Consider the following 223786-nt stretch of genomic DNA (forward strand, 5'->3'; position numbering starts at 1 on the left):
CTCGCGGCGATCACCGCGATCCTGCGCCTGGGCCAGCATGGGGGCGGCCGTGGTCGCCATGGCGAGGGCGACGACGGCGGCCTTGGTCAGGCGGTTCATCTTGCAAACTCCATCCAAGAGACGAAATCCCTGTCTGAGATCCACCCTCGTCCCCGCTGAATGAACCGTCGCTGAACCGATCTGTCAGCTTGCGCGCGCGGCGGGGCGTGCTCAGATAAGCCGTTGTCGCCGCGACTGGAGGACGTCATGACCGCTCCGATCGAGCTCTGGTACTGGCCCACGCCGAACGGCTGGAAAATCTCGATCGCGCTGGAGGAGATGGGCCTGCCCTATGTGCTGCGGCCCGTGAACATCGGGGCGGGCGAGCAGTTCGTCCCGGCCTTCCAGGCGATCAGCCCCAACGGCCGCATGCCCGCCATCGTCGACCCGGACGGCCCCGGCCGGGCGCCGCTGTCCATCTTCGAATCCGGCGCCATCCTGCAATATCTGGGACGCAAGTCCGGGCGCTTCTATCCCGCCGACGAACGCGGCCGGGTCGAGGTCGACCAGTGGCTGTTCTGGCAGGTCGGCGGCCTGGGGCCGATGGCGGGCCAGACCCATCACTTCCGCCAATACGCCCCCGCCATGACCAAGGATCAGCGTCACCTCGCCTATGGGGTGCAGCGCTACACCCGGGAGACCAACCGCCTCTACGGCGTCCTGGACCGGCGGCTGGCCGACCGGCCCTATGTGGCGGGCGACTATTCCATCGCCGACATGGCCATCTGGCCCTGGATCCTGCCCCAGGCCCAAGGGCAGGATCTGTCGCACTTCCCGCATGTGGCCGATTGGGTGAAACGGGTCGGCGAACGCCCGGCGGTGCAGAAGGGCCGCGCCCTGGGCGCCGAACTGCGCGCCGACCTGAGCGCTTCGGGCGCGGCGGCCGAGGCGGCGCGCAAGGTGCTGTTCGGCCAGACGGCGCGTTAACGCTAACTTCAACCCAGCGATATTTGAATAGGCGTCCGATAGCGGGGTCAGAACGACCGCGCGAGGGAGGATTGCTGATGACCCCGCTGGATCACGCGCTGGAAGCGCACGACACGCCGGCCCTGCCGCTGCCCACGCCGGGCATGGACGGCGACGCCCTGTTCCGCCTGGGACTGGCCTATTCGAGCGGGCTGGACGGATGCCCCATCGATCGGGTGTCGGCCCATATGATCTTCAACCTGGCGGCCATGAGGGGCTCGGTCGAGGCGCGGGCCTATCGCCGCGACCTCAGCCTGGAGATGGAGCACGACGAGATCGCCGAGGCCCAGCGCGCGGCGCGGCGCTGGATCGACGCCGGTTCCTCGAACCTGGCGGCCTGAGGGGACGTCGAACGCCCCTCGGCGTCTGGACCGGACGGCGGCGGCGGGGTATGCACCCCGCGAGTTCCCCGTCCGAAGGATTCCGTCCATGCTCGCTCGCATCTATCGCCCGGCCAAGACCGCGATGCAGTCCGGCAAGGCCAAGGCGCGCGACTGGCGCCTGGAGTTCGAGCCCGCCTCGGCCCGCACCATCGATCCGCTGATGGGCTGGACCAGCTCGAGCGACATGAACGGCCAGGTTCGCCTGACCTTCGAAAGCAAGGAAGAAGCGGTCGACTACGCCGAACGCCACGGCATCCCCTTCCGCCTGCACGAGCCGAACGAGGCGCCGGTCATCATCAAGGCCTACGCTGACAACTTCGCCACCAACCGCAAGCAGTCCTGGACCCACTGAGGTTCGACTGCCTTCCAAGGCGCCCTTAGCTCAACCGGATAGAGCACCCGCCTTCTAAGCGGACGGTTGCAGGTTCGAGTCCTGCAGGGCGCGCCAGGTCTGCAGGGGATCCGGCCCCAAAAGTATTCACAGCGCCCCGCCTTTGCCGTCGTTGTGGCCGTCTGGACGCCGGACGCGGCCTTGACGAAGCCTTGGCCGCTGGTCGTCACAGAGGGCGAAGATGTCGCCCGCGTCCCTAGCGGTCCGTTGATGCGTCTGCCCAGCGGCCGATAGGCGCCCGCGATGGCGCCCTAGCGCGCGGCAACGCTGCCGGTTCTACGGCCTTTCCACGATTGCGGCGCATCCCCTTATGGGAACCTTGCTGCGGGGGATGGAATTTGACGGTCGGCGCGGGACGATTTTGGAAGGCCCCCGATGAACGAAGTCCTGGTCGTTTTCCTGCATGGCGTCGGCGCCACCGGCGCGTCTCTTGCGCCCCTGGCGCGAGGCTGGGCGGATGTCCTTCCGGAAGCCGCCTTTGCGGCGCCGGATGGACCCTATCCCTTCGATCAGGGCGGCGCCGGTCGGCAGTGGTTCAGCGTCGCCGGAGTGACGTCCGGCAATCGGGCGGATCGGATCGTTGCGGCGCGGCCCGCTTTCGATTCCGTCCTTGAACGCCTGATCGCCGACCATGGCCTGTCCGATCATCTCGATCGAGTGGCGTTTGTCGGGTTTTCCCAGGGGACGATCATGGCTCTGGACGCCCTGGTGTCCGGCAGATGGCGCCCGGGCGCCGTCGTGGGCTTTTCGGGGCGATTGGCCAGTCCGAAGCCGTGGCGTCCCACCACAACGCCCGTCATGCTGATTCATGGGTCGGCGGACAGGATCATGCCGATCGCCGAAAGTCAGGCCGCCGCCACGGCCCTGGCTGAACTCGGGGCGCCGGTCGAGACCTTCTGGGACGCCGGCCGGGGTCATGAATTGTCGGCGAACGGGGCGGCGGCCGCCGGCAGGTTTCTGGCGAACACGCTTGGAAAGGCGGCGCGCGCATCGAGCACCTGAACGCTGCGTTGTCTGGCGACAAAGGCCATGCTCCTGGTCAGGAGGGAATCCCGGCACAAGCCGGTCGTCTGAGCCCTATTCCATGTCTGATTTCCTGACAGTTCCGGAGGCTGCGTGTCTTCATTCTTCGTGTCGTCTCATGGCCGCGATGTGATCCCGGCGGCCGTCGCCGCCCTTCTTTCGACGGCCGCGGCGCCGGCTTTGGCGCAGGAGGCTCATCATGAGGAGGCGGCCGAGGTCGAGGATGTCATCGTCCAGGCCACTCGCTCGGGTCGCCGCATCCAGGACGAGCCGATCCGCGTCGAGGTCATTGGCCGGGAGGAGATCGAGGAAAAGCTGCTGATGACCCCCGGCAGCATCGCCATGCTGGTCAACGAGACCGGCGGGGTTCGGGTGCAGACGACCTCGCCGGCCCTGGGCGCCGCCAGCATCCGCATGCAGGGGATGAGCGGCCGCTACACCCAGCTGCTGGCCGACGGCCTGCCCCTGTACGGCGGTCAGGCCTCGTCGCTCGGCGTGCTGCAGATTCCGCCGACCGACCTGCGCCAGGTCGAGGTGATCAAGGGCGCCGCCTCGGCCCTCTATGGCCCCTCGGCGCTGGGCGGGGTCATCAATCTGGTGTCGCGCCGCCCGGGTGACGAAGCCGAGGTCGAGGTTCTGGCCAATCTCACCAGCCGCGACGGACAGGATCTGACCGCCTACGCCTCGACGCCCTTCAAGGGCGCCTGGGGCCAGTCGCTGGTCGGCGGCTATCACCGTCAGAGCCGTCAGGACCTGGACCGCGACGGCTGGAGCGACATCGCCGCCTATGAGCGCTGGTCCGTGCGTCCGCGCCTGTTCTGGCAGGGTGAGAACGGCGGCGAGGCCTTCGTCACCTTCGGCGCCATGACCGAGACCCGCAGCGGCGGAACCGAGCCGGGCCGCGTTGCGCCCGACGGCCGCCCCTTCGTCCAGGCCCAGGACACCGACCGCTTCGACGCCGGCCTGGTCGCCAGCCTGCCAGTCGGGACCGGCACGCTTCACTTGCGCGCCTCGGCCATGACGCAAGGCCACGATCATCGCTTCGGCGACGTGTTCGAGAAGGACCGGCACGACACGGGTTTTCTGGAAGCCGCCTACGGCTCGGAAATTGGCGCCACGACCTGGCTGGCCGGGGCGGCGGTTCAGGTCGACGGCTATGACAGCCGGACCTTCTCCGGCTTCGACTACACCTACACCGTCCCCGGCGTCTTCGCCCAGGTCGAGCACGAATTCAGCCCCGAACTGACCCTGGCCGGCAGCGCCCGTTTCGACCACCACAGCGAATACGGAGGCCAGGTCAGCCCGCGCCTGTCGCTGCTGTACCGTCCCGGCCGCTGGACGGTGCGCGCCTCGGCGGGGCAGGGCTTCTTCGCCCCCACGCCCTTCGTCGACGTGACCGAGGCGACCGGCTTGTCGCGCCTGCGCCAGCTGGAAGGTCTGAAGGAGGAGGTCGCCCGCACCGCCTCGCTGGACGTCGGCTATCGCCAGGGGCCGATCGAGGCCAGCGTGACCCTGTTCGGCTCGGACCTGGACGACGCCGTGCGCGCGGTGGACGACGGACCGGATCGCATCCGCCTGATCAATGTCGACGGCGTGACCCGCACGCGCGGGTTGGAGGCCCTGCTGCGCTATCGCCGCGCGCCCTTCACCGTGACCGGCAGCTATGTCTTCGTCGACGCGACCGAGCCGCAGGACGACGGCCTGTCGCGCCGCGCTGCGCCCGTCACCCCGCGCCACACCGCCGGCTTCGTCGCCATGTGGGAGGAGCACGACCGGGGCCGTCTGGGGCTGGAGGTCTATTACACCGGCAAGCAGGCGCTGGAGGACAACCCTTACCGCCGCGAAAGCCCCTCCTATCTGGAGGTGGGCCTGTTGGGCGAGATCATCCTGGGCCGCTACAGCCTGTTCGTGAACGCCGAGAACCTGTTGAACGAGCGGGTGACCAGGCATCACCCCCTGTTGTTGCCGCAGCGCGCGAACGACGGCCGCTGGACGACCGAGGCCTGGGGCCCGACCGACGGCTTTACCGTCAACGGCGGGGTGCGCATCCGCTTCGGCGGCGGTCACTGAGGCAAAGGCCGTGGCGGAATCAGTTGGGCGCCTTGCGCCGAGGTTGCCGGAACCTTCCGCCCAGTCGCGCATCCAATGTCTCTGGACGGCAGGAGCGCGGACATGGATGCGTCACGGACGGAGGCTTCAGGGCCGGATTTCAGCCGGGGCGTCCCGATTGCGGACGCGCCGGGGCAGGGGGTTCTAGCGGGTCACGTCGGAGGCGAGCCCGTTCTCCTGGCGCGGCGGGCCGACGGCTTCTGGGCGGTCAGCGCGACCTGCACCCACTACGGCGGTCCCCTGACCGAGGGGCTGGCGGTCGGCGACACCGTGCGCTGCCCTTGGCATCATGCCTGCTTTGACCTGCGCAGCGGCGAAGCCCTGACCGCGCCCGCCATCAGTCCGCTGGACCGCTGGCGCGTCGAGATCGAAGGCGACCTGGTGTTCGTGCGGACGCGAGAGGCCGCCCCCCTTCCTGCAGCGCCCGCGCAAGGGGACCATCCGGGCCGCATCGTCATCGTGGGCGGCGGCGCAGCCGGTTTCGCCGCTGCGGAAATGTTGCGCCGACGGGGCTATCACGGCGTGCTGACTCTGCTGAGCGCGGATTCGGAACCGCCCTGCGACCGGCCCAATCTGTCGAAGGACTATCTGGCCGGGACCGCGCCCGAAGACTGGATTCCGCTCAAGCCGACGGCGTTCTACGCCGATCATGACATTGATCTGCGCCTGGGGTTCGAGGTCGCGCGGCTGGACCTTGAGGCGAAGCAGGCGATCGGGGTGAGCGGCGAACGCATTGGCTACGACGCTCTGCTTCTGGCGACCGGCGCCGAGCCCATCAGGCTGAAGACGCCCGGCTTCGATCGCGAGAACGTCCATGTGCTGCGTTCCCTGGCCGACGCCCGGACCATCATCGCCGCGGCGGATCGGGCGCGACGCGTGGTGATCGTGGGCGCCAGCTTCATTGGCCTGGAGGCTGCCGCGTCACTGCGGACGCGCGGGCTGGAAGTCCACGTCGTCGCCCCGGAAGCCATGCCGCTGGAGCGCATCATGGGGCCGGACCTCGGCGCTTTCGTGAGGAGTTTGCATGAGAGCAGGGGCGTGCGCTTCCACCTCGGCACGACGGCGGTCTCCTTCGACGGCGAGGCCGTGACCCTGGCCGACGGCGCTCGTCTGGACGCGGATTTCGTGGTCCTGGGCGTCGGAGTCCGGCCACGGCTCCAACTGGCCGTCGACGCTGGACTGGCGGTCGACGGCGGGGTGATCGTGGATCGCGGCATGCGCGCCAGTCATCCGGGAATCTACGCCGCCGGGGACATCGCCTGCTATCCGGGACCGACGGCCGACGAGGGCCTGCGCATCGAACACTGGGTCGTGGCCGAACGCCAGGGTCAGGTCGCCGCCCTCAACATGCTGGGCGAAACCCGCGAACTGACTGACGCCCCTTTCTTCTGGAGCCAGCACTACGACCAGGCGATCCGCTACGTCGGCCATGCGCGGGCTTGGGACGCCGTCCGCATCGATGGATCGATCCCGCAGGCCGACGCCACCGTGCGCTTCGAAGCCGCCGACCGCCTCCTCGCCGCGGCCACCCTCGGCCGAGACCTGGAGAGTTTGCGGATCGGAGAGGAACTGAGAGGCTGACAACCGGCCTGCGCGGCGGGGGCCGCCAGCCGGTGAATATCGGCGTGGCGGACAGGGTGGGATTCGAACCCACGGTAGGCTTCCACCTACGGCGGTTTTCAAGACCGCTGCCTTAAACCACTCGGCCACCTGTCCCGCGCGAGTCGGGTCGCGGTCGCTCGTGCATAGCGGCAAGGCGGGCGCGACCCAAGCGGAAAGCGTCAGGCGCGGCGGGCGCTCGTGCGGGTGACCAGCCAGATGCCGCCGCAGACCAGGACGAGGGCGATCAGATAGCTCCAGCGAAGCACGGACTCGCCCAGGAAGACGGCGGACAGGGAGACGCCGAAGACCGGGATCAGGAAGTTGAAGGCCGCGATCAGACCCACGGGGTTGTGCTTCAGCAGCAGACTCCACACCGCGAAGGCGGTGGAGGAAAGCAGGGCGAGATAGAGGAGCAGGGCGCCCGAACCCAGATCCAGGGCCTGCAGATGCGCGCCGCCGGCCATCCCCCCGCCGGTCAGGATCAGGCCGCCGATCAGCAGTTGCCACCCGGTCATGACCATGGGGTCGACGCTGCACGACAGGCGCTTGCCGAAGATGGTGGCCGCCGCCAGCACGAAGGCGGCGATGACCAGGAAGCCTTCGCCCAGGAAGGTGAAGTCAAATCCGAATCCCGTGCCGCCGCCGAGGTTGACCACGACCACGCCCAGGAAACCGATCAAACAGCCCATCGCCTTGCGTCCGTTCAGCCGATCGTCCGCATAGATGAAGTGAGCCAGGACGACGCTGAAGAAGACGACCGTGGCATTCATGATCGACGCCTTGACGCCCGAGGCATGCGCCAGGCCGACGTAGAAGAAGACATACTGGATCGTGGTCTGGGTCAGGCCCAGCAGGGCGACCTCGCCGGCCTGACGGCGGTTCATCGCCAGCACCGGCTTCTTCAACGCCATGGCGACGGTCAGCAGGATCAGCCCCGCCAGGGCGAAGCGCCAACCCGCGAACAGCACTTGGTCTGCGAGATCGGCGGGGCCGATCTGCAGCAGGGCGTAACCACTCTTGATGGCTGGAAAGGCGCTGCCCCACAGCACGCAGCACAGGGTGGCGAGCAGGAAAACCCCGACGCGCGTCTTGTAAGGGGAGGTAGGCAAGGCACTCGATTTCTGACGTCGGGCCGGAGGACCGCCCTAACCGGACGCCATACGCGCAAACGGGACGTTAACCAAACCGGAAACCTCCGCCGCTTAGACTGTCCCGGCGTACAGTCGGCTGGAGTAAGAGAACATGTGGGCGAGGCTGCTGAAGGGCGCGATGATCGCCGCCGCCTTCTCGACCCTGGCGGCCTGCGCCAGCCTGGGCGGCAAGGGCGGGGCAGGGCGCGATACGCCCCTGGCCGCCCCGGTCGTGACTGATCCCGCGCCGATCGTTTCGGGCACTATGCGCCCCTATCAGATCCGCGGGCGCTGGTATCATCCGCAGGAACAGCCGAACTACGACGAGGTGGGGCAGGCGTCCTGGTACGGCGGCTATCATCACGGGCGGCCGACATCGACCGGCGAGCGGTTCGACATGAACGCCCTGACCGCCGCTCACAAGACGCTGCCCCTGCCCAGCCTGGTCGAGGTGACGAACCGCGCCAACGGGCGCCGCGTCATCCTGCGCGTCAATGATCGCGGTCCGTTCGTCGATGGGCGGATCATCGACCTGTCGCGCGGAGCCGCTGAGGAACTCGGCCTTCTGAACCAGGGCGTGGGCGAGGTGCGGGTCCGCTATGTCGGCCGCGCGCCGCGCCAGGGTGGGGGCACGGCCCTGCGCCAGGCCGAAGCCGCGACTCCGGTTCAGCCGCAGCCTCCGATGCGTCAGGCCGAGGCGGGACCTCGCCCCTATTATGAGGCGACGACGGCGGCTGCGGCGACGAACAGCTATTGGGTCCAGGCCGGCGCCTTCTCTGACCGTCGCGGCGCCGACCGGGTCGCGCGCCGACTCGGCGACCGAGCCGTGGTTCAGAACATCGATCGCGACGGGCGTCCCCTGTTCCGCGTCGTGGTCGGTCCGTGGCCCGACGCCGGCGCGGCGGAAAGAGCCCGTCAGGCCGTGGTGGCGCGCGGCTTTGACGACGCCCTGTTGATAGGCGGCTGAACGGGCTTGCTTCCGGCGCGCCGCTCGCCATTGTGCGCAGGTGCAGCGAGGCAGATTCATCACTTTCGAAGGCGGCGAGGGGGCCGGCAAGACGACCCAGGCGCGCCTGCTGGTCGAACGCCTGCGCGCGCGCGGTCTCGACGTCGTTCAGACCCGCGAACCGGGCGGATCGCCCGGCGCCGAGGAGATTCGGGGCATCGCCGTCTCGGGCGAGGCGGACCGCTGGTCCCCGCGCACCGAGACCCTGCTGATGTACGCCGCGCGCTCGGACCATCTGGAGCGGACGATTCGGCCTGCCCTTGATGATGGCCGCTGGGTCGTCTGCGACCGCTTCGCCGATTCCAGCCGCGTGTATCAGGGCGCGGGCGGCGGCGCGCCGGAAAGCCTGATCGAGGCGCTGGACGAGGCCGTGGTCAATGGCGACCAGCCGGACCTGACCCTGGTGTTCGACATCCCGGTCGAGGTCGGCCTGGACCGGGCCTTCGGACGCGGTCTGTTCGAAACCCGTTTCGAATCCAAGGGTCTGGCCTTCCATCAGAAGCTGCGCGACGGCTTCCTTGATGTTGCGCGGCGCCACCCCGAGCGCTGCGTGGTCATCGACGCGACCGGCGAGGTCGAGGAGGTCTCGGCGCGGCTGTGGGCCGTGGTGGAGGAGCGGCTGCTTTGAGCGAGCATCCGCGCGACCGTTTCGACCTGATCGCTGACATCCAGGCCGAGGAAGCCTTTCTGGACGCCCTGAACCGCGGGCGGCTGCACCATGCCTGGCTGCTGTGCGGGGTCGAGGGTTCGGGCAAGGCCAGCTTCGCCTATCGCGCTGCGCGTCGCCTGCTGGGCGCCGCGCCGGACCCGTCGCGTGGCCCGCTGGGCGCCGCGCCGCACGACCCGGTCAGCCGATTGGTCTCGGCCCAGGCCCACCCGGACCTGCTGGTGCTTGAGCGCGCGGTCGAAGGCGGCAAGCTGAAGCGGGCCATTTCGGTCGACCAGGCGCGCGGCCTTCCGGAGTTCTTCGCCAAGAGCCCCTCGCAAGCCCCGCACCGCGTCGCCATCATTGATGCGGCGGATGACCTGAATATCAATGCCGCCAACGCCTTGCTGAAGATTCTTGAGGAGCCGCCTGAAAGCGGCGTCCTCTTCCTGGTCACCCATGCGCCGGGCCGTCTGTTGGCCACGATCCGCTCGCGATGCCGCCGCCTGACCTTCCCGGTGTGGTCGGAAGACCGGCTGGCCGAGTTGGTCCGCCAACGCGCCGGCGCATCCGACCATGAAGCCGCCGAGGCCGCGCGCATGGCCGGCGGTTCGCCCGGCGCGGCGCTGGAACTGGCCTCCGGCGCCATGTCCGAGGTCGATCGCATGGCCCGCGCCTGGGTCGATGGCCCCGACGTCGACCGCGCCGAACAACTGGCCGTCGCCGACGGCTTTCGCGGGGCCGAAGGCCAGGCGCGCTTCGAGGCCCTGATGGATCGGCTGATCGCGGCGGTGAAGCGTCGCGCCGTCGAATCCGGCGGCCGCGAGGGCGCGCGCTGGGCCGAGTTGTGGGGACGGCTGTCCGAGCTGCCGGATCGTGCGGTCGGGCTGAATCTTGATAAGGGGGACGTCCTGGCCGGAGCCCTGGCCGACATCGCCCGCACGAAAGCCGCCGCCTGAAATGCTCATCGACAGCCACGTCAACCTTCACGCTCCCCAGTTCGACGAGGATCGCGAAGCGGTGATCGACCGCGCGCGCCAGGCGGGCGTGCGGCTGATGGTCGAGATTTCCGACAAGCTGTCGACCTTCGAGGCGACCCACGCCCTGGCCATGGCCAACGCCGACATCTGGTGCACGGTCGGGGTCCATCCGCACGAGGCCAAGGATTACGCCGACCTGACCGCCGACCGCCTGGTCGAACTGGCGGACCGGCCGCGCGTCATCGGCATTGGCGAATGCGGCCTGGACTTCCACTACGACCTGAGCCCGCGCGACGTGCAGGCGACGGTCTTTCGCCAGCACATCGAGGCGGCGCGCCGCACCGGCCTGCCTCTGGTGATCCACACGCGCGAGGCCGACGCCGTCATGGCCGACATCCTGAGTGAAGAGCACGGACGCGCGCCGTTCAAGCTCCTGATGCACTGCTACACCAGCGGCCTGGAATTGGCTGAAACCGTTATGGAACTGGGCGCCTGGTTCTCGGTTTCCGGCATCGCCACCTTCAAGGCGGCGGAGGAGGTGAGGGAGGTCATCCGTCGCATGCCCGAAGACCGCATCATCGTCGAGACCGATTGCCCCTATCTGGCGCCTGTGCCGCATCGCGGCCGCCGCAACGAGCCCGCCTATGTCGGCCTGGTGCTGGAGAAGCTGGCCGAAATCCGGGGCTGGACGCCGGAACAGGCCGACCGGCTGACGACCGACGCCTTCTTCGACCTGTTCGACCGCATTCCCAGGCCCGCCGAATGAGCGAGCCGGGCGCGCTGGAGGTCGTCATCCTGGGCTGCGGCTCGTCGGGCGGTGTGCCGCGCGGCGACGGCGACTGGGGCGACTGCGACCCGGCCGAGCCCCGCAACCGACGGACCCGATGCTCCATGCTGGCGCGTCGCCACGGTCCGGACGGCCAGACCAATGTGGTGATCGACACCTCGCCCGACTTCCGCCAGCAGATGCTGGCCGCCCGGGTCAGCCACGTCGACGCCGTCCTCTATACCCACGACCACGCCGACCAGACCCACGGGATCGACGACCTGCGCGTCTTCGCCGTCCACGCGCGCCGGCGCATCCCCGCCTGGATGGACGCCGCGACCCAGCACGTCCTGACGCGCCGGTTCGACTACATCTTCGAGAGCCATCACGGCTATCCGGCCATCGTCGAGGCGCACCGCATCCCGCCGCACGGCCAGCCCTGGACGGTGGAAGGGCCCGGCGGCGCCGTTCCGGTCACGACCTTCGACCAGGCCCATGGCCCTATCCGTTCGGTCGGCTATCGCCTGGGGCCGGTCGCCTATTCCAGCGACGTGTCCGACCTGGACGACGCCGCGCTGGAGGCGGTACGCGGCGCTGACCTCTGGATCATCGACGCACTGCGCTACACGCCGCACCCGACCCACGCCCACGTGGACCAGGCCCTGGACTGGATCGCCCGCGCCGAGGTCTCGAAAGCCGTGCTGACCAATTTGCATATTGATCTGGATTACAATGCATTGGCGCGGCGTCTTCCGCCACATGTCGAAGTGGCGTTCGATGGGTGGAGCGGTCGGTTTTCTCTCTAGCGGCAGCCCGATGTCCAAGAGGTCCTTGCTTGTCGCGAAGAGGCTCCGCCGGTGAGACGCCGACGGAGCCTGAATAGATCAATCGTTGCGCTTCACATGGGCGCCGGTCGTCAAACCTACGGAGGCGGAGCCGATCGTTCGGTTCGCCGAGGCCGAGCCGTTGGCTCCGGCGTTGGCCTCTGCACCCCGGCGAGGCTGGGCGGAGGGTTGTTCCGCTTGATCCGCTTGCCCTGAGGCCGCGCCGTCAGCCGAACCATTCAAGGCGTTGTCATCAGCCGAAGCCGCGCCATTGAAGGCGCCTGACGCGTGACCCTGGACCGATCCCGCCGCGGCCCCGGCTGCGCCGCTGGCTGAGCCATAGGCGCCGGCGGCGGCGGAGTTCACGCCCCCGAGGACGCTGGAGGCGGCGCCGCGCGTGCGACCGGCCGCTGCGGCGGCAGTGTGTTCAGCACGCTCGGTCGCCGCTGCGCCTCGCGCGCGGGCCTGTTCAGCGCGGCGCTCGGCTCGCGACAGGGCGCCGCCGGCGCGCTCGCGGATCATCGACCCGTCGACCGAACCGGTCAGGCCGCCCGTCAGGGAGCCCGCGCCGCCCAGATGGCCGCCCAGGCCGCCGACCTGGCCGCCAAGCCCGCCCGTCAGGCCGCCCGATCCGCCCAGAACCTGGGCTTGCGAGGCGCCGGCCAGGGCCAGGCTGAAGGCGACGGCGGCCGTCATCAGGGTCTTCTTCATGGTCGTGTCTCCTGCGTGTCATGGGCTATGCCGCCCTCGCAGGATCCAACGATCCGTGGCCTGGATTTCATCCCGGGCGGAAGATGATTTTCAGCGGTTCAGTCTTCCTTGGGCGCCGAGCGTCGATGGCGCGACCCGTAGATCGGCGCCGACCAGACCGGCGCCATAGACGGGATCACGCCCGCGATCGCCCAGATCCAGAGCCGAGCGGGACAGGGTCTGGACGGCGGTCGCGTCGCCCCCCAGTCCCGTCAACAATCCCGCCACGATAGGCGAGGCGAAGGACGCGCCCCGGACGCTGGTCCAGGTTCCAGCTGGTCCGGCCGCCGCCATGTCGGCGCCGGGGGCGGCGAAGTCGACCTGGGGGCCTCGTCCGGCTTCGGGCAGGACGCGGTTGCGCGCATTGACCGCCGTGACGCCGACGACGCCCTCATAGGACGCCGGATAGAGGGGAGGGGCGGCAGGACCGTCGTTGCCGACCGCGGCCACGACCGTGATCCCCCGCGCCTGGGCGCGTTCGACCGCGCGTTCGACCAGGGCGTTTCGCGGGCCGACCAGGCTGACGTTCACGACCTGCACCCGCTGCTCGACAATCCAGGCAAGGGCCTGGGCGAGCCCAGTCGAAGACCCGCCGGTCGCCTGACCGCCGTAGATGTCGGCGGCCAGCAAGTCTCCGCCCGGATGGGCGCCTGAGAAGGCGTGGCTGCGCCCGACCATGAGGGAAGCGACGGCGGTGCCATGCGCGCCAATCCGGGCCGGACCGGCGAAGCCGCGCTGGGTGATCCGTGAGCCGGTCAGGGCGGGATGGCCCGCGTCGACCCCGGTGTCGATCAGGCCCAGTCGAGCGCTGGAGGCTTGAGGGCCGGGCGAGGCGCGGCCGCCGGCAGGGCGTTCGGCGTCGCGCGCGCCGGCCGGGGAGTAGATGTGATTGAAGGTGACCTCGGCTTGCGAATCCAGATCGCGCAGCTGGGCGACGGCTCCTGCCAGTGATCGGCGGCGCGGCGGCGCGAACACGACGATGGAGAGGTCCAGCGCCTCCAGTCGCTCCTCGCGGATCAGGGTGAAGCCCGCGGCGATCGCCCGTGTTCTGGCGGCGTCCGACAGATCGACCGCAACGATCTCGCCCGTCACCACCGGCCAGCCATTGGGATCGGCCTCCAGCGCTCCGCGGGACCGCCGGATCAACCCTATGGCGCGCGCCGGGGCCCGCAGGGCTTGATCGACGGTCCTCCGCCCCAGGCTATCGACATCATCGACCAGCGGCAGCCGATCCGCGAGGCCTGACGGCAGGTCGGGGACGCGGGGGACCTGCAGTGGCCCGATCTGGGGCCAGGAGGGCGTGGCCGCCGCGAACAGTAGCGCCGCCAGCCCGCCCGCGACCTGGACCTTCAGTCTCGTCACTGCTCTTCAGCTCGCTCTTGCATCGGGTCTCATTCCGCCTGTGTATGCCATGGATGAAACGCCTGGGCTCGGACGTTTCATCCCGCACGGACGAGGAGCGCACGTGGACGATTTTCAGACGGGGCTTGTGGAGCTTCTTCCGCGCCTTCGCCGGTTGGCGCGGGTTCTGCGATCCGGCGATGCGGATGCCCAGGATCTCGTCCAGAAGACGGTCGAGCGGGCGCTGGCGGGGCGTTCGAAATTCAGGGCGGGGACGCGGCTCGACAGTTGGGCCTTCACCATCATGAGGCGGATCGCCATAGACGAGGGGCGCTCGGCCCAGCGCTGGGACCGGGTGGTCTCGCCCGAAAACGAGGCGACGGCGCGTGTGGCCGACGCCGGCCAGGCCGACGAAGACCTGCGCGCGGACGCCTTGGCGGTGCGGCGCGCGATCCAGGCCTTACCGGACGACCAGAAGCACGCCGTCGCACTGGTTCTGGTAGAGGGCCTGTCCTACGCCGAGGCCGCCCACGTCCTGGGCGTGCCGGCCGGAACCCTGACGAGTCGACTGGTGCGCGGGCGCCAGTCGCTGATCCAGACCCTGTCCGCCCAAGGAGTGACGGGATGACCTATGACGATGAAATCCTGATGCGCCGGATCGACGGCGAACTACCGCCCGAGGAGGGCGAGCGCATCGATGCGGCGGCCCGGGCCGATCCCGAGCTGGCCGCGCGACTGGCGGCCATGCGGGGCCTGCGCACGGCGGCGCGCGCGGCCTTCCCCGTCGAGGGCGATCCTCGCGACCAGGCCTTGGCCCGGTTGATCGGCGCGGCGGAGCCGGCGCGGTCGTCTCCACTGGACGGCGTGCGACGCGCGCTCGCCGACGCCTTCGCGCCGCGTCGCGCGGCGCTCTGGGGCGGGCTGGCGACGGCGGCCTTCGTCGGCGGCCTGCTGCTGGCGCCGCTGCTGAGCGGGGAGGGTGAGGAGATGCGAATTCAGTCGGGCGGCGTGCTCGCGGACGCGGGCCTGGTGCGGGTGCTGGACAGTCGGTTGGCGGCGGACGGGGCCGATGCCCAGGGCCGAGCTATCGGTCTGACCTTCCGGGACGGCGAAGGCCGCTGGTGCCGCACCTTCCGGGCGGGCGAAGTCGGCTTGGCCGGACTGGCCTGCCGCCAGGACGACAGCTGGACGATGCAGGCGCTGGCGCCGATGACGCCGGCGACCGGCGAGGTTCGCACGGCCGGCGCCGAGACCCCCGAGGTCATCCTGGCGGCCATCGACGCGACCCTGGCGGGCGAGACCGTCGATGGGGCTGCGGAGGCGCGGGCCAGGGACGCAGGCTGGCGCTAGCCCTGCCCGGACAATCTGAACGAGGCCCTTGCGATCAGACGGGGCTTGTCGTCTGATCTGTCGGCCCGTTGCGCACCGGTCGAACGCGCCAAGGCGCCGCGCGGCAGGAGGGACCGTCCGTGTCCGAGCATGCCGCCGATAATGAACCCGGACCTGCGCCTCACGACCAAGCGCCGGAGCTGACGGCGCCGAAGCCTCCTCCGCCGTTGGAGCGCAGTCGGTTCGGCGGCACGGGACGGCGTCACGAAACCCACATCGACGACGACGCGCCGGTCTCGCGCAGCGACCTCAGCAAGGGACCGGCCGAGTTGGTCGAGGACCGCCAGGCCCATGTGAACTGGGGCGTGGTGGCGATTTCGTCGGTCGTTATCCTCGTTTTTTCGATCTGGACGATCGTCATGCCCGACAGCGCGCGCCTGACGATGAAGACCGTCGTGGATTGGATCGCGACGAACCTGGGCTGGTACTATGTGCTGACCGTCACCATCGTGATCGGCTTCGTGCTCTGGGTCGCCCTTTCCAAGGAGGGCAGCGTGCGCCTGGGCCCGGACCATTCGCGGCCGCAGTACAAACTGGTGACCTGGGTGGCGATGTTGTTCGCGGCCGGCGTGGGCATCGACATGTTGTTCTACTCGGTCACCGGCCCCGTGGTGCAGTACCTCAATCCACCTTCCGGCGAGGGAGGAACCGCCTTCGCGCGGCAGGACGCGGTCATCTGGACGATGTTCCACTATGGCGTCGCCGGCTGGTCCATGTATGCGCTTCTGGGCATGGCGATGGGATATTTCGCCTATCGGTGGGGGATGCCGCTGTCGATCCGGGCAGCCCTCTATCCGCTGTTCGGCAAGCGCGTGCGCGGCGCCTTGGGCGACGGCGTCAGCATCATCGCTCTGGTCGGCACGGTGTTCGGGGTGGCGACCTCGATGGGCATCGGCGTGGTTCTGCTGAGCGTGGGGTTCTCGCTGATCTTCGGGCTCCAGCACGGCCTGGCGCTGCAGATCGCGCTGGTCGCGGTCGCGGTGGCCCTGACCATCGCAGCCACGACGTCGGGCGTGGATCGGGGCATCCGCTGGATCTCCGAGCTGAACCTGTGGAGCGCCGCGGCGATGATGCTCTACATCCTTTTCACCGGGCAGACGGCCTTCCTGCTGAACGCCTTGGTCGAGAATATCGGCCGGTTCTTCTTCACCCTTCCCGAACGCACGCTGCAGACCTTCGCCTATGAACCAGGCGGGGCCGAATGGATGGGCGGCTGGACGCTGTTCTTCTGGGCCTTCTGGATGGCGTGGGGTCCCTTCGTCGGGGTTTTCCTCGCCCGGATTTCTCGCGGACGGACCCTGCGCGAGTTCGTGATCGCGGCGATCACGGCGCCCGTGCTGTGCGACTTCTTCATCGTCTCCCTGTTCGGCAATTCAGCCCTTTACGAGGTGCTTCAGGGCAATGTCGCATTCGCCAGACTGGCGGCGGAAAGCCCTGAGGAAGGCTGGTACGCCCTCCTGGCCATGTTTCCCTGGCCTATGGTTCTGATCGGTCTGGCGACGCTCTCGGGGCTGCTGTTCTACCTGACCAGCGCCAACTCTGGCGCCATGGTGACGTCGAACTTCTCCGCCTCCATCCCCGACCCGTCCCACGATGGGCCGAAATGGCTTCGCATTTTCTGGGCCCTGCTGACCGCCTTGCTGGCCGTGGCGATGTTGCTGGCGGGCGGCGTGAGAACGATGGAGTATGCGACCCTCATCTTCGCCCTGCCGGTGACGATCATCGCCTATTTGGTGATGGCCTCCTTCTACAAGGTGTTGCGGATGGAGCGGGCCGATAGGGAAGGGCAGGTGCTGCGGCGACGCACCATCGCGCCCTCGGGCGGCCACCTGCCCGAACGCTCGTGGAAGCAGCGGCTCGAGCGGCTGCGCGCCTTCCCGTCGCTGCGCCAGGTCGGGCAGTTTCTGGACCGCACGGTGCGACCGGCCCTGGATGACGTCGCCGCCGAATTCCGCGATCAGGGATATGATGTCGAACTGACCGCCGTGCCGGGACCCAGCGGCATTGATGAACCCCTGCTGCGGGTATCCTTGGATCGGTTCCGAGCCTTCCATTATCAGGTTGCCGTCGTCGAGGCGCCGGTGCCGATGTTCAGCGGCCGTATGACCCGGGAAACCGACGTCTATTACCGCCTCGAGGTGTTCACCCAGACGGGGTCGGGCGGCTACGACTTGATGGGGCTCACCAAACAGCAGGTCATCGACGACGTGCTGGAGCGATATGAGGCTCACCTGGCCTTCCTGACCCTGTCGGCCGAGACCGACACCGCTTCCGTGCTCACGCCGCCCATGCCTCCCGCCGGGTAGGCATGGGCGGCGTGTCTTGGCGGCGGCCGGTCTGACGGACCTATCTATACGTTTGGAACCAGCGCGATCACGAGATCTTCGCTATCGAAAAGGCGCTTGATCGGATGTCCATGGTCCGAGCTGTCGACGGCGGCAGCCGCATGGGCGCCAGGCTCAGAGAACCTCTACCCATCCGATATTTTCTTCGCATAATATATCTTAGGCGAAAATCACGTTCCGCCGTTCAAAGGTCGTCCACGCTCGCCTCGGCTGCGGATTGGACCTCCTGCTTCAGCCAGGCCGCGAACGCTCTCGCTGGAGCCGAGGCGCCGGTGCGTTTGGTCAGGACGTGATACGCAAGCTCCGTCGTCAGCGTCCCGTCGGCGAACGGCGCGACGAGGCGGCCGGACGCCAGGTCCTCGGCGACGAAGGCGTATGGCGCCAGAGCCACGCCCTGGCCGTGCGCGGCAGCTTCGATGGCCAGCGCGGTCTGATCGAAGCGCGGCCCTGCTTGGGCGTCGATGATCGTCAGGTCGCGCGCCTTCAGCCAGGCGGCCCAGTCCGGACGCGGTTCTTCCAGTTCGCTGGGGCGCAGATGGATCAGGACGTGGCGCGCCAGGTCGGCGGGTCTGCGCAAGGGATTCTCGCCCGTGATCAGCGATGGAGCGCACACCGGCGTTACGTCGGCCGCCAACAGCCGCTCGGACCGCACGCCCGGATAGTCGCCCCGGCCGTAGCGGACGGCCACATCGACCCGCCCACCGCCGACGTCGGCCAGCCGCATATCGGCCGACATCCAGACCTCGATCTCGGGATGGGCGGCGGAAAAGCGCGCGATGCGCGGGGCCAGCCATTTGGCGGCGAAGGACGGCGGCACGCTGACGGCCAGGGCGTGGCGGCGGTCGGGCCGATAGAGCAGGTCCCCTGCCCGTTTCAGATAGTCGAAGCCGTCGCGCAGCAAGGGATAGAGTTCGGCGCCCAGTTCGGTCAGGGCGAAAATCACGTTCCGCCGTTCAAAGGTCGTCCACGCTCGCCTCGGCTGCGGATTGGACCTCCTGCTTCAGCCAGGCCGCGAACGCTCTCGCTGGAGCCGAGGCGCCGGTGCGTTTGGTCAGGACGTGATACGCAAGCTCCGTCGTCAGCGTCCCGTCGGCGAACGGCGCGACGAGGCGGCCGGACGCCAGGTCCTCGGCGACGAAGGCGTATGGCGCCAGAGCCACGCCCTGGCCGTGCGCGGCAGCTTCGATGGCCAGCGCGGTCTGATCGAAGCGCGGCCCTGCTTGGGCGTCGATGATCGTCAGGTCGCGCGCCTTCAGCCAGGCGGCCCAGTCCGGACGCGGTTCTTCCAGTTCGCTGGGGCGCAGATGGATCAGGACGTGGCGCGCCAGGTCGGCGGGTCTGCGCAAGGGATTCTCGCCCGTGATCAGCGATGGAGCGCACACCGGCGTTACGTCGGCCGCCAACAGCCGCTCGGACCGCACGCCCGGATAGTCGCCCCGGCCGTAGCGGACGGCCACATCGACCCGCCCACCGCCGACGTCGGCCAGCCGCATATCGGCCGACATCCAGACCTCGATCTCGGGATGGGCGGCGGAAAAGCGCGCGATGCGCGGGGCCAGCCATTTGGCGGCGAAGGACGGCGGCACGCTGACGGCCAGGGCGTGGCGGCGGTCGGGCCGATAGAGCAGGTCCCCTGCCCGTTTCAGATAGTCGAAGCCGTCGCGCAGCAAGGGATAGAGTTCGGCGCCCAGTTCGGTCAGGGCGATCTGGCGGCCTTCGCGATGGAACAGGGGCGCGCCCGCGTGTTCTTCCAGGATGCGGATCTGCTGGCTGACGGCGCCGGGCGTGACCGAAAGCTCTTCCGCTGCGCGAGTGATGTTCAGGCGACGCGCGGCGGCCTCGAAGGCCTTGAGGGCGTTGAGCGGCGGAATCCGGGTGTCGGCGGCGAGGTCCTTGCGACGGCTCATCGGCTCATCCAGTCCGGGCTCGGCAGGCCGCGGGCGGCCAGGAAGCCGGGGTCATAGATCTTGCTGGCGTAGCGCTGGCCCGGATCGCACAGCACGGTCACGATGGTGTGGCCAGGTCCCAGGTCGCGCGCCATGCGGATCGCGCCGGCGACGTTGACGCCGCTGGAAGGACCGAGCGACAGCCCCTCCTCCTTCACCAGGTCGAACAGGATGGGCAGGAATTCGGCGTCCTCGATGCGATAGGCGTGATCGACCGACAGGCCTTCCAGGTTGCCGGTGATGCGGTTGACGCCGATGCCCTCGGCGATCGAACTGCCCTCGCCTTTCAGCACGCCCTCGGTGAACCAACTGTAGAGCGAGGCGCCCGGCACGTCGGCCAGGCCGATGCGCACGGCCGGCTGGCGTTCGCGCAGGTAGGCGGCCGTCCCCGCCAGGGTCCCGCCCGAACCGACGGCGCAGATGAAGCCGTCCACGCGGCCGTCGGTCTGTTTCCAGATTTCCGGCCCGGTGCCTTCATAGTGGGTCAGGCGGTTGGCCAGGTTGTCGAACTGATCGGCGTAGAAGGCGCCGTTCGGCTCGCTGGCGTTCAGTTCCTCCGCCAGGCGACGGGAGAAATGGACGAAGTGGTTGGGGCTGCTGAAGGGCGCGGGATCGACCTCGATCAGACGGGCGCCGTGAAGGCGCACCGCGCGCTTCTTCTCTTCCGTCTGGGTGCGCGGCATGACGATGACGACGGGATGGCCCAGCGCCGCCCCGACCAGGGCCAGGCCCACGCCCGTATTGCCCGCCGTGCCCTCGACGATGGTTCCGCCGGGTTTCAGCGCGCCCGAGGCCCGCGCCGCGCGGATGATGCTCAGCGCCGCCCGGTCCTTGATCGACCCGCCGACGTTGAGGAACTCGGCCTTGCCCAGGATCTCGCAGCCCGTCGCCTCCGAGGCGCGCTTGAGGCGCACGAGGGGCGTGTTGCCGATCAGGCCGAGGACGTCAGGGGCGACGATCATGGGACGATGAACCGTGGCGAGGAGGAGGTCTTCCTCTTAGCCACAGTTCAGATTTTCTAACAACCGGCGCCGGCCCGGCGCGGGCTCCGGTCAGATGTGGATGACGCGGCCGTAGGCGTCGAGCGCCGCTTCGTGCATGGCCTCGGACATGGTCGGGTGCGGATAGACGATGCCGTGGATGTCTTCCTCGGTCGCTTCCATGGTGATGGCGGTGACGTAGCCCTGGATCATCTCGGTGACGTCGGCGCCGATCATGTGGGCGCCGATCAGGGCGCCGGTCTTGGCGTCGAAGATGACCTTGACGAAGCCCTCGGTCTCGCCCGCGGCGATGGCCTTGCCGTTCACGCGGAAGGGGAAGCGGCCGATCTTGACCTCGCGGTTCTCGGCGCGGGCCCCCTGCTCCGTCACCCCGACCGAGGCGACCTGCGGCTGGGCGTAGGTGCAGCCGGCGATGGGCGAGTTCACGTTCGGCGTCTTGAAGCCGGCGATGTGCTCGGCGGCGTGGATGCCTTCGTGCGAGGCCTTGTGGGCCAGCCAGGGCGCGGCGGCGCAGTCGCCGATGGCGTAGAGGCCCTTGACGTTGGTCTGGCAGTGGCCGTCGGTCTTGATGTGGCCGCGGTCCAGTTCGACGCCCAGCGCCTCCAGGCCGATGCCGTCGGTGTTGGCGGTGATGCCCACGGCCGAGATGCAGACCTCGGCCTCCAGGCTCTCGGCCTTGCCGCCGATCTCGACGTCGACCTTCACGCCCTGGGCGGTCTTGGAGACCTTCGTCACCTTGGCGCCGACCTTGAACTTGATGCCGCGCTTTTCGAAGCCCTTCTGGGCGGTCTTTGAGATCTCCTCGTCCTCGATCGGCATGATGCGGTCGACGGCTTCGACGACCGTCACCTCGGCGCCCAGGGCGCGATAGAAGCTGGCGAACTCGATGCCGATGGCGCCCGAGCCGATGACGACGAAGGACTTGGGCAGCTTCTTCGGCGCCAGGGCGTCGCGATAGGCCCAGATCTTGTCGCCGTCGGCTTCCAGGCCGATCTGCGGCAGGGCGCGGGCGCGGGCGCCGACGGCCAGCATGACCGTCTTGGCCTCGATGGCGCGCGAGCCGCCGGCCTTCAGGGCCACGACGACCTTGGGCGCAGCGGCGCCTTTCTCGAGCTTGGCCGAGCCCTCGATGACCTCGATCTTGTTCTTCTTCATCAGGAAGCCGACGCCCTGATTCAGTTGCTTGGCCACGCCGCGCGAACGCTGGATGATGGCGTCGAAGTCGAACGACGCGCCCGGGGCCGACAGGCCGTAGTCCTTCAGGTGCGACAGGCTCTCGTACTTCTCGCCCGACTTGAGCAGGGCCTTGGTCGGGATGCAGCCCCAGTTCAGGCAGATGCCGCCCAGGTTCTCGCGCTCGACGATGGCCACCTTCAGGCCCAGCTGGCTGGCGCGGATCGCCGCGACATAGCCGCCGGGGCCCGAACCGATGACGACGAGATCGAATTCAGCAGCCATGGTCAGATCAACTTCTCGATGTCGGCCTTGATGGCCGCGGGTTCAGTCTGGGGCGAATAGCGCGCGACGACGCGGCCTTCGCGGTCGGTCAGGAACTTGGTGAAGTTCCACTTGATGGCGCGGGAGCCGAGGAAGCCCTTCTTCTGCTCCGTCAGCCAGGCGTAGAGCGGATGGCGGGTCGGACCGTTGACCTCGATCTTGTCGAACAAGGGGAAGGTCACATCGAAGTTGGTCGAGCAGAAGGCGGCGATTTCCGCCGCCCTCCCCGGTTCCTGGGCGCCGAACTGGTTGCAGGGAAAGCCCAGCACCTCGAACGGCTTGTCCGCGAACGCCTGATGCAGGGCCTCGAGCGCCTTGTATTGAGGCGTGAAGCCGCATTTCGACGCCGTATTGACGATCAGGAGGGCCTGGCCCCGCCAGTTGTCCAGCGGGACCTCCGCGCCGTTGATGGCGCGGGCGGAGAAGTCATAGACCGAGGTCATGACTTCACCCTCCCCTTACGCCAGCATCGCCACGGGGTCTTCGATCAGCGGCTTGAACGCCTGCAGGAAGCGGGCGCCCGTCGCGCCGTCGACCACGCGGTGATCGCAGGTCAGGGTCACGGTCATGACGGTGGCCGGCACGATCTGGCCGTCCTTGACGACCGGACGTTGCTCGCCGGCGCCCACGCTCATGATGCAGCCCTGGGGCTCATTGATGATCGAGGTGAACTGCTTGATGCCGAACATGCCCAGGTTGGACACCGAGAAGGTGCCGCCCTGGAACTCTTCCGGCTTCAGCTTGCGCTCACGCGCGCGCTTGGCCAGGTCCTTGGACTCGGTCGCGATCTGGGCCAGGCCCTTGGTCTCGGCCTTGCGGATGATCGGGGTGATCAGCCCGCCGTCGATCGCCACCGCCATGGAGACGTCGGCGTTGTGGTGCATGGCAATGCCTTCGGGGGTGTAGGAGGCGTTCGCCTCCGGCACCATCTTCAGGGCCAGGGCCGCGGCCTTGATGACGAAGTCGTTCACCGAGACCTTGATGCCCTGCGGCTCCAGCATCTTGTTCACCTTGGCGCGGACGGCCATCAGCTGGTCGATCTCGCAGTCGATGAACAGCGGGAAGTGCGGCACGTTCTGGATGCTGTCGACCATGCGACGCGCCACGGCCTTCTTCATCCCGTCCAGCGGGATCAGGTCGTAGGTGCCGTCGGCGATGCCCATCTGGGCCAGCGACAGGGCCGGACGCGGCGCGGCGGCGGCGGGCGCTGCGGCAGCCGAGGCGGCCGGCTGGGCGCCGCCCTTGCCTGCGGCTTCCACGTCGCGCTTGACAATGCGGCCGTGCGGGCCGGTGCCCGTGATCGTCTTCAGGTCCAGGCCGGCCTGGGCCGCCAGACGGCGCGCCAGGGGCGAGGAGAAGACGCGGGCGCCGTCAGCGGCCTTCGGCGCGGCCGGAGCCGGTTGGGCTGCGGCCTTGGGAGCCTCCGCCTTCGGCGCTTCGGCCGGGGCGTCCGCCTTCTTGGGCGCGGGCGCGACCGCGTCGCCGGACAGGCGGGCGATCGGGGTGTTGACCTTCACGCTCTCCGTGCCTTCAGGCACCAGGATTTCCAGCACTTCGCCTTCGTCCACGGCTTCGACTTCCATCGTCGCCTTGTCGGTCTCGATCTCGGCGATCACGTCGCCGGCCGACACGGTGTCGCCGACCTTGACGTGCCACTTGGCCAGAACGCCCTCTTCCATCGTCGGCGACAGGGCCGGCATCAGGATGTCGGTCATTGGGCGGTCTCCGTCTGTGCGCTTTCGGCCGCCTTCGCGTGGGCTTTGTCCCAACTGTCGCAGATGGCCTTGAACGCCTGGGCCTGATCCAGGCCGTGATGTTCGGCGTAGGCATGGGAATAGACCCAGGCCATCTCAGCCAGGACAACTCCCATGTTGCCCGGCTCCTGAAGAGCCGGACGAAGGTTCATGAGCGGACCCGACCCGTTCCACCAGACGCGGGCGAGTTCCAGCACCTGGTCTTCCGGCGCGTCGAGGCCTTCCGGAATGGGCAGGGCGCGAGCTTCGAGGGCAGCAACGTCCATCAGGCGTTCCCCACCGGTTGGGTCGCAGGCTCGGCGACAGTGCGGACGTTGTCCGCCTTGATCACGTCGCTGAGCCCTTGGAGGATGCGGTCGTACGCGGCTTTTTCATTGTGGCCGTGACGCACGGCGTAGCCGTGCGCCATGTGGCGGGCGGCGTAGGCCAGCATTTCCCCAAACTTGATGGGGTCGGCGAAGGCGGGTTTGACCGCCATCACCGGCTCGTCCTTGGACCACCACATGCGGAGAAGTTCGACCGCGCCCTCGTCGGCGGCGACGCTCTCCGGCACGGTCAGTTGGAACTCGGCGACCTCGCTCACGCCATCACCTTCTTCACGGCGGCGACGATCTTGTCGACGCCCGGCAGCGACAGGGCTTCCAGATTGGCGGCGTAGGGCAGCGGCACGTCTTCCTGGTGCACGCGCAGCGGCGGGGCGTCCAGGTAGTCGAAGGCGTGCTCGATCACGCGGGCGACCACTTCGGCGCCGACGCCCATCGGACCCCAGCCCTCTTCGGCCGAGACCAGACGGTTGGTCTTCTTGACGCTCTCGACGATGGTCTCGTGATCCAGCGGACGCAGGGTGCGCAGGTCGACGACCTCGACCGAAATGCCTTCCTCGGCCAGCTTTTCAGCGGCCTGCAGGGCGAAGCCGACCATGCGGCTGTGCGCCGTGATGGTCACGTCCGTGCCTTCGCGGCGGACCTTGGCCTTGCCGATCGGCACGATGTAGTCCTCGACGTCCGGCACGTCGAACTCGTGGCCGTACATCATCTCGTGTTCGAGGAAGACGATCGGGTTCGGGTCGCGGATCGCGGCCTTCAGCAGGCCCTTGGCGTCGGCGGCGTCGTAGGGCGCCACGACCTTCAGGCCCGGGATCTGGGCGTACCAGGCGGAATAGTCCTGGCTGTGCTGGGCTGCCACGCGCGAAGCGGCGCCGTTCGGGCCGCGGAACACGATGGGGCAGCCCATCTGGCCGCCCGACATGTAGAGCGTCTTGGCCGCCGAGTTGATGATGTGGTCGATCGCCTGCATGGCGAAGTTCCAGGTCATGAACTCGACGATCGGCTTCAGGCCCGCGAAGGCGGCGCCGACGCCCAGGCCGGCGAAGCCGTGCTCGGTGATCGGGGTGTCGACCACGCGGCGGTCGCCGAATTCCTGCAGCAGGTCGCGGCTGACCTTATAGGCCCCCTGATACTGGGCGACTTCCTCGCCCATCAGGAAGACGTTCTCGTCGCGGCGCATTTCCTCGGCCATGGCGTCGCGCAAGGCGTCGCGGATGGTCGTCTTGACCAGCTTGGCGCCGGCCGGGATTTCCGGATCGCGCAGCTCGACCTTGGGCTTGGCCGGGGCATCGGCAGGCGCGCCCTCAGGCTTGGCCTCAGGGGCGACGGCCGCAGGAGCTTCTGCCTTGGGCGCGGGCGCGGCGGCGCCGTCTTCGCCCGCCAGGCGGGCGATCGGGGTGTTGACCTTCACGCCCTCGGAGCCTTCCGGCACCAGGATCTCCAGCACTTCGCCCTCGTCGACGGCTTCGACTTCCATCGTCGCCTTGTCGGTCTCGATCTCGGCGATCACCTGGCCGGCCGACACGGTGTCGCCCGCCTTGATGTGCCATTTGGTCAGGGTGCCCTCTTCCATCGTGGGAGACAGCGCCGGCATCAGAATGTCCGTCACGTATCAGGCCTCCACGTAGACGTCGGTGTAGAGCTCGGACGGGTCCGGCTCAGGGCTCTCTTGAGCGAATTGCACGGCTTCGGCGACGATGGCCTTCACCTCGTTGTCGATCGCCTTCAGCTCGTCCTCGGTCGCCTTGGCGGCGGCGAGCAGCATCTTGACGTGATCGATGGGGTCGCGGGTCTTCTTGACCTCGTCCACCTCTTCCTTGGTCCGGTACTTGGCCGGGTCGGACATGGAGTGGCCGCGATAGCGGTAGGTCTTGACCTCGAGGATGTAGGGGCCGCCGCCTTCGCGAGCGCGCTTCACGGCGCGGGCCGCGGCGTCGCGCACGGCCAGCACGTCCATGCCGTCGACCTGCTCGCCCGGAATGCCGAAGCTGGCGCCGCGCATGTAGAGCTCGGTCGTGGACGACGAGCGTTCGATGCTCGTGCCCATGGCGTACTGGTTATTCTCGATGATGTAGATGGCCGGCAGCTTCCACAGCTGGGCCATGTTGAAGCTCTCGTACACCTGACCCTGGTTCGAGGCGCCGTCGCCGAAATAGACGAAGCTGACCGAGTCGTCGCCGCGGTACTTGCCCGAGAAGGCCAGGCCCGTGCCCAGCGCCACCTGGGCGCCGACGATGCCGTGGCCGCCGTAGAAGCCGGTCGGCACGTCGAACATGTGCATCGAACCGCCCTTGCCGCGCGCAGAGCCCCCGACGCGGCCGGTCAGTTCGGCCATGACCTCGTTCGGGTCCATGCCCGCGGCCAGCATGTGGCCGTGGTCGCGATAGCCGGTGATGATCTTGTCGTGGCCCTGCTTGACGCTTTCCTGGACCCCGACCGCCACGGCTTCCTGGCCGATGTACAGGTGGCAGAAGCCCCCGATCAGCCCCATGCCGTACAGCTGGCCGGCGCGCTCTTCAAAGCGGCGGATCAGCAGCATCTCGCGATAGAAACGCAGCAGGTCTTCCTTGGAAGCCTGAGGCGTGTTCGGAATTTTATCGCCCGCGCTGGGCGAGGATTTCTGAGCGGCGGCTTTCGCCATCCGGCATCTCCCGGCTTACACCCCGATTTTCAGGGACTCTTATTGTTACGGAAAGGGGCTTTAGCAGCCTTCGTTCCCGAAACGCAAAGCGGCCAGCCAGGCTGTAACAATAGTTCAGGAGGTTCGCGTCGCGTCCAGGTTGTGTGCGACCGGCGTGTTCAGACGCACGACATAGTCGCGCGGGTCGGCAAAACCGATGACCGCCCTCGCCCGCTCCTCCAGCAGGTCCCTGGACAGGCTCTCGGTACGCAGATAGCGGACCCGCACCTCCAGGTCGTGGCGTTGTTCAGACAGGCGGGCCAACTGGGTCTGGCGCTCCGCCAGCAAGGCGTCCCGTTCCGCGCCGCTCAGCAGCCCGCGCTCCCCCGTCAGAGCCTGAACGCCGAGGTAGGCGATCAGGAACAGCAGAAAGAGAGACGGCAGGTAGGGCTTCATCTGCTCGGGCACGGCGGACGCTCCTTCTGAGCGCACATGAACACGGTGACCTATCAGTGAGCGAAAATGCCTAACGAACCGTAGCTTGACCGCAATTGGGAACGCCGCCCCCGAGGATCGGAGGCGGCGTCCAGCACATCTTCGTGAGTTGTGCTTATTTCAGCAGCATGCCGTCGCCGAAGTAGGCGGCCTGGTCGCCCAGCATCTCCTCGATGCGCAGCAGTTGGTTGTACTTCGCCGTCCGATCCGAGCGGGCCAGCGAGCCGGTCTTGATCTGACCGCAGTTGGTGGCCACCGCCAGGTCGGCGATGGTCGAGTCCTCGGTCTCGCCCGAACGGTGCGACATGACGGCGGTGTAGCCGGCGCGGTGCGCCATATCGACGGCGTCCAGCGTCTCGGACAGGGTGCCGATCTGGTTGACCTTGATCAGGATGGAGTTGGCCAGGCCCTCGCCGATGCCCGCGGCCAGGCGACGCGGGTTGGTCACGAACAGATCGTCGCCGACCAGTTGGACGCGGTCGCCCAGGCGGTCCGTCAGCAGCTTCCAGCCGTCGAAATCATCCTCGGCGCAGCCGTCCTCGATCGAGACGATCGGGAAACGTTCGACCAGATCGGCTAGGTAGTTGACCATGCCCTCGGCGTCGAAGGACTTGCCTTCACCGGTCAGCTCATACTTGCCGTTCTTGAAGAACTCGGTCGAGGCGACGTCCAGCGCCAGGTGGAAGTCCTCGCCCGCCAGATAGCCGGCCGCCTGACCCGCCTTGGTGATGAAGGTCAGGGCTTCATCGGCCGACGCCAGGTTCGGGGCGAAGCCGCCCTCGTCGCCGACGTTGGTGTTGTGGCCGGCGTCCTTCAGAGCCTTCTTCAGGGCGTGGAAGATTTCGGCGCCCATGCGCAGGCCTTCCGAGAAGCTCTCGGCGCCCGTCGGCATGATCATGAATTCCTGGATGTCGATCGGGTTGTCGGCGTGGGCGCCGCCGTTGATGATGTTCATCATCGGCGTCGGCAGGATGCGGGCCGAGACGCCGCCGATGTAGCGGTGCAGCGGCAGGCCGGCCGAGATGGCGCTGGCCTTAGCCACGGCCAGGGACACGCCCAGCATGGCGTTGGCGCCCAGACGCGACTTGTTCTCGGTGCCGTCCAGCTCGAGCAGGGCCTCGTCGATGCGGCGCTGGTCCTCGGCGTCCATGCCGGAGAGGGCGTCGAAGATCTCGCCGTTGACGGCGTCGACCGCCTTCTCGACGCCCTTGCCGCCCCACAGGTCCTTGTCGCCGTCGCGCAGTTCGACGGCTTCGTGCGCGCCGGTCGAGGCGCCCGAGGGCACGGCGGCGCGGCCGAAGCTGCCGTCCTCCAGGATCACGTCCACCTCGACCGTCGGATTGCCCCGGCTGTCGAGAATCTGGCGGGCGACGATGTCGGCGATGTCGGTCATGGAAGACGCTCTGTCTTGAAGAAAGGGATGTCGGAGGCGTTTAGCCCGCCCCCGCCAAATCTCCAACCAGCCAGGCGGGGGCCGCCGATGCATGGCCGGATCAGGCGCATCCCTCGACATATTGGATCGATGGGCCGCCGCCCGCGATCCGCACGACGCGGCCGTCGCGGCCGATTTCATATTTCAGGCCCCGTGCGGCCGGACCCGCATGGTCAGGGGTCGTCCAGACGAAGAGATATTCCGCCGGGGCGGCCTCATACTTATGGGGCATGGCCTGGACCTGGTCGCCATAGACGCGACGCACCTCCGCTGCGGCATCGCCGATATTCAGGGCGCGGTTCGTCTCGGCGGCGGCGGGCGGGTCCAGCCAGACGCTGGTCAGAACCCCGCCCTCGACCATGGCCATCACTCCCGCCGGGGCGTCGCGCGGATGGAACAAGGTGCAGGCGGCCGGATCGGGACCGCCGACAGCGTCCGGGCGCGAATCGGGCCCCATGGCCGCCTCGACCTCGGCGCGGCTCATCCCGATCTTCAACGGGCCGAAGCCCTGGGCCGTCAGCTTGTCCGCTGCTGAGACAGGCACGCCGGGCGCGCTTTCAATGGGCGGCGCCGAAACTTGCTGCGGGGGAGAGTCACAGGCCGACAGGGCCAGGACGGCGGCCGGGAACAGGACGGCGAAACGGGTCATGCGGCGTTTCCGAAACAATGAGCGTCGGAGGGGCAACGCAAAAACGGCGCGCGAGAACCTCGCGCGCCGTCAAAATCTCACATCGGACGATGTGAACGCCTTAGTCTTCCTTGGGCGTCAGAACCTGGCGGCCGCGGTACATGCCGGTCTTCAGGTCGACGTGGTGCGGACGACGCAGTTCGCCAGTGTCCTTGTCTTCGACATAGGTGTTGGCGCCCAGGGCGTCGTGAGCACGACGCATGTTGCGACGCGAGGGGGAAGTTTTGCGCTTCGGAACGGCCATGTCCGTCTCAATCTCTAAGTCGGTGCGCCGGTGAGGACGCGAAAACAACAGCGGCGGCCCCCCGATTAAGAGCCGCCACGCGAGGGCGGGCTTATGCATGAAGACGCAACCGATTTCAAGGGTGTCCGTCGGATGACAGACGCTTGATGATCTTCGCCGGATTTCCGGCGATCACGACATCGGATGGGACATCCCTGGTCACGACGGCCCCCGCGCCGATCACGACTCGATCGCCGACCGTCACTCCGGCCAGAACGATGGCGCCGCCGCCGATCCAGACGTCGTCGCCCAGGCGAATCGGACGGGCGCTTTCCACGCCGAATCGCCGCTGCGCCGCGTCTAGCGGGTGTTCCGGCGTCAGCAACTGCACGCCAGGCCCGCACTGGAAGTCGTCGCCGATGCGAATCTCGGCGCAATCCAGGAAGACGCTGTTGGCGTTGACGAAGGCGCGCGCGCCCAGGTGGATATTGTCGCCATAGTCGCAGAAGAAGCCGGGCATGATCGCCGCCGCGCCGTCAGTCGCGTGAACCAGGTCGTTGACCAGGAGGCGCCGCTTTTCGCGATCCGGTTCCTGATTGATTCGCATGGTCAAGCCGACCGCTCGAGCCCGACCCGCCACCAGATCCGCGTCGCCGGGATCATAGGCCAGGCCGGCCAGCATCTTCTCGCGTTCGGTCATGCCGCCTCCAGCAGCGCGTCGGCCACGGCCTCGCCGATGGCCAGGGAACTGGTCAGGCCGGGGCTTTCGATGCCGAACAGGGCCATCAGGCCCTCCAGCCCGTGATTCGCGACGCCGTGCAGCTGGAAGTCCGGCTGGGGCTCGCCCGGTCCGTGCAGCTTGGGGCGGATGCCGGCGTAGTCGGGCGTCAGCCGCTCGACCGTGACGCCAGGCCAGAAGCGGCGGATGTAGCGGGCGAACTCCTCAGCCTTGGCCGGATCGACGGAATAGTCCTCGACCTCGACATAGGCCAGGTCGGGGCCGAACACGCCCTGCCCGCCCAGGTCCTTGCGATAGTGGGTGCCCAGCGCGCCGGGGATCGGCGGCGGATAGATCAAGCGGTTGAACGGCGCGGGGCCTGTCAGGCGGAAATAAACGCCCTTGCCCAGGTGGCGGGCCGGAATGTCGGTAACTGGATAGCCCTCGATCGCCGCCGCGACGCTTTGGGCTGACAGGCCCGGCGCCGTGATCAGAAGGCGGCTGGTCAGGGCGGTCGCCCCCTCCCCGCCGACGCGGATCGTGAAGCCGCCCCCCGGCAGGGCCTCCGCGCCCTCGAACGGCGCCGAGGTCACGACCGAACCGCCGGCGTCCTCGATCTCGCCCTGCAAGGCCAGCATGTAGCCGTGGCTGTCGAACACTCCGCTCTCGGGCGACAGGATGGCGGCGTGGGCGTTCAACTCGGGCTCCAGCGTCCGCGCCTGGACGCCGGACAGATGCTCCAGACCCTCGACGCCGTTGGTCGTCGCCTGCTGGAAGATGGCCTCGATGCGCGGAACCTCGGCTTCTTCGGTCGCCACGACCAGTTTGCCGCACTTCCAGAAGTCGATCTTGTGGCTCTCCAGGAAGGCATAGAGGGCGCGCCGGCCCTGCACGCAGAACTGCGCCTTCAGCGAGCCCGTCGGATAGTAGAGCCCGCCGTGGATGACCTCGGAATTGCGCGAGGACACGCCCTGGCCGATGTGGGGCTCCTTCTCCAGCACCAGCACGGTCATGCCCCGCTTCGCCAGCGCCCGGCCGCAGGCCAGCCCCACAGCCCCCGCGCCCACGACCGTCGCATCGAAGTCGAAAGGCGCACCCATGGTCCTACCTCTTGCCGTAGAGGGCCTTGGCCCGGCCCTCGAAACACTGGATCAGCTTGTCGACCGCCCGGTCGAAATTCGCCTGCAGCATCATGTCCAGCATGCGCGACTTGAAGGCGAAGTCGATCATGAATTCCAGCCGCGTCCCTTCAGGGTGCGGGTGAAACTCCCAGCGGTTCTTCAGGTGCTTGAACGGACCGCGGATCAGGCCGACCTCGACCTTGGGCGCGTGGACGTCGTGACGCACCCAGGTCGCGAACTTCTCGGTCAGGAAGGCGAAACCGACCCCGGCCTCGGCGTCCAGCAGGCGCACGCCCGGCGCCTCCTCCCGCAGGTTCCAGACGCGCATGGCGGTGATCCACGGCACGAACTCGGGATAGGCGCGCACGTCCGCCACCAGGGCGGCGAGCTGTTCCGGCGCATAGGGCAGAATGCGCGTTACGCGATGGAGGGCCAAAGGATCAGCGGCCGTTCCGGGACGACAGCTGAGCCTCGCGCGCCGCCTTCAACCGGGCGAAGTCGTCGCCCGCGTGGTGCGACGAACGCGTCAGCGGCGAGGACGACACCATCAGGAAGCCCTTGGCCCGCGCGATCGCCTCATAAGCCTTGAACTCTTCAGGCGTGACGAAGCGGTCGATCGGGGCGTGCTTGCGCGTCGGCTGGAGGTATTGGCCGATGGTGATGAAGTCGACGCCCGCGGAGCGCATGTCGTCCATCACCTGCATGACCTCTTCCTTGGTCTCGCCCAGGCCGACCATGATGCCCGACTTGGTGAACTGGTTCGGGTCGCGCTCCTTGACCATCTGCAGCAGGCGCAGCGAGTGGAAGTAGCGGGCGCCCGGCCGGATCTTCAGATAGAGGCGCGGAACGGTCTCGAGGTTGTGATTGAAGACGTCGGGCCTGGCGTCGATCATCACCTCGGCCGCGCCGTCCTTGCGCAGGAAGTCGGGCGTCAGGATCTCGATGGTGGTGTTCGGCGCCTGCACGCGGATCTGGCGCACCACTTCAGCGAAGTGGGCGGCGCCGCCGTCCGACACGTCATCGCGGTCCACCGAGGTGATGACGACGTGGTTCAGGCCCATCTGGGCCACGGCCAGACCGACCTTGCCAGGTTCTTCCGGGTCCAGCGGCTGCGGCAAGCCGGTCTTCACGTTGCAGAAGGCGCAGGCCCGCGTGCAGGTGTCGCCCATGATCATCAGGGTGGCGTGCTTCTGGCTCCAGCACTCGCCGATGTTCGGGCACGCCGCCTCTTCGCAAACCGTGACCAAGCCCTTGGAGCGCACGATTTCCTTGGTGGCGTTATACTGGCCCGAGCCGGGCGCCTTGACGCGCAGCCAGTCAGGTTTCTTCAGAACAACCGAATCCGGCCGGTTCTGCTTTTCCGGGTGACGAAGCTCGGACGGCTTCTTCTGCAGGGTGTCGATCAGCGTGACCATCGCCGGCGGTCTGGCTCCTGTTTCTGACGGCGGTATGTCGGACTTCCGGCCTTCAAACGCAAGGCACAGTCGGTTTCAGTCCGACAGCGGAACGGTCTCACGCGACGTTACGCATCTTTTCAAGGCGACCTTACGTCACTAGGTTCCGGCCTCCGGTAACCGAGAGAGCCGCTTCAGAGCTCTCCGAAGGAGGACGTGCTTGCTGCGGGCAGCCCTGGACCCCAAGGTCTATGATGAGACTTTGTTCGACGCGCTGATCGATGCGCGCGCCCGCTACGGCGACAAGGAGATTCTGGAGGACCAGGATCGCCACCCCCTGACCTATACCGGCCTGATCCGGGCCGCCTTCGTCCTGGGCCGCAAGATCGCGCGCCTGACCCAGCCGGGCGAGCGCGTCGGCGTGCTGCTGCCGTCCAGCGCGGGCGTGGTGGTGACCTTCTTCGCCCTGCACGCCTTCGGCCGCGTGCCGGTCATGCTGAACTTCACCTCGGGCGAGGCCAATCTGAAGGCGGCGCTGAAGACCGCCGGCGTGAAGAAGATCCTGTCGGCCAAGCGCTTCACTGCCCAGGCCAAGCTGGACGACCTGATGGAGGCCCTGGGCGACGTCGCCGAGGTCATCTGGCTGGACGACATCCGCAAGACCATCGGCCTGGCCGACAAGCTGTACGGCCTCAGCGCCGGGATGGCGCCCAAGCGGTTCCGCGTGAAGACCGCCCCGGATGCGGCGGGCGTGGTCCTGTTCACCTCGGGCAGCTTCGGCGCGCCCAAGGGCGTGGTGCTCAGCCAGAAGAACCTGGTCGCCAACGCGCGCCAGGTCGCGGCCCACATCGACCTGGACCCCGACTGGGTCATGTTCAACCCGCTGCCGACCTTCCACTGCTTCGGCCTGACAGGCGGGGTCATCCTGCCGCTGCTGCAGGGGCTGAAGGCATTTGAATACCCCTCGCCGCTGCACGCCAAGCAGATCACCGACCTGCTGCCCCAGGTGAATGCATCCATCCTGTTCGCCACGGACACCTTCCTGAATCAGTACGCCCGTGTGGCCGAGCCGGGCGACTTCGCCACCTTGAAGTTCGCTGTGGCGGGGGCCGAGAAGGTGCGCGAAGAGACCCGCGCCGCCTTCGACGCCAAGTTCGGCGGCCTGGCCCTGCTGGAAGGCTATGGCGCGACCGAGGCGGCGCCCGTGGTGGCGGTGAACCATCCCGACCGCAACCGGCCCGGCACGGTGGGCCAGATCCTGCCGGGCATGGAATACCGGATCGAGCCGGTCGAGGGCATCGAGGTCGGCGGCCGTCTGTTCCTGCGCGGACCGAACGTGATGGAAGGCTACATCGCGCCGAACGATCCCGACAATCTGGAGCCCCTGGCCGACGGCTGGCACGACACGGGCGACATCGTCGACATCGATTCCGAGGGCTACATCACCATCCTGGGCCGGGCGAAACGCTTCGCCAAGATCGGCGGCGAGATGGTGTCCCTGACGGCGGTCGAGGGCATGGCCGGCGCGGTCTGGCCGACCGGACATCACGCCGTTGTCGCCGTGCCGGACAGCAAGAAGGGCGAGCGCCTGGTCCTGGTCACCGACGCTGTCGACGCCGAGGCCGCCCGGCTGTCCGAATGGGCCCGCGACAATGGCGCGCCCGAGCTGGCCGTGCCGCGCCGGATCGTCAAAATTCCGGCCATCCCCGTGCTGGGCACAGGCAAGACCGACTATGTCGCCATTCAGAAGATGGTCGAGGACGAATTGAGGGCGGCCTGATCGCGATAATGGTGCAAGGAGCGGCTTGCCGTTCGTCGAGCTTGGCATAACCTCCGCAAGATCGCCCTCGTCCGGGGGCGTTGGAACGAGGAGACGACATGGCCCGATCGACATCCCTTTCCGCCTGGGAACCGCACCTTCTCAGCATCCTGCGCATTGTCGCAGGGCTCCTGATCCTGCAGCACGGCGCGCAAAAGATTCTGGGCTTTCCGCCGGGCGGGTCCGGCGGCGGGGTGGACCTTTCGACGCTCGCGGGGTGGTCAGGCCCGATTGAACTGATCGGCGGCGTCTTGATCGTGATCGGCCTGTTCACCCGTCAGGCGGCCTTCGTCCTGTCGGGCTTCACCGCCGTGGCCTACTGGACGGTCCACGCGCCGCAAAGCCCCTACCCCATCAACAACGGCGGGGAGCTGGCGGTCCTCTACTGCTTCGTCTTCCTGTATCTGGTCTTCGCCGGACCGGGGCCGTGGTCTCTCGACAGCGCCTTGCGCGGCGGTCGGCGCCGCTGATGCGCGCGACGCGGCGTTCGGATCAGCCGATCCGGACGCCCGTCATCGAGATCGAGCCGCCCTCGATCACATCGTTGAAGAAGCGCAAGGCCTCGCCCGGCGCCTGCTGGGCGGCGACATAGAGCAGCGGCAGATAGTGCTCGTCCGTGGGTACGCTGAGCTGCGCCTGTTCGGCCAGGTGAACCCAGTCGATCAGGGCCTCGTGGTCGCCCGCCGTGAAGGCGCGCTTGACCGCCTCGTTGAAATCGATGGCCCAGTCGTAAGGCTCGCCGCCCGCCCGCTTCCACGTGCGCAGATTGTGCACGAAGTCGCCCGACCCGGCGACGACCACGCCCTCGTCCCGCAGCGGGCGCAGCCGCTGGGCCAGTTCGTAGTGTCCGCGCGCGTCGATGGTGCGGTCCAGCGACAGCTGCACCACGGGCACGTCGGCGTCCGGCCAGACATGGGCCAGGACGGACCATGTCCCATGGTCCAGTCCCCATTGGGTCGTCTGAACCGCGCCGGTCAGCTCCGCGACCCGGGCCGCCAGCGAAGGCGATCCGGGCGCGGGATACTGCATGGCGTGAAGTTCCGGCGGGAAGCCTCCGAAATCATGGATGGTTTCCGGCCGGTCTTGCGCCGTCACGCCCAGCCCGCGCGTCTCCCAGTGGGCCGAGACCATGACAACGCCCTTGGGCTTGCCGATCTCCTCCCCCAGCGCGCGCCAGGCGTCCGCGAAAGGACCGCCCAGGGCGTTCATGGGAGAGCCGTGGCCAAAGAAAATAGCGGGCTGGCGCATGAGTTTAACCGTGCAGCTTCTTCGCGATTTCCGCGATATGTTTGCCCTGGAAACGGGCGCCGTCCAGCTCGTTCTCGCTGGGCATGCGCGAGCCGTCGCCCTTGGTCAGGGTCGTGGCGCCGTACGGCGTGCCGCCGGTGATCTCGTCCATGGTCATCTGACCCGCGAAGGAATACGGTAGGCCGACCACCACCATGCCCTGGTGCATGAAGTAGTTGTGCAGGCCGCCGAAGGTCGTCTCCTGGCCGCCGTGCTGCGTGGCCGAGGCGCTGAAGGCGCCGCCGACCTTGCCGATCAGCTTGCCCTGAGCCCACAGGCCGCCCGTCTGGTCGAGGAAGGCGCGCATCTGCGAAGCCGCCGTGCCGAAGCGGGTGCCGGCGCCGATGATGATGGCGTCATAGTCGGCCAGTTCGGCCACGGTCGCGATCGGCGCGGCCTGATCCATCTTGTAGCCCGAGTTGCGCGCCAGCTCTTCCGGCACGGTCTCCGGAACACGCTTGATGTCCACCACGGCTCCTTCGACCTGGCGCGCGCCCTCGGCGACGGCTTCGGCCATCGTTTCGATGTGGCCATAGGTCGAGTGATACAGGACGAGAATCTTGGGCATGGACGCTCCGGCAAATCTGAATCGATGCATACAGCAACTGCATCAGTGTCAGATTTAGCGTCATGTTGCAGCGCCGCAAGCCCTCTATGTCAATTTTCTGAACTATTCGCCAGCGGGCAGACCCGCTCATAGAAAGCGTGGTCCGCTGGCGCGGCGGCCCCGCGCATCAACAGAAACCGATGCTCGACCACCATGGCCTGCTGCTCGATGTTCAGCTCAAGCCACTCGCAGCGCTCGTCGATCGAATAGACATAGGCGCCTGGGCCGTCCCCCGCCTTCAGCTTGCCGGTCAACAGATTGACCCCGTTCTGCGCCTGCCAGACATGAACCAGTTCATGAATGAATACCGCCTGAACCCTTAGCGGCGCCTGCGCCAGATCCGGCGGCAATGTCGCTCTGGGCCAGATGATCCAGTCGCGTCCGAACCAGCGCCCCGGCACGAAGGCCCGGTTGAACGGCCACGGCGCGCCGAGGAAGCGGATGTCGTCCAGCCGCAGGTCGCACCCGAACACCTCGCGCGCCAGCGTCGCCTCGGCCTGGGTCAGCGCCCGGATCACCGCCCGACCCATTCCCAATGCCAGGGCTCATACACATAGGGCACGAAGCCGAACCGCCCCGCGTTTCTGACCAGCCAGCGGTAGGCCGGCGTCTGGCTCATGTAGCGGCGGCTGTGCGGATCGGTGGAATCGACGCCCAGCCCGTGCAGGTGGCCGACATAGAGGTCGACCGCCGTGCCCGTCCGATGCGGCGAACAGGCCGCGCGCCGCAAGCCGTCGCAATTGCCCTCGCGCGCGCAGCGAGCCGCATCGGCCTCGGGGTCGCGGAAGGAGGAGAAGATGCGCAGCAGTTCGGGATCGGCGGCGATGTCGGGAACCTCCGCGCGGGCGGCGGCGGCCATCTCGCGATAGGCCTCCAGCACGTCGCGGCGCAGCAGGCGAGTCAGCCGCTCGGCGTGTTCCTCGCCCGTGGTCAGATAGGCCAGGTCCGCGATCGGCGGCGGCTCGGGACATTCGCCCCCCACCCGCGCCATGACGAAGGGGCGCCGCTCCTGCCACAGGCCGCGCAGCACCTGGAAGGTCGCCTGATCGAAGCGTCCGCTGGCCGTCAATCCGAAGCGGGCCTGGAACGCCGCCAACGCCTCGGCGAACCCCGGCGAGGCCGGGTCGCAGGGCGAGCCTACCTCCTGCTGGATCAGGGGCGCATAGGCTTCCCACCCCATTTCCGCAGGACCGAAGGGCGTCCATTCCAGCGCGTAGAGGGAGATGGCGTTGGCCTCGGCCGTTTCGTCCCACGCGCCCGACGCGCGGTCGCAAACCTGGACGGCAGGAATCGGGGCGTCGTCGTTCGCCCAGGCGGTCCCGGCGGCGGACAGGGCCAGGATCGCCGCGACGAATGAAACAGACGCTCTCCACATCCCGCCAGCAGGCCTCAGGACGGAGACCGCCGCAAGCCCCTGTTTGCGTCCTGTCCCCGCCTTCGCGCGCCCGACGAAAACCGGCATGGTGAAGCTGCGGCCGACTCGCGCCGCCTCGGGGTCCTGACCGTATGCGCGCACCCGTCGCCGATCCGCCGCGCCGTTCCAACGTCGTCCTGGCCGCCTTCTCCGGCCCCTGCCTGCCGCTGGCGGCGTTCGGCGTCGCCCTGCCGGTCACCCTGCCCGAGTTCTACGCCACCTTCGTCGGGCTGGAGCTGGGCGTGGTCGCGGGCGTCTTCATGGCGGTGCGGCTGATAGACATCCTGTTCGATCCCCTGATCGGCTGGGGCATGGACAAGACCCGGACGCGGCTGGGCCGCTATCGGCCCTGGATGGCGCTGTCGATCCCGATCCTGATGCTGGCCGCCCTGACGATGTTCGTCACCGTGCAGCCGGGCGCGGGGCCGATCTATCTCTTCGGATGGCTGCTGGTGCTCTACCTCGGCTTCTCGATGGGCACGCTGGGGCAGTTGGGCTGGGCGGCGGTGCTGGCGCCCCAGTACGACCAGCGCAGCCGCGTCTATGGCTGGTGGCAGGTGTTCAACATCATCGGCGTCATCCTGATCCTGGTCCTGCCGACCATTGTGGTGAAGACGGGTATCGGCACTTACGTTGACGGGGTTCGGATCATGGGCTGGGCCATCATCATCGCCCTGCCCCTCACCTTCGGCCTGGCCATGCTGGCCGTGCCCGAGCCGGTCAACGCCGGCGCCCCGCCGCACGGCGGCCCGCGCGCCTATCTGGGCCTGTTCCGGATGAAGACCGTGCGCAAGCTGCTGATCGCCGACCTGCTGCTGGGCATAGCGCCGGGCATCACGGGGTCGCTGCTGTTCTTCTTCTTCGGCCAGATCAAGGGCTACGACCACACCCAGGCGTCGCTGTTCATGCTGATCTACTTCATGGCCGGCCTGGTCGGGGCGCCGTTCTGGGCCTGGTTGGCGACCAGGATCGGCAAGGACCGGACCCTGGCCTTGGCCAGCCTGATCTTCGCCGCCTTCTATGTCGGCGCCACCCTGGTTCCCGGCGGGAACTTCGCCCTGACGGCGGTCGCCATGTTCATCGCCGGCCTGCCCTATGCCGCGGGCCTGTTCCTGCTGCGCGCCATGATGGCGGACGCGGGCGACGAGGTGCGGCTGGAGACGGGCGTGGACCGGACGGGCCTGATGTTCTCCATCCTGTCGGCGATGACCAAGCTGGGCCACGTCTTCGCCCTCATTCCCTATTGGATTCTGGGCCAGATCGGCTTCAAGGCCATGCCGGGGATCGAGGGGAACAGCGACTTCGCCCTGCTGATGCTGCAAATCCTGTTCATCGCCGTGCCGGGCCTGCTACTGGCGGGCGCCGCCTGGGTGTTGCGGGGCTATCCCCTGACGCCCGCGCGACACGATGAAATCCGCGCCGCCCTGGCGCAAAGAGACGCCGGACACGCCTGAATGACCCACCCCGTCGACCGCCTGAAGGACATCATGGTTCGCCTGCGCGACCCGAACGGCGGCTGTCCCTGGGACGTCGAGCAGACCTTCGCCACCATCGCCCCTTACACGATCGAGGAGGCCTATGAAGTCGCCGACGCCATCGAGCGCGGCGACATGGACGAACTCAGGGTCGAGCTGGGCGACCTGCTGTTCCAGGTCGTCTTCCACTCGCGCATGGCCGAGGAAGCCGGGCATTTCCGGCTGGAAGACGTGGCCGAGGCCATGGCCGACAAGCTGATCCGCCGCCATCCGCACGTCTTCGGCGACGAGGCGGCCAAGCCCAGCGGTCCGGCCCAGAAGGCGCGCTGGGAGGACATCAAGGCCGCCGAGCGCCAGGCCAAGGAACAGCACGGCGTGCTGGACGACGTGCCGGTCGGCCTGCCCGCCCTGACCCGCGCCGCCAAGCTGACCAAGCGTGCGGGGCGCGTCGGCTTCGACTGGCCCTCGACCGACGAGGTCTTCGACAAGCTGGCCGAAGAGGTTCAGGAACTGCGCGTCGAGATCGCCGCCGGCGACAAGGAAAAGGCGCGCGAGGAGCTGGGCGACCTGCTGTTCGTCGTCGCCAACCTGGCCCGCAAGCTGGAGCTGGAGCCCGAAGACGCCCTGCGCGCCGCCAACGCCAAATTCGTGCGCCGCTTCGAATTCATCGAGGCCGAACTGAAGAAGGACGGCCGCACGCCCGAACAATCCGACCTGGCCGAAATGGACGCCCTGTGGGACGCGGCCAAGGCGGCGGAGAAGGCATGAAGGGCGGCCCGTTCGACCTCATCATCTTCGACTACGACGGCGTCATCGCCGACAGCGAAGTGCTGAACAATGCGGTGATGGCCGAACTGCTCAGCGAGATCGGCCTGCCGACCACGGTGGACGACGCCCTGGCGACCTATCTGGGCAAGCGTTGGCTGGACTGCGAAGCCATCATTTCGGAACGGCTGGGCGCGCCCTGCCCGCCCGGCGTCCGGGACGAATGGACCCGCCGCTGTCACGACCGCGCCCGACGCGACCTGACCTCAGTGGCGGGTTTCGACGGTTTTCTGGCCGGGCGCGGCGAGCGACGCTGCATCGCCTCGTCCAGCCCGCCTGATTGGATCGAACTGGGCCTGCGCCGTTTCGGCGCCCATGACGCCTTCGCCGGACCGATCTTCAGCGCCGCTGTCCACGTCAGCCGGGGCAAGCCGCATCCCGACCTGTTCCTCTACGCTGCCGACGCGATGAAGGCCTCCCCGGAACGCACCCTGGTGATCGAGGACAGTCCGACCGGCGTCCTGGCGGGCGCGGCGGCGGGCATGACGGTGGTCGGCCTGTGCGCGGGCGGCCATATCCGCGGCGATCACCCGCAAAGCCTGGTCCGGGCTGGGGCGCAGCAGGTGTTCGACAGCTATGCCGACCTGGCCGACTGGATCGCGGATAGCCCTCAAGCGTAGCGCAGTTCCTGCAGGTCGATCTCGCGGATCAGCTTGCGGCCGGTTTCCTCGTCGATCAGGCGCTCGCGGCTCAAACGGACGAGTTCCTGGCGTTCGGCGGCCAGTCCCGCGAGACGCAGGCGGCGTTCGATCTCGTCGGCCCGGCGCGCCTGTTCGGCGGCGTCGGCCTCGGCGCCCGAGCGACTGTCGATGCGGTAGCGATAGACTTCCATGACCCGCGTGGCCGTCTCGGCGTAGAGGTCGGGGTCGGCCTTGCCCTCGGCCATGGCGTGCTGCGCGTCCTCGATGGCGCGGATGGCGGCCCAGGCGGCGGCGACGCGGGATCGGCTTTCGTCTGCCCTGTGGTCGTCCTCGGACGGCAGTTGGACGCCCTTCAGCAGATGCGGCAGGGCCACCGTCGCCAGCACCAGGGAAACGATGATCACCCCCGCCGCCAGGAAGATGGCCAGGTTCCGCGCGGGCAGCAACGACCCGTCGGCCATGAAGAACGGAAGGGTCAGTATCCCCGCCAGGGTGATCGCCCCGCGCACCCCCGCCAGCGACATGACCGCGACCAGACGCACCCCCACCTTGGGCGTCGCGCCGCGCCTCCGTCGGCGGAACAGGGTCAGCTTCAGCGAGGTCCACACCCAGATGAAGCGCAAGGCCGCCAGGGCCGCGACGATGGCCAGGACATAGACCGCCAGCCACCAGACCTCGCGATGCTGGGTGGTGCGGATCACCTCTGCCGCACGGGCCATGATGGAGGGCATCTGCTCGCCCAGGATGACGAAGATCACGCCGTTGGCGACGAATTGCACCGTATCCCAGACCACGGCGCGACGGATGCGCGTCGCCGCCATGGCCGAGCCCTGGCGTTCGGTGAAGCTCATGGTCACGCCCGCCGCCACCGCCGCCAGAATGCCCGAGGCGTGGATGGCTTCGGCGGCCAGATAGGCGGCGAAGGGCATCAGCAGGCTGATCAGGATCTGGCCGCCGACATCCTCGCCCCAGCGGCGGCTGATGAAGGCCTTCACCAGGCCGATGGCCAGGGTGACGCCGACGCCGACCGCCACCCCCGCCAGGGCCAGCCAGGCGAAGGTCCCGAAGGCGCTGGACAGGGAAAAGGCGCCTGTCGTCGCCGCGATCACCGCGACGCGCATGCAGGTCAGGCCGGTCGCGTCGTTCAGCAGCGACTCGCCCTCCAGGATGTGCATCAGCCGCTTGGGGATCGGCGCCCGCCCGGCAATGGCCTGGACCGCGATCGGGTCGGTGGGCGACAGGATGGCCGCCAGGGCGAAGGCCACGGCCAGCGGCATGGCCGGAATCATCCAGTGGATCAGGAAGCCCAGGCCCACGACCGTGAAGACCACCAGCCCCAGCGCCAGCTCGAGAATGACCACTCGGTCCCGGAACAGCGCCTCCTTGGGAATCCGCCACCCGTCGACGAACAGCAGGGGCGGCAGCAACAGCAAGAAGAAGATGTCCGGCTTCAGATCGACGGACTCGCCCGTGATCAGAACCACCCCCGCCCCAAGGGCGATTTGCACCAGCGGCAGGGCGATCCGGGTGATGCGAGCCACCCACCCCGACAGCACCACGGCCAGCAGCAGGAAGAGGATGGTCTCGATCAGGTGCATGACGGGATCAGTCGATCACGTCCGGATACAGCCTTTCAAGCCGTCCCAGGGCGGCGGGGTGCAGGCGCACCGTCAGATGAACCCGACCGTCCTCGTCCGTCTCGCGCCCCGTCACGCGGCCGTTGGCGTAGAGCCAGGCCAGCAGGTCGCCCCGGTGCGGCTCGACCGTCACGCGCGTCTCGGCGTCAGCGTCGATCAGGCCGGCGATGGTTTCGCGCAGGGCCTCGATCCCTTCGCCCGTCCAGGCGGAAACGGCCACGGCCTTGCCGTCTCGGGCGAGGCGCTCGGCCTGGCCGACCACGCTCTCATGGGCGTCAGGCTCCAGCAGGTCGATCTTGTTCCAGACCTCGAGGATGCGGCGCGTCTTGCCCTCGGGCGTCGGGATCTGCTCGAGAACCGCCTCGACGTCCTTGGCCTGGGCGGCGCTGTCGGGCGAGGCGATGTCGCGCACGTGCAGGATCAGATCGGCCTCGCCGACCTCTTCCAGGGTGGCGCGGAAGCTCTCGACCAGTTCGTGCGGCAGGTCGGAGACGAAGCCCACTGTGTCGGCGATGATGGCCGGGCGCCCCTGCGGCAGGCGGATGGTGCGCTGGGTCGTGTCCAGGGTGGCGAACAGCAGGTCCTTGGCCATCACCTCGGCCCCCGTCAGCCGGTTGAACAGCGTCGACTTGCCCGCATTGGTGTAGCCGACCAGGGCGACAGAGGGGAACGGAACCTGTTTGCGCGCCTTGCGATGCAGGCCGCGCGTGCGCCGCACCTCTTCCAGTTCGGCCTTCAGACGGACGATGCGGTCGGCGATCATCCGCCGGTCCAGCTCGATCTGGGTTTCACCCGGGCCGCCGACGCCGCCCGTGCCGCCGCGCTGGCGCTCCAGGTGGGTCCAGGTGCGGACCAGGCGCGAGCGTTCGTATTCCAGCCGCGCCAGCTCGACCTGCAGCCGTCCCTCGCGCGTGCGGGCGCGGCGGCCGAAGATCTCCAGGATCAGGCCGGTTCGGTCGATGACCTTGATGTCCCAGAAGCGTTCCAGGTTGCGCTGCTGCACCGGGGTCAGCTGATCGTCGATGACGACCGCCTCGGCGTCGGCCGCCAGGATCAGGGCCGAGATCTCTTCCAGCTTGCCCCGGCCGATCAGGGTGGCGGGCGTGACGGAGCGCAGGCGCACGATCTCCTGCGCCCGCACGTCGAGGTCCAGCGCCTGGGCCAGGCCCACGGCTTCTTCCAGGCGTTCGGACGCGTGGCGCGCATTGTCGCCGCGACGGTCGGGATGGATGACGACGGCCCGGATCAGCGGGACGGCGTGGTCAATGAGTTTGGAGGTCAATCAGTCTTCTTCGGCGTCGGGCTCGTACAGCTGCACGGGCGCCGACGGCATGATGGTCGAGATGGCGTGCTTATACACCAGCTGCGACTGGCCGTCGCGACGCAGCAGCACACAGAAGTTGTCGAACCAGGTCACGATACCCTGAAGCTTGACCCCGTTCACCAGGAAAATGGTCAGCGGCGTCTTGGTCTTGCGGACGCTGTTCAGGAAGGTGTCCTGAAGGTTCTGTCTCTTGTCTTGCGACATGGCAGGTTGATCCTGTTCTTGGTCTTTTTCATCAGCCGCAGAGGCCGAGGCGGGCGCGCCGCCCGCGTCAGCGACCTTAGCCACGCCCCCGCCGGTGCGGCAACGCCTTAAATGGCCTCGCGGCGCGCCTGTTCCAGATAAAGCTCGCGCAAACGGGTGGCGATGGGCCCCGGCTTGCCCTCGCCGATCCGGGTTCCGTCCAGCGATGTGATCGGCATGACGAAGGAGCTGGCCGCCGTGACGAAGATTTCGCGCGCGCGCTTGGCCTCTTCGACGCTGAAGGCGCGCTCTTCCAGCTCGATCCCCTCAGCCTCGACCAGCTTGAGGATCGCCGCGCGGGTGATGCCGCGCAGGATGTTGGCCTGGGTGTCACGGGTCCGCAGCTTGCCGTTCTCATCCACGATCCAGGCATTGGTCGAGGAGCCCTCGGTCACCATGCCCATGTCGTCGTACAGGATGGCCTCATAGGCGCCGCGCTCGCGCGCCGCCTGCTTGGCCAGGGCGTTGGGCAGCAGGCCGACCGTCTTGATGTCGCAACGGCCCCACCGCATGTCCGGCTGGGTCACGCCGGCCGCGCCCTTGGCGGCCAGGGCCTCCCCCTTGCGCAGGTCGAGCGACTTGGCGGTGACGATGACGCTGGGCGCCACATCCTTGGGGAAGGCGTGGTCGCGGGGGGCGGTGCCGCGCGTGATCTGGATATAGACGAGGCCGTTGCGCACCCGATTGCGGCGGATGGTCTCGCGCAGCACGATGCCCAGGGACTCGGCCGACATCGGAATGTCGATGCGCAGCTCGGTCAGGCTGCGGGCCAGACGGGCTAGGTGGCCCTGATAGTCCGCCAGCCGGCCGTCGAAGACGGACCAGACCTCATAGACGCCGTCGGCGAATTGGAACCCGCGGTCCTCGATGTGGACCACGGCCTGGCCGTGCGGCTGATAAACGCCGTTTACATAGGCGACCCTGGACATCAGGCGCCCTCTCCTTCCTCGTCTCCGCCGCGTGCGGGCGAGACACCCAGCGACTTAAGCTTGCGATGAAGCGCGGACCTCTCCATGCCGATGAAGGCGGCCGTGCGCGAGATGTTTCCGCCGAACCGCATGATCTGGGCCGACAGGTATTCGCGTTCGAACACCTCTCGCGCCTCGCGCAGCGGCAGGGCGATGATGCGGTCGGCCCCCAGCGAGGCCGGGCTGGCCGACGAGGCCACCTCCTGCGGCAGCATGTCGGCGGTTATCGGCTCGTCCGGCCCGCCCGTCGCCAGGATCAGCAGGCGTTCGATGTTGTTGCGCAGCTGGCGCACATTGCCCGGCCAGGGGTGGACCTGGAGCACGGCCAGGGCGTCGTCGGCGATGCGACGGTGCGGCAGGCCCTGGGACGCCGACAGGTTATCGACGAAATATTCGACCAGTTCGGCGATGTCCTCGCGCCGCTCCGACAGGGGCGGCACGCGGATCGGCACCACGTTCAGGCGATGGAACAGATCCTCGCGGAAACGGCCCTCAACGATCTCGGTGCGCAGGTCGCGCGCAGTCGAGGTGACGACCCGCACGTCCACCTGGACGTCCTGTTCGCCGCCGACGCGGCGGAAGCTCTGCTCGACCAGGACGCGCAGGATGCGGCTCTGGCTCTCGCGCGGCATGTCGGCCACGTCGTCCAGATAGAGGGTTCCGTTATGGGCCCGCTCGAAGACGCCGATCTTGCGCGGACGGCCGTCGCCGCCCTCCTCGCCGAAGAGTTCGACGTCCAGGCGCTCGGGGGTCATGCCGGCGGCCGAGATGGCGACGAACTCGCCCTTGGCGCGGGGGCTGGCGTCGTGAATCTGGCGCGCGACCAGCTCCTTGCCCGAACCTGGCGGGCCGGAGATCAGGACGCGGCTGTTGGCGGGCGCCACCTTGGCGATGGTGGTGCGCAGCGCCTGGGCCGCCACCGACTTGCCGATCAGGCCGGTCGGCGTCAGCGTCTGCGCCCGCAGGCGACGGTTCTCGCGCTTCAGCGAAGCCGCCTCCAGCGCGCGTTCGATCACCACCACCAGCCGGTCGGACTTGAACGGCTTCTCGATGAAGTCATAGGCGCCGCGTTTCAGGGCGCTGACCGCCGTCTCGATATTGCCGTGGCCCGAGATCATGACGACCGGCAGGTCCTCATCCAGCTCGCGCACGACATCCAGCAGCTCCAGCCCGTCCAGCCCGCCGCCCTGCATCCAGATATCGAGCACCGCCAGCGACGGCTTGCGCGCCCGGATGGCGGCCAGGGCCTCGTCCGAGTTGGCGGCCGTGCGGACCGAATGGCCCTCGTCCTCGAGCAGGCCGGAGACCAGCTCGCGGATGTCCGCCTCGTCGTCGACGACCAGAATATCGGCACCGGTATTTCGCATGACGCCTCTCTTACTCCGCCGTTCTCGCCGCGCCGGAAGCACGGTGAGCGGCCTTATGGTCCTGGGTCAGGGGGAAGATCAGGCACACGCGCGCGCCCGACAACGTCTCGGCGTCGGCCAGCCTCAGCTCGCCGCCGTGGTCCTCACAGATGCGCTTGACGATGGCCAGGCCGAGGCCCGTGCCCTTCTCACGCGTGGTCACATAGGGCTCGGTCAGCCGGTCGCGATCCTTGGCCGGCAGGCCGACGCCGTCGTCCTCGATGGTGAAGACGGCGCGCCCGTCCTCAACCTCGAGCCGGGCGATGATGCCCAGCGCCTCTTCGACGGTCGGTTGACGCGCGCGCTGCGCGCTGACGGCTTCGCCGGCGTTCTTCAAGATATTCGCCAGGGCCTGGCCGACCATGCGACCGTCGCATTGCAGGATGGCCTCCGGCAAGGGCTCGACCAGGTCCACGCCAATGTCGGGCACAGCCACACGCTGGGCGAACACCGCCTCGCGCAGCATCTCGGCTGGATTCCCGAGCGAGAAGCGCGGCGCGGGCATGCGGGCGAAGGAGGAGAACTCATCCACCATCCGGCCGATGTCGCCGACCTGGCGGATGATGGTTTCGGTGCAGCGGTCGAACACCTCGACGTCGTCGCCCACCCGCTCGCGATAGCGCCGCCGCAGACGCTCGGCCGACAGCTGGATCGGGGTCAGCGGGTTCTTGATCTCATGGGCGATGCGTCGCGCCACGTCGCGCCAGGCGGCGTTGCGCTGGGCCGTGACCAGGCGGGTGATGTCGTCGAAGGTCAGCACCATCTCTCCGCCCTGCCCGCCCTCGATGCGGACCCGCAGGCGCAGGGCCTCGCCGTCGCGGCTGACGTCGATGTCCTCTTCGATATGGGCCTCGCCGCGCTCGGACAGTTCGCCCAGCTCGGGCGCCACCTCGGCGAGCCGCAGCCCCTGCACCTGTTCCGGGTCGAGGCCCAGAAGCTGGCTGGCGCTGTCGTTGATGGCCGAGATGCGCCGCATCCGGTCCAGCCCAATCACCCCCGCGCTGACGCCCGACAGGACGGTCTCGATGAACAGGCTGCGCCCCTGGGCTTCGTCCGAGGCGGTCTTCAACGCGGCCTGTTGAGTCTTGATGTCCTCGGTCATGCGGTTGAAGGCCTGGGACAGGACGATGATCTCGGACGGCGCGCCGGTGTTGTCGACCCGCGCGTCGAGGTCGCCGCCGGCCACCTGATCCGCCGCCTTCACCAGCCGCCCGATCGGCGCCGAGATCGAACTGGCCGCCGACATGGCCAGCCAGACGGCGCCGACGAGGACCAGCAGCGCCGTTTCCAGATAGCTCAGGGCGAAGGCCGCCTGGATGCGAGCCCGGCTCTCTTCCGCGGCCCGATAGGCGGTGATGGATTCCTCGCCGTTCCGCATCCGCTGGATCAGGCCCGGCGCCAGAGGCCGCACGACATAGAGGTAGGCGTCGCCATAGTCCGGCAGCGGATACAGCGCCCTCACCACGTCGGGGTTTTCCGTCACCGTCGTCGGAGCCACCTCGCCCCGCGCCACCGTCTCGAACGCCTCGCGCGGCGGGGCGACATAGGGCGGGGCGCCCGGCCGCTCGCCGCTGGCGAGCACGCGGCCATGGTCATCGAGGATATAGAGGGCCGGATAGCCGAAGAAGTCGCCGATCTGCGACAAGGCGCGGGAGAACTGGAGGCGATTGTCGAACAGGTCGCGCACCCCGCCCAGTTCGGTCGCCATGGTTTCGAGGTCCATCTCCAGCCCGGCGCCGACGTCCGCGACATAGGCGCGGCCGATCTCGGCGCCGTTCTCGACCGCCGAGCGGACGTTGGTGCTGAACCATTGATCCACCCCCCGGTTGACCAGCACGCCGAACACCAGGGCGATCAGGACCGCTGGCACGACCGAGACCAGGGAGAAGAGGGTGACGAACCGCAGGTGCAGCCGCGCGCCCGGATCGTTCCGATTGCGCGTCAGCCGCAGCACCCGGCCTCCGATCACCGCCGCCAGTCCCGCGATCAGCACCAGATTGGCCAGAAGGATAAAGAGAACAGCCTGGCTGGCCGCCGTGCGCGCGTCGCCGCCCGCCGTCGCCCCAGGTGCGATAGCCACCAGCCAGATGGCCGCCGCCGTGACCAGGAAGGCCACGGCGTAGGCGGTCCCGAACAGGGCCCTTGCCCGACCGTCGGCCAGACGCCCCCAGAGCGAGCGCTCTGAGACCTGCTGTTCAACCGGGGCGACAGGCGTGTCCGACATCACGCGACAGCTTTGAACACCTGTGGCCTGTTTTCAACATCGAAGTTGCCTAAATGCGTCACGCCGCACCACAAGTCCGTCAGGGCGGCCTCGACCTCCTCAGGCGTGTCCAGGCGGCACAGGCGGGCCTTGGCCGCGCGGCGCTCGGCCGGGTCGGCGGGCCAGGGCGCCTGCTCGATGTACCAGCCCAGGTGCTTGCGGAACATCTTCAGCCCCAGTGGCAGGCCGTAGAAGACCGCCGACGCGCGCAAATGCTCGATGACGATGGCCAGGCGTTCCTCGCGATCCGGTTCCTCCAGCCGCGTCCCGTCGATCAGGGCGCGTTCCAGGTGCGCCGCCAGCCAGGGCCGGCCATAGACGCCGCGCCCCAGCATCAGGGCGTCCGCCCCGGAACGGGCCAGGGCCTCGCGCGCCTGTTCGGCCGTGATGATGTCGCCGTTGACGATGACCGGAATGGCGACCGCCTGCTTGACCTCGGCCACGGCGTCCCAGTCGGCGACGCCCGTATAGAATTGCTTGCGCGTGCGGCCGTGCACGGTGACGGCGGCGACGCCCAGGTCTTCGGCGCGGCGGGCGAGGTCAGCAGCGTTGTGGCTCGTCTCGTCCCAGCCCAGGCGCATCTTGACGCTGACCGGACGACTGACCGCCTTCACCACGGCCTCCATGATGCTGCAGGCCACGTCCGGCGTGCGCATCAGGGCCGAGCCGCAGGCGGCGCCGGTGACTTCCTTGGCCGGGCAGCCGAAGTTCAGGTCGATGATGTCGGCGCCCGCCGCCTCGGCCATGCGCGCCCCGTCGGCCATGGCGACCGGATCGCCGCCGACCAGCTGGATCACGGTCAGCGGCAGGCCCCCGCCCACGGCGGCGCGCCGCACCACGTCGGGCCGCCCGCGCGCCAGCTCGGCCGAGGCCACCATTTCCGTCGCCACATAGGCGGCGCCGAGGCGCGAGGCCAGCACCCGGAACGGCAGGTCGGTGATCCCGGTCATGGGCGCCATCAGCACCCGCCCCGCGATCCGCACATCGCCAATCTGCAACCCAATCGTCATGGAGTTCCTTAGCGCCGATGGACGCCCCTCTCGTCAAGTGGAACTGGGGCGCTTAGAAGACGGGCATGGGATTCTCAGCGATCGTCGTCGCCGCCGGCTCGGGTTCACGGGCGGGCGGCGCCAAGCAGTGGCGCACGGTCGCCGGACGGCCTGTAGCGCGCTGGTCGGTCGAGGCCTTGCTCGCGGCCGGCGCCCGCGAGGTGGTCGTGGTCATTGCTGCGGACGCCGAAACTCAGGCGCGAGCGGCGCTGGAAGGCCTGACGGGGTGGCGCGCCGTATCGGGCGGCGCCACGCGGGCCGATTCCGTGCGGGCCGGTCTTGGCGCCCTCAACGGCGCTGATGACGAGCCGGTCCTGATCCACGACGCCGCCCGTCCCTTCCTGACCGGCGAGTTGATCGAACGCCTGCTGTCGGGCCTGGCCGACGCGGACGGCGTCCTGCCCGCCCTGCCAGTCGCAGACAGCCTGCGGCGCGGCGGCGAAGGTCGGGTCGTCGGCGCCGTCGACCGGGAGAACCTGTGGCGGGCACAGACGCCCCAGGCTTTCCGCCTCAAGACCATCCGCGACGCCTATGCCGCCTGGCCCAATGACGAAGCCGCCACCGACGAGGCCGCCGTGGTCGAGCGCGCGGGCGGCCGCGTCCGACTGATCCCAGGCGATCCGCGCCTGATGAAACTGACCTATCCCGAGGATTTCGCCATGGCCGAGGCCCTGTCCGTCGCACGCACCACCATCCGCATCGGCCAGGGCTTCGACGTCCACCGCTGGGGCCCGGGCTCGTCGGTCTGGCTGTGCGGGGTCGAGATTCCGCACGACCAGACCCTGATCGGCCACTCCGACGCCGACGCCGGCCTGCACGCCCTGACCGACGCCATCCTGGGGGCCATCGCCGACGGCGACATCGGCGACCACTTCCCGCCCAGCGATCCGCAATGGAAGGGCGCCTCGTCCGACCGATTCCTGGTGTACGCCGCCCAGCGCGTGGCGACGCGCGGCGGGCGCATCATCAATGTCGACGTGACCCTGATCTGCGAACAACCCAAGGTGAAGCCCCATCGCCAGGCCATGCGCGAACGCCTGGCGGCGCTGTTGAACCTGCCGCTCGACGCCGTCAGCGTGAAGGCCACGACCAGCGAGGGCCTGGGTTTCACCGGCCGGGGCGAAGGCCTGGCCGCCCAGGCGGCCGTCTCGATCGAGCTGCCCGCCTAGCTGCTGCCCTAGCTTCTGGGCAGGTCGGCCGAGGCGCGTTCCAGCAAGGACGCAGGGGTTTCTTCGCCCCTCAGTTCCGCAACCCCGACATCCAATTCGACCACGAAGGGCGAACGGTCGCGTCCGGCGTCGAAGGCGGTGCAGGCGATCACCGCCGCGATGCGCTCGGCCGTGGTCCGCGCCGCCGCGTGATCCGTCGCCGGGAGGGCCAGGGCGAAGGTCTCGGGCGACAGGCGGGCGGCCGTGTCCTCGACCCGCACCAGGCGCGACACCATGGCGCCGATCTGGGGCATGGCGCGCTCCAGCCAACCGCCCTGGCGCGCGGCGGCGATCGCTTCATTGGCGGGCACGCGCAAGACGCAGACGGACAGCGGGCGGTTGCGGGCCCGCGCGCCCTTGGCGATGCGAGCCAGGTGAGCGGCGAACAAATCACGGCTGAACAGTCCGGTCTCGGCATCCATCAAGTCGCAACTGCGCACCGCGTCCAGAGCGCGCCTCAGGGCCTGTCGACGGCGATGATTGCGCGCCAGGGCCAGCACCCGTTCCGCCGTCTCCTCTTCCGGCGTGGCGGCGGCGGCGACGTCGGCGAAGCCGCGCCCGAACAGGTCGGCCAGGTCCGGCTGGGTCTCCTCGCGCAGATAAAGCGTCAGGGGAATGTGATAGAGACGGGTGTTCCGCCGCATCCCCGCCGCGATCGACAAGGCCGGCGCGTGGGATCGGTCGCCCCACAGCACGGCGGCGTCGAAGGCTCGCTCATGCAGATAGTCAAAGGCCGTATAGGGCGTCGGCGCCGCCACCGCTTCGGCGCCTGCCGCCGTCAGGGCGTTGGACAGGGCCAGGAAACGGCGGTCCGCGGCTCCCGCCGTCAGAATCTGCAGCGGCGTCTCGCCCGTGTCCGGTTCCGGCAATTCGACGCCATGGGCGGCGAACGTCGCCTGCCGCAGCATGAACTCCTCTTCGGCGACGGCGGCCCGCGTCAATTGCTCCAGCCGCGGAGCCATCTGCAGCGGATGGGGATAGGCCGAAAACACCAGATCGCAGTCGGCCGCGCCGGCCTGGGAGGCCGCGCCGATGCCGAGAATCGACAGATAGCGCGGCGCGGCGCTGTCGCGCAGCCGGCCGAGGGCCCCCTCCCCGATGACGTTCAGATCGACGACGGCCGCATCCACGGGCAGGTCCGATGACGCCAGAAGCGCGGCGTCGAGAGACCGCGCGGTGACGGTTCGCCAGCCCAGTCGGTCCAGTCCTTCACAAAGGGAGCCCAGCTGGTCATCGGCGTCGGCGACGACCAGAACGCGCGGATCGGATTCCAAACACTGTCTCCCTGGCCTGGCCGGCTCGCCCCCGCGACCGCCCCAGACGACGCCATGATACCGGCGCCGACGAGGCCCGCAATGGGCAAGGCCGATCATCAGATGACGACATTGGGACTTCTCTCGTGTCCGCGAATGGGGTTAATCCGCGCCCTTGTTTGACGATCGAGACCCTGGATTGACCTCTACCAACCCGCTCACGGCCCAACCCCGGCTCCTGCTGCGCCTGATGACCCGGGCCTTCAGCCGCAGCTGGGGCCGCGACGTCATGCTGTACACGGGCGGCGTCTCCTTCTTCGCCCTGCTGGCCCTGTTCCCGGCCATCGCCATCCTGATCGGCTTCTACAAGGCGGTGCTGTCGATCGGTCAGGTCAGCGAGCAGGCCGCCGCCCTGGCGGATGTCATCCCCTCGGCGGCGCGAACCCTCTTTCTGAACGAGATCGAGCGGCTGGCCAACGCCTCGGCCCGCACCGTCTCGGCCCAGAGCGCGATCGCCCTGGTCATCGGCGCCTATGCGGCCCACCGAGGGTTCAAGGCCCTGCTGGCCGGGCTCAACCTGATCCATGACGAGACGAACCCCCTGGGGTTCTTCAAGTTCAACCTGCTGGCCTTCCTGGTGGCCCTGGCCGCCTTCGTCCTGTTCACCGTCGTTTCGGGCGCCGTGGTGACCTCGCGCCTGCTGGAGCACGCCCATGCCCCAGGCGGCGCGGGCTGGCTGGTCCTGCCGCTGGACGGCCTGTGGCCCGCCCTGGGCCTGTGGCTCGGGCTGGCCATGCTCTATCGCTACGCCATGGCCCACGCGGATCGCGTCAGCTGGAAGGCGTCGATCACCGGCGGCCTGGTCGCCACCGTCATGTCCAGCTTCTTTTCCTGGCTGTGCGCCATCTACGTCGAGCAGATCGCCCAGTTGGGCGCGACCTACGGCTCGGTCGGCGCCGTGGTGGTGCTGCTGATCTGGCTGTCGTGGAACGTCAACGCCATCTTCTACGGCGGCGCCTTCGCCACCGAGCTGGAGATCGAGTGGAAGTCCCGCGCCGAGCCGGCGCCCGAGGCCCCTTCTGGCTCGGTCGTCAACCTGTCGGAGCGTCGCCAGTCTCGACAGTGATCGCCAGGGCGCCGTCCGTCTCTTCGATCTGAACCACGCGGCCGCCGACCTCCTGCATCAGGAAGGGCACGTCGATCCGCGCCATGGCGTCGGTCGCCAGCAGGATCAGTCGCGCGCCCGCGGGGCGGCCCTCCATGGCCTTGCGCAGACGCAGGCTGGGCACCGGGCATTTGTGGCCCCGCGCGTCCACGACCGTGGGATCGCTCATCGCGACACGGCCTCCAGCAGAAGGCCCAGCGCCGTGCGCACGCTTTCCAGACGGATCGCCTCGCGGCCGATGTCGCCGAAGCGTTTCTCAAGATGAACGACCCGGCCGTCCGCGCCCACGGCGGCGAAATGCACCAGGCCGACAGGCTTGTCCGCCGAGCCGCCGCCCGGTCCCGCGATGCCCGTCACGGACACCGCGACTGAGGCGCGCGAGCGCACCACGGCGCCCTCGGCCATGGCCCGGGCCGTCGGCTCGGACACGGCGCCGAAGCGCGCGAGCACGTCTTCCGAAACGCCCAGCATCTCGACCTTGGCCTCATTGCTGTAGGTGACGAAACCGCGATCCAGAACAGCGGACGAGCCCGCGATCGCCGTCAGCGCCCCGGACACCAGACCGCCGGTGCAGCTCTCGGCGGCGGCGACCATCAGCCCCGCCGCCTTGGCGCGGCCGATCACGGCCTCGGCGGTCGCCTCGATGTCCTGCGGCAACATAGGAATTCGCTCCGTCCTCGAGTCGTCATAGCCTCGCCGAACGGAATCACCCGTCCGACGTCGAAAGCAGCGCATGACCGAACACGTTCTGGCTCCGGCTCATCGCACGGTCGATGCGATAACACCTGCCGCCTTCGCCGTCGCCGTCTTCACCTCGGCCAGCCTGGTTTTCATCGTCCAGCCGATGGCGACCAAGCTGGTGCTGCCGCTGCTGGGCGGGTCGCCGTCGGTGTGGAACACCGCCATGGTCTTCTTCCAGGCGGCCCTGCTGGCGGGCTACCTCTACGCCCACCTGCTGCAGCGCGTGCCGTCGATCCGGGCGCAGGCCCTGATCCATCTGGCGCTGCTGGGCGCGGCCGCGATCTTCCTGCCGCTCGGCGTCACCCAGGCCCTGGGCGAGCCTGATCCCGCAGCGCCGGTCGGTTGGCTGCTCGCGGCCCTGACGCTGTCGGTCGGCGCGCCCTTCGCCATCCTGTCGGCGACCGCGCCCCTGCTACAGGCCTGGTATGCGCGGGTCCGCGCCGGTCGGCCCGACGGCGCCAACCCCTATGTCCTCTACGCCGCCTCCAACCTCGGCAGCTTCCTGGCCCTGCTGGCCTATCCGGCCCTGGTCGAACCCCTCGCCTCTCTGTCGGGCCAGAGAATGGGCTGGACGGCGGGCTATGCCGTCTTCGCCGCCATGGTGGTGGTCCTGGCGATCCTGATGCCGCGCGGCGTTGCCGCCGTGCGCGCCCCTGCCCCGGCCGAGCGCAGCCCAGCCATTCCCTGGCGGCGCAAGATCGTCCTGGTCCTGCTGGCGGCCGCGCCGTCCAGCCTGATGCTGGGCGTCACCGCCCACCTGTCGACCGACGTGGCCTCGGCCCCCTTCCTGTGGGTCGCGCCCCTGGCCCTCTATCTGCTGACCTTCGTCATCGCCTTCCAGGCGAAGCCGTGGATCTCCCTCCCCGTCACCCTGCTGCTACAGGCGACCCTTACCATCATGGTCGCCGGCCTGGTCGGCATGACGACCGGCCACTGGCTGATTCTGCTGGGCCTGCATCTACTCGGCTTCTTCTTCACCGCCCTGATGTGCCACCAGCAGATGGCGGCTCGACGCCCGGCGCCGGATCGGCTGACCGAGTTCTACCTGCTGCTATCGCTGGGCGGCGTGCTGGGCGGGGCGTTCACCGCCCTGATCGCACCGGTCCTGTTCGAGACGGTGCTGGAGTATCCGCTGGTCATGGTCCTGGTCTGCCTGGCCCGTCCCTGGCTGGATGACCGACCGGCCAAGCGCGAAGTCTGGCTGATGACGGCGGGCCTGGCGATCGCCGTCTTCGTCCCCCTGCTGTTCGAGATGCTGCGCTACAACCCGTCGCTGCGCGCGGCCTTCAGCGACCTCGGCCTGACGGCGACGGCCCAGATCATCCTGGGCGCGGCGGCCATCTGCGCCTTCCTGATCCGCGACCGGGTCTTGATGTTCACCGCCGTGGTCGCCGCCATGACGATCTCGGCGCACTACATCGGCCGCGGCTATGACTGGAGCCTGTCCGAGCGCAGCTTCTTCGGCGTCATGCGGGTGGCGATCACGCCGGACCCCAAGATGGGTGGCGACGTCCATGTGCTGATGCACGGCACCACCCTCCACGGCGCCCAGGCGCGCCATCCCGACTTCGCTTGCGCCCCGACCATGTACTACGCCGAGACCACGCCCCTGGGGCAGGCCGCCGAACTGATCCAGGCGCGCGGCTCCGGCGCCGTCATCGGCGTGGTGGGCCAGGGCTCGGGCGCCATGGCGGCCTACAAGCGCGCGTCCGACCGGATGACCTTCTTCGAGATCGACCCCATGGTCGACCGCCTGTCGCGCGATCCGAAGTGGTTCACCTTCATCTCGAACTGCGCCCAAGGGCCGATCCGCACCGTCCTGGGCGACGCGCGGCTGACGCTGAACAAGGAGGCGCCGGGCTCCTACGACCTGCTGGTCATCGACGCCTTCTCGTCAGACGCCGTGCCGACCCATCTGCTGACGCGCGAGGCGATCCAGGGCTATCTGAAGTTGCTGAAGCCGACAGGCGTCGTGGTCCTGCACCTGTCGAACCGCAACCTGGAGATCACCCTGCCCGCCGTCGCCGCCGCGCGTGAACTGGGCGCTGCCGAACTGCATCAGGTCTATATCGAGCATCCCGACACCGCCGTGATGGCCGAGGCCTCGACCGAGGCTCTGGTCATCTCGCCGACGCCCGAAGGCCTGGCCGACTTCAAGGCCGACGGCCGCTGGCGCAAACTGGCTCCGACCGAAGTGCGGCCGTGGACCGACGACTACGTCAACCTGTTCGGCGCCCTGATGCGCAGCATGAGAGGGCGTGCCTGATCGGCGTCATCCCGGAAGCGGCTCAGCCACTACCCGGGACCGCTCAAGACAGTGACCTCGGCCCCTCGGCGGTCCCGGCTCTGCGCGGCTACGCCGCTTGGCCGGGATGACGGCGTTTCGTCACGCTGCGCCCGCCACTCGCGCCAGATCTGCGGTGATGCGTTCGGCGACCTTCAGGCGGTCGTCGGGCGTGGGCCATTCGCCCTTCACCACGATCTTCTGATCCGGCCGGATCTTCCAGAAGGCGTGGTTCTTCTGGATCAGCCCCACCAGCCCCATCGGATTGGGGAAGCTGTTGTTGCGCAGGGTCAGGACCGCGCCCTTGGGCCCGATGTCGATCTTCTCGATGCAGGCCGTGCGGCAGTTGGCCTTGACGCCGACGATCCGAAGCAACTGCTGCGCCTCGTCCGGCAGCGGGCCGAAGCGGTCGATCAGTTCGGCCGCCATGGCCTCGCGATCCTCCATCTTCTCGGCGTCCGACAGGCGACGATAGAGGCTGAGACGAAGATTTAGGTCCGGGACGTAATCCTCTGGAATCAAGACAGCCGCGCCGACGTTGATCGAGGGCGACCAGCCGCGATCCGGCGCCGCCTCGCCCTGCTCGCGCAGTTCGGCGACGGCGTCTTCCAGCATCTGCTGATAGAGTTCGACCCCGACCTCGCGGATGTGGCCCGACTGTTCGTCGCCCAACAGATTGCCGCCGCCGCGCTGGTCCAAGTCGTGGCTGGCCAACTGGAAGCCCGCGCCCAGGTTGTCCAGCGACTGCAGCACCTGCAGCCGCCGTTCGGCCGACAGGCTCAAGGGCTTGGTCGGGTCGGTCGTCAGATAGGCGAAGGCCCGCGCTTTGGACCGGCCGATGCGGCCGCGGATCTGGTGCAACTGCGCGAGGCCGAACATGTCGGCGCGGTGCACGATCAGGGTGTTGGCCGTCGGAATGTCGATGCCGCTCTCGACGATGGTGGTCGAGACCAGCACGTCATACTCCCCGTCGTAGAAGGCGCTCATCACCTCCTCCAACTGGGTCGGGCTCATCTGGCCGTGGCCGACGACGAACTTCACCTCGGGCACCTGCTCGCGCAGGAACCGCTCGATATCCGGCAGGTCCTTCAGGCGCGGCGCGACGTAATAGCCCTGGCCGCCGCGATATTTCTCGCGCAGCAGGGCCTCGCGCACCAGCACCGGGTCCCACGGCGTGACATAGGTCCGCACCGCCAGACGGTCGACCGGCGGGGTGGCGATGATCGACATCTCGCGGATGCCCGACAGCGCCATCTGCAGCGTGCGCGGGATCGGCGTGGCCGTCAGGGTCAGCAGGTGAACGTCGGCCCGCAAGGACTTCAGCTTCTCCTTGTGCTTGACGCCGAAGTGCTGCTCCTCGTCGACGATGACGAGGCCCAGATCCTTGAAGCCGACCTGATCGGCCAGCACGGCGTGGGTGCCGACGACGATCTCGAAGCTGCCGTCCTTCAGACCCGCGCGCGTCTCATTCGCGTCCTTGGCCGTGACCATGCGCGACAGGTGTCGCACCTTGATCGGCCAACCAGCGAAGCGTTCGCTGAAGGTCTTGAAGTGCTGGCGGGCCAGCAGGGTTGTCGGGCAGACGATAGCGACCTGTTGCCCCGTCATGGCCACGACGAAGGCGGCGCGAAGGGCGACCTCCGTCTTGCCGAAGCCGACGTCGCCGCAGATCAGACGATCCATCGGCGTGCCCTTGCCCAGGTCCTCCAGCACGTCGCCGATGGCGTTCAGCTGATCGTCCGTCTCCTCATAGGGAAAGCGGGCGCAGAACTCGTCGAACAGGCCCGCGGGCGGCACGATGGCGTCGGACACCCGCAGCGCCCGCTTGGCGGCCAGGGCGATCAGCCCTTCGGCCATCGCGCGAAGGCGCTCCTTGGCCTTGGCCTTGCGCGCCTGCCAGCCCGCGCTGCCCAGACGGTCCAGCTGAACCCCTTCGGCGTCCGTGCCGTAGCGGGTCAGAAGGTCAATGTTTTCAACCGGCAGATAGAGTTTGCTCTCACCGGCATAGAGGAGTTCGAGGCAGTCGTGCGGCGCCTCCTGAATCTCCAGCGTGCGCAGGCCTTCGTAGCGGCCGATGCCGTGATCCAGGTGCACCACCAGATCACCCGCCGTCAGGGCCGATGCCTCGGCCAGGAAGTTCGACGCCCGCCGCTTGCGCTTGGGCCGCGCCAGGCGGTCGCCCAGGATGTCGGTCTCGGAGATGACAGCCAGGTCGTCGGTTACGAAGCCGTGCTCGACCGGCAGCACCGCGCGCAGATAGAGGCCGTCGGGCGCGCCTTGCACGTCGTCCCAGTCGCGCACCGCCACGACATGCGTCAGGCCATGATCGCCCAACATGGCGGCCAGGCGCTCGGCTGAGCCGTCGGACCAGGAGGCGAACAGGACGCGCTTGCCCTGCCCCTTCAGCGCCTCGGCGTGCTGGGCCACGGCGGCGAACAGGTTGACGCTGTCCTGCGAGCGCTCAGCAGCGAAGCTGCGGCCCAGACGGCCGCCTGCGTCCTCGCCCGAACCGGCGGCCAGCGGCGACAGGCGGCGCACGGCGCGACCGGCCAGGGCGCTGTTCCAGTCGCCTTCGTCGAGATAGAGCCGTTCGGGCGGCAGGGCGCGATAGGCCGACCCGCCCTTGCCGCGCGCCGCCTCCTTGCGCGCCTCATAGGCGTCTACGGTCAGGTTCCAGCGCTCGCCGCGCGCCTGCTCCGCCTGGCTGTCCAGGAAGACCGGCGCCGCGTCCGGCAGATAGTCGAACAGCGTGTCCAGCCGCTCGTAGAACAACGGCAACCAGTGCTCGACGCCCTGACGGCGCGCGCCCTCGCTGACGGCGGCGTACATGGGCTCATCGCCCGGCGCGCCGAACAGGTTCAGATAGCCGCTGCGGAAACGCGAGATGGCGTCCGCGTCCAGCAGCACCTCGGACACCGGCGACAGGGAGACGGCCTTCAGCTGGCGCGTCGAGCGTTGCGTCTCGGGGTCGAAGGCGCGGATCGATTCCAGCTCCGAGCCGAACATGTCGAGGCGGACCGGCTCCTCGAAGCCCGGCGGGAAGACGTCGATCACCCCGCCGCGCACGGCGTACTCGCCGCGCTCCGACACGGTGGAGGCCCGCACATAGCCGTTGGCGGCGACGTAGCGCTCCAGCGCGTCGGTATCCAGATCGGCGCCGACCTTGGCCGCGAATCCGGCGCCGGTCACGGCGTTGCGAGGGGGCGTGCGCTGGGCGGCGGCCGCCACGGTTGCGACCACCAGCAGCGGCGTCCTGTCCGTCGGGTCGCGCGTGGCCAGCCGGGTCAGGGTCGCCATGCGCTGGGCCGCAACCGAGGCCGTCGGGCTCAGCCGGTCATAAGGCAGGCAATCCCACGACGGATATTCAAGAACTTCAACATCCTTGGCGAAAAAGCGGAACGCCTGGATGAAGTTGCCCGTGCGCTGATAGTCGCGCGCGACGAACAGGGCCGTCCCGCCCTGGGCCTTGATGCGTTCGGCGACGATGAGGGCGTCCAGCCCCTCCGGCGCGCCGCCCAGTTCGACGTCCGTCCGCACGGGCCCCGCGTCCATCAGCCGATGCCCTTGGCCACTTCGGCCGCGACGTGTTCACGCATGAAGACGCGGATGCGCGCCAGCATGGGGCCGTCGAACTCGGGCGGGGTCGGCTCGCGCTCGATGATCCAGGCGTAGAGGTATTGATCCTCTTCATCCAGCAGGGTCTCGAGTTCGGTCAGCTCGTCATCGCTCAGCGTCGGCGCCACCTGGTCGACGAAGGGCCCCAGCACCATGTCGGCCTCGCGAAAGCCCCGGCGCCAGGCGCGGAAGGCGAGACGCCCGAGGCGCGTCTTGCGGTCGTCGGTGTTCTGGGCGTCCTCGGGACGTGCGTCGATATCGGCCACGCGGTTTCCTTGCCTGTCCGTTCACTTCGGTAAGAGGCGGATCAGATAGCGTTCCAGACGCCGCTTCGCCAGCTATGCTGTCCAATGATGAGGCCCGAGATTCTCTTTCCCCTGTTCGCGGACGTCACCACGCTGAAAGGCGTGGGGCCGCGCAGCGCGCCCCTGGTGCAGAAGGTGGCGGGCCCGCTGGTGCGCGACGTGCTGTTCCTGTCGCCCAGCGGGGTGATCCAGCGCCGCCGCACCACGGCGATGGAGGCCGTCGACGGCGAGATCGGCGTCTTCGAGGTCGTGATCGACCGCCTGATTCCGCCGCACAAGCACGGCGCGCCGATAAAGGTGCGCGCCATCGACGAGACGGGCTTCGTCCACCTGATCTGGTTCGCCGGCTCGCCGCGCCATATCGAGAGCCTGGCCCCGCGCGGCGCGCGGCGGCTGGTGACGGGCAAGGTCGAGCGCTTCAACAACGAAGTCCAGATCGCCCACCCCGACTACATCCTGCCGATCGAGAAGGCGGACGAGATTCCGCTGTCCGAACCCGTCTATCCGGCGACGCAGGGGCTGACCTCGCGCCAGATCCGCAAACTGGCGCAGGGCGCGCTGGCCCTCGCGCCCGAGCTTCCCGAGTGGCAGGAACCGAACTGGCTGGCGGCGCGGCGCTGGGCCGGCTGGCGCGCGGCGCTGGAGACCCTGCACGCCCCGACCAACGAGGCCGACCTGACGCCGGACGCCGCCGTGCGCCAGCGCCTGGCCTATGACGAGCTGTTCGCGCACCAGTTGGCCCTGGCGCGCCGCCGTCGCGCCCGCCAGATCACGCCCGCCGCCCGCATCGCGCCGGGCGAGGCGTCCGCCCGCCTGCTGTCCGCCCTGCCCTTCGCCCTGACCGGGGCTCAGCAACAGGCCGTCGCCGAAATCCGCGCCGACCTGGCGTCCGGCGAGCAGATGGGGCGGCTGCTTCAGGGCGACGTCGGCTCGGGCAAGACGGCGGTCGCGGCCCTGGCCCTGGCCGATGCGGCCTCCAGCGGCCTTCAGTCCGCCCTGATGGCGCCGACCGAGATTCTGGCGCGCCAGCATCACGACAAGCTGTCGCCCCTGCTGGATCAGGCGGGCGTGCGCAGCCTGCTGCTGACCGGACGCGACACAGTTGCCGAGCGGCGCGGCAAGCTGGCGGCCCTGGCCTCGGGCGAGGTTCAGGTCGCCATCGGCACCCATGCCCTGTTCCAGGACGCCGTGTGCTTCGACCGCCTAGCCCTGGCCGTCATCGACGAGCAGCACCGCTTCGGCGTGCGCGAGCGCCAGCGGCTGCAGGCCAAGGGCGACCCGCGCCTGGGCGGCGTCCACCTGCTGACCATGTCGGCGACGCCCATCCCCCGCACGCTGGAGCTGACGCAGTACGGCGAACTGGAGGTCAGCCGCCTGATGGAGAAGCCGCCCGGCCGCACGCCTGTCACCACGGCCGTCCTGCCGCTGGCGCGCATCGGCGAGGTGGCGAAGCGGCTGAAGTCGGCGGTCGAGGCAGGTGCCCAGGCCTACTGGATCTGTCCTCTGGTGGCGGAATCCGAAGCCATCGACCTGGCCGCCGCCGAGGATCGGGCCGAGGACCTGCGCAAGCTGCTGGGAACGGAGGTCGGCCTGGCCCACGGCCAGATGCCCGGCGCCGAGCGCGAGGCGGTGATGGCCGAGTTCGCAAATGGTCGCCTGCCCGTCCTCGTCGCCACGACCGTGGTCGAGGTCGGCGTCGACGTGCCCAACGCCTCCATCATGGTAATCGAGCACGCTGACCGCTTCGGTCTGGCGCAGCTTCACCAGTTGCGCGGGCGCGTGGGGCGCGGCGCCAAGGCCAGCTCCTGCATCCTGCTGTATGGCGGCGAGGACGGCGGGCTGGGCGAAACGGCGAAGGAACGGCTGGAGACCCTGCGCCGCACCGAGGACGGCTTCGTCATCGCCGAAGAAGACTTCCGCCTGCGCGGCGGCGGCGACCCGCTGGGCCTGAAGCAGAGCGGCTTCCCGGCCTATCGCTTCGCCGATCCGATCCGGCATCGCTCCCTGTTGCTGGCGGCGGCGGACGACGCCCGCCTGCTACTGGGCCGCGATCCCGAGCTGGCCAGCGAGCGCGGTCAGGCCGTGCGCCTGCTGGAAGCCCTGTTCGACTGGAAAAACGAACGCCCCTCAGCGGACTGAGGGGCGTCGAAAAAACTCGGCGATGTTCGAGCGATCAGCCCGCGCTGCGGGCGATGCGCTCGACTTCCTTGCGCACCTGGGCCTCGACGATGGCCGGCAGGTTGGCGTCCAGCCAGTCCTTCAGCATCGGGCGCAACATCTCGCGGACCATGGCCTCGACGGTGTTGCCGCTCATGAAGGGCATGTCGCCCGTGGCGGCGACAGGCGCCGGTTCCGGCTTCTGGAAAGTGGCCGCCAATCCAGCGAAGGCCGAGGCGGCGCTGGCGGCGGCGGTCTCGCCGACCAGGGCGTCCGTCTCCGGCGCGGCGGCGAACGGTTCCGGCTGCGGTGCGGGTTCAGGCTCAGCAGGGAACGGGGCGGCGTCCGCCACGTCCAGGTCGCCGATGGCTTCGGCGGCCGGCGCCTTATACGGCTCCGTCAGCTCCAGCACCTCGTCCTCGGCAGCGACCGGCTCAGGTTCGGCGACGACGGGCTCGGGCTCAGGCGCCGCTTCGGCCGCCGGGGCCGTTTCGGCCGGGGCGTCGTCTTCAGAGATGATCCGGCGAATCGACGCCAGAATCTCTTCCATCGTCGGTTCCTGGGCGGCTTGTTCGGTCATGTCGGAACCTCAACCTCGGCGCTCGAACGGGGACGATCGCCAACCGATACGGACTGGGCAGGCGACGACGGGGGCCGGGAGCAACAGACTCGCCTCCCCCTTGAATCCTGTCGTCGCATCAACGCCCGCCGGAATCAACGGACGTTTTGGCGTCGAGCCCTCAGGCCTGGGGAGCGGTGCGGACGACCTCGCCCTTCAACTGGCGGTCGACCGGGGCGTCCTCGGCGTCCGCCGCCGGGGTCGTGGGCGGCGCGGCGATGCGGTCGATCGCCTCGATCACGCCATCCCAAGGCAGGGCGCCGCGGTTGCGAACGGCGCGATAGTTGTCCGCCGGGTCATAGGCTTCGATCGTCGGATCCAGGTTGGGACCGCCCAGACGGCCCATGGCCGCCAGCAGCTGGGCCTGGGCCACGTATTCATTGCGGCGGGCGCTCGCCAGGGCCACTTCGGCGTTGCGCAGCTCCAGCTCCTGGTTCAGCACGTCCAGAGTGGTGCGCAGACCCACCTGGGCCTCCTGGCGCACGCCTTCGGCGGCCACCGAGGCGGCGCGGACCGCCTGTTCTCCGGCCTGGACGCTTGAACGGGCCGAGGCGCTCTGGGCATAGGCCGAGCTGACCGATTGCAGCACGGTGCGGCGTTCGCCCTCGACGTTGATCTGGGCCGCGTTGGCGCGCTCCAGGGCCTGGGCCACACGCGACCGGTTCAGGCCGCCGGTGAACAGGGGCACGGAGACGGTGGCCCCGGCCGTGAAACTGGTGCGGTCGCCCAGATCGAAGCCCGACAGATCATTGGCCGTGCCGCCGTAGGAGGCGTTCAGGCGCGCCGACGGCAGGTATTCGGCGCGGGCCGCCGCCACATTGGCCTCGGCCGCCTTCTGGACGTAGAGGGCCGACAGGACGCCGGGGTTCTCGGCCAGGCCCACGTCCATGGCGCTGTCGAAGTTCGACGGCAGGCCGGGCAGGACCGGCAGGGTCTGCAGATTGGCCGGCGCCTGGCCCACCACGGCGGCGTAGGCCGCTCGCGACACCGAAAGCTGCGCCTGGGCGCTGGCCAGGTCAGCCTCGGACTGAGCCAGACGCGCCTCGGACTGGGCCACGTCGGTGCGGGTGATCTCGCCGACCTCGAAACGAGCGTTGGATTCGTCCAGCTGGCGACGCAGGACGGCCAGGTTCTCCTGGCGGATGCGCAGGATCTCCAGGTCGCGCACCACGTCGGCATAGGCCTGGATGACCGACACCATGACCTGCTGCTCGACCTCGCGCAGGTTCTCGCGTCCGGCCAGGACATTGGCCTCGGCCGCGGCGATACCATGCGACACGCGCCCCGCGGTCCACAGGTTCTGGCTCAGGTTGACGCTGGCGCTGGCGCCGTCGCGCTCCACCGTGCCGCCCGACGTGCTGCTGCTCGCCGGCAGGGTCCCGGTCGCATCGGCCACGCCGTCGCCGTTGGTGTCGATCGGGAAGGTCCGCGCCTGGGTGGTCGTCGTCACCTGGTCGGTGCGCGAGCGGCTGTAGTCGACGCCGGCCGAGGCGTTGATCGTCGGACGCAGTCCCGCGCGCGCCTGGACGATGCTCTCGTCCAGCGCCCGCTGATTCGCTCGCTGGGCCAGCAGGGACGGATTGGTCCGATAGGCCAGGCCGATGGCTTCCTGCAGCGTCTCCGCAAAGGAGGGCGTCGCCCCCATCGTCAATGCGACCAGTGCGACCGAAGCGAGCGCGCGCGAGCGTTTCAACATGAACCTGTCCCTGCCTGACGCCCCCATCCGGCGCGCCTGTAGTGCCTTATAGCGGCATAGTTGGAAGCTAGCTTCGCCAGACGCCAGTTAAGTTTTTTTCACGCAGCACGGCGCCGCTTCCGTCGCCGGGCAAAGGCTTAAAGCGCAAACGCCGGGGCCGGGACCATTTCCGTCAGCAGATCGGGGGCCGCGTCGAACAGTTCGCGACGCGACACGCCCTCGCGTCCCCGCACATAGAGGACCGCCGTGCCGCTGGCGCCCTTGCGCTCCACCACGGCCAGGCGGCCGCCAGGACGCAGGGCCGTCAGCCAGGCCTCGGGACGCTCGGTCACCGCGCCCTCGCTGACGATGAGGTCGTAACCTTCGCCCTGGGGCTGCGTCAGCGGCGCAACCACGGTTTCGACGCCGGCCTCGGCCAGGGCAGCGCCCGCCACCTCGAACACGGCCGCGTCCGATTCCTGCGCCGTCACCTTCAGACCCAGGCGCGCCAAGACGGCGGCGGCGTAGGGGCCGGCCACGGCCAGGGCGGTCTCGCCGGCGCGGGCGTCCACGCCCTGCAGCAGCTTGGCCACATCGCGCGGCAGCATCAGGCGACGCTCGCCCGCGATCTCGGGTTCGACGTCGGCATAGGCCGAGAAGGCGCGGTCGGCGGCGCAGAATCGTTCGCGCTCCACGGCTCCGATGGCGGCCTGCAGATCACGGTCGGTGACGTCATTCACGCGGACTTGGGTGTCCAGCATCACCTTGCGGGCGGCGGCGAAATCCATGATGCGAGGTCCTTCAGGTCGGCTTAAGCGAAGAAATGTGCCGCGCTTATAGGTCCGTGCGTTGCAGCGGACAATCCGATCTGATAGCTGACGGCCCTCGCGATGGCGGGGCCCCCGAATAAAGGGGCCGCGGCCTGATGGCGGAGTGGTGACGCAGAGGACTGCAAATCCTTGCACCCGGGTTCGATTCCCGGTCAGGCCTCCATCGCGCTAAACGCCGAGAAAGCCGCCCTTCGGGGCGGCTTTCTTGCTTTTCAGCCCTCGCTTGCCGTCGTCGTCAGGTGATGCAGGGCCACGGCGCTGGTCGCCGCCACGTTCAGCGAATCGAATCCGCCCGCCATGCGGATGCCCACTGGACGGCAGCGCGCGATGATCTCGCGCGGCAGCCCCGGCCCTTCGCTGCCGAGCAGGACAGCCGTGCGCCGCCCCGCCTGCAGTTCCGCCAGCGTCTGTTCGGCCGAAGGCGTCAGCGCCAGCACGTCGAATTCCCTGCCCTGCAACAGATCGACCATGGCCTCGGCGGTCAGGCCGGTCGCCATGGGGGTCCGCAGCACCGCGCCCACCGAGACGCGGATGGCCTTGCGATAGAAGGGATCGCAGCAGGTCCGATCCAGCAGCACGGCCCCTGCGCCGAAGGCGGCCGCGTTGCGGAACAGGCCGCCGATGTTGTCATGGTTGCCGATGCCGCAGGCCGCGACCACCACGGCCCGCTCCGGCAAGCCGTCCAGCAAGGCGCCCGCATCGACCGGCTCGGGCTTGCGCCCCAGCGCCAGAATGCCCCGATGCAGGTCAAAGCCCGCCACGGCGTTCAGCACGGCCTGGGGCGCGACATGAACCGGCACGTGCTGCGGCAGCCGCTCCAGGACCTGCCGAAGCCCCTCCAGCCGCTTCTCGGCGATCAGCACCGCCACGGGCGCTGACCGCGAGGCTTCGGAGGCCAGCACGCGCAGCACCACCTCTCCCTCGGCCACGAACAGGCCCTGCCGCCCGGTCAGGTCGCGTTCCTTCACATCGCGAAAGGCGGCGATGCGCGGGTCGTCGGGATCAAGAACAGGGATCGGAGTCATGCCGACCCTTGTAGCGCAGGGCTTCGCGAAAAAATTTGGCGATTTCTGTCTTTTACCGGTTGCATGAATCGAAAAGGCGCTGCTATACGCCGGCCTCCCCCGAGGGGATGTTCCGCGGTAGCTCAGTGGTAGAGCAGCCGACTGTTAATCGGCTGGTCGTAGGTTCGAATCCTACCCGCGGAGCCATTTTCCCTCTGACTTGATGGGGGGCCAGGCGGGGGCCTCAACGCCCCTGGCCCGCCTTCATCAGCCCCCGCTTCCCTACAGTTTTCATTCGGGTTCGATCGGTCGCGTTGCGCGGCGTGTCACGTTCCTGGGAATCGGTCTGTTGCGCAGTTCGGCGCGACAACCAGAGCGCTTGGGAACCCCCAGGCCATTGGGGCGATTATGGGGCGTCGCCCGTCGCAACGAACGCTGCTCACCGTGTCCAGCCCCTTGCCTGTCCCCGCCTGGTCGGCCGCCCGTCCCCCTCCCCGCTCATCCGGCGCGACCAGGGCGATTCTGGCGCTCGCTCCTGGCCAGGCGATCTATGCCCAGGGGGATCCGGCCCGAGCGCTCTACGCCGTCGTCTCCGGGGCCGTCCGCACCGTGCGCCATTCCAAGGATGGGCGTCGTCAGGTGGGCGCGTTCTATTTCCCGGGCGACCGTTTCGGGCTGGCGGTAGGCGAAGAACATGGCTTCACGGCCGAAGCCATGTGCACGACCCAGGTCACGACCATGGAGCGATCGACGACCGGCGACGACGAAGCGGCGGAGACAGCGCTATGCGAATTGGCGCGCGCCCACGACCACCTGGCCATGCTGGGACGCCGCTCGGCCGAAGAGAAGGTGGCCAGTTTTCTGATCGAGATGGCGCGTCGCGGCGCATCAGACCTGACCACCCTGCCCATGAGCCGCCAGGACATGGCCGACTACCTCGGCCTTGCGCTGGAGACGGTCTCGCGCGCGCTGAGCCGCTTCAAGGACCAGGGGCTCGTGGCCTTCGCCTCCAGTCGTGATTTCCATATCATCAGGGGGGTCGCGCTGGCCCGCCTGGCTGAGACCTGGCGACCGGCGATGTGGCGATATCCATCAAGCGGAAAATCGTCCGACGAGCCTCAGCCGCAAATTCCGCCGAGCGCTGGCCCCTCGCCGGATTCGTACAACGCCTTGACCGTGGTCAAACCGCCCCCGTCGACCTGATCCGATACGCGCGCGTCATCCTTGTCGCGGCGAAGGGGGCCAGCAGCGTTGTCTCTCAGGGCGCGCCCTCCGCCGGTTCCTTCTCAAGGGCGACGACCGCGTCATCGACGCTATAGCTGGCGCGCGCCTGAAGATCGGGAACGCCCGACGCCGCCATCACGTCGCGTGCGCGATCGTGCAGCCGGGCGAACCGCACCTTCACGCCCTTGGCGCGCATAGCCGCGTCGAACTCGATCAGCGCGTCCAGCGCTGTGCTGTCCAGATCGATGCTTTCCTCCAGGCTCAGGATGACCGCCCGGGCATCCGGTTCGCTGCGCACATAGGCGGCGACGACCGCCAGCACTCGTTCGGCATTGGCGAAGAACAGCGGCTGCGCCGGTCGACAGATGGCGATGCGATCCGGCGCGACGGCTTCGGGGTGTCGGGCCATGTCCACGTAGTCGTGGCTGTCGCCCAGTCGCCCGAGAAGCGCGACGCGGGGCGTGGCGAGGCGGCTGACCAGTGCCAGGAACGACAAGCCGATCGCCAGCAGCATCCCATCCAAGACGCCCAGCGCCAGCACGCCGCCAGCGGCGCCCATCGCCACATATTGATCCCGATCCAGGCGCCACAGACGCAGAAGGGGTGCGGGATTGAGCGAGGGCGCGAGCGCCGCGATGACGACGGCGGCCAACACCGTCTGCGGGAGATAGGCGATCAGAGGGGCGCCCCAGGCCACCAGGGCGGCCAGGCCCAGCGCCGCAACGACGGCGGTCGCACGGGTGGCGGCTCCCGCGGCTTCGCTGGCCGCACCGACTGAAAAACCCGCGCCGACGGGCATTCCCTGAACCAAGGCGCTGGCCAGATTGGCGACCCCCAGGCCGCCGAGTTCACGATTGGCGGCGACCTCGTCCCCGTGCCGCAGGGCCAGGGTGCGGATCGTGCCCCAGGATTCCGCGAACAGGATCATGACCAAAGGCAAGGCCCACGGGGCCAGGCGTGAGAAGTCGCCCCATCCCATGGCGGGCCAGTTCGGCCATGACGGCATGATCCTGATCGCCCCCACGACGGCGACGCCCCGTTCGGACAGGCCGAAAACGTGGGACGCGCCTACGCTCGCCACGAGAACCAGGAAGGCTCCCGGCAAGCCGGGACGCCGCCTCAACCCCAACAGGCAAGCCAGGGCGGCCAGCCCCAAGGCGAGGCTGATCAGGTTCCAGGCCGGCGCAGCCGCCGCCAGACCCGCCGCCAGACGGAAGATGTCCGGCGCCTGGACCGGCGCGCCAACCAGGATCGGAAGCTGGCGGATGATGATGGTGACGGCCAGGCCAAAGGCGAACCCCCGCAGCACGGGGCGCGAAATGAAACCCGCCAGCCCGCCCAGGCGCGCGATAAAGGCGACCAGAAACAGGCCCCCTATCAAGGCGACGATGATCGCCGCCAGCGCGGCCTTGTCGCCGGCGTCGCCCGGCACGACCGCCAGGGTGGCCGCCAGGATCGCCGCCGATGACGACGTGGGCGACACGATCGCGAAGCGGCTTCGACCTGCGGCCGCATAGCCGAGGCAGCCCGCCACGGCGGCGAAGACGGCGTGCTGGGGTTCAAGCCCCGCGATCCCCGCGTAGGCTACAGCCTCCGGCAGCATCAGGCCGGCGACGGACACCCCCGCGATCAGATCGTTCCTGCGCATCGCCTCGATCTAGCCTCGCCTATCCGCGATTTTGCAACAACGCCGAAGGCCCGGCCTCCGCGGCCCGTTGCCATCGGTTCGCCGGCGCCTTCCCGAACTGAAAGCGCTGCGATGCGACCCTTTGAGATGAACGACGTTATCTTCGCTCAGGCGCCGTTCGGTAACGGAGGCGCCGATCCAGGATCGACAGGCGGCGCAGGCGGAGGGCGAACGGAATGGCGAGGGCGACGCGCCGACGCTGGGGCCTGGATCTGATCTTGCGCCGCATGGCGCCGGCGCTGGCGGTTTGGCTCTCGGCCTGCGTGGCCGGACCGGACTCTCAAGAGCCTCGGATGCAGGTTCCCGAAGCCTTTTCCCAGGCCCCCTCCGCCGTCCAGTCCGACGCCGCGTGGTGGCGGGGTTTCGGCGACCCCCTGCTGGATCAACTGGTCGCCGAGGCGCGAGCCGCCAACCTGGACCTGCGCCAGGCCGCGCTGCGGGTCGAGGAGGCGCGCCATCAGGTGCGGATCGTCGGGGCTGCGGCCGCCCCCCAGGTTTCGGCGAATGCTCAGGCCAGCGACAACCGCCTCAGCGAAACCACTTCGATCGCCCCCCTGCTCGGTGGTGGGGGCGCGCCCGGCTCCGTCCCCACCGGCGCGCCGGGAACGACCTTCGCCACTTACCAAGTCGGCTTCGACGCCTCCTGGGAGCTGGACCTTGCCGGCGCGAACCGGCGCGCGGTCCAGGCGGCGCAGGCGCGGGTCGATGCCGCGGCCTGGACCGCGCGCGACGCTGAAATCATCCTGACCGCCGAGGTCGCTCGCAGCTATCTGGATTATCGGGCCCTCAACCGACGCATCGACGTCAACGCCCAGCTCAAGGCGGTGCGCGCCGAGGCCCTGACCTACAGCCAGGTTCGCCGCCGCCATGGCCTGACGACGATCCTGGATGAACGTCGCGCGGAACGCGACCTGGCCGCGGTCGACGCCGCGCGGCAGGATCTGATCGCCGAGCGCGCCGCCCGGGCGCACGCCCTGGCTGGCCTTCTGGGACGCCCGCCGCTGGCGCTGAGCGCGGAACTTGCCGCCGCGCCGGTCGCCACCGGAACCCCCGACGCCATCCCCGTCGGCTTGCCCTCGGACCTGCTGAGGCGACGGCCGGACCTGCGCGCCGCCGAGCGTGACCTGGCGGCCGCGACCGCCGATATCGGCGTCGCCGTGGCTGACCTCTATCCCTCCATCAGCCTGACAGGCGCCGTCAGCCTGGTCTCGGGATCACTCGCCAAACTGATTTCGGGGGACAGCCTTCAGACCTCGGCGGGCGCAGGCCTGACCCTGCCCCTGCTGGACGGCGGCCGACGCCGTGCGACCGTGGATCTGCGGCGGACCCAGGCCCAGGCCGCCTTGCTGGCCTATCAGGCGGCCGTGCTGACTGCCCTGAAAGACGTGGAGGACGCCCTCAGCCGCCTGGAGGCCGAGCGCGCGCGCAAGGCCCGCCTTCAGGCCGCAGAGGCCGCCGCCCGCGACCAGTTGGCGGCCATCCAGGCCCAGAACACGGCCGGACTGGCGACCGGACTCGACCTTCTGGCGGCGCGGGCCTCGCTGCTGGACGCTTCCGACGCTCTGGTCCAGGCCCAGGCGGCAACCGATCAGGCCGTGGTGGCGCTTTACAAGGCTCTGGGCGGCGGTTGGGACGAGCGCCGCGTCGCTGTTTCTGGAGGGACCTAGGTGCCCGATGCCGTGAACCGCTCCAGACGCCTCTCACGCCGCGCGCTTATCATCACCCTGATCGTCGGCATGGCGGCCTTCGCCCTCCTGGCCTGGGGAATCATCAGCCGCCGCCAGGAAGAGGCGCCTGTCTTCACGGGCTACGTCGTCGCTCAAAACCTCTATATGTCCGCGCCCGTCGCGGGCACGATCGACAATCTGGCCGTCGTGCGCGGCCAAAGGGTAGAAGCGGGCGCGCCCCTCTTCCGCATCGACCCGACCTCGCTGGGCGCCCGCGCCGATCAGGCCGCCGCCCAGGTCGACCAGGGCCGGGCCCAGCTCGCGTCCGACGCCGCCGCCCTGGACCGGGCCCGCGCCGCCCTGGCCGCCGCCGAGGTCGAAGTCGGGCGCACGGCCTCCGACCTGGCCCGCTTCCTCACCGCCGAGCACGAGAAGTCGGGCTCCGTCTCCGGCCAGCAGATCGATCAGGCGCGCGCCGCCGCCGCCAGCGCCCGAAGGCAACGCGACGCCGCCCGCACCGATGTGGCCGCCGCGACCGCCCGCATCGCCGCCAGCCAGGCCGGAATCCAGGGCAGTCGCGCCGCGGTCGTCGACGCCCGCCGCCAGCTCAGCCAGCTCTCGCCCGTCGCTCCGGTGGCCGCGCGGGTGGAGGACGTGATGTATCAGGCCGGCGAATGGGTCGCGGCCAATGCGCCGGTCGTCAGCCTAGTCCCCGACGCCCAGGTCAAGGTGCGCTTCTATGTGCCGCAGGCCCTGGTGAACGCCTATCGCCCCGGAACTCTGGTCGCCGTGGGCTGCGACGGCTGCGCCTCCGGCATGAAGGCGCGGGTGAACTACATCTCGAGCCGACCGGAATACACCCCGCCGATCATCTACAGCCTGGCCACTCGCGACAAGTTGGTCTTCCTCGTCGAGGCGACGCCGTCGGCGCCACGCAGCCTGACCCCCGGCCAGCCCATCGACGTCAGGCCCGAGAGCCTGCCCGAGCGCGGCGCCCGATGACCCGCGCCATCGACGTCAGGGGCCTGAACAAGTCGTTCGGCGACAAGCATGTGGTGCGCGACGTGACCATCGCCGTCGACGAAGGACGGATCACCGGCTTCCTGGGTCCCAACGGCTCGGGCAAGACGACGACCCTGCGTCTGCTATGCGGCCTGCTGACGCCGGACAGCGGCGAGGGCGAGGTGCTGGGGCTGAACTTCCGCACGGAAAGCGCCGGGATCAAGCGGCAGACCGGCTATATGACGCAGCGGTTCTCGCTTTATGACGACATGACGATCAGCGAAAACCTGACCTTCGTGGCCCGGGTCTATGGCCTGGACGACCGGGCCGGCCGGGTGGATCGCGCGCTTGCGCGGCTGGGTCTGGCGGATCGACGCCATCAGCTGGCGGGGGCCTTGTCGGGCGGCTGGAAGCAACGGCTGGCCCTGGCTGCGGCCACCCTGCACGAACCGCGCCTGCTGCTTCTGGACGAGCCGACCGCCGGGGTCGACCCCAAGGCGCGCCGCGAGTTCTGGGACGAGATCCACGAACTGGCCGCCGCCGGCCTCACCGTCCTGGTCTCGACCCACTACATGGACGAGGCCGAGCGATGCCATGACATCGGCTACATCCTGCACGGCGAGCTGATCGCGCGTGGAACCGGCCGGCAGATCGTCGACGCATCGCGCCTCATCACCTTCAACGGCGAAGGTCCCGACATCGATCGGCTGGCGCACAAGCTCTCGACCCAGGCGGGCGTGATCAGCGCCTCCGCCTTCGGCGCCGCCGTCCACGTCAGCGGCCTGGACCGCGCCGCGCTGGAGAAGGCCATCCAGCCCTACCGACAGCCACCCTACCGATGGACCGAGGTCGCGCCCTCGCTGGAGGACGTCTTCATCCAGTTGATGGGCGATCCCCGCAATGAGAGGCCTGAAGACCGGACTGAGGACCCGCGCTTGTCATGACCGGCGCCCTGCTCAGAATCTACGCTGTCCTGTCCAAGGAGTTCACCCAGCTCAGCCGGGACCGGATCACCTACGCCATGATCCTGATGATGCCGCTCGTGCAGTTGCTGCTGTTCGGCTACGCAATCAACACGGACCCGCGGCACCTGCCGGCGGCCGTCTTCTCCAGCGACCACAGCGCCATGGCCGGTTCCGTCATCGCGGCGATGGAAAGGACCAGCTACGTCGACGTGCGCTACCTTCCCCGCTCCGAAGGCGAGATGGACGACCTGCTGCGACGCGGCCAGGTGATGCTGGGACTGACCATCCCGCCGGATTTCACCGAACGGGTGCTGAGAGGCGACAAGGCGCAGGTTCTGGCCGAGGTGGACGCCTCGGATCCCGTGTCCGCCGCCGGCGCGCTGGGAGCCGTCGCCGCCCTGCCCGACAGCGCACTTGACCGGCAACTGGTCGGCGCAGCCGCGCGGCCGTCGCCCGCCCCGCCTTTCGAGGTCGTGGTCCACCGCCTCTACAATCCCGAGAACCTCACCGCCTACAACATCGTCCCGGGCCTTCTGGGAACCATCCTGTCGATGACCCTGGTGATGATGACCGCCATGGCCGTCACCCGCGAACGCGAGCGCGGCACGATGGAGGCCCTGCTCTCGACCCCGGCCACGCCGATCGAGATCATGATCGGCAAGCTCACGCCCTATGTCCTGGTCGGCGTCATCCAGACCACGGTCATCCTGTCGGTGGCGCGTTTCCTGTTTCACGTCCCCATGGCCCAGACCTTGGCCGGGTGGATCGCGCTGACCTGCGGCGTGGCCCTGTTCATCATCGGCAATCTGGCGCTCGGCTACCTGATCTCGACCCTGGCCAAGAGCCAGCTTCAGGCCATGCAGATGTCCTTCTTCTACATGATGCCGTCGATCTTCCTGTCCGGGTTCGCCTTTCCCTTCTACGGCCTGCCGCAGTGGGCCCAGCACATCGGCAACATCCTGCCCGTCACCCATTTCCTGAGGATCGTGCGCGGCGCCCTGCTCAAGCAGCAGATTCTGTCCGACATGGGGTCCAATCTTCTGGCCCTGGGGTTGTTCGTCCTGATTATTTCCGGCCTGGCCCTGGCCCGCTCCCGCACGACGCTGGACTGACGGTCGCCAGCCAGGCCCTTCCGGCCTCCCGCCGTTGCGCATTGACAAATGGCCGACGGGAGCGCTCGCTCGATAACGGAGTTCCGTGATTCACGCCGTAGGCGCCTAACCGGAGGACCTTCGCATTGTCCGCTCAAGCCGATTTCCACGAGACCCGGGCGCCTTCAGCTCCCTTTCTCGACCTGGGCGCGCTGGACGAGGCCCTGGCTTCGAACGAGCCCTACCAGCATCTTCTGATCCCCAGCTTCCTGACGCCGGGCGCTGCCGAACGGCTGGCGGCCGACTATCCCGACATCAATGTATCGGGGTTCGTGACCCTGGAGTCTGACACCCTTTCGCCGGCCTTCGCCGCCTTGATCGAGGAATTGAAGGGGCCGGAGCTGACCGAACGGCTGTCGAAGAAGTTCGGGCGGGACATGCATGCCTTTCCACGCCTGGTGACGGTGCGTCGCTGGTCACAGGCCAAGGAGGGCCATATTCACACCGACTCCGAGCGCAAGGTGATGACCATGCTGCTCTATCTCAACGAAGATTGGGGCGACACGTCCGGCGGGTGTCTGCGGGTCCTCTATGACGGCAAGAATTTCGAGCCCTACGCCCTCGAGGTGCCGCCGCTGAACGGGACGGCCTTCGCCTTTACGCGCTCCGAGAAGTCCTGGCACGGCCACCTGCCTTTCGCGGGCGAGCGCCGCGTGGTCCAGGTCACCTGGTTGCGGGACGCCGAGGCGATGAACCGCAAAATGTCGAACAATCACCTTCACCAGCGCCTGAAACGCCTGTTCGGACGCATCCGGTCGCCGCGGCGTTCGGCCGCCATGCCGGGCTGAACCGGACGCCGCCGCCCAGCGCAGCACCGACGCCACGTCGGAAATTTACAACTATCCCATCGCCCGCCCATGGGGTCCGATGTGGGGGCCGCGATGGCGCTACAATAACGGCCTCGGCGCCTGGCGCACCTGGGATCCGTGGTATTCAGACCCCTTCTTCGACGTCGCGCAGGCCACCCAATACGAGGCGTCCGCCGAAATCGTCATGGGACATGGCGCCAAGCCGGCGAACGATCCTCGTGCCTTCGATGCGCGCAGCCTGATGGCGGCCCTGTCCGGCCAGATCGTGCGCCCCCGCTGATCGCCGTCAATCGTCCTGGAGTCCTTCCCATGCGCACGACGGCGAAGTCCGTCACGGCCGCTGGGGCGGCAGGCGCATCCCGGCGGCGCTGGCCGTGATCCCTGCCGGGCCGTCATGAAGCCCTTCGGACCGACGACCAGCCGCATGCGCTCCGTCGTCGTGATTGCTCATCGGCTGATCGGCATCGGCCTGATCACCGGCGCCTTGATCGTGCTGTGGCTCCAGTATCGCGACCTGAATCTGGAGGCGCTCCTGGCGCAGGCCGAGCGCTGGGACGGCCTCAGGGTAGGCGCAGCCGTGGGCTTCTGCATCATCGGCTTCCTGCTGCTCGGCCTTCTCGAATGGCTGGGCCTGAACTGGAGCGGCGCCTCCATTGCGCACGGCGTTGGTCGGTTCCGTCGATCACCCACAGCCTCGGGGCCAACGTCGTGGTCGCCGCCTTCGCCCGCTCCTGGGCCTACAGGCGATCGGGCCCCTGCCGCTTCTGCCTTCCGCGACGACCACCCTCTTCGTCGCGGTTTCCTACGCCCTGGGCCTGGCTGTCATGGTCGGGTTCGGCCTAGCCGGCGCCGGCGAGGCGGACATCAAGGCGGCGGGGCTGGATCCGGGGCTGGCCGGCCCGTTTTTCCGCGGAGCCTCGCCGCTGGCCCAGAACGGCCGAACGATCGCTATACGTCTCAGGCCCCGAGCCTGGCTCGCCTTCGCCTGCGCGGTGCGCTTCTACCCCTCTCAGGCGAGGGTGTGGTCGGACCCGCCCCGCTATCGCCGGGAACGCTCATGGCAGAAGGCGGTTTCGGGCGGGGAGGATCGAAACAGGATACCGCCATGCAACGCCTGAAACACAAGGTCGCCGTCGTGACCGGAGCCGCCATGGGCCTGGGCCACGCGATCGCCGCGCGAATGGCCGAAGAGGGCGCATCGGTTGCGCTTCTCGACCTGCTCGAGGATGAGGCGCGCGCGGCCGCGGTCGAGTTGGCCAGCCGCGGCCTCGAGTGCGAAGGCTGGGCCTGCGACGTGTCCAGCGAGCGCTCGGTCGAGGCGGCCATGGCGGCTGCGGTCGCCCGCTTCGGGCGGCTCGACATTCTGGTGAACAATGCAGGCGTCTCGGGCGTCGACAAACCCACGCACGAGGTCACCGAAGCTGAGTGGGACTGGGTTCAGGCCGTCAACGTCAAGGGCGTCTTTTTCGGCGTCAAACACGCCGTGCCGCATCTGCGGCGGGCCGGCGGCGGGTCAATCATCAATCTGTCCTCGATATACGGGTTGATCGGAGGCGCGGACGTGCCGCCCTATCACGCGTCCAAGGGCGCCGTCCGGCTGATGACCAAGACCGACGCCCTGCTCTACGCGTCGGACCGCATCCGGGTGAACTCCATCCATCCCGGCTTCATCTGGACCCCCATGGTGGAGCGCCACCTGGCGCGCCAGGCCGATCCCGAAGCGGCGCGAGAAGCGGCGGCGGCGCTGCACCCGCTGGGCCATATGGGCGATCCAGACGACATCGCCTGGGGCGCGGTCTATCTCGCGTCCGACGAGGCGAAATTCGTCACGGGCTCCGAGCTCGTCATCGACGGCGGCTACACCGCCCGCTGAGGCCGCTGTCCAAGAAAAAATGCCCGGCGCAGTGGCGCCGGGCTGAAGTCATTCGGTGATGGTGGGTGTCCTCGAAGAAAGAAGACGCTCCGTTGATCAACTGGTTTGGTTAACGCGCCATTAACGCTAATCCGAGATCAGGCGTTTTCATCCGGGAACCAGCTGGTCTGGCGCGCCGCGCCGGACAAGACGCGCGTGACCCGCCAGCCCCCGCCCGCACGTTCGGCTCGGTCGGCGGGGGCGCCGGGTCCCGGATATCGGAAAGCACGCCCCCCGACGCCGATCTCGACCGAAATGTCGCCTACGCCCGGAACCACGGCAATCCAGCGCCCCCTCGCGTCCGTCACGGCGTGGACGACATCGCTTCCGGCGCGCACCGCGACACGCTCCCCAGGCGCGGCCCGTCCCGAGGCGGTCAGCCCCCGCCCGTCTCCGTCCACGGCGTCCAGCGCGGGCCCTGGCGTCAGTCGCAGGCTCGGCTCGCCGTCGATCAACAGCGCAGCCAGTTCCCCGCCTTCTCCGGCCAGCAGCAGCCGCTGCGGCCCCGGCGTGGTCGACTGGCCGATCTGGATTTCCGGCGTCAGCACCTGACCGAGCGCCGCGGCGCCGATGTGAAGTTCAAAGAGTCCGCGCGAATCGGCGCCCGCCGCCATGGCGGCGCCGTCCCCGCCGCTCAGGATAACCCGGGCGCCGGGGGCGGCCTCGCCGCGCACCAAGGCGCCGCCCGCCGCTTTAGGAACCACGCTGGCGATGCGCGGCGTGGCCATCCAGACGCCGTCCTCGGCCTGGGCCGGCTCCGGCCCTGCGTCAGGCCGACTGGGCGCTCGGCAAGCCGAGAGCGCCGGGCCCAGCACCAGGCACAAACTCATCAGCAGACCGATCCTTCGTTTCATCCTGTTCCGCATCGCTATATGGCTGTCTGTCCAGATAGACGGCCACGGTCCGTCTGTCTTCCTTCGCCGCCAGAGATCCCCAAGGTCCCATGTCCCTGCCCTCCGTCAACATCGCCCCTTTCGAAGGCCGATCCGTCTGCCTGTTCTGCGGTTCGTCCGACGGCACGGACCCCCGCTACATCCAGGCGGCGGCGGAGTTCGGCCAGGCCGTGGCCGAGGCGGGATGGCGATTCGTCTATGGCGGCGGCGGGGTCGGCCTGATGGGCGCCTCGGCCCGGGCGGCCCATGCGGCGGGCGGCCGTGTCGTCGGCATCATGCCCGCCTTCCTGCGCAGCCGTGAACGCCTGTTCGACGACGTGGAGACCATCGTCGTCACCTCCATGCACGAGCGCAAACAGCTCATGTACGACGAATCCGACGTCTTCGTCGTCGCGCCCGGCGGCGTCGGCACCCTGGAGGAAGTGGTGGAGCTGCTGTCCTGGAAACGCCTCGACCTGCACGCCAAACCGGTCATCTTCTTGAATCTGGACGGCTTCTGGGACGGCTTCTTCACCCTGATCGAACACACGGTCGACAAGGGGATGACGCCCGCCGATTTCCTGGACGCCTATGTCAGCGTCGATTCCGTCGAGGGGGCCATCGCGGCCATGAAATCGGCGCAGGAGACGCCTCACTTGAAACATGATCGCCGGTAAGTAAACGTAGGTCAGTAACGCCGATCCGTCACACGTTGGAAGCCGATTGACAGTTTCCTAAAAAAACGGACTATGGCGCTGCTGGGCGTGCGCCCTACCCTTATCGGAGACTGTCCATGCGTGCTCTTCTCGTCGCCGCCGTCCTGTTCGCGGCCGCTCCCGCCCTGGCCGAAGCCCCGGCCACCAGCGCCGTCCTGGCCGACGCCGCCAAGGCTCCGTCCGGCCGCGTCATCGTCGACGGCGCGACCTGGCGCTGCGAAGGCGACGCCTGCACCGCCACGGGCGGCTCCAGCCAGCCCGCGACCCGCGCCTGCCGCCGCGTCGTCGCCAAGCTGGGTCCGGTGACCAGCTTCTCCTACAAGGGCCAGGCCCTGAGCGCGGAAGAGATCGCCGCCTGCAACGCAGGCTGATCCAGATTTCGATCTGAAACGAAAAGGGCCGCTCTCGTCATGAGAGCGGCCCTTGTTCTTTGCGGCAACGACGAGCTTACGCCGCCTCGCCCTTCAGACGACGCACGATGCGGTCGCGGCCGATCAGCGGCGTCATGGCGGCCATGTCCGGGCCGTGCGCCTGGCCGGTCAGGATCAGGCGCAGCGGCATGAACAGCGCCTTGCCCTTGGCGCCGGTCTTGTCCTTCACGGCCGACGTCCACGCCGACCAGGCGCCGCCGTCGATGGTCTCGGGCAGCAGCTCCAGGGCTGCGGCGGCGAAGGCGGCGTCCTCGATCACCGGGGTTACAGGGCCGGTGACGATCTTCGCCATTTCAACGACATCGCCGAACTTGTTGAGATTGCCCTTCACCGTGTTCCAGAATTCCTCGCCCAGATCGGCCCCCAGGGCCTCCAGGCGCGGCTTGGCGGCGGCGTAGTCCATGGCGTGCACCGCCTGGGCGTTCAGGCGATCCAGGTCGGCCGTGTCATAGCGCGCGGGCGAACGGCCCATCTTGGAGAAGGCGAAGCCGGCGCCCAGTTCCTCCAGCGACGCCGCCACCTCCAGATTGTCCGAGGTGCCGATCTTGCCCAGGTGGCTGGTGATGGCGATCGGCTCATAGCCGTCGGCGCGCATGTCGATGATGGCCAGCGAACCCAGGCGCTTGGACAGGGCCGAACCGTCGGCGCCGACCAGCAGCGGCATGTGGGCGAAGCCCGGAACCTTGGCGTCCAGCGCCTCGAAGATCTCGATCTGGGCGCCGGTGTTGGTGACGTGATCCTCGCCCCGGATGATGTGGGTGATCTCCATGTCGATGTCATCGACGACCGACGGCAGGGTGTAGAGGAACAGCCCGTCCTCGCGGATCAGCACCGGGTCGGACATGGAGGCGGTGTCCACCTCGGCGTGGCCGCGCGCCAGGTCTTCCCAGGCGACGCGCTTGCCTTCCAGCTTGAAGCGCCAGTGCGGGCGGCGGCCCTCGGCCTCCAGGGCGGCCTTCTCGGCCTCGGTCAGCGACAGGGCGGCGCGGTCATAGACGGGCGGCAGGCCGCGCGACAGCTGCACCTTACGGCGGCGGTCGAGTTCGTCGGCGGTTTCGTAGCAGGGGTAGAGCCGGCCCGCGGCCTTCAGCTTGGCGGCGGCCTCTTCATAGCGGTCGAACCGCTTGGATTGGTTGTAGCGCTCGTCCCAGGTCAGGCCGAGCCACTTCAGGTCGATCTCGATGTTGTCTTCCGACTCCTTGGTCGAGCGGACCAGGTCGGTGTCGTCGATGCGCAGGACGAAGCTGCCGCCCTGCCCCTTGGCGAACAGCCAGTTCACCAGGGCGGTGCGGACATTGCCGACGTGCAGCTTACCCGTGGGCGACGGGGCGAAACGAACCTTGACGGACATGGGGGATCAACGACCTCGATAGGAAGGCGGCTTGGTCGCGCCGCCGTCCCTTCAAGTCAAGCCGATCCGCCCAATCAGATGCTGTCAGTCGTCGCGGTGGACCCGTTCGCGGCGTTCGTGACGCTCTTGCGCCTCGACCGACAGGGTCGCGGTCGGACGGGCTTCCAGACGGCCCAGGCCGATCGGTTCGCCCGTATCCTCGCAATAACCGTAGGAGCCGTCCTCGATCCGGCGCAGGGCCTCGTCGATCTTGGAGATCAGCTTGCGCTGGCGATCGCGGGTGCGAAGCTCCAGGGCCCGGTCGGATTCCGACGAGGCGCGGTCCACTAGATCCGGATGATTTTCCGTTTCGGCCTTGAGGTTGGTGACCGTCCCTTTGGATTCGCGGAGGATGTCGTCCTTCCACGCCAGGAGCTTGGCCTTGAAATAGGCGAGCTGCCGTTCGTTCATGAACGGTTCGTCGTCAGTCGGCCGGTACGGAACCGGCTCCCCCTGAACCACAGACGCTAATGCGTTCATCGCACTCACGCTCTTATCTATCGCGCCCCCCTGCGGCGCATTGGCCGTATAGGCAAGCGCAAGAGTCGCGGCAATGGTGTTCGCGAGTCCGTGATATGGCTACGCTCAATTAACCCGGGGACCTTGTGGCATTATGGTCGCACACAGGTCTCTGGAGCCTGTTTTGACCAGGTTTCCCAAGGCCTTCAGGCCCTCACCCTGCCCGCCTCGGCCTTGGCCAGCTCCACCGCCGCCCGCAGGTCGATCTGGTCCAGCACGCTTTTCAGGCCTGGTTCGGCATCCTCAGGCCGTTCCTCGCGCAGATTGCGCGCCAGACGCTCGAGCGCCGCGGCCCCGTCCTGACCGCCCAGCAGAGCCAGCTTCAGCTCGTCCAGCCGATCCAGCAGCCCCGAACCCCGACGAATCGCGCGACGACGGCGCTCTGTCGGATCCTCGACGCCCTGAAGCGCCATCAGGGCCGCCGCGCTGCTCACGCCCGAGGCGGAAGAGGTCGCGCCGGCGTGGCCCGCGCCGCTCGCGGCGCCGGCGCTCGGCAGGGCGAAGCCGCCCGCAGCGCGCGCCGCAGGCCGTGATGCCGGCGTGGAAGCGGCGCCCGCTGGTCCCGTGACCTTCATAAGACGTCTCCTTCTCGCCCCGACCATGAGCCGACGGGCTGAAAGCTTGGTTAACGGCCCGGCAAAACCTGCCGCCAGGCGCCGGCGCCCACGCCATCCATCACTGAATTCATTGACGTTTCAGCGCGGCACGATCTTCGCATGGTTAATCCTGAACGCTCACGCAGGGACTCCTGTCGCATGCAGAAGTTGCTTACCGCCCTCATCGCCCCCGCCGCCCTGGCCCTGACGCTCGTCGTCCAGCCGGGCGTCGCCGAGGCTCAGTCGCGCATCAAGGACATCGTCTCGATCGAGGGGGTCCGCTCCAACCAGTTGGTCGGCTACGGCCTGGTGGTCGGGCTGAACGGCACGGGCGACAGCGTCCGCAACTCGCCCTTCACCCGCCAGTCGCTGGAAGGGATGATGGAGCGCCAGGGCGTCAATATCCGCGGCGCCAACCTGAACACCAAGAACGTGGCCGCCGTCATGGTCACGGCGGAGCTGCCGCCCTTCGCCACGCCGGGCTCGCGCCTGGACGTCACTGTCTCGGCCATGGGCGACGCCAAGAGCCTGCTGGGCGGCACCCTCTTGGTCACGGCCCTGCAAGGCGCCGACGGCGAGGTCTACGCCGTGTCGCAAGGCTCGGTTCAGACGGGCGCCGTCTCGGCCTCGGGCGCGTCGGGCTCCTCGATCACGCGCGGCGTGCCGACGGCGGGCCGCATCGCCTCAGGCGGGGTGGTCGAGCGCGAGACCGGCTTTGACCTCGCCTCCATGCCCATCGTGCGCCTGACCCTGCGCAACCCCGACTTCACCACGGCCCAGCGCATCGCCGCCGCCATCAACCAGACCTACCCCCAGACCGCCTTCGCCGAAAACGGCACCGTGGTGGCCATCCGCGCGCCCCAGAATTTCGGCATGGCGGGCTTCCTCAGCCGGGTCGAGAACCTGCCGGTTCAGATCGATTCCCCGGCCAAGGTCATCATCGACGAGGTCAACGGCGTCATCGTCATGGGCGAGGCGGTCCGTATCTCCACCGTCGCCGTGGCACAGGGCAATCTGACCGTCTCGGTCCAGGAGACGCCCCTGGTCAGCCAGCCCGAGCCCTTCAGCCGCGGCGGCCAGACCGTCGTCGTGCCCCAGTCCGACGTCACCGTGTCCGAAGAGACGGGCCGCCAGATGCGCATCGTCGGCGGATCGACCTCCCTGTCCACCCTGGTCAACGGCCTGAACGCCCTGGGCGTCAGCCCGCGCGACATGATCAGCATCCTGCAGGCCATCAAGGCCGCCGGCGCCCTGCAAGCCGAAATCGAGGTGATCTGATGGACGCCGTGGCCGTTTCCCCCGACCTGCTGCGCGCCAATGCCCCGGCTCGCCCCGCCCCGCCTCAAAACCTGGAAGCCATGCGCCGCACGGCCGAGGCCTTCGAGGCCAGCTTCCTGTCGCAGATGATGAAGCCCATGTTCGAGAGCCTGAGCACCGAGGCCCCCTTCGGCGGCGGCGCGGGCGAGGCCGCCTGGCGCGGCTTCCTGGTCGACGCCATGGCCCAGCAGACGGTGAAGGCCGGCGGCGTCGGCCTGGCCGACAGCGTCCTGGCCCAGATGATCAAGATGCAGGAGCAAGGCGCATGACCGCCGATGTCGAAACCGCCGCCCTGCGCGTGCAGCACCTGACCCGCCTGACCCGCGACCTGACCGAGCGCCTGTCGCACGAGATGGAGGCCATGCGCGCCCATCGCGCCCAGGATCTGGCCCAGGGCGTGGCCGAGACGCAGGAGATAGCCAATCTCTATCGCCGCGAGTCCGCCCAGGTGAAGGCCAACCCCGGCCTGATCGCCCCCGCGCCCGAGGCCGATCGCCGCGCCCTGATCGACGCCACCGAGGCCTTCGAGGCGATCCTGGCCGAACACGCTGTAACCGTCGAAGCCGCGCGCCAGGTCTCTGAAGGCCTGGTCCGCACCATCGCCGCCGAAGTGGCGGGCGCGCGCGCCCAGGGCGTGGGCTACGGCGCCTCGGGCCAGGCGGCGCAAGGCGACGGTCGAGCGGTGGCGCTGAATCGCACGGCCTGACGCGGTGGTCGCCGTTCTTTAACACCCGACGTTCTATGAACGCGGCATGACCTTGACGCCGCGCCTTTTGGGACTGGCCTTCGCTGCGGCGGACGCCCTGGTTGAAGTTGACGAGGAAGGCGTCGTCCGCTTTGCGCTGGGTTCCGCCGCCGCGCCGGGCCAGCAGACTGCCCAATGGGTCGGAAAGCCGTTGGGCGACCGCCTGTCCGTCAGCAGCGCAGCGCCGGTGGCGCGTCTCCTGGCCGATCTGCGGCCGGGCGAGCGCAGCCCGGCGATGGCCGTCCTGCTTGATTGCGGCGACGGTCGGGTGCGGCGCGCGACCCTGCGCGCCTTCGCCCTCCCGGACATCGCCCCAGCCAGATCCTGCGCCCTGTCCTATGAGGGGCCGCCCCTTCTGGCCGAGGACGCCCCGCCGCTCGCCACTCGCCTGGCGCCTGACGCGGACGGCTTCCTCGCGCACGCCCGCTCCAGCCTGTCCGGCGCGACGACCGAGGCGCTGCAACGGCTAGCCCTCGCCTTCATCGACATCAGCGGACTGGAGGGCGTCGACGAGGCGACCCTGGCGCGGATTCACGAACGCATCGGCGCCATCGTCGGCGGCGCCTCCCATGACGGAACCAGCGCCGGACGACTGACCGCGAGCCGCTACGCCCTGATCCGAGACAGCGACGATTCCCGCGACCTCGCCGCAGAGATGCAGGGCGTCGGCATGGCCGAAGGCGTCAACCTGTCAGCCAACGCCGCTCAAGCCGCCCTGGGGGGCGACGCCGCCTCGGCTCTGCGCGCGATGCGCTTCGCCATCGAGAGCTGCCTCAAGGACGGCGGCCTGGAACAGCCCGAACTGTCCTTCGCTGAATCGCTAAGGCGTACCCTGAAGGACGCCGATCGGTTCCGGGCGATAGTGCGCGACCGCGAGTTCGACCTCTTCTACCAGCCGATCGTCGATCTGAAGACCCGAGCCGTCCACCACTTCGAGGCCCTGGCTCGCTTCAGCCAAGGCTCGGCCCCCGCCCCGGCCATCCGCATGGCCGAGGAACTGGCCTTGATCGAAGGCTTCGACCTGGCCGTGGCGGAACGAGCGATCAAAAGGCTGCGCGCGCCCGGCGGCGGCCTGTTGAAGATCGCGATCAACGTGTCGGGAGCCTCCCTGGCCAACGACGCCTATGTCGCCGCCCTGCTGCGCATGACCGCGCCCGACGACCGCCGTCGCCTGATGGTCGAGGTGACCGAGACCGCCGCCCTGGCCGATCTGGCCGCCGCCGATCGCCGTCTGGGCGCCTTGCGCGACGCGGGCGTGAAGATCTGCATCGACGACTTCGGCGCGGGCTCCGCCTCCTTCGACTACCTGCGCGGCCTCTCCGTCGACGCGGTCAAGATCGACGGCGGCTTCGTGCGCGACATCGACCGGGATCCTCGCGCGCGCACCCTGATCACCCATCTGGTCGAGTTGTGCGGGGCCCTGAAGTTGCAGACCATCGGGGAAATGATCGAGACCGACGCGGTGGCCGAGGGTCTGGGCGCGCTCGGCGTCACCCACGGCCAGGGCTGGCTGTTCGGCCGCGCCGAGGCCGAGCCGCGCACCATCCTAAGCTCCCCTTCGCAGCGCGCCCGCCGTCAGGGCGTGATCGAAGCCTGGACCTGACCGCCGGCCAGGACGAGGCGTCGCTCCACGCCGACCGCCGCCAGGAAGTCCGGGTCATGGCTGACCACGACCAAAGCCCCGTCATAGCTTGCCAGCGCCCCCTCCACCGCCTCGACGGAATCGATGTCCAGATGGTTGGTCGGCTCGTCCAGCACCAGCAATTGCGGCGGCGCCGTTCCGGTCATGACGCAGGCCAGGGCCGCGCGCAGCCGCTCCCCGCCTGATAGTTCACTCACGCGCCGGTCGGCCTGAACATTGCGGAACAGAAAGCGCGCCAGAGCCGCCCGGGCCGCGTTCGGCGTCCCCTGGGGGTTCAGCCGCAACCAGGCCTCGACCAGGGTCTCATCCGAATTCAGCACAGCGGTCTGCTGATCCAGCAGAGACGCCTGCACCGGCCGTTCCGCCGAACCCGACGACGGCTCCGTCAGGCCCGCGATCAGTTTCAGCAGGGTCGTCTTGCCCGACCCGTTGGGGCCGACCACGGCGATGCGCTCCGGCCCCGTCAGGTGCAGGGAGATCGGCCCCAGCAAGCGGCGCCCGTCGTCGGCCGTCACGACCGCCTCGCTCAGGTTCAGCGCCATGCGCCCCGCAGGCAGGCCGGTCGACGGCATGGCCAGCGCCATCTGGCGCACGCGCTCGACTCGCTCTCGCGCCTGGGCCAGATCACCCTCGGCCGCCTGGCGCTTGCGATCGGCCAGTCGCTGGCCGCGCGCGCCGCTCTCCTCGGCCCGCTGCGCCTGGGCGTCGAGCAGGATCTTCGGATCGGAGCTGCTGGCGCGCGCCGCCTTGCCCGCGCGGTCGCGCCGGGCCTGGCGTTCCTGCGCCGCCTGGTTCTCGCGCTGCACCCGGCCGACGGCGCGCTCGGCCTGGTCCAGATCGCGCTCGGCCGCCGCCCGCTCGGCGTCGCGGCGCTCGACGTAAAGATCCCAGCCGCCGCCATGCACCCGCGCGCCCAGACTGGACAGTTCGACGATGCGGTCCACCCGCCGCAGCAGGGCGCGGTCATGGCTGACCAGAACCACCCCGCCCGGCCATCCGGCCACGACTTCGGCGATCATCGCTCGCGCGTCAGCGTCCAGATGATTGGTCGGCTCGTCCAGCACCAGCAGGTCCGGCGCCGCCAGCTTCAGGCCCGCGAGCTGCAGCCGCGTCTGCTCGCCGCCGCTCAGTTCCGCCGTGCGGCGATCCAACGCCAGATGGGCCAGCCCGACCTCAGCCAGGGCCGTCTGCATCCGCTCCTCCAGCGTCCATTCCGCCTCGGCCATGTCGTCCAGCGAGCCTTCGCCTGCCAACACGCGATGCAGGACAGCCAGCGGCGCGGCGACGCCCAGCGTTTCCGCGACGGTCTCGTCCTCTTGCGGCGTCTGCGTCTGCGCCAGCCAGCCGACCGTTCCGGCGCGCGTGATCGCGCCCTCGGCGGGCTCAGCCAGACTGGCGATCAGGCGCAGCAGCGTGGTCTTGCCCACGCCGTTGCGGCCCACGACGGCCGTGCGTTCGCGCCCGAAGGCGAGCGTCAGATTGTCGAAGAGGCCTCGACCGTCAGGCGTGCGGGCCGCGACGCCGTTGAGCGTCACGATGGGCATCCTGGGCGCGGATGCGGACCGGTTTGGGCTTGGGTTGAGCGAGGACATAGGCGAGCACGAAGAGCGGAGCGGAAAGGGCGAAACCAATTTCCAGGGCGCTGATCATGATCGTCTTGCCTCCTCACTGATGCGTTGGCTCAAGGGAGGATGGGGAGGCTTGAGCCGCAACGCAACCCTAAAACGTCGGCTCAGCTGGCCGTTTCGACCTTTGTCGACTTGACCATGGACATTTCGCGCCATGGCCGAAACGGCCTCGGGCGCCTATCTATCGAGCCATGAGCGCTAAAGACCGTCCCGTCGCCTTCCGCATCGACCGTCCGGCGCCGGATCGGACTGAGGCCGCCGCACGACGTGAAGCCGCCGTCGCCCGCATTCGCGCCGAGACCGGCATCGACGAGGCGCTGATCGACGCCCTGGTCGAAGGTTTCTACGCCCGAGTCCGCGAAGACGACTTCATCGGCCCCATCTTCGCCGAGCGGATCGACGACTGGGGCCCGCATCTGGAGCAGATGAAGCTGTTTTGGTCGTCCGTGGCCCTGTCGAGCGGCGTCTATCAGGGGCGGCCCATGCCCAAACACCTGCCCCTGCCGATCGACGCCCGTCATTTCGATCGCTGGCTCGAGTTGTTCGAGGCGACCGCCCGCGACCTGTGCCCGCCCGTCGCCGCCGACCACTTCATCGTCCGCGCCCGCCGCATCGCCGAAAGCCTGGAGCTCGGCGTGGCCAACGCCCACGGCGTCCTGGTCGGCCCCGGCGAACGCTATCGCCGACCGGAACCGGCCTGGACGCCCGAGGACTGAGCGCAAGTTCTCATATTGTTCTTGCTGTTTCGGGCGAATTGATCCCCATATAGCGTCGTCGCCCCGGACCGTTTCCGGCGTTTTCCGCGTTCCCGGATCTCATGACCGAAAAGCATAATTTCATTCGCGTTCGCGGCGCCCGCGAGCACAACCTCAAGGGCGTCGATCTCGACATTCCGCGCGAGCAGCTGGTGGTCATGACCGGCCTGTCGGGGTCGGGCAAATCCTCGCTGGCGTTCGACACCATCTACGCCGAGGGCCAGCGCCGCTATGTCGAGAGCCTGTCGGCCTATGCGCGCCAGTTCCTGGAGCTGATGGGCAAGCCGGACGTGGACCTGATCGAGGGCCTGTCCCCGGCCATCTCCATCGAACAGAAGACGACGTCGAAGAACCCGCGCTCGACGGTCGGCACCGTCACCGAAATCCACGACTACATGCGCCTGCTATGGGCGCGCGTGGGCGTGCCCTATTCGCCCGCCACCGGCCTGCCGATCGAGAGCCAGACCGTCAGCCAGATGGTGGACAAGCTGACCGCCCTGCCCGACGGCGAACGCATCCTGCTGCTGGCCCCGGTCGTTCGCGGCCGCAAGGGCGAGTACAAGAAGGAAATGGCCGAGTGGCAGCGTCAGGGCTTCCAGCGGCTGAAGATCGACGGCGAATTCTACGCCATCGAGGACGCGCCCGCGCTCGACAAGAAGTTCAAGCACGACATCGATATCGTCGTCGATCGCATTGTAACCAAAGAAGGTCTTGAGGGCCGCTACGCCGACAGCATCCAGACCGCCCTTGGTCTGGCCGACGGCATCGCCACGGCGGAATGGGCCAAGGCGCCCGAGGGCGAAGAGCCGCGACGGATCGTTTTTTCCGAAAAGTTCGCCTGCCCTGTCTCGGGTTTCACCATCAGCGAGATCGAGCCGCGGCTGTTCTCGTTCAACAACCCCTTCGGCGCCTGCCCGGCCTGCGACGGCCTGGGCGTCAAGCTGGCCTTCGACGCCGATCTGGTGATCCCGGACCGCGACAAGACCCTGCACAAGGGGGCCGTGGCGCCGTGGGCGCGCGGCCCCTCGCCGCTCTACACGCAGACGCTGCAGTCGCTGGCCCTGCACTACGGATTCTCGATGGACAAGGCGTGGCGCGACCTGCCGGAGAAGGCGCAAGCCGTCATCCTGCGTGGCTCGGGCGACGACAAGATCAAGTTCGTCTATGACGACAACGCCCGCAAATACGAAGTCTCCAAGCCGTTCGAAGGCCTGCTGCCGAACCTGGAGCGTCGCTGGCGCGAAACCGACAGCGCCTGGGTGCGCGAGGAACTGGGCCGCTATCAGTCGGAGACCCCGTGCGAGGTCTGTCACGGCAAGCGGCTGAAGCCCGAGGCCCTGGCGGTCAAGGTCGGCGGCGAGGACATCGCCGACATCTCCAACCTGTCGATCTCCAAGGCCTTCCTTTGGTTCTCGACCCTGGAAGAGACCCTGACCGAGAAGCAGGCCGAGATCGCCCGCCGCATCCTGAAGGAGATCACCGACCGGCTGCGCTTCCTGAACAACGTCGGCCTGGATTATCTGAACCTGTCACGCAGTTCCGGCACCCTGTCGGGCGGCGAGAGCCAGCGCATCCGCCTGGCGTCGCAGATCGGCTCGGGCCTGACGGGCGTCCTCTATGTGCTGGACGAACCCTCCATCGGCCTGCACCAGCGCGACAACACCCGCCTGCTGGACAGCCTGAAGGGACTGCGCGATCTCGGCAACTCGGTGCTGGTGGTCGAGCATGACGAAGAGGCCATTCTGACGGCCGACTACGTCATCGACATGGGTCCGGCCGCCGGCATTCATGGCGGCGAGGTCTGCGCCCAGGGTACGCCCGCCGAGGTCATGGCCAACCCCAACTCCCTGACCGGCCAGTATCTGACCGGGGCGCGCGAGATCGAACTGCCGCCCGAGGGCCGCCGCCCCATCGACCGCAAGCGGATGCTGAAGGTCTCGGGCGCCACGGGCAACAACCTCAAGAACGTCACGGGCGAGATCCCGGTCGGCGTCTTCACCTGCGTCACCGGCGTGTCGGGCGGCGGCAAGTCGACCTTTACCATCGAGACCCTCTACAAGGCCGCCGCGCGGCGTCTGAACAATGCGTCCGACGCTCCGGCTCCCTTCGATCGCATCGAGGGGCTGGAGCATTTCGACAAGGTCATCGACATCGACCAGTCGCCGATCGGCCGCACCCCGCGCTCGAACCCGGCCACCTACACCGGCGCCTTCGGCCCCATCCGCGACTGGTATGCGGGCCTGCCGGAATCCAAGGCGCGCGGCTACGGTCCCGGCCGGTTCAGCTTCAACGTCAAGGGCGGCCGCTGCGAGGCCTGCCAGGGCGACGGCGTCATCAAGATCGAGATGCACTTCCTGCCCGACGTCTACGTCACCTGCGACGTCTGCAAGGGTAAGCGCTACAACCGCGAGACGCTAGAAATCGTCTTCAAGGGCAAGAGCATATCCGACGTTCTGGACATGACGGTTGAAGAGGCCGCGCGCTTCTTCACCGCCGTGCCGTCGATCCGGGACAAGATGCTGACGCTGGAGCGCGTGGGCCTGGGCTACGTCAAGGTCGGCCAGCCCGCCACCACCCTGTCCGGCGGCGAGGCCCAGCGGGTCAAGCTGTCGAAAGAGCTGTCGAAGCGGGCGACCGGGAAGACGCTGTATATTCTCGACGAGCCGACGACCGGCCTGCATTTCGAGGACACGCGCAAGCTGCTGGCGGTGCTGCAGGAACTGGTCGAGAACGGCAACACCATCGTGGTGATCGAGCACAACCTCGACGTCATCAAGGTGGCCGACCACCTGCTGGACTTCGGTCCTGAGGGCGGCGACGGCGGGGGCGAGATCGTCGCAGTCGGCACGCCGGAAGAAGTCGCCGAGAACCCCGCCAGTTGGACCGGCCGCTACCTGAAGGAGGTGCTGGACCGGCATGAGGACCGCCGCAAGGGCCGCGTCGCCGCCCTGACCGCCGAGCCCGCGCCGGCCAAGCGCGCCAAGGCCCGCAAGAGCGCCTGATCAAACAGAAACGCCGCGCCCCCTTCGGAGCGCGGCGTTGTCGTTTCCGCCGATGTCGAGACGTCAGGCGCGAGGCGCGTCCTTGATGCCCAGATAGGCCGCCGAGAACGGCGCATAGACGATGGCCGCCTGGGCTGACGAGAGAATGGCGTTGACCACGGCCCAGATCAGCAGGCCCGGCCAGAACCGGGCCAGCAGCACCGCCACATTGGCCGTCTCCGCGCCTGCCAGACGGTCCAGCCCGCCGAACATCAGGTTCAGCGGCGCGGCGACGATGGAGCCCAGCAGGGCCACCAGCATGGACATGACGCCCGCCAGCACGGCCATGCCCAGCAGGGGCCAGAAGCGGCCCTTGGTCATCGCCCAGCTCTGCTTGATGGCGATTTTCTGCTCGGCGAAGGTGATCGGCACGGCCAGGCTGAAACGCACGGCCAGCCAGATCGTCACGGCCGCCGTCGCCAGCCCGGCCAGCACGGCGGGGAGGATCAGAAACGGCGCGCTCATGCCTGCGGCCATGCCGCCGAAGGCGCTCACCAGCGCCATGCCGATGATCAGCACGCCCAGCATGATGAGCCCCACCACCAGGGTCACGGCCAAAACCCGCAATTCATCCTTGCCCAGGCGCATATAGCCGAAGCGGCGCGCCTCGGGCCGGATGACGGCGCGCGCGACCGCCGTGGTGAGCACCGCCCCGAACAACAGGGACACCGGCAAGACGAAGACCATCAGCGCCCCATAGGCCTGTCCCAGCGTCGCCAGGTCGCTCATCGACGGCTCGGCGCTCTGCTCGATCTGCTCGGCCAGGGTGACGATGTGGATCAGGCTGCTTCCGGCCACGGCAAAGAAGACGGCGAAGAAGACCACATAGGCCGCGGCCCAGGCCAGGATGGCCCACGGCGCCCGGCGGGCCAGGCGAAAGCCTTCGAAGGCGGATTCGGTGGCGTTGAAACTCATGCTGGCTCCTCGATTCCCGGTCAGCTTACCTCGCGGTCCGACGGCGCGTCTTCCCCCTTGGCCGCCAATAACTGCCCGCAGGCCGCTGCATAGGGCGCCGTGCTGATCGCCGTCATCGCTCCATAGAAGGCGGCGGCGAAGGGGAAGACCAGCAGGCTCGCCCCGATCGCCAGAGGCCAGTTGATGGCCAGGGCGGCGCCACCGTCGATCGCATCGCCCCAGGCTTGAATGTGCGGCCAGAAGGCCAGCCCCAGGCCCAGGGCGACGATGACCGCCGCCGCCATGACCAGAATCTGCACAAGGATCACGACGGCCACGGTGGCTGCCGCCAGCCCCAGCAGATGGGCCACATGACCGCGCGTCAGGCTCCAGCCTTGAACGAAAGCGAAATCGTCGAGGGCCACGCTGGCCGGGATGATCAGACAGGCCCGCAGCCCCAACCAGACCACGGCGACCAGGCCCGCCAGGCCCGCCACGATCCCCAGCCCCACCGCCGCCGCTTCCGACGCCATCCACAGCAGGGCGCCGAAGGCGAAGGCCAGCAGAACGATCAGAAAGGCCGCGGCATAGAAGGCGACGACGATGGCCACCAAGGTCACGGCGACGCGCGCCTCGTCCATGCCGATCTTCAGACCGAAAAAGCGCCCGCGCGGCGCATCCGGCTTGAGCACGGCCCGGCAGACGGCGCCGACCACCACGACATAGACGACCAGTTGCAGGATGTTCACCAGGCCGGAAAGGGCCTGCACCCGGGCGAAGGCAAGCAGGAACTGCGGGTCCGGCGTGTCTCCGGCCATCTCGGCCAGGGGAATCGCGCCGACCATGTTCAGGATCATCCAGAAGAACAGCAGCAGGGGCGAGGCCGTGAGCGCGCCCCAGACCCAGACATCCAGCGGGCGGCGCCGGATCAGCTCGAATCCGGTCATCAGCGCATCGCCGATCGAAATAGTCTTGGTCATGAACAGCCTCCGCCGTTTCCTATAAAGCCCCGCGCCTGGATGCGACAGGGCCGCCGACGACAGGCGTCGCATGACAGGACGGCGTCGCGCGGCTAGAAGGCCGCCATGTCGAATGCGTCTCCCGCTCCCCGCCCCGTCCCCGCTCCTGTGCACGTCATCGGCGGAGGCCTCGCCGGATCCGAAGCGACCTGGCAGATCGCCCAGGCCGGCGTGCCCGTGATCCTGCACGAAATGCGCCGGGACGAGCCGGAAGAGGTGCGCACCGACGCCCACCACACGGCGGGCCTGGCCGAGCTGGTCTGCTCCAACTCCTTCCGCTCGGACGACTGGGAGTTCAACGCCGTGGGCCTGCTGCACGCCGAGATGCGGGCGCTGGACAGCCTGATCATGGCTTCGGGCGACGCCAATCAGGTGCCGGCGGGCGGCGCCCTGGCGGTCGACCGCATCGGCTTCTCGGACGCGGTGACGGCCAGACTGGAAGCCCACCCCCTGGTGACCATCGTGCGCGAGGAGATCGCGGGCATTCCGCCCGAGGATTGGGACAACGTCATCGTCGCCACCGGCCCGCTGACCTCGCCCGCCCTGGCCGACGCCATCCTGAAGGCGACGGGCGAGGAGAGCCTCAGCTTCTTCGACGCCATCGCCCCGATCATCCACGCCGACAGCATCGACTTCGACGTGGCCTGGCGCCAGTCGCGCTACGACAAGGAAGGCCCCGGCGGCGACAAGGCGGCCTACGTCAACTGCCCGATGGACAAGGCGCAGTACGAGGCCTTCATCGACGCCCTGCTGGACGGCCCCAAGGCCGACTTCAAGGAGTGGGAGAACGTCCCCTATTTCGACGGCTGCCTGCCGATCGAGGTCATGGCCGAGCGCGGCCGCGAGACCCTGCGCCACGGCCCGATGAAGCCGGTCGGCCTGACCAATCAGCACAACCCGACGGTCAAGCCCTACGCCATCGTGCAACTGCGCCAGGACAATGCGCTCGGCACCCTGTTCAACATGGTCGGCTTCCAGACCAAGCTGAAATACGGCGCCCAGACCGACGTCTTCCGCATGATCCCCGGCCTGGAGAACGCCCAGTTCGCGCGCTTGGGCGGTCTGCACCGCAACACCTTCCTGAACAGCCCCCGGCTGCTGGACAAGCAGATGCGGCTGAAGGCCCTTCCGCGCCTGCGCTTCGCCGGCCAGGTGACGGGGGTCGAGGGCTATGTCGAGAGCGCGGCCATGGGCCTGCTGACCGGCCGCCTGGCCGCGGCTCAGGCGCTGGGCCGCGACCTGGCCCCGCCGCCGCCGGAAACGGCCATGGGCGCCCTGGTCGAGCACATCACCGGCGGGCACCTGGAAGGGTCCAAGTTCCAGCCGATGAACATCAACTACGGCCTGCTGCCGCCGCTGGAAGCGCCCAAGGTCGACGAAGACGGCAAGCGCATCCATCCCAAGGAACGCGGCCGCGCCAAGAAGCGCCTGCAGAGCATCCGCGCCATGGACGCCCTGAAGGCGTGGCGGGACGCGGCGGCCTAACGCAGCTTCGCGCCCCCCGGCTTGAAGGCCAGGGTCATCAGGCCCATGGCCACGAGGCCCAGCCCCATCAGCATCCAGGCCTGGCTCAGCTCCGACAGACGGTCGCGCAGCAGCCCGGCCGCCAGCGGCGACAGGCTGGCGATGATGTAGCCGCCGCCCTGGACGAAGGCGAGCAGGTCGCCCGAGCGCACCGGGTCGTCGATCTGGTCCATGGCCAGGATCAGGGTCAGCGGGAACACCGCCCCGATGCCCAGGCCCAGCAGCAGCATGACCGGCGCCGCCAGACTGAGCGGCGTCAGCACCAGCCCGGCCAGGCCGACCAGCGCCAGCGCCACGGCCGTCAGCATCGGTCCGCGCCGGTCGGGAAAGCGGGCGATCGTCAGGGACACCAGCACGCCGGCCACGACCTCGGCCCCCGTCATGCCGCTGAGCAGGAAGCCCGCCGTCGCCCGCGCCTGCCCCATGTCGACATAGTAGGGCGGCAGCCAGGCCAGGACGAGCGTATAGGCCGAAGTGCCCAGGCCCAGGATGACGGCCAGCGCCCAGGCGCGTCCTTGCCGCCAGAACGGAACCTCTGGGTGCGTCCCCTCGGCCACGGCGGCGCGGTCCGGCTCCTCGGCCGTCGGCGCGCGGGCGGCGATCACCCAGACGACGGCGGCCAGGAAGGCCGGGACCGCCCACAGCGCCAACGCCCCCGCCCAGCCGACCGCCTCGGCCAGGCCCGCCGCCGCCGCCGCCGCCACGGCCGCCCCGCCCATGATGCCGGTCGTGTAAACGGCCATCACCGTGCCGAAACGCGTCGGAAAGGCCCGCTTGATCACCACAGGCGCCAGGGCCTGGATCAGGGCGACGCCGACGCCCACGACCACGGCGCTGGCGATCAGACCCGCGGTCCCGGCGAAGGCGGCTCGCGCCAGGCAGGCCCCGCCGATCAGCGCCGCGCCCAGGAGGATGCCCCGGCGCTCGCCCAGTCGCCGCCGCAGCGGCCGGATCGACAGGGCGCCGACGCCGATCATCGCCACCGGCAGGGTGGTCAGCAGGCTGGCCGTGGTCGAATCCATCCCCGTCGCCGCCTCGATCAGGTCCAGCAGCGGCCCCACGGCCGCCATGGCCGGGCGCAGGTTCAGCGCCAGGGCGAAGATGGCGGCGATCAGCAGCAGGCCCGCGCCGCGCGTCGGCGGCGGGGTGTTCGGCGCTTGCATCCAGGATGACTCCGGCGACGGATGACGATAATGTCTCGCCATCAAGTATCTTGATGTCAAGACAATGACCGATCGCGCCTCCCGCGCCGCCGCCCAATGGGCCGTGGCCCGCCCTGACCTGGACCTGCCGCCGATGGAGGCGCTAGGCCGCCTGCACGAGGCCTCGATCCTGGTCGCGCGCGAGCGGCAGGCGCCCCTCTACGCCCGCTACGGCCTGCAGCACGGCGAGTTCGACGTCCTGGCCACCCTGCGCCGCGCGCCCTCGCCCGACGGCCTGACGCCGACGGCCCTCTATGAGGCGACGATGATGTCGTCGGGCGGCATGACGGCGCGGCTGGACCGGCTGCAGAAAGCCGGGCTGATCGAACGCACCCCGCACCCCAGCGATCGCCGCGCCTCGCTGGTGCGACTGTCGGCCAAGGGGCTCGAGCTGATAGAGATCCTGATGCCCCTGCATATGGAAACGGCGCGAGACGTGCTCGCGCCGCTTTCCGGCGAGGAACAGGCGACGCTGAACGCCCTCCTCGCCCGCCTCATCGGCGGTCTGTGCGACTGAGATCAGCCGCCGGCGACCGCCTTGACCGCCACATAGACGGCGACGACCAGGATCAGGCCCGCGAACAGCTGCCGCCCAAGCTTGGCGTTGTCGCCCAGCCGCCTGGACAGGGGCAGGCCCGCCAGGGTCCCGGCCGCGCCGCCGACCGTCATGGCGCCGACCACGGACCAGTCGACCAGACCTGACAGGCTGTAGTTGACCGCCGTGCTGGCCCCGAAGGCGGCCACGCTCAGCAGGGACGTCGCCTGCGCCGCCGCCAGGGTCATGCCCGTGGCCCACATCAGGCCCGGCACGATCAGGAAGCCGCCGCCGATGCCGAAGAAGCCCGCCGCCGCCCCCACGCCGACGCCGGAAACCGCCACGCGTGGCGCCATGCCCCGGTTCAGCCGCACGCCCGGATCGCCCTCGTTCTTCTTGGGCAACAGCATCGACAGGCCGACCGCCGCCATGGCCACGGCGAAGGCCAGCAGCAGGTGATGGCCGTCGATGATCTTGGCCACGGACGAACCGGCCCAGGCGGCGGCCGCGCCGATCACGGCGAACAGGGCCGCGCAGGGCCAGCGCACCCGCCCGGCCTTCGCCTGTCCGGCCAGGGCCGTCAGGGCGTTCAAGGAGACCCCCGCCGCCGAGGCGCCGATGGCCATGTGCGGATCGCGCACCCCGACGACATAGAGCAGCAGCGGCACGGCCAGCACCGACCCGCCGCCGCCGAACACGGTCAGCAGCAGGGCGACCACGCCGCCGCTCATCCCCGCCAGAAGGAGTTGGGTCGGCTCCATGGCCTCAGGCCCGCTTCATGTTGCGGTTCCAGGGCATGACCGCCAGCAGACGCGCCATGCCGCAGAATCCGGTGGCGCCCGCCACGAACAGGCCCGCGCCGACGAAGGCGCTGAGGCCCCAGAAGCCGGGATGGACCATGAGGCCCAGCGCCCCGCCCAGCAGGATCAGCCCGCCCGCCGCCATCTGCACCTGGCGCATCAGCTCAAGCGGCTGCTTGCGGTCAGCGCGGACCGGCAGGCCTGCCTTCTTCCAGGCGTCCAGGCCGCCGGCCAGGACGTGGGCCGGTCCATCGACGCGCGCGGCCAGGCGGTCGCAGTTTCCGGCGGTGCGGTTGCCGCTGCGACACATGAAGATGACGTCCTTGCCGGGCGTCAGCTCCAGATGCGCGGCCTCGAAGGCCGAAAGCGGCGCGGCGACGGCGCCGGCGATGTGTTCGCGGGCGTGTTCGTCCGGCTCGCGCACATCGACCAGGACGGCCTTGCCGGCCTTGATGCGCGCAGCGACTTCGGCGGGCGACAGGGAGATGAGCGGGTTCATGTCAGTTTCCTTCGACAGATGAGTGAGCGCCGCCTCAGCAGGCGGGCGGGCAAAAGATCTCGGCCAGGACGGCGATCACCTTGAGGGCGGCGGGATCGGCGATGCGATAGAAGACGGCGGTGCCGCTCTTTCGCGTGCTGACCAGCCCATCCTCACGCAGGCGCGCCAGATGCTGGGACAGCGCCGACTGGGACAGGCCGACGTGCAGGTCGGACACCTGACGCTCGCCCTCCCCGATCTGACACAGAATCAGCAGGCGGTGCTCGTTGGACAGGGCCTTGAGCATCCGCGCGGCGTCGCCCGCGCTGGCCTGCAGGCGTTCGATATCGATGGCTTCAAGATCGTTCATGGACGCCAATATATGAGCCATTGCTAATTTAGCAAGACCTAATATATTGCCCCCCAACCAAGGAGGTTCCCATGACCCAAGTGCGCCAGGCGCCCCGCCCCGACGTGACGGGCTTCTTCGATCCCGCGACCCACACCCTCACCTATCTGGTCTCAGACCCGGCCACGGGGGCGGCCGCAATCATCGACCCCGTGCTGGACTATGATCCGGCCGCGGCTCGCACCTCGACCGGCTCCATCGAGCGCGTGCTGGAAGCCGTGCGCGAGCGCGGGCTGACGCTGGAGCGGGTGCTGGAGACCCACGCCCACGCCGACCACCTGACCGGCGCGGACGAGATTCGTACCCGCACGGGTGCGCCCATCGGCATCGGCGAGAAGATCACCCGCGTGCAGAAGACCTTCGGCGACCTGTTCGAGGCCACCGACGTGACGCCCGACGCCGTGGTGTTCGACGAGACCTACGCCGACAGCGCCCGCTTCATGCTCGGCGCGATCGAGGTCGAGGTGCTGCACACTCCCGGCCACACGCCCGCCTGCGTCAGCTACCGCATCGGCGACGCCGCCTTCGTGGGGGACACCCTGTTCATGCCCGACTACGGCACGGCGCGGTGCGACTTCCCCGGCGGCGACGCCCGCACCCTGTATCGCTCGATCCAGCGTCTCCTGGCCTTGCCGGACGACACCCGCGTCTTCGTCGGCCACGACTACCTGCCTGAGGGCCGGTCAGAGTTCCTATGGGAGACGACGGTCGCGGCCCAGAAGGCGGGCAACATCCATGTCGGCGGCGGCCGGTCGGAGGACGACTTCGTCGCCATGCGCGAGGCGCGCGACGCCACGTTGACGGCGCCGCAACTGATCCTGCCCGCGCTTCAGGTCAACATCCGCGCGGGCGCCCTGCCCCCGGCCGAAGCCTCCGGCCAGCGCTTCCTCAAGCTGCCGCTGAACGCGATCTGAGGCGCGTCAGACCCGGCCGCGCAGCACGGCCCAGAACAGGCGCAGCCGCTTGAACGGTTCGGCCTCGTCGGTTCGGATCAGGCTCGCGGGCGCCACGGCGGGAAAGGCGGCGGCCGGAAGTGTTCTCAGCGCCGCGTTGACCTCAGCCCGCGCGGCCTGGGCCTCGTCCAGGCGCCCCGTCTGAGCCAGGCCGCGCAAACGTCCGGCGCCGGCCACGGCAGCCTCATGCCCCTCGCCGGCCAGGATGCGCGTCGCCGCCTGCATGGGGCCGACGTAGAAGGCGTCCAGATCGTGCGGCTCGCCGTGCACGCGGCCAATGTGGGCCTCGATCAGGGCGTCGAAGGGCGCGCGCCCCAGCCCATGCCGGGACACGGCCGCCGTCAGCGCCTCCAGCACCGGATGACCCAGGCGCGGCGTGTCGCTGAACACCCCCTCCATCTGCTCGGCCCACCAGGCGTAGCGCATCTCTGCCAGCAGGGGCTGGGTGACGCGCGTCGGAATGGCCATCAGCTCCGCCTCGAAGGCGTAGAGGGCGATCAGGTCCGCGCGCGCCTGTTCGTCGGCCACGAACCGGCTGGCCAGCCAGCGGTCGAGGTCGGCGGCGCGGACCTGGGAGTCGAGATCAACAGTCATCGCGCATGGCCATCGACCATTGCGCGCCCCGGTTCAAGCCTCAGCCGAACAGGGTCTGGTACATCGCCATCGACGTCAGCATCGGCAGCGACAGCAACAGGTTGGTGCGGCTGCCCAGCATGGCGATGCGCGCGGCCTTGGCCTTGGCCGCGTCGTCCACGGCGACGATGCCCAGGGCCCGCTTCTGGTTCGGCCAGATCACGCCCCAGACGTTCAGGAACATGACGATGGCCAGCCAGACGCCGACGCCCATCAGGGCGAACTGCTGATCGCCCTGCACCATGCCCCCGGCCAGGCCGAAGGTCAGGACTTCATGGGCATAGACATGGCCGCGCAGGAACAGGACGCCGATACCCGCCAGCACCGTCACCAGCGCCGCCCAGCGGAACCAGAACAGGGCCTCGGGCGCGATGTGCTTGCTGACAGCGGGCTTCTGCTCGGCCGGAATGGCGGGCATGACCCGGATCTGCACGAAGTTGAAGTAGTAGAGCAGGCCGATCCACAGGATGCCGGCCACGACGTGGATCCAGCGGAACACGGCCTGCCAGAAGCCCAGGTCGAATCCGCCCGGCGCGATGCGGCCGAAGGCGAAGATCATCACCCCCGCCAGCAGGACGCTGAGCAGGAAGGTGTTACGGAAATTGGACAGCAGTTTCGACAAGGCGCTTCTCCCCCGGCCTGATTCATCGAGCGGGACCATAACCCGCCCTCCCCGTCAGGGGGAGAGCGGATCAGGAGAAGTCGAACAGGGGCCCGGTCAGGGCCGGCTGGCCATGCCCAGCTTGACCGGCGTGGCGTCGGACTTGCCGCCGCCCGACCGATCGACGCCCCACAGCAGGATGATCGGCGCGCCCACATAGATGGACGAGAAGGTGCCGATGACCACGCCGAAGGCCAGGGTGATGGAGAAGCCGCGCAGGGCCTCGCCGCCGAACACCGCCAGCACGATCAGCACCATGACCGTGGTCACGCCGGTGATGATGGTCCGCGACAGGGTCTCGTTGATCGACAGGTCGATCACGTCGCGAAGCGGCATGACCTTGTACTTGCGCAGGTTCTCGCGCAGGCGGTCGAACACGACGACGGTGTCGTTCATCGAATAGCCGATGACCGTCAGCAGCGCCGCGACCAGGTTCAGGCTGAACTCCATGCGCAGGGCGACGATCAGGCCGAAGGTCAGGGCCACGTCGTGCAGCAGGCCCGCCACGGCCCCGATGCCGAACTGCCAGGGAAAGCGGAAGGCGATGTAGAGGAACATCAGGACCACGGCCACGACCAGGGCCATGACGCCGTTACTCAACAGCTCGCCCGAGACCTTGGAGCCGACGACGCTGACGCCGGAATAGCCGACGTCGCCGACCGCCTGGGTGATGGCGCTTTCGACGCGCTGGACCACGGCGGTCTGGTCTTCGTTCTCGGGCACCTGGAAGCGGACGATGGCGGTCGAGCCGTCATCCAGATTGGTGTCGCGCCGGGCGATGCCCTGCACCTGGACGTCGCCCAGATCCAGGCCGCTGACGGCGCCGCGTAGCTTGTCCAGCTCCAGCACCTGGCCGGCGGGCTTGGCGACTTCCATCGAGGCGCCGCCCCGGAAGTCGATGCCCAGGTTCAGGCCGGGATAGAAGCAGCCGATGATCGCCGCCACCGTCAGGATGGCCGACAGCACGGCGAATCCCTTGGCGTATTTGACGAACTGAAAGTTCGTCTTGTGCGGCAGAAGCTTGATGATGGGCCAACCGTTCATCGACATCACTCCGCGATCGGCAGTTTCTTGGGCTTGGCGACCTTGAGCCAGTAGCCGAGCAGGACCTGGGCGACCAGGACGGACGAGAAGACCGAGGTGAAGACGCCGATGGTCAGGGTCCAGGCGAAGCCCCGCACGGGGCCGGCGCCGAACATGAACATGATCAGGGCCGCCACCAGGGTGGTCAGGTTGGCGTCGACGATGGTGCCCATGGCGCGGTTGAAGCCCGCATCCATCGAGGCGATCACCGACCGGCCCTGACGCGCCTCGTCGCGCATCCGTTCATAGATCAGCACGTTGGCGTCCACCGCCACGGCGAAGGTCAGGATCAGACCGGCGATCCCCGGCAGGGTCAGCGTCGCCTGGGTCAGCGACATGGCCGCGACGATCAGGATGCCGTTGAGGATCAGACCCAGGACCGACACGCCCCCGAACAGGAAGCCGTAGGCCAGGATCATGAAGACCACGATCACGACGAAGCCCAGCGCGGTCGACAGGGCGCCCGCGGCCACGGCGTCGGCGCCCAGTTCGGCGGTGACGACGCGGCGTTCCTCGACCTTCAGCGGAGCCGGCAGGGCGCCGCCGTTCAGCAGGTTCACCAGCTCCGAAGCCGAGGCGATGGTGAAGTTGCCGGTGATCTGGCCGCGGCCGCCGGTGATGGCCGACTGGATGGTCGGGGCCGAGATGACCTTGCCGTCCAGGATGATGGCGAAGGGCTTGCCCAGGTTCTGGGCCGTGGCCTCGCCGAAGCGGCGCGCGCCCTGGCTGTCGAACTGGAAGTCGATGGCCGGGCGGTTGTTCTGGTCGGCGCCCACGCCGGCGCGGGTCAGGTTCTCGCCCGAGACCAGGATGCGCTTCTTGACCAGATAGGGCGTGCCCAGGTCGTCGGTCAGCAGTTCGGCGTCCGGCGGCACGCGGCCGGCCAGGGCGTCGTTCAGCCCCGTCGGCGAGGTGTCCACCATCTGGAAGGTCAGCTGGGCCGTGCGCCCCACCAGGCGCTCCAGCTCGGCCGGATCGCTCTGGCCCGGCGCCTGGATGACGATCCGGTCCGCGCCCTGACGGGTGATGGCGATTTCCTTGGTGCCCGAGCTGTCCAGACGACGGCGCACGACCTCGATCGACTGATCGACGGCGGTGGCGCCCATGCTGGCCAGGGCGGCGTCGGTGAAGGCGAAGCGGATGCGTCCGCCGCCCAGCTTGGCGGCCACGCGGTCCGGCTGGCCGGTCGGGCCGACGCCCTGCTGGCTCATGGTGCGCAGGGCGTTGAAGGCGGCGTCGTATTGCGCGCCCTCGGCCACGGTCACGACCACGCCGCCGGCCTCGCGTTGCATGCCGGCGATGTTGATCTGGTCTTCCCTGAGGGTGACGCGGACGTCCTCCATCAGGTTGGAGACGCGCTTCTCGCGCATCTCGGGCACGTCGACCTCGAGCAGGAGGTAGGAGCCTCCCTGCAGGTCCAGGCCCAGGTTCAGGCCGTTGCGCGGCAGCCAGCCCGGCAGAGCCTCGCGCTGCGCCGGCGTCAGGACGCTCGGGAAGGCCAGCAGCAGCCCGATGACGAGCGACGCCGTCACCAGGATGATCTTCCAGCGTGAAAGCTGAATCATGTCTCGGTTCTCTTCAGGGCCGGCGCGCGCCGCGCCGGGGCGAGGCTATCAGCCCTTGTCGTTGGCGGCGATGGCGGTGCGGTTGCGCACCTCGGCGATCATCGCCTTGACCACGCGGACGTTCACGCCCTGCGAGATCTCGACCATGGCCTCGGCGTCCTCGACGCGGGTGACCTTGCCGACCATGCCGTTCGACAGGACGACCTCGTCGCCGCGCTTCACGCCGGCGATCAGGGCCTGATGCGCCTTCATCCGCTTCTGCTGCGGGCGGATCATCAGGAAGTAGAACAGGACGAAGATCGCCAGGATCGGGGCGATGTTGACGATGAGGGCCATGAGGCCGCCGTCTTGGGCTGCAGGCATTGGAGACTCCCCGACGCGGGCCGCGCCATGATCGGGGGCCCTTTCGAAAAACAAGGCGCGGAACCTAGGGTGCGCCGGGCCGATTTGCAACGCGACGCTGTGACAAGAGCGTCCGGGCGTGGCCGCCCGGACGCGCCTTGGTCAACGCGGCAGGACCGTCAGCGGGTCCAGCGCCACCGGGTCGTCGCCGCGCATCTGGCGCACTTCGTAGTGGATCGACGGGCGCCCGTCCCCGGCCGTCAGGCCGACCGTGCCGATGACCTGGCCGGCGCGCACCTGCGCCCCGTCGCGCACCGTGGCCGAGCCGAGGTGGCCATAGACGGTGCGCCAACCGTCGCGGTGAACGATCAGCACCGTCAGCCCCTGCCCTACGATGTCGTCGCCGACATAGGCCACGGTCCCGTCAGCCGACGCCTTCACCTCGGCCCCGGCGGCAGCGCCGATGTTGACGCCGTTGTTGCGCTCTCCCATGCCCACCGGCCCGAAACGGCGCAGGATGTCGCCGCGCACCGGCCACTGCAGGGCCAGAGGCTGACCCACCGCCCCGGCCGAGGTCGAGGGCGAGGACAAGGGCGCTGGCGCCGTGGCGGCCGGGGACCGGTTCGGCGGCGGCAGGGCCGCGTTGCCGCTGGGCGGCGGAGGGGGCGGCGGCGGCGTCACGCCGCTGTTGGGCGTGCGCACCCCGACCGGCGACGGTCCCGTCGCATAGGGATCGGAGCCGGTGTCGACGGCGGTGTCCGGCAGGATGATCCGCTGGCCCGAGGTGATGGCCCCCCGCGGCCCCAGGCCGTTCAGGTCGATCAGCACCTGAACCGGCGTCTGGAAACGGCGGCCGACGCCGGAAATCGTGTCGCCGGGCTGGATGACATAGGCCGAACCCGGCTGGACCGCCCCCGCGCCCGCGGCAGGCGACGCCAGCGTGACCGGCGTCCCCGTCGAGGGATAGGCCGGACCGCCCGGCGGCGGGAGGCCGCCGCCCTCGATGCTGCCCGCAGGCGCGCGCGGCCCCTGCTCGATCACCGGCGGAGGCGGCGTCTGCGGCTGCGCCGGGCCCTGGTAATAGGGATTGTTCGGATAACCGCCCGGCTGCTGGCCCGATTGTGAAGCGGGCGGCTGCGGATAGCCCTGCCCCACGGGCATGGGCCGGGTCGAATAGCGCGGCTCGCTCGGATAGGTGGAACACGCCGTGACCGCCAGCGCCCCGCCGACGATCGCCGCCGCCCTGATCCAGGCTGAATAGCCGCCCATGAGAGTCTCCGTCTTAACCTTGATCCGCATCGGCCCGGTGTGCCCCGGCCCGCCCGCAAAGCCAACCCGCCAACCGGCGCAAAAGTGGGGCGGAAAGGTTAATGACGACGACAGATCGACAGCCTCACCCCTCCTTGGCCGTCCCTTCGACCAGGGGCACGAAACGGACTTCGCAGAGGCTTTCGCGCTGGAAGCTGCCGTCGGGCTGCCCTGTATAGCGGTTCAGCATCTGCACCGAGGTGCGCCCCACCGGCGCGACCAGCACCCCGCCCGGTTTCAACTGCTTCAGCAGTTCCGTGGGCTCGTGCGGCGAGGCCGCCGTCACCATGATGCGATCGAAAGGTGCCTGCTCGGGCCAGCCCTGGCCGCCGTCGCCGTGGCGGGTGAAGACGTTGTCGAGACCCAGTATTTTCAACCGGTTCTCGGCCTCTGCTAAGAGACTCTTGTAACGCTCCACAGAATAGACGAACCGCGCCAGGCGGCTCAGCACGGCGCACTGATAGCCGCTGCCGGTGCCGATCTCGAGGACGCGGTGGCGCGGCTGGACCTCCAGGGCCTGGGTCATCAGGCCGACGATATAGGGCTGGCTGATCGTCTGGGCGCAGTCGATCGGCAGGGCCTGGTCTTCCCACGCCTGGTCGAGGAATTTCTCATGAACGAAGATCGCGCGGTCGATCGACTCCATGGCCTGGAGAACCCGCGCGTCGGTCACCCCCTGGCGCCGCAGCGACAGGATCAGCCGGCCCGCGCGGTCGTCCTTGAGGCTCATTTCTCGTGTGGTCCTTTCGGAGGCGCGCCGCCCAGCACCTTCTTCAGGTCATTTACCATCGGCATATGCGTCAGGTCGATGTGCAGCGGCGTGACCGAGATGCGGCCCTCGTCCATGGCGCGCAGGTCGGTGCCCTCGGCATGTTCCTGCGGCGCGCCCCGGAAGGCCATCCAGTAGTAGTCGCGGCCGCGCAGGTCGGTGCGGCGGATGGCGTGCATCTCGCCGATGTCGCGGAAGCCCTGGCGCGTCACCTCGACCGTCTTGACCAGTTCCGGCGGCAGCTTGGGGAAGTTGAGGTTCATGACCACGCCCTCCCCCACTTCTGCTCCAGCAGGCGGGCGATGATGCCGGGCGCGAAGGCCTCGGCCGTCTCCCAGTGCGCCGTCGCCTCATCGTGGAACCGCTCCAGCGACTGCGACAGGGCGATGGAGCGGATGCCGAAGGCCATGCCCTGCAGGGCGCCGGCGACCGTGCCGGAATAGCTGACGTCCTCGCCGACGTTGTGGCCGCGATTGACGCCCGACAGCACCAGATCGGGCTTCTCGGGCATCAGGTCGTTGACCGCCAGGATGACGCAATCGGTCGGGGTGCCGGTCACGGCGAAGCGCTTGGGACCCAGCTGATTGACCCGCAGCGGCTCGGTCAGGGTGATGCCCCGCCCCTTGGCCGACTGCTCGGTCTGGGGCGCGACGACCCAGACGTCGTCCGACAGGGTGCGGGCGATCTTCTCAAGACATTCAAGGCCTTCCGCCTCGATGCCGTCGTCGTTGGTGAGGAGAATACGCATCAGGCTTCCTTCTCCCCTTGCGGGAGAAGGTGGCTGGCGAAGCCAGACGGATGAGGGGTCGCGCCCCGGCCGGTAATCATGTCGTCTGCACTCGCCACTAGCATCTTCTGTCTGAGCAACCCCTCATCCGAGCCGCTGCGCGGCCCACCTTCTCCCGCAAGGGGAGAAGGATCAGCCCACCTGTTTCAACCCGCCCATATAGGGCTGCAGGGCGGCCGGAACGGCGATGGTCCCGTCCTCCTGCTGATAGTTCTCCATCACCGCGACCAGAGTGCGGCCGACGGCCAGGCCCGAGCCGTTCAGGGTGTGCAGGAACTCGGTCTTCTTCTCGCCCGCGCGCTTGAACCGGGCGTCCATGCGCCGGGCCTGGAAGTCACCGCAGTTCGAGCAGGAGCTGATCTCGCGATAGGTGTTCTGCGAAGGCAGCCAGACCTCGAGGTCGTAGGTCTTCTGCGCCGAGAAGCCCATGTCGCCCTTGCACAACAGCACCTTGCGATAGGGCAGCTCCAGCGCCTGGAGCACCGCTTCGGCGCAGCCGGTCATGCGCTCGTGCTCGGCCTCCGAATCCTCCGGGCGGCAGATGGAGACCATCTCGACCTTGGAGAACTGATGCTGGCGGATCAGGCCGCGCGTATCGCGCCCCGCCGATCCCGCCTCGGCCCGGAAACACGGCGTCAGGGCGGTCAGGCGCATGGGCTGGGCGACCTCGTCCTCAGCCAGGATTTGCTCGCGCACGAGGTTGGTCAGGGAGACTTCGGCGGTGGGGATGAGATAGCGCATCTCATCAATCGAACTGGTGTCGTCGCCAGAAAGCGTGATCGTATCAGCTTCCTCGTCCCACGAAATTCTGGCGTCAGGATTCAGAACAACGCCGGTCGGATTCTTCTCCGTTTTAGAGGCCTCGCCCCACGGAATAACGCTGGAAGCGAAGAAAAGGTCTTCCTTGAACTTCGGCAGTTGACCAGTGCCGAACATGGCATGGTCCCGCACAAGAAGCGGCGAGTTTACTTCCTGATACCCGTTCTTGTCCGTCTGCATATCCAGCATGAACTGGCCGATGGCGCGTTCCAGACGCGCCAGCTGCCCCTTCAGCACGGCGAAGCGCGAGCCGGACATCTTGGCGGCAGCCTCAAAGTCCAGCAGGCCCAGGGCCTCGCCCAGGTCGGCGTGATCCTTGGCCGGGCCCGTCGTGCGGGGCTCGCCCCACGTCAGGACTTCGACGTTGTCGTTTTCGTCGGCGCCGTCCGGCACGTCGGCGGCGGCCAGGTTCTTCAGCCCCGCCAGCAGGTCGCGCAGTTCGGCGCCCTTGGCGGTCTCGGCCTCGGCCGCCTCGGCGATCTCGGCCTTCAGAGTCTCGACCTCGGCCTTCAACCGGTCGGCCTCAGCCATGTCCTTCTTGCCCATGGCGGCGCCGATGGCCTTGGAGGCGGCGTTGCGTTTGGCCAGGGCCTCCTGGCCGCGCGTCTGGGCCGCGCGCAGCTCGACGTCCAGCGCCAGAATGCGCGCGACGACATCGGCGGCGTCATCCACGCCGCGCGACGACCAGCCCGCGACGAAGGCTTCGGGATTGTCGCGAATGGCTCTGATGTCGTGCATGGCGTCGCTCTTTCGGCGCTCAGGGAAGGGAGAGCCGAAGGCTGTAGCGTCCCCCGCGGAGTCGGGCAAATGTTGAGGGCCTCTTCCTCCGAACTCAACAAGCCCTCCCCCTTGATGGGGGAGGGCTGGGCGGGGGTGAAGACAAGGCGCTTGCTGTTGAGACTCGGAGACGCGCCGCCCCACGCGCTCAATCAAAAAGCGTTGCGTGCACACCCCCATCCCTGCCCTTCCCTCATCGAGGGGGAAGGGAAAGAGGTTCTACCCCGCCCGCGCCGCCTTCACCTTGATCTCGACGCCGATGGCCTTGGACACCCAGTCGCCGCCCGCGTCGGACATCATGCCCAGGTTCAGGGCCGTGCGGTCCAGCTCCAGCTTGCCGGCCACGGTCGCCGTCCCGTTCGCCTCGTCGAACGTGAAGGGCAGGACCACGGGGATCGTCGTCGTCTTGATGCGCAGGGTTCCCGCCGCCTCATAGCGGCTTCCGCCGAGGGCCTTGAACCTCGTCGCCTCGAAACGGGCGGTCGGATAGGTCGTCGGGTCGAACCATTCGCCGCCGGACAGGCTGCCTTCCTGGGTCGCGTCGCCGGTCCTGGCCGTGCCGGTCTGGACCGTCACCACGGCCTTGGAGCCGGTCAGGTCGGCGGGATCGAACCAGATCTGCGCCTCCCACTGTTCGAACCCGCCGGTGAAGGCCTTGCCCGTGTGGGTTCCGCTGAAGACGATGGCCGAGGCCGCCTGGTCCACCGTCCAGGCGGCGGCCGTGCCCGGCGCCACAGGCGCGTCAGCCGCAGGCGCGGCGGCGGGGGCCGAGGCGACCGCCTCCCCTTGCCCGGTAGGCGCGGGCTTGGCGGCCAGGCCGAAGGCCGCGCCGATCACGACCACGAAGGCCACGCCCGCCAGCCGCTCAGCCCAGCGCACGGCGGGCGTCGGCTCGGGCGCGGGGGCATGGGCGGCCTCGCCATGCGGCAGGATCGGAATCATGTGCGACAGCACGCCGTCGCGATCCAGGAACTGATGCTTCAGCGCCGCCCCGACGTGCATGGCGACCAGGATGATCGCCGCCCAGGCCAGCTTGCTATGCGCGCCCATGGCCATCCAGGCGGTCGCGCGCCGCACGGCTTCCGAGGCGTGCTCGATGAAGGGCAGATGCGGCACGGCGAACAGGCCGAACCAGCTGCTCGCCACGGCCAGGGGCGTGTCCGTCGCCACCGCCCAGCCGGTCGAGACATAGACCCAGCCCGTCAGCGGCAAGGCCAGCATCAGGGCGTAGAAGGCCAGGTGCGTCGCCCGCGCGGCGAACTGCTCCCACCCCTTCATGGCGCCCGGCAGGGCCGGAACCGGGTGCGTCAGCCGCCACACGATCCGCAGCACCGTCAGCGCCAGGATCAGGAAGCCGACCGACTTGTGAATCTGGAAGACGCGATAGGCCAGCGCCTGGCTGCCCGGTTCGGTGATGGCGTCGCTCATCCACCAGCCCACGGGGATCATCGACAGGATGGCGACGGCAATCAGCCAGTGAAGCGTGATGGCGACGGCGCTGTAGCGGCTGGGGCGGACGGTCATCGGAACTCTCGCGTCAGTCTGGACAGGAAACGGGCGGGACCGACCGGCCCCGCCCGCTCTTTAGTCTCGGCGTGATTAGGCGGCCGGAGCCGCTTCCTTGATGAATTCGCCGTCGAAGCGGATCGTCACCTCGTCGCCGACCGGACCGACCGGCATGCCGAAGTCCGAGCGCTTGAACGAACCTTCAGCCGCGAAGCCGATGGCCGGAACCTGCATGAAGGGGTGCTTCTCGATCTCGCCGCCGAACGTCGCGTCCAGCGTCACCGGCTTGGTCACGCCCAGGAAGGTCAGGTCGCCCGTCACCTTGGCCGTGCGCGGACCGGTCAGTTCGACCTGGGTCGACTTGAAGGTGATCTGCGGGAAGACGCCGCCGTTCAGGAAATTTTTGCTCTTGGCGATGTCCTCGCTGAAGCTCTTGAAGCCCGTCGCGGCGTGGGTGCCGAGGTAGTCGCCCGGATAGTTGGCATCAACCGACAGCGGATCGATGGTCGCTTCGACGGAGCTGTTGGCCAGGTTGGCCGGGTCCAGGGTGAGCTTGGCTTCGAACGTGTTGAAGCGGGCCGTGTAGTTCGAAATCGAGTTGTGCGGCACCGACCACTGCAGCGAGGCGTGGGTCGGGTCCATGACATAGACGCCGGCCGGGGCCTTCAGCTCGACCGGGGCGGTCGAGGCGGCGTCGGCGGCGGGGGCCTTGTCGGCGGCGGGGCTGCAGGCGGTCAGCAGGGCGGCGGCCGAAACGGCCAGGATGGCGGCTTTGATCTTCATGGAGGACCTCGTTGGATGTTCAGGACTGGACACGAGGCCCAGAAACGGTTGCTCTGTCCGTCGGCGCGCCGCTCGGACTGCAACAGTATAAGTTGCGATTGCTGATCTTCAAGCCCCCGTTCGCCAAAAATGCGGATTGAGGTGCGCCGCGCGCCGCGGCCGCCTATCCTGCGAATCTCATGCCCATCCGCCGCCTCCCCCCGAAACCGTCAACCGCATCGCCGCAGGCGAGGTGGTCGAACGCCCGGCCAGCGCCATCAAGGAACTGGTCGAGAACGCCATCGACGCGGGCGCCCGCAGCATCGAGATTCAGGCGGACGGCGGCGGCCTGACCCGCATCCTGATCGCCGACGACGGCAAGGGCATCCCGCGCGACGAACTGCCCGTCGCCATCGAACGCCACGCGACGTCAAAGCTGGAACCGGACGACGCGGGCGACGTGGACCTGCTGCGCATATTCACCCTCGGCTTCCGGGGCGAGGCCCTGCCCTCCATCGGCTCGGTCGCCCGGCTGAACATCACGACCCGCGCCCGGGCCGAGGCGGGCGAGCCCCAGAACGACGCCTGGGCCGTTTCGGTCGAGGGCGGCGCCCAGCGGCCCTTGTCGCCCGCCGCCTTCCCCGGCCCGCACGGCGCGCGGGTCGAGGTGCGCGACCTCTTCTACGCCACCCCTGCCCGGCTGAAGTTCATGAAGTCCGAGCGGGCCGAGGCGATGGCCATCTCGGAAGAGATCAAGCGTCAGGCGATGGCGCATGAGGCCGTCGCCTTCACCCTGACGCTGGACGGCAAGACCACCCTGCGCCTGCCCGCCGAACACCCCGGCGACGAGGGACGGCTGAAACGCCTCGGCGCCCTGCTGGGCCGCGACTTCGAGGCCAACGCCCTGCTGATAGATCAGGAGCGCGACGGCGTGCGCCTGTCCGGCTATGCGGGCCTGCCGACCTATTCGCGCGGCAATGCGGCGCACCAGTTCCTGTTCGTCAACGGACGGCCCGTGCGCGACCGCCTGCTGCAGGGCGCCCTGCGCGGCGCCTACGCCGACTTCCTGGCCCGCGACCGGCACCCGGCGGCGGCCCTCTTCCTCGACATCGACCCGCTGTATGTCGATGTGAACGTCCACCCCGCCAAGGCCGAGGTCCGCTTCCGCGACCCGGCGCTGGTGCGCGGCCTGATCGTCGGCGCCCTGCGCCACGCCCTGCACGCGGCCGGCCACCGCGCCTCGACCACGGTCGCCGCCGACGCCCTGTCCGGCTTCCGACCGCACACGGGCGAGGCCCTCTACAGCCCCACCTCGCCCTCGGCCCAGTCGTTCGGAAACGCCGCGCCGGGCTGGAGCGGATGGCAGGGCTGGTCGCAACCGGCCGCCGCCGCCCAAAACCTGCCCGGCCTGAACGAGCGCTCCGCCCGCGTCGAACACACCTGGACCGGCGAAGCCGCCGCCCCCAGCTTCCGCACCCTGGCCGAGGTCCAGGCCGAACACGCGGGCCAGATCGCGCCCGGCGCCCAGACGCCGGCGGACCTGATCGATTACCCGCTCGGCGCCGCCCGCGCCCAGTTGCATGGCACCTACATCGTGGCCCAGACCCGCGACGGCCTGGTCGTGGTCGATCAGCACGCCGCCCACGAACGCCTCGTCTATGAGCGGATGAAGGCCCAGATGGCGACCGGCGCCGTCACCCGCCAAGCCCTGCTGACCCCCGAAGTGGTCGAGTTGGACCCCGCCGAGGCTGACCGCGTCGCCGCCAGGGCCGAGGAACTGGCCGAGATGGGCCTGATCGTCGAAGCCTTCGGCGTGGGCGCCGTGCTGGTGCGCGAAACCCCTGCTCTGCTGGGCGACACGGACGTCCAGGGCCTGATCCGCGACATCGCCGACGACCTGTCGGAACACGGCGCCGCCCTGTCGCTGAAGGAGCGCATGGCCGAGGTCTGCGGCACCATGGCCTGCCACGGCAGCGTCCGCGCCGGCCGCGTTCTCAGCGCCCCCGAGATGAACGCCCTGCTGCGTCAGATGGAGGCCACGCCCCACTCCGGCCAGTGCAACCACGGCCGCCCGACCTATGTCGAGCTGAAGCTCAACGACCTGGAAAAGCTGTTCGGGCGGCGGTGATCCCTGCCCCGCACATCCCGGCGAAGGCCGGGATGTGCGAATAAGGGCGGTATGACCTACAGCATCCTCTTCGTCTGCCTCGGCAACATCTGTCGCTCGCCGCTGGCCGAGGCGGCCTTCCGCGAAGAGGCCCGCCGCCTGAGGCTGGATGCGATCGTCGATTCCGCCGGCACGGGCGGCTGGCACGTCGGCTCTCCCCCCGATGCCCGCGCCCAGGCGGTCGCCCTCAGAAACGGCGTCGACATCTCGGCCCTGCGCGGCCGCCAGGTGAAGCCCGCCGACTTCCGCCGCTTCACCCATCTGGTGGCGATGGACCACGATAATCTGTCGAACCTGCGCCGCCTCGCGCCGCCCGACGCCACGGCCGAACTGTCCCTGCTGCTTGATCACGTCGAGGGCCGCGCCGGTCAGACCGTGGCCGATCCCTATTTCGGCGAGGACGACGGCTTCGACGTGACCTGGGCCGACGTCACGGTCGGCGCCCGCGCCCTGGCCGCCGAGTTGCGCCGCCTCAGAGGCTGAGCGCCTCGACCAGGCCGCTGGCCTTGCCGCCCGACGCCACCTCGCCGCCGGCGATGGCGTAAACCACGCCGTCCACGCTGGCCGCCGCTAGGCCGTGACGGGGCGTCCGCATCGCCGGACCGGCCGTCCAGGCGTCGCGGGTCGGCTCATAAATCCAGGTCTCGGCGAACACCCCGCCGCCCGGCCGGTCGAACCATTCGCCGCCGAAAGCGACCAGCTTGCCGCCCGCCTCGGCCATGGCCAGGCCGCCGCCGACCTGTCTTCCGGTCGCGGGCGAGGCCGGGATCGGCGCCAGGGTGTCCCAGCGGTCCCCGGCGGGATCATAACGGTCCAGCCGCCCCGTTCCGCCGCCGTCCACCGTGCGGCCGCCCGCCACGAACAGCTTGCCGCCCAGCACCGCGCCCGCCGCGCTGTTGCGGGCCATGGGCGCCGGCCGCGCCTTGTCCCAACGGTTGGCGGCGGCGTCGAAGACCAGATGCGTCGCCACGTCGCCCTGATCGTTCCACTGGCCGTTCGCCTCGCCCTTGGGCGAGCGGCCGGTGATCAGGTGCACCCGGCCGTCCAGCGACAGGCCGACGGTCTCGCACAGCCGCTCCGGCATCTGGCCGACCTGGGTCCAGACGCCCCGGTCGATGGCCCAGACGTCCGTCATGGCCGTCCACTCGCCGCCGTCGCGCCGGTCGTAGCCGCCGAAAGCCCAGACCCGCCCGGCGGCCGCCGCCAGCATCGGGTGGTGGCGCGGCTGCGGCAGGCGCGGCCCCTCGCTCCACCGATCCGCCTTGGCGTCATAGATCGCTGTCCGGTCATTGATATGCAGCCCGCCCGTGGCCGAGCGCACGAGGCCGCCCGCGACCGTGACCGAACCGTCCAGCGCCGCGCAATAGATCTCCTGCGTCGGCCAGGACATGGACGCGCGCGGCGTCCAGCCGGTCTCGGCGCGAGATACGGAAGGCGCGGCCGCGACGGCGGCGCCGGCGGCCAGGAAGGTGCGGCGATGCATGTTCATGCGGCCAAGCCTAGCCGTGCCCGCCGCCCTGCGCTAGAAGTCCGCGCCTTCCCCCCAATGGGATCGAACCATGTTTGAGATTGTAGCCGCGGCATAGGCCCGGACGCTGATCGTCCGAGGCCTTCAGAGCCCGCCCCGCGCCTCACTGCGCCGGGCGCGTGTCGTCTCATGCCTTGGAAATCTCAATCCCATGAACCTGTCACGTGCGGAGCAACGCACGCTCCACGCCCTGGCCCAGGGCGGTCGCATCCTGTTGGAACGCGACGAACAGGGCCGCATCCTGGCCGCCCGCTGCTTCACCCGCGAAGGCTGGGTGCTGGACGGCTGCAACCTGGATCAATGGCGCAGCCTGAAGCGCAAGGGCGTCATCAAGTCCCGCAACGGCGGCCCCTATGTCGTCAACCGCGAGGGCCTCAGCCGCCTGCGCAGCCGGGCCGACAATCGGACCTCAGGCCGAAGCTTCTGACGCCCTGAGGAACAGGACGCGCGCGGCGCCGTAGTCGCGCGCGTCCAACCGCTCATAGCCGGGCGTGTCGATCTCGGGCTCGTCCGAGCCGCGCTCGAACACCACGATCGCGCCCGGCGCCAGCCAGCCGCCCTCCAGCAGACGGGCCAGCGTCTGCTCGCCCAGACCCTTGGCGTAGGGCGGGTCCAGGAAGGCCAGGGTGAAGGCCTCGCCCGCCGAACCGGGGCGCGGCCCCAGGTCGGTCGCGCTGCGCCGATGCACCCGGCACCGCCCGAACAGGCCATAGGCGTCCATGTTCTCGCGGATCGCCCCGCGAGCGCCGTCGTCGGTGTCGACGAACAGGCAGAAAGCCCCGCCACGCGACAGAGCCTCGAACCCCAGGGCGCCCGATCCGGCATAGAGGTCGATGACCCGCGCCTCATGCAGCCCTTCAGCCCACGGCGCGTGCTCCAGCACGTTGAAGATCGCCTGCCGCGCTCGATCCGACGTCGGCCGCGTGTTCTGGCCTTCAGGGGTCGCGATGGCGCGCCCCTTCAGGCTTCCAGCCACGATCCGCATGGATCAGCCGCCCCGGCGCGGACCGCGCGGACCGCCGCCCGAGGGCTTGCCGCCGAAGGGCTTGCTGCCGAACGGCTTGCCGCCGCCGCGAGGCCCGCCGGGACGATCGCCCGACCGTTCGCCCGAACGCGCGCCAGGCCGCGCGTCAGACCGGCCGCCCGCGCCGCCAGGACGTCCGAACGGCTTGCCGCCTGGCTTTCCACCGGGGCGGCCGCCCTTGGGCGGACCGCGACGGTCGTCGATGAACTGATCGGCGCGCGGTTCGCGCGGCTTGAAGGGACGGCGCGGACGCTCGCCTTCGGCCCTCTCGCCCTCGCCCTCGCCCGGACGGGCGCGGGGCTTGAAGGTCTTCGTGTGCTCGAACCTGGGCTTGGCCTTGGCCCAGCCCTCCTTCTTGGCGGGCTTGCCGAACTCGGCGCCTTCCTCGGCCGCCGTTTCAGCGGCGCGCACGCGGCTGGGCTTGCGCGACGGGTCCGACATGGCCGAACCCGACTTGCCGCGCACGATCGGCGTGCCGCTGCGGCGGCCGGGGACCGGGGCGGGCGTCTCGACGGTATTGCCGGTCGGCAGGTTCTCGGGGCGGATGTGGTCGGCCAGCATCTCGCGGATCACGCGCGGGCCGACTTCCTCGACCGCGCCGACCGGCAGGGTGCCGAGTTGGAACGGACCGTAGGCCAGGCGGATCAGGCGGTTGACCGTCAGGCCGACGCTTTCCAGCACCTTGCGGACCTCGCGGTTCTTGCCCTCGGTGATGGAGACGCTGAGCCACAGGTTCGCCGAGGACTTCTCGCCCTCGGCCTTTTCCTTGGCCTTGTCGATGGTGGCTTCCACCGGGCCGTAGCGCACGCCGTCGACGACCACGCCGTCCTTCAGCTTGTCCAGCTGCGCCTGGGTGATGCGGCCGCGCGCCCGGGCGCGATACTGGCGCACCAGGGCCGTGTCCGGCAGCTCCAGCGCCCGGCTCAGCTCGCCGTCGTTGGTCAGCAGCAGCAGGCCTTCGGTCGCCAGATCGAGACGGCCGACCGAGATCACGCGCGGCAGGCCGCTGGGCAGGGCGTCGAACACGGTCGGGCGCCCCGCCGGGTCGTTGTGGCTGGTGATCAGGCCGGCGGGCTTGTGATAGCGCCAGACGCGCGTCGCCTGGGCTGCGCCGATCGGCTTGCCGTCGACGGTGATCTTGTCGTCGCGCTTCACCAGGACGGCGGGCGTGTCCAGGATGCGGCCGTTCACCGCCACCTTGCCCAGGCCGATCAGGCGCTCGACCTCGCGGCGCGAGGCGATGCCCGCGCGGGCCATGGCCTTGGCGATTCGTTCGGTGCGTTCGGGCGCCTTGGCTTCGGGTGCAGGCTTGCCCCCCGAACGGCCCTCGGCGCGGTCGCGGGGCTTCCCGCCCGGCTTGCCGTCCTTGTCGAAGGGCTTTCGCGGGCCCTTGTCGGCGAAATTACGGGGACCGCGCGGCCCGTCGTCTTGACGGGAGCGGGGCTTCTTGTCGTTGTCTTTGGGATGGCGATCCATGATGAGCGGTTCATGAGCATGGCGCTCGATCTGGCGCAAGCGGCGGCTGAAGCCGGCGAGGTGCCCGTCGGCGCGGTAATTGTCGATGAAACGACCGGCGAAGTGCTTGGTCGCGGGCAAAACGGCCCTATCACCGCCCATGATCCCACTGCGCACGCCGAAATCATGGCGCTGCGCGATGCGGCGGCGAAGTTGCAGAATTATCGCCTTACGGACCTGACCCTCTATGTCACGCTGGAGCCGTGCGCCATGTGCGCGGGGGCCATCAGCCACGCCCGCATCGGCCGCGTGGTCTGGGGGGCGGACGATCCCAAGGGCGGCGCCGTGATCCACGGCGGCCGCTTCTTCGACCAGCCGACCTGCCACTGGCGCCCCGAGACCGAGGGCGGCGTTCTGGCCGATCCGGCGGCCGAGATGCTGCGCGGCTTCTTCCGCTCGCGACGAAAGGCGCGTTCAGGAACGCAGGCGACGGTGCGCTAGACTGGCCCCGCCGCGCCTTCCTCGATCAGGAAAGCGCGCACCGCCGCGGCGTCCACGTCCTTGTCCGTGAAGACGTCGCCGACGGCCCGCGCCAGGATCAGGGTAAGACACCCGCCCTCGGCCTTCTTGTCCCCCGCCATGCGCGCGATCAGGGCGTCGGCCGCGAAGGCGTGGTCCACGTCGGGCAGCCGGGTCGGCAGGCCTGCCGCGCGAATGCCCGCCTCGGCCCGCTCGGCCTCGCTCGCCGGGCACAGCCCCTGCCGCGCCGAATAGCGGAAGGCCATGGTGCAGCCCAGGGCCACCGCCTCGCCGTGGGTCAGGGCCTCGCCGAAATCCAGTTCGGCCTCAAGCGCATGGCCGAAGGTGTGTCCCAGGTTCAGCAGGGCGCGGCGGCCCGCCTCCTTCTCGTCCTCGCCGACGATCTGGGCCTTGATCTGGACCGAACGGATCACCGCCCGCTCCAGCGCGTCAGGGTCGCCCTTGGCACCCGCAGCCCCCCCGGAAGGCGAAGTGTCGCCCAGCCAATCGAAGAAGGCCGCATCACAGATCAGCCCATGCTTCAGCACCTCGGCCCAGCCCGAGCGCACCTGCCGGATCGGCAGGGTGGCCAGGGCCTCGATGTCCGCCAGCACCCGGCGCGGCTGATGAAAGGCGCCGATCAGGTTCTTGCCGCGCGGGGTGTCGATCGCCGTCTTGCCGCCGACCGAGGAATCCACCTGGGCCAGCAGCGTCGTCGGAACCTGCACGAAATCGATGCCGCGCATGAACAGGGCCGCCGCCAGCCCGGCCAGATCGCCCACCACGCCGCCGCCCAGGGCCACGACCAGGCTCCTGCGGTCCAGCCCCTCGGCCAGCAGCCGGTCCAGCACGGCCTCAAGCTGCGCGAACGACTTGGACGCCTCGCCCGCCGGAACCGTCACCATCCCCGTCGACAGACCCGCCGCCTCCAGCGAGGCGCGCACCGTCTCGCCGTGGATCGCCGCCACCGTCTCGTCGCTGACGATAAAGGCGCGCGTCGGCTTCAAGGCGGCCACCTGCTCGCCCGCCTGTTTCAGCAGGCCGCGCCCGACGACCACCTCATAGGGCCGAAAGCCGGCGCCCCCGACCGGGATCGTCGTCGTCATCGCTTGTTCTCCACGCGCGCATGCGCTCGCAGGGCCTTCAAAATCGCCTCGACCGCCTGGGCGTGCGACCCGCCGCCGACGTCGACCGTCAGGTCCGCTTCGGCGTAGATCGGATACCGCGCCTCGGCCAGTTCGCGCAGGGCCTGCAGCGCGTCGCGGCCGCGTAGCAGGGGGCGGGTGTCGCGCCGCCCCACACGCTCGGCGATCACCGTCAGGTCGGCGCGCATCCACACGCTGATGGCGCGCCGCTTCATCACGGCGCGGGTGTCGGCGTTGATCATGGCGCCCCCGCCCGTCGCCAGCACGATCGGCGGCCCTTCCAGCAGACGGCGCATGACCCGCGCCTCGCCGGCCCGGAACTCAGCCTCGCCGCGCGTGGCGAATATCTCGCTGACGCTCATGCCCGCGGCGGCCTCGATCTCATGGTCGCCGTCGGCGAAGGGCAGACCCAGCCGCTGCGCCAGTCGCCGCCCCACCGTCGATTTGCCGACCCCCATCAGCCCCACCAGCGCTATGGTGCGGTTCGGAGGCGGAGAAGAATCAGGCAAGGCGTCGGCGGGCATGGTCGCTACACCCTCTACACCAGACGGGCCCCGGCTCCACACCCCGGAAGGGTTCCAATGACGCCTCAGGTCGAAGCCTTTCTGGAAATGATGGCGGTCGAACGCGACGCCTCGCCTCATACCCTGGCCGCCTATGGCCGCGACCTAGCCGACGCGGAAGCTCATCTGGTCGAGGCCGGAGGATTGATGGGGGCCGATCAGCAGGCGCTCGAAGCCTGGTTCGCCGACCTGTCGCGGCGGGGACTGTCGGCCCCCACCGCCGCGCGCCGCCGCTCTTCCGTGCGCCAATTCTATCGTTTCGCCCTGGGCGAGGGCTGGCGCGCGGACGACCCTTCCCGCCGCCTCGATGCGCCGAAACAGGGACGCCCCCTGCCCCAGACCCTCAGCCGCGAAGAGATCGAGGCCCTGCTGGCCGCCGCCTCCGCCCGCGACGGCGCGTCGGGCCTGCGCCTGATCGCCCTGGTCGAGATGGCCTACGCCTCGGGCCTGCGGGTGTCGGAACTGCTGGCCCTCAAGGTCGAGGCGGTGCGCCGCGATCCCGCCTATCTGATCGTGCGCGGCAAGGGCGGCAAGGAACGGCTGGCCCCGCTCAACCCCGCCGCGCGCGAGGCCATCAAGGCCTGGCTCGACGCCCGCGACGCCGCGCGCAAGCCCAACACGCCCGACAGCGCCTGGCTCTTCCCCTCGCACGGCAAGACCGGCCACCTGACGCCCCGCAGGTTCGCCCAACTTCTGGATCAGGCAGCCCTGGCGGCCGGGATCGACCCGGCCCGGGTCAGCCCCCACGTCCTGCGCCACGCCTTCGCCACCCACCTGCTCGAAGGCGGCGCCGACCTGCGCGTGGTGCAGACCCTGCTAGGCCACGCCGACATCTCGACGACCCAGATCTACACCCACGTCGCGACCGACCGCCTGACCCAGGTCGTCCACGCCAACCACCCCTTGGCGAAAGACGACTGAACGCCCATACTTCCGGCCATGGCGCGCACCTTCTACGTCAAGGCGATCTGGGCCCCCGAGGCCGAGGTCTGGTGCAGCGAATCCGATATTCCGGGCCTGGTTCTCCAAAGCGAGACCCTGGAAGAGTTCGAAGACCTGATCCGGCATTTCGCGCCCGATCTTCTCGCCTCCAATCTAAACATCCACGAAGCCGTCACGATTCGCTTCGATGCCTCGCGTCAGCTCGACGTCGCCGCGGCCTGACCTTGGTCAATCACTACTATCCGAGGTTGTGCGCCTGTTGCTGGCTGCAGGTTTCGTTCAGGTCCCGGAAGGCAAGGGCAGCCATGAGAAATGGCGCCATCGGGTTACCGGCCTTCAAGTGACGATCCCCTCCAAACCGCTGCGTCACATGGCCAACGAAATTCTCAAACAGGCCGGGCTCCCAAAAGCCTTCTGAACCTGCGCTTGCTCCGAGGCGTTCCGCACTCTAGGTTCCGCCGCCTTCCGTAGCGCCAAGGGGCGCTCCCTCCACACGGACGCCTAATGGCCACGCACTACCTCGAATTCGAAAAGCCGATCGCCGAACTGGACGCCAAGATCGCCGAGTTGTCGCTGCTGGCGCCGACCAGCGGATCGTTCGAGACCGAGATCGCCGCCCTGCGCAAGAAGGCCGACGCCCTGCGCGTCAAGACTTACGCCAACCTGGACCCGTGGATGCGCACCCAGGTCGCGCGCCACCCGCAGCGCCCGCACTTCGTCGACTACATCGACGGCCTGTTCACCGACTTCGTGGAACTGCACGGCGACCGTCAGTTCGGCGACGACCAGGCCATCCTCGGCGGTCTGGCCCGCTTCCGCGGCCAGCCGGTCGTGGTCATGGGCCACGAAAAGGGTCACGACACCCAGACCCGCATCACCCACAACTTCGGCATGGCCCGCCCCGAGGGCTATCGCAAGGCCGTCCGCCTGATGGACATGGCCGAGCAGTTCGGCCTGCCGGTCCTGACCTTCGTCGACACCGCCGGCGCCTATCCGGGCCTGGGCGCCGAAGAGCGCGGCCAGGCCGAGGCCATCGCCCGCTCGACCGAGCGCGGCCTGACCCTGGGCGTGCCCTCCATCGCCACGGTGACGGGCGAAGGCGGCTCGGGCGGGGCCATCGCCATCGCCGCCGCAAGCCGCGTGCTGATGCTGGAGCACTCCATCTATTCGGTCATCTCGCCGGAAGGCGCGGCCGGCATCCTGTGGCGCGACGGCACGCGGGCCAAGGATGCGGCCATGGCCATGAAGATCACCGCCCCCGACCTGATCGGCCTCAAGATCGTCGACCGCGTGATCCCCGAGCCCCTGGGCGGCGCCCACGCCAACCGCGAGGCCGCGATCCGCAACGTCGGCCAGGTGCTGGAAGAAGAGCTGAAGGCCCTGTCCGGCCTGTCGGCCGAGCAACTGAAGAGACAGCGCGCCGACCGCTTCTACGCCATCGGCCGACTGGGCTGATCGCGATTGCACGGCGGCGTCTCGCCGCCGAAGCTTAGCCATGCGATTCGTCCTGCTTCCTTCGTCTTGCGCCGGGAGGCCCCCATGCGCGGCATGAACGGGGTCGGCGAATCCTTGCGCGAAAGCGCGGTCTTCAACTTCGACGGCGCGATGACCATGGTCATCGACGATTCGCCCTTCTCGCTGGAGCTGACCGCCCAGGCCCTGCTCGGCTTCGGCATGAAGGTGCGCCACGCCTGCGCCAGCGCGGCCGAAGCCATCGCCATCCTGCAGAACCATCCGGTGGACCTGATCCTGGTCGACTGCGAAATGCCGGGCATGAGCGGCTATGAGTTCGTGCGATGGCTGCGCCGCTCGGGGCTGGAGCCCAACGCCTACGCCCCCGTCATCATGACGGCCGCCCACGTGCGCCGCTCGAAGGTGTCCGATGCGCGCGACTGCGGCGCCAACTTCCTGATCACCAAGCCGTTCAGCGCGGGCGTCCTTCTGGAGCGCATCGTCTGGGTGGCGCGCGACACGCGCCCCTTCCTCGAGGTCGGCGACTATTTCGGCCCCGACCGGCGCTTCCGCAACGAGCCCTGGCACGGCCTTGAACGCCGCGCCGAAGAACGCCGCAGGGCCGCCTTCGAAGACGAACGCAAGGCGGCGATCGAACTATGACCGTCATCACTCACAACCGACGGCGCAGCCGCCTGTCCACCCTGGTCGATCAGCCCGGGGGCGTCAGCGTCGGCGTCGCCCTGACCCAGGCCCGCGCCAACCTGGCCGGGCTGGAAGCCCGCAGCCGCGAGATCATCGCCGAGCAGGTCGCCGCCCTGGCCGCCCTGCCCGCGCCGGCGGCTGCGGACGAGCGCGCCCTGGATCAGGCCTACGCCCACGCCAGCGCGGTGATCGACGCCGCCAGTCCCTTCGCCCTCGACGACCTGTGCGCGGCGGCGGCCAATCTGTGCGACCTGATCGACGCCGCGCCCGAGGACCGCCCCTTCGACTGGCGCGTCGTCACCGTCCACGCCCAGGCCCTGCGCCTGCTCTTGACCCTGCCGCCCGAGGCCGCCGACGCCCGCGCCCAGGTGCTGGACAGTCTCAAGGACGTGCTGAAGGCCAAGGTGCCCGGCGCCGCGGAATCCGACGCCCAGCCCTAGCTTTTCGGCCCCCTACCCCGCTTGCGTCTTCGCCCCGCGCGTCTGCTTGCGCCACAGGGCCGCGTATTCTCCGCCCTGGCGCGCCACCAGTTCGTGATGGGCGCCGCGTTCGACGATGCGGCCGGCCTTGAGAACCAGAATCTGGTCCGCGTCGGCCACCGTCGACAGCCGGTGCGCCACCACCAGGGTCGTCCGGCCCGCGCGGGCGCGTCGCAGGGTCTTCTGGATCGCCGCCTCGGTGCGGCTGTCCAGGGCGCTGGTGGCCTCGTCCAGGATCAGGATGCAGGGATCGGCCAGAAGAGCGCGGGCGATGCCCACGCGCTGACGCTCGCCGCCCGACAGCTTCAGCCCCCGTTCGCCCACGCGCGTCTCCATGCCGTCGGGCAGGTCGCGGATGAAGTCGGCCAGTTCCGCCGCCTCGGCCGCCGCCCAGACGGCCGCGTCGTCGGCGTCGGGTCGGGCGAAGGCGATGTTGGCGCGGATCGAGTCGTTGAACAGGGCTACGTCCTGCGGCACCAGGGCCACCGCCGCCCGCAGCGAGGCCTGGGTCACTTGGCGCGCGTCATGCCCGTCGATCAGCACCCGCCCGTCCTGCGGGTCCAGCAGGCGCAGGGCCAGCTTGCCGATCGTCGACTTGCCCGCCCCCGACGGCCCGACCAGGGCGGTCGTGGTCCCGGCCGGGGCGATGAAGCTGACGTCGTCCAGACCCGCCGCCCGCGCGTCGTGGCGGAAACCGACATGATCGAAGACGACCTCGGCCCCCCGCCCGCTTTCGGGGCGCGGCAGGTCGACGGCGTCGGGCGCGTCGGCCACCTGGGGCGCCTGACGCGTCACCTTCAGCATCTCCTCCATGTCGATGAAGGACTGGCGGATTTCCCGATAGGCGAAGCCCAGGATGTTCAGCGGCGCATACAGAGAGATCATGATCAGCACGGCCGCCGTCACATCGCCCGGCCCCATGCGCCCGGCCGCCGCCTCGAACCCGGCCATGACCGCCATGATCCCCAGACCCAGGTTCATGATCAGGCCCTGGATCAGGTTCAACGCGGCCAGGGAGGTGTTGGCCTTGAGCGAGGCCTGAACGTAGGTCGCCAGCGACTGGTCATAGGCCTGGGCCGCCCGGCTCTCGGCGCCGAATGACTTGACGGTTTCGTAGTTGAGCAGGGCGTCGACCGACAGGCCGGCCGCCTCGCTGTCCGCGGCGTTCATGGCGCGGCGATGCTCCAGCCGCCAGTTGGCCATGGAGAAGGTCGTGCCCGCATAGACCAGCACCACGCCCACGGCCACGGCCCCGAAGCGCCAGTCGTACTTGCCGCCCAGAACCGCCGCCGCCAGCACCAGCTCCAGCACCGTCGGCCCCAGGTTGAACATCAGGATGCGCAGCAGGAAGTCGACCGCCCGCGAGCCGCGATCCATGGTCCGCGACAGGGCGCCCGACCGCTTCGTCTGATGAAAATCGAGCGACAGGCTCAGCGCATGAGCAAAGGTCTCGGCCGCCGTCTTGCGCTGGGCCGCCGCTCGCACCGGCGCGAACACCACGTCCGACAACTGCGGCGTCGCCGCCGACAGGAAGCGCACCACGGCCCAGCCCACGGCGAAGGCCGCGAAGCCCCAGCCCACGGCCGCCGCCGGACCCTGGTCGGCCGCCAGATGGTTGACCGCCGCGCCCAGCACCAGCGGCGCCAGCACCCCCAGCACCTTGCCCGCCAGGGTCAGCAGGATCGCGCCCGTCACCCGCCACGGCAATTGCGGCGCGTCCGAGCGCGCCACGACGCCGATCAGGCTGGCCAGGGCCCGCAGCGTCGGCGGCGCCTCCTGCCGCGAGGCGTCGACGCCCCCATTCAGGGCCTTGGCCGCGACGTCGCCGCGACGGCCCGAACGTTCACCACGCATTCTTACGCTCCGCCGCCATCATTCCTCCGGGCCGGAGCGCGCCGGCCACCTCAGTCCAGACACGCCACGGCGTCGATGAGGGCGTCCACCGACGCCTCCTCGGTCGCCCAGGAACAGACGAACCGCACCGAACCGTCGTCGAACTGATAGCAGGCCCAGCCCGCCGCGTTCAGCCGCGCATGGGCCTCGTCGGACATCCGTACGAAGACGGTGTTGGACTCCACCGGGTGGGCCAGGACGAAGGGGGTCCGCGCCTCGATGCCGTCGGCCAGGCGCTGGGCCATCAGATTGGCGTGCGCCGCCCCCTCGACCCAGGCGCCGGATTCCAGCAGGCCCAGCATCGGCGCCGCCAGCAGCCGCCCCTTGGACGCCGTCTGTCCCGCCTGTTTCAGCCGGTTGTCGATGCGGCGCGTCAGGCGCTTGTCGAAGATCACCAGGGCCTCGACGCAGTTCGCCCCCGCCTTGGCCCCGCCGAAGGACAGGATGTCGACGCCCAGCCGCGGAATGTCCTTGGGATCGAAGCCCGCCGCCACGGCGTTGGCCAGCCGCGCGCCGTCCATGTGCACGCCCAGGCCCGCCAGCTTGGCGGGCTCGATCAGGTGACGCAGTTCCTCCTCGGAATAGACGGCGCCGTATTCCGTCGCCTGGGTCAGGCTGAGGGCGGCGGCCGGCTGGCGATGGCCGACGACCGGCTCGTCCAGGGCCGCGTTCAGGGCCGCCACGTCGATCTTGCCCGAATAGCCCGGCAGGCCGATCAGGCCGACGCCCTGGCCGAAGAAGCCGGGCGCCCCGGTCTCGTCTGTGCAGACGTGGGCGGCGTGGTGGGCCAGCACCGCCTCATAGGGCCGCGCCAGCATGGACAGGCCGATGGCGTTGGCCGCCGTGCCGCTGAAGACGAAACGCACCTCGGCGTCGGCGTCCAGGGTCTGGCGGATCAGATCCGCCGCGCGCGCTGAAGTCTCGTCCGCCCCATAGGCGCGGGCGAAGCCCTGATTGGCTGCAATCAGGGCGTCCAGGGCCGCGGGCGCCATGCCCGCCGTATTGTCGGAACCGAAATCGTATCGCACCGCGTCAGTCTTTCCCCGCTGCCGGCGCCGCAAGGGCGTCCGCCGTCTGGTCGTTCTTGTAGGGCACGGCGACCTGATGCGGGAACGGTATCTCCATCCCGGCCTCGTCCAGCGCCTCCCTGCCCGCCTGCATCAGGTCGGCCTGGGTCTGCCACCAGTCCGCGTTCTGGACCCAGGCGTGGAGGGTGATCTGCGCCGCGCTGTCCAGCAGGGCCGTCACCCCGGTCCAGACTTCCGGCTCGGGCAGCACCTTGTCGTTCAGCCGCGCCACGGCCGCCAGGATCTCGCAGGCCTGCTTCAGGTTCTCGCCGTAGCCGACGTTGAATTTGATCTCGATGCGGCGCGTCTTCTGACCCGTCACATTGACGATGACGTCGCTCAGCACCTTGGAGTTGGGGATGACGATCTTGTGGTTGTTCCCGTTGATCAGCTGGGTCGTGAACAGGTCCAGCTTCTGCACTGTGCCGCCCGCGCCGCCGACCTCGATCGACTCCCCCACGCGATAGGGCCGCAGGATCAGCAGCATGACGCCCGCCGCCACGTTCGACAGCGTGCCCTGCAGCGCCAGGCCGACGGCCAGGGAGGCCGCGCCCAGCACGGCGATGATGGAGGTGGTCTGCACTCCCAGCCGCTGCAGCACCGCGATCATGCCGACGATGATGACCACCACCCGCACGATCTGGACCATGAAGCCCAGCACCGTCGGGTCGCGCCGCACGGCCCGGGTCCGCGACAGGATGCGCCGCGCCGCGCCCGAGGCCCAGCGCGCGGCGATCAGGGTGAGGACGAAGATGATCGCCGCCACCGTCAGGTTGACCGCGAAGTCGCCCAGCATGTCGGCGGCCTTGGCCAGGATGGCGGCGTTGGTCGTAAGCTTCTGCTCGCCGACGGCCATGACCTGCGCCAGCGGCTCGGCCAGGGAAGTCCCGGTCGGAAGGTGAGTCGTCGATGCCAGGCTCATGAGCATGGTCAGGGTCTAACGTGTGGGCCTGTGATTGGAAGCCCGCCGGTCAAGCTTTTTCGCCTGCGCTGACCCGCCCGCCGCCGCGTTCGATGGCGTCCAGCAGGTCCAGGACGGAATCGAGGGTGTCCGCCTCGCGCGCCGGCTTGTCCCAGCGGATGCGGCTGACGCGCGGAAAGCGCATGGCCACGCCCGACTTGTGCCGCGTCGAACGCTGCAGACCCTCGAAGGCGATCTCCAGCACCAGGCCGAAATCGCGCTCGGCCCGCACCGCGCGCACCGGCCCGAACCGCTCGACCGTGTGGTCGCGGACGAACTTGTCCAACTGCTTCAGCTCCTGGTCGGTGAAGCCGAAATAGGCCTTGCCCACGGGGGTCAGCGCCCCCTCGCCCGTCCAAACGCCGAAGGTGTAGTCGGAGTAGAAGCCCGAGCGTTTGCCGTGGCCCCGCTGGGCGTACATCAGCACGGCGTCGATGACGTGCGGATCGCGCTTCCACTTGAACCACGGCCCCTTGGGACGGCCGGCCACATAGGGGCTGTCGCGGCGCTTCAGCATCAGCCCCTCGGCCGCCGCCCCGACCGGCGGATCGGCCCGCAGCGCGGCCAGTTCGTCCCAGGTCGTGTGCGCCAGCAGCGGCGACAGGCCGAGCCGTTGGCCCGGATGCGCCGCCGCCAGCCGCTCCAGCCGCGCTCGACGCTCGGTCAGCGGCAGGGCACGCAGGTCCTCGCCCCCTTCGGCCAGCAGATCGTAGGCCAGGATGCCCGCCGGATAGGCCTGCATCAGCCTGGCGTCGGCCGTCTTGCGGTTCAGCCGCTGTTGCAGGTCGCCGAACGGCGCCACCACCCCGTCGCGCACCACGAGAAGCTCCCCGTCGACCGCGCCCTCAAAGGCCAGATCGGCCATGACATCGGGAAAGGCCGCCGAAATCTCGTCGCCGGTGCGCGAATACAGCCGCGTCTCCCCGCCCTCGCGCACCGCCTGGACGCGGATGCCGTCCCACTTCCACTCGGCGATGAAGTCGGCCGGGTCCAGACGCGGCAGGTCCAGGCCCTCGTCCAGGGCCACGGCCAGCATGACCGGCCGGAACCGGCCGGGCGCATCAGGACTGGGGCGCTCGGCTCGCCCTTCCAGCCAGGCGAACAGGTCCTCATAGGGCGGCTTGAGCGCGTGCCAGACCTCCTCCACCTCGCCGACCGTGACCGGCGCCAGGGCCTCGGCCGCCTCGCCGCCTTCAGGGCTGGGCGGTTCGGGAACGGCGGCGGGTCGCATCATGGCTACGGCCGTGCGCGCCAGACGCGCCGACAGGCCCACACGCAAGGCCCCGGTCACCAGCTTCAGCAGGGCCCAACGCCCCTTGGGCTCCAGCGCGTCCAGCCAGCCCTCGATCAGGGCCGGCGCCTCGGCGCGGCCGGCGTGCATCAGGGCGTCGGCCACCTCGCCCAGCTCAGGCTCGCGGTTGGCGCGATGCTGCGGATCGCGCGGCCAGATCAGGGCCGCCGTTTCGGCCAGGTCGCCGACATAGTCGTAGGACCAGCCGAACAGCACCGGATCGACCCGCGCCTCGACGGCCTTGCGGATCATGGCCGGCTTGGCCGTGGCGAAGCTCAGCTCCCCCGTCAGGGCCGCCAGGGCCCAGCCTCGGTCAGGATCGGGCGTCGTCTTAAGATAATCGCGCAGCAGGACCAGCTTCGCATTGCGCGAAGTCGTCAGCGACAGGCGATCCAGCAGTTCGGCGAAGGGACGCAATCCGGCTCCAGCGCATCAGGCTTCACAGCACAACGGCGAAGAGTGCGCAGGTTTCCCTCGCCGCCCCTTATCGCCCAGGCTTTTGCGCCCGTTCGCCGGGTCAGGCCGCCGCCGCCTCGCTCTCGGCCGCCTGCGCGACCAGACGCCGCAGCGCACCCCGGCCGCCCTTGGCGTGCCCCATGAGCGCCGACAGGCTGCGGAAATCGATCGGCTTGTTCAGATAGGCGTCGGCGCCCGCCGCAAGCCCCGCCTCATGGTCCTCGTTGCGGGCGGAGGCCGACAGGACGATGATCGGCGTCTCGGCGTTCGCCCCGCCGCCTTCGCGGATCAGCCGCGTCGCTGTCAGGCCGTCCATGATCGGCATGTTGACGTCCATGATGATCAGGTCGAACTGCTGCTCGAAAGCGGCCTCGATCGCCTCGTGCCCGTTTTCGGCCGTGCTGGTCCGACGGCCGGTCGATCCCATCCAGGCTTCCAGGATCATGCGGTTGACCGGGTGATCCTCGACCACCAGCACTTCCATCGCGTCGCCGCCGGCCATGTCGGCGTCATCGGCGGCCGTCGTTTCGGCCCCGCGCCACGCCACCACCTCGCCCTCGACGGCGAAGGTGAAGGTCGAGCCTTCGCCCAGCTTGGAGGTCACAAAGATCTCGCCGCCCATGATATTGGCCAGGCGCCGCGAGATCGTCAGCCCCAGGCCCGTCCCGCCGAAACGACGCGTCGAGGATGCGTCCACCTGCGTGAAGGGCTGGAATAACTGGCCCATGTCGCTCTCGGAAATGCCCGCGCCGCTGTCCGTCACAGCGAATTCGAAGGCCACCCGGCGCTCGGAGATGCGGCGACCGCGCGCCACGAAGCGCACCGCGCCCTGGTCGGTGAACTTGATCGCGTTCGACAGCAGGTTCTGCACCACCTGGCAGACCCGCAGGGGATCGCCGCGCACCACGGCCGGAATGTCGCCCTCGAACTCGGTGATGAACTCCAGCCCCTTGGCCTCGGCCTGGGCTTCGAACGGTCCGACGATGCGGCGGTGCAAATCCTCCAGATTCACGTCCACCGTCTCGAAATTCATCCGCCCCGCCTCGATCTTGGTCATGTCGAGGATGTCGTTCAGCAGGCTTAGCAGGTTGTCGCCCGAGTTGCGGATGATGGCCAGATACTCGCGCTGCGCCCCTTCCAGCCGCGTCGCGCTCAGCAACTGGGCCGCGCCCAGCACGCCGTTCATGGGGGTCCGGAGTTCATGGGAGATGACGCCGAGGAAGTTCGACTTGGCCTCATTGGCGGCATCTGCCTTGTCGCGGGCGGCGCCCAGTTCCTCGATCAGATGGGCCTGGTGCTCCTGGAAGGCGCGAATGCGCTCCTCGCGCAGCATCGTCATGGTGACGAGGACGAAGAGGCTCGCCGCCGTGAACGGGGCCAGGGCGACGAAAGGCCAGAAGACGGGGTCGCCGATCAGGCTGACGGCGATGATCGCCGCCGCCGCGCCATAGGGCGACGAAATCAGCAAAGCCTGGCGCGGCGAGCTCCGCAGTTGGGCGAACACCAGCACATAGCCGGAAATCAGCAGGGCAATCGCCAGCTCGCGCCCGAACGGCGCATGGGAGAACCAGGCCAGCAGCGGCGCCACGGCCCAGACCGCCGTCGTGCCCGTAGCCACGGCGGGGAAGACCATCCCCCAGCCGTTTCCGACGCTCTGGCTGACGCGCTTCTCGACCTCGCCGCGCAGGGCGCCGGCGGCCAGGGTCGCCACGAACCACAGGAGGCCATGAGCCAGGCCGACCGTTGCGATCAGGCCCAGCGCCCAGCTGACGATGATGAGATAGCGCAGGTAGTGGGTCTGGAGGATGGCCGTCAGCGCCTGAGCCGCCTCGCCCGGCGCCTGCGCTCCGTCCATCCCCTTTGCGAACCCGTCAGATCCTACCATCGCGATGCCCCCGCCCGCTCCAATATGCTTCGGGCGGGGACGCTAGGACGAAAGGTTCTAAGACGATATGAATGGGGATAACCACGTAATCCCATTTCGGTCGCTCGAGCCCGCCGTCCCGTGGCGTTTCAGGAATCGGCCTCTTCAGGCGTCTGCGCCCGGATCGAAAGCGCGTGGACCGGGCCGGCCAGTTCGTCCTTCAGCACGACTTTGACGGCCCGCTGGCGCGCCACTCGGTTCTGGCCGGCGAAGGCATCGGACACGATGGTGAGCCGGAAATGGCTCTCGCCGCCGTCGCGGGCGTCGATTCCGCCCTCATGATGATGGCCGGCGTGCTTCCAGCTGTCGTCCTCCAGCTCCAGGCGCCGAGGGGCGAACGCCGCCGTCAGTTTTTGGCGGATAATCGTCGCTATCGGCCCTTCAGACATGGGTACTCCTTGAAGCTGTCCAATTCGGCCCTACACTTCGGTCGATGTCCGCGTCTTTTCAATACAAGCCTCGCTTCACCGACATCCGCGTGAAGCCGCCGCGTCCCGACGAGGAAGAAGACGCGGCCGAGGACGTCCTGCGCCTGAAGCCCGGCGAGAAGTCCTGCGAATGGGCCGAGTGCACCCGCCCCGCCACGGCGCGCGCGCCCAAGTCGCGGGAGCAGCTGAACGAGTTCTACGATTTCTGTCAGCAGCACGCCGGCCAGTACAACAAGAGCTGGAACTTCTACGCCGGCATGAACGAGGGCCAGATTCGCGCCGCCCAGGAAAATGAGGCCATGACCGGCGGCCGTCCCACCTGGCAGATGAAGGCTGGTCCCCAGACGCGCGAGGCGGCCGCCTTCGCCGCCAAATTCGGCACGAGCAATAATTCCGGCGCGGGCTCCTGGCGCGACAGCTTCGGCCTGTTCGGACGCCGGGTTCACGCAGTCGATCCGGCCCAGGACGATCCTCGTCATCGACTAGGCAAGCTGGAGCGCGCCGCCCTGGCCGATCTCGGTCTGGAGCCGGACGCGGACAAGGCCGCCATCAAGGCGCGCTATCATGAGATGCTCAAGCGCTTCCACCCCGACACCAACGGCGGCGACCGCGGAGCCGAGGCCAAGCTTCAGAGCGTCATCCGAGCCTGGAAAACCTTGAAAAAGGCCGGCCACGCCTGACGGACCTCAACAGGCCGCCCGGCCGGGACACGGGCTCGACCCGCGTCATGGCCTCACTGTTGGCCGACGAATCCCAGATTTCGGCGAACGTCTGGTCTCCAGTCTCGTCCCGCATCATGCGTCGAGTTTCCTGGATGGCCTCCGTGAAGCTGTCGGCCTCCAGAGGGAACATCTGGGGCGTTCGTCCGGGCGCATCATAAACGTAGCAGAAGTACTGCGTGTGCGTGTCCATGGCCTCTCCCCCGACGGGAGTGATGCCTTATCTATTAACACCCCCTTGTGGATTTTCCGAATCACAGAACCGTTGTTTCTGAAGGACGTTCCGTCCTGGTCCTTTCGCGCTTCGGCAAGGAGTCCACAGATGGAAGTCATATATCGCGCCCGCGCCACGGCCTCCGGCGGCGGCCGAGAAGACGGCCGTTCATCCACTGACGACGGCAAGATCGACGTGCGCCTGTCCGTCCCGCCCGAAATGGGCGGCAAGGGCGGCGACGGAACCAATCCCGAGCAGTTGTTCGCCACCGGCTACGCCGCCTGCTACCTCGGCGCCCTTCGCCTCGTGTCCGGCAAGGCCGGCACGCCGGTCGGTCCCGACACCAAGGTCGCCGCAGGGATCGGCATCGGCAAGAACACCCGGGGCGAGGGCTTCAACCTCGACGTGGTGCTGCGCGTCTCCGACCATGGTCTTGAACGGACTGTGATCGACGACCTAATCCAGAAGGCGCATCAGGTCTGCCCCTACTCCAACGCCACGCGCGGCAATGTGGATGTCGCTCTCAGCGCCGTCTGAGCCCATGAGCGGCGCGTCCCCCTCGACCACCTGATCCGCCTGCGGTAATCGCTCTGCTCATGACCTCTCCGCTCGACGCTTCCCCCGATCCGCTCGTCACCCTGGAACCGCACCGCAAGGTCACGCTGAGAGAGGCGTTCGGCGTCGATTCCGATATGGTCGTGCCCGCTTTCGACACGCGTGACAGCCACGTGCCCGAGATCGACGACAGTTATCGATTCGATCCCCAGACCACGATCGCCATCTGCGCGGGCTTCGCCTACGACCGTCGCGTCATGGTCCAGGGCTATCACGGCACCGGCAAGTCGACCCACATCGAGCAGGTCGCCGCCCGCCTGAACTGGCCGCTGGTCCGCATCAACCTGGACAGCCACGTCAGCCGCATCGACCTGATCGGCAAGGACGCCATCGTCCTCAAAGACGGCAAACAGATCACCGAGTTCCGCGAGGGCATCCTGCCCTGGGCGCTGCAGCGCCCGGTCGCCCTGGTGTTCGATGAATACGACGCGGGCCGCCCGGACGTCATGTTCGTGATCCAGCGCGTGCTGGAGGCCCAGGGCCGCCTGACCCTGCTGGACCAGAATCGCGTCATCCGCCCGAACAAGTGGTTCCGCCTGTTCGCCACCTCGAACACGGTCGGCCTGGGCGACACCACGGGCCTGTACCACGGCGCCCAGCAGATCAACCAGGCCCAGCTCGACCGCTGGAACATCGTCACCACCCTCAACTACCTCGACCACGACGTCGAGGCCGAGATCGTCGCCGCCAAGGTGCCCGAGTGGAACGACGCCGAGGGCAAGCGCCGCATCGCCGCCATGGTCCGCGTCGCCGACATGACCCGCAACGCCTTCATGAACGGCGACATCTCCACCGTCATGTCGCCGCGTACGGTCATCACCTGGGCCCAGAACGCCATCATCTTCGACGGCGACGTGGCCCTGAGCTTCCGCCTGACCTTCCTGAACAAGTGCGACGAGTTGGAACGACCGACCATCGCCGAGTTCTATCAGCGCGCCTTCGGCGAGGACCTGCCGGAATCCGCCACGCGTGTGAAGATCGGCTGACCCATGGCTTTTCCCCTTCTCCCCTTGTGGGAGAAGGTGGCCCGTCAGGGCCGGATGAGGGGTCTCTCCGAAGTCGAACGAAGGCAGCGAGGTTGATGGCGGCGCAACCCCTCATCCGTCTGGCTGCGCCAGCCACCTTCTCCCACAAGGGGAGAAGGATAAGACGCGCGCTTTCACATCACGGCGCCGCAATCCCGGCAAATCCCCGCCTTTGCGCGACCCTCGCCCCCATCAACTCGCCGCACCCGCCGCCCATGCCACGTTTCCCCTGTCCCGTCGCAAGGGAGGGCTCGCTCGGCCGGCGAACCGAAGCGGCGGCGGGAGCGGAGAGAACGGGGGTCTTGTCGGATCGCTTCGTCCTCCCTCGCGCGCACCGGACAAGGGCGGGAGCCCAGCGGAAGGCGGCGGCGGATCGGACAGGCGGTTCTCCACGCGACGTCTCAGGACGAAGCGTGAAATGCTCTCAAGCAGCGCGAACGCGCGGTAGAGCACGAGAAGACAAGACGCCGCAGGGGCCTAGCGACGGGGCGTTCGATCCGTCCGCCAGAGAGGTTCCGGCCAGGGTCGCGGGGGTTACGCGGACCGTTCCAGGACTGCACGCCGGTGCAGCCTGCCCGTCATGGGCGCCGGGAGTAGCCGCGAACAACGGCGCCTGCCCCGAGCTCATGAACAACTCTTCGCGCGGGGCGTCGGCCTTCGTCGAAACGGTAAAACTCATCTTCTCCGGGCGAAGACCCGGCGCCCCGCCCAGCCCTCTCGACCTGCCGCGCCTGCGCGGCGGGGTGAGGCCGTATGACTCGTCACCCCGGCCAACGAGCGCAGCGAGGCCGAGCCGGGGCCGCGGTCTCGCGCGGCGGGCAAACGCGTTCCTTCTCCCCTTGTGGGAGAAGGTGGCCCGTCAGGGCCGGATGAGGGGTCTCTCCGAAGTCGAACGAAGGCAGCGAGGTTGATGGCAGCGCAACCCCTCATCCGTCTGGCTGCGCCAGCCACCTTCTCCCACAAGGGGAGAAGGCCAATCAGGCTTTACCGCAGCCCCGACACGAACATCCGCGGCCGCGAGCGCCGCACCAGCCACAGGTTCACCGTGGCCGCAGCCAGCACCAGGGCCGCGACGGCCTGGTGCAGCACCCCCAGGGTCACCGGCACGGCGTGCATCAGCGTGACCACCCCAAGCCCCGCCTGCAGCCACAGCGCGCCCGCGAGGACGAGTGCGGCGGCGCCCAGCCCCTCGCCCAGCCGCCCGCGCAGGGCGTGGACCGCGTAGAAGGTCCCGCCGAGCAACAGCACATAGGCGCCGATGCGATGGTTGAACTGAACCAGGCCCTGGTCGTGCAGGAAGGCCAAGCCTCCCTGGGCCCAGGCGACCGGCGGGAATACGGCGCCGTTCATCATCGGCCAGTCAGTGTAGATCATGCCCGCCTTGGCGCCGGCCACCAGGCCGCCCAGCAGACATTGGACGAAGACCCCCGCCAGCAGCAGGCCCGCGCCCCAGCTCCATCCGCGCGGCGAGCGGCTGTAGTCCGAACCGGCCCACGCCTCCAGGCCCGTCCAGATCAGGCCCGCGAAGATCAGGAAGGCCAGGCCCAGGTGGGTGGCCAGCCGCTCGGGCGCCACGTCGACGCGCTCCGCCAGGCCGCTGGACACCATCCACCAGCCGATCAGCCCCTGCAGCCCGCCCATCGCCAGCAGGATCACGCAGCGACCGATCAGGCGGCGCGGAATCGCGCGGAAGGCCACGAAGGCGACGAAGGGCACGGCGAAGACCACGCCGATCAGGCGGCCGAACAGGCGGTGCGCCCATTCCCACCAGAAGATGTACTGGAACTCCGCCATGCTCATGCCGGCGTTGACCTCGGCGTACTGAGGGATGGCCTTGTACTTGTCGAAGGCCTCGCCCCACTCGGCATGGCTCAGCGGCGGCAGGGCGCCCATGATGGGCTTCCACTCGGTGATCGACAGGCCCGAGCCCGTCAGGCGAGTCGCCCCCCCGATCACGACCATGGCGAACACCATGGCCGCGCAAAGAAACAGCCACAGCGCCACCGCGCGGCTGTGGTCCAGTTCACCAATACGCTTCATTCGACGCCTGCCGTTCGCCCCGATATGCTTGCCGCCTCTTTCGCGGGCGGCGGAACCGAGGGATATGCCCCTCCCGCGTGGCAAGATCGAGTCGGTTTCTACGCCAAAGCGTCGCACAACAATCAAGGGAGCGCCGTCCGGTGCAATACGTCGAGATCGCCATCGCCCTGGCCGGGGCCCTGGCCCTGGCCTGGATCGCCGACCTGGTGACGGGTCGCCGCGGCCTGGGCGCGACCGTCCTGGTCGCCCTGGTCAGCGCCGCATGCGGCGCCTTCCTTGCGGTGCGGGTGTTCGCGGTGGCCGTGCTGACGGACTGGGAATGGCTGCCCTGGTCCATGGCCGCCGCCGTCCTGGGGCTGTTCGCCTTCTTCCTGTTCCGGAGCAAGCGCTGATGCCGCCCCGCGCCCGCCGCTTCATCGCCACGCTCGGCGTCGTCTTCTTTCTGGCCTTCTGGGTCTGGGGCGCGGTGACGCTGCACGACCGGCTGCCGGACGCCTGGTGGATCGACCTCATCTTCTTCGCCGTCGCGGGCATCGGCTGGGGCCTGCCGCTCATCCCCCTGCTGCGCTGGGCCGAGCGCCCGCCGCAGGACGATGCCGCGCGCTAGACAGCAGAACGGCCGGCGAGGTCGCCCTCGCCGGCCGTATCAGTTGCTGCTAACCCTCAGAGGAGCGACAGACTGTTTTCGCACGATCGAGGTCAGGCGAAATCTATCCTTGCCTGGCGCATCGGCATCTCGCCGTGTCGCTGCTCTCTCCGATCGCCGACGACTTCGCCATAGGCGTCGATGACGTAGGGCAGGCCTTCTGATCCAAGCAGACTTGGACCATCGGTCACCTGGAAATGCAGATGCGGCCAGCGGCTGTCGCCGGAATTCCCGATCGCGCCCAGCGCCTGGCCCCGACTTACCCGGTCGCCCGCCCGGACCTTCACGCTTCCGGGCTGCAGGTGCGCATAGGAGGCGAACAGCCCGTCGCCCAGATCGAGGGTCACGACGTTCCCCCCGACCGAATGCATGGTGATCTCCAGCACAGGCGCGAAGCCTTCATCGGTGCGCGGCCTGTTGTCGGGGAATCCGTCAGACGCCACGACGACGGTCGCATCCGCCACCGCGAGTACCGCCTGGCCATAGGCATGGTAGGCGCGCACGTCTGCTTCATCGCCGTCGAACCATGCGCCGCCTCGCTGCCGCTTCCAGTCGATCGCGTAGCGCCGCGCGATGCGGGCGGCCCCATCCACCGCCAGCAAGCCGACGCGGTGATGGTCGTCCGCCCCTGCGTTATTGGTGGCGACCCAGTCGCTCCCCTTCACGGGCGGTCCCAGCCGCCTCAGCGTCTGGCTCGGGGCGACGTCGATCGCCGGGCCCGTCGTGAACTCTCCGCCCGAGCGCATCCGATGCTGCAACTTCGCAGGGGCTGCGCCGGCGCTCGCGAGCCGCAGAAAGACGACACAACTGCGGCCGCTGCCGAGCATCAGTCCTTCGCCCACCATCAGGGCGCCGAGACCGATCGGGCTGATCAGCGCTTCCAGGCTCGCCCCCTCAAAGCCCGCCACGATCGCCTTGGTGTTGGCGTCAAGAATCTCGAGCCCGCTGAGAGGCAACGGCCTGTTCCCGAAGTTGCGTAGATGCAACTCATAGATCAGATGCTCGCGACCGGCGCTGGGAACCGCTGTTGGCGGAAACGGCACGCGCATCTCCAACTGCACCGGCGGAAAATCGGCGACCGGCTCGCCTCGGGCAGCCGCCGCGGGAATGCGCTCCATGCCGCAGGCGGGGCAGACGCCCGGCGAGGAGAACAACCGCCCGTCCATGGCGCAGCCGCAAGCGGCGCAGACATAGCCTCCAGACGGCGCGCCTGCGTCGGACAGGGCTGCGGCGGGCGCTCCCAGCGCCAGGGCGGTTCCCAAAATGACTGATCGTCGGGTGCCTGGGATCATGTCTCATCCTTCGTCTGGAAACGATCGCGATAGTCGCTCGGCCGGACGCCGAACCGGCGAGAAAAAACGCGCGCGAAGGCATCGTCGCTGCCGAAGCCGAAGTCTGCTGCGATGACGCTGATCGGCTCATGCCGCCTTTCCAGACGCGCCCTCGCCGCGTCCAGCCGCAGATCCTCGGCGTAACGGGCCGGCGACCGGCCGATCTGTTCCTTGAACCGGCGCGAAAACGTCCGGACGCTCATGGATGCCTTGGCCGCCAGCACCTCGACGCACTGATCCGCGCCGGGATTGGCCGCCATCCAGGCGATCAGATCGGCGAAGCGGTCGCCGCTCCTCATCTGCATCGACAGGGGCTGGGAAAACTGCGCCTGCCCGCCCGGCCGCTTGAGGAAAACCACCATCTCACGAGCCACATCCAGCGCAGCGGTCGGCCCGAAATCCTCCTCGGCGAGCGCCAGCGCCAAGTCGATCCCGGCCGTGATCCCCGCCGACGTGTAGATTGGCCCGTCCTTGATGAAGATGGCGTCGGGGTCGACGTCCATCGAGGGGTATCGCTGCGCCAGGTCGGCGATGAAGCGCCAGTGCGTCGTCGCGCGACGACCATCCAGCACACCGGCCGCCGCCAAGGCATAGGCCCCGGTGCAAACCGAAACGATGCGTCTGGCGCTTGAGGCCTGGGCCAGAACCCAGCTGCTTGCCGCCTTCAGCGTATCCGGCCTCCGTAGCCCGGAGCCTCCGGGAACAATGATGGTGTCGGCAGTCGCACGCTCCGAAAGGTCGGAATCCGCTTCGAAGACGATCCCGGTCTCCGACGAGAAGCGGCGTCCATGGAGCCCGACCAGGCGGATGTCATACGCGGGATGACCCGCCACCCGTACGCTGGCGAGCGCTTCCAGGGGGCCGACGAGATCCAGCGCCTGCACCCCGTCGAACCCGAGGATTTGCACTGACAACTTTGGATGGACGGGCGAGCTCATGCAGCAGAGCTAGCGCCGCCATCGACTGGCGCAAACCCCAATCTTCCGACACTTTCGGCCATATCGCTAAACGCGATCTGGCCTGGGCTTTACGCGACGAAGCAGCTTCTCTCGATGAAGCTCCGGGCCGCGGCCGCGGCTTCGGAAGGGTTATGGCCGCCGTTGAACTCCAGCGCCGTGAAAGGGGCTTTCGCCGTTCGAAGGGCCTGGACCAGCGGCGCATAGTGTTCGGCGAAGGGCGCTGCGGGGTCGCGGCGCCCGCCCGCGATGAAGATCGGATGCGCGGTTAGGTCCGACGCTCTCGCCGCCAGGCGGTGCCGGTCAGCGTCGGCGACGGCTTCCGCCATGAAGGCGTCCACCCCGCCCGGCCCGAACCGCGCGGCGGCGGGCTCGGCCGCGATGCCGTCGAGATCCGTCTTCCAGGCTGAGCGATACTCGGCGTCGATGGCCCAACGCGCGCCGATGACGCCCATGTCCGCGGGCACCAGCGCCACGACGCAGCCGATGCTGGGGTCCGAAGCCGCGGTCTGCAGCGCCACCCAGCCGCCGTAGCTGACGCCGAGGACTCCGATCCTAGCCGTATCCACGCGCTCGGCCTCCGCCCCCTTCAACCAGGCCACGGCCGCGGCGCCGTCCTCGCGCGAGTTGCGGACGCTTACCACGCCCCCCGAGCTTCCTGTCCCGCGATACTGGGGCAGAAGCACCGTGTAGCCGCCAGCCTGGAGCTCGGTGGCGATACGCGGAATGCCCGGCCCGGCCGGGAAGCCGTTGAACAGGATGATCGCCGGACGAGCGCCCTCTCCAACACCCTCCAGGACCCGAGCGGAAAGCGTTGCGTCGCCGGACCGGATCGACACCTCTCGGGCGGGCTGCTGGGCAAGGGCGCTCCCCGGGAGGCTCAGGAGGGCGGCGGCGATAATATGCGATTTCATGATGGCGCCTTGCGTGAAAACCCGCTTCTGAAGCGGGCAAGCGCCACCGTGATAACGGCGCTCTGTCGGTGGCGCTGCTTAAGCTTCTGTCATGACAAAGTTTTCATATGAAACCCTCATTCAGCGCAAAACCAGCAACGCCTGGGGTTGACTCGTTTCGATAATTAGCTAATTGTCTTTCCATGAACACGGTTTTCAAAGCGATCGCGGATCCGACCCGCCGCCGGGTGCTTGAGTTGCTCCGGCAGGGTCCGATGACGGCCGGCGAACTGGCGGACCAGTTCGCCGTGTCCAAGCCGACCATGTCGGCGCACTTCAACGTGTTGCGTGAAGCGGGTCTGATCGACGCCTTCAAGCAGGGCAAGACGATCACCTACCGTCTGCAGCTCTCCGTGCTCGAAGACGCCCTGCTGACCTTCAGCCAGCTTGTCGGGATCGACCTCTCGGGATCGACCGCTGACACACAGCCCAAGAACGGATCCTCGAAATGACCTTGCATAAGCCCGCGACCGCCATCGGCGTGGCCGTCGCCATTCTTGCGTCGGCCGCCTTCCTCAAGTTCGCGGGCCAAAGCGGCCTGATCGATGGTGATGCGGGGACACGCGCGGTCATGGCGGCCTCGGGGCTCGTCCTGGCCGCCATCGGCAACGGCGTGCCCAAACAGCTGAAGCGCGCCCGCTCCTCTCTGGCCGCCGAACGTCGCGTCCAGGCGGCGTTGCGCCGGGTGGGTTGGGCCGTGACGCTCGCCGGCGTCGTCATCGGCGCGCTCTGGGTGACGGCCCCCGAATCCTGGGCGCGACCTCTGTCCCTGACGGTCCTCGGCGCCGCCTTCCTTGTCGCCGTCCAGGCCATTCTCGCCTGCAAGGCGTCGGTTCCCGATGCGTCCGACGCGCCCGCCGGGCGCTGACGCCAAGCCTTTCGTCTTCTGACTTCACCAGCCTTACGCCGCGCGGCTTGCCCGCGTGCGATCCCTCACGCCTGAAGGAACGCCTGATGCCGCCTTTCTCCCGCCTGCGCCTCCTGGCCCTGGCCGTCGCCGTCGGCCTTTCAGTTGCGCCGCTGCCGGCCAGCGCCCAGCCCACTGCACCCGCCCCCGCCCTCTGGGTCGTGCGGGACCATGACTCCACGATCTATCTCTTCGGAACGATCCACTTCGTAAAACCGGAGCAGGCGTGGCGCAGCGAACCTGTCGATGCAGCTTTCACAACCTCGACCCGGCTGATCCTGGAAGTCGCTGATCCAGAGGACCAGGCGGCCGTGGCGCCCCTGATCCCACGCTACGGACTGACGCCCGACCGGCCGCTGTCCAGCCTGCTGTCGTCGGAAGAGCTGCAACGCCTCGACGCCGCCGCCGCCGCCATCGGCGGCAGCGCGGCGCAGATGGACATCATGCGGCCGTGGCTGGCGGGCGTCATGCTGTCCTCGGCGGGTCTGGTGCGCAACGGCTATGCGCCGGGCGCCGGCGTCGACGTCCTCTTGCGCGCCCAAGCCAGGGCGGACGCCAAGCCGATCGAAGGACTGGAGACCCCGGAACAACAGGTGCGGATGCTGGCGGGCTTCCCCGAGGAAGGTCAGATCGCCTTCCTGAAAAAGACGCTCGATGATTTCCATAAGCCGCCGGTCGAGCTGGATCGGCTGGCGCACGCCTGGGCGGCCGGGGACGTGGACGCTATCGCCGACATCACCCTGAAGCCGATGCGCGAGGGCAATGAGCGCCTCTACCAGATACTGATCGTAGAGAGAAATCAGCGCTGGGCCCGCCAGATCGCGGACCTTCTGGATGGCAGCGGAACCGTCTTCGTCGCCGTCGGCGCGCTCCACCTAGCGGGGGAAGATAGCGTACAGGCCATCCTGCGGGAGGGCGGAATCGACATCAAGCGTCTTCCCGGTTCGTGAAGGGTCGGCACGCGCCGCTGCGAGTCGGACCCGTGGACGTCGGGCGCCCGAATTGAGGCCGATGCGTTGGCGCCAACGGTCTGAAAGCGGACCTTCAAACGCCAACGGCCGCACCCGCCCCTTGCGGACCATCGCTGGCCTAGATCAGTCGCCAGCCATGGAGTTGGCCGGGTCCCAATGAGATGAGAACCACGTCACCGATCAAGCTGACTTCCGATTGCCGCCCATCCCTCCTAAGGACGTCTAGCTCGTGTTCGTTCGCTAGACGCACACGCCGCCCGCCATGAGGCAAAAGGCCAACGACATGAGCAGTCATCGTAATGGGGTTCTGCCCTACGGGCGTATTCTTCGCTGTAATCTCGTGTAGCTTAACATGGGACACGGCCTGATACTCCTGCCGGTCCAAACGATCGACTGTGCAGATATGGGCATGCGCTGCCATTTCCCAGCGCAGCAGCAGATTACTCGGCAGCGCCGTCCGTTAATCGATGAAGTAAAGAAGCGATTTGAAGCCAGGCAGAGCTAGACGAAAGGTCAGCCTGACGCATGGCCAACCTTCCATTGGGAGCGCTCCTGTTGCTTTTCATTCTACGCCAAAAACGGCTCTTCTTCGCCAAGGCGGACTCTGGCTGATCGCCAGAAAGCCGACATTCACGTCTTCATGCGAACATCCACTTTCGGTGAGCATTTCCATCATGCGTCGACTTCATCGTCCGCATCTAAATCTGCGAACACGACACGCATCTCTGTTCGCAACTCTTCCTGGGTCTGATGAACCCATTTCCATATTGCACGAACGGCTTTTCCAGCCGTGACGGCTTCTGGCGAGAGCAATCGCTCCATCACATCCGTCAAAGCCTGGTTGCGACCCATGAGGACCCCTGCCCGATAGATGGGATCATCACAGGCGCCAAAGTCCTCATCCTGGTCCATGCGCGCCCTCCCCTGGGCGTGAAGAAAACGACAAACTCAGACGGCGCCCGCTTGGCCAGACTGTGCGGCGCGCAACCACCGCGCCCCAAACTCCGCCATGGGCTGTCGACGAGATCACCCGTTAGCGCGCCCGGGTGCACCGCGTCGTATAGGGATCGACGATATGGACCCCGTCCGCCCGGCGGTTCTCCTCGATATGGAAGACGACGGCTGGCTCGCCGGACCGATCAGGCTCCAACGTGCCCACCGCCCCCGCCCAGGCGCCGGACGTCAGCCGTATCTTGTCGCCTGTGCGCGTAAAACGGCCTCCGCCCGAGGCAGTTCGATAGGTCCCGGCCGGATCAAGCGTCAGGGAGGCCATGTTGCTGTAGGCCAGGCTGTACTGAGTGGTCTCGCCCATGCCCACGCCGATGCGGCGGTCTTGATAGGCGCATGTCAGCCGGGCTGCTGGAAGGACGCCCGAACGAGCGGCGGCAGGAGCGGCGGATGCAGCGGCGCTCTGGACCCGGCCGCTCATGGCCCCGTTGCTCAGGCCCTTTCCTGGAATGAAAGTCTCGAACGTGCCGCGGATGGAGGCCGTGTCGCATGGCCCGCCAAGGTCAGCGCGCGCGCGGCCGCTCTCGGCGCGAAAATAGCATTTGCCGTTCTCAAGAAAGCTACGCGCGGGGATCAACGGCGCCTCGACTGTCTGGCCGTCGAGGGTCAGGCGTAAGGTTCCGCGGAAATTGCCGCCTGTCAGGACGGCGCTGATCCTGAACTCGCCTTGGCCACCGTCATTATCACGCATCTCGCCCGCGAGGGTCATGGCGCCGCTGTTCGGTCCCAGCGGCCGTCCCGCCTGGGCCTGGACGGCGCCGCTCGTAAAAAGCAGGACGACGGTCGCCGCCGCAGGGAAGGTAGTTCGCAGCATGGCCGTCTCCTCGCCACATCAAGATTAGTCGGTAGGGCCTGGTCGCGGTCATGGCTCACAACAAGTCCAGGCCAATGAAGACGAAGAGGCCTCCGACCAGGGTCAGCACAACCGGCGTCACGAAATTGGGCCGGGCGCTCTCCAGCGCGCTCTCCTGAGGCTTGCGCGGATTGTAGAGGACGGCGACATCCCGGCCGACAGGATAACGTTCGGCCAGGGCCTCGGCGGCCTCGCGTGATTCAAATCGCGACGAGACGCCGAAGCTGATGCGGTCCCCCGTCAGGGCGCGACCGTCAACTTCATAGACGTAGGTCGGGCGGATGTAGAAGATGTCCTGCGCCCGATTGTCCGCGTCGGTCTCGACCTTATGGATCAGGTCGCTGGCGGTTATGCGCCCCTTGGCCTGGGGCCAGGCGCGGGCGCCGTCGGCCTTGCGGCGGGTGCGCAGATTGACGGTCCAGGCCGCGACGATGATCGCCAGGCCGATGAGTATGACCAGAGCGCCCATTTGGCGGGCCCTAGTTCAGGCCGCCGGCGGCCACCACGCCGGCGACCGGCATGATGACATTGCCGCCGCCGGCCGCCACGACGTTGGCGCCGCCAGCCGCGACGACGTTGTTCCCGCCCGCGGCAACCACGCCCGACCGGCTGATCGATACGCCGGGACGTGCTGATCGCGCCGCTTCGGCCCCTTGAGCATTAAGCATGCCTTGCGAGGCGGCCTGCACGGCGCTCATGTAGCGCGCCAGGCCCCAACGCTGGTTGGCGGCTCCCGAGCAGGTCCAGGCGATGATGCGCGCGCCCTGGCCGCCGCCTCGCTCGACATCGGCGCACCAGCCCTCTTCGTTACGCAGAGCGCCCGAGCTGGTCAGCGTCCACATCTGGCTGCGGCCGCCGGAGCAACTCGTGGCGACGAGGCCCGAGCCGGCCTGTCCGCTGGTGGCCAGGCAGCGACCGCCGACCATCAACTGACCGTAGGTCCCGCTGCGGAAGGTGAAGTTCTGGTTCGAACCGCCGTGGCAGCCCCACAGGATCGCCTCTGTTCCATTACGCATGTCCAGGCACTGGCCCGCGCGAAAACCGCTGGCGACGACCTCGGCCTGAACGGGCGTCGCCCCCGCCAGAACAGCTGCGGCGCCGCATGCCAGAACGCCCGCGAGTGCAAATCTCATCATGCCCTACCCTCCATGCCGGTCGCGCCGCCCACGGCGCTCGATACGGCCACGCCATCAGTTGGGCCCGGCTCCGTCCGGTCAACGACGGCGCCGCCGACGGGCGCGCGCCTGCGACGGCCCGACCGACGACGCGACGAATGAGCCGCATTTCACGACGAAGATGACTTGGGGCGTTCGCCGAACACAGGCATCCTTGGCTCTCCCATCGATCAGGAGCCTTCGATGTCGCCGTCCAGCCGCCAGATTCGCGAGGCCCTGCACGGTCTGAGGCTCTCCGTCGTGGTCTGGGGTTTCGGCTATCTGCTGGTCGCCCTGGCCATGAGCGTCCAGGGGCGGGCGAGCTTCCCCCTGGCCCTGCTCTCGCAACTGCCCCTTTTCCTCGCGGGCATCACCGTCGCCGTGCTGGTGCACCGCGTCTTCGTCTGGGGGCGAGGCTGCCGCGTCGCCGTGCGCTGGGCGAGCATGACGGCGGCGCTGCTTTGCGCCACCGTCGCCATCACCGCCGTGGACCTAGGCTATCATTATTGGCTTGGTCAGACGATCGTCCCGGCGTGGCGCGAATGGGCCAGCCTCTTCGTTCCGCCGCGCGTCTTCTCGGTGGCGCTGCTCTATCTGTGGACCCTGTGCCTCAGCTCGACCCTGTTCTGGACCACGGACATCAACGAGGCGGCCCGGCGACAGGAAGCCCGCGCCATCGAGGCGGAGAGCGCCGCCCACCGCGCGGAAGCGGCGGCCCTGCGGCTGCAGTTGAACCCGCACTTCCTGTTCAACACCCTGAACGCCATAGCCAGTCTGGTGGTCACTCGACGCAACAAGGACGCGGAGGAGATGATCAATCGCCTGGCCGACTTCCTGCGCGCCTCACTGGCTTCCGAGCCGGACGGCCTGGTGCGTCTGACCGAGGAGATCGCCACCGTCGAAGCCTATCTACAGATTGAAAGCGTTCGCTTCGGCGATCGAATGAGCGTCAGGATCGACCTGCCCGAGGCGTTGGCGGAGTCTCTGGTGCCGAACTTCATCCTCCAGCCCCTCGTCGAGAACGCGGTCAAGCACGGCGTGGCCGGCAACGCCGGCGCCACGGCCATCCATGTGGTGGCGCAGCAAGAGGGCCAGTCGCTGTCCGTCCGGGTGATGAACCAGTCGGACGGCCCGCGCCGTCGGTCACGGCCGCGAGCCGAACCCCGGCCGCGTAGCGGCATCGGCCTGGCCAACATCCGCCAGCGGCTCGAGATCCTCTACGGCGCCGCTGGCGCGCTGATGACGGAAGCTGGACCACGGACCCACGTAGCGACCGTCCTCCTGCCGTTGATCCGCCAGGAAATCTGATCGACCATTCCAGAAGGGGGGGCTTGAACATGAAGATCCTGATCGTGGACGATGAGCCCTTGGCGCTGGACCTGCTCCGTGCGCAGCTGGCCCAGATTCCGGACGTCGAAATCGTGGGCGAAGCTAGGGACGGCGATGCGGCCATCGACGCAGCCACTCGCCTGCGCCCCGACCTGGTCATCCTTGACATTCACATGCCCTACCGCGACGGGCTGCAGGCTGCGTTCGACCTCAAGGCCGCCCACGGAAGACACGTCCCGGCTGTCATCTTTTCAACAGCCCATGCCGATCATGCGGTCGACGCCTTCGACCTGGAGGCGGTCGACTATCTGCTCAAGCCTGTGCGCTTGCATCGTCTGCGCCAGGCGGTCGACCGCGTGCGGTCTCAACAGATGAGGGCGTCAGTCGAGGGTAGCGAACCTGTGCTTGCGCCGACGGGATTCTGGGCCCCTACGCGCGCTGGGCGTCGCATCCGCGTCATGGAAACGGACATCCTCCGCATCGAGGCGGCGCGCGACCACGTTTTGCTGCACACCGCGCAGCGCAGCTTCCTGCTGCGCATGACGATGGCCGCCATTGCTCAGCAGATCACCGACCCGCGCCTTGTGCGCGTTCATCGCTCCGCCTTTGTGCGCCTGGATGCCGTTCGCACGATAATCCGCCGCGCCAAGTCCTTCGCCCTGGAACTGTTCGACGGCACGATCGTGCCGGTCAGCATCAGGCACAGAGCTGTACTAGACCGAATGACTGCGGCCGACTGACCACTTGACGACCTTCGGGTTCCCCGCGACGCCCCATCATCAGCGCCCCGCGTTCCCCACCTAGGTTTTCCGAAATCAAGCCGGCCGATTACCTGACCTGGTCCCAGCAGTCGAAGTCACGTCAAGGTGCGAACGGCCGCGCTCGCAAGGGGCGCTGAACTGCCCATATGCAGTCTGTCGATCAAAAACCGACCAGCGGCTGGCTTACTGTGCGGCCGAAAAATGGAAGGTCATGATGGCGCTCCCTGCGACCAGCACTCCTCAATCGGGCAATATGAGCGGCCTCGCCACCAGGGTGGGTTCAGGTCTCGCCGTGCTCCTGGCGGCGGCCGTCGTGTCCTGCTCGTCCATGGTCAACAACTGGACGTGATACAGCCTCCACGAAAACCACGCCAAAGATAGGCGACATCGTCACCATCTTTCCGCCCCGGGAAGCTTCACGTCCGGCCGTCTCCTCCGGCACCACAGGCCAACCTGCCCGGCGGGGAAAACAAGCCCCAGCCTCCAGCGAGAGAAGGGATTCCCATGCCCATTACCCACATCGTCGAGCGAGCCTTCCAGATCGCGGAAAGCGATCCTGCCTGCTTGAAGGTAGGCGACATCACCGCCGCCCTGGCGATTGAAGGCTACGGCTCAATCGATCGGTTTCATCTCGATGGGAATGTCATACGCGCCCAGTTGCGGAAACGCATCGCCCTGCGCCTAGCCAAGTCTGCATGAGGCAAGCCCGAGCCCCCAAAACTGACATCCCTTTACTTGGCCACTCAAGACGCGCGTGACATCGCGTCCCTACTCAGTCGTCGTTCCGTCGAAGTGCTCTTCGCTGGCCTCGGCTTCCGCCTTGGTTGCCCGCACGATCCCATCCTTATGATCCGGCGGGCCGTAGACGGTATAGAGGCTCAGTGACTCCTCGCCGGTGTTGACGACGTTGTGGCGGGCGCCCGCCGGCACGATGATCGCGTCATCAGCTTTGATCGCCGTCCGCTGGCCGTCGATCCAGACTTCGCCTGCCCCCTTCTCGATGCGAAAGAATTGGTCGTGGTCGTCGTGGACCTCCTCGCCGATTTCCTCGCCCGGTCGCAGGGCCATGAGGACCAGTTGCAGGTGCTTGCCGGTGTAAAGCACCCGCCGGAAGTCCGTGTTCTCCACCGTCAGCCGGTCGATGTCGTCGACAAAACCCTTCATCGCACTCTCCTGATTTCCGTCTGAAAACGCTATCACCGCAACCCGTCTGTAGCCATTCATCCCTCCGACGAACCAGCCGCCGGCGAGCGCTGCATGATGCATAAGGGCACGCCCCAGGTCATCCGTTCCGTCACGCCCGAGACCCGACGCGTTCAGCCTGCAGAACGGCTTCAAGCGTGCGCCCGAGGCTCTGGGGATTGACGCTGATGGAGTCGACGCCCAGGTCGGTCAGGAAGACCGCGACCTCCGGATAGGTCGCCGGCGCCTCGCCGCAGATTCCCACGTGACGGCCGTTGCGGTGTGCGCCCACGACGGCCTGGCGCAACATTTCGAGCACGCCGGGATCCCGTTCGTCGAAGTCGAAGGCCACCACTTCGGAGTCACGGTCGACGCCCAGCAGCAGTTGGGTGAGATCGTTCGAGCCGATCGAAAACCCGTCGAACAGCTTGGCGAAGGCGTCGATCTGGATCACGTTGTTGGGAATCTCGCACATGACATAGACCTCGAGCCCGTCCCTGCCCCGCTCCAGGCCGCTGGCCGCCATCGCCTGCAGCACGGCCCCGGCTTCTTCCAGGCGCCGGCAGAAGGGGACCATCACCTTGAGGTTCGTCAGGCCGAAGTCCCGGCGAACGCGAGCGAGGGCCTCGCATTCCAGCACAAAACCGTCGGCATAAAGCGGATGAGCGTAGCGCGATGCGCCCCGGAAACCGAGCATCGGGTTCTCCTCGACCGGCTCGAAGGCCGCCCCGCCGAGCAGCCTGGCGTATTCGTTCGTCTTGAAATCCGACAGCCGCACGATGACCGGACGCGGATAGAAGGCCGCCGCGATCATCGCTACGCCCTCGACAAGGGTTTCCACGAAATAGTCCCGCGCAGAGGCGTGGGACTTGGCGAGCCGCGCGATCGTCGCCCTGTCGCGAACCGAGGTGACGCGCTCGGGGTGCGCGGCGGCCATGGGATGAAGCCTGATCCGCTCACCGATGATGAACTCCAGCCGCGCCAGGCCGACCCCCGCGCTCGGCAGCCGGGCGGCGTGAAGGGCCTGATCCGGATGCGCCAGGTTCAGCATGATGTCGGTCTTCGGCTGGATCAGAGCCGCGCCCTCGAGCCGCTCGACGGCGAAGGCGACGTCGCCTTGATAAACATGACCCGTCTCGCCTTCGCAGCAGGCGACGGTCACCCGGCTCCCGGAGATCAGCCGTCGGGTCGCATCCCCCGTCCCCACGACCGCCGGCACCCCCAGTTCACGGGCGACGATGGCGGCATGGCAGGTGCGTCCGCCCCGATCCGTGACGATCGCCGCCGCCTGTTTCATCACCGGCTCCCAGTCCGGGCTGGTGGAGGTGGCGACCAGAACGTCGCCGGGCGCGCACGATTTCAGGTCCGCGTCGCTGCGGATCATCCGGACGACCCCGCTGGCCGCCTTCTCGCCGACCGCCTTGCCTGACGTCAGCAACTCGCCCTTGCCGGTCAGCCTGTAGGTCTCGATCTCAGCCCCAAGACGCGACGCGACCGTCTCGGGCCTCGCCTGAACGATATAGAGCCGCCCATCATCCGCGTCCTTGGCCCATTCGATGTCCATCGGCGTCGCCCGCCCGGCCCGCGCAGAGTAGTGATCCTCGATCTTCAGGGCCACGTCGGCCAGTTGCAGCACCTCCACATCCGTAAGGCAGAACCGCGCCCGTTCGGTTTGCGAGGTTCTCCGCGTTGCCAGTCCTCGCGCCTTGCCGCCACGTCGCCAGGTCATGCGCGCCTGTTTGGCGCCCAGGCTGCGGCTCAGCACTCGCCTGAAGCCTTGCCGGAAGGTCGGCTTGTGGATGTAGAATTCGTCCGGATCGACTCGCCCCTGCACGATGCTCTCGCCAAGGCCGTAGACGCCGGTGACATAGACCACGTCGCGAAAGCCGCTTTCGGTGTCGAGGGTGAAGATCACGCCGCTCGAGGCCTGATCGGCGCGCGCCATCCGCATCACGGCGACGGAGAGAGCGACCTTGAAATGGTCGAAGCCGTTGTCGTTTCGATAGACGATGGCCCGATCGGTGAAGATGGAGGCGAAACAGCGACGACAGGCCTCCACCAGGTCTTCATCACCCCGCACGTGCAGGAAGCTTTCATGCTGGCCGGCGAAGCTCGCCGTAGGCAGGTCTTCGGCCGTCGCCGAACTGCGCACGGCGACGGTCACGTCCTCCCCACATTGGTCCAGCAAGCGATGATAGGCGCCGAGGATCTGGCGGCGGAGCGCGTCGCCGCCGGTCGCCGCATAGACGATCTCGCGCGCCTTGGCCGCCGCGACCTGCAAGGCCCCGATGTCGCCCGCATCCGCGCCCGTGAGCAGGGCCTTCAGTTGCGGCAGGACCGCGGCGGCGTCAAGAGCGTCGCGATAGGCGTCGGCGGTGATCGCGAAGCCTTGGGGAACCGTCACGGCCTCGCCACCGAGCAGTTGCGCGAGTTCGCCCAGCGAGGCGGTCTTGCCGCCGACCAGCGGCACGTCCTCCAGACCCAGGCTGTCGAACCAACGGACGTAGTCCTTGATTGTCATGTCAGTGCCTAGATCCGACCGGGAACCAGAACGCCGGCGCCGGAAAAGGCGCCGCGCCGCAGGTCGTCGAGCGCCTGATTGGCCTGGGACAGCGGATAGGTCGTCACATGCGCCCGAACGCCCGCAAGAACCGCGCGGGGCAGATAGTCCCTCCCGTCCTGGCGCGTCAGATTGGCGACAGAGACCAGCCGCCGTTCTTCCCAGAGCAGGGCGTAAGGAAAGGCCGGAATATCGGTCATATGGATGCCGCCGCAGACGACGACGCCGCCCTTGCGCACGGCGCGAAGCGCGATGGGAACGAGATCGCCGACCGGAGCGAAGATGACGGCCGCGTCCAGGGGCATGGGCGGCGCAGCGCCGGAACCGCCCGCCCAGACGCAGCCCAGCGCCAGAGCCAGATCCTGGGCGGCCGTGTCGCCGTCGCGCGTGAAGGCATAGACGGACTGGCCCTCGAAGATCGCCAGCTGCGCCAGCAGATGCGCCGCCGCGCCGAAGCCGTAGAGCCCCAGATGGCGCACGGGCCGATCAGCGCAGGCCTTGCGCCAGGCCCGAAATCCGATCAGGCCGGCGCACAACAGGGGAGCGACCTCCACGTCGCTCAGGGACGGCGGAATGGGCAGACAGAAGTCAGCCCAGGCGATCATCGTGTCCGCATAGCCCCCGTCGCGAGTCCAGCCATTAAAGGCAGGATCGTCACAGAGATTTTCCTCGCCTTCCCGGCAGTAACGGCACCGGCCGCAGCTTTTGGCCAGCCACATCGCCCCGACACGGTCGCCGACCCGGATGCTCGCCACCTGCGGGCCCACGGCGTCCACCACGCCGACGACTTCGTGGCCGGGAATGATCGGCCGATGTCGCGGCGGCAGGTCGCCGTCGACGACATGCAGATCGGTGCGACACACGCCGGAGGCCCTGACGCGCAGTCGAATCTCGCCCGGGCCAGGCGTGGGATCCGGGCGGACCTCTTCGACGAGCTGGGAGCCGGGAGCGGACAGGGACATGGCGATCATCAGCCGACGATCCGACCACGGCGCGTCGCGGACGTCCTTGACCGTCGTCAAGGCAGCGCAGCGCACGCCCTTCTACATCATTCTGCGGCGGCCAGCCGCGCCGGCCGATCTAGGGGAAGCCCCGCTTTGAGCGAAAGGGTGAGCGTCAAAACACCAAAGGTGCGGGCGTTGATCCTGGATGTGGATGGCGTTCTGCTGGCGTCGCCGCATGAGCAGGCCTGGCGTGACGCCCTGACGGGGCTGGCGGATCCCGGTCGTTTCACCACCCAGCTGTACCAAGACCAGGTGGCGGGAAAACCGCGCGCCGAAGGTGCGCTCTCCGCCCTCAGGGCGCTCGGCGTCGCCGACGCGCAGGACCAGGCGCCCGCCTACGCCGTTCGCAAGCAGGCGCGACTGGAGGCCTTGATTCAGGCGGGAGGCGTCCGAGCCTTTCCTGACGGCCTGCGGTTCGTCGAGCGCGCCGCGGCGGCGGGCCTGCCCATGGCGGTCGTTTCGGCCTCGCGGAACGCCGACGCCATGCTGAGGGTCTGTAAACGTCTGGACGGAGGCGCCCTGCTGGACCGGTTCGCGGTGAATCTGAACGGACGCGATGAAGGACCGGGCAAGCCGGATCCCTGGATCATCCTGCGCGCCTCAGATGAGTTGAAGACGCCGCCGCAGGCCTGCCTGGTCGTGGAGGACGCGACGGCGGGCATTCAGGCGGCGCGGGCGGCCGGCGCCCTGGCTCTGGGCCTGGCGCGGCTGAACGACGCCGCCGGCCTGCGCACCGCAGGGGCGCACCGCGTCGTCGCCAGCCTCGACGACATCGCCATCGACGATCTGACGACGGGCCATTGGACGGAGTCTGCATCATGAGCGACCTGTCGATCCCGGAGGGAATGTTTGCGCCCTTCCCTGATCCGACCTGGCGCTTGTCAGAGAGCGGATACGATCCCCTTCGTGAAAGCAGCCGAGAGACGCGCTTCGCCATCAGCAACGGTCATCTCGGCGTCAGGGGCGAGCGCGCCTTCACCCGGGGCCGGCTATGGGTGACGCCCGCGCGCACCTATGTGGCCGGTCTTTTCGACCGGACCGGCGAGGCTGGCGGCGTGCCGGTCCTCCTGCCCGCGGCCGACTGGCTTCAGGTCCAGGTTCATGTGGCCGGAGTCCGCTTCGTCGAGGAACCGGCCGACGTGCCCTCTCACACGATGGATCTGGACATGCGGCGAGGGCTCGTCCTCAGCGACTGCATACACGGCGCGGGCGCCCTGCGCATGCGTGTCCGAACCCTTCGCCTTGTCTCGCTCAGCGATCGCGAGGTCGGACTCCAACTGATCCGCATGGACGTTCTCGAAGGCGAGGAGGCGATCGCGCTGGAGGCCTCGCTCGAAGGGGTCAATCACGACCTGACGCCGCAATCTGCGCTGCCGGACCTCATGACCTGGCGGACGCGCAGGTCAGGGATCGCCCTGGCCATCGCGGCGGCAGCCTCGCTGAAGATCGACGGGGAGGCCTCTCCGCCGAGCCAGGCAGGGCCGCTCCGATCGTCCTGGGCCTGGGCGACCCGACCGGGACAGGTCGTGGAGTTCGAACGCATTGTCAGCGTGGCCCGCTCCAGGGGCGACGGCGACGCCGCCACGACGGCGCGCTCCGCCCTTCGGCGCGCCCGCGACCGCGGCGCGGCGGGCGTGGCGGCGGATCATGAAGCGTCCTGGTCGCAACGCTGGGCCTGCAGCGCCGTCGAGGTCGACGGCGACGCCGACGCGCAGCGCGCCCTGCGTTTCGCCGCCTATCATCTCAACAGCGCCGCCAACCCCGCCGACGACCGGGTTTCCATCGGCGCGCGGGCGCTCACGGGCGGCGACTACGGCGGACACGTCTTCTGGGACACGGAGATCTTCCTGCTTCCCTTCTATTGCCACACCTGGCCGGAGGCGGCGCGAGCCCTGCTGATGTACCGTTTCCACGGGCTGGACGCGGCCCGGGCCAAGGCCGCGTCTCTGGGCTGGACCGGGGCGCTCTACGCCTGGGAGTCGGCCGGCGACGGCGAGGAGGCGACGCCCCCTTACGCCATAGCCCCTGACCGCCACGTCCTCGGCATCCTGACGGGCGTCCGTGAGCAGCACATCAGCGCCGACGTGGCCTACGGCGTCTGGCGCTACTGGAGCACCACGGGCGACGATGAATTCCTGCGCGAGGCCGGCGCTGAAATCCTGTTCGAGACCGCCCGCTTCTGGGCGGCGCGGGCCGTGCTGGAGCCCGACGGGCGGCGCCACGTCCGGGGGGTGATCGGCCCCGACGAATATCATGAGACGATCGACGATAACGCCTTCACCAACGTCATGGGACAATGGAACATCCACGCCGCCCTGCAGACGGCCGACCTGCTGCGCCGCAAATGGCCGCGACGCTGGTCCGAGTTGTCGGGCAGGCTGGGGCTGGACGAGCCCGAACTGCTGCGATGGCGCGAAACGGCCGACGCGATCGTGACCGGGTACGACCCGAAGACAGGCCTGTTCGAGCAGTTCGCGGGTTTTTTTGAACTGGAGCCGATCGATCTGTCCCGCTACGTCGGCCGCAGCGTTCCCATGGATGTCGTCCTGGGACGCGAGCGAACGCGCCGGAGTCAGGTGATCAAACAGGCCGATGTCCTCGCCCTGCTGGCCCTGCTGCCGGACACCTTCCCCGGCGACGCCGGCAAGCGGAATTTCCTCTACTACGAGCCCCGCTGCGGCCACGGCAGTTCGTTGAGCCCTCCCCTGCACGCGCTCGTCGCCGCCCGCCTCGGTGAAACGGACAAGGCGCTCGATTATTTCCGCCGAACGGCTGCGATCGACCTTTCGGACGCGGCGGCGGCCATTGGCGGCGGCGTTCACATCGGCGCGCTGGGCGGCCTTTGGATGACGGTGATCTTCGGCTTCGCGGGCGTCGCCTTCGATGATGACGAGATCATCCTCTCCCCGCGCCTTCCCGCGGGCTGGACGCGGCTGGCCTTCAGCCTTCTGTGGCAAGGCCGTCAGATCCGTTGCGAGATTCGCCAAACCGCCCAACGACTGACGCTCGCTCTCGACAGCGGGTCCTCGACGACGGTGCGGATCGGGGTAAAGCGCTACCCGCTCCACCCGGGCCTTCCCCTTGAAGCGGCCTACTGACTCGTCTCGGGGGGGCGGAAGGCGTCGGCATCAGGATCGCCGCCTGACTCGCACGCCGTCGCGGACCTGGTCTGACGGGAAGACGATGACCGTCTCGCCAGACTGAAGGCCCTTGACGACTTCGGCCTCACGGTCCGTCAGCGCGCCGACCTGGACCGGCGTCAGGCGCGCACGCCCGGCCACCAGTTTGAAGACAGCCCACCCTCCCTTGTCACGCACCAGCGCGCCCAGCGGCGCCTTGATCGCGTCCGGCGCGCGTCGCAGGAAGACCCTGCCCGAGAGGCGGTACCCCGGCCCCAGCGATGACCAGGTCTCGGGATCACCCTTGAACTGCAATACGACGACAACGCGTTGCTCCTCGACGCCCAGCGCCGACACCTTGGTGAAGCCCTGGGGTTCGACCCGCCGCACGACGGCCGGGATCGCCCCCGGTCCGCCCCAGTCGAAGACCTCGGCCTCCATGCCTTCACGGACTTTCACTGCGTCCTGGGACAGGAATTCGATCGCGGCCTCCAGCCCGCTCTGGTCGCTGACCTCGATCAGGGGCGCGCCGGCCACGACGGGCCGAGCGCTTTCCTGCAGGACGCGGGTGACATAGCCGGAAGCCGGCGCCGTGACGGCGACCAGGCCGCTTCCTGCGGCGTCGGGACCGACCAGGGCGGCGCGGGCGGCGGCGAGGTCAGACCGGCGCACGTCCACCTGCGCCGTCAGGGCGCGCACCGCCGCGCGGGCGGCTCGCGCCTCGGCTTCGGCGGCGTCGCGCGCCTGGGTCGAGGCGAAACCGCGCTCGGCCAGCGTGGTGACGCGGGCGAGATCGCCCTCGGCCTTGCGCGCCTGGGCGGCGGCCTGATCGCGCTGCGCCTGAACCGACGAAAGGGCCGCCGTAGCCGCCGAGACCGACGCCTGCGCCAGAGCCCGCGAGCGAGCGTCAAGCAGGTCCGGCGCGGCGGGACGTATGCGGGCCACCAGGGTCCTGCCGGCCACGACCCGGTCGCCGACGTGAAGATCGATCCGCTCCAGCCGTCCGGCGACAGGAGCCGCTATCAGATAGGCCTCGTGCACCCGGGCCTCGCCTTCGGCGGCGACGGCGTCGGCGATGGGGCCGCGACTGATCACGTCCACGTCCACCGCGACGGGATGCGGCGCCAGCAGAAGGCCCAACACCGCCACGACCGTCGCCGCGACCAGGGCCCCCAGCGCCCACCTCGGCCATTTTGCGGAGAACCTGTTCAGCCAAGCCATCGGCCTACTCCCGCGTCTTGAGGACAGCGACCAGATCAAACGTCCATATGCGCCGCGCCGCCAGACCCCCGGCCAGGGCGACAACGATCAGATAGGCCCCGATCGCCGCGCCGTAGCTGTCGGCGGCGATGATCGCGGGGAAGCGGACGTCCTCGCGCGAATAGGCGGCCACCAGCCCGTGAGACAGGCCGTAGCCGCCCAGCACGCCGATCGGAACAGCGAGCAGCGCCAGAACGGCCAGTTCGCCCAGCAGGATATAGGCGCAGGTCGCCGGATCGAATCCCAGCACCCGCAGGGTGGCCAGATCGCGCACTCGCTCGGCCAAGGAAATCCGGCACATATTGTAGGCGACGCCGAAGGCGATGGCCCCGGCGAAGCCCAGGTAGAACAGGATCGCGGTGCTGAAGGACTTGGCCATGACCGCTCGCCAGGCGGCGACGGTGTCGTCGCGCGAAGACGAGCCGACGATCTGGGGCGCGGCCTCGATCGCCCGATAAAAGGCCCCGCGCGCATCGGCGGCGACCAGCAGCTCGGCCCCGCTGGCGACATCGCCCTCGCCCATCAGCCGGTTCAGCGCCCGGCGGTCCATATAGGCCGTCGCCCCGCTGTAATCGCGGGCCAGGCCCGTGATCGGCAACAGGGCCTGGCCGCCTCGCCCGTCGAGGATCTCGACCCAGACGCGGTCGCCGGGCTTCAACGACAGCCGCGCCGCCAGCGCCTCGTCGAGCACCAGCCCCCGTCCCGCCGGCGCCGCCACGCGATCGCTCGGCCCGAGCGCCCGGTGCAGCATGGCGTCCGGGTCCAGCCCCACGATCCGCGTCATCTCTTCGCGCCCGCCGGACCTGAACCGAACCGCCACGACGCGAACGGGCTCGGCGGCGAAAACGCCGGGCAGTCGCGCGAGCGCGTTCACCGCCTCGACGTTGCGCGGCTCCGCGAAGCCGACGGATTCGCTCCAGCGCTGGGAGCGGAAGTAACTTCGCTCAACCACCCGGTCGAGGCTGTCGAACAGGAACAGCGATCCGATCAGCAGGACCAGCCCCGCCGCCAGCCCCAGGGTCGTCAGGACGGCGCGGACAGGAAACCGCTCCAGATTGCGCACGATCATGCGGGTGGCCTGATCGATCCGCGCATCGCGGAACAGGTCGTCCAGAACCCCCCGTCGAAAGGATGCCGGCCGGGGCGGCTGCATGGCCACGGCCGGCGATAGGGCGGTCGCCCGCCTCGCCGCGGCCAGCGACCCGGCCATCGCAGCCGCGATCGAGACCGCCGTCGCGCCGATGAAGGCCATCCAGCTGAACCGCACCTGCAGTTCAGGAAAGCGGAAATAGTCGCGATAGAGGTCCACGATGGCGGCGCCGAACCCGCCGCCGATCAACCCGCCGCCCAGCGCCCCCGCCGTACCGATGGCGGCGGCCATGCGGACATAGTTGGCGGCCGCCTCGCGGTCGCTGTAGCCGAAGGCCTTGAGCAGGCCGATCTGTTCACGTTCGGCGTCCACCAGCCGCGACACGACCAGATGCACCAGCGCCGCCGCGACGATCAGGAAGACCGGCGGCAGAACCGAAGCCGAGATGGAGAGCTCCTTCAGTTCGGCCGTCAGGAAGGCGTGCGACGCCTGATCCGTCCGCTCGTAGGCCGCGCGTCCGCCATAGGGCGCCAGCACCCGGTCGACCTCTTGCAGCACCCCAGGCCGCGAGACGCCGGGCGCCACGGTCAGCGCTACGGCGTTGAACGCCCCCGTCATGTCGGTCGCCCGCTCGACCGCGCGACGCGGCGCCCACAGGACGCCCTGGTGCGCGTCGTCGGGCATGAAGGACTCGGGCGCCGGCACATAGACGTATTCTGGCGACAGCACGGCCCCCACGATGACGAAGGACACGACGCGCCCGCCGATGGTCGCCCTGAGCCGATCACCCAGCCTGACGCCCGCCGCGTCCATGAACGCCCTGAGCGCGACTGCCTCCTCCATCCGAGCTGGATCGGGCATCCGCCCCGCGACCAGTTGCACGCAGTTCAGGCAGCGTCGCGGATCGTCCGGCAAGGAAATCAGTCGCGCGATCGCCGGACGCGACAAGCCCGGCACGTCCATCAGGCCGCTCTGGACGATGCGCGCATCGACGGCGGTCACGCCTTCAATGGCCGCGAGGTCCCGTTCGCGCGCCAGCGGCGCCCGCTTGGCGGCGGCGAAGACGTCAGCGAAGCGGGTCTCGCGATAGAAGTCCGCCTGCGCCTGCTCCAGGGCGCGCTGGGCCGAGAAGGCCATCACCGCCACGGACACGCCGCAGGCGATCAGCAGAGCGATGGCCAGCACCTGCCAGCGCATGCGCCATAGGTCGCGCCCCAGCTTGCGGTCCAGGGCGCGCGGTTTCACCAGCTCATCTCCCGAGGCGCGGTCTTGCGCGCGTTGACCACGATGTCGGTGATCGCTCCATCACGAAACCGGATCACCCGATCCGCCATCTGCGCGATTCCGGCGTTGTGCGAGACGATCATGGTGGTGGCGCCGACGTCCCTGGCCACTGCCTGGATCGCCTCCAGCACCTGGACGCCGCTTTCGCTGTCCAGCGAGCCGGTCGGTTCGTCGCAGAGCAGCAACGCGGGCCGCTTGGCGATGGCCCGGGCCACGGCCACCCTCTGCTGCTGCCCCCCCGAAAGCTGGGCGGGGAAATGGTCGAGCCGGTCGGACAGACCGACGAGGGCCAGCGCCTCCTCTGGGCTCATGGCGTCGTCGGCGATCTCGGTGATCAGAGCGACGTTCTCGCGCGCCGTCAGGCTGGGCACCAGGTTGAAGAACTGGAAGATGAAGCCGACCGATGCCCGGCGATAGGCTGTGACCTGTCCCGCGGACGCGCGCGTCAGCTCCATGTCGCGAAAGCGGACAGAACCCGATGTGGCGACGTCCAGCCCGCCGAGGATGTTGAGGAAGGTCGACTTTCCGGACCCCGACGGGCCGAGCAACACCAGGGTTTCGCCCTTGACGATGTCCAAATCGACGTCCCGAAGCGCGTGCACCTCGCCCGCCTCGGTCGCATAGACCTTGCACAGGCCCCGCACCGCGAACACGACGCCCGAACCTGTGGAATGCCGAGTGTCCGACACCGCATCGCCTCGCCGCAGGACAGCCGCCTAAAGACAACATCGTTACTGCAAGCTTCGATCGCCGCCTAGAGGCGGTCATGCGGCGAAAGCCGGAGGGCCATGCCGCCGGCGCCCGCTCCGACCAGCAGGGCGAGGGCGAGCAAGGGCGGCGGCGGAAGCGTCAGTCCGAACAGTTCACCCCATGCCGGAACCGCCAGCACGCCGCACAGAACCGCGAGCGCCAATGCGCAGATGATCCAGAAAGGCCGCCGTGAGCGATCCAGAAGGCCGAGGCCCGGGACGGCCGAGGCGGCGAAAGCAAAGGCCAGATTGGCCACGATAAGACCGGTGAACGCCGCGCCGCGCGCCTCGTCTGTAGAGGCGACGGCGGACGCCCCGCCGTAGAGCAGCAGCAGCGCGACCAGAATGACAGCCCCCGCCAGGGCTGCGCCGACGATCTGGCGCCTCCCGAACAGGGGCTCCGTCGGCTTGCGCGGAGGCTGTTTCATGGCGGAGGCTTCTGCCGGCGCTGCCTCAAAGGCCAGGGCGCAGACGGGATCGATCACCAGTTCCAGCAAGACGACGTGCATGGGCATTAGCAAAGGCGGCCAGCCGATGAGCAGCGGCGCCAGCGCCAGTCCGGCGATGGGGACGTGAATGGCCGTGATATAAACCATAGCCCTCCTCAGATTGGCGTAGATGCGACGCCCCAGGACCACGCCGTCGACGATGGCGCCGAAGCTGTCGTCGAGAAGGATCAGATCCGCCGCCTCGCGCGCCACGTCGGAGCCTCGCTTCCCCATGGCGATGCCGATCTGGGCCGCCTCCAGCGCAGGGGCGTCATTGACCCCGTCGCCGGTCATGGCCACGACGTGGCCGTGGGCCTGAAAGGCTTCGACCAGGGCGAGCTTCTGTTCGGCGCGGATCCGGGCGAAGACCCGCACCTTTCGAAGCCGCTCGCGCAGCGCCTCCGGCGACAAGGCGTCAATCTCGGCTCCCGTCAGGACGCCGGCCGACAGGTCGATGCCCGCCTGGCCCGCTATGGCCCGAGCCGTTGCGGGATAGTCGCCAGTGATCATGGCGACCGAGATGCCGGCCCCCTGCGCGACGCGCAGGGCTCCAGGGACCTCCGATCGAAGGGGGTCCTCGAAGGCGACAAGGCCGAGAAAGCGAAAGCCGGCGACGTCGGGCTCTGCTGCCAAGGGGCTGGATCCGCGCCAGTCGGCGACCGCCAGCACGCGCAGCCCCTGCCCCGCCATCTGTTCCTGCGCTTCGGCCGCCCGTCGCTTTATGTCTCCCCCGAGGCCGCAGAGCGAGAAGACCGCCTCGGGCGCGCCCTTGGCGCCCGCGACAAACCCGTCGCTCTCGCGCCACAGCTGGATGTAAGCCGGCCGTTCGGGGGCCAGAGGCCAGACGCGAATGGGCTCTCCTGCGTCAATCCCCAGGCCGGCGACCTCGCACAGCGCTCTGTCCATCGGATCGTTGGACCGCTGGGCGGAGGCTCGCACGGCCGCCTCCAGCAACGCGCAGGCCGCCCTGTCCTGAAGCGCCCCCTCGACATCCCTGCGACGGCCATCCAGCCACAGCGCCGCCAGTCGCATGCGGTTCTCCGTCAGGGTGCCGGTCTTGTCGACGCACAGAAGCGTCGTTCCCCCCAGGGCCTCCACCACGGCCGTCCGCCGCACCAGAACGCGCTTTTGCGCCAACCGCCGCGCGCCCAGAGCCATGAAGACCGTCAGCACCATCGGAAATTCCTCAGGGATCAGGGCTATCGCCAGCGTCAGCCCGGCCAGGGCGCCCTCCAGCCAGTCCTGGCGCGTCGCCCCGTAAAGGACCGCCACGACGACGCAGAAGCCCACCGCCAGAAGTCCCGCCACGCCGATCAGACGCCGCGTGGTCCGCTGAAGGTTCGTGGGCGGCTCCCCCTCCTCGCCCAGCGCCTCGCCGACACGACCCAACGCCGTGCGCGGCCCCGTGTCCACGACCTCGGCCAAGCCGTGCCCCGCCACGATCAGCGTACCGGCGAACAGCCAGGGGCCGCCGTCGCCCCCGACAGCGCGCGCGGATGGATCGCCGACGGCGGCCTTTGACCCGATGCGGGTGACCGGCACAGCCTCTCCGGTCAGAAGGGACTCGTCCACGGTGACGACGAGGGACGACACAAGACGCAGATCCGCGGGACCCGTTCGCCCTCGCCGACCAGGACGAGGTCTCCCGGCGTCAGGTCTCGCGCCGGAAGGCGTCGCTCGTGTCCGTCACGGATGACGCGCGCGTAGGGCTCGGCCAGAGCGCGCAAAGCCTTGAGCGCCCTTTCACTCCGAGCTTCCTGGCCGACCGTCAGGCTGATCGAGATCAAGGCCCCGGCGGCCAGGAACAACCCCTCCGCGCGGTGACCAAACAGCAGGTAGAGCCCCGTCGCCACAAGCAGCAGAAGCACCATCGGTTCGCGAACAGCCCCGAGAAGGATGTCCAACAGGTTTCGGTCGCGAGCCTTTCTGATCTCGTTGGCCCCGAACCGGACGAGACGTCTCGCGGCTTCGGCATCATCGAGGCCCAGGGCGGAGAGCGGCGCGTCAATCATGCTCATGACATCCCCGATCCGGGCGCTGGCATCGTCGCCACGAGTTCGTCCGGACCATCGGCCGGCGCCACTCGGGGCTACCCCACAAGACCCAGGCGGAACGCATCCGCTGCTGCCCGGTTTCGCAAGCCGGGGCGCATGGGCCTGGGCCGTACGGGAAACCAGGTCCTCCAAGGCCGCATCGGCCTGCACGGACCGGCATGGCGCCAGTGCGGCGCCCGGACGCGGACCAGGGGAATGACCGCAATGAGTCAGTCAGGAGGTGGCGCGCTCGCGCCCTCCAAAACTGCGACGCCGCCGACGACGGCGCCGTCCATTTGTGACCAAGTTTGTGATCAAGCGGCCAAATTGCGAAGGGGCCGCTCGAAAGCGACCCCTTCAACCAACCGATTTTCCTATGGAAAATGGTCGGAGCGACAGGATTCGAACCTGCGACCCCTTGACCCCCAGTCAAGTGCGCTACCAGGCTGCGCCACGCTCCGAAGGCGCTCCCTATAGACGGCGGTTCGGTGCTCCGCAAACCCTAAAACGCTCTATCGACAACAACTTCCGTCTTAGCGTCGCAGAACGGCCTCCAATCGGGCCCTGGCCGCCTCCAGTTCGCCCAGCACCGTTTCCAGGCGGTTCGAGACGCCCGGGTTCGCCCCCGTTTCCATCGTCGGTTCAGATCGCTCGCCCGAATCGATTTCCAGCATGGCGACGGGATCGGCGTAGGCCGTCAGCCGGACCAGGCCCTGCTCCTGCACCAGCCGCTGGACGCCGCGAATCGTCAGCCCCTCGTCGTGCAGCAGCCGCCGCACGGCCTTCAGCACCATGACGTCGTCCGGACGATAGAAGCGCCGCCCCCCCGCCCGCTTCACCGGCGCGATGAAGTCGAACTTCGTCTCCCAGAACCTCAGCACATGCTGGGGGGCGCCGACTTCCTCGGCGGTTTCGGAAATGGTGCGGAAGGCGTTGGGGCTTTTGGCCAAGGGTCTCAGGTCTCGACGACGGCGTCGTGCACCCGGCTCTTCATGATCTGGGAGGCGCGGAAGCTGATGACGCGGCGGGGGTTGATGGCGGCCGGTTCGCCGGTCTTGGGGTTGCGGCCCATGCGGGCGCGTTTTTCGCGGACCTGGAAGACGCCGAAGCCCGATAGCTTGACCGTCTCCCCCTGCTCGAGGGAATCAACGATCAGGTCCAAAGTGCGCTCGACCAGTCCGGAGCATTCCTGCCGGGACAGCCCGACCTCCTCATGGACCGCTTCGCACAAATCCGCCCGGGTAAGGGTCTGATGTCCGGCCACTTGCATCTCCCCGCAATCAATCGGCGGGTCATTGAAGGGCAAAACGGCCGGAAATCAAAGTCCTCAATACGAATCTAGAATCGGAAGGCGCAGGCTCCCCACGTCAGGCCGCCGCCCATGGCCTCGACCAGGACCAGATCGCCCTTCTTGATGCGCCCGTCCTTGATGGCCACGTCCATCGCCAGCGGGATGGAGGCGGCCGAGGTGTTGGCGTGCATGGCCACGGTCGAGATGACCTTGTCCTCGTCCAGGCCCAGGCGGTCGCCGACGCCCTTGATGATCCGCTGATTGGCCTGGTGCGGCACGAACCAGTCGATCTCGGGGATATCGACGCCGGCAACCTCGGCCGCCGACGTGATCGCTTCGGCGATGTTGACCACGGCGTGGCGGAACACCTGATTGCCCAGCATCCGCAGATGGCCGACCGTGCCGGTCGTGGCCGGGCCGCCGTCGACGTAGAGCATGTCGGACTTGGCGCCCTCGCAGCGCAGGGCGAAGCCCAGCACGCCACGATCTGCCTTGGTCCCCTGCCCTTCGCCGGGCTCCAGCACGAAGGCGCCGGCGCCGTCGCCGAACAGGACGCAGGTCGTGCGGTCCGTCCAGTCCATCAGCTTGGTCATTTCCTCCGCGCCGATGACCAGGGCGCACTTGGCCTGGCCCCGGGCGACGAAACCGTCGGCCACGCTCAGCGCATAGACGAAGCCCGAGCAGACCGCCTGAACGTCGAAGGCGATGCCCACCGGCGCGCCCAGCTTACGCTGGACGATGGCCGCCGTGGCCGGGAAGGTCTGGTCCGGCGTGGTGGTGGCGACGATGATCAGATCGACGTCCGCCGCCGTCTTGCCCGCATCGGCCAGGGCGCGTTCGGCGGCCTTCACCGCCAGGTCGCTGGTCGGCTCGTCGTCGCGGGCCTTGTGGCGCTGGCGGATGCCGGTGCGCTCGATGATCCATTCGTCGGAGGTGTCGACGATCTTGGCCAGATCCTCGTTGGTCACGACCTGCTCGGGCAGGAACGACCCCACTCCGGTGACGACGCTACGAATGACGCTCACTTTTGGGTTTCTCCCATGACGGCGGGCGCAGGCTCATCCATGGCGGCCGCCAGACGCGCGAAATTGGCGCTGACCTTGGTCAGATAGTCACTGCGGGCCAGTTCGACAGCCACGCGGATGGCGTTTCCATAACCCTCGGCCGTGGCGCCGCCGTGGCTTTTCACGACAATTCCGTTCAGGCCCAGCAAGGGTCCGCCGTTGACGCTGCTCGGATCGATCCGGCGCGCCATCTTCTTGAGGGCCGGCATGGCGATCAATGCGCCCAGCTTGGCGAGCGGGCCGGAGGTCAGCGCCTCCTTCAGCAGGCCGGAGATGAAACGGGCCGTGCCCTCGGCCGTCTTCAGGGCGATGTTGCCGGTGAAGCCGTCGGTCACCACCACGTCCACCGTCCCGGCGGCGATGTCATGCCCCTCGACGAAGCCGGTATAATTCACGGGCACGGCGTCGGTGCGCAGCACGGCGTGGGCCTCGCGCACCTCTTCATGGCCCTTCATGTCTTCGGAGCCGACGTTCAGCAGGCCGACCGTCGGCCGCTCCACGCCATACACGGCGGATTGGAAGGCCTCGCCCATGATGGCGAACTCGACCAGTTGGCGCGCGTCGCTGCCGATATTGGCGCCGACGTCCAGAACGGCCGTGAAGCCGCGCTTGGTGGGCCAACTGGCGACGATGGCCGGGCGCTCCAGCCCGTCGACGGCCATGCGCAGGATCAGTTTCGAGATCGCCATCAGGGCGCCGGTGTTGCCCGCCGAGACGGCGGCCTGGGCCTCGCCCGCCTTCACCGCCTCGATCGCGTTCCACAGGCTGGAGCCCTTGCCCCGGCGCATGGCCTGGGCGGGCTTTTCGTCCATGGCGACGACCTTGTCCGTGTGACGGACCTGGCAGACATCATCCGACAGTCCGCAGCGCGCCATCTCGGCGCGGATCGCGGCCTCGTCGCCGTGCAGCAGGAAACGGACCCCGTCGCCGCCATAGCGCGAGAAATAAGCCTTCACGCCGCCGACCACGACGGAGGGACCGTGGTCCCCGCCCATGGCGTCGAGCGAGATCAGTGTGGATGATGCCAAGTGGAAATCGACTCCGTCGCCGTCTTGTCGCGGCGCTTCATGTTAAGGCGGGCGGACGAAAATGTCGCACCCCGTGGATGCAACCGGGGCGCCCTTAGGTCAACTCTTGTCCGAGCCGTCCGGCTTCAGCGCCCGCAGCACGCCGAAAGGCGAGATCTCGCCGGGCTCGGGCGGCTGCTCGAACACCGCGCCTTCCTTGCGGGGATAGGGGTCCAGGCACAGGGCCAACTGCTCCACGGCGTACTGGCCCAGGTCGATCTGGCCGTTCTCCACCACGTCGGGCGAATCATCGTCCAGCTCCAGGTCGATCTCGCCCTCTTCCAACGGGGGCGTGTCCGAGGCCTCGACCAGATTGATCTCGAAGCGTTCGTCGACATGGACCGGCAAGGGCTCCAGCGTCAGAACGCAGGACTGGACCGCATCGGCTGCGACGCGGCCGGTCAGCCGCCAGCCCGACACCGTCGCCGTGACCTCCAGGTCCGCCTCGAATCGATCCAGCGACTTCAGGTTCAGCGCCCGGGCGATGCGGACGCGCGCCTCGGCGTCCGGCTCCAGATGCCGGGAAAGGCCCGCTCCGATCTGGTGCAGGCGGACGGGGTCGCTGAAAGGCAGGGTGGGAATCGTCATGCGATGATCATGGCCCAGTCCGGCGCCTTTTCCACGGCGGAAGTCGCCTGGCGCGACAGCCGGTCATGCGATTCCAACGCGTAACGGGTCAGTTCGGCCCCGTCGGCGGGGTTTTCGCTCTCGAACACGTTGCGCGCGATCGAGGCCTGGAAGCCCGCGTGGTCGCCTTCGCGCAGCGCCTTCTCATAGGCGCTCATGCGGCCATAGAGCGCCTCGCCCAGCTTACGCATCTTCTTGCCGACCGAAACGTCGCCGACGCCCAGTTCACGCAGCACATTGTCCAGCGCCGAGACATAGGCGTCAAACACCTTCTGAGCCAGGTCGGCGCCGCGCTCGCCATCGGCCTTCATCCGCACGAACAGCAGCAGGACATGCAGGGTGTACAGTTCGAAGCGCGCGTCGATTCGGTCGGCCACGCCCAGGCGGGCGTAGAAATCGGGCTGGCGCGCCTGTTCGACCGCCAGGGCGTAAAGGCCCTGCGCATGCCGCTCTTGCGTCTGTCGTCTGAAGAGTGTCTTGAACATAGGATTTCACGGCCCCTTTTCCGCCGCGCCGTTGCACTAGGACGCAGCGACGGTTAGGTCAAAGACCTTGTTCCTAGAGGCCCATCGCCGATGCCCCGTTTTACGTCGCTCATCATCGCCGCCTCGCTCGCCGCCGCCGCGGGCGCCTGCGCCCCGGTCGTCGCCACCCAGGGGTTCCAGGCGGTGGACGCCAAGCCCCAGGATATCGAGGCCGGCGTCGACACCCGCGAGACCGTGCTGGCCAAGCTGGGCACGCCCTCGACGACCTCGACCTTCGAGACCGACAGCGTCTGGTACTACCTGACCCAGACGACGCAGCGCTACACCTATAACAAGCCCCAAGTGTCGCAGCGCTCGGTCACCGAGATCACCTTCGGCGAAGGCGGCGACAAGGTCGCCAGCGTGCGCACCCTGGGCCTGGAAGACGGCCGTCAGATCGCCATGGAGCGGCGCGAGACGCCGACCCGCGGCCGCCAGCTGACCATCCTCGAACAGCTGCTCGGCAACGTCGGCCGCGGCCAGCTGCCGCGCACCGAGGACGAAGTCCCCGGCCAGCGCCGCCCGGACTAAGGGCCCCTTTCGTCAGACTGCGGCGCCCCTCAAGCCGCGAACGACCGCGTCGCGCGCACAGGGTCCCAAAAGATAACGCCCCGGAGATCGCTCTCCGGGGCGTCTTTAGTTTCAGCGAAGCGTCCTTAGACGATCTTGCCGCTCGCCAGCACCGCCAGCAGCAGAAGCGCCACGATGTTGGTGATCTTGATCATGGGGTTCACCGCCGGACCCGAGGTGTCCTTGTAGGGATCGCCCACAGTGTCGCCGGTGACGGCGGCCTTGTGCGCTTCCGAGCCCTTACCGTGAACCACGCCGTTTTTGTCAGTGAAGCCTTCTTCGATCAGCTTCTTGGCGTTGTCCCAGGCGCCGCCGCCCGACGTCATGGAGATGGCGACGAACAGGCCCGTCACGATCACCCCCATCAGCATGGCCCCCAGCGCAGCGAAGGCGTTGGCCTTGTCCGGCTGGATGAACAGGATGACGACGAACAGGACGATCGGCGAGAGCACCGGCAGCAGCGACGGCACGATCATCTCGCGAATGGCCGCGCTGGTCAGGATGTCCACGGCCCGGCCGTATTCCGGCTTGGTCTGGAACGTCATGATGCCCGGGTTCTCGCGGAACTGACGACGCACCTCGGCCACGACGGCCTCGGCCGCGCGCCCAACCGCCGTCATCGCCAGCCCGCCGAACAGGAAGGGCAGAAGCCCCCCGAACAGCAGGCCGATCACGACATAAGGGTTGGACAGGTCAAAGGCGACCACGCCCAGTCCGTGGAAGAAGCTGCCCGGCTGCGCCTCGGCCGCGAAGAACTTGAGGTCCTCCACATAGGCCGCGAACAGCACCAGCGCCCCCAGGCCCGCCGAACCGATGGCGTAGCCCTTGGTCACGGCCTTGGTGGTGTTGCCCACCGCGTCCAGGGCGTCGGTTGAGACCCGGACTTCCGGCGGCAGACCCGCCATCTCGGCGATGCCGCCCGCGTTGTCGGTGACCGGACCGAAGGCGTCCAGCGCCACGATCATCCCCGCCACGCCCAGCATGGTCGTGGTGGCGATGGCGATGCCGAACAGGCCCGCCAGTTGGAAGGCTGCGACGATGCCCACGATGATGGTCAGCGCAGGCAGGGCCGTGGACTCCAGGGAGACAGCCAGGCCCTGGATCACATTGGTGCCGTGCCCCGAGACGGAGGCGTTGGCCACTGACTTCACCGGACGGAAGCCCGTGCCAGTGTAGTACTCGGTGATCACCACGATGGCCGCCGTGACCAGCAGGCCGACGACGCCCGACCAGAACAGGTTCATCGGCTGGATCAGCAGGCCGCCCGAGGTTTCGACCGCGCCGGGCAGCATGGAGCGGATCACCCACCAGACCGCCACGACCGAGAGGAGTCCGGTCACGACCAGCCCCTGGTACAGGGCGCCCATGATGTTGCCCCCCTTGCCCAGGCGGACAAAGAAGCTTCCGACGATCGAGGTCACGATGCAGACGCCGCAGATGGCCAGCGGCAGCAGCATCATCACGTCGACATAGGGCTGGTTGCGGAAGAAGATCGCCGCCAGAACCATGGTCGCCACGGTCGTGACGGCATACGTCTCGAACAGGTCGGCGGCCATGCCCGCACAGTCGCCGACGTTGTCGCCCACATTGTCCGCGATGGTGGCGGCGTTGCGGGGATCATCCTCTGGAATGCCGGCTTCGACCTTGCCCACCATGTCACCGCCCACGTCGGCCCCCTTGGTGAAGATGCCGCCGCCCAGTCGCGCGAAGATGGAGATCAGCGAGGCGCCGAAGCCCAGCGCCACCAGGCCGTCGACCACGGCGCGGCTGGTGCTTTCAAAGCCCATGCCCTGGGTCATGAAGGCGTAGTAGCCCGACACGCCCAGCAAGGCCCCACCCGCCACGAACATGCCCGTGATGGCCCCCGAGCGGAAGGCCAGGTCCAGTCCCTTGGACAGGCTCTGCGACGCCGCCTGGGCGGTGCGCACATTGGCCCGCACGGAGATCAGCATCCCCGCGAAGCCGGCCGCGCCCGACAGGACGGCGCCGATCAGGAAGCCGAGCGCCGCCCATGGCCCGATAAGAAAAAAGGCCGCGACCAAGATCACGACCCCGACAATGCCAATCGTTGTGTACTGACGCTTCAGATAAGCGGAGGCGCCTTCCTGGATCGCCGCGGCGATCTCACGCATCCGTTCACTACCACTGTCGGCCTTCATCAAGGCAGCGGTCTGGACGGCGCCGTAAAGCACCCCCAGCGCGCCGGCCGCGATGACCAGCCAAAGATATGACGTCATGGCGTTTCCAAGCCCTATGCAACTAAGCGCGCGGTTCCATGGGCATTGCTACGGGCGATTTTCGCCTCTCGGCCGCCTTCCGGTCCCCCCGTGCGCGTACAGACGCGAATTCACGCCCCTCGGGAATTGCGGCTAAATCGTGCCAAATGCGGCGGCGTGGCGCAACAGCGCTCTTTGGACCCCTACGCGCCCCGGACTCCAGCCCTGCGGCGCGCCGCCTGGCTGGCGATCTCGACCCGCGTCACCGCGCCAGGACCGATCAGCCGCGCGGCCGAGCGAATCAGGCTGGCGCTCAGCGCCGCCTCATCCAGGCGGGTCCAGTCGTCCTTGAGTACGAAGGGCGTGGCGTGCCCGGCGCGCACCAGAGCGTCGCGCAGATGGGGCTCCTTGGCGCGCACCGCCTCGGGCGACTGCCCGGGTCCCAGGTGCAGCTTCAGGGCGATGAAGACGTAGTTGCGGACCCGGCCGTCGACGATCACGGGCAGGCCCACCCCCGTCAGGTCGACGACCGCCGGCCCCGGATCGGCCGCCGGCTCGCTGGCGCGCGCGACGCCCGCCGCGCCCCCAGCGGTCAAAAGGGCGAATGCGGTCTGGAGGAACCTGCGGCGTTGCATTCGACGAACATCGCTCCTGCGCGTTAGCAATCCGTTGCGTCTAGCGCGTCTTCAACGCCCGCAACCGCTGCGCCTAGTCGTGCGTCCAGCCGGTGCGAGTCGGGGTGATCTCCTGGCCGTGATAGCGCACCGACAGGCCCTGCCCGGCCGTCACGCGCCCGACCCGCGTCAGGCGCAGATGGCGTCGCTCCGCCTCGCGGCGCAGGGCGTTCTCGGCGCCCGCCGGGGCGGTCAGCAGGATTTCGTAGTCGTCCCCGCCGGAGGCCAGAAGCTCCAGCGCCGCCTGGGGATCGACCCTCCCGTCGAACCAGGCCTGAGCGGCCGCCGACATGGGCAGGACCTCCAGGTCGATTTCGATGCCCACGCCGCTGGCCTCGGCGATGTGGCCCGCGTCGGCCAGAAGGCCGTCGGAGACGTCGGCGCTGGCGGTGGCCAGGCCCAGGACCACGGGGGCGAACTCCACGCGCGGCATGGGGGTGCGATAGGCGGCCTCCAGCGCATCGCGACGCTCGGGCTCCAGCGTCAGGGTCGCCTGGGCGGCCTGCAGCCCCAGCCAGCCGTCGCCGATCGTGCCGGTGACAAACAGCAGGTCGCCCGGCCGCGCCCCGGCCCGGCTGACGGCGGCGCCCGACGGCGCCCAGCCCATCATGGTGGCCGAGAAGCTGGCCGGTCCCGGCGTCTTCACCGTGTCACCGCCCAGCAGGGAAATGTCGAAGATGGCCTGGTCGCGCCTCAGGCCGGAGACGAAGGCCTCGCGCTCGGGCCAGCCGCAGCGCTCGGACCAGTGGCAGGCCAGGAGGTAGCCGAACGGTTCGGCCCCCTTTGCGGCCAGATCGGACAGGTTCACCCGCAGCAGCTTCTGAGCCACCGTGTCCAGCGGATCGTCGGGCAGGAAGTGGACGCCCTCGACGATGGCGTCCTTGGTCAGCACTAGGTCGTGCCCCGGACGCGAGGGCAGCACGGCCACGTCGTCGGCCAGCCCCCTCGCCCATTCCGGGTGGGCCAGCGGCTTCAGCAGCCGCTGGATGGTCTCGAATTCGCCGGCGACGTCAATCGCGGGCATCGCGCGCCACGCCGTCAAGCGCCGCGTTCACGAACTTCGCCTCCGCGTCGTCGAAGAAGGCCTTGGCCAGTTCGACGTATTCGTCGATGACGATCTCGCGCGGGACCTCGGGCTTGTGCAGCAGCTCCCACGCGCCGCAGCGCAGCAGGGCGCGCAGGGTCGCGTCGAGACGCTCCAGACGCCAGTTGGACGCCAGACGGGCCTTGATGGCCTCATCGACGCCGCGCTGATGCTCGACCACGCCGTGGACCGTGTCCGAGAACCAGTCCTCGTCGGCCTCGGCCAGGGGCTGGCCCTCGATGTCGGCGTCGAAACGGAAGTTGCGGAACTCGCTGACCACGGTCTCCACACCCTCCCCCGCCAGTTCCATCTGGTACAGGGCCTGGACGGCGGCCAGACGCGCGACCGTGCGGGCCCGGCGCTGGCGCGACGACAGCTGGGGCTCGGCGCGGGCCTTCTCGGCCTCGGCCAGTTGCGCCATCACCTCGGCGACGGTGGCGGGGGCGGTCTTCGGGGCTTCGCTCACGAGGCCAGTCCTCCGCGCAGACGCTTGCGCAATTCGATCAGGTCCAGGCAGGCGCGCGCGGCGCCGCCGCCCTTGTCGCCTTCGCTGATGCGGGCGCGGGCCCAGGCCTGATCCTCGTCCTCGGTCGTCAGGATGCCGTTGCCGATGGCCAGACCCTTGAGGCCCAGCTGGGTGATGCCGGCGGCCGACTGATCCGAGACGATCTCGAAGTGATAGGTCTCGCCGCGGATCACGCAGCCCAGGGCGACATAGCCGTCATAGCGCGGCGCGGTCGGATAGCGGCCGGCTTCCTCGGCCATGGCGATGGCCGTGGGCACCTCCAGGGCGCCGGGCACGGTCACGACGTCGAACTGGACGCCCTGCGCGCGCAAGGTGTCCTTCGCCCCTTCCAGAAGGGCGTCGGCCAGTTCGTCATAAAAGCGCGCCTCGACGATGAGGACGCGGGTGGGATCGTTCAGGATTGGTCTTCTCCGTCCATGTCGCGCCAGCCCACGATACGCAGGCCGTAGCCTTCCAGCGCCGTCGGATTGGGACGAGTCGAACTCATGATGATCATGTCGCGGACGCCGAGATCCAGCAGGATCTGGGCGCCGACGCCATAGGCCTTGATCGCGCGATCAGCAGCGGCGGGCTTGTCGCCCCCGACCAGCCGCTCGGACAGCCGGTGCAGGCCGGGATCGCGCAGGAAGACGGCCACGCCGGGGCCGTCGTTGCTGCTCAGCGCCTTGAGGGCGCGAGGGATGTAGTCCTGGCGGGCCTCGACGTGGCCCAGCAGGTCGGCGGCGAAGTCGATCTGGTGCATGCGCACCACGGTCGGCTTGGCCGGGTCGATGTCGCCATGGACCAGGGCGATGTGCTCGGCGCCCTCAATGGTGTTCTTATAGACGATCATGCGGAACGGCCCGCCGTGGACGCTCTCGAACGGCGTGTCCAGCACGCGCTCGACGAAGCGCTCGGTGCGGCGGCGATAGGCGATCAGGTCGGCGATGGTGCCGATCTTCAGCCCGTGCAGCTGGGCGAAGGCGATCAGGTCGGGCATCCGCGCCATCGTCCCGTCGTCCTTGATGATCTCGCAGATCACCCCGGCCGGGGTCAGGCCGGCCATGCGGCTGATGTCCACGGCCGCCTCGGTATGGCCGGTGCGGACCAGGACGCCGCCGTCGCGCGCGACCAGGGGGAAGATGTGGCCCGGCGAGACGATGTCGTCCGGCCCCTTGGTCGGGTCGGCCGCCACCTGGACCGTGCGGGCGCGGTCGGCGGCGCTGATGCCGGTCGTCACGCCTTCCTTGGCCTCGATCGAGATGGTGAAGGCCGTGCCCATGCTCTCGCGGTTTTCGGCGGCCATCGGCGGCAGGCGCAGCTGCTTGGCCCGCTCGGCCGTCATGGCCAGGCAGACCAGGCCCCGCGCGTGCTTGATCATGAAGTTGATCTGATCCGGCGTCGCGAACTGGGCCGGAATGATGATGTCGCCCTCGTTCTCGCGATCCTCGGCGTCGACCAGGATGTAGGGCCGCCCGTTGCGGGCGTCCTCGATGATGTCCTCGATCGGGCTGATGGGGCTGTCGTTCATATTGGCTGCCAGTTGCATCACGCCGTCTCCTGCCACCGCGCGAGATAACGCGCCAGCATGTCGATCTCCAGATTGACCTTCTCGCCGACCATCAGGCCGCCGAGGGTCGTCGCATCCCACGTGTGCGGAATGATGTTCACGTCGAAGCGGCGGTCTTGCACCCCATTCACCGTCAGGGAAACCCCATCGACGGTGATTGAGCCCTTCGGGGCGATGAATCTGTGCAGAGGCGCCGGCGCCTCGATGACGATGCGGCGCGATCCGCCCTCGGGCGTGACGGAGATCACCTCGCCCAGGCCGTCGACGTGACCCGAGACGATGTGGCCGCCCAGTTCGTCGCCCAGCTTGGCCGCGCGCTCCAGATTGACGCGAGCGCCCTCGGCCCAGTCGCCCAGTTTCGTCTTCGACAGGGTCTCGCCCGAGACCTCAACCGCGAACCAGCCCTCGCCCTTCTCCGTCACGGTCAGGCAGCAGCCCGCGTGGCTGATCGAGGCGCCCAGGTCGATGCTGGCCGTGTCCCACACGGTCTCGATCTCATAGCGACGATCGCGGTCGGTTTGGCGGACGCTGCGGACGCGGCCGATGTCGGTGACGATGCCGGTGAACATGAAAGCTCCGGTCCCTTCGGACCCAAAAAACAGAGTCTAATTAGTCTAATTCGTCTGAAATCGACCGAGAGGACGTCACGCTCGCGCGTAGCGTTCCCATAGGTCGTCTCCGACGGGCTCGACGCCCAGACGACGGAACTTGGGGGCGTCGGCCAGCTTTGCAAGCGCCAGCGACGCGACGCAGGGCCTGCCCTCCCCGCCCAGCAGGATCGGGGCGCGGAACCATTCGATGGCGTCCACCGCGCCCGCCTGGATGAAGGAGGCGACGACGCGGCCCCCGCCCTCGATCAGGACGGAGCGGATGTCGCGGGCCGAGAGGGCGTCGAGGACGGCGGCGATGGCGGGGCGGCCGTCGGCGGCAGCGACGCTCACGACCTCGGCCTGACCGATGGGGCGCGGCGCGGCGGTCGTCAGGATGAGGGTGTTGCCGCTGGCGACCTTGGCCGTCGCGGGGGTGCGAAGACGGCTGTCCAGCACGACACGCAGCGGATTCCTTCTCCCCTCGTGGGAGAAGGTGGGCGGCGGAGCCGCTCGGATGAGGGGACGCCGGATGCGTCCTCGACGTCCAGTGATGCGTGCGCTGAACCCGCCCCCTCATCCGTCATGCTCCGCACGACACCTTCTCCCACGAGGGGAGAAGGAAGACGGACGGTCAGCTCCGGATCATCGGCCAGCACCGTCTCGACGCCGACCAGAATGGCGTCATGCGTCGCGCGCAGGCGGTGGCCCTGCTGGCGCGCCTCGGGGCCGGTGATCCACTGGCTTTCGCCCGTGGCCGTGGCGATGCGGCCGTCGAGCGACGTGGCCAGCTTCAGGGTGACGCGCGGACGCATCAGTCCTGACCGGACTTGGTCTCGTCGAAGCCCTCGTCGCCCAGGAACTTGGCGAAGTCGTCCGTGTGGCGGAAATCCTTGTAGACCGAGGCGTAGCGGACGTAGGCGACCTCATCGACCGACTTCAGCGCCTTCATGATGAAGTCGCCCACGATGCTGGACGGGATCTCGGTCTCGCCCAGGCTTTCCAGCTGGCGCACGATGCGGCTGACCAGTTGCTCGACCTGCTCGGGCTGCACCGGGCGCTTGCGCAGGGCGATGCCTAGGGAGCGTTCCAGCTTGTCCCGGTCGAAGGGGGTGCGGCGGCCGTTGCGCTTCAGAATCATCAGCTCGCGCAGCTGCACCCGCTCGAAGGTGGTGAAGCGCCCCCCGCACTGCGGGCACGACCGACGGCGCCGGATGGCCGCGCCGTCGTCAGACGGGCGGCTGTCCTTCACCTGGGTGTCGGCGTTTCCGCAGAAGGGGCACTTCATCCGGTCGGTCCCTTAGCGATAGATCGGGAAGCGCGCGGTCAGCTCGCGCACCTGGGCGGCGACGCCCGCGACGACGGCCGGATCGGCTTCATCGCCGCCATTCATCGAGGAGACGACGTCGGCGATCCAGTGGCCGATCTGCTTGAACTCTTCCTCGCCGAAGCCGCGCGTGGTGCCGGCCGGGGTGCCCAGGCGGACGCCCGAGGTGACGGTGAAGGGCGCGGTGTCGAACGGCACGCCGTTCTTGTTGCAGGTCATCAGGGCCTTCTCGAGCTCATGCTCGGTGGCCTTGCCGGTCACGCCCTTGGGACGCAGGTCGACCAGCATCAGGTGGCTGTCGGTGCCGCCCGAGACGATGGCTAGGCCGCGCTCGACCAGAACGGCCGCCAGGGCCTGGGCGTTCTTGACGACCTGCTGGGCGTAGAGCTTGAACTCGGGCTTCAGCGCCTCGCCGAAGGCCACGGCCTTGGCGGCGATGACGTGCTCCAGCGGGCCGCCCTGCAGGCCGGGGAAGACGGCCGAGTTGATCTTCTTGCCCAGGTCCAGGTCGTTGGACAGGATCATGCCGCCGCGCGGGCCGCGCAGGGTCTTGTGCGTCGTGGTGGTGACGACGTGGGCGTGCGGGATCGGGTCGGGATAGACGCCACCGGCGATCAGGCCGGCGTAGTGGGCCATGTCGACCATCAGATAGGCGCCGACCGAGTCCGCGATCTCGCGGAAGCGCTTGAAGTCGATGTGACGCGAATAGGCCGAGGCGCCGGCCAGGATCAGCTTGGGCTTCTCCTTCTGGGCCATTTCGGCGACGTGGTCATAGTCGATCAGATGGGTGTCTTCGTGGACCTTGTAGGTCACGGGGCGGAACCACTTGCCCGACTGGTTGGCGGGCGAACCGTGGGTCAGGTGGCCGCCGCAGGCCAGGTCCATGCCCAGGAAGGTGTCGCCGGGCTGCAGCAGGGAGAAGAAGACGGCCTGGTTGGCCTGGGCGCCCGAGTGAGGCTGGACGTTGGCGAAGGCGGCGCCGAACAGCTCCTTGGCGCGCTCGCGGGCCAGGTCTTCGGTGATGTCGACGAATTCGCAGCCGCCGTAGTAGCGGCGGCCCGGATAGCCCTCGGCGTATTTGTTGGTCAGGACCGAGCCCTGCGCGTCCAGCACCGCCTGGGAGACGATGTTCTCGGAGGCGATCAGCTCGATCTGCTCCTTCTGGCGGCCAAGCTCGCCCTGGATGCCCTTGAAGATCGCCGGATCAGCGTCGGCGAGGCTCTTGGAGAAATACGAGTCGTGGGTGAAGGCGGTCACTGGCAGGCATCCCGAAGGCTGAAGGCGGAAACGGCGCTCCCTTCTAGGCCGCGCCGCCCGACACCACAACATCTAGGGGGTCTTCCCGTCCATGCTCCCCTACCCGCTCATACCGGCGAAGGCCGGGATCCAGATGCAAGAACCAACGGCTCGTCGTTGAAACGCGGAGCGTCGCCCGAATTACTCAAGGACGAGTCATACGATCTGGATCCCGGCCTTCGCCGGGACGAGCGACAGGGAGAGGGTCAGTTCAGCGCTGTGACAACGCCCGCTTCAGCTTGGCGATCGCCACGCGTTCGACGGCGCGCGGCTCAGCGGCCGGGCCGATGGCGGAGACCTCGACGCCGGTCGCCGCGTGGACGGCCGAGCATTTCACATAGGGGCCGTTGCGGACGAACTCGACGATGACTTCGCCCAATTCTGGGCCCAGGTCGGGATCAGCCGTCACGCCGCAACCGGACGCCGCGCCACGTTGCAATGCGACCAGAGCTTGTCCATCGCGTCGACCAGCTTGTCGATCATGCCGTCGTCATGATCCGGCGACGGGGTGAAGCGCAGGCGCTCGGTCCCCTTGGGCACGGTCGGATAATTGATCGGCTGGACGTAGATGCCGAAGTCTTCCAGCAGCATGTCCGAGATCAGCTTGCAGTGCACCGGATTGCCGACGTGGACCGGGACGATGTGGCTGACGCTGGGCAGGACGGGGATGCCCGCCTCAGCCAGGCGGCGCTTCAGGGTGGCGGCGCGCTCCTGATGAGCGGCGCGCAGCTCCGGGTGAGCCTTGAGGTGGCGGACGGAGGCCAGAGCGCCGGCGGTCAGGGCCGGCGGCAGGCTGGTGGTGAAGATGAAGCCCGAGGCCCAGCTGCGCACGGCGTCCACGATCACCGCGTCGGCGGCGATGTAGCCGCCCATGACGCCGATGGCCTTGCCCAAGGTGCATTCCACGATGTCGATGCCGCCCAGGACGCCGTCACGCTCGGCCACGCCGGCGCCGGTCGCGCCGTACAGGCCCACGGCGTGGACCTCGTCCAGATAGGTCAGGGCGCCGTACTTCCTGGCCAGGGCGATGGTGCCCGCCAGGTCGGCGATGTCGCCGTCCATCGAATAGACGCTCTCGAAGGCGATCAGCTTGGGCGCGTCGGCGGGCGCGGCGGCCAGCAGTTCTTCGAGGTGTTCGAGGTCGTTGTGGCGGAAGATGTGGCGTTCGCCGCCGCCGTTGCGGATGCCCGCGATCATGGAGGCGTGGTTCAGCGCGTCGGAGAAGATGATCAGCCCCGGCAGGATCTTCTGCAGGGTCGACAGGGTCGCCTCATTGGCCACATAGCCCGAGGTGAACAGCAGGGCAGCTTCCTTCTGGTGCCAGCTGGCCAGTTCGGCCTCCAGGTCCACCGCCGAGCGCGTGGTGCCCGAGATGTTGCGCGTGCCGCCGGCGCCGGCGCCGGTCTCGCCGACCTCGACCTGCATGGCCTCGATCACCGCCGGATGCTGGCCCATGCCCAGGTAGTCGTTGGAGCACCAGACGACGACCTCCTGCTCGGAGCCGTCGGCGCGGCGCCGCACCGCCTTCGGAAACTGGCCGCGAACGCGCTTCAGATCGGCGAAGACACGATAACGGCCTTCACTGCGGACCTGATCCACAGAGTTCTGAAAGGCGGACTTATAGTCGAACAAGGCGGCGCTTCTTTCGCTCATGCAGCTTTTGCCGCCTAATTGCGCGCGCCGCCCCGTGATGTCCATGTCAGGAGCCGGACAAAACGTCTCAACCCCTTAAATGATAACGGTTCTCAGCTTAGTGACCCGCGGTCGTCGGCCCTGCGGGACCTCCCGATCCGACGCGGGCTTCTCCTCCCCATGCAATGGGGAGGTGGATCGGACGCGACGGAGGGGCCGCTTGGTTCCGCTGACGGAAGCCCCTCCACCGCGTAGCCTGTCCTCGGGCTTGCCGAAGGCAAGACCCGGGGGCGGTCCCCCTCCCCACAAAGTGGGGAGGAAAGCCTTGGGTCAGTTCAGCGTATCGATCCGCCCGCGCAGCATCTGCACCATGGCCGAGAAATCCTTGCCGCCATAGCCGAGGCCGTTGAACAGGGCGTAGAGGGCCTCGGCCTGGGCGCCCAGCGGGGTCGTGGCGCCGGCCTTGGCGGCGGCGTCCTGGGCCAGCTTGAGGTCCTTCAGCATCATGGCGGAGGCGAAGCCGCCGTCGTAGTCGCGATTCGAGGGAGCCGTCGGCACCGGGCCGGCCCAGGGATAGTAGCTGGTCACGCTCCAGCACTGGCCCGAGGACTTCGACGCGATCTCGAAGAAGCGCTCCGGCTCCAGGCCCAGCTTCTCGGCCAGGGCGATGGCCTCGCACGTGCCGATCATCGAAATGCCGAGCAGCATGTTGTTGCAGATCTTGGCCGCCTGCCCCGCGCCGTGGTCGCCCGCGCGGATGGTGATGCGGCTCATCGGCTCCAGCGCCGGTTCGACGCGGGCGAAGTCGGCCTCGTCGCAGCCGACCATGAAGGCCAGGGTCCCGGCGTCGGCGGCCGCCGTGCCGCCCGAGACGGGGGCGTCGGCGAAGGCGTAGCCCGCCTCCTTGGCCAGACCGGCGACCTTGCGCGCCGTCTCGACGTCGATGGTCGAGCAGTCCAGCAGCAGGGCGCTGGACGGCGCGGCGCCGATGATCTGGTCCGAATAGACGCTGAGGACGTGCGGCCCGGCGGGCAGCATGGTGATGACCACCTCGGCGTCCTTGACCGCCTCGGCGACCGAGCCGACGGTGCGGCAGCCAGCTTCGGCGGCGCGCTCCAGGGCGGCGGCCGACAGGTCGAAGGCGGCGACCTCGTGCCCGGCCTTGGCCTGGTTGGCGGCCATGCCGCCGCCCATGTTGCCCAGGCCGATGAAGGCGATGCGAGTCATCTGAACGTTTCCCTTATGGATTTTGGCCGAGCGTTAGCGCCGCCGGCTCCGCTTCGCCAGTCACCAATTCGAGACGCGCGCCTTCTCAACCCGGCTTCCTGAAGCGCAGCATGAATTGGCTGGTGCGTCCGCGAATGGACGGGTCGAAGACATTGGCGGTGCGGGGATCGTCGGTCCGGGCCAGAAGGTCGCTCGAGCCGTCCAGAACGAAGCCCGCCGCCTCGACCTCGCGCCGGACCTGATCCACGTCGATGCGGTGCAGGCTGTCGACGGCCGCCAGGCCCGATTCCGGCTCCGCGTCGTGGTCGATGATCACATAGAGGCCGCCGGGCTTCAGCGCCTCGAAGGCCGCCGCATTGACCCTGGCCGCCGTGTCCTCGGCGAAGGCCTTCAGGTGCAGGTCGTGATAATTCTGGGCGGTGAAGACCAAGTCCAGGTCTTTCGGCCATTCGGGCGCGCCCAGCGGGACGCTGACGGCCTCGACGTTGTCCAGGGCGGCGGCGGCGGCCAACGCCTCGCCGTAGCTGGCCTGGAAGCCGATGAACTCGGCGGGCTGCCAGGCGACGACTTGGCCCTCGGGCCCGACGGCGGCCGAGAACAGGCGCGTGAAATAGCCGCCGCCGATGATCATGTCGGCGATCTTCTGGCCCGGCTGCACCTGGGCGAAGGCCAGGGTGTCGGCGGCGTGGCGCGCCGTGTCGCGCTCCCGATCCTCGGTCGTGCGGATCGGGCTGGCCAGGACGGCCTCATAGGCCTCGGGCGCCGTCTGGGCCGAGGCGACGCCGAGGGGCGCGGCTACGGCCAGCGAGGCGGCGACGGCGAATACGAGGAAGGAACGCATGGGCTACTCCTCCTGTGATGGGCCCCGCTCTCAGCGCGGCTTGCGGAAGCGATAGACAAACTGGTCGGTCCTGCCCCGGATCGCCTCGTCGAAGACGTTCAGGCTGTGGTCGTCGGCCGGGTTGGCGACGGCGGTGCTTTCGCCCTCGAAGACGAAGCCGGCGGCCTCGACCTCGCGACGCAGCTGGGCGCCCTCGATCCGGTGCAGTGTCTCGACGACGCTGTTGGCGGCGCCGGGCGCGGCCTGGTGGTCGATGACGACATAGAGGCCGCCGGGCTTCAACGCCTTGAAGATGTCGGCGTTCATCCTGGCCACGTCCACGCCGAACCGGGGGATGTGGAAGTCGTGGTATTCCTGGCTCATGAAGACCAGATCCAGCGGCTGGTCGAAGCTCATGGCGTCCAGGTCGCCGTTAACGCGGCTGACGTTGGGATAGGCGGCGACCAGGGCGTCGGCGCGCGGATTCTCGCGCTCGGCCGTGCGGTTCGGCACGAAGGCATAGACGTGGCCGCCCTCGCCCACGACGCGCGCGAACAGGCGGGTGAAATAGCCCGCGCCGGGGCGGATGTCGGCGATCTTCTGGCCCGGCTTCACCTCGGCGAAGGCCAGCATCTCAGCGGGGTGGCGCAGCGGGTCGCGCGCGACCTCGTCGGCCGGGCGCAGGCTGTCGGCGACCGCGGCCTGATAGGCGGGCGCGGCGGCGTTTTGCGCCAGGGCGGGCGCGCCGGCCAGAAGCAGGGCGGAGACGGCGGCGGCGAGCAGATACGGCTTCATGGGACCTTCCAGGACTCTGCGCCCCTTCGCCGGGGCATGCTTCGCCATAAGGCGCGTGGATCGGACGGCTGGCAAGCCGCCCGATGCGCGGATCAGCCCGCGGCCATGGAGGTCGGCGCCTGCTTCTCCTTCAGGGTGACCAGTTCCTCGGCCATGGTCGGATGGACGGCGCAGGTGGCGTCCCACTGGGCCTTGGTCAGGCCCGCCTTCACGGCGATGGCGGCCAGCTGAATCATTTCCGGGCTGTCGGGGCCGACGATGTGGCAGCCGACGACGCGCTGGCTGTCGGCGTCGACCACCAGCTTCATCAGGACGCGCTCGTCCGAGCCGGTGAAGGCGTACTTCATCGGGCGGAAGCGGGTGACATAGACGTCGACCCCGCCCGAGCAGGCCTGACGCGCCTCATGCTCGGTCAGGCCGACGGTGCCGACCGGCGGCTGGCTGAAGACGGCGGTGGCCACGGCCTCGTAGTCGAAGCTCTGCGGATTGTCCTTGAACACCGTTTCGTGAAAGGCCACGCCCTCGCGGATGGCGACAGGGGTCAGGTTCATGCGGTCGGTGACGTCGCCGATGGCCCAGATATTGTCGGCGGTGGTCTTGGAGAACCGATTGACCTTGATGGCGCCGTCGTCGTTCAACTCCACCCCAGCGGCCTCCAGACCCAGGTCCTGGACATAGGGGACGCGGCCGGTGGCGAACATGACCACGTCGGTCTCGATCGCCATGCCGTTCTCGAGGTGGTTGATCAGGCCGGTCTCGGTCTTCTCGATCGACGTGTGCTGACAACCCAGGATGACCTTGATGCCGCGCTTCTCGATCTCGCCCGCCAGGTGAGCGCGCACGTCGTCGTCGAAGCCGCGCAGGATGTTCGGGCCGCGATAGATCAGGGTCGTCTCGACGCCCAGGCCGGCGAAAATGCCCGCGAACTCCACCGCGATATAGCCCCCGCCCGCGATCAGGATGCGCTTGGGCAGTTCCGGCAGGTGGAAGGCCTCTTCCGAAGTGATGGCGTGTTCAATGCCCGGCACGCTGTCAGGCTTCCACGGGCGGCCGCCGGTGGCGATCAGGATTTTCTCGGCGGTGATGGTCTGGTTCTTGCCGACAATCTCAACGGTGTGGGCGTCCTTCAGCACGGCGCGGCCGTGGACCAGATCAACGCCCGCCTTGCCCAGGTTGGCGGCGTAGATACCCGACAGGCGGGCGATCTCGACGTCCTTGGCCTGGAGGAAGGTCGGCCAGGCGAACTTGGCGCCTTCAAAGGACCAGCCGTAGCCCTCGGCGATCTCCAGGGCGTGGCTGACCTCGGAGGCCATGACCATGAACTTCTTGGGCACGCAGCCGCGGATCACACAGGTGCCGCCGACCCGATACTCTTCGGCGATGGCGACCTTCTTGCCGCCGAGCGCGGTCAGCCGCGCCGCCCGCACCCCGCCCGAACCGGCGCCGATGACGAAGAGGTCGTAGTCGTATTGAGTCATCGGGGTCTCCGGCAATCAGACTCGAAAAACAGAGTCCAATTCGTCTGAATCGTCTGAAATCCGCCCGGCTATGCCGTGGCGCTGCCCCGACTTAGGCGCCGGGGCGCGAGGGGGCAAGGCGGGGCTGTCCGCTTACGGCTGGCGTGGCGAAGGCTTTTGACAATATCGGGCGCTAGCTTAACGTCGCCGAACATCGTTTCACGGGAGCAACCATCATGATCGCCGAACTTCTCGCGTCCGCATTGCTCGGCATGACGGCCCCGGCAGACGACAGGGGCGGCGTTCCGGACGTTCAGGACCCGGCCTCCAATCAGGCTGTCCGCCTGGAGGACATTCAGGTCACCGGGCGCCGTCTGGATTCCCTCATCCAGGATTTCGTGCGCGAGGTCGCGGCGCCCAACCGCGGCCGCGGCATCGCCCGATGGGATCGCAGCGTGTGCGTCGGAGCGGTCAATCTGCGGCAGGACGCCGCGCAATATGTTGTCGATCGCGTCTCAACCATCGCCGAAGATCTCGGCCTCTCCGCCGGGGCGCCGGGATGCACGCCCAACATCCTGATCGTCGCCACCTCGAATGGACAGGAGTTGGCTCAAGAATTGGTCGAGAGGCGCCGCCGAGCCCTGCGCATGGGCGGGTCGGGCATGGACCGAGGCGGCGCGGCCCTGCGCGATTTCCAAGACGCCGATAGGCCGGTGCGGTGGTGGCAGGTCAGCATGCCTGTGGATTCCGAGACAGGCGCTCGCGCAACGCGCATTCCAGGCGATTGCCAGGACAGTTGCAGCAGCGTCTTCGACGTGGCTCCCATGATCAACGTCTCTTCAGCATCGCGCCTTTCCACGCAAATCGTCGACAACATCATCCGCACGATCGTCATCGTGGACGTCGATGACGTAAGCCATGTGGACGCGACACAACTCTCGGACTACGTCGCGATGGTGTCCTTGGCGCAGATCGACCCCGAGGCCGACACCAGCGCCTACGCCTCGATCCTGAACGTCTTAGCCGATCCGGCGAGCGCTTCGTCCCTGACGGAGTGGGACAAGGCCTATCTCTCGGGCCTGTATGACGCTCAGCGGACACGGCAGAACGTCCGCGCGGGAACGTCCGAGATCAGAACCTCCATTCGGCGCGCCCACGCTCGGCTCTCCGAAGCGGGCGCCTCGCCTACGGATTGAATGTCTCGACGCCGTCGTCCATGCCGATGATGGCCAGGTCGGTGAGGTCGAGGAACAGGCCGTGCTCGACCACGCCGGTCAGGCTCTTGAGGTCGGCGGCGAGGCGGGCCGGGTCGGCGATGACCTTGCAGGCGGCGTCATAGATCAGGTTGCCGCCGTCGGTGCGGACCAGGCCGCGCTCGGCCTGACGCACGCGGGCGGGCGAGGCGATGTCGTGGTCGGCCAGGACGTCGGCGATGCGGTTGGCGGTCGTCTTGTGGCCGAAGGCGACGACCTCGATCGGCAGGGGGAAGGTCCCTAAGGCCGGGACCACCTTGGCCGCGTCGGCGATGCAGATGCAGCGCTCCGAGGCCTCCCACACTAGCTTCTCGCGCAGCAGGGCGGCGCCGCCGCCCTTTATGAGCGCCAGGCCCGGGCCGATCTCGTCGGCGCCGTCGACGGTCAGGTCGATGCGCGGGGTGTCCTCCAGCGTCGACAGGGTCAGGCCCAGTTCGCGCGCCAGATCGGCGGTGCGTTCCGACGTCGGGACGCAGCGCAGATCGGGCAGGTTGCGCGCGGCTAGCGCCTTGACGAACCAGGCGGCGGTGGAGCCGGTCCCTAGACCGACGACCATGCCGGCCTCGACGTATTGAGAGGCGGCTTCGCCGGCGTTCTTCTTCTGCAGGTCGCTCATTTGGATTTCGCCGCCTTCTTCGCGCGCATGGTTTCCATGAAGCGGGCGGCCCAGCCCGGCTTCGTCGTCTGTGCAGCGCGGCCGAGCGCCAGATCGCCGGGGGCGACGTCCTTCGTCACCACCGAACCGGAGCCGATCATGGCGCCCGCGCCGATGGTCACGGGGGCGACCAGTGAACTGTTCGAGCCGACGAAGGCCCCCTCGCCCACCGTGGTGCGGTGTTTGAAGAAGCCGTCGTAGTTACAGAAAATCGTGCCCGCGCCGATGTTGGCCTTCGCGCCCACATGGCCGTCGCCGAGATAGGCCAGGTGGTTGGCCTTGGCGCCCGGATCCATGCGGACGTTCTTGACCTCGACGAAGTTGCCGATCTTGACGCCCTCGCCCAGGTCCGCGCCGGGGCGCAGGCGGGCGTAGGGGCCGACCTCGGCCTTGGTCGCGACCTTGGCGCCCTCGATGTGGCTGAAGCTGCGGATGCGCGCGCCCTCGGCCACGACCGCGCCGGGGCCGAAGACGACGAAAGGTTCGATGGTCGTCCCTGCCCCCACTTGGGTGTCCCAGGCGAAGTGGACGGTGTCGGGTGCCGACATGGTGACGCCCGCGGCCAGGAAATGCTCGCGCTGGGTGGCCTGGAACAGGGCCTCGGCCTGGGCCAGCTCGGACTGGGCGTTGACGCCCATGACCGAGTCCTCGGATGCGAAGACGGCGCGGGTCGGGGCGCCGCGCTTGCGGGCCAGCTCGACCACATCGGTCAGATAGTATTCGCCCTTGGCGTTGTCATTCTTCACCTCGGCCAGGAGGTCGAACAGCAGGCCGACCGGGGCGGCCATGACGCCCGAGTTGCAGGCGGTGACGGCCAGGACCTCGGGCGAAGCCTCCTTGGCCTCGGTGATGGCCAGAAGGTCGTTGCCGTCGAGGATAAGACGACCGTAGGCGCCGGGGTCGCGGGCCTCGAAGCCGATGACGGTGACGCCTTCATGCGGGTTGTCGGAATCCGGGGCGAAGACGGGCTCGATGTCGGCGGCCTTCAGCAAAGGCACGTCGCCGTAGGTCACGACCACATGGCCGATGAAGTCGCCCAGCACGGCCTCGGCGGCGCGCACCGCGTGGCCGGTGCCCAGCGGCGGGTCCTGAACGGCGATGCTGTCGGCGCCGAGGCGCTTTTCGACGTGGGCGCGGACCTCGGGCGAATGGGAGCCCACGACGACGACGATGCGTTCGCAGCCCAGGGCCTCGGCGGCGTCGATGGCGTGGTCCAGCATGGCGCGCCCGCCAACCGGGTGCAGCACCTTGGGCAGCGGCGACTTCATCCGCGTCCCCTGCCCGGCGGCGAGGATGATGGCGGCCCTGGGATGACTCTGGGGATGGAGTGCGGTCATGAATCGATCCGGCAGCTTGTCGTCCTGCGCGATCTAGCCCATTGCCCGTTTCAGCGCGAGCCGGGAGACGACATGAGCACTGAACGCGATCTGGAAGGCTGGACCATCGCCTTCGACCTGGACGGGACCCTGGTGGACTCGGCGCCCGACCTGATCGGCACGCTGAACCGGATGCTGGCCCAGTATGAGTTGCCGCCCGTGCCCATGTCCTCGGCCCGGCATCTGGTCGGGCATGGGGCCATGGCCCTGCTGCGCCACGGCTTCATGGAGGCGGGCGCCGCCTGGGACGAGGCCCATGCGCCCGGTCTGTTCGAGCGTTTCATCGAGGACTACCTGGCCCACATCGCCGACGAGAGCCGCCCGTTCGACGGCTGCGTCGCCGCGCTGGAGCGGCTCAGCGCGCGCGGCGCCGTCCTGTGCGTCGCCACCAACAAGCGCACCGACCTGTCCGTCGCCCTGATCGAGGCGCTGGACCTGACGAAGCACTTCGCCTTCATCGCCGGGCCGGACGCGGTCTCGGCCCGCAAGCCCAGCGGCGTCCACATCATCGAGGCGGTGCAGAGGGCGGGCGGCGATCCGGCGCGCTGCGTCATGGTCGGCGACAGCACCACCGACACCAAGGCCGCCAAGGACGCGGGCGTGGCCTGCATCACGGTCAGCTTCGGCTATAACGACGTGCCGCATGAGGAACTGGGCGGCGATGTGATGATCGACCACTACGACGGGTTCGAGGCCGCGCTGGCCGAGGTGATGCCCTGAATCCTTCTCCCCTTGAGGGAGAAGGAAAAACTATCGAACGCTTTAGAACTTCTAACCCTCAATCGCTCCCGCCGCTGTTGCCGTCTTCGCGCCTGCGAAACACATAGGACGACCGCTCCTCCCCAAAGGTCGTCATGTTTCGTCGCTTCTTCGCCATCCCCCTGTGGCAGCGCACCGCCGCCGGTTTCGCCCTGGGCATCATCGCCGGCCTGATCCTGCGCGAGCAGGCGACCGTCTGGCTCAAGCCGATCGGGGACGTCTATCTGAACCTGATCCGCATGGTTGTGGCGCCCCTGGTGCTGTTCACCATCGCCAGTTCCATCGCCAAGCTGGGCGAAGGGGTGGGCGCGGTGCGGCTGGGGGTGCGGACGCTCGCCTGGTTCGCCGTCACCTCCCTGCTGGCCGTCCTGGTGGGCTTCGCCTTCGGCCACATCATCAATCCGGGCGTCGGCCTGTCCGACCTGCCGCTGGGCGAGGTGAAGGAACGGGTGATCCCAACGCCGCTGCAGGTGCTGCTGGGCGTGGTGCCAACCAATCCCTTCGCCGCCCTGGCCGAGGGCAAGGTGCTTCAGATCATCTTCTTCTCGGCTCTGCTGGGCGGGGCGCTGGTGGCGCTGGGCGACCGGGCGCAGAACGCGCGACGGCTGGTGGACGAAGGCGCGGCCCTGATCTTCCGCATCACCCGCTGGGTTATCCAGCTGACGCCCTTCGGCGTGTTCGGCCTGATCGGTTCGGTCGTCGGCGGCTACGGCTGGGAGGCGCTGCTGCCGCTGGGCAAGTTCATCTTCGCCATCTATGCGGCCTGCCTGTTCCACATCTTCGTCGTCTATTCGGGCCTGCTGAAGCTGCACGGGCTGAAGGTGGTCAGCTTCTTCCGCGGCGCGGGCGCGGCCATGCAGACGGCCTTCGCCACCTCTTCGTCGCTGGGGACCCTGCCCGTCACCCTGCGTCAGACGGTCGAGCGGCTGGGCGTGCCGCAGGCCTATGCCTCCTTCGCCGTGCCTCTGGGCGCCAATGTGAAGATGGACGGGTGCGGCGCCATCTATCCCGCCATCGCCTCCATTTTCATCGCCCAGTATTTCCAGATCGACCTGACGGCGACGCAATATGTCCTGATCGGCCTGACGGCGGTGCTGGGCTCGCTGGGCACGGCGGGCGTGCCGGGGACCAGTATCGTCATGCTGACCCTGACGCTGTCGACAGCGGGCCTGCCGCTGGAAGGCGTGGGCTACATCATCGCCATCGACCGCATCATCGACATGATGCGCACCGCCACCAACGTCACCGGCCAGATGGTCGTGCCCGTCCTGGTCGCCAAGGAGGAAGGTCTCCTAAACCAGGACATCTATGACGGTCACGTCGCCTGGCTGCCGGGCGACCCGGAGGACGAAACCCCGGAAGGCGCGCGTGCGGCGGGAATCTGAGCAAGCGACGCAGCTATTTGATGAATTGAGGCTTGCCGTCGCCGGAATCGCGGGCTATGTCCCCGCCTCCCGACGGCGCAGTCACTGACCGCCCCGTTCCTAGGCGGACGCGTAGCTCAGCGGGAGAGCACCTCGTTCACACCGAGGGGGTCACAGGTTCAATCCCTGTCGCGTCCACCATCTTTTCCTAAATAATACAACGCCCCCACTATCGGACGCAGATAGTGCGCGCCTTGGCTCAATTGAACCGCCACGCCTCCGTGCCAGGCGTAAGCCGCCGTCATGGCGGCCCGTGAAACCGTCAGCCGAATGACCGAGCGCGGCCGCCTGAAAAAGCCTCGCCTGCCGGCCTCCGGACAAGGCTTTCAGCGCTGATCTTGGCCGGCGCCGTGGAACCCAATTGTTAACAATCGGTTAACGCAATTGTCGGCGACGTCGGGGTCCCCATGATCTCCCCTGTCGCGCGAATACAGTAAGCGTCTGGCGTTGATCCGGCTTTTTTAAACAACAAACAAGGCTGAAAGCGATGAATGACGATCGCTTTTCTTATGCTCCGACCCCCGTCGTGACACGGCCCAAGAGGGTCGCCGTATCCGGCGGAGCGGGATTTCTCGGATCGCATCTGTGCGGCCGCCTGATAAAGGCGGGCCATGACGTGACCTGCATCGACAACTTCCATACCGGGCGCCACGCCAATGTCGCTCATCTGATGGGCTCGGACCGCTTCCATCTGGTGGCGCAGGACATCAACGAGCCCCTGGGCGACGAACTGGGCCGGTTCGACCAGATCTACAACCTGGCCTGCCCCGCCTCTCCTGTTCACTATCAGTACGACCGCGTGAAGACGGCCCTGACCTGCGCAATGGGCACCTGGAACCTGCTGAAGCGCGCGGCGACGGACGGGGCGCGGTTCTTCCAGGCCTCGACCTCGGAAATCTACGGCGACCCGGAAATCCACCCGCAGGCGGAGACCTATCGCGGCAACGTCAACACGGTCGGACCGCGCTCCTGCTACGACGAGGGCAAGCGGTTCGCCGAGACCCTGGTGACGGACTTCGGCCACCAGCACGGGCTGACCACGCGGATCGTGCGCATCTTCAACACCTATGGGCCGCGCATGCACCCGGACGACGGGCGGGTGGTCTCCAACTTCATCGTCCAGGCCCTGGCCGGGCGAGACATCACCATCTACGGCAGCGGGGAGCAGACGCGTTCCTTCTGCTTCGTCGACGACCTGATCGAAGGCTTCATCCGACTGATGGAGACGGATGAGGAGATCGACGGGCCGGTCAACATCGGCAACCCGAACGAGATCACGGTCAACGAACTGGCCCAGCAGGTCATCGCCCTGTCCGGGTCGCGTTCGCGACTGGTCTATCACCCGCTGCCGATCGACGACCCGCGCCGCCGGAAGCCCGACATCTCCAGGGCCCTGACCCACCTGCGCTGGTCCCCCCGCGTGCAGCTTCAGGAAGGGCTGGAGCGGACCATCGCCTATTTCAACGCCGAGCTTCACGGGAACAGCGTAGCCCAGAGAGGCGCGGCCGCGTCCTAACCCCCACAGGACCGAACAACCACCACCGACTTATTGGGCAACTAACTGGGCGAACCGCGTGATGAACCTTCAAGATCCCAACTGGGCGACCGTGCTGGTCTGGTTGTTCGCCATCTCCCAGATCCTGTATCTCGGCAGCTTCCTGCTAGAGATGTATTTCCGCTCGCTGCGCGTCGAGCGCGTGGACATGTCCGAGCCCCTGCCCGCCAGCGAGGCGGACTATCCCTTCATCGTCCTGCTCTACCCCGTGCTGCGGGAGCTGGAGAGCACGATGGAGACGACATTCACCTCCCTGGCCAAGCTGGACTATCCGACCGACCGCTATCGCGTCCTGGCCATTCCCAACAGCAGCGACGCCGAGACCGTGGCCAGTCTGAGACGGTTGAGCCGGACCTTTCCGTTCGTCGAGATTCTGGAGGTGCCGCCGACCACCGACGCCAGCTGGGACATGGTGTGGAACGCCTGGGACCAGAACCCCAAGGCCTACTGGTGGCACCGCGGCAAGCGGGCGGGCGTCAAGGACCTGCCGCCCAAGAAGACGCGCCAGCTGATCTACGCGACCTATCACGTGGCCGAGACCTATAAGGGCGAGAGCGGGCTGACCATCGACTACATCGACGCCGACAGCTGCCCGCCGGCGGATCATTTCAAGGCGGCGGCCATCGGCCTGCGCCGGTTCGACGTCCTGCAGGCGCGCAATGTGGCGGGCAATCTGACGGCCAGCCTGGCCGCCGCCTTCCACGCCTTCGACCACATGACCTGGGACGGCGCCAAATACGGCCACCTGTCCGATCCGAAGCAGCCCTACTGGGTGCTGGGCAAGGGGCTGTTCTTCAAGGTCGACGACCTGATCGAACTGGGCAGCTTCCATCCCTGGATCGCGATCGAAGATCCCGAGGTCGGCGAGCGCTTCTGGAAGAACGGCAAGACGCTGGGCATCATCGAGGGCTCCCTGATCGAGGAGGTGCCCGAGACCTTCGGCGAGGGCATCACCCAGAGGAAGCGCTGGGTCGCCGGCTTCTTCCAGAGCCTGGCCACCCCGCTCAAGGAAATGGACTTCAGCTTCGGCGAACGGGTCCGCGTCTGGATGAACTTCCTGCCCTGCATGTCGATGTGGGTGAACACCGTGGGCATCCCTCTGGGCGTCTGGGCGGCCTGGCGCTTCTTCCAGGGCGCGGACTTCCTGCCGCTGTGGCTGGTGATCCTGTCGATCTTCAACATCGTCGCCTTCTCGGTCCTGATAATCGGCCTCTATATCAAGACGTGGCGGCGGACCGACCTGGTGCTGGACGGCGTAGGCGAGCGCATCCGCTACATGCTGATGGTCAATCCCGTCTTCATCATGGTCTGGTGGTGCATGTGGATCATCCCGCTGACGCTGGGCTTCGTCATGTACGTGCGGGACAGCGGCCTGGCCTGGCAGAGAACCGAGAAGATCGACGCCAACAACACCCTCGTCCGCACCAAGCTGGATGAGTTCGGCGCCCTCCGCCACCACCACTAGGCAGGCAGCCATGGACAAGCACATTCTCATCACGGGGGGGGCCGGCTTCATCGGCTCCCACCTGGTCGACGCCATGCTGGCGCGCGGCTATCGCGTAACCGTCCTGGACAGCCTGTCGCCCCAGGTGCACGGCGACGCGGAACTGGACGCCGAAGGATGGCCCACCTACCTCGACCCCCACGCGCGCCGCATCAGGGGCGACCTGCTGGAGGACGGGGTGTTCGAGGCCGCCCTAGACGGGGTGACCCACCTGGCCCACCTCGCCGCCTCGGTCGGCGTGGGTCAGAGCATGACCAACATCGTCGACTACACCCGCAACAATGTGATGTCGGCCGCGATCATGCTGGAGACGCTGTCTCGGCGGCCCCACACGGTGCAGCGGATGGCCGTGGCCTCGTCCATGTCGATCTATGGCGAGGGCGACTATGTGCGCCCCTCGACCGGCGCTCACGTCACCGCCGACATCCGCCCGCACGCCCAGCTGGAGGCCCGACAGTGGGACCTGATGGTCGACGGGGAGGCGCTGGAGCCCTGCCCCACGCCGGAAGAGAAGCGGCTGCAACCCAACTCCATCTACGCCGTGAACAAGCGCGACCATGAGGAGATGTTCCTGTCGGTCGGGCGGGCGCTGCGCATTCCCACGGTGGCGCTGCGGCTGTTCAACGCCTACGGCTCGCGCCAGGCCCTGAGCAATCCCTATACGGGCGTGGCGGCCATCTTCATCTCGCGGCTGATGAACGACCAGCCGCCGCTCGTCTTCGAGGACGGACGGCAGATGCGGGATTTCGTTCACGTCCAGGACGTGGCCGAAGCCTTCGCCACCGTGCTGGATGACGACCGAGAGATCTGGGACGTGTTCAACGTCGGCAGCGGCGCCCCCGTGTCGATCAATGAGATCGCGGCCATCCTGGCCCGGCTGCTGGGCAAGAACATCGCGCCGGAAATTCTCAACCGCTATCGGGTCGGCGACATCCGCCACTGCTTCGGCGACATCTCCAAGATCCAGCGCACCTTCGGCTTCGCGCCGCGGCGGTCGATGGACCAGGGCATGGAGGAGTTGATCGCCTGGGTGTCCCATGCACGCCCCCCCGTTGACCGCAGCGCTGAAAGTCTGGAACAACTGGCAAGGGGAAGGCTGGTCGTCTGACAGCATTCGCCCTTGTTCGCTCTGCGTCTGAACTGCCTGTCGCCGGCGTCGCCAGCATTTGGCGCGTTCGATACTTCGCAAGGAACTGTCCCATGCCCCACCATCGTCGCCCGATGACCGGATTGTCGGCCCTAGCCGCGACCGCCCTCGCCTGCGCCGGCGTCGCCTGGGCCGGGACGGCTTCGGCGCAGAGCGACGTCACGGTGTTCGCAGGCGGCAAGCTGGATGTCGCCGACAGCGCCTATGCCGGGGCGACGATCGGCCTGCCCGGCTCGGTGGATTCCAAGGGCCTGGCGCTGCGGGGCGCTGTCTTCACCGGCACCTACGACTATCGCTCCGGCCCGGCCGAGATCGACGCCGACTTCACCGGCGCCCAGGCGGAACTGGTCTATCGCTTCGGCAACGGCCCGACCTGGGGCAGCGTGGGCGTGGGCTATCGCTACGTCGACACGGACCTCAGCCCCGCCGATCCCGGCAACCGGCGCGACGGCGGCCAGGGCGAGATGATCGTCTCGACCGACGGCGGCCATGTCTCCGGCCCCTGGCGGTTCGACTGGTACGGCTCCTACGGCTTCCGACTGGACGACTATGACGCCCTGGTCAGCCTGACCCATCAGGCCGGGTCGTCGGGCCGCCTGCGCGTAGGCATGGAGGTCGCCGCCGAGGGCGACACCAACTACAACGCCTATCACGTCGGCCCGATGGCGGGGTTCAAGCTGGACGACCGCTCGGAAGCCCAGGTCTCAGCCGGCTTCAGCGACGGCGACAATCGCGACTCCCAGGCCTATCTGCGCCTCGGCTTCTACCGCAGCTTCTAGGCTCGCGACGCGCCGCGCGGCCAAGCTCACAGAAACATCATTTTCTCGCCCTGGCGCCATCATCCGGACCTGTTAAGCCCGCGCCTTAACGAGAAGTTCAGCGTACCGGACCACCCTTCTCGCATTCTCGAGGAGGCGCTGCCGGATGTCGCCGCGGCCCAGCAGACGAGCCCTGATCGGCGCCGCCGCCCTGACGCCGGCGCTAGGCCTCGCCGCCTGGCGTCGCCCCGAAGGCGCGCCGCTTGATCCCCCGACCATGACCACCGTCGCCACCCTGGCCGACGCCGCCCGCGCCCAGGGCCGCTACTACGGCGCCGCCGTCCGCGCCGAGCAGTTGCGCGAGAACGCCGGGTTGCGCGCCGCCGTCCTGCGCGACTGCCAGGTGCTGACGCCCGAGATCCACCTGAAGTGGAACTCCCTGGAATGGCGCAAGGGCGAGTTCAACTTCGCCCCGGTCGACGACCTGCTCGCCTTCTCGCAGCGGCACGGGATGGAGGTTCGCGGCCATACCCTGCTGTGGGACCAGGGCACGCCGGGCTGGGCCAGGCAGGACATGCTGCAGCGGCGCGACTGGTCGCTGATGTCCGGCCATCTGGAGCGCGTCCTGAAGCGATACGCCCCGCGCATCACCGACTGGGACGTGATCAACGAGCCGATCGACACCGAAGCCGGCGCGGCCGGCCTGAGACGCAACGTCTTCCACCAGGCCTTCGGCCCGACCTACATCGAGCGCGTCCTGGAGGAGGCCCGCGCCCACGCGCCCCAGGCCCACCTGGTGATCAACGACTACGGCTTCGAATACGATAACCCGGTGGATCAGGCGCGGCGCAAGGCCATCGTCGCCCTGGCCCGGCGTCTGCGCGCCTCGGGCGCGCCGCTGGACGGGATCGGCGTCCAGGCCCACCTGGACCTGTCCAAGGGGCCGCTGGCCGTCGAGGGCCTGCGCGACATGACCCGGCGCCTGATCGACGAGGGCCTGGAAGTCACCATCACCGAACTGGACGTCAAGGAATCCAGTTTCCACGGATCCGCCGCCGCCCGCGACCAGAAGGTCGCCGACGAGACGCGCCGTTACCTCGAGACCATGCTAGCCTTCCCACAGGTTCGCGGCGTCGTCACCTGGGGCCTGAGCGATCGCTTCTCCTGGCTTTCGGAGCCGCCCCAGCGCCTCCATGCCGACGCCCCGCTCAACCGCGGCCTGCCTTATGACGCCGATTATCGTCCGAAAGCGATGCACCACGCCCTATCCGAGGCGCTGCGCCTGACGGCCTGACCCCCCAAGCTTTACAATTGTTGCTTTTTCGGTCCAGGAAACTGGCACCCTTTCTGCTCATGCTGCGTTAGGGACGCAATGAGAGGGGCTTGGATTGCGGAATCTCGCCAAAACAATCGATCTGGTGGCGGCGTTCGACTCCTCTCCCAACCCTTACGCGCTGCTGGATCGCGACTTGCGGTTCGTGAGCATGAACCAGGCCTATCTCGACATCTCCCATCGTCGCCGCGAAGACCTGATCGGCCACGACATCATGGAGGTCTTCGCACCAGGCGACGACGAGATCAGCCGTAAGGCCAGCCGCCGGCTGCGCGCCTCTTTCGACAAGGTGATGGCGACCGGCGAGCCGGATCACCTCGCGGTCCTACATCATCCGATCATGCGGTCGCAGCCCGACGGCTCGCGGATGACGGACGATCACTACTGGAGCTGCACCCACACGCCGATCAAGGACAAGGACGGCCGGGTCACCCACATCCTCCAGGACTCCACCGATGTGACGGACCTGGTGCGCTTTCGCGCGGATCGCGAGGGAAACCTGGACACCAGCACCGCCCTGGACGCCGTCGCCCGCAGCGGGGTGTTCCAGCGCGCCATGCAGATCGAGGCCAACAACCAGCGCCTCGAGGCCGAGCGCAAGCAGCTCACCGACATGCTGATGAACGCGCCGGGCTTCGTCGCCGTGCTGAACGGTCCGGACCACATCATCCAGTTCTGCAACGACGCCTGCTACCGCCTGGTCGGGCATCGCGAGGTCCTGGGGCGCTCGGTCCGCGACGCCCTGCCCGAACTCAGCGACCAGGGCCACCTGGAGTTCCTGCACGACGTCTTCGAAACCGGCGAGCCGGTCTATGGCCGCCAGCAAGCCTTCGCCCTGCGCCATGCGCCCGACGGCCCGCTGGAGAACCGCTACATCGACTTCGCCTACCAGCCCATTCGCAGCGAAGAGGGCAAGACCATCGGCATCTTCGTCCAGGGCCACGACGTCACCGACGTGGTGATGGCCGCCGAACGGCAGAAGCTGATGATCGACGAGCTCAATCACCGGGTGAAGAACACCCTGGCCACCGTCCAGTCCATCGCCATGCAGACGGCCCGCACCCACGAGGACCCCCGCTCCTTCGCCGAGGCGTTCCAGTCGCGCATCCTGGCCCTGTCGCACACCCACGACCTGCTGACCCGCAGCCACTGGGAGGGCGCCGACCTGCGCGCCGTGCTGGAGCACGAGACTATGGCGCACGGCTCGGGCAGGCTGAGCATGAACGGCCCCCATGTCGCCCTATCGCCGGCGCGAGCGCTGTCCCTGGGCATGATCTTTCACGAACTGGCCACTAACGCCGCCAAATACGGGGCCCTGGCCAGCGGCGACGGCCGGGTCATGGTCGACTGGCGCCTGACGAACCAGAAGTCGCCGCGCCTCGACATCACCTGGCGCGAGATCGGCGGCCCCCCGGTCCCGGCGCCGGAGCGGCGCGGCTTTGGCACCCGCCTGATCGAGCGCAACGTGCGCCATGACCTGCACGGCTCGGTGAACCTTACCTATCCGGCCGGGGGTTTCCTCGCCGAGATCAGCCTCCCCCTGGATTCAGAGATTTTATGACTGACGTGCTTTCAGGCCGCCGCATATTGGTTGTCGAGGACGAGTCCCTGGTCGCCATGCTGCTGGAGACGGTTCTCGGCGACATGGGCTGCGACGTGGTGGGGCCGGTGTCGAACATCGGCGACGGCTTAAGCGCCGTGGCAGGGGAAGCGGCGCTGGACGCCGCCCTGCTGGACGTCAATGTCGCGGGCCAGGAGGTCTTTCCGATCGCAGAGGCGTTGCAGGCGCGCGGCGTCCCCTTCGTCTTCTCGACCGGCTACGGCGAAAGCGGCCTGCCCGAACACTGGCGCGGCCATCCCACGGTGCAGAAGCCCTTCACCGACACCGCGATCCGCGACGCGCTGATGGTTGCCATGGACATCCGCACGGCCTGAAGCCGCCCTCACGACCGAGGGCGTTCAGGCCGGGTTGCGACCGACCTCCCAGGCCTTGAGGCGGCCCAGCACATCGGCCTCAATGTCGGCATAGAAGAGGTTATAGGGCGGAATCTTGCGCTGATCGGCCCAGGAGCCGCGCGTGCGGAAGGACTCCGAACTGAGGCGCGAGCGCCACAGGATGCCGTCGCGGCATTCGGCCGCGACCAACCGGCCCTGGAAGGCGGGGCGAATGCCCCACTCCAGATTGGTGGCGTTCGTGGCCCCCCTGCTTTCGCGCGCCTGGGATACGGGCTCGGAAACGGAGCCCGTCACCGGGTTGACGCAGGCGATCGGGCCGCCGGCCACTCCCACAAGGGCGCCGCGGTCGTTCCAGGTCAAGGCGCGGCGCATCACCCGCCTGGCCTCGCCCTCGCCGTTCTCTTCGACCGAGCGCCAGGCCAGGGCGCAGCCCGTCTCGTCCGCCGAATGGCACAGGGGGGTGCTGGTGAAGCGAGAAACGGGCGTCACCCCTTCGATCAGATAGGCTGCGACCAGGCGACGCTTCAGGGACGGATCCTTGGCCACCCGGTCATGCAGCAGGCGATCAACGATATCGGCGCCCTGCTCCACCCCCACGAGGACGATCGACCCCTCGGGCCGGGCCGCCAGCCAGACGTCGAAGGCGGCCTCGACGTCGCCGTAGGCGAAAGCCCGCGCCTCGCGCGCGTCTTCCCTGAGCGTGAGGCGGCTGTAGAGGCTGGCCTGGCGATACAGGGGGGCGCTGATGTCGCCCGCATGGGCGAACGGTCCCGCATAGTTGGGCAGGACCACGCTGCGCAGCAGGGCCAGGGCGCGACGGTCGTCGATGGCCCCGTTCCAGTCGCTGCCGCCGTCATAGGTGGTGGAATGAACGAAGAAGACGTGCGCCTGGCCCGCCCCCGGCGCCCGCGCGTTGATCAGGGCCCAGGCCTTGTCGCTGCGATAATCGGGCGCCGCCGGCGGTTGGTAGGTCTGGAAGGGGATCTGCGGATCAAGCCCGGCCTTCAGGATGTCCCCGCGCCAGACGGCGACCGCCGCCGTCAGCAACAGGACGAGCGCGAAGCCCGCGTAGCCGACCCACTGGCGAAAGGTCAGCTTCGGCCACATCAGCGGTACGGGTCCGGCTGGGCCAGGAAGTCCTGGACGTAACGGCGCACGCCTTCCTCCAGCGGCGTCGACTGGCCGCCGTAGCCGAGGGCGCGGATGCGATCCATGCTGGCCTCGGTGAAGTACTGATAGCGGTCGCGGATCGCCTCGGGCATGTCGATGTAGGCGATGGACGGCTCCTTGCCAGCCGCGGCGAAGGTGGCCCGCGCCAGGTCGGCGAAGGAGCGCGCCTGGCCCGAACCCGCGTTGAACACGCCCGAGACGTCCTGGCGCTCCAGCAGCCACAGGATGATGTTGACCACGTCGTCGACGAAGACGAAGTCGCGCAGCTGGCCGCCGTCGGGGTAGTTCGGGTTATGCGAGCGGAACAGACTGACCGTCTCGCCAGCCTGCACCTTGGGCCAGATCTGAGCCACGACCGACTTCATGCCGCCCTTGTGGCCCTCGTTCGGACCATAGACGTTGAAGAACTTCAGCCCGGCCCACTGCGGCGGCGCCTGGTCGCGATCCGCCTGGCGCACGGCGTACTGATCGAACAGGTATTTCGAGTACCCATAGGCGTTTAGCGGGCGAAGCGCATTCAGGCTCTCAGGATCGTCGCGATCCTCGAACCCCGTCTCGCCGTCGCCGTAGGTGGCGGCCGAGGAGGCGTAGATCATCCGCACGTCGCGCACCGCGCACCAGTCCCAGATGTCGCGCGAGAGGCTGAAGTTGGTGCGCAGGATCAGGTCGGCGTCCGGCTCGGTGGTCGAGGAGATGGCGCCCATGTGGATCACCGCCTCGATGCGGTCGGCGTGGCGCTCCAGCTGTTCGAACAGCTCTTCGGGCGCCCACAGATCGGCGATCGGGTGTTTGGCGATGTTCTTCCACTTGGCGAGATCGGCCGTCTCCAGCCGATCGCAGACGACCACGTCCCAGGCGCCGCTCTCACACAGGCGGGCGACGATGTTGGAGCCGATGAAGCCCGCGCCGCCCGTGACGACGATCATTCGCGGGATCATGCTTGCTCTCCAGTCATCTTCTCAATGGTCTTCGTCGTGGAATAGCCGTCGGCGAAGTCGGCCAGACGAACTTCTCCGCCCCAGCTCTCGACCTCGGCGGCGCCGACCACCTTGTCCTTGGTGTAGTCCGCGCCCTTGATCAGAACGTCGGGCTTCAGTCGCTGGATCAGGGCGATGGGGGTCGGGTCGTCGAAGGCGGTGACGCGGTCGACGCTGGCCAGACCGCCGATGACGGCGGCGCGGCTGTCCAGGTCGTTGACAGGACGGCCCTCGCCCTTCAGGCGGCGCACCGAGGCGTCGGTGTTCAGCGCCACCACCAGCCGGTCGCACCAACTGCGCGCCTGCGCCAGATAGGCGACGTGGCCGCGGTGCAGGATGTCGAAGCAGCCGTTGGTGAAGCCGACCTTCAGGCCCTGACGCTTCCACGCCTCGACCTGATCAGCCAGTTCGTCCAGCGGCGTGACCTTGGACTGGGCCAGGGCCGCGTGCTGGCTCATCTCGGCCTCGATCAGTTCGGCGGGCGTGACCACGGCGGTGCCGCTCTTGCCCACGACGACGCCCGAGGCGAGGATGGCGAACTGCACCGCCTGCTCCAGCGTCGCGCCGGCGCCGAGCGCCAGCCCGAGAGCGGCGAGGCAGGTGTCGCCCGCGCCCGAGACGTCGAACACCTCGCGCGCCCGGCCGGGGAAGTGGACGACCCCGCCGCCGCGTTTCGCCAGCGTCATGCCCTTGCCTGCGCGGGTGACGATGACGGCCTTGGCCGTGGTGGCGTCCAGCAGAGCCGCCAGGGCGGCTTCGACCTGTTCGTCGGTTTCGGTCGGCAGGCCGGTGGCGCCCGCCAGTTCGCTGGCGTTCGGCTTGATGACATCGACCGCGCCATAGCGGGCGAAGTCGCGGCCCTTGGGATCGACGATCACTGGCGCGCCATACTCGGTCCCGGCCCATAGCGCCGCTTCAATGGTATCGTCGTCCACTACGCCCTTGGCGTAGTCGGACAGCAGGATAGCCCCTGCGCCTTGGAACACGTCTTTGTCGCCATAGCCGGAATGAGGCGCGACCTCGTCGTCCAGCCGCAACAGCTGCTGGCCGGCGGCGACGAAGCGCGTCTTGACGATGGTGGCGGCCGCTTCGGGACGGATCAGGGCGTCCTCGATCCGCGCCTCGGCGGCGATCAGCTCGGTCAGTTCGGCGCCCGCCGCGTCATTGCCCGCGACCGCGCCCAGACGGGCCAGGCCGCCCAGGGCCGCGACGTTGCGGGCGACGTTGCCCACGCCGCCGGGCATGGCCACGGTGCGGCGCGCGCGCAGGACGGGGATCGGCGCCTCGGGCGAGATGCGGCTGACCTCGCCATAGACATAGCGATCCAGCATCAGATCGCCGACGCAGGCGACCTTCAGGTCGCGCACGCGCTCCAGCAGGGACTGCAGGGCGCCGAGATCGAGAGAACGTTCAGCCATGACGCCGAACTAGCGGATTCACGCCGCCTTCGCCATCGGCCCCTTGAAACCGAGCTTGATGGCCAGGTCGTCGAAGGCGATCAGTTCGGCCGCCAGGGCCTCGAACTGGCTCAGCGGCACCATGTTCGGGCCGTCCGACGGGGCGTTGTCCGGGTCCTGGTGCGTCTCCATGAAGACGGCGTCGACGCCGACCGAGACGGCCGCGCGGGCCAGCACCGGCACGAACTCGCGCTGGCCGCCCGAGGAGGTGCCCTGCCCGCCCGGCTGCTGCACGCTGTGGGTCGCGTCGAACACCACCGGGCAGCCGATCTCGCGCAGGATCGGCAGGGCGCGCATGTCGCTGACAAGCGTGTTGTAGCCGAAGCTGGCGCCGCGCTCGCAGGCCATGACGTTCGGATTGCCCGCGCCCGTGACCTTGGCGATGACGTTCTTCATGTCCCAGGGGGCCAGGAACTGGCCCTTCTTGATGTTGATCGCCTTGTTCGTGGCGGCGGCGGCCAGCAGCAGGTCGGTCTGGCGCGAGAGGAAGGCCGGAATCTGCAGCACGTCCACGACCTCGCCCACCGGCGCGCACTGGGCTTCGGAGTGGACGTCGGTCAGGGTCGGCAGGCCGGTGACTTCGCGGATTTCGACGAAGATCGGCAGGGCGTCCTTCAGGCCGATGCCGCGAGCGGCGCTGGCGCTGGTGCGGTTCGCCTTGTCGAAGCTGGTCTTGTAGATGATGCCGACGTTCAGCCGCTCGCCGATCTCCTTCAGCTGATGAGCCGTCTCCAGCGCGTGCTGGCGGCTTTCCATCTGGCAGGGGCCGGCGATGAAGGCGATGCGGGCGCCGCCGCCGATGACGACGGGTTTCTTGAGGCCTTCGGACAGGGTGATGACGGCGTTCGGAGAGGTCACGGCGGCGCTTTCGACTGGTTTCAACGGCGGTTCGCGGGCCTATGCCGCGACTTTAAGTCGGACAGGTGGCGTCGCGGATGCGTTTTCGCAACTTACCGGGCGACTCAGCCCCTGACCACCGGCCGCGCGATCATGGTAATCTGAAGCATGACCCAGACCGATCCGACCGCCAGCCCCCTGATCTCGACCGAAGCCCTGGCGTCGCGGCTGGGCGCCCCGGACCTGCGCCTGATCGACGCCAGTTGGTGGCTGGACGGACGCGACGCCCGGGCGGACTTCGAGCGCGAGCGGCTGCCGGGCGCCGTCTTCTTCGATCTGGACGCCGTGTCGGATCGCGGCAGCCCCTATCCCCACATGCTGCCCTCGCCCGAGGCCTTCGCCGAGGCGATGGGCGCCCTGGGAGTGAGCGAGGGCGACGACATCGTCGTCTATGACGCCCAGGGCCTGTTCTCGGCGGCGCGGGCCTGGTGGATGCTGCGCGTCATGGGCGCCGAGCGGGTTCGCGTGCTGGACGGCGGCCTGCCCAAGTGGAAGGCCGAAGGGCGGGCGCTGGAGATGGGGACGTCGCATCCGCCGCGGGCGACCCGCTTTCAACCGCGCTTCGACGCCTCGACCGTGGTCGACTTCGATGAGGTCTGCTCCGCCCTGGCCGATGGCCGTCAGGTGGTGGACGCGCGCGGCGCCCCGCGCTTCCGGGGTGAAGCCGCCGAGCCCCGGCCCGGCGTGCGTGCGGGCCATATGCCGGGGGCGCTGAACCTGCCCTTCTCGGGCCTGCTGAACGCCGACGGGACGCTGAAGCGCGGCCCGGCGCTGGAAGAGGCCTTCCGCGCGGCGGGGGTGAACCTGGACGAGCCGGTCATCACCAGTTGCGGCTCGGGCGTGACGGCGGCGATCCTGACGCTGGGCCTGGCCGTGCTGGGTCGGCCGTCGCTTCTCTACGACGGGTCGTGGGCCGAATGGGGCGCCCGCCCGGACGCGCCCCTGGCCGTCGGCTAGGCCTTTCGGTCAGCGGACGGGAAGGCCATAGATCAGCCCCCGGGGCTGGGCCGTCCATTGCGCGTTCAGCCCTCTCTCCAGATCGAGGGAGGACTGTTTGCCCAGGTTGCGGTTGAAGATCTCGCCGTAATTGCCTCCCGCGGCGACGGCGTCCCTGGCCCAGGTCCTGGACAGGTTGATGCTGGGGCCGAAATCCCCCTCGACGCCCAGCAGCCGCCGCACCCTGGGGTCCGGCGAGGTCTTGGCCAGGTCCGAGACGTTCGAGCGCGTCACGCCCAGCTCCTCGCCCAGGATGAGGGCGTTCAGCGTCCAGCGGATCACCGCCGCCCACCGATCATCGCCGCTGCGCACGACCGGGCCCAGCGGTTCCTTGGAGATGACGTCCGGCAAGATGACGTGCTGCTGCGGGTTCGGCAGGGTGGTGCGCGCGGCCGCCAGCGCCGAGATGTCGGCGGTGAAGGCGTCGCATTCCTCGCGAGCGTAGGCCTGGCGCGCCTCGCCCTCGGTGGCGACCACGATGGGGCGGTATTCGATGCCGCGACGACGGAAATAGTCCTCGGCGTTCAGTTCGGTGGTCGAGCCCGCCTGGACGCAGACGCGGGCTCCGCTCAGTTCCGCCGCGCTGCTCAGATTCAGCGAGCGCCGCACCATGAAGCCCTGGCCGTCGTAATAGTTGATGCCCGCGAAGCTCAGTTCGCCGCCCGTGTCGCGGGCCATGGTCCAGGAGGTGTTGCGCCACAGCACGTCCACCCGTCCCGCCTGCAACGCCTCGAAGCGCTGCTCCGTCGTCAGTGGCACGAAGCGCACGGCGTCGGGGTCGCCGAAGATGGCGGCGGCGGTGGCGCGGCAGAAGTCGACGTCGAACCCCCGCCAGGCGCCGCGATTGTCGGTGTAGGCGAAGCCGACCAGCCCCTCATGCACGCCGCAGTTCAGGCGGCCGCGCTGGCGGATCGCCGCCAGGGTCGGGCTTTCCCTGATCTCAGGCAGGGCGGCGGGCGCGCGGGCGGACGGCTCGCGGGTTTCCGGCGCTTCCGGTTCGGCCGGCCTGTGACAGGCGCCCGTCGCTGCCGCCAAGGCCGCCGCCAGAACCGCCGCCCGCCCCGCTCCGCCCCGCCATCTCCGCATTCGTCCGCCGCTCCGTCTTGCACCCTGCGACAGTTTAGAGCCCTCTAGGCCCGGAACCGCAACCCGCCGGAGCGCTCATGCCGCCCATTTCCGACCGAACCCGCCTGATCTCCAGCGCCACCCGGCGCGGCAGGGGGCGCCGTCCGGTCAATCCGCCGGTGGAGCGCGCCTCGACCATGCTCAGCGACGATCCCGCCCGGATGCAGGAGGGTTCGGACGGCCCCGTCTATGGGCTGGACGGCACGAGCGCGGCGCGCGAACTGCGCACCCTGCTGGCGGACATGGAGGGCGCGGCCGACGCCTTCCTGGTCCCCTCGGGCCTGGCGGCCGTGACCGTGCCGTTGCTGGCCCTGCTGCGCCCCGGCGACGAGGTGGTCACGACCGACGCCGTCTATGGCCCGACGCGCCGCTTCCTGACGCGCCATCTGGCCGCGCGCGGGGTCGGCGCCCGGTTCCACCCCGCCGACGCCTCGACCGACGCCATCCTGGCCGGCATCGGGCCGCAGACGCGGATTCTGCTGATCGAGGCGCCCGCCTCCCTGTCCTTCGACATGGTCGACGTCCCCGCCCTGGCCGCCGCCTGCCGCGCGCGTGGCGTCCTGACCGTCATGGACAACACCTGGGCGGCGGGGCTGGCCTTCCGTCCGCTGGCGCATGGAATCGACGTCAGCGTCCAGGCCCTGACGAAATACGTGGGCGGCCATTCCGACATCCTGATGGGCGGGATCGCCGCCGGCGCGCCCGAAGTCCTTCGCGCCCTAACGCACGCCATCGAGGACATGGGCTGGCATGTCTCGCCCGACGACGCATGGCTGGCGTTGAGGGGCATTCGCACCCTGCCCCTGCGGTATCAGGCCCAGGCGCGCTCGGCCCTGCAGGTCGCCCAATGGCTGCAGACGCGGCCCGAGGTGGCGCAGGTCCTCTATCCGCCCCTGCCGGGCTCCGTCGGGCATGAGCTGTGGCGGCGCGACTTCGACGGCGCGGCCTCGATCATGGGGCTGGTGATGAAGGGCGGCGACACGGCGGCGGCCCACGCCTTCATGCGGGCGCTGAGCCTGTTCGGCATGGGATATTCCTGGGGCGGCTATGAAAGCCTGGTCACCCATGAAACGCCGCAGTTGACCCATCGCCTGCACGCCCCCGCCCTGCCCGGCCAGCTTCTGCGCCTGCATATCGGGCTTGAGGACCCAGTCGACCTGATGAACGACCTGGAAGGCGGGCTCGCTGGATGGCAAGCGCAGTTGAACGCCTGATCGCGCCTTCGCCGTTCAGAAACCGAAGGCCAGGCGCAAGAGCCCGCGCGCGACCAGCGCCAGCCCCATGACGCTGAGCGTCGCGCCGATCACGAACACCACGCGGAAATGCCGGTGCAGAAAGTAAAGGATGTCGCCTGCCATGTGCGCTGACCCAAAAGGTTAACACAACTATAACATTTGACGGACGAACGTCGCAACAAGCGTGCGTGATCAGACCAATCGGCTCTGCACCAGAGCGGCCGCCACGAAGCTGGCGAACAGCGGGTGCGGCGCGAAGGGCCGGCTGCGGTATTCCGGGTGATACTGCACGCCGATGAACCAGGGGTGGTCCCGGCGCTCGACCGTCTCGGGCAGGACGCCATCCGGCGACAGGCCGGCGAAGAACAGCCCGCCCTTCTCCTCCACCGCCTGGCGGTAGTTGATGTTCACCTCATAGCGGTGACGGTGGCGCTCGTTGATATGGGTCGCGCCGTAAATCTCGGCGATCCGGGAGCCCTCCGCCAGGGTCGAGTCATAGGCGCCCAGGCGCATGGTGCCGCCCAGGTCGCCGCCGTGCTCGCGCTTCACGCGCTCATTGCCCTGGACCCATTCGGTCATCAGGCCGACGACCGGCTCGTCGGCCGGGCCGAACTCGGTCGAGGTGGCCTTGGGGAAGCCGGCCAGGTTCCGCGCCGCCTCGATCACCGCCATCTGCATGCCGAAGCAGATGCCGAAATAGGGAATCTTGCGCTCGCGGGCGAAGCGGGCCGCCTCGATCTTGCCCTCGGCCCCGCGCTCGCCGAAACCGCCGGGAACCAGGATGGCGTGGGCGCCTTCCAGGCGCTGGGCGCAGGCCTCGGGCGCGCCCTCGAAGGTGTCGGCCTCGACCCAGTCGATGTTGACCTTGACGTTGTTGGCCACGCCGCCGTGCTGCAGCGCCTCGATCAGCGACTTATAGGCGTCCTTCAGGACGGTGTATTTGCCGACCACGGCGATGGTGACCTCGCCGTCCGGGTGCAGGCGGCGACGCACGATCTCGTTCCAGCCGGACAGCTCCGGCTCCGGCGCGTCGGTCAGGCCGAAGTGGGCCAGCACCTGGGTGTCCAGGCCCTCGCGGTGATAGTCCAGCGGCACCGCGTAGATGTCGGCCGAGTCCATCGCCTGAATGACGCTGTCGGGGCGGACGTTGCAGAACTGGGCGATCTTGCGCTTTTCGTCGGCCGGGATCGGCGCCTCGCAGCGGCACAGCAGGATGTCGGGCTGGATGCCGATGGAGCGCAGCTCCTTGACCGAGTGCTGCGTCGGCTTGGTCTTCATCTCGCCGGCGGTCTTGATGAAGGGCAGCAGGGTCAGGTGGACGAAGCACGACTGGCCGCGCGGCAGGTCCTGCTCCAGCTGACGGATGGCTTCGAAGAAGGGCAGGCCCTCGATGTCGCCGACCGTGCCGCCGATCTCGACCAGGACGAAGTCCACGTCCTCGCCGTCGTCGGTCTTGGCCGGGTTCAGGCAGAACTGCTTGATCTGGTCAGTGACGTGCGGAATCACCTGGACGGTCGCGCCCAGATAGTCGCCGCGACGCTCCTTCTCGATGATCGTCTGATAGATCCGGCCGGTCGTGATGTTGTCCGACTTGGCCGCCGAGACGCCAGTGAAGCGCTCGTAGTGGCCGAGGTCGAGGTCCGTCTCGGCGCCGTCGTCGGTCACGAAGACCTCGCCGTGCTGATACGGGCTCATCGTGCCCGGATCGACGTTGAGATAAGGGTCCAGCTTGCGCAGGCGGACCTTGTAGCCACGCGCCTGCAGAAGAGCGCCGAGAGCGGCGGAAGCGAGGCCTTTTCCGAGGGAGGAAACCACGCCGCCGGTGATGAACACATAGCGAGCCATGGGCGGACACCTTACTCCATGATTCGTCCCCCGCGGAGAGCGCTCGGGAAAAATCAGTTGATCAAAAGAAGAAAGCGCGCCTTGCGGCGCGCTTCCCCAAACTCGATGGCGGCGTCGCCCTTACTGGGCGGGCGCGCCCTGGCCGGCCGGAAGGCTGGCTTCCAGGTCATCCAGCGACGGAGCCGCCGGCTGGGCCGGAGCGGCCGGGGCGGCTTCCGGGGCCGGAGCCGTTTGCTGCGGCTGGTCGACGGCGATGGAGCCGACGGCCTCGGCGTCGATCACCGAGCGCGAGCCCCGCGCGAAGTTGCCCGCGATCGTCAGGCCGATGGCGCAGACGAAGAAGGCCACCGCCAGGATGGACGTCGTGCGGGTCAGCAGATTGCCCGCTCCCCGCGCCGTCATGAAGCCCGAAGGACCGCCGCCCATGCCCAGGGCGCCGCCCTCGGAACGCTGCAGCAGGATCACGGCCGACAGGGCGACCGAGATGAGGATCATGGCGACGAGCAGAATGGTCTGGAGCATGGCGTCATTCATGTGGGCGCAGAGGCGCGCCGATCAAGCGGCGGCCTCTAACACTGTTGGCGGTTTCGGGCAAACGGCTCGGCGCTCAGGCCGCGCGAATGATGCCCAGGAAGTCGTCGGCCTTCAGCGAGGCGCCGCCGACCAGGGCGCCGCCGACTTCCGGCACCGCCAGGATTTCGGCCGCGTTCGACGGCTTGACCGAGCCGCCGTAGAGGATCGGCGCAGTCCGGCCGCCCTCGCCCAGCTTGGCGACCATGGCGGCGCGCACGGCGGCGTGGACCTCCTCGATCTGCTCCAGCGTGGGCGTCAAGCCCGTGCCGATGGCCCAGACCGGCTCATAGGCGACGGCGAAGGCCTTGCCCGCCAGCGAGGCCGGCAGCGACCCCGCGACCTGACGGCTGACGACCTCGACGGCCTGGCCGGCTTCGCGCTCCTGCAGGGTCTCGCCGATGCAGACGATGGGCTCCAGGCCGGCAGCCAGGGCCGCCTCGACCTTGGCGGCGACGTCGGCGTCGGTCTCGCCGAATCCGGCGCGGCGCTCCGAGTGGCCGAGAATCACCAGGGTCGCGCCCGCATCGCGGACCATCTCGGCCGAGACCGAGCCGGTATAGGCGCCCGAGGACGCAGCGTGGCAGTCCTGCCCGCCGATCTCGACCGCGCCGCCCGCCAGGGCGCGCGCCATGCGCTCGATCAAGGTGGCGGGCGGACACAGGGCCACGCGACAGGCCGCAGCCTGCGTCTTCAGCGCCCTTTCAAGGGTTTCAGCCTCGGCCAGGCTCGCGCCCAGGCCGTTCATTTTCCAGTTGCCGGCGACCAGCTTCACAGATTGTTTCATGCGGCCTGTCTAGTGGCGGCCGCGGCGGAAGCCAAGATGTCGTCAAGCCTCACTTGCGGCGGCGGCCCTGCTCCCCCTATACGCGACCCTTGGCGCCCTTTCGACGCCGGCCCTCGTCAGGTTCTTCTTCGATGATCACGCTCTTCCGCAACTTCGCCAAGTCGAAATGGGCCGCGGGCCTGTTCGCCCTGATCATCCTCAGCTTCCTGGTGGTCGGCGCCCAGTCCGACATCTTCGCCAACCTGGGGCCGCGCCACATCATCAGCGCCGGCGACCGCAGCGTGGATTCGGGGCAGTTCCGCGCCGACTTCGAGCGCGTGCGCACCAATCTGCAGGAACAGGCCGGCCGTCCCGTCAGCTATGACGACATGGTCAAGGAGAACCTGCACCAGCAGTATCTCGACAGCCAGACCCAGCGCCTGGGCTTCCTGGACTGGGCCTATAAGGCCGGCATCCGCCCCGGCAAGGAGCTGGTTCTGGCGCAGATCCGCAAGATCCCCGCCTTCTTCAACCAGATCACAGGCCAGTTCGACAAAGACCTCTACACCCAGGCCCTGGCCCAGCAGAACCTGACCTCGGAAATGCTCGAGCAGGACCTACGCGACCAGTATGTGACCGCCCACGTCGGCTCGGCCGTGTTCGCCGGCCTGCAGGCGCCGCGCGTCTATGCCGCCCTGCTGGCGGGCCAGGCGCTGGAGACCCGCGACGGCCGCTGGTTCACCGTCACCCAGGACATGGCCGGCCGCGCCGCCGCCCCGACCGACGCCCAGCTGACCGCCTTCATGAAGGAGAACGAAGAGCGCCTGCGCAGCCCCGAGTTCCGCATGATCTCCCTGGTCCTGTTCACCCCGGGTCCGAACGATCCGCGCCCGACCGTCACCGAGGAGCAGATCAAGGAGCGCTATGAGTTCCGCAAGGCCGCCCTGGCCGAGCCGGAGAAGCGCACCTTCATGACCCTGACGGTCCCGACCAAGGCCGCCGCCGACAAGATCGCCGCCGACCTGCGCGCCGGCCAGAACCCGGCCGACGTGGCCAAGGCCAACAACATCCAGCTGGGCGATTACAAGGCCACGCCGCAGGCCGCCGTGGGCGACCCCGCCGTCGGCGCCGCCGTTTTCGGCCTGGCCGTCGACCAGGTCTCGGCCCCGATCCAGGGCCGCCTGGGCTTCACCGTGGCCAAGGTGGCCGCCATCCAGCCCGGTCAGGCCGTGACGCTGGAGGGCGCCCGTCCCGCCCTGACTCAGGAACTGCAGGCCGAAGCCGTCAAGGCCGCGACCTACGCCAAGGTCGAGCAGTTCGAGAAGGCCCGCCAGGAAGGCAAGAACCTGGCCGCCGCCGCCGAAGCGGCCAAGGCTCGCGTGATCCAGCTGCCGCCCTTCACCCAGCAGGGCCAGCTTCCCGACGGCCGGCCGATGAACGCCCCGCGCCAGGTCCTGGAAAGCGCCTACGCCCTGTCCAAGGGCGGCGAAAGCGACGTGATCGACGCCGGCGACGGCCAGTATTTCGCCGTGCGCCTGGACGACATCCGCGCGGCCGCCCTGCCGACCCTGGACGAAGTCCGCGCCCCGCTGGCCCAGCAATGGACCCTGCGTGAGAACGCCCGCCGCCTGTCGGCCAAGACCGAAGAACTGGCCGGGCGCGTCCGCGCCGGCGAGGACATCGCCAAGGTGGCCGCCGAATCCGGCGCCCAGCTGACCGTCCGCACCGGCGTGCAGCAGAGCCGCGCGGCCCAGGCCGAAGTCGGCGACGGCGTCCTGCGCGGCCTGTTCGGCCAGGGCAAGGGTCAGGTCTTCTCCGGCCAGCAGACGCAGGACAGCTTCATCGTCGGCCGCGTCGACGCCGTTCACGCCGCCGTCCCGGCCCTGGCCGCGCCGCTGGCCGAGCAGGCCCGTCCGCGCCTGACCGAAGAGCTGGCCAACGCCATGGCCGACCGCACCATCGCCGCGGCCGCCGCTCGCACCAAGTCGCGCAACGACCCGGCCCTCGCCCTGCAGGCCCTGGGCGTCGAGGCGCCGACCGCCGCGCCCGCGACGCCCGCCAAGAAGTGATGGCTCAGGAACAGACCGCAGCGCAGCGCGACCCCTTCATCGCCGGTCTGACGGCGGGCCGGCCCCAGGTGCTGGTCCGCCGCTTGGTCGACGATCTGGAGACCCCCGTCTCGGCCTTCCTGAAGGTCGGGCACGGGCGGCGCTACGCCAGCCTGTTCGAGTCGGTCGAGGGCGGCGCCGTCAACGGTCGCTACTCCTTCGTCACCCTGTCGCCGGACGTGGTCTGGCGCTGCCGCGACGGCAAGGCCGAGATCGCGCGCGGCGCCGATGTCCTGGCCGATATCTTCACGCCCGAAGACAGGCCCGCGCTGGGGTCCCTGCGCGCCCTGATCGCGGCGACGAAGTTCGACCTGCCCGCCGACCTGCCGCCGATGGCCGCCGGACTGTTCGGCGTCTTCGGCTATGACATGGTGCGGCTGCTGGAGCCGCTGGGCCCGGCCAATCCCGACCCGTTGGACCTGTCCGACGCCGTCATGGCGCGCCCGGCCCTGGTCGCCATCTTCGATTCGGTGAAGCACGAGATCGTGCTGATCTCCGCGGCCTATCCCGACACGGCGGCCGATCCGGCCCAGGCCTACACCGCCGCCGAGGCCCGGCTGGAGGATTTCGAGGACCGCCTGCGCGGCCCCTGCCCATCCAGCGCGAGGTCGAGCCGGTTCCCGCGCCCGCCTTCCATTCCGACGTGGACGAGGCCGCCTTCGGCCGCATGGTCGCGCGGGCCAAGGACTACATCGCCGCCGGCGACATCTTCCAGGTGGTGCTGGCGCACCGCTTCTCGGCGCCGTGGGACCAGGACCCGTTCGCCTTCTACCGGGCGCTGCGTCGCGGCAACCCGTCGCCCTATCTGTTCTTCCTCGACTACGTTGACTTCCAACTGGCCGGGTCCAGCCCGGAAATCCTGGTCCGGTTGAAAGACGGCCGCGTCACCATCCGCCCCCTGGCCGGCACCCGCCCGCGCGGCGCCACGCCCGAGCAGGACAAGGCGCTGGAGGCCGAACTGCTGGCTGATCCCAAGGAGCGGGCCGAGCACCTGATGCTGCTGGACCTGGGCCGCAACGACGTGGGCCGCGTCTCATCGCCCGGCTCGGTCGAGGTCACGGAAAGCTTCGTGGTCGAGCGCTACAGCCAAGTCATGCACATCGTCTCCAACGTCAACGGCGCGGCCGATCCCAAGCTGGACGCAGTGGACACGCTTCTGGCCGCCCTGCCCGCCGGCACCCTGTCGGGCGCGCCTAAGGTGCGGGCCATGGAGGTTATCGACGAGCTTGAGACCGAGAAGCGCGGCGTCGGCTATGGCGGCGGCGTGGGCTACATCTCGGCCAACGGCGAGGCGGACATCTGCATCGTCCTGCGCACCGCCATGTTCGCGCGCGGCAAGATCTTCGTCCAGGCCGGCGCCGGCGTCGTCGCCGACAGCGATCCGGCCGCCGAATACGCCGAGACCCTGGCCAAGGCCCGTGCTCCGATGAAGGCGGCCGAGGACGCGTGGCGCTTCACCGCGACCACTCGCGGCCAGGGCGCCGGCGGATCAGTCTAAGGATTGGAAACCGTGGAACCCTGGTCAAACGACACGCCGGGGCCCGCGACCATGGTCCCGGCCAGAAGGACCGCCGCTGTGGCGGCGAAGGCGGCTGCGGCCAGCAGGCGCAGGGGTTTCGGCTGCTCGGCCGGCGCCTCGTTCAACAGGGCGCGGGCGTTACGAATGGCTTCAAGAGGGGTCAAGACGGAATTCTTCCGATGGCGATGCCCCTGTATCGCCTGGACAGCTTAACGTCCGCTTTCATTCGGCCCGCTTGGTCCCCCTACGCTTGGCCCCCCGCCTCCCCCCGTCCTAAGAAGCCTTCGCCATGATCCTCGTCGTCGATAACTACGACAGCTTCACCTACAACCTCGTCCACTACCTCGCGGAGCTGGGCGCCCAGACGCACGTTGTCCGCAACGACGACCTGACCGTCGAAGAAGCCTGGGCGCTGAAGCCCGAGGCGGTCCTGCTGTCCCCCGGCCCCTGCGCCCCCGACCAGGCGGGCATCTGCCTGCCGCTGCTGCAGACGGCGGCGCAGACCATGCCCATCCTGGGCGTCTGCCTGGGCCACCAGTCGATCGGCCAGGCCTTCGGCGGCGAGGTGGTGCGCGCCAAGACCCTGATGCACGGCAAGACCTCGCCCATCCTGCACGAAGGGCGCGGTGTGTTCGGCGGCCTGCCCTCGCCCTTCACGGCGACGCGCTACCACTCCTTGGCCGTGCGCCGCGAAACCCTGCCCGACGCGCTGGAGGTCACCGCCTGGACCGAGGATGGCGAGATCATGGGCCTGTCGCACCGCACACGGCCGATCCACGGCGTCCAATTCCACCCGGAATCCATCGCCACCGAACACGGCCATGAGATGATCGCCAACTTCCTCGACCTGGCGGGCGTCCGGCGCCTGGCGACGGTCTGACGCCATGGACACCATAAAGCCCCTGCTGGCCAAGCTGGTCGACGGCCAGGTGCTGACCCTGGACGAGGCCAAGGCCTTCTTCGCCGCCTGCCTGCGCGGCGAACCGACCCCGTCCCAGGTCGCCGCCGCCGTCACCGCCCTGCGCATTCGCGGCGAGACGGTGGACGAGATCGTCGCCTTCGCCAGCGCCATGCGCGACGCCGCCCTGTCGCTGAACCACCCGTTCGACGAGGTGATCGACACCTGCGGCACCGGCGGCGACGGCCAGCACACCTACAATGTCTCGACGGCCGCCGCCTTCGTGCTGGCGGGCGCGGGCCTGAAGGTCGCCAAGCACGGCAACCGAGCCGTCAGCTCCAAGTCCGGTTCGTCCGACGTTCTGGCCGCCCTGGGCGTCAATCTGGACGCCACGCCCGCCCAGCAAGCGCGGGCGCTGGACCGGGCGGGCGTCGCCTTCCTGTTCGCCCCGACCTATCACGGGGCCATGCGCCACGTCGGGCCGGTGCGTGGCGAGATCGGCTTCCGCACCGTGTTCAACCTGCTGGGGCCGCTGTGCAATCCGGCTGGCGCGACGCATCAGGTCATGGGCGTCTATGATCCCGCCCTGCTGGAGCCGCTGGCCGAGGTGCTGGGCCGACTGGGCGCCAGGCGAGCCTGGACCGTCAACGGCCAGGGCCTGGACGAGTTGACCACCACGGGGCCGACCGAGGTGGCGGAATGGAAGGACGGCGCCGTGCGCCGCTTCACCGTCACCCCCGCCGACGCCGGACTGCCGCTGGCGACCATGGACGACCTGCGCGGCGGCGACGCCGAGCACAATGCGGCGGCCCTGACGGCCCTGCTGGCGGGCGAGCGCGGGCCTTACCGCGACATCGTCCTGCTGAACGCCGCCGCCGCTTTGGTTGTGGCCGGGCGGGCCGACGACCTGAAATCGGGCGCCGAGCTCGCCGCCGCCGTCATCGACGACGGCCGCGCCGCCGCCGCCCTGGCTGAACTGGTGCGCGTCTCCCACGCGCCGATCGAAGACGAGGACGCCTGATGAGCGACGTTCTGGACCGCATCGCCGCCTACAAGCGCGAGGACGTCGCCGCCCGCAAGGCCGCCGTATCGCAGGACGCCATCGAGGCGCGCGCGAAAAAGGCTTCGGCCCCGCGCGGCTTCCGCGCCGCCCTGGCCAGCCGCTTCGCCGAAACTGGCCGCCCGGCCCTGATCGCCGAGATCAAGAAGGCCAGCCCGTCCAAGGGCCTGATCCGCGCCGACTTCGACCCGCCCGTTCTGGCCCAGGCCTATGAACGCGGCGGCGCGTCCTGCCTGTCCGTGCTGACCGACGGCCCCAGCTTTCAGGGCGACGACGCCCATCTGACCGCCGCGCGGGCCGCCGTGGCCCTGCCCTGCCTACGCAAGGACTTCCTGGTCGATCCGTGGCAGGTGGCCGAGAGCCGGGCGCTGGGCGCCGACTGCATCCTGATCATCATGGACATGATCGACGACGCCCTGGCCGCTGAACTGCTCGCCGAGGCGACCCGCTGGGGCATGGACGCCCTGATCGAGACGCACGACGCGGACGAGATGGCGCGCGCCGCCAAGCTGGTCGAGGGCCGCGACGACGCCCTGATCGGCGTCAACAACCGCTCGCTGCGGACCTTCGAGGTCGATCTGGCGACGACGGAGCAACTGGCGGCGATGAGCCCGGAAGGCGCGTTGCTGGTCGCCGAAAGCGGCCTGTTCACGCCGCAGGACGTGGCGCGCGTGGCGAAGGCTGGCGCGCGCGCCCTGCTGGTCGGCGAAAGCCTGATGCGACAGGCGGACGTGGAAGCCGCGACGCGAGCTTTGCTGGCTTAAGCTCCCACCCGCAAAGCACCTTCAATCGTCATTCTCGGGCTTGTCCCGAGAATCCGGAAACGCAACGGGCTGCAAGGCTTAAGCGACGCCATCAATGTCGGAGTCTCTGGACCCCCGGCACGAGGCCGGGGATGACGGAGCAAAGAAGGCCAACAAGCGTCGAAGGTCAGCCTCAGCCCGCCTTCGCCGCAATCACCCGCAGCACCGCATCCGCCGCCAGTTCCGACGGGTCCGGCCCGCCGCGCCCCATCAGGTCCAGCGCCTGGGTCTGACGACGCGCCTGATCGGCCGCCGCCTCGGGATCGGTCAGCAGCCGCCCTACCGCCTTCGCCAGGGCCTGCGGCGTCGCCTCATGCTGGATGAACTCAGGCGCGATGCGCTCGTCGGCGGCGATGTTGAACAGGGTGATGTGCTTGGCCGTCACCAGCCGCTTCATCAGGACATAGCTCAAGCCGTCGATCTTGTAGGCGATGACCATGGGCGCGCCGGCCAGGGCCAGTTCGGTCGAGACCGTGCCGCTGGTGGCCAGGGCGGCGTTCGCGGCCTTCATGGCGTCGTACTTGTCGGCCTCCTGCACGACATGGGTGCGGAATGGCCAGGCGGCGACGCGGCCCGCCACGTCGGCGGCGACGGTGCCCGCCGCGACGACGGCGACCTCCAACCCCGGAATCTCGCCCTTCAGACGCTTCGCCGCGTCTTCATAGACGGGCGTCATGCGCGTGATCTCGCTGGGCCGGCTGCCCGGCAGGACCAGCAGCAGGGGCGCATCCGCCGCAATGCCCCGCGCCGCGCGGAAACGGGCGCCGTCGGCCCCCGCCATGTCGACATGCAGCGCCTGCGAGCCGACGACCGTCGTCGGCAGGCCCGCCTTCTCGAACCAGGGCGCGTCCAGCGCATAGAGGGCCAGCAGGTGATCCACCGCCCCCGCCAGCGTCGTCGCCCGGCCCGGTCGCGAGGCCCACACCTGCGGCCCGACGTATTTGATCAGCGGCGTCTTCGGCGAAGCGGCGCGGATCGCCTGGGCCACGCGGATGGTGAAGCCCCAGCTGTCGATCAGCACCACGGCGTCCGGCTTCTCCGCCGCCGCCAGAGCCGCCGTCTCGGCCACGCGCTTCTTGACCCGACCATAGGCCTTCAGCCCCTCGATCCAGCCCAGGATCGACAGTTCGGCGATGTCGAAGGGGCTGACGACGCCCTCGGCCGCCATCTTGGGACCGCCCACGCCGACGAAGACCACGTCATCGCCCAACCGCGCCTTCAGCGTGCGCGCCAGACCGGCCCCCAGGGCGTCGCCCGAAGCCTCGGCCGCCACCAGCATGACCTTCAGGGGTCGACTCATCGTTCCACTCCCCAGACGAACAAGCCCAGACGGTCGGCCGCCTCGACCAGACCTTCGTGGTCGATGACGATCAACCGACCCTCAAACCCGCCGATTCCCGCCAGACCGGCGGCGGCGGCGAGCTCGACCGTCGTCGGTCCAATAACGGGCATGTCGACGCGCAGATCCTGGATCGGCTTCGGCGCCTTGCCCAACGCGCCGCGCGCGAAACCCGGCGAGCCGCGCAGGTCGGCGGGCAGATGCGCCACGCGGCGCAGCATCTCGTCCGTGCCTTCCTGCGCCTCGACCGCCAGCACCAGGCCGTCGCAGACGACGGCGCCCTGACCGATGTCAAGTTCGCCTGATTTTTCAGCGACATGCAGCGCCTTCTTTAGATCCGAAAGCTGCTCTTCGGTCGGCGTCACTCGGCCTAGAGCCCCCGCCGTCAGCATCTCGCCGCCCAGAAGATCGTCCGCGCCCTCGACGGCGAAGCCTTCGTCCTCGAACACCGACAGGATCTTGCGCAGCAGGGCGTCGTCGCCCTTCGACGCCGCCGCGATGATGCCGGGCAGCAGGGATGCGCCCTTCAGATCGGGCTTCAAGGTCTTGAAATCTGGGCGATTGACGTAGCCCGCCAGACACACCGCACGGCAACCCTCGGCGCGCATGGCCTTCAGGATCTTGCCGATCTCGGCCATGCCGAAGTCCTGCCCCGGCCAGCGGTGCAGGTGGGCGTCGGCGAAACCCTTCAGGCGGATGATGAAGACCTCGCGCCCCTCGGCCTCGCAGCGCTGGGCGACGCGGATGGGCAGATCGCCAGAACCCGCGATCAGGGCCAGCTTGGGCGCGGTCGTCATTCCGCGCCCGGCAGGCACAGCGGGCGCTTGCCGCCGTCACGGATGAAGGCGACGATCTCCATGATCTCGGGCAGGTCGGCATAGGCCTGCTCGACCCGATCCAACCGCTCGGCGAAGACGCCGTCGCCCTCGAACAGATCACGATAGGCGGCCAGCAGGCGACGCACCGCGTCCTTGCCGTAGCCCTTGCGTTTCAGCCCGATCAGGTTGAGGCCGTGCAGGCTGGCGTGGTTGCCCCAGGCCGAGCCGTAGGGAATGACGTCGCGCGTCACTGCGGCCAAGCCGCCGACGATGGCGCCCTGCCCCACCCGGCCGTTCTGGTGCACGGCGCACAGGCCGCCCAGGAAGACCTTGTCGCCGATCCGGGCGTGGCCGCCCAGCGTGGCGTTGTTGGCCATGACGACGTTGTCGCCGACCACGCAATCGTGCCCGACGTGGGCGCCGGTCATGAACAGGTTGTTCGAGCCGACGCGGGTCACGCCCGTCCCCTGCGGCGTGCCCCGGTTGAAGGTGCAGTGCTCGCGGATCAGGTTGTTCTCGCCGATCTCCAGCCGCACCGGCTCGCCCTTGTAGCCGCCGTGCTGCGGATCACCGCCGATGACGGCGAAGGGGTGGATGGTCGTGTTCGCGCCTATGCTCGCATCCTGCTGGATCACGACGTGGCTGACCAGGCGCACGCCCTCGGCCAGGGTCACGCCCGGTCCGACCGTGCACCAGGGGCCGATGGCGACCCGTCCGCCAGGGCCGCCGAGGCGTCGACAATGGCGGTCGGGTGGATGCTCACTGGGCGGGCTCCGCCACGGTCACGACCATGGCCATGAACTCGGCCTCGGCGGCCAGCTTGCCGTCGATGAAGGTCTCGCCGCGGAACTTGTAGGCGTCGCCGCGCGCCTTGATCACCTTGACCTCCATGCGCAGCTGGTCGCCGGGGCGAGCGGGCTTGCGGAAGCGCACGCCGTCGATCGACATGAACATGATGACCTTGTCCGCCACGGCCACGTCCAGCGACTTGGACATCAGCAGGGCGCCCGTCTGGGCCATGGCCTCGACGATCAGCACGCCCGGCATGACCGGGTCGATCGGGAAGTGACCGGGGAAGAAGGGCTCGTTATGGGTGACGTTCTTGATGCCGACGATCGAGGTCGCCGCCACGAAATCCTCGGCCTTGTCGACCAGCAGGAAGGGGTAGCGATGCGGCAGGCGACGCATCACCTCGGCGTAGTCGATCTTGTTGTCTTCGCTCATTCTTTCGATTCCTTCGCGCCCTTCTTCTGGGACGCCTGTTTGGACAGCCACACCGTCTCGCGCAAGAACTGGCGGAGCGGTTTGGCGGGATAGCCGGACCAGGTCTCGCCCGGCGGAATGTCGGCCAGGACGCCGCCGCCGGCCGCGACGCGGGCGCCTTCGCCGATGGTGATGTGGTCGCCCACGCCCGCCCGGCCGCCGAAGATGCAGTTGTCGCCGCTGGTGACCGAACCCGAGATGCCGGTGTGCGCCGCCATCAGGTTGTTGCGGCCGATGACGCAGTTGTGGCCGATCATGACCAGATTATCGATCTTGGTGTTCTCGCCGATGACGGTGTCGTCGTAGGCGCCCCGGTCGATGCAGGAGTTGGCGCCGACCGTCACCCCGTCCTGCAGGATCACGCGCCCCAACTGGGGGATGTCCACCGGCCCCGCCTTGGAGCCCGCCGCGCCGAAGCCCGCCTCGCCGATGCGCGCGCCGGCCAGCAGCGTCACCCGGTCGCCGACCAGGGCGCAGCCCACGGTGACGTTGGCGCTGATCAGGCAGTCGCGGCCAATCTGCACGCCCGGCCCGATGACGGTGTTGGCCCCGATGCGCGTGCCGCGCCCGATACGAACGCCTTCGCCCAGGATCACGCCCGGCTCGACCACCACGGTGTCGTCCTCGGCGGCCTCGGCGACTGCGATGGCGCGGTCCAGACGGACCGGCCGGTGCAGCAGGGCTGACGCCCGCGCCCAACTCGCCTGCGCCTCGCCCGAGACGATGACGGCGGCGCCAAGGGGCGCCAGGTCAACGGCCGACGCCGGCACGATCACGCAGCCGGCGTTCGTTTCAGCCAGGGCGGCGGCGAACTTGCGGTCGCCCATAAACGCGATCGCGCCCCGGTCCGCACTGGACAGGGGCGCGACGGCCGAGATGACGACTTCGCCGCCCCGGACGACCTCCCCGCCGATATGCTCGGCGAGGGCGGCGACCGTCAGGGGCGACAGGGTCTGGAAGAACCTCGGATCGGGCATGGCCCGCCTTAGGACTGCGGCTGGGCCGGAACCGGCATGCGGTTGAAGTTCAACGTCGGCAGCTGGGCGTTCAGGCGCTGGATCACGGTGTCGGTGACTTCCATGGCCGGGTTCAGGATGAAGACGCTCTCGCGGTCCAGCATGATGCCGCAGCCCTTCTCCTGATAGACGGCGACCAGGATCGGCTCGATGGCTTCCGAGATCTTCTGGCGCTGCTGGGCCAGGGTGTAGCGCAGTTCGTTGTCGCGCGTGGCTTCCAGTTGCTGGGCTTCCTGGATGCGCTGCTGCAGGGCCTGACGGCGCTGGTTCATCTGATCGGCCGGGATGGTCGCCGCGCCTTGCTGCAGAGCCTGGGCCTCGGTCTGGATGGCGGTGGCGTAGGGCTGAAGCTCGCCCTGCACTTCCTTGGCCAGTTGCTCGACGCGGGTCTGGACGGCCTGACCGACGGTCGACTGGGCCAGGACGCGCTGGCTGTAGAAGACGCAGACGCCGGGGATGGCCGGCCCCGGGTTGGCCGGGCCTTGCGTCTGGGCCAGGGCGGCCGATGCGGTCAGCGAAGCGAGGGCGAAGGCGCCGATAGCGATGAGTTTCATAATCTAAGCCTTAGTGGCGGCGGTCAGGCCGCGGTTAGAACTGGGTAGAGGTCGAGAAGCGGAAGGTCTCGGTCTTGTCGTAGTCTTCCTTGGCCATAACCTTGGACAGGTCGAAGCGGATCGGCCCCATCGGCGAGCGCCAGTGGATGCTGATGCCGGCGGCGGCGCGCAAAGCCAGGTCGTCGACGATGTTCGGGTTGCGCAGACCCGTCGCCGAGTCGACCAGATAACGGTCGTCCAGCTTGCCGATGGTGCCGACATCGGCAAACAGCGAAGTCTTGATGCCGTATTCCTCGGGCAACATGTTCGGCAGCGTCAGTTCAACCGTGCCGATGGCGTAGAAGTTGCCGCCCAGGGCGTCGGTCGTGGTCAGGTCGCGCGCGCCCATGCCCGCCGTTTCGAAGCCGCGGAAGGTGTTGCCGCCCTTGAAGAAGCGGTCGTTGATCCGGATCGGGTCGCCGTTCCAGCCGCTGACGTAGCCCGCCTGGCCCTGGACGCTGACCACCCAGTTTGGGCGGATGCCGTAGTACCAGGAGGCGTCGGCCTCGGTCTTGATGTAGTTCACGTCGCCGCCGATGCCGGCGAAGTCCTGACGCAGCGAGGCCGACCAGCCGCGCGTCGGCCGGACCGGATCGTTCAGCCGGCTCACCAGAAGGGTGTAGCCGGCCGAGGAGTTGATGAACGAGCCCGCCTGGTCGCACAGGGCCGAGGACCCGCCGCCTACGCCGCTGCCGCAGTAGCCGAAGGGGATGACGACCTCGTCGTCCTTCAGGAAGTAGCGGGTGCTGAAGTTGGCGTAGCCGTTCAGCGGATAGGTGACCCGCACCCCGCCGCCGGTCGAGCGATAATCGTAGGACGAGTATTTGCTCAGGTCGTAGCGGATGTGGAACAGGTCGAAGCCCGCCCGCACGTCGCGGCCCATGAACTTGGGCTCGGTGAAGCGGAAGTCGATCTGCTGGCGCAGCGAGCCCCACTCGGCGCGGGCCACGACGTTCTGGCCGCGACCGCGGAAGTTGCGCTCGGTGATGCCCAGGTTCAGCACGAAGGAGTCGACCGAGCTGAAGCCGGCGCCGACCGACAGTTCGCCAGTGGGCTGCTCCTCGACGGTGACGTTGACGACCGAACGGTCCGGCGCGCTGCCGCGCGTCTCCTCGATCTTCACGTCCTTGAAGAAGCCCAGGGCGCGCAGGTTGTTGCGCGAACGCTCGACCAGGGAGCGGTTGAAGGCGTCGCCCTCGCCCACCATCAGCTCGCGACGGATGACGCTGTCCAGGGTGCGGGTGTTGCCGACCACATTGATGCGGTCGATGTAGACGCGCTGCCCCTCGCGGACGTTGAAGGTCACATTGACCGTGTCCGTCTCGGGATCGGCCCGATAGGTCGGGTTGATCTCGACGAAGGCGTAGCCCGCCGAACCGGCGGCGAAGGTCAGGGTGTCGACCGCCGCCTGGATGCGATCGCTCTCATAGAGGTCGCCCTTGCGGATCGGCAGCAGCAACTGCAGGAAGTCGGCGTTCAGGCGGTCGTTCTCGGTGACGACCTTGATCTCGCCGAAGTTGTAGCGGTCGCCCTCGTCCACGGTCACGGTGACGCCGAACGCGCCGTTGTCCGGCTTCAGCTCGGACACGGACGACAGGATGCGGAAGTCGTAATAGCCGCGGTTGGTGTAGAATTTCCGCAGCTGCTCCCGGTCATAGTCCAGACGGTTCGGGTCGTAGTTGTCGTTCGTGCTGAACAGCCGCCACCAGGAAGACTGCTTGGTGACCATGACCTGACGCAGGTCGCTGTCCGAGAACGCCTTATTGCCCAGGAAGGTGATGGCGGCGATGCCCGTCTCGGGGCCCTCGTCGATCTCGAACACCACGTCGACGCGATTTCTGGTCCAGCTGGACCAGCTTGGGCGTCACGGTCGGCGGAGATCCGGCCCGACAGGCGATACAGTTCGGACGATCTTGCCGACGTCTTCCTGGACGCGGGGCGCGGGTTGTAGATGCCGCGCGGCTTGATGGTGACCTCATCGCGCAACTTCTTCTCGGCCAGGGCCTTGTTACCCTCGAAGGTCACCTGGTTGATGATCGGGTTTTCGCGATCTCGACGATCAGGTCGCCGTTTGGCCTGGAGCCCGATCTGGACGTCGGCGAACAGGCCCGTGCGCGACAGGGTGCGCACCGCCACGTCGATGGTCACGGCCGTCGATGGTGTCGCCGGGCTGGATCGGCAGATAGGACAGGACCGTGGTCTGGTCGATGCGCTGGTTGCCCCGCACCACGATGCGGTTGACCAGGGCGCGCTCGGTCTGGGGCGCCAGCTGCATCTGGGGGGCCTGGGAAGGATCCTGGGCCTGGGCAGCGGCCTGGGCAGGGGCCGCCTGCTGGGCCAGGGCCGGCTCAGCCAGTCCGGCGGCGAAGATCAGGGCCAGGGCGCTGACCCGAGAATGCGGCCAGGAGTCTGGATCATGAGGCGGCTGTCGTTTTGAGTCATGCGGGAAACCATCGGGGGCTGGCGTCGGCTCACGAGACGAGCCCGCCGAGGAATTTGAAGAGATTGAGCTTCTGCAGATCGTTCCAGGTCGCGAACAACATCAAACCCGCCAGCAAAGCAAGACCGACCCGATATCCCGCTTCCTGAACCCGGGCGGCCATCGGACGGCGCGCCACGGCTTCATAGGCGTAGAACAGCAGGTGCCCCCCATCCAGAACGGGAATAGGCATCAGATTAAGAAAGCCGATTCCGACCGAAAGTATGGCGGCGAAGCTCGTCAGCGTCAAGCAAGAGATGCGAACGATGGCCCAGGGCTCGGAATTGGCCGCGACGGCCGCGTTGGTCAAGGCCCCGGAAGCTTGGCGATTCCCAGCGCCCGCTGAACTGATCGCCGGTCTCGCGGCCGGTGAAGATGCGACGATATAGGTCAGGGTGGTGCTCAGGATGGCGCCGGTTTCGCGCACCCCCTGCCCCCAGCCGCGACGGGCCGTAGCGGACATGGCGAATCTCGTCGCGCGTCGAACCCAGAGCCAGGCCGATGCGGCCCACGCTGACCCGGCCGGCGATGCGGTCGGTCTCGACCCGGCGCTCGGGCGTGGCGGTCAGTTGCACGGCGCGGTCGCCGCGCTCGACGATGAAGCGCACCGGATCGCCGCTGCTCAGGGCCACCACGCGCGTCACCTCGCCGCCGTCAGAGATCAGCTTGCCGTTGACGTGGGTGATCAGGTCGCCCGGCAGGAAGCCCGCCGCGGCGGCCGGCGACTGGGCTGGACCTCCATCACCCGCGCGGGGCTTCGACGGCGCGGCCTCGATCATGGGGCTGGTGATGAAGGGCGGCGACACGGCGGCGGCCACGCCTTCATGCGGGCGCTGAGCCTGTTCGGCATGGGATATTCCTGGGGCGGCTATGAAAGCCTGGTCACCCATGAAACGCCGCAGTTGACCCATCGCCTGCACGCCCCCGCCCTGCCCGGCCAGCTTCTGCGCCTGCATATCGGGCTTGAGGACCCAGTCGACCTGATGAACGACCTGGAAGGCGGGCTCGCTGGATGGCAAGCGCAGTTGAACGCCTGATCGCGCCTTCGCCGTTCAGAAACCGAAGGCCAGGCGCAAGAGCCCGCGCGCGACCAGCGCCAGCCCCATGACGCTGAGCGTCGCGCCGATCACGAACACCACGCGGAAATGCCGGTGCAGAAAGTAAAGGATGTCGCCTGCCATGTGCGCTGACCCAAAAGGTTAACACAACTATAACATTTGACGGACGAACGTCGCAACAAGCGTGCGTGATCAGACCAATCGGCTCTGCACCAGAGCGGCCGCCACGAAGCTGGCGAACAGCGGGTGCGGCGCGAAGGGCCGGCTGCGGTATTCCGGGTGATACTGCACGCCGATGAACCAGGGGTGGTCCCGGCGCTCGACCGTCTCGGGCAGGACGCCATCCGGCGACAGGCCGGCGAAGAACAGCCCGCCCTTCTCCTCCACCGCCTGGCGGTAGTTGATGTTCACCTCATAGCGGTGACGGTGGCGCTCGTTGATATGGGTCGCGCCGTAAATCTCGGCGATCCGGGAGCCCTCCGCCAGGGTCGAGTCATAGGCGCCCAGGCGCATGGTGCCGCCCAGGTCGCCGCCGTGCTCGCGCTTCACGCGCTCATTGCCCTGGACCCATTCGGTCATCAGGCCGACGACCGGCTCGTCGGCCGGGCCGAACTCGGTCGAGGTGGCCTTGGGAAGCCGGCCAGGTTCCGCGCCGCCTCGATCACCGCCATCTGCATGCCGAAGCAGATGCCGAAATAGGGAATCTTGCGCTCGCGGGCGAAGCGGGCCGCCTCGATCTTGCCCTCGGCCCCGCGCTCGCCGAAACCGCCGGGAACCAGGATGGCGTGGGCGCCTTCCAGGCGCTGGGCGCAGGCCTCGGGCGCGCCCTCGAAGGTGTCGGCCTCGACCCAGTCGATGTTGACCTTGACGTTGTTGGCCACGCCGCCGTGCTGCAGCGCCTCGATCAGCGACTTATAGGCGTCCTTCAGGACGGTGTATTTGCCGACCACGGCGATGGTGACCTCGCCGTCCGGGTGCAGGCGGCGACGCACGATCTCGTTCCAGCCGGACAGCTCCGGCTCCGGCGCGTCGGTCAGGCCGAAGTGGGCCAGCACCTGGGTGTCCAGGCCCTCGCGGTGATAGTCCAGCGGCACCGCGTAGATGTCGGCCGAGTCCATCGCCTGAATGACGCTGTCGGGGCGGACGTTGCAGAACTGGGCGATCTTGCGCTTTTCGTCGGCCGGGATCGGCGCCTCGCAGCGGCACAGCAGGATGTCGGGCTGGATGCCGATGGAGCGCAGCTCCTTGACCGAGTGCTGCGTCGGCTTGGTCTTCATCTCGCCGGCGGTCTTGATGAAGGGCAGCAGGGTCAGGTGGACGAAGCACGACTGGCCGCGCGGCAGGTCCTGCTCCAGCTGACGGATGGCTTCGAAGAAGGGCAGGCCCTCGATGTCGCCGACCGTGCCGCCGATCTCGACCAGGACGAAGTCCACGTCCTCGCCGTCGTCGGTCTTGGCCGGGTTCAGGCAGAACTGCTTGATCTGGTCAGTGACGTGCGGAATCACTGGACGGTCGCGCCCAGATAGTCGCCGCGACGCTCCTTCTCGATGATCGTCTGATAGATCCGGCCGGTCGTGATGTTGTCCGACTTGGCCGCCGAGACGCCAGTGAAGCGCTCGTAGTGGCCGAGGTCGAGGTCCGTCTCGGCGCCGTCGTCGGTCACGAAGACCTCGCCGTGCTGATACGGCTCATCGTGCCCGGATCGACGTTGAGATAAGGGTCCAGCTTGCGCAGGCGGACCTTGTAGCCACGCGCCTGCAGAAGAGCGCCGAGAGCGGCGGAAGCGAGGCCTTTTCCGAGGGAGGAAACCACGCCGCCGGTGATGAACACATAGCGAGCCATGGGCGGACACCTTACTCCATGATTCGTCCCCGCGGAGAGCGCTCGGGAAAAATCAGTTGATCAAAAGAAGAAAGCGCGCCTTGCGGCGCGCTTCCCCAAACTCGATGGCGGCGTCGCCCTTACTGGGCGGGCGCGCCCTGGCCGGCCGGAAGGCTGGCTTCCAGGTCATCCAGCGACGGAGCCGCCGGCTGGGCCGGAGCGGCCGGGGCGGCTTCCGGGGCCGGAGCCGTTTGCTGCGGCTGGTCGACGGCGATGGAGCCGACGGCCTCGGCGTCGATCACCGAGCGCGAGCCCCGCGCGAAGTTGCCCGCGATCGTCAGGCCGATGGCGCAGACGAAGAAGGCCACCGCCAGGATGGACGTCGTGCGGGTCAGCAGATTGCCCGCTCCCCGCGCCGTCATGAAGCCCGAAGGACCGCCGCCCATGCCCAGGGCGCCGCCCTCGGAACGCTGCAGCAGGATCACGGCCGACAGGGCGACCGAGATGAGGATCATGGCGACGAGCAGAATGGTCTGGAGCATGGCGTCATTCATGTGGGCGCAGAGGCGCGCCGATCAAGCGGCGGCCTCTAACACTGTTGGCGGTTTCGGGCAAACGGCTCGGCGCTCAGGCCGCGCGAATGATGCCCAGGAAGTCGTCGGCCTTCAGCGAGGCGCCGCCGACCAGGGCGCCGCGACTTCCGGCACCGCCAGGATTTCGGCCGCGTTCGACGGCTTGACCGAGCCGCCGTAGAGGATCGGCGCAGTCCGGCCGCCCTCGCCCAGCTTGGCGACCATGGCGGCGCGCACGGCGGCGTGGACCTCCTCGATCTGCTCCAGCGTGGGCGTCAAGCCCGTGCCGATGGCCCAGACCGGCTCATAGGCGACGGCGAAGGCCTTGCCCGCCAGCGAGGCCGGCAGCGACCCCGCGACCTGACGGCTGACGACCTCGACGGCCTGGCCGGCTTCGCGCTCCTGCAGGGTCTCGCCGATGCAGACGATGGGCTCCAGGCCGGCAGCCAGGGCCGCCTCGACCTTGGCGGCGACGTCGGCGTCGGTCTCGCCGAATCCGGCGCGGCGCTCCGAGTGGCCGAGAATCACCAGGGTCGCGCCCGCATCGCGGACCATCTCGGCCGAGACCGAGCCGGTATAGGCGCCCGAGGACGCAGCGTGGCAGTCCTGCCCGCCGATCTCGACCGCGCCGCCCGCCAGGGCGCGCGCCATGCGCTCGATCAAGGTGGCGGGCGGACACAGGGCCACGCGACAGGCCGCAGCCTGCGTCTTCAGCGCCCTTTCAAGGGTTTCAGCCTCGGCCAGGCTCGCGCCCAGGCCGTTCATTTTCCAGTTGCCGGCGACCAGCTTCACAGATTGTTTCATGCGGCCTGTCTAGTGGCGGCCGCGGCGGAAGCCAAGATGTCGTCAAGCCTCACTTGCGGCGGCGGCCCTGCTCCCCCTATACGCGACCCTTGGCGCCCTTTCGACGCCGGCCCTCGTCAGGTTCTTCTTCGATGATCACGCTCTTCCGCAACTTCGCCAAGTCGAAATGGGCCGCGGGCCTGTTCGCCCTGATCATCCTCAGCTTCCTGGTGGTCGGCGCCCAGTCCGACATCTTCGCCAACCTGGGGCCGCGCCACATCATCAGCGCCGGCGACCGCAGCGTGGATTCGGGGCAGTTCCGCGCCGACTTCGAGCGCGTGCGCACCAATCTGCAGGAACAGGCCGGCCGTCCCGTCAGCTATGACGACATGGTCAAGGAGAACCTGCACCAGCAGTATCTCGACAGCCAGACCCAGCGCCTGGGCTTCCTGGACTGGGCCTATAAGGCCGGCATCCGCCCCGGCAAGGAGCTGGTTCTGGCGCAGATCCGCAAGATCCCCGCCTTCTTCAACCAGATCACAGGCCAGTTCGACAAAGACCTCTACACCCAGGCCCTGGCCCAGCAGAACCTGACCTCGGAAATGCTCGAGCAGGACCTACGCGACCAGTATGTGACCGCCCACGTCGGCTCGGCCGTGTTCGCCGGCCTGCAGGCGCCGCGCGTCTATGCCGCCCTGCTG

Annotated in this window: 220 protein-coding genes, 6 tRNA genes and 10 pseudogenes (2 of these 236 cut by a window edge); 91 read left to right on the forward strand and 145 right to left on the reverse strand. The window is 68.6% G+C overall.

Going from position 1 to position 223786, the window contains the following annotated elements; all coding sequences use genetic code 11:
* A protein-coding gene (locus tag D8I30_RS12395) for an RcnB family protein (RefSeq protein ID WP_121483018.1) crosses the window boundary here: on the reverse strand, positions 1–99 show its 5' portion. Its footprint begins 426 nt before the window's first position; the window shows 99 of its 525 coding nt (coding positions 1–99); the start codon lies at positions 97–99; its stop codon lies beyond the left edge, outside the window.
* 147 nt (positions 100–246) lie between these two features.
* Here D8I30_RS12395 and D8I30_RS12400 point away from each other — a divergent pair, with 147 nt between their 5' ends.
* The 7 genes from D8I30_RS12400 to D8I30_RS12430 all read left to right on the forward strand — a co-directional run bounded on the left by D8I30_RS12400 (position 247) and on the right by D8I30_RS12430 (position 6492).
* Positions 247–966 (forward strand): glutathione S-transferase N-terminal domain-containing protein, encoded by a 720-nt coding sequence (locus D8I30_RS12400; RefSeq protein WP_121483019.1) that lies wholly within the window; start codon positions 247–249, stop codon positions 964–966.
* A gap of 77 nt (positions 967–1043) precedes the next feature.
* Positions 1044–1346: a sel1 repeat family protein gene (locus D8I30_RS12405; protein WP_121483020.1), complete on the forward strand. Its 303-nt coding sequence runs from the start codon at positions 1044–1046 to the stop codon at positions 1344–1346.
* 88 nt (positions 1347–1434) lie between these two features.
* Positions 1435–1740: an ETC complex I subunit gene (locus D8I30_RS12410; RefSeq protein WP_121483021.1), complete on the forward strand. Its 306-nt coding sequence runs from the start codon at positions 1435–1437 to the stop codon at positions 1738–1740.
* Positions 1741–1759: 19 nt separating this feature from the next.
* A tRNA-Arg gene (locus D8I30_RS12415) sits at positions 1760–1836 on the forward strand.
* 318 nt (positions 1837–2154) lie between these two features.
* Entirely contained in the window at positions 2155–2781 is a 627-nt protein-coding gene (locus D8I30_RS12420; protein ID WP_121483022.1) for an alpha/beta hydrolase, read from the forward strand.
* 114 nt (positions 2782–2895) lie between these two features.
* The gene (locus D8I30_RS12425; protein WP_240387239.1) at positions 2896–4872 is read left to right on the forward strand and encodes a TonB-dependent receptor plug domain-containing protein; all 1977 of its coding nucleotides are present in this window, start codon (positions 2896–2898) and stop codon (positions 4870–4872) included.
* A gap of 102 nt (positions 4873–4974) precedes the next feature.
* Complete coding sequence (locus tag D8I30_RS12430) at positions 4975–6492, forward strand: FAD-dependent oxidoreductase (protein WP_121483023.1); 1518 nt, start codon at positions 4975–4977, stop codon at positions 6490–6492.
* Positions 6493–6537: 45 nt separating this feature from the next.
* Here the strand turns inward: D8I30_RS12430 and D8I30_RS12435 are convergent.
* A tRNA-Ser gene (locus D8I30_RS12435) sits at positions 6538–6627 on the reverse strand.
* Between the two features lie 65 nt (positions 6628–6692).
* Positions 6693–7622, reverse strand: coding sequence for a DMT family transporter (locus D8I30_RS12440; RefSeq protein WP_121483024.1), 930 nt, complete (start codon positions 7620–7622; stop codon positions 6693–6695).
* Between the two features lie 133 nt (positions 7623–7755).
* Between D8I30_RS12440 and D8I30_RS12445 the strand changes: the two genes are divergently transcribed.
* Genes D8I30_RS12445 through D8I30_RS12465 form a run of 5 tightly spaced genes read left to right on the forward strand, consistent with a single transcriptional unit; the run spans position 7756 to position 11847 of the window.
* Positions 7756–8610, forward strand: a complete 855-nt coding sequence (locus D8I30_RS12445; RefSeq protein WP_121483025.1) for a septal ring lytic transglycosylase RlpA family protein — start codon at positions 7756–7758, stop codon at positions 8608–8610.
* A 40-nt stretch (positions 8611–8650) separates the two neighbouring features.
* Entirely contained in the window at positions 8651–9277 is a 627-nt protein-coding gene (gene tmk, locus D8I30_RS12450; RefSeq protein WP_121483026.1) for a dTMP kinase, read from the forward strand.
* Positions 9274–10254 (forward strand): DNA polymerase III subunit delta', encoded by a 981-nt coding sequence (locus D8I30_RS12455; RefSeq protein WP_121483027.1) that lies wholly within the window; start codon positions 9274–9276, stop codon positions 10252–10254. The genes tmk and D8I30_RS12455 overlap by 4 nt, the downstream gene beginning before the upstream one ends.
* Position 10255: 1 nt before the next feature.
* Complete coding sequence (locus D8I30_RS12460; protein ID WP_121483028.1) at positions 10256–11041, forward strand: TatD family hydrolase; 786 nt, start codon at positions 10256–10258, stop codon at positions 11039–11041.
* Entirely contained in the window at positions 11038–11847 is an 810-nt protein-coding gene (locus D8I30_RS12465) for an MBL fold metallo-hydrolase (protein WP_121483029.1), read from the forward strand. The genes D8I30_RS12460 and D8I30_RS12465 overlap by 4 nt, the downstream gene beginning before the upstream one ends.
* Before the next feature lie 78 nt (positions 11848–11925).
* Here D8I30_RS12465 and D8I30_RS12470 read toward each other — a convergent pair whose 3' ends face one another.
* A complete protein-coding gene (locus D8I30_RS12470; RefSeq protein WP_121483030.1) occupies positions 11926–12576 on the reverse strand; it encodes a hypothetical protein in 651 nt (216 codons plus the stop codon).
* 90 nt (positions 12577–12666) lie between these two features.
* Positions 12667–13977 carry a S8 family serine peptidase gene (locus D8I30_RS12475; RefSeq protein WP_240387240.1) on the reverse strand — a complete coding sequence of 437 codons (1311 nt, stop codon included), beginning with the start codon at positions 13975–13977 and terminating at the stop codon, positions 12667–12669.
* A 103-nt stretch (positions 13978–14080) separates the two neighbouring features.
* Between D8I30_RS12475 and D8I30_RS12480 the strand changes: the two genes are divergently transcribed.
* From D8I30_RS12480 to betT, 3 genes are all read left to right on the forward strand, one after another.
* Complete coding sequence (locus tag D8I30_RS12480; RefSeq protein ID WP_240387241.1) at positions 14081–14584, forward strand: RNA polymerase sigma factor; 504 nt, start codon at positions 14081–14083, stop codon at positions 14582–14584.
* A complete protein-coding gene (locus tag D8I30_RS12485; protein WP_121483031.1) occupies positions 14581–15306 on the forward strand; it encodes a hypothetical protein in 726 nt (241 codons plus the stop codon). Before D8I30_RS12480 ends, D8I30_RS12485 begins: the two co-directional genes overlap by 4 nt.
* 119 nt (positions 15307–15425) lie before the next feature.
* A complete protein-coding gene (betT, locus tag D8I30_RS12490; RefSeq protein WP_121483032.1) occupies positions 15426–17651 on the forward strand; it encodes a choline BCCT transporter BetT in 2226 nt (741 codons plus the stop codon).
* A 223-nt stretch (positions 17652–17874) separates the two neighbouring features.
* On the opposite strand, the gene D8I30_RS12495 is transcribed toward betT, so the two are convergent.
* The 18 genes from D8I30_RS12495 to lipA all read right to left on the reverse strand — a co-directional run bounded on the left by D8I30_RS12495 (position 17875) and on the right by lipA (position 32926).
* Positions 17875–18633 (reverse strand): LysR substrate-binding domain-containing protein, encoded by a 759-nt coding sequence (locus tag D8I30_RS12495; protein ID WP_121483033.1) that lies wholly within the window; start codon positions 18631–18633, stop codon positions 17875–17877.
* A 10-nt stretch (positions 18634–18643) separates the two neighbouring features.
* Positions 18644–19597 (reverse strand): transcriptional regulator GcvA, encoded by a 954-nt coding sequence (gcvA, locus tag D8I30_RS12500; RefSeq protein ID WP_121483034.1) that lies wholly within the window; start codon positions 19595–19597, stop codon positions 18644–18646.
* Positions 19594–20598 carry a cysteine synthase A gene (locus tag D8I30_RS12505; protein ID WP_121483035.1) on the reverse strand — a complete coding sequence of 335 codons (1005 nt, stop codon included), beginning with the start codon at positions 20596–20598 and terminating at the stop codon, positions 19594–19596. Before D8I30_RS12505 ends, gcvA begins: the two co-directional genes overlap by 4 nt.
* Before the next feature lie 90 nt (positions 20599–20688).
* Positions 20689–22095 carry a dihydrolipoyl dehydrogenase gene (gene lpdA, locus D8I30_RS12510; protein ID WP_121483036.1) on the reverse strand — a complete coding sequence of 469 codons (1407 nt, stop codon included), beginning with the start codon at positions 22093–22095 and terminating at the stop codon, positions 20689–20691.
* A gap of 2 nt (positions 22096–22097) precedes the next feature.
* Positions 22098–22577 (reverse strand): glutathione peroxidase, encoded by a 480-nt coding sequence (locus D8I30_RS12515; protein ID WP_121483037.1) that lies wholly within the window; start codon positions 22575–22577, stop codon positions 22098–22100.
* Between the two features lie 15 nt (positions 22578–22592).
* Complete coding sequence (locus D8I30_RS12520) at positions 22593–23849, reverse strand: pyruvate dehydrogenase complex dihydrolipoamide acetyltransferase (protein ID WP_121483038.1); 1257 nt, start codon at positions 23847–23849, stop codon at positions 22593–22595.
* Positions 23846–24154, reverse strand: coding sequence for a DUF5076 domain-containing protein (locus D8I30_RS12525; protein WP_121483039.1), 309 nt, complete (start codon positions 24152–24154; stop codon positions 23846–23848). The genes D8I30_RS12520 and D8I30_RS12525 overlap by 4 nt, the downstream gene beginning before the upstream one ends.
* On the reverse strand, positions 24154–24471 hold the full coding sequence (locus tag D8I30_RS12530; RefSeq protein WP_121483040.1) for a DUF5076 domain-containing protein: 318 nt from the start codon (positions 24469–24471) through the stop codon (positions 24154–24156). Before D8I30_RS12530 ends, D8I30_RS12525 begins: the two co-directional genes overlap by 1 nt.
* Positions 24468–25823 carry a pyruvate dehydrogenase complex E1 component subunit beta gene (locus D8I30_RS12535; RefSeq protein WP_121483041.1) on the reverse strand — a complete coding sequence of 452 codons (1356 nt, stop codon included), beginning with the start codon at positions 25821–25823 and terminating at the stop codon, positions 24468–24470. The genes D8I30_RS12530 and D8I30_RS12535 overlap by 4 nt, the downstream gene beginning before the upstream one ends.
* 3 nt (positions 25824–25826) lie before the next feature.
* Positions 25827–26855: a pyruvate dehydrogenase (acetyl-transferring) E1 component subunit alpha gene (pdhA, locus tag D8I30_RS12540; protein WP_121483042.1), complete on the reverse strand. Its 1029-nt coding sequence runs from the start codon at positions 26853–26855 to the stop codon at positions 25827–25829.
* A 114-nt stretch (positions 26856–26969) separates the two neighbouring features.
* Positions 26970–27290 (reverse strand): FtsB family cell division protein, encoded by a 321-nt coding sequence (locus tag D8I30_RS12545; protein ID WP_121483043.1) that lies wholly within the window; start codon positions 27288–27290, stop codon positions 26970–26972.
* Positions 27291–27444: 154 nt separating this feature from the next.
* A complete protein-coding gene (gene eno / locus D8I30_RS12550; RefSeq protein WP_121483044.1) occupies positions 27445–28722 on the reverse strand; it encodes a phosphopyruvate hydratase in 1278 nt (425 codons plus the stop codon).
* A 100-nt stretch (positions 28723–28822) separates the two neighbouring features.
* Positions 28823–29410: a hypothetical protein gene (locus D8I30_RS12555; protein ID WP_121483045.1), complete on the reverse strand. Its 588-nt coding sequence runs from the start codon at positions 29408–29410 to the stop codon at positions 28823–28825.
* Between the two features lie 100 nt (positions 29411–29510).
* A complete protein-coding gene (gene rpmF / locus D8I30_RS12560; RefSeq protein WP_121483046.1) occupies positions 29511–29693 on the reverse strand; it encodes a 50S ribosomal protein L32 in 183 nt (60 codons plus the stop codon).
* A gap of 115 nt (positions 29694–29808) precedes the next feature.
* Positions 29809–30372, reverse strand: coding sequence for a sugar O-acetyltransferase (locus D8I30_RS12565; protein WP_121483047.1), 564 nt, complete (start codon positions 30370–30372; stop codon positions 29809–29811).
* Positions 30369–31490, reverse strand: coding sequence for an NAD(P)/FAD-dependent oxidoreductase (locus D8I30_RS12570; RefSeq protein ID WP_121483048.1), 1122 nt, complete (start codon positions 31488–31490; stop codon positions 30369–30371). Before D8I30_RS12570 ends, D8I30_RS12565 begins: the two co-directional genes overlap by 4 nt.
* A 4-nt stretch (positions 31491–31494) precedes the next feature.
* Entirely contained in the window at positions 31495–31947 is a 453-nt protein-coding gene (locus D8I30_RS12575; protein WP_121483049.1) for a type II toxin-antitoxin system RatA family toxin, read from the reverse strand.
* Positions 31948–31951: 4 nt separating this feature from the next.
* Positions 31952–32926, reverse strand: a complete 975-nt coding sequence (gene lipA / locus D8I30_RS12580; RefSeq protein WP_121483050.1) for a lipoyl synthase — start codon at positions 32924–32926, stop codon at positions 31952–31954.
* Between the two features lie 202 nt (positions 32927–33128).
* On the opposite strand from lipA, the gene D8I30_RS12585 reads away from it, so the two are divergent.
* Positions 33129–34685: an AMP-binding protein gene (locus D8I30_RS12585; protein WP_430805160.1), complete on the forward strand. Its 1557-nt coding sequence runs from the start codon at positions 33129–33131 to the stop codon at positions 34683–34685.
* 98 nt (positions 34686–34783) lie between these two features.
* Positions 34784–35194: a DoxX family protein gene (locus D8I30_RS12590; RefSeq protein ID WP_121483052.1), complete on the forward strand. Its 411-nt coding sequence runs from the start codon at positions 34784–34786 to the stop codon at positions 35192–35194.
* Positions 35195–35216: 22 nt separating this feature from the next.
* Here the strand turns inward: D8I30_RS12590 and ygiD are convergent, their stop codons facing one another.
* From ygiD to D8I30_RS12610, 4 genes are all read right to left on the reverse strand, one after another.
* Positions 35217–35972: a 4,5-DOPA dioxygenase extradiol gene (ygiD, locus tag D8I30_RS12595; protein WP_121483053.1), complete on the reverse strand. Its 756-nt coding sequence runs from the start codon at positions 35970–35972 to the stop codon at positions 35217–35219.
* A gap of 4 nt (positions 35973–35976) precedes the next feature.
* On the reverse strand, positions 35977–36579 hold the full coding sequence (wrbA, locus tag D8I30_RS12600) for an NAD(P)H:quinone oxidoreductase (RefSeq protein ID WP_121483054.1): 603 nt from the start codon (positions 36577–36579) through the stop codon (positions 35977–35979).
* An 89-nt stretch (positions 36580–36668) separates the two neighbouring features.
* On the reverse strand, positions 36669–37148 hold the full coding sequence (locus D8I30_RS12605; protein ID WP_121483055.1) for a hypothetical protein: 480 nt from the start codon (positions 37146–37148) through the stop codon (positions 36669–36671).
* Entirely contained in the window at positions 37133–37993 is an 861-nt protein-coding gene (locus tag D8I30_RS12610) for a M15 family metallopeptidase (RefSeq protein WP_121483056.1), read from the reverse strand. The genes D8I30_RS12605 and D8I30_RS12610 overlap by 16 nt, the downstream gene beginning before the upstream one ends.
* 131 nt (positions 37994–38124) lie before the next feature.
* Between D8I30_RS12610 and D8I30_RS12615 the strand changes: the two genes are divergently transcribed.
* The 3 genes from D8I30_RS12615 to D8I30_RS12625 are packed head-to-tail and all read left to right on the forward strand — an operon-like array spanning position 38125 to position 40952.
* Positions 38125–39486 carry an MFS transporter gene (locus D8I30_RS12615; protein ID WP_121483057.1) on the forward strand — a complete coding sequence of 454 codons (1362 nt, stop codon included), beginning with the start codon at positions 38125–38127 and terminating at the stop codon, positions 39484–39486.
* Entirely contained in the window at positions 39487–40275 is a 789-nt protein-coding gene (mazG, locus tag D8I30_RS12620; protein WP_121483058.1) for a nucleoside triphosphate pyrophosphohydrolase, read from the forward strand.
* Positions 40272–40952: an HAD family hydrolase gene (locus D8I30_RS12625; RefSeq protein WP_121483059.1), complete on the forward strand. Its 681-nt coding sequence runs from the start codon at positions 40272–40274 to the stop codon at positions 40950–40952. The genes mazG and D8I30_RS12625 overlap by 4 nt, the downstream gene beginning before the upstream one ends.
* On the opposite strand, the gene D8I30_RS12630 is transcribed toward D8I30_RS12625, so the two are convergent.
* The 7 genes from D8I30_RS12630 to dusB all read right to left on the reverse strand — a co-directional run bounded on the left by D8I30_RS12630 (position 40943) and on the right by dusB (position 49824).
* Positions 40943–42571: a Na+/H+ antiporter gene (locus tag D8I30_RS12630; protein ID WP_121483060.1), complete on the reverse strand. Its 1629-nt coding sequence runs from the start codon at positions 42569–42571 to the stop codon at positions 40943–40945. The two genes, D8I30_RS12625 and D8I30_RS12630, sit on opposite strands and share 10 nt — an antisense overlap.
* Positions 42572–42578: 7 nt before the next feature.
* On the reverse strand, positions 42579–43892 hold the full coding sequence (gene hflX, locus D8I30_RS12635; RefSeq protein WP_121483061.1) for a GTPase HflX: 1314 nt from the start codon (positions 43890–43892) through the stop codon (positions 42579–42581).
* Positions 43893–44138 carry an RNA chaperone Hfq gene (hfq, locus tag D8I30_RS12640; protein WP_003164861.1) on the reverse strand — a complete coding sequence of 82 codons (246 nt, stop codon included), beginning with the start codon at positions 44136–44138 and terminating at the stop codon, positions 43893–43895.
* Between the two features lie 107 nt (positions 44139–44245).
* Positions 44246–45106, reverse strand: a complete 861-nt coding sequence (locus D8I30_RS12645; RefSeq protein ID WP_121483062.1) for a D-amino-acid transaminase — start codon at positions 45104–45106, stop codon at positions 44246–44248.
* A complete protein-coding gene (locus tag D8I30_RS12650) occupies positions 45106–46512 on the reverse strand; it encodes a sigma-54-dependent transcriptional regulator (RefSeq protein ID WP_121483063.1) in 1407 nt (468 codons plus the stop codon). The genes D8I30_RS12645 and D8I30_RS12650 overlap by 1 nt, the downstream gene beginning before the upstream one ends.
* 10 nt (positions 46513–46522) lie before the next feature.
* Positions 46523–48775 (reverse strand): sensor histidine kinase NtrY-like, encoded by a 2253-nt coding sequence (locus D8I30_RS12655; RefSeq protein ID WP_121483064.1) that lies wholly within the window; start codon positions 48773–48775, stop codon positions 46523–46525.
* A complete protein-coding gene (gene dusB / locus D8I30_RS12660; protein ID WP_121483065.1) occupies positions 48775–49824 on the reverse strand; it encodes a tRNA dihydrouridine synthase DusB in 1050 nt (349 codons plus the stop codon). Before dusB ends, D8I30_RS12655 begins: the two co-directional genes overlap by 1 nt.
* 65 nt (positions 49825–49889) lie before the next feature.
* Here dusB and D8I30_RS12665 point away from each other — a divergent pair, with 65 nt between their 5' ends.
* Complete coding sequence (locus D8I30_RS12665; protein ID WP_121483066.1) at positions 49890–51032, forward strand: bifunctional 2-C-methyl-D-erythritol 4-phosphate cytidylyltransferase/2-C-methyl-D-erythritol 2,4-cyclodiphosphate synthase; 1143 nt, start codon at positions 49890–49892, stop codon at positions 51030–51032.
* An 8-nt stretch (positions 51033–51040) separates the two neighbouring features.
* On the opposite strand, the gene D8I30_RS12670 is transcribed toward D8I30_RS12665, so the two are convergent.
* On the reverse strand, positions 51041–52345 hold the full coding sequence (locus D8I30_RS12670) for a diguanylate cyclase domain-containing protein (RefSeq protein ID WP_121483067.1): 1305 nt from the start codon (positions 52343–52345) through the stop codon (positions 51041–51043).
* Positions 52346–52574: 229 nt separating this feature from the next.
* On the opposite strand from D8I30_RS12670, the gene D8I30_RS12675 reads away from it, so the two are divergent.
* Positions 52575–53450 (forward strand): YihY/virulence factor BrkB family protein, encoded by an 876-nt coding sequence (locus tag D8I30_RS12675; RefSeq protein WP_121483532.1) that lies wholly within the window; start codon positions 52575–52577, stop codon positions 53448–53450.
* Here D8I30_RS12675 and D8I30_RS12680 read toward each other — a convergent pair.
* On the reverse strand, positions 53416–53658 hold the full coding sequence (locus tag D8I30_RS12680; RefSeq protein WP_121483068.1) for a sulfurtransferase TusA family protein: 243 nt from the start codon (positions 53656–53658) through the stop codon (positions 53416–53418). The genes D8I30_RS12675 and D8I30_RS12680 overlap by 35 nt on opposite strands.
* Complete coding sequence (locus D8I30_RS12685) at positions 53655–54149, reverse strand: CinA family protein (protein WP_205570717.1); 495 nt, start codon at positions 54147–54149, stop codon at positions 53655–53657. Before D8I30_RS12685 ends, D8I30_RS12680 begins: the two co-directional genes overlap by 4 nt.
* Before the next feature lie 73 nt (positions 54150–54222).
* On the opposite strand from D8I30_RS12685, the gene D8I30_RS12690 reads away from it, so the two are divergent.
* A complete protein-coding gene (locus tag D8I30_RS12690; protein WP_121483069.1) occupies positions 54223–56496 on the forward strand; it encodes a spermidine synthase in 2274 nt (757 codons plus the stop codon).
* 120 nt (positions 56497–56616) lie between these two features.
* Here D8I30_RS12690 and mfd read toward each other — a convergent pair whose 3' ends face one another.
* Together mfd and D8I30_RS12700 are read right to left on the reverse strand one after the other, a co-directional pair.
* Positions 56617–60066, reverse strand: a complete 3450-nt coding sequence (gene mfd / locus D8I30_RS12695) for a transcription-repair coupling factor (RefSeq protein ID WP_121483070.1) — start codon at positions 60064–60066, stop codon at positions 56617–56619.
* A complete protein-coding gene (locus D8I30_RS12700) occupies positions 60066–60395 on the reverse strand; it encodes a succinate dehydrogenase assembly factor 2 (RefSeq protein WP_121483071.1) in 330 nt (109 codons plus the stop codon). The genes mfd and D8I30_RS12700 overlap by 1 nt, the downstream gene beginning before the upstream one ends.
* A gap of 87 nt (positions 60396–60482) precedes the next feature.
* Here D8I30_RS12700 and recG point away from each other — a divergent pair, with 87 nt between their 5' ends.
* The gene (gene recG, locus D8I30_RS12705; protein ID WP_121483534.1) at positions 60483–62573 is read left to right on the forward strand and encodes an ATP-dependent DNA helicase RecG; all 2091 of its coding nucleotides are present in this window, start codon (positions 60483–60485) and stop codon (positions 62571–62573) included.
* Positions 62574–62607: 34 nt separating this feature from the next.
* Here recG and D8I30_RS12710 read toward each other — a convergent pair whose 3' ends face one another.
* From D8I30_RS12710 to D8I30_RS12720, 3 genes are all read right to left on the reverse strand, one after another.
* A complete protein-coding gene (locus D8I30_RS12710; protein ID WP_121483072.1) occupies positions 62608–63171 on the reverse strand; it encodes a DUF2497 domain-containing protein in 564 nt (187 codons plus the stop codon).
* A 160-nt stretch (positions 63172–63331) separates the two neighbouring features.
* Complete coding sequence (locus D8I30_RS12715) at positions 63332–64906, reverse strand: TolC family outer membrane protein (RefSeq protein ID WP_121483073.1); 1575 nt, start codon at positions 64904–64906, stop codon at positions 63332–63334.
* A 137-nt stretch (positions 64907–65043) separates the two neighbouring features.
* Positions 65044–65673 (reverse strand): protein-L-isoaspartate O-methyltransferase family protein, encoded by a 630-nt coding sequence (locus D8I30_RS12720; protein WP_121483074.1) that lies wholly within the window; start codon positions 65671–65673, stop codon positions 65044–65046.
* A gap of 131 nt (positions 65674–65804) precedes the next feature.
* Here D8I30_RS12720 and D8I30_RS12725 point away from each other — a divergent pair.
* Positions 65805–65878: transfer RNA gene (locus D8I30_RS12725), tRNA-Cys, on the forward strand.
* A gap of 49 nt (positions 65879–65927) precedes the next feature.
* Here D8I30_RS12725 and D8I30_RS12730 read toward each other — a convergent pair.
* Positions 65928–66740, reverse strand: coding sequence for a TrmH family RNA methyltransferase (locus D8I30_RS12730; RefSeq protein ID WP_121483075.1), 813 nt, complete (start codon positions 66738–66740; stop codon positions 65928–65930).
* A 111-nt stretch (positions 66741–66851) separates the two neighbouring features.
* On the opposite strand from D8I30_RS12730, the gene D8I30_RS12735 reads away from it, so the two are divergent.
* Together D8I30_RS12735 and D8I30_RS12740 are read left to right on the forward strand one after the other, a co-directional pair.
* Positions 66852–66926, forward strand: a tRNA-Asn gene (locus tag D8I30_RS12735).
* Between the two features lie 201 nt (positions 66927–67127).
* Positions 67128–67922, forward strand: coding sequence for a helix-turn-helix domain-containing protein (locus tag D8I30_RS12740; protein WP_121483076.1), 795 nt, complete (start codon positions 67128–67130; stop codon positions 67920–67922).
* A 55-nt stretch (positions 67923–67977) separates the two neighbouring features.
* Here the strand turns inward: D8I30_RS12740 and D8I30_RS12745 are convergent, their stop codons facing one another.
* Positions 67978–69591 carry a SulP family inorganic anion transporter gene (locus tag D8I30_RS12745; protein ID WP_121483077.1) on the reverse strand — a complete coding sequence of 538 codons (1614 nt, stop codon included), beginning with the start codon at positions 69589–69591 and terminating at the stop codon, positions 67978–67980.
* Between the two features lie 266 nt (positions 69592–69857).
* Here D8I30_RS12745 and D8I30_RS12750 point away from each other — a divergent pair, with 266 nt between their 5' ends.
* The 6 genes and pseudogenes from D8I30_RS12750 to D8I30_RS12775 all read left to right on the forward strand — a co-directional run.
* A complete protein-coding gene (locus tag D8I30_RS12750) occupies positions 69858–71297 on the forward strand; it encodes an efflux transporter outer membrane subunit (RefSeq protein ID WP_276118934.1) in 1440 nt (479 codons plus the stop codon).
* On the forward strand, positions 71298–72299 hold the full coding sequence (locus D8I30_RS14975) for an HlyD family secretion protein (RefSeq protein ID WP_121483079.1): 1002 nt from the start codon (positions 71298–71300) through the stop codon (positions 72297–72299).
* Positions 72296–73243: an ABC transporter ATP-binding protein gene (locus D8I30_RS12760; protein WP_121483535.1), complete on the forward strand. Its 948-nt coding sequence runs from the start codon at positions 72296–72298 to the stop codon at positions 73241–73243. The genes D8I30_RS14975 and D8I30_RS12760 overlap by 4 nt, the downstream gene beginning before the upstream one ends.
* Positions 73240–74376: an ABC transporter permease gene (locus tag D8I30_RS12765; RefSeq protein WP_121483080.1), complete on the forward strand. Its 1137-nt coding sequence runs from the start codon at positions 73240–73242 to the stop codon at positions 74374–74376. Before D8I30_RS12760 ends, D8I30_RS12765 begins: the two co-directional genes overlap by 4 nt.
* Before the next feature lie 125 nt (positions 74377–74501).
* The gene (locus D8I30_RS12770) at positions 74502–75203 is read left to right on the forward strand and encodes a 2OG-Fe(II) oxygenase (protein WP_121483081.1); all 702 of its coding nucleotides are present in this window, start codon (positions 74502–74504) and stop codon (positions 75201–75203) included.
* 25 nt (positions 75204–75228) lie between these two features.
* Positions 75229–75504 (forward strand): annotated as a pseudogene (locus tag D8I30_RS12775) (CC0125/CC1285 family lipoprotein); the annotation flags it as partial.
* A 51-nt stretch (positions 75505–75555) separates the two neighbouring features.
* Here the strand turns inward: D8I30_RS12775 and D8I30_RS12780 are convergent.
* Entirely contained in the window at positions 75556–75885 is a 330-nt protein-coding gene (locus tag D8I30_RS12780) for a hypothetical protein (protein WP_121483083.1), read from the reverse strand.
* 444 nt (positions 75886–76329) lie between these two features.
* Between D8I30_RS12780 and D8I30_RS12790 the strand changes: the two genes are divergently transcribed.
* Positions 76330–77097 (forward strand): SDR family NAD(P)-dependent oxidoreductase, encoded by a 768-nt coding sequence (locus D8I30_RS12790; RefSeq protein WP_121483085.1) that lies wholly within the window; start codon positions 76330–76332, stop codon positions 77095–77097.
* A 137-nt stretch (positions 77098–77234) separates the two neighbouring features.
* On the opposite strand, the gene D8I30_RS12795 is transcribed toward D8I30_RS12790, so the two are convergent.
* Complete coding sequence (locus D8I30_RS12795; RefSeq protein ID WP_240387246.1) at positions 77235–77966, reverse strand: hypothetical protein; 732 nt, start codon at positions 77964–77966, stop codon at positions 77235–77237.
* A gap of 113 nt (positions 77967–78079) precedes the next feature.
* On the opposite strand from D8I30_RS12795, the gene D8I30_RS12800 reads away from it, so the two are divergent.
* Positions 78080–78685 carry a TIGR00730 family Rossman fold protein gene (locus tag D8I30_RS12800; RefSeq protein ID WP_121483087.1) on the forward strand — a complete coding sequence of 202 codons (606 nt, stop codon included), beginning with the start codon at positions 78080–78082 and terminating at the stop codon, positions 78683–78685.
* A gap of 116 nt (positions 78686–78801) precedes the next feature.
* Positions 78802–79095 carry a CC_3452 family protein gene (locus D8I30_RS12805; RefSeq protein ID WP_121483088.1) on the forward strand — a complete coding sequence of 98 codons (294 nt, stop codon included), beginning with the start codon at positions 78802–78804 and terminating at the stop codon, positions 79093–79095.
* 76 nt (positions 79096–79171) lie between these two features.
* Here the strand turns inward: D8I30_RS12805 and gltX are convergent, their stop codons facing one another.
* From gltX to D8I30_RS12820, 3 genes are all read right to left on the reverse strand, one after another.
* Positions 79172–80506 (reverse strand): glutamate--tRNA ligase, encoded by a 1335-nt coding sequence (gene gltX, locus D8I30_RS12810; RefSeq protein WP_121483089.1) that lies wholly within the window; start codon positions 80504–80506, stop codon positions 79172–79174.
* An 84-nt stretch (positions 80507–80590) separates the two neighbouring features.
* Complete coding sequence (gene dksA, locus D8I30_RS12815; protein WP_121483090.1) at positions 80591–81025, reverse strand: RNA polymerase-binding protein DksA; 435 nt, start codon at positions 81023–81025, stop codon at positions 80591–80593.
* A 185-nt stretch (positions 81026–81210) separates the two neighbouring features.
* Positions 81211–81639 carry a flagellar assembly protein FliX gene (locus D8I30_RS12820; protein ID WP_121483091.1) on the reverse strand — a complete coding sequence of 143 codons (429 nt, stop codon included), beginning with the start codon at positions 81637–81639 and terminating at the stop codon, positions 81211–81213.
* Positions 81640–81819: 180 nt separating this feature from the next.
* On the opposite strand from D8I30_RS12820, the gene D8I30_RS12825 reads away from it, so the two are divergent.
* The 4 genes from D8I30_RS12825 to D8I30_RS12840 are packed head-to-tail and all read left to right on the forward strand — an operon-like array spanning position 81820 to position 85325.
* Positions 81820–82938: a flagellar basal body P-ring protein FlgI gene (locus tag D8I30_RS12825; protein ID WP_121483092.1), complete on the forward strand. Its 1119-nt coding sequence runs from the start codon at positions 81820–81822 to the stop codon at positions 82936–82938.
* Entirely contained in the window at positions 82938–83246 is a 309-nt protein-coding gene (locus D8I30_RS12830; protein WP_121483093.1) for a rod-binding protein, read from the forward strand. Before D8I30_RS12825 ends, D8I30_RS12830 begins: the two co-directional genes overlap by 1 nt.
* Positions 83243–83683 carry a flagellar basal-body protein FlbY gene (locus D8I30_RS12835; RefSeq protein ID WP_121483094.1) on the forward strand — a complete coding sequence of 147 codons (441 nt, stop codon included), beginning with the start codon at positions 83243–83245 and terminating at the stop codon, positions 83681–83683. Before D8I30_RS12830 ends, D8I30_RS12835 begins: the two co-directional genes overlap by 4 nt.
* 46 nt (positions 83684–83729) lie before the next feature.
* Positions 83730–85325, forward strand: coding sequence for an EAL domain-containing protein (locus tag D8I30_RS12840; protein ID WP_121483095.1), 1596 nt, complete (start codon positions 83730–83732; stop codon positions 85323–85325).
* Here D8I30_RS12840 and D8I30_RS12845 read toward each other — a convergent pair.
* Positions 85298–86908, reverse strand: a complete 1611-nt coding sequence (locus D8I30_RS12845; protein WP_205570718.1) for an ABC-F family ATP-binding cassette domain-containing protein — start codon at positions 86906–86908, stop codon at positions 85298–85300. The two genes, D8I30_RS12840 and D8I30_RS12845, sit on opposite strands and share 28 nt — an antisense overlap.
* On the reverse strand, positions 86865–87014 hold the full coding sequence (locus tag D8I30_RS14515; RefSeq protein ID WP_162938902.1) for a hypothetical protein: 150 nt from the start codon (positions 87012–87014) through the stop codon (positions 86865–86867). The genes D8I30_RS12845 and D8I30_RS14515 overlap by 44 nt, the downstream gene beginning before the upstream one ends.
* Before the next feature lie 169 nt (positions 87015–87183).
* On the opposite strand from D8I30_RS14515, the gene D8I30_RS12850 reads away from it, so the two are divergent.
* The gene (locus D8I30_RS12850) at positions 87184–87708 is read left to right on the forward strand and encodes a group III truncated hemoglobin (protein ID WP_121483096.1); all 525 of its coding nucleotides are present in this window, start codon (positions 87184–87186) and stop codon (positions 87706–87708) included.
* Between the two features lie 101 nt (positions 87709–87809).
* Complete coding sequence (gene uvrA / locus D8I30_RS12855; protein WP_121483097.1) at positions 87810–90749, forward strand: excinuclease ABC subunit UvrA; 2940 nt, start codon at positions 87810–87812, stop codon at positions 90747–90749.
* Positions 90750–90812: 63 nt separating this feature from the next.
* Here uvrA and D8I30_RS12860 read toward each other — a convergent pair whose 3' ends face one another.
* Together D8I30_RS12860 and D8I30_RS12865 are read right to left on the reverse strand one after the other, a co-directional pair.
* Positions 90813–91703, reverse strand: coding sequence for a hypothetical protein (locus D8I30_RS12860; RefSeq protein ID WP_121483098.1), 891 nt, complete (start codon positions 91701–91703; stop codon positions 90813–90815).
* A 20-nt stretch (positions 91704–91723) separates the two neighbouring features.
* Positions 91724–92662: a hypothetical protein gene (locus tag D8I30_RS12865; protein ID WP_121483099.1), complete on the reverse strand. Its 939-nt coding sequence runs from the start codon at positions 92660–92662 to the stop codon at positions 91724–91726.
* 105 nt (positions 92663–92767) lie between these two features.
* On the opposite strand from D8I30_RS12865, the gene trmFO reads away from it, so the two are divergent.
* Positions 92768–94186, forward strand: coding sequence for a methylenetetrahydrofolate--tRNA-(uracil(54)-C(5))-methyltransferase (FADH(2)-oxidizing) TrmFO (gene trmFO, locus D8I30_RS12870; protein WP_121483100.1), 1419 nt, complete (start codon positions 92768–92770; stop codon positions 94184–94186).
* On the opposite strand, the gene D8I30_RS12875 is transcribed toward trmFO, so the two are convergent.
* Positions 94183–95388 (reverse strand): MFS transporter, encoded by a 1206-nt coding sequence (locus D8I30_RS12875; RefSeq protein WP_205570719.1) that lies wholly within the window; start codon positions 95386–95388, stop codon positions 94183–94185. The genes trmFO and D8I30_RS12875 overlap by 4 nt on opposite strands.
* Before the next feature lie 64 nt (positions 95389–95452).
* Here D8I30_RS12875 and D8I30_RS12880 point away from each other — a divergent pair, with 64 nt between their 5' ends.
* Positions 95453–95944 (forward strand): MarR family winged helix-turn-helix transcriptional regulator, encoded by a 492-nt coding sequence (locus D8I30_RS12880; RefSeq protein WP_121483101.1) that lies wholly within the window; start codon positions 95453–95455, stop codon positions 95942–95944.
* Positions 95945–95946: 2 nt separating this feature from the next.
* On the opposite strand, the gene D8I30_RS12885 is transcribed toward D8I30_RS12880, so the two are convergent.
* Genes D8I30_RS12885 through D8I30_RS12895 form a run of 3 tightly spaced genes read right to left on the reverse strand, consistent with a single transcriptional unit; the run spans position 95947 to position 97610 of the window.
* Positions 95947–96723 carry a sulfite exporter TauE/SafE family protein gene (locus D8I30_RS12885; protein ID WP_121483102.1) on the reverse strand — a complete coding sequence of 259 codons (777 nt, stop codon included), beginning with the start codon at positions 96721–96723 and terminating at the stop codon, positions 95947–95949.
* A gap of 4 nt (positions 96724–96727) precedes the next feature.
* Positions 96728–97261, reverse strand: a complete 534-nt coding sequence (locus D8I30_RS12890) for a rhodanese family protein (protein ID WP_121483103.1) — start codon at positions 97259–97261, stop codon at positions 96728–96730.
* 34 nt (positions 97262–97295) lie between these two features.
* Positions 97296–97610 (reverse strand): ArsR/SmtB family transcription factor, encoded by a 315-nt coding sequence (locus D8I30_RS12895; RefSeq protein ID WP_121483104.1) that lies wholly within the window; start codon positions 97608–97610, stop codon positions 97296–97298.
* A gap of 71 nt (positions 97611–97681) precedes the next feature.
* Here D8I30_RS12895 and D8I30_RS12900 point away from each other — a divergent pair, with 71 nt between their 5' ends.
* Positions 97682–98563: an MBL fold metallo-hydrolase gene (locus D8I30_RS12900; RefSeq protein WP_121483105.1), complete on the forward strand. Its 882-nt coding sequence runs from the start codon at positions 97682–97684 to the stop codon at positions 98561–98563.
* A gap of 6 nt (positions 98564–98569) precedes the next feature.
* Here D8I30_RS12900 and D8I30_RS12905 read toward each other — a convergent pair whose 3' ends face one another.
* The 11 genes and pseudogenes from D8I30_RS12905 to D8I30_RS12955 all read right to left on the reverse strand — a co-directional run bounded on the left by D8I30_RS12905 (position 98570) and on the right by D8I30_RS12955 (position 109635).
* On the reverse strand, positions 98570–99196 hold the full coding sequence (locus D8I30_RS12905; RefSeq protein ID WP_121483106.1) for a squalene/phytoene synthase family protein: 627 nt from the start codon (positions 99194–99196) through the stop codon (positions 98570–98572).
* Positions 99197–99236: 40 nt separating this feature from the next.
* A complete protein-coding gene (locus D8I30_RS12910; protein ID WP_121483107.1) occupies positions 99237–99857 on the reverse strand; it encodes a hypothetical protein in 621 nt (206 codons plus the stop codon).
* Positions 99858–99953: 96 nt separating this feature from the next.
* Entirely contained in the window at positions 99954–100946 is a 993-nt protein-coding gene (gene secF / locus D8I30_RS12915; RefSeq protein WP_121483108.1) for a protein translocase subunit SecF, read from the reverse strand.
* Complete coding sequence (secD, locus tag D8I30_RS12920) at positions 100946–102544, reverse strand: protein translocase subunit SecD (RefSeq protein ID WP_121483109.1); 1599 nt, start codon at positions 102542–102544, stop codon at positions 100946–100948. The genes secF and secD overlap by 1 nt, the downstream gene beginning before the upstream one ends.
* Before the next feature lie 48 nt (positions 102545–102592).
* On the reverse strand, positions 102593–102907 hold the full coding sequence (gene yajC, locus D8I30_RS12925) for a preprotein translocase subunit YajC (RefSeq protein ID WP_121483110.1): 315 nt from the start codon (positions 102905–102907) through the stop codon (positions 102593–102595).
* Between the two features lie 141 nt (positions 102908–103048).
* Positions 103049–104155: a M23 family metallopeptidase gene (locus D8I30_RS12930; protein ID WP_121483111.1), complete on the reverse strand. Its 1107-nt coding sequence runs from the start codon at positions 104153–104155 to the stop codon at positions 103049–103051.
* A 124-nt stretch (positions 104156–104279) separates the two neighbouring features.
* Positions 104280–104924 (reverse strand): protein-L-isoaspartate(D-aspartate) O-methyltransferase, encoded by a 645-nt coding sequence (locus tag D8I30_RS12935; RefSeq protein ID WP_121483112.1) that lies wholly within the window; start codon positions 104922–104924, stop codon positions 104280–104282.
* Positions 104921–105711 (reverse strand): annotated as a pseudogene (gene surE, locus D8I30_RS12940) (5'/3'-nucleotidase SurE). The gene D8I30_RS12935 and the pseudogene surE overlap by 4 nt, the downstream one beginning before the upstream one ends.
* 171 nt (positions 105712–105882) lie before the next feature.
* On the reverse strand, positions 105883–107307 hold the full coding sequence (serS, locus tag D8I30_RS12945; RefSeq protein WP_121483113.1) for a serine--tRNA ligase: 1425 nt from the start codon (positions 107305–107307) through the stop codon (positions 105883–105885).
* Positions 107308–107565: 258 nt separating this feature from the next.
* Positions 107566–108870 (reverse strand): cytochrome b/b6 domain-containing protein, encoded by a 1305-nt coding sequence (locus D8I30_RS12950; RefSeq protein WP_121483114.1) that lies wholly within the window; start codon positions 108868–108870, stop codon positions 107566–107568.
* A gap of 75 nt (positions 108871–108945) precedes the next feature.
* Positions 108946–109635 carry a YceI family protein gene (locus D8I30_RS12955; protein WP_121483115.1) on the reverse strand — a complete coding sequence of 230 codons (690 nt, stop codon included), beginning with the start codon at positions 109633–109635 and terminating at the stop codon, positions 108946–108948.
* A 179-nt stretch (positions 109636–109814) separates the two neighbouring features.
* On the opposite strand from D8I30_RS12955, the pseudogene mutL reads away from it, so the two are divergent.
* Both mutL and D8I30_RS12965 read left to right on the forward strand, forming a co-directional pair.
* Positions 109815–111742 (forward strand): annotated as a pseudogene (gene mutL / locus D8I30_RS12960) (DNA mismatch repair endonuclease MutL).
* Between the two features lie 51 nt (positions 111743–111793).
* A complete protein-coding gene (locus D8I30_RS12965) occupies positions 111794–112264 on the forward strand; it encodes a low molecular weight protein-tyrosine-phosphatase (RefSeq protein ID WP_121483117.1) in 471 nt (156 codons plus the stop codon).
* On the opposite strand, the gene D8I30_RS12970 is transcribed toward D8I30_RS12965, so the two are convergent.
* The gene (locus tag D8I30_RS12970) at positions 112254–113270 is read right to left on the reverse strand and encodes a Kelch repeat-containing protein (protein WP_121483118.1); all 1017 of its coding nucleotides are present in this window, start codon (positions 113268–113270) and stop codon (positions 112254–112256) included. The genes D8I30_RS12965 and D8I30_RS12970 overlap by 11 nt on opposite strands.
* A 190-nt stretch (positions 113271–113460) precedes the next feature.
* Between D8I30_RS12970 and D8I30_RS12975 the strand changes: the two genes are divergently transcribed.
* On the forward strand, positions 113461–113736 hold the full coding sequence (locus D8I30_RS12975; protein WP_025977197.1) for a YjhX family toxin: 276 nt from the start codon (positions 113461–113463) through the stop codon (positions 113734–113736).
* Here D8I30_RS12975 and rsmD read toward each other — a convergent pair.
* Positions 113719–114294, reverse strand: a complete 576-nt coding sequence (gene rsmD, locus D8I30_RS12980) for a 16S rRNA (guanine(966)-N(2))-methyltransferase RsmD (RefSeq protein ID WP_121483119.1) — start codon at positions 114292–114294, stop codon at positions 113719–113721. The two genes, D8I30_RS12975 and rsmD, sit on opposite strands and share 18 nt — an antisense overlap.
* Positions 114295–114297: 3 nt before the next feature.
* Positions 114298–115809 (reverse strand): pseudouridine synthase, encoded by a 1512-nt coding sequence (locus tag D8I30_RS12985; RefSeq protein ID WP_121483120.1) that lies wholly within the window; start codon positions 115807–115809, stop codon positions 114298–114300.
* On the opposite strand from D8I30_RS12985, the gene tadA reads away from it, so the two are divergent.
* Positions 115798–116289, forward strand: a complete 492-nt coding sequence (gene tadA, locus D8I30_RS12990; protein ID WP_121483538.1) for a tRNA adenosine(34) deaminase TadA — start codon at positions 115798–115800, stop codon at positions 116287–116289. The genes D8I30_RS12985 and tadA overlap by 12 nt on opposite strands.
* Here the strand turns inward: tadA and aroB are convergent.
* Both aroB and D8I30_RS13000 read right to left on the reverse strand, forming a co-directional pair.
* Positions 116286–117413, reverse strand: coding sequence for a 3-dehydroquinate synthase (gene aroB, locus D8I30_RS12995; protein WP_121483121.1), 1128 nt, complete (start codon positions 117411–117413; stop codon positions 116286–116288). The genes tadA and aroB overlap by 4 nt on opposite strands.
* Entirely contained in the window at positions 117410–117976 is a 567-nt protein-coding gene (locus D8I30_RS13000) for a shikimate kinase (RefSeq protein WP_121483122.1), read from the reverse strand. Before D8I30_RS13000 ends, aroB begins: the two co-directional genes overlap by 4 nt.
* 57 nt (positions 117977–118033) lie before the next feature.
* Between D8I30_RS13000 and D8I30_RS13005 the strand changes: the two genes are divergently transcribed.
* The 6 genes from D8I30_RS13005 to D8I30_RS13030 all read left to right on the forward strand — a co-directional run bounded on the left by D8I30_RS13005 (position 118034) and on the right by D8I30_RS13030 (position 121554).
* Positions 118034–118936 carry a site-specific tyrosine recombinase XerD gene (locus tag D8I30_RS13005; RefSeq protein WP_121483123.1) on the forward strand — a complete coding sequence of 301 codons (903 nt, stop codon included), beginning with the start codon at positions 118034–118036 and terminating at the stop codon, positions 118934–118936.
* 18 nt (positions 118937–118954) lie between these two features.
* Complete coding sequence (locus D8I30_RS13010) at positions 118955–119179, forward strand: DUF1902 domain-containing protein (protein ID WP_121483124.1); 225 nt, start codon at positions 118955–118957, stop codon at positions 119177–119179.
* Positions 119145–119375: a type II toxin-antitoxin system HicA family toxin gene (locus D8I30_RS15140; RefSeq protein WP_121483125.1), complete on the forward strand. Its 231-nt coding sequence runs from the start codon at positions 119145–119147 to the stop codon at positions 119373–119375. Before D8I30_RS13010 ends, D8I30_RS15140 begins: the two co-directional genes overlap by 35 nt.
* 86 nt (positions 119376–119461) lie before the next feature.
* Positions 119462–120412 carry an acetyl-CoA carboxylase carboxyltransferase subunit alpha gene (locus D8I30_RS13020; RefSeq protein WP_121483126.1) on the forward strand — a complete coding sequence of 317 codons (951 nt, stop codon included), beginning with the start codon at positions 119462–119464 and terminating at the stop codon, positions 120410–120412.
* 84 nt (positions 120413–120496) lie between these two features.
* A complete protein-coding gene (locus D8I30_RS13025; protein ID WP_121483127.1) occupies positions 120497–121072 on the forward strand; it encodes a response regulator in 576 nt (191 codons plus the stop codon).
* Positions 121069–121554 (forward strand): chemotaxis protein CheE, encoded by a 486-nt coding sequence (locus tag D8I30_RS13030; RefSeq protein WP_121483128.1) that lies wholly within the window; start codon positions 121069–121071, stop codon positions 121552–121554. The genes D8I30_RS13025 and D8I30_RS13030 overlap by 4 nt, the downstream gene beginning before the upstream one ends.
* Before the next feature lie 12 nt (positions 121555–121566).
* Here D8I30_RS13030 and D8I30_RS13035 read toward each other — a convergent pair whose 3' ends face one another.
* From D8I30_RS13035 to D8I30_RS13060, 6 genes are all read right to left on the reverse strand, one after another.
* Positions 121567–123447, reverse strand: coding sequence for an ABCB family ABC transporter ATP-binding protein/permease (locus tag D8I30_RS13035; protein WP_121483129.1), 1881 nt, complete (start codon positions 123445–123447; stop codon positions 121567–121569).
* A 50-nt stretch (positions 123448–123497) separates the two neighbouring features.
* Positions 123498–124514, reverse strand: coding sequence for a threonine aldolase family protein (locus D8I30_RS13040; protein ID WP_121483130.1), 1017 nt, complete (start codon positions 124512–124514; stop codon positions 123498–123500).
* A gap of 4 nt (positions 124515–124518) precedes the next feature.
* Positions 124519–125475: a mechanosensitive ion channel family protein gene (locus tag D8I30_RS13045; protein WP_121483539.1), complete on the reverse strand. Its 957-nt coding sequence runs from the start codon at positions 125473–125475 to the stop codon at positions 124519–124521.
* Positions 125476–125524: 49 nt separating this feature from the next.
* Positions 125525–127222 carry a cisplatin damage response ATP-dependent DNA ligase gene (locus D8I30_RS13050; RefSeq protein ID WP_121483131.1) on the reverse strand — a complete coding sequence of 566 codons (1698 nt, stop codon included), beginning with the start codon at positions 127220–127222 and terminating at the stop codon, positions 125525–125527.
* Positions 127223–127322: 100 nt separating this feature from the next.
* The gene (locus tag D8I30_RS13055; RefSeq protein ID WP_240387247.1) at positions 127323–129116 is read right to left on the reverse strand and encodes a response regulator; all 1794 of its coding nucleotides are present in this window, start codon (positions 129114–129116) and stop codon (positions 127323–127325) included.
* A gap of 158 nt (positions 129117–129274) precedes the next feature.
* A complete protein-coding gene (locus tag D8I30_RS13060; RefSeq protein ID WP_121483133.1) occupies positions 129275–129574 on the reverse strand; it encodes a BolA family protein in 300 nt (99 codons plus the stop codon).
* Positions 129575–129618: 44 nt separating this feature from the next.
* Between D8I30_RS13060 and D8I30_RS13065 the strand changes: the two genes are divergently transcribed.
* The 3 genes from D8I30_RS13065 (at position 129619) to cobS (ending at position 132147) form a co-directional block, all read left to right on the forward strand.
* Positions 129619–130293, forward strand: coding sequence for a J domain-containing protein (locus D8I30_RS13065; RefSeq protein ID WP_121483134.1), 675 nt, complete (start codon positions 129619–129621; stop codon positions 130291–130293).
* 361 nt (positions 130294–130654) lie between these two features.
* Positions 130655–131083 carry an organic hydroperoxide resistance protein gene (locus D8I30_RS13070; protein ID WP_121483135.1) on the forward strand — a complete coding sequence of 143 codons (429 nt, stop codon included), beginning with the start codon at positions 130655–130657 and terminating at the stop codon, positions 131081–131083.
* A gap of 59 nt (positions 131084–131142) precedes the next feature.
* Entirely contained in the window at positions 131143–132147 is a 1005-nt protein-coding gene (cobS, locus tag D8I30_RS13075; protein WP_121483136.1) for a cobaltochelatase subunit CobS, read from the forward strand.
* 1023 nt (positions 132148–133170) lie between these two features.
* On the opposite strand, the gene D8I30_RS13080 is transcribed toward cobS, so the two are convergent.
* The gene (locus tag D8I30_RS13080; RefSeq protein WP_121483137.1) at positions 133171–134226 is read right to left on the reverse strand and encodes a COX15/CtaA family protein; all 1056 of its coding nucleotides are present in this window, start codon (positions 134224–134226) and stop codon (positions 133171–133173) included.
* 140 nt (positions 134227–134366) lie between these two features.
* Between D8I30_RS13080 and D8I30_RS13085 the strand changes: the two genes are divergently transcribed.
* Both D8I30_RS13085 and D8I30_RS13090 read left to right on the forward strand, forming a co-directional pair.
* Positions 134367–134618: a transglycosylase gene (locus D8I30_RS13085; protein ID WP_121483138.1), complete on the forward strand. Its 252-nt coding sequence runs from the start codon at positions 134367–134369 to the stop codon at positions 134616–134618.
* Positions 134618–134833, forward strand: a complete 216-nt coding sequence (locus D8I30_RS13090) for a DUF2842 domain-containing protein (RefSeq protein ID WP_121483139.1) — start codon at positions 134618–134620, stop codon at positions 134831–134833. The genes D8I30_RS13085 and D8I30_RS13090 overlap by 1 nt, the downstream gene beginning before the upstream one ends.
* 92 nt (positions 134834–134925) lie before the next feature.
* Here D8I30_RS13090 and D8I30_RS14980 read toward each other — a convergent pair whose 3' ends face one another.
* From D8I30_RS14980 to D8I30_RS13105, 3 genes are all read right to left on the reverse strand, one after another.
* Positions 134926–136164: a M23 family metallopeptidase gene (locus D8I30_RS14980; protein WP_121483140.1), complete on the reverse strand. Its 1239-nt coding sequence runs from the start codon at positions 136162–136164 to the stop codon at positions 134926–134928.
* Positions 136161–137141 (reverse strand): GlxA family transcriptional regulator, encoded by a 981-nt coding sequence (locus tag D8I30_RS13100; protein WP_121483141.1) that lies wholly within the window; start codon positions 137139–137141, stop codon positions 136161–136163. Before D8I30_RS13100 ends, D8I30_RS14980 begins: the two co-directional genes overlap by 4 nt.
* An 89-nt stretch (positions 137142–137230) precedes the next feature.
* A complete protein-coding gene (locus D8I30_RS13105; RefSeq protein ID WP_121483142.1) occupies positions 137231–138073 on the reverse strand; it encodes an alpha/beta hydrolase family protein in 843 nt (280 codons plus the stop codon).
* Positions 138074–138255: 182 nt separating this feature from the next.
* Here D8I30_RS13105 and D8I30_RS13110 point away from each other — a divergent pair, with 182 nt between their 5' ends.
* From D8I30_RS13110 to D8I30_RS13120, 3 genes are all read left to right on the forward strand, one after another.
* Complete coding sequence (locus D8I30_RS13110; RefSeq protein WP_121483143.1) at positions 138256–138564, forward strand: autorepressor SdpR family transcription factor; 309 nt, start codon at positions 138256–138258, stop codon at positions 138562–138564.
* Positions 138561–138980 carry a hypothetical protein gene (locus tag D8I30_RS13115; protein ID WP_121483144.1) on the forward strand — a complete coding sequence of 140 codons (420 nt, stop codon included), beginning with the start codon at positions 138561–138563 and terminating at the stop codon, positions 138978–138980. The genes D8I30_RS13110 and D8I30_RS13115 overlap by 4 nt, the downstream gene beginning before the upstream one ends.
* An 86-nt stretch (positions 138981–139066) precedes the next feature.
* The gene (locus tag D8I30_RS13120) at positions 139067–139969 is read left to right on the forward strand and encodes a TraB/GumN family protein (RefSeq protein ID WP_121483145.1); all 903 of its coding nucleotides are present in this window, start codon (positions 139067–139069) and stop codon (positions 139967–139969) included.
* Positions 139970–140662: 693 nt separating this feature from the next.
* On the opposite strand, the gene D8I30_RS13125 is transcribed toward D8I30_RS13120, so the two are convergent.
* The 4 genes from D8I30_RS13125 to D8I30_RS13140 form a co-directional block, all read right to left on the reverse strand.
* Positions 140663–140902, reverse strand: coding sequence for a hypothetical protein (locus tag D8I30_RS13125; RefSeq protein WP_121483146.1), 240 nt, complete (start codon positions 140900–140902; stop codon positions 140663–140665).
* Between the two features lie 121 nt (positions 140903–141023).
* Positions 141024–141707, reverse strand: coding sequence for a hypothetical protein (locus D8I30_RS13130; protein ID WP_162938903.1), 684 nt, complete (start codon positions 141705–141707; stop codon positions 141024–141026).
* Positions 141708–141867: 160 nt separating this feature from the next.
* Positions 141868–142320 carry a DUF3592 domain-containing protein gene (locus D8I30_RS13135; protein WP_121483148.1) on the reverse strand — a complete coding sequence of 151 codons (453 nt, stop codon included), beginning with the start codon at positions 142318–142320 and terminating at the stop codon, positions 141868–141870.
* A gap of 10 nt (positions 142321–142330) precedes the next feature.
* Positions 142331–142984, reverse strand: a complete 654-nt coding sequence (locus tag D8I30_RS13140) for an RICIN domain-containing protein (RefSeq protein ID WP_162938904.1) — start codon at positions 142982–142984, stop codon at positions 142331–142333.
* A 225-nt stretch (positions 142985–143209) separates the two neighbouring features.
* On the opposite strand from D8I30_RS13140, the gene D8I30_RS13145 reads away from it, so the two are divergent.
* The 3 genes from D8I30_RS13145 to D8I30_RS13155 all read left to right on the forward strand — a co-directional run bounded on the left by D8I30_RS13145 (position 143210) and on the right by D8I30_RS13155 (position 145794).
* Positions 143210–144313 (forward strand): sensor histidine kinase, encoded by a 1104-nt coding sequence (locus D8I30_RS13145; RefSeq protein WP_121483150.1) that lies wholly within the window; start codon positions 143210–143212, stop codon positions 144311–144313.
* 29 nt (positions 144314–144342) lie between these two features.
* Positions 144343–145074 (forward strand): LytR/AlgR family response regulator transcription factor, encoded by a 732-nt coding sequence (locus D8I30_RS13150; RefSeq protein WP_121483540.1) that lies wholly within the window; start codon positions 144343–144345, stop codon positions 145072–145074.
* A gap of 525 nt (positions 145075–145599) precedes the next feature.
* Entirely contained in the window at positions 145600–145794 is a 195-nt protein-coding gene (locus D8I30_RS13155; protein ID WP_121483151.1) for a hypothetical protein, read from the forward strand.
* 69 nt (positions 145795–145863) lie between these two features.
* Here the strand turns inward: D8I30_RS13155 and D8I30_RS13160 are convergent, their stop codons facing one another.
* The 3 genes from D8I30_RS13160 to D8I30_RS13170 form a co-directional block, all read right to left on the reverse strand.
* Entirely contained in the window at positions 145864–146259 is a 396-nt protein-coding gene (locus tag D8I30_RS13160; RefSeq protein ID WP_121483152.1) for a cupin domain-containing protein, read from the reverse strand.
* 130 nt (positions 146260–146389) lie between these two features.
* Positions 146390–148798 (reverse strand): phosphoenolpyruvate synthase, encoded by a 2409-nt coding sequence (ppsA, locus tag D8I30_RS13165; RefSeq protein ID WP_121483153.1) that lies wholly within the window; start codon positions 148796–148798, stop codon positions 146390–146392.
* Between the two features lie 8 nt (positions 148799–148806).
* Complete coding sequence (locus tag D8I30_RS13170; protein WP_240387248.1) at positions 148807–149859, reverse strand: zinc-dependent alcohol dehydrogenase family protein; 1053 nt, start codon at positions 149857–149859, stop codon at positions 148807–148809.
* A gap of 87 nt (positions 149860–149946) precedes the next feature.
* Here D8I30_RS13170 and D8I30_RS13175 point away from each other — a divergent pair, with 87 nt between their 5' ends.
* Both D8I30_RS13175 and D8I30_RS13180 read left to right on the forward strand, forming a co-directional pair.
* A complete protein-coding gene (locus D8I30_RS13175) occupies positions 149947–150663 on the forward strand; it encodes an HAD family hydrolase (RefSeq protein WP_205570721.1) in 717 nt (238 codons plus the stop codon).
* Entirely contained in the window at positions 150660–152939 is a 2280-nt protein-coding gene (locus D8I30_RS13180; protein WP_205570722.1) for a glycoside hydrolase family 65 protein, read from the forward strand. The genes D8I30_RS13175 and D8I30_RS13180 overlap by 4 nt, the downstream gene beginning before the upstream one ends.
* A gap of 30 nt (positions 152940–152969) precedes the next feature.
* Here the strand turns inward: D8I30_RS13180 and D8I30_RS13185 are convergent, their stop codons facing one another.
* The 12 genes and pseudogenes from D8I30_RS13185 to D8I30_RS13240 all read right to left on the reverse strand — a co-directional run bounded on the left by D8I30_RS13185 (position 152970) and on the right by D8I30_RS13240 (position 164398).
* Complete coding sequence (locus tag D8I30_RS13185) at positions 152970–154181, reverse strand: efflux RND transporter periplasmic adaptor subunit (RefSeq protein ID WP_121483155.1); 1212 nt, start codon at positions 154179–154181, stop codon at positions 152970–152972.
* A 4-nt stretch (positions 154182–154185) separates the two neighbouring features.
* Positions 154186–156555: an ABC transporter permease gene (locus D8I30_RS13190; RefSeq protein WP_121483156.1), complete on the reverse strand. Its 2370-nt coding sequence runs from the start codon at positions 156553–156555 to the stop codon at positions 154186–154188.
* Positions 156552–157247, reverse strand: coding sequence for an ABC transporter ATP-binding protein (locus tag D8I30_RS13195; protein WP_240387249.1), 696 nt, complete (start codon positions 157245–157247; stop codon positions 156552–156554). The genes D8I30_RS13190 and D8I30_RS13195 overlap by 4 nt, the downstream gene beginning before the upstream one ends.
* A gap of 101 nt (positions 157248–157348) precedes the next feature.
* Entirely contained in the window at positions 157349–158863 is a 1515-nt protein-coding gene (locus tag D8I30_RS13200) for an HAD-IC family P-type ATPase (RefSeq protein WP_430805161.1), read from the reverse strand.
* Positions 158864–158890: 27 nt separating this feature from the next.
* A pseudogene (locus D8I30_RS15145) lies at positions 158891–159849 on the reverse strand (cation-transporting P-type ATPase); the annotation flags it as partial.
* A gap of 399 nt (positions 159850–160248) precedes the next feature.
* Positions 160249–160325: transfer RNA gene (locus tag D8I30_RS13210), tRNA-Pro, on the reverse strand.
* Positions 160326–160397: 72 nt separating this feature from the next.
* The gene (locus D8I30_RS13215) at positions 160398–160814 is read right to left on the reverse strand and encodes a MerR family transcriptional regulator (protein ID WP_121483160.1); all 417 of its coding nucleotides are present in this window, start codon (positions 160812–160814) and stop codon (positions 160398–160400) included.
* Positions 160815–160819: 5 nt separating this feature from the next.
* Positions 160820–161128, reverse strand: a complete 309-nt coding sequence (locus D8I30_RS13220; protein ID WP_369822381.1) for an integration host factor subunit alpha — start codon at positions 161126–161128, stop codon at positions 160820–160822.
* 74 nt (positions 161129–161202) lie between these two features.
* Positions 161203–162180 carry a beta-ketoacyl-ACP synthase III gene (locus D8I30_RS13225; protein WP_121483161.1) on the reverse strand — a complete coding sequence of 326 codons (978 nt, stop codon included), beginning with the start codon at positions 162178–162180 and terminating at the stop codon, positions 161203–161205.
* Positions 162177–163247: a phosphate acyltransferase PlsX gene (plsX, locus tag D8I30_RS13230; RefSeq protein ID WP_121483162.1), complete on the reverse strand. Its 1071-nt coding sequence runs from the start codon at positions 163245–163247 to the stop codon at positions 162177–162179. The genes D8I30_RS13225 and plsX overlap by 4 nt, the downstream gene beginning before the upstream one ends.
* Positions 163248–163346: 99 nt before the next feature.
* Positions 163347–163874, reverse strand: coding sequence for a YceD family protein (locus D8I30_RS13235; RefSeq protein ID WP_121483163.1), 528 nt, complete (start codon positions 163872–163874; stop codon positions 163347–163349).
* Positions 163871–164398 carry a ubiquinol-cytochrome C chaperone family protein gene (locus D8I30_RS13240; RefSeq protein WP_121483164.1) on the reverse strand — a complete coding sequence of 176 codons (528 nt, stop codon included), beginning with the start codon at positions 164396–164398 and terminating at the stop codon, positions 163871–163873. Before D8I30_RS13240 ends, D8I30_RS13235 begins: the two co-directional genes overlap by 4 nt.
* Positions 164399–164488: 90 nt before the next feature.
* On the opposite strand from D8I30_RS13240, the gene bamE reads away from it, so the two are divergent.
* A complete protein-coding gene (gene bamE, locus D8I30_RS13245) occupies positions 164489–164968 on the forward strand; it encodes an outer membrane protein assembly factor BamE domain-containing protein (RefSeq protein ID WP_121483165.1) in 480 nt (159 codons plus the stop codon).
* A gap of 125 nt (positions 164969–165093) precedes the next feature.
* Here bamE and D8I30_RS13250 read toward each other — a convergent pair whose 3' ends face one another.
* The 17 genes from D8I30_RS13250 to gor form a co-directional block, all read right to left on the reverse strand.
* Complete coding sequence (locus D8I30_RS13250; RefSeq protein WP_121483166.1) at positions 165094–167244, reverse strand: sodium-translocating pyrophosphatase; 2151 nt, start codon at positions 167242–167244, stop codon at positions 165094–165096.
* Between the two features lie 182 nt (positions 167245–167426).
* Positions 167427–167858: a hypothetical protein gene (locus tag D8I30_RS13255; RefSeq protein WP_121483167.1), complete on the reverse strand. Its 432-nt coding sequence runs from the start codon at positions 167856–167858 to the stop codon at positions 167427–167429.
* A gap of 73 nt (positions 167859–167931) precedes the next feature.
* Complete coding sequence (thiL, locus tag D8I30_RS13260) at positions 167932–168921, reverse strand: thiamine-phosphate kinase (protein WP_121483544.1); 990 nt, start codon at positions 168919–168921, stop codon at positions 167932–167934.
* Positions 168908–169402, reverse strand: a complete 495-nt coding sequence (nusB, locus tag D8I30_RS13265) for a transcription antitermination factor NusB (protein WP_121483543.1) — start codon at positions 169400–169402, stop codon at positions 168908–168910. The genes thiL and nusB overlap by 14 nt, the downstream gene beginning before the upstream one ends.
* A 41-nt stretch (positions 169403–169443) precedes the next feature.
* The gene (gene ribH, locus D8I30_RS13270; RefSeq protein ID WP_121483168.1) at positions 169444–169905 is read right to left on the reverse strand and encodes a 6,7-dimethyl-8-ribityllumazine synthase; all 462 of its coding nucleotides are present in this window, start codon (positions 169903–169905) and stop codon (positions 169444–169446) included.
* Positions 169902–171035: a 3,4-dihydroxy-2-butanone-4-phosphate synthase gene (ribB, locus tag D8I30_RS13275; protein ID WP_205570782.1), complete on the reverse strand. Its 1134-nt coding sequence runs from the start codon at positions 171033–171035 to the stop codon at positions 169902–169904. The genes ribH and ribB overlap by 4 nt, the downstream gene beginning before the upstream one ends.
* Positions 171035–171625 carry a riboflavin synthase gene (locus D8I30_RS13280; protein ID WP_121483170.1) on the reverse strand — a complete coding sequence of 197 codons (591 nt, stop codon included), beginning with the start codon at positions 171623–171625 and terminating at the stop codon, positions 171035–171037. Before D8I30_RS13280 ends, ribB begins: the two co-directional genes overlap by 1 nt.
* A gap of 75 nt (positions 171626–171700) precedes the next feature.
* Positions 171701–172102, reverse strand: a complete 402-nt coding sequence (locus tag D8I30_RS14985; RefSeq protein WP_430804916.1) for a RibD family protein — start codon at positions 172100–172102, stop codon at positions 171701–171703.
* The gene (locus D8I30_RS15150; protein WP_430804918.1) at positions 172036–172458 is read right to left on the reverse strand and encodes a RibD family protein; all 423 of its coding nucleotides are present in this window, start codon (positions 172456–172458) and stop codon (positions 172036–172038) included. Before D8I30_RS15150 ends, D8I30_RS14985 begins: the two co-directional genes overlap by 67 nt.
* A complete protein-coding gene (gene nrdR / locus D8I30_RS13295) occupies positions 172458–172931 on the reverse strand; it encodes a transcriptional regulator NrdR (protein WP_121483171.1) in 474 nt (157 codons plus the stop codon). The genes D8I30_RS15150 and nrdR overlap by 1 nt, the downstream gene beginning before the upstream one ends.
* A 12-nt stretch (positions 172932–172943) precedes the next feature.
* Entirely contained in the window at positions 172944–174227 is a 1284-nt protein-coding gene (gene glyA, locus D8I30_RS13300; RefSeq protein ID WP_121483172.1) for a serine hydroxymethyltransferase, read from the reverse strand.
* 250 nt (positions 174228–174477) lie between these two features.
* On the reverse strand, positions 174478–174675 hold the full coding sequence (locus D8I30_RS13305; protein WP_240387250.1) for a DUF6898 family protein: 198 nt from the start codon (positions 174673–174675) through the stop codon (positions 174478–174480).
* Positions 174672–175919, reverse strand: coding sequence for a 5-aminolevulinate synthase (gene hemA / locus D8I30_RS13310; protein ID WP_121483173.1), 1248 nt, complete (start codon positions 175917–175919; stop codon positions 174672–174674). The genes D8I30_RS13305 and hemA overlap by 4 nt, the downstream gene beginning before the upstream one ends.
* A 309-nt stretch (positions 175920–176228) precedes the next feature.
* On the reverse strand, positions 176229–177146 hold the full coding sequence (mmsB, locus tag D8I30_RS13315; RefSeq protein ID WP_346426498.1) for a 3-hydroxyisobutyrate dehydrogenase: 918 nt from the start codon (positions 177144–177146) through the stop codon (positions 176229–176231).
* 64 nt (positions 177147–177210) lie between these two features.
* The gene (locus D8I30_RS13320) at positions 177211–177966 is read right to left on the reverse strand and encodes a class I SAM-dependent methyltransferase (RefSeq protein WP_121483175.1); all 756 of its coding nucleotides are present in this window, start codon (positions 177964–177966) and stop codon (positions 177211–177213) included.
* A gap of 30 nt (positions 177967–177996) precedes the next feature.
* Positions 177997–178740 (reverse strand): class I SAM-dependent methyltransferase, encoded by a 744-nt coding sequence (locus D8I30_RS13325; protein ID WP_240387251.1) that lies wholly within the window; start codon positions 178738–178740, stop codon positions 177997–177999.
* Positions 178741–178832: 92 nt separating this feature from the next.
* Positions 178833–180218 carry a glutathione-disulfide reductase gene (gor, locus tag D8I30_RS13330; RefSeq protein ID WP_121483176.1) on the reverse strand — a complete coding sequence of 462 codons (1386 nt, stop codon included), beginning with the start codon at positions 180216–180218 and terminating at the stop codon, positions 178833–178835.
* Between the two features lie 215 nt (positions 180219–180433).
* Between gor and D8I30_RS13335 the strand changes: the two genes are divergently transcribed.
* The gene (locus tag D8I30_RS13335; protein ID WP_121483177.1) at positions 180434–181393 is read left to right on the forward strand and encodes a hypothetical protein; all 960 of its coding nucleotides are present in this window, start codon (positions 180434–180436) and stop codon (positions 181391–181393) included.
* Here D8I30_RS13335 and rpiA read toward each other — a convergent pair.
* Together rpiA and glmU are read right to left on the reverse strand one after the other, a co-directional pair.
* The gene (gene rpiA, locus D8I30_RS13340) at positions 181383–182066 is read right to left on the reverse strand and encodes a ribose-5-phosphate isomerase RpiA (RefSeq protein ID WP_121483178.1); all 684 of its coding nucleotides are present in this window, start codon (positions 182064–182066) and stop codon (positions 181383–181385) included. The genes D8I30_RS13335 and rpiA overlap by 11 nt on opposite strands.
* Positions 182063–183442, reverse strand: a complete 1380-nt coding sequence (glmU, locus tag D8I30_RS13345; RefSeq protein ID WP_121483179.1) for a bifunctional UDP-N-acetylglucosamine diphosphorylase/glucosamine-1-phosphate N-acetyltransferase GlmU — start codon at positions 183440–183442, stop codon at positions 182063–182065. Before glmU ends, rpiA begins: the two co-directional genes overlap by 4 nt.
* Positions 183443–183514: 72 nt before the next feature.
* Between glmU and D8I30_RS13350 the strand changes: the two genes are divergently transcribed.
* The 10 genes from D8I30_RS13350 (at position 183515) to D8I30_RS13395 (ending at position 193896) form a co-directional block, all read left to right on the forward strand.
* On the forward strand, positions 183515–184201 hold the full coding sequence (locus tag D8I30_RS13350; protein WP_121483180.1) for an HAD-IA family hydrolase: 687 nt from the start codon (positions 183515–183517) through the stop codon (positions 184199–184201).
* Positions 184202–184335: 134 nt separating this feature from the next.
* Complete coding sequence (locus tag D8I30_RS13355) at positions 184336–185625, forward strand: dicarboxylate/amino acid:cation symporter (protein WP_121483181.1); 1290 nt, start codon at positions 184336–184338, stop codon at positions 185623–185625.
* A 105-nt stretch (positions 185626–185730) separates the two neighbouring features.
* Positions 185731–185805, forward strand: a tRNA-Val gene (locus D8I30_RS13360).
* Positions 185806–186151: 346 nt separating this feature from the next.
* The gene (locus D8I30_RS13365; protein WP_121483182.1) at positions 186152–187180 is read left to right on the forward strand and encodes a UDP-glucuronic acid decarboxylase family protein; all 1029 of its coding nucleotides are present in this window, start codon (positions 186152–186154) and stop codon (positions 187178–187180) included.
* 61 nt (positions 187181–187241) lie between these two features.
* Positions 187242–188684, forward strand: coding sequence for a glycosyltransferase family 2 protein (locus tag D8I30_RS13370; RefSeq protein ID WP_240387252.1), 1443 nt, complete (start codon positions 187242–187244; stop codon positions 188682–188684).
* 10 nt (positions 188685–188694) lie between these two features.
* Complete coding sequence (locus D8I30_RS13375) at positions 188695–189831, forward strand: NAD-dependent epimerase/dehydratase family protein (RefSeq protein WP_121483184.1); 1137 nt, start codon at positions 188695–188697, stop codon at positions 189829–189831.
* Positions 189832–189923: 92 nt separating this feature from the next.
* A complete protein-coding gene (gene bcsS, locus D8I30_RS13380) occupies positions 189924–190649 on the forward strand; it encodes a cellulose biosynthesis protein BcsS (protein WP_121483185.1) in 726 nt (241 codons plus the stop codon).
* A 145-nt stretch (positions 190650–190794) separates the two neighbouring features.
* On the forward strand, positions 190795–191922 hold the full coding sequence (locus D8I30_RS13385; protein WP_121483186.1) for an endo-1,4-beta-xylanase: 1128 nt from the start codon (positions 190795–190797) through the stop codon (positions 191920–191922).
* Between the two features lie 124 nt (positions 191923–192046).
* The gene (locus tag D8I30_RS13390) at positions 192047–193522 is read left to right on the forward strand and encodes a sensor histidine kinase (protein WP_276118684.1); all 1476 of its coding nucleotides are present in this window, start codon (positions 192047–192049) and stop codon (positions 193520–193522) included.
* On the forward strand, positions 193519–193896 hold the full coding sequence (locus D8I30_RS13395; protein ID WP_121483187.1) for a response regulator: 378 nt from the start codon (positions 193519–193521) through the stop codon (positions 193894–193896). Before D8I30_RS13390 ends, D8I30_RS13395 begins: the two co-directional genes overlap by 4 nt.
* Before the next feature lie 24 nt (positions 193897–193920).
* On the opposite strand, the gene D8I30_RS13400 is transcribed toward D8I30_RS13395, so the two are convergent.
* The 4 genes from D8I30_RS13400 to kdsA are packed head-to-tail and all read right to left on the reverse strand — an operon-like array spanning position 193921 to position 198403.
* Positions 193921–195024 carry a DUF3089 domain-containing protein gene (locus D8I30_RS13400; RefSeq protein WP_121483188.1) on the reverse strand — a complete coding sequence of 368 codons (1104 nt, stop codon included), beginning with the start codon at positions 195022–195024 and terminating at the stop codon, positions 193921–193923.
* On the reverse strand, positions 195024–196025 hold the full coding sequence (rfaD, locus tag D8I30_RS13405; protein ID WP_240387254.1) for an ADP-glyceromanno-heptose 6-epimerase: 1002 nt from the start codon (positions 196023–196025) through the stop codon (positions 195024–195026). Before rfaD ends, D8I30_RS13400 begins: the two co-directional genes overlap by 1 nt.
* Complete coding sequence (rfaE2, locus tag D8I30_RS13410) at positions 196022–197482, reverse strand: D-glycero-beta-D-manno-heptose 1-phosphate adenylyltransferase (protein ID WP_121483189.1); 1461 nt, start codon at positions 197480–197482, stop codon at positions 196022–196024. The genes rfaD and rfaE2 overlap by 4 nt, the downstream gene beginning before the upstream one ends.
* An 18-nt stretch (positions 197483–197500) precedes the next feature.
* A complete protein-coding gene (gene kdsA / locus D8I30_RS13415) occupies positions 197501–198403 on the reverse strand; it encodes a 3-deoxy-8-phosphooctulonate synthase (protein WP_430804927.1) in 903 nt (300 codons plus the stop codon).
* A gap of 123 nt (positions 198404–198526) precedes the next feature.
* On the opposite strand from kdsA, the gene sseA reads away from it, so the two are divergent.
* Entirely contained in the window at positions 198527–199375 is an 849-nt protein-coding gene (gene sseA / locus D8I30_RS13420; RefSeq protein WP_121483190.1) for a 3-mercaptopyruvate sulfurtransferase, read from the forward strand.
* A gap of 9 nt (positions 199376–199384) precedes the next feature.
* On the opposite strand, the gene D8I30_RS13425 is transcribed toward sseA, so the two are convergent.
* Complete coding sequence (locus D8I30_RS13425; protein ID WP_121483191.1) at positions 199385–200500, reverse strand: amino acid ABC transporter substrate-binding protein; 1116 nt, start codon at positions 200498–200500, stop codon at positions 199385–199387.
* A gap of 77 nt (positions 200501–200577) precedes the next feature.
* On the opposite strand from D8I30_RS13425, the gene metC reads away from it, so the two are divergent.
* A complete protein-coding gene (gene metC / locus D8I30_RS13430; RefSeq protein WP_121483192.1) occupies positions 200578–201753 on the forward strand; it encodes a cystathionine beta-lyase in 1176 nt (391 codons plus the stop codon).
* A gap of 15 nt (positions 201754–201768) precedes the next feature.
* Here metC and D8I30_RS14995 read toward each other — a convergent pair whose 3' ends face one another.
* From D8I30_RS14995 to tpiA (D8I30_RS13445), 4 genes are all read right to left on the reverse strand, one after another.
* A complete protein-coding gene (locus D8I30_RS14995; RefSeq protein ID WP_276118687.1) occupies positions 201769–201897 on the reverse strand; it encodes a hypothetical protein in 129 nt (42 codons plus the stop codon).
* A gap of 69 nt (positions 201898–201966) precedes the next feature.
* Entirely contained in the window at positions 201967–203619 is a 1653-nt protein-coding gene (locus tag D8I30_RS13435; RefSeq protein WP_121483193.1) for a CTP synthase, read from the reverse strand.
* Positions 203620–203739: 120 nt separating this feature from the next.
* Positions 203740–204153, reverse strand: a complete 414-nt coding sequence (gene secG, locus D8I30_RS13440) for a preprotein translocase subunit SecG (RefSeq protein ID WP_121483194.1) — start codon at positions 204151–204153, stop codon at positions 203740–203742.
* A 73-nt stretch (positions 204154–204226) separates the two neighbouring features.
* Positions 204227–204976, reverse strand: a complete 750-nt coding sequence (gene tpiA / locus D8I30_RS13445; RefSeq protein WP_121483195.1) for a triose-phosphate isomerase — start codon at positions 204974–204976, stop codon at positions 204227–204229.
* Between the two features lie 131 nt (positions 204977–205107).
* Between tpiA (D8I30_RS13445) and D8I30_RS13450 the strand changes: the two genes are divergently transcribed.
* The 3 genes and pseudogenes from D8I30_RS13450 to D8I30_RS15055 all read left to right on the forward strand — a co-directional run bounded on the left by D8I30_RS13450 (position 205108) and on the right by D8I30_RS15055 (position 208561).
* Positions 205108–207024, forward strand: coding sequence for a peptidylprolyl isomerase (locus D8I30_RS13450; RefSeq protein ID WP_121483196.1), 1917 nt, complete (start codon positions 205108–205110; stop codon positions 207022–207024).
* Positions 207024–207491: pseudogene (locus tag D8I30_RS15050) on the forward strand (anthranilate synthase component I); the annotation flags it as partial. The gene D8I30_RS13450 and the pseudogene D8I30_RS15050, both read left to right, overlap by 1 nt.
* A gap of 239 nt (positions 207492–207730) precedes the next feature.
* Entirely contained in the window at positions 207731–208561 is an 831-nt protein-coding gene (locus tag D8I30_RS15055; protein WP_346426478.1) for an anthranilate synthase component I family protein, read from the forward strand.
* Here the strand turns inward: D8I30_RS15055 and D8I30_RS13460 are convergent.
* Positions 208558–208746, reverse strand: a complete 189-nt coding sequence (locus D8I30_RS13460; protein ID WP_121483197.1) for a hypothetical protein — start codon at positions 208744–208746, stop codon at positions 208558–208560. The genes D8I30_RS15055 and D8I30_RS13460 overlap by 4 nt on opposite strands.
* Positions 208747–208871: 125 nt before the next feature.
* Here D8I30_RS13460 and D8I30_RS13465 point away from each other — a divergent pair, with 125 nt between their 5' ends.
* Genes D8I30_RS13465 through trpC form a run of 3 tightly spaced genes read left to right on the forward strand, consistent with a single transcriptional unit; the run spans position 208872 to position 211304 of the window.
* Positions 208872–209462: an anthranilate synthase component II gene (locus D8I30_RS13465; protein WP_121483198.1), complete on the forward strand. Its 591-nt coding sequence runs from the start codon at positions 208872–208874 to the stop codon at positions 209460–209462.
* 4 nt (positions 209463–209466) lie between these two features.
* The gene (trpD, locus tag D8I30_RS13470) at positions 209467–210501 is read left to right on the forward strand and encodes an anthranilate phosphoribosyltransferase (RefSeq protein WP_121483199.1); all 1035 of its coding nucleotides are present in this window, start codon (positions 209467–209469) and stop codon (positions 210499–210501) included.
* Positions 210501–211304 (forward strand): indole-3-glycerol phosphate synthase TrpC, encoded by an 804-nt coding sequence (gene trpC / locus D8I30_RS13475; RefSeq protein WP_121483200.1) that lies wholly within the window; start codon positions 210501–210503, stop codon positions 211302–211304. The genes trpD and trpC overlap by 1 nt, the downstream gene beginning before the upstream one ends.
* A gap of 172 nt (positions 211305–211476) precedes the next feature.
* On the opposite strand, the gene lpxB is transcribed toward trpC, so the two are convergent.
* The 8 genes and pseudogenes from lpxB to D8I30_RS15155 all read right to left on the reverse strand — a co-directional run.
* On the reverse strand, positions 211477–212643 hold the full coding sequence (lpxB, locus tag D8I30_RS13480) for a lipid-A-disaccharide synthase (protein ID WP_121483201.1): 1167 nt from the start codon (positions 212641–212643) through the stop codon (positions 211477–211479).
* Positions 212640–213479, reverse strand: coding sequence for a UDP-2,3-diacylglucosamine diphosphatase (gene lpxI / locus D8I30_RS13485; RefSeq protein WP_121483202.1), 840 nt, complete (start codon positions 213477–213479; stop codon positions 212640–212642). The genes lpxB and lpxI overlap by 4 nt, the downstream gene beginning before the upstream one ends.
* Positions 213476–214263, reverse strand: a pseudogene (gene lpxA, locus D8I30_RS13490) (acyl-ACP--UDP-N-acetylglucosamine O-acyltransferase). Before lpxA ends, lpxI begins: the two are co-directional and overlap by 4 nt.
* Positions 214260–214724, reverse strand: coding sequence for a 3-hydroxyacyl-ACP dehydratase FabZ (gene fabZ, locus D8I30_RS13495; protein ID WP_121483203.1), 465 nt, complete (start codon positions 214722–214724; stop codon positions 214260–214262). Before fabZ ends, lpxA begins: the two are co-directional and overlap by 4 nt.
* On the reverse strand, positions 214721–215740 hold the full coding sequence (gene lpxD, locus D8I30_RS13500) for a UDP-3-O-(3-hydroxymyristoyl)glucosamine N-acyltransferase (RefSeq protein ID WP_121483204.1): 1020 nt from the start codon (positions 215738–215740) through the stop codon (positions 214721–214723). The genes fabZ and lpxD overlap by 4 nt, the downstream gene beginning before the upstream one ends.
* Before the next feature lie 8 nt (positions 215741–215748).
* Positions 215749–216333, reverse strand: coding sequence for an OmpH family outer membrane protein (locus D8I30_RS13505; RefSeq protein ID WP_121483205.1), 585 nt, complete (start codon positions 216331–216333; stop codon positions 215749–215751).
* A 34-nt stretch (positions 216334–216367) separates the two neighbouring features.
* Positions 216368–218197, reverse strand: a complete 1830-nt coding sequence (gene bamA, locus D8I30_RS13510; protein ID WP_240387255.1) for an outer membrane protein assembly factor BamA — start codon at positions 218195–218197, stop codon at positions 216368–216370.
* 110 nt (positions 218198–218307) lie between these two features.
* Positions 218308–218358 (reverse strand): annotated as a pseudogene (locus tag D8I30_RS15155) (hypothetical protein); the annotation flags it as partial.
* On the opposite strand from D8I30_RS15155, the gene D8I30_RS15160 reads away from it, so the two are divergent.
* The gene (locus tag D8I30_RS15160) at positions 218336–218809 is read left to right on the forward strand and encodes a hypothetical protein (protein WP_240387256.1); all 474 of its coding nucleotides are present in this window, start codon (positions 218336–218338) and stop codon (positions 218807–218809) included. The pseudogene D8I30_RS15155 and the gene D8I30_RS15160 overlap by 23 nt on opposite strands.
* Positions 218810–218843: 34 nt before the next feature.
* Here D8I30_RS15160 and D8I30_RS14885 read toward each other — a convergent pair whose 3' ends face one another.
* On the reverse strand, positions 218844–219314 hold the full coding sequence (locus D8I30_RS14885) for a site-2 protease family protein (protein ID WP_240387257.1): 471 nt from the start codon (positions 219312–219314) through the stop codon (positions 218844–218846).
* Positions 219315–219474: 160 nt separating this feature from the next.
* Positions 219475–219762, reverse strand: a pseudogene (locus D8I30_RS15070) (PDZ domain-containing protein); the annotation flags it as partial.
* On the opposite strand from D8I30_RS15070, the gene D8I30_RS13520 reads away from it, so the two are divergent.
* Positions 219700–219888 (forward strand): PLP-dependent transferase, encoded by a 189-nt coding sequence (locus D8I30_RS13520; RefSeq protein WP_240387403.1) that lies wholly within the window; start codon positions 219700–219702, stop codon positions 219886–219888. The pseudogene D8I30_RS15070 and the gene D8I30_RS13520 sit on opposite strands and share 63 nt — an antisense overlap.
* A gap of 15 nt (positions 219889–219903) precedes the next feature.
* Here D8I30_RS13520 and D8I30_RS15000 read toward each other — a convergent pair whose 3' ends face one another.
* The 4 genes and pseudogenes from D8I30_RS15000 to tpiA (D8I30_RS13535) form a co-directional block, all read right to left on the reverse strand.
* A complete protein-coding gene (locus tag D8I30_RS15000) occupies positions 219904–220032 on the reverse strand; it encodes a hypothetical protein (protein ID WP_276118687.1) in 129 nt (42 codons plus the stop codon).
* Positions 220033–220101: 69 nt separating this feature from the next.
* Positions 220102–221751, reverse strand: a pseudogene (locus D8I30_RS13525) (CTP synthase).
* A 119-nt stretch (positions 221752–221870) separates the two neighbouring features.
* On the reverse strand, positions 221871–222284 hold the full coding sequence (secG, locus tag D8I30_RS13530) for a preprotein translocase subunit SecG (RefSeq protein ID WP_121483194.1): 414 nt from the start codon (positions 222282–222284) through the stop codon (positions 221871–221873).
* Positions 222285–222357: 73 nt separating this feature from the next.
* Positions 222358–223106 (reverse strand): annotated as a pseudogene (gene tpiA / locus D8I30_RS13535) (triose-phosphate isomerase).
* 131 nt (positions 223107–223237) lie between these two features.
* Between tpiA (D8I30_RS13535) and D8I30_RS13540 the strand changes: the two are divergent.
* On the forward strand, positions 223238–223786 hold the start of the coding sequence (locus tag D8I30_RS13540; protein ID WP_121483196.1) for a peptidylprolyl isomerase. 1368 nt of this gene lie beyond the right edge of the window; the window shows 549 of its 1917 coding nt (coding positions 1–549); it begins with the start codon at positions 223238–223240; its stop codon lies off the right edge, out of view.

Origin of the sequence: Brevundimonas naejangsanensis (assembly GCF_003627995.1) — a bacterium.
Lineage (GTDB): Bacteria > Pseudomonadota > Alphaproteobacteria > Caulobacterales > Caulobacteraceae > Brevundimonas > Brevundimonas naejangsanensis_B.

Coding starts and splice junctions, on each gene's coding strand:
- D8I30_RS12895 (WP_121483104.1), bottom strand. CDS start 97,610: ATGAACGATCTTGAAGCCATCGATATCGAACGCCTGCAGGCCAGCGCG.
- D8I30_RS13235 (WP_121483163.1), bottom strand. CDS start 163,874: ATGACGATTCCCACCCTGCCTTTCAGCGACCCCGTCCGCCTGCACCAG.
- D8I30_RS12740 (WP_121483076.1), top strand. CDS start 67,128: ATGGGGCGTCGCCCGTCGCAACGAACGCTGCTCACCGTGTCCAGCCCC.
- secF (WP_121483108.1), bottom strand. CDS start 100,946: ATGTCGATGAACGGTTGGCCCATCATCAAGCTTCTGCCGCACAAGACG.
- D8I30_RS13045 (WP_121483539.1), bottom strand. CDS start 125,475: ATGAGCCTGGCATCGACGACTCACCTTCCGACCGGGACTTCCCTGGCC.
- D8I30_RS13125 (WP_121483146.1), bottom strand. CDS start 140,902: ATGGACCAGGATGAGGACTTTGGCGCCTGTGATGATCCCATCTATCGG.
- D8I30_RS12835 (WP_121483094.1), top strand. CDS start 83,243: ATGACCGCCGATGTCGAAACCGCCGCCCTGCGCGTGCAGCACCTGACC.
- D8I30_RS13355 (WP_121483181.1), top strand. CDS start 184,336: ATGTTTCGTCGCTTCTTCGCCATCCCCCTGTGGCAGCGCACCGCCGCC.
- bcsS (WP_121483185.1), top strand. CDS start 189,924: ATGCCCCACCATCGTCGCCCGATGACCGGATTGTCGGCCCTAGCCGCG.
- rpmF (WP_121483046.1), bottom strand. CDS start 29,693: ATGGCCGTTCCGAAGCGCAAAACTTCCCCCTCGCGTCGCAACATGCGT.
- D8I30_RS12430 (WP_121483023.1), top strand. CDS start 4,975: ATGGATGCGTCACGGACGGAGGCTTCAGGGCCGGATTTCAGCCGGGGC.
- D8I30_RS12715 (WP_121483073.1), bottom strand. CDS start 64,906: ATGTTGAAACGCTCGCGCGCGCTCGCTTCGGTCGCACTGGTCGCATTG.
- D8I30_RS13145 (WP_121483150.1), top strand. CDS start 143,210: ATGTCGCCGTCCAGCCGCCAGATTCGCGAGGCCCTGCACGGTCTGAGG.
- gltX (WP_121483089.1), bottom strand. CDS start 80,506: ATGTCCGTCAAGGTTCGTTTCGCCCCGTCGCCCACGGGTAAGCTGCAC.
- D8I30_RS13000 (WP_121483122.1), bottom strand. CDS start 117,976: ATGCCCGCCGACGCCTTGCCTGATTCTTCTCCGCCTCCGAACCGCACC.
- D8I30_RS12965 (WP_121483117.1), top strand. CDS start 111,794: ATGACCTACAGCATCCTCTTCGTCTGCCTCGGCAACATCTGTCGCTCG.
- secD (WP_121483109.1), bottom strand. CDS start 102,544: ATGATTCAGCTTTCACGCTGGAAGATCATCCTGGTGACGGCGTCGCTC.
- D8I30_RS12985 (WP_121483120.1), bottom strand. CDS start 115,809: ATGGATCGCCATCCCAAAGACAACGACAAGAAGCCCCGCTCCCGTCAA.
- gor (WP_121483176.1), bottom strand. CDS start 180,218: ATGACTCAATACGACTACGACCTCTTCGTCATCGGCGCCGGTTCGGGC.
- D8I30_RS13115 (WP_121483144.1), top strand. CDS start 138,561: ATGACCTTGCATAAGCCCGCGACCGCCATCGGCGTGGCCGTCGCCATT.
- pdhA (WP_121483042.1), bottom strand. CDS start 26,855: ATGGCGAAAGCCGCCGCTCAGAAATCCTCGCCCAGCGCGGGCGATAAA.
- D8I30_RS13080 (WP_121483137.1), bottom strand. CDS start 134,226: ATGAAGCGTATTGGTGAACTGGACCACAGCCGCGCGGTGGCGCTGTGG.
- D8I30_RS14515 (WP_162938902.1), bottom strand. CDS start 87,014: ATGATCAGCGCCCTGGAAATTGGTTTCGCCCTTTCCGCTCCGCTCTTC.
- D8I30_RS12875 (WP_205570719.1), bottom strand. CDS start 95,388: ATGCAAGCGCCGAACACCCCGCCGCCGACGCGCGGCGCGGGCCTGCTG.
- D8I30_RS12820 (WP_121483091.1), bottom strand. CDS start 81,639: ATGAAGGTCACGGGACCAGCGGGCGCCGCTTCCACGCCGGCATCACGG.
- rpiA (WP_121483178.1), bottom strand. CDS start 182,066: ATGAGCGACCTGCAGAAGAAGAACGCCGGCGAAGCCGCCTCTCAATAC.
- D8I30_RS12885 (WP_121483102.1), bottom strand. CDS start 96,723: ATGGAGCCGACCCAACTCCTTCTGGCGGGGATGAGCGGCGGCGTGGTC.
- D8I30_RS12970 (WP_121483118.1), bottom strand. CDS start 113,270: ATGAACATGCATCGCCGCACCTTCCTGGCCGCCGGCGCCGCCGTCGCG.
- D8I30_RS13435 (WP_121483193.1), bottom strand. CDS start 203,619: ATGGCTCGCTATGTGTTCATCACCGGCGGCGTGGTTTCCTCCCTCGGA.
- D8I30_RS13465 (WP_121483198.1), top strand. CDS start 208,872: ATGATCCTCGTCGTCGATAACTACGACAGCTTCACCTACAACCTCGTC.
- D8I30_RS13370 (WP_240387252.1), top strand. CDS start 187,242: ATGAACCTTCAAGATCCCAACTGGGCGACCGTGCTGGTCTGGTTGTTC.
- D8I30_RS13425 (WP_121483191.1), bottom strand. CDS start 200,500: ATGCGGAGATGGCGGGGCGGAGCGGGGCGGGCGGCGGTTCTGGCGGCG.
- D8I30_RS13150 (WP_121483540.1), top strand. CDS start 144,343: ATGAAGATCCTGATCGTGGACGATGAGCCCTTGGCGCTGGACCTGCTC.
- D8I30_RS12825 (WP_121483092.1), top strand. CDS start 81,820: ATGCAGAAGTTGCTTACCGCCCTCATCGCCCCCGCCGCCCTGGCCCTG.
- lpdA (WP_121483036.1), bottom strand. CDS start 22,095: ATGGCTGCTGAATTCGATCTCGTCGTCATCGGTTCGGGCCCCGGCGGC.
- D8I30_RS12465 (WP_121483029.1), top strand. CDS start 11,038: ATGAGCGAGCCGGGCGCGCTGGAGGTCGTCATCCTGGGCTGCGGCTCG.
- D8I30_RS12685 (WP_205570717.1), bottom strand. CDS start 54,149: ATGTTGCCGCAGGACATCGAGGCGACCGCCGAGGCCGTGATCGGCCGC.
- hfq (WP_003164861.1), bottom strand. CDS start 44,138: ATGTCGCAAGACAAGAGACAGAACCTTCAGGACACCTTCCTGAACAGC.
- D8I30_RS12795 (WP_240387246.1), bottom strand. CDS start 77,966: ATGAGTTTGTGCCTGGTGCTGGGCCCGGCGCTCTCGGCTTGCCGAGCG.
- D8I30_RS13180 (WP_205570722.1), top strand. CDS start 150,660: ATGAGCGACCTGTCGATCCCGGAGGGAATGTTTGCGCCCTTCCCTGAT.
- D8I30_RS13185 (WP_121483155.1), bottom strand. CDS start 154,181: ATGGCTTGGCTGAACAGGTTCTCCGCAAAATGGCCGAGGTGGGCGCTG.
- D8I30_RS12650 (WP_121483063.1), bottom strand. CDS start 46,512: ATGCGAAATACCGGTGCCGATATTCTGGTCGTCGACGACGAGGCGGAC.
- thiL (WP_121483544.1), bottom strand. CDS start 168,921: ATGCCCGCGATTGACGTCGCCGGCGAATTCGAGACCATCCAGCGGCTG.
- D8I30_RS13395 (WP_121483187.1), top strand. CDS start 193,519: ATGACTGACGTGCTTTCAGGCCGCCGCATATTGGTTGTCGAGGACGAG.
- D8I30_RS12445 (WP_121483025.1), top strand. CDS start 7,756: ATGTGGGCGAGGCTGCTGAAGGGCGCGATGATCGCCGCCGCCTTCTCG.
- D8I30_RS13400 (WP_121483188.1), bottom strand. CDS start 195,024: ATGTGGCCGAAGCTGACCTTTCGCCAGTGGGTCGGCTACGCGGGCTTC.
- D8I30_RS13035 (WP_121483129.1), bottom strand. CDS start 123,447: ATGCGTGGTGAACGTTCGGGCCGTCGCGGCGACGTCGCGGCCAAGGCC.
- D8I30_RS12790 (WP_121483085.1), top strand. CDS start 76,330: ATGCAACGCCTGAAACACAAGGTCGCCGTCGTGACCGGAGCCGCCATG.
- ygiD (WP_121483053.1), bottom strand. CDS start 35,972: ATGCGCCAGCCCGCTATTTTCTTTGGCCACGGCTCTCCCATGAACGCC.
- tadA (WP_121483538.1), top strand. CDS start 115,798: ATGGCGATCCATGATGAGCGGTTCATGAGCATGGCGCTCGATCTGGCG.
- D8I30_RS12615 (WP_121483057.1), top strand. CDS start 38,125: ATGCGCGCACCCGTCGCCGATCCGCCGCGCCGTTCCAACGTCGTCCTG.
- D8I30_RS12765 (WP_121483080.1), top strand. CDS start 73,240: ATGACCGGCGCCCTGCTCAGAATCTACGCTGTCCTGTCCAAGGAGTTC.
- aroB (WP_121483121.1), bottom strand. CDS start 117,413: ATGACGACGACGATCCCGGTCGGGGGCGCCGGCTTTCGGCCCTATGAG.
- ribB (WP_205570782.1), bottom strand. CDS start 171,035: ATGCAACTGGCAGCCAATATGAACGACAGCCCCATCAGCCCGATCGAG.
- D8I30_RS13505 (WP_121483205.1), bottom strand. CDS start 216,333: ATGAAACTCATCGCTATCGGCGCCTTCGCCCTCGCTTCGCTGACCGCA.
- D8I30_RS13120 (WP_121483145.1), top strand. CDS start 139,067: ATGCCGCCTTTCTCCCGCCTGCGCCTCCTGGCCCTGGCCGTCGCCGTC.
- D8I30_RS13160 (WP_121483152.1), bottom strand. CDS start 146,259: ATGAAGGGTTTTGTCGACGACATCGACCGGCTGACGGTGGAGAACACG.
- D8I30_RS13365 (WP_121483182.1), top strand. CDS start 186,152: ATGAATGACGATCGCTTTTCTTATGCTCCGACCCCCGTCGTGACACGG.
- lpxI (WP_121483202.1), bottom strand. CDS start 213,479: ATGACGACCGCGCCCAAGCTGGCCCTGATCGCGGGTTCTGGCGATCTG.
- D8I30_RS12900 (WP_121483105.1), top strand. CDS start 97,682: ATGACCCAAGTGCGCCAGGCGCCCCGCCCCGACGTGACGGGCTTCTTC.
- D8I30_RS15055 (WP_346426478.1), top strand. CDS start 207,731: ATGGTCGCGCGGGCCAAGGACTACATCGCCGCCGGCGACATCTTCCAG.
- D8I30_RS12710 (WP_121483072.1), bottom strand. CDS start 63,171: ATGACCGAACAAGCCGCCCAGGAACCGACGATGGAAGAGATTCTGGCG.
- glmU (WP_121483179.1), bottom strand. CDS start 183,442: ATGACCGCACTCCATCCCCAGAGTCATCCCAGGGCCGCCATCATCCTC.
- D8I30_RS12410 (WP_121483021.1), top strand. CDS start 1,435: ATGCTCGCTCGCATCTATCGCCCGGCCAAGACCGCGATGCAGTCCGGC.
- D8I30_RS13385 (WP_121483186.1), top strand. CDS start 190,795: ATGTCGCCGCGGCCCAGCAGACGAGCCCTGATCGGCGCCGCCGCCCTG.
- metC (WP_121483192.1), top strand. CDS start 200,578: ATGCCGCCCATTTCCGACCGAACCCGCCTGATCTCCAGCGCCACCCGG.
- D8I30_RS13375 (WP_121483184.1), top strand. CDS start 188,695: ATGGACAAGCACATTCTCATCACGGGGGGGGCCGGCTTCATCGGCTCC.
- dusB (WP_121483065.1), bottom strand. CDS start 49,824: ATGACGATTGGGTTGCAGATTGGCGATGTGCGGATCGCGGGGCGGGTG.
- D8I30_RS13065 (WP_121483134.1), top strand. CDS start 129,619: ATGTCCGCGTCTTTTCAATACAAGCCTCGCTTCACCGACATCCGCGTG.
- D8I30_RS12760 (WP_121483535.1), top strand. CDS start 72,296: ATGACCCGCGCCATCGACGTCAGGGGCCTGAACAAGTCGTTCGGCGAC.
- D8I30_RS13155 (WP_121483151.1), top strand. CDS start 145,600: ATGCCCATTACCCACATCGTCGAGCGAGCCTTCCAGATCGCGGAAAGC.
- hemA (WP_121483173.1), bottom strand. CDS start 175,919: ATGAGCGAAAGAAGCGCCGCCTTGTTCGACTATAAGTCCGCCTTTCAG.
- secG (WP_121483194.1), bottom strand. CDS start 222,284: ATGAATGACGCCATGCTCCAGACCATTCTGCTCGTCGCCATGATCCTC.
- D8I30_RS12405 (WP_121483020.1), top strand. CDS start 1,044: ATGACCCCGCTGGATCACGCGCTGGAAGCGCACGACACGCCGGCCCTG.
- D8I30_RS13350 (WP_121483180.1), top strand. CDS start 183,515: ATGAGCACTGAACGCGATCTGGAAGGCTGGACCATCGCCTTCGACCTG.
- nrdR (WP_121483171.1), bottom strand. CDS start 172,931: ATGAAGTGCCCCTTCTGCGGAAACGCCGACACCCAGGTGAAGGACAGC.
- nusB (WP_121483543.1), bottom strand. CDS start 169,402: ATGGCGCAACTGGCCGAGGCCGAGAAGGCCCGCGCCGAGCCCCAGCTG.
- tpiA (WP_121483195.1), bottom strand. CDS start 204,976: ATGAAACAATCTGTGAAGCTGGTCGCCGGCAACTGGAAAATGAACGGC.
- D8I30_RS13025 (WP_121483127.1), top strand. CDS start 120,497: ATGCGCGGCATGAACGGGGTCGGCGAATCCTTGCGCGAAAGCGCGGTC.
- D8I30_RS13010 (WP_121483124.1), top strand. CDS start 118,955: ATGGCGCGCACCTTCTACGTCAAGGCGATCTGGGCCCCCGAGGCCGAG.
- trpD (WP_121483199.1), top strand. CDS start 209,467: ATGGACACCATAAAGCCCCTGCTGGCCAAGCTGGTCGACGGCCAGGTG.
- D8I30_RS12840 (WP_121483095.1), top strand. CDS start 83,730: ATGACCTTGACGCCGCGCCTTTTGGGACTGGCCTTCGCTGCGGCGGAC.
- recG (WP_121483534.1), top strand. CDS start 60,483: ATGAGGCCCGAGATTCTCTTTCCCCTGTTCGCGGACGTCACCACGCTG.
- D8I30_RS13255 (WP_121483167.1), bottom strand. CDS start 167,858: ATGCAACGCCGCAGGTTCCTCCAGACCGCATTCGCCCTTTTGACCGCT.
- D8I30_RS13100 (WP_121483141.1), bottom strand. CDS start 137,141: ATGAGCTCGCCCGTCCATCCAAAGTTGTCAGTGCAAATCCTCGGGTTC.
- cobS (WP_121483136.1), top strand. CDS start 131,143: ATGACCTCTCCGCTCGACGCTTCCCCCGATCCGCTCGTCACCCTGGAA.
- ppsA (WP_121483153.1), bottom strand. CDS start 148,798: ATGACAATCAAGGACTACGTCCGTTGGTTCGACAGCCTGGGTCTGGAG.
- D8I30_RS12950 (WP_121483114.1), bottom strand. CDS start 108,870: ATGACCGTCCGCCCCAGCCGCTACAGCGCCGTCGCCATCACGCTTCAC.
- D8I30_RS12400 (WP_121483019.1), top strand. CDS start 247: ATGACCGCTCCGATCGAGCTCTGGTACTGGCCCACGCCGAACGGCTGG.
- D8I30_RS12630 (WP_121483060.1), bottom strand. CDS start 42,571: ATGCACCTGATCGAGACCATCCTCTTCCTGCTGCTGGCCGTGGTGCTG.
- D8I30_RS12745 (WP_121483077.1), bottom strand. CDS start 69,591: ATGCGCAGGAACGATCTGATCGCGGGGGTGTCCGTCGCCGGCCTGATG.
- D8I30_RS12955 (WP_121483115.1), bottom strand. CDS start 109,635: ATGAAGATCAAAGCCGCCATCCTGGCCGTTTCGGCCGCCGCCCTGCTG.
- D8I30_RS13140 (WP_162938904.1), bottom strand. CDS start 142,984: ATGAGATTTGCACTCGCGGGCGTTCTGGCATGCGGCGCCGCAGCTGTT.
- rfaD (WP_240387254.1), bottom strand. CDS start 196,025: ATGATCCCGCGAATGATCGTCGTCACGGGCGGCGCGGGCTTCATCGGC.
- D8I30_RS12515 (WP_121483037.1), bottom strand. CDS start 22,577: ATGACCTCGGTCTATGACTTCTCCGCCCGCGCCATCAACGGCGCGGAG.
- mazG (WP_121483058.1), top strand. CDS start 39,487: ATGACCCACCCCGTCGACCGCCTGAAGGACATCATGGTTCGCCTGCGC.
- D8I30_RS13325 (WP_240387251.1), bottom strand. CDS start 178,740: ATGAAGCCGTATCTGCTCGCCGCCGCCGTCTCCGCCCTGCTTCTGGCC.
- D8I30_RS12975 (WP_025977197.1), top strand. CDS start 113,461: ATGAACCTGTCACGTGCGGAGCAACGCACGCTCCACGCCCTGGCCCAG.
- lipA (WP_121483050.1), bottom strand. CDS start 32,926: ATGGTCACGCTGATCGACACCCTGCAGAAGAAGCCGTCCGAGCTTCGT.
- D8I30_RS12680 (WP_121483068.1), bottom strand. CDS start 53,658: ATGAGCGATCCCACGGTCGTGGACGCGCGGGGCCACAAATGCCCGGTG.
- D8I30_RS12865 (WP_121483099.1), bottom strand. CDS start 92,662: ATGACCAAGACTATTTCGATCGGCGATGCGCTGATGACCGGATTCGAG.
- D8I30_RS13020 (WP_121483126.1), top strand. CDS start 119,462: ATGGCCACGCACTACCTCGAATTCGAAAAGCCGATCGCCGAACTGGAC.
- fabZ (WP_121483203.1), bottom strand. CDS start 214,724: ATGAGCGAAGACAACAAGATCGACTACGCCGAGGTGATGCGTCGCCTG.
- rsmD (WP_121483119.1), bottom strand. CDS start 114,294: ATGCGGATCGTGGCTGGAAGCCTGAAGGGGCGCGCCATCGCGACCCCT.
- serS (WP_121483113.1), bottom strand. CDS start 107,307: ATGCACGACATCAGAGCCATTCGCGACAATCCCGAAGCCTTCGTCGCG.
- D8I30_RS13055 (WP_240387247.1), bottom strand. CDS start 129,116: ATGGACGGAGCGCAGGCGCCGGGCGAGGCGGCTCAGGCGCTGACGGCC.
- bamE (WP_121483165.1), top strand. CDS start 164,489: ATGCCCCGTTTTACGTCGCTCATCATCGCCGCCTCGCTCGCCGCCGCC.
- D8I30_RS12800 (WP_121483087.1), top strand. CDS start 78,080: ATGTCCCTGCCCTCCGTCAACATCGCCCCTTTCGAAGGCCGATCCGTC.
- sseA (WP_121483190.1), top strand. CDS start 198,527: ATGACCCAGACCGATCCGACCGCCAGCCCCCTGATCTCGACCGAAGCC.
- D8I30_RS14980 (WP_121483140.1), bottom strand. CDS start 136,164: ATGATCCCAGGCACCCGACGATCAGTCATTTTGGGAACCGCCCTGGCG.
- D8I30_RS12570 (WP_121483048.1), bottom strand. CDS start 31,490: ATGGGTGCGCCTTTCGACTTCGATGCGACGGTCGTGGGCGCGGGGGCT.
- D8I30_RS12690 (WP_121483069.1), top strand. CDS start 54,223: ATGACCGAACACGTTCTGGCTCCGGCTCATCGCACGGTCGATGCGATA.
- D8I30_RS12805 (WP_121483088.1), top strand. CDS start 78,802: ATGCGTGCTCTTCTCGTCGCCGCCGTCCTGTTCGCGGCCGCTCCCGCC.
- D8I30_RS15150 (WP_430804918.1), bottom strand. CDS start 172,458: ATGCGTCCGCGCGTCACCCTGAAGCTGGCCACGTCGCTCGACGGCCGC.
- D8I30_RS12545 (WP_121483043.1), bottom strand. CDS start 27,290: ATGAAGCCCTACCTGCCGTCTCTCTTTCTGCTGTTCCTGATCGCCTAC.
- D8I30_RS12850 (WP_121483096.1), top strand. CDS start 87,184: ATGAGCGCTAAAGACCGTCCCGTCGCCTTCCGCATCGACCGTCCGGCG.
- D8I30_RS12420 (WP_121483022.1), top strand. CDS start 2,155: ATGAACGAAGTCCTGGTCGTTTTCCTGCATGGCGTCGGCGCCACCGGC.
- D8I30_RS13030 (WP_121483128.1), top strand. CDS start 121,069: ATGACCGTCATCACTCACAACCGACGGCGCAGCCGCCTGTCCACCCTG.
- D8I30_RS13130 (WP_162938903.1), bottom strand. CDS start 141,707: ATGACCCTCGCGGGCGAGATGCGTGATAATGACGGTGGCCAAGGCGAG.
- D8I30_RS15000 (WP_276118687.1), bottom strand. CDS start 220,032: ATGGCAGGCGACATCCTTTACTTTCTGCACCGGCATTTCCGCGTGGTG.
- D8I30_RS12880 (WP_121483101.1), top strand. CDS start 95,453: ATGACCGATCGCGCCTCCCGCGCCGCCGCCCAATGGGCCGTGGCCCGC.
- D8I30_RS12625 (WP_121483059.1), top strand. CDS start 40,272: ATGAAGGGCGGCCCGTTCGACCTCATCATCTTCGACTACGACGGCGTC.
- secG (WP_121483194.1), bottom strand. CDS start 204,153: ATGAATGACGCCATGCTCCAGACCATTCTGCTCGTCGCCATGATCCTC.
- lpxB (WP_121483201.1), bottom strand. CDS start 212,643: ATGAGTCGACCCCTGAAGGTCATGCTGGTGGCGGCCGAGGCTTCGGGC.
- eno (WP_121483044.1), bottom strand. CDS start 28,722: ATGACCGACATCGCCGACATCGTCGCCCGCCAGATTCTCGACAGCCGG.
- yajC (WP_121483110.1), bottom strand. CDS start 102,907: ATGCCTGCAGCCCAAGACGGCGGCCTCATGGCCCTCATCGTCAACATC.
- D8I30_RS13320 (WP_121483175.1), bottom strand. CDS start 177,966: ATGCGTTCCTTCCTCGTATTCGCCGTCGCCGCCTCGCTGGCCGTAGCC.
- D8I30_RS12935 (WP_121483112.1), bottom strand. CDS start 104,924: ATGAGCCTCAAGGACGACCGCGCGGGCCGGCTGATCCTGTCGCTGCGG.
- D8I30_RS14995 (WP_276118687.1), bottom strand. CDS start 201,897: ATGGCAGGCGACATCCTTTACTTTCTGCACCGGCATTTCCGCGTGGTG.
- rfaE2 (WP_121483189.1), bottom strand. CDS start 197,482: ATGGCTGAACGTTCTCTCGATCTCGGCGCCCTGCAGTCCCTGCTGGAG.
- D8I30_RS12655 (WP_121483064.1), bottom strand. CDS start 48,775: ATGTCGGACACGCCTGTCGCCCCGGTTGAACAGCAGGTCTCAGAGCGC.
- D8I30_RS13105 (WP_121483142.1), bottom strand. CDS start 138,073: ATGAAATCGCATATTATCGCCGCCGCCCTCCTGAGCCTCCCGGGGAGC.
- D8I30_RS13135 (WP_121483148.1), bottom strand. CDS start 142,320: ATGGGCGCTCTGGTCATACTCATCGGCCTGGCGATCATCGTCGCGGCC.
- D8I30_RS12590 (WP_121483052.1), top strand. CDS start 34,784: ATGGCCCGATCGACATCCCTTTCCGCCTGGGAACCGCACCTTCTCAGC.
- D8I30_RS13250 (WP_121483166.1), bottom strand. CDS start 167,244: ATGACGTCATATCTTTGGCTGGTCATCGCGGCCGGCGCGCTGGGGGTG.
- D8I30_RS13060 (WP_121483133.1), bottom strand. CDS start 129,574: ATGTCTGAAGGGCCGATAGCGACGATTATCCGCCAAAAACTGACGGCG.
- D8I30_RS12645 (WP_121483062.1), bottom strand. CDS start 45,106: ATGTCCAGGGTCGCCTATGTAAACGGCGTTTATCAGCCGCACGGCCAG.
- D8I30_RS12460 (WP_121483028.1), top strand. CDS start 10,256: ATGCTCATCGACAGCCACGTCAACCTTCACGCTCCCCAGTTCGACGAG.
- D8I30_RS12930 (WP_121483111.1), bottom strand. CDS start 104,155: ATGGGCGGCTATTCAGCCTGGATCAGGGCGGCGGCGATCGTCGGCGGG.
- wrbA (WP_121483054.1), bottom strand. CDS start 36,579: ATGCCCAAGATTCTCGTCCTGTATCACTCGACCTATGGCCACATCGAA.
- trmFO (WP_121483100.1), top strand. CDS start 92,768: ATGTCGAATGCGTCTCCCGCTCCCCGCCCCGTCCCCGCTCCTGTGCAC.
- mfd (WP_121483070.1), bottom strand. CDS start 60,066: ATGGACGCGGGGCCCGTGCGGACGGACGTCGAACTGGGCGGCGCGCCG.
- uvrA (WP_121483097.1), top strand. CDS start 87,810: ATGACCGAAAAGCATAATTTCATTCGCGTTCGCGGCGCCCGCGAGCAC.
- D8I30_RS13200 (WP_430805161.1), bottom strand. CDS start 158,863: ATGCGACTGGCGGCGCTGTGGCTGGATGGCCGTCGCAGGGATGTCGAG.
- D8I30_RS12665 (WP_121483066.1), top strand. CDS start 49,890: ATGGGATTCTCAGCGATCGTCGTCGCCGCCGGCTCGGGTTCACGGGCG.
- D8I30_RS13450 (WP_121483196.1), top strand. CDS start 205,108: ATGATCACGCTCTTCCGCAACTTCGCCAAGTCGAAATGGGCCGCGGGC.
- D8I30_RS12610 (WP_121483056.1), bottom strand. CDS start 37,993: ATGTGGAGAGCGTCTGTTTCATTCGTCGCGGCGATCCTGGCCCTGTCC.
- D8I30_RS13005 (WP_121483123.1), top strand. CDS start 118,034: ATGACGCCTCAGGTCGAAGCCTTTCTGGAAATGATGGCGGTCGAACGC.
- D8I30_RS14885 (WP_240387257.1), bottom strand. CDS start 219,314: ATGTCCGCTACGGCCCGTCGCGGCTGGGGGCAGGGGGTGCGCGAAACC.
- gcvA (WP_121483034.1), bottom strand. CDS start 19,597: ATGAGCCGTCGCAAGGACCTCGCCGCCGACACCCGGATTCCGCCGCTC.
- D8I30_RS12905 (WP_121483106.1), bottom strand. CDS start 99,196: ATGACTGTTGATCTCGACTCCCAGGTCCGCGCCGCCGACCTCGACCGC.
- D8I30_RS12890 (WP_121483103.1), bottom strand. CDS start 97,261: ATGAACCCGCTCATCTCCCTGTCGCCCGCCGAAGTCGCTGCGCGCATC.
- D8I30_RS12845 (WP_205570718.1), bottom strand. CDS start 86,908: ATGCCCATCGTGACGCTCAACGGCGTCGCGGCCCGCACGCCTGACGGT.
- D8I30_RS13280 (WP_121483170.1), bottom strand. CDS start 171,625: ATGTTCACCGGCATCGTCACCGACATCGGCCGCGTCCGCAGCGTCCGC.
- D8I30_RS13240 (WP_121483164.1), bottom strand. CDS start 164,398: ATGTTCAAGACACTCTTCAGACGACAGACGCAAGAGCGGCATGCGCAG.
- D8I30_RS12750 (WP_276118934.1), top strand. CDS start 69,858: ATGGCGCCGGCGCTGGCGGTTTGGCTCTCGGCCTGCGTGGCCGGACCG.
- D8I30_RS13090 (WP_121483139.1), top strand. CDS start 134,618: ATGCCGCCCCGCGCCCGCCGCTTCATCGCCACGCTCGGCGTCGTCTTC.
- D8I30_RS13070 (WP_121483135.1), top strand. CDS start 130,655: ATGGAAGTCATATATCGCGCCCGCGCCACGGCCTCCGGCGGCGGCCGA.
- D8I30_RS12605 (WP_121483055.1), bottom strand. CDS start 37,148: ATGGGTCGGGCGGTGATCCGGGCGCTGACCCAGGCCGAGGCGACGCTG.
- D8I30_RS12830 (WP_121483093.1), top strand. CDS start 82,938: ATGGACGCCGTGGCCGTTTCCCCCGACCTGCTGCGCGCCAATGCCCCG.
- dksA (WP_121483090.1), bottom strand. CDS start 81,025: ATGAACGCATTAGCGTCTGTGGTTCAGGGGGAGCCGGTTCCGTACCGG.
- D8I30_RS15140 (WP_121483125.1), top strand. CDS start 119,145: ATGCCTCGCGTCAGCTCGACGTCGCCGCGGCCTGACCTTGGTCAATCA.
- D8I30_RS12565 (WP_121483047.1), bottom strand. CDS start 30,372: ATGACCGAACGCGAGAAGATGCTGGCCGGCCTGGCCTATGATCCCGGC.
- D8I30_RS13335 (WP_121483177.1), top strand. CDS start 180,434: ATGATCGCCGAACTTCTCGCGTCCGCATTGCTCGGCATGACGGCCCCG.
- D8I30_RS12485 (WP_121483031.1), top strand. CDS start 14,581: ATGACCTATGACGATGAAATCCTGATGCGCCGGATCGACGGCGAACTA.
- D8I30_RS12470 (WP_121483030.1), bottom strand. CDS start 12,576: ATGAAGAAGACCCTGATGACGGCCGCCGTCGCCTTCAGCCTGGCCCTG.
- D8I30_RS12555 (WP_121483045.1), bottom strand. CDS start 29,410: ATGACCCGTTTCGCCGTCCTGTTCCCGGCCGCCGTCCTGGCCCTGTCG.
- lpxD (WP_121483204.1), bottom strand. CDS start 215,740: ATGCCCGATCCGAGGTTCTTCCAGACCCTGTCGCCCCTGACGGTCGCC.
- D8I30_RS12675 (WP_121483532.1), top strand. CDS start 52,575: ATGACCCGGGCCTTCAGCCGCAGCTGGGGCCGCGACGTCATGCTGTAC.
- D8I30_RS12860 (WP_121483098.1), bottom strand. CDS start 91,703: ATGAGTTTCAACGCCACCGAATCCGCCTTCGAAGGCTTTCGCCTGGCC.
- D8I30_RS13520 (WP_240387403.1), top strand. CDS start 219,700: ATGGGATATTCCTGGGGCGGCTATGAAAGCCTGGTCACCCATGAAACG.
- D8I30_RS12730 (WP_121483075.1), bottom strand. CDS start 66,740: ATGACTCCGATCCCTGTTCTTGATCCCGACGACCCGCGCATCGCCGCC.
- trpC (WP_121483200.1), top strand. CDS start 210,501: ATGAGCGACGTTCTGGACCGCATCGCCGCCTACAAGCGCGAGGACGTC.
- D8I30_RS13110 (WP_121483143.1), top strand. CDS start 138,256: ATGAACACGGTTTTCAAAGCGATCGCGGATCCGACCCGCCGCCGGGTG.
- D8I30_RS12720 (WP_121483074.1), bottom strand. CDS start 65,673: ATGGATTTCGCCGCCGCCCGCAAGGTGATGCTGGACACCCAAGTCCGC.
- D8I30_RS12520 (WP_121483038.1), bottom strand. CDS start 23,849: ATGACCGACATCCTGATGCCGGCCCTGTCGCCGACGATGGAAGAGGGC.
- D8I30_RS12505 (WP_121483035.1), bottom strand. CDS start 20,598: ATGATCGTCGCCCCTGACGTCCTCGGCCTGATCGGCAACACGCCCCTC.
- D8I30_RS12525 (WP_121483039.1), bottom strand. CDS start 24,154: ATGGACGTTGCTGCCCTCGAAGCTCGCGCCCTGCCCATTCCGGAAGGC.